Annotated in this window: 205 protein-coding genes and 2 pseudogenes (1 of these 207 cut by a window edge); 91 read left to right on the top strand and 116 right to left on the bottom strand. The window is 33.5% G+C overall.

Features of this window, described 5'->3' with window-relative positions; genetic code table 11:
* On the top strand, positions 1 to 625 hold the 3' portion of the coding sequence (locus GR162_RS12810; RefSeq protein WP_129748689.1) for a Crp/Fnr family transcriptional regulator. 59 nt of this gene lie to the left of the window's left edge; 625 of the gene's 684 nt are visible here — the last part of the coding sequence; its start codon lies beyond the left edge, outside the window; its stop codon occupies positions 623 to 625.
* Here the strand turns inward: GR162_RS12810 and mazG are convergent.
* The 3 genes from mazG to def form a co-directional block, all read right to left on the bottom strand.
* Positions 622 to 1,392: a nucleoside triphosphate pyrophosphohydrolase gene (mazG, locus tag GR162_RS12805; RefSeq protein ID WP_129748688.1), complete on the bottom strand. Its 771-nt coding sequence runs from the start codon at positions 1,390 to 1,392 to the stop codon at positions 622 to 624. The genes GR162_RS12810 and mazG overlap by 4 nt on opposite strands.
* A gap of 96 nt (positions 1,393 to 1,488) precedes the next feature.
* Entirely contained in the window at positions 1,489 to 1,974 is a 486-nt protein-coding gene (locus GR162_RS12800; protein ID WP_160782494.1) for a DUF5606 domain-containing protein, read from the bottom strand.
* Positions 1,975 to 2,034: 60 nt separating this feature from the next.
* Entirely contained in the window at positions 2,035 to 2,625 is a 591-nt protein-coding gene (def, locus tag GR162_RS12795) for a peptide deformylase (RefSeq protein WP_066032212.1), read from the bottom strand.
* Between the two features lie 201 nt (positions 2,626 to 2,826).
* Between def and GR162_RS12790 the strand changes: the two genes are divergently transcribed.
* Positions 2,827 to 5,049, top strand: a complete 2,223-nt coding sequence (locus tag GR162_RS12790) for an FUSC family membrane protein (protein WP_160782493.1) — start codon at positions 2,827 to 2,829, stop codon at positions 5,047 to 5,049.
* Positions 5,050 to 5,089: 40 nt separating this feature from the next.
* Here GR162_RS12790 and GR162_RS12785 read toward each other — a convergent pair whose 3' ends face one another.
* The 5 genes from GR162_RS12785 to GR162_RS12765 form a co-directional block, all read right to left on the bottom strand.
* Positions 5,090 to 6,583 carry a malate:quinone oxidoreductase gene (locus tag GR162_RS12785; RefSeq protein ID WP_160782492.1) on the bottom strand — a complete coding sequence of 498 codons (1,494 nt, stop codon included), beginning with the start codon at positions 6,581 to 6,583 and terminating at the stop codon, positions 5,090 to 5,092.
* A gap of 126 nt (positions 6,584 to 6,709) precedes the next feature.
* Positions 6,710 to 7,123, bottom strand: a complete 414-nt coding sequence (ruvX, locus tag GR162_RS12780) for a Holliday junction resolvase RuvX (RefSeq protein ID WP_160782491.1) — start codon at positions 7,121 to 7,123, stop codon at positions 6,710 to 6,712.
* A 44-nt stretch (positions 7,124 to 7,167) separates the two neighbouring features.
* A complete protein-coding gene (locus tag GR162_RS12775; protein WP_160782490.1) occupies positions 7,168 to 7,449 on the bottom strand; it encodes a type II toxin-antitoxin system RelE/ParE family toxin in 282 nt (93 codons plus the stop codon).
* Entirely contained in the window at positions 7,439 to 7,672 is a 234-nt protein-coding gene (locus GR162_RS12770; RefSeq protein WP_160782489.1) for a hypothetical protein, read from the bottom strand. The genes GR162_RS12775 and GR162_RS12770 overlap by 11 nt, the downstream gene beginning before the upstream one ends.
* Positions 7,673 to 7,811: 139 nt before the next feature.
* Positions 7,812 to 8,444 (bottom strand): PAS domain-containing protein, encoded by a 633-nt coding sequence (locus tag GR162_RS12765; RefSeq protein ID WP_008462642.1) that lies wholly within the window; start codon positions 8,442 to 8,444, stop codon positions 7,812 to 7,814.
* A 261-nt stretch (positions 8,445 to 8,705) separates the two neighbouring features.
* On the opposite strand from GR162_RS12765, the gene GR162_RS12760 reads away from it, so the two are divergent.
* Positions 8,706 to 9,521, top strand: a complete 816-nt coding sequence (locus tag GR162_RS12760; RefSeq protein WP_008462641.1) for a 2,3,4,5-tetrahydropyridine-2,6-dicarboxylate N-succinyltransferase — start codon at positions 8,706 to 8,708, stop codon at positions 9,519 to 9,521.
* A gap of 67 nt (positions 9,522 to 9,588) precedes the next feature.
* On the opposite strand, the gene GR162_RS12755 is transcribed toward GR162_RS12760, so the two are convergent.
* A complete protein-coding gene (locus tag GR162_RS12755) occupies positions 9,589 to 10,338 on the bottom strand; it encodes a glycosyltransferase family 2 protein (RefSeq protein ID WP_160782671.1) in 750 nt (249 codons plus the stop codon).
* Positions 10,339 to 10,464: 126 nt separating this feature from the next.
* Here GR162_RS12755 and GR162_RS12750 point away from each other — a divergent pair, with 126 nt between their 5' ends.
* Together GR162_RS12750 and GR162_RS12745 are read left to right on the top strand one after the other, a co-directional pair.
* Positions 10,465 to 11,529 carry a glycosyltransferase family 9 protein gene (locus GR162_RS12750; protein ID WP_160782488.1) on the top strand — a complete coding sequence of 355 codons (1,065 nt, stop codon included), beginning with the start codon at positions 10,465 to 10,467 and terminating at the stop codon, positions 11,527 to 11,529.
* A 21-nt stretch (positions 11,530 to 11,550) separates the two neighbouring features.
* Entirely contained in the window at positions 11,551 to 12,321 is a 771-nt protein-coding gene (locus GR162_RS12745) for a glycosyltransferase family 2 protein (RefSeq protein WP_160782487.1), read from the top strand.
* Here GR162_RS12745 and GR162_RS12740 read toward each other — a convergent pair.
* Entirely contained in the window at positions 12,302 to 13,069 is a 768-nt protein-coding gene (locus GR162_RS12740) for a lipopolysaccharide kinase InaA family protein (RefSeq protein ID WP_160782486.1), read from the bottom strand. The genes GR162_RS12745 and GR162_RS12740 overlap by 20 nt on opposite strands.
* Positions 13,070 to 13,129: 60 nt before the next feature.
* On the opposite strand from GR162_RS12740, the gene GR162_RS12735 reads away from it, so the two are divergent.
* Together GR162_RS12735 and GR162_RS12730 are read left to right on the top strand one after the other, a co-directional pair.
* A complete protein-coding gene (locus tag GR162_RS12735; RefSeq protein ID WP_160782485.1) occupies positions 13,130 to 14,101 on the top strand; it encodes a hypothetical protein in 972 nt (323 codons plus the stop codon).
* Between the two features lie 75 nt (positions 14,102 to 14,176).
* Positions 14,177 to 14,737, top strand: a complete 561-nt coding sequence (locus tag GR162_RS12730) for an L-threonylcarbamoyladenylate synthase (protein WP_202393940.1) — start codon at positions 14,177 to 14,179, stop codon at positions 14,735 to 14,737.
* A 252-nt stretch (positions 14,738 to 14,989) separates the two neighbouring features.
* Here GR162_RS12730 and GR162_RS12725 read toward each other — a convergent pair whose 3' ends face one another.
* Positions 14,990 to 16,114: a cysteine desulfurase family protein gene (locus tag GR162_RS12725; RefSeq protein ID WP_160782484.1), complete on the bottom strand. Its 1,125-nt coding sequence runs from the start codon at positions 16,112 to 16,114 to the stop codon at positions 14,990 to 14,992.
* An 87-nt stretch (positions 16,115 to 16,201) separates the two neighbouring features.
* Between GR162_RS12725 and GR162_RS12720 the strand changes: the two genes are divergently transcribed.
* On the top strand, positions 16,202 to 17,197 hold the full coding sequence (locus GR162_RS12720) for a hypothetical protein (RefSeq protein WP_160782483.1): 996 nt from the start codon (positions 16,202 to 16,204) through the stop codon (positions 17,195 to 17,197).
* A gap of 147 nt (positions 17,198 to 17,344) precedes the next feature.
* On the opposite strand, the gene GR162_RS12715 is transcribed toward GR162_RS12720, so the two are convergent.
* Together GR162_RS12715 and GR162_RS22165 are read right to left on the bottom strand one after the other, a co-directional pair.
* Positions 17,345 to 17,896, bottom strand: a complete 552-nt coding sequence (locus tag GR162_RS12715; RefSeq protein WP_160782482.1) for a Smr/MutS family protein — start codon at positions 17,894 to 17,896, stop codon at positions 17,345 to 17,347.
* Position 17,897: 1 nt separating this feature from the next.
* Entirely contained in the window at positions 17,898 to 18,071 is a 174-nt protein-coding gene (locus tag GR162_RS22165) for a hypothetical protein (RefSeq protein ID WP_008462622.1), read from the bottom strand.
* Positions 18,072 to 18,179: 108 nt separating this feature from the next.
* Here GR162_RS22165 and GR162_RS12710 point away from each other — a divergent pair, with 108 nt between their 5' ends.
* Complete coding sequence (locus GR162_RS12710) at positions 18,180 to 18,464, top strand: DUF2752 domain-containing protein (RefSeq protein ID WP_160782481.1); 285 nt, start codon at positions 18,180 to 18,182, stop codon at positions 18,462 to 18,464.
* A 174-nt stretch (positions 18,465 to 18,638) separates the two neighbouring features.
* Here GR162_RS12710 and GR162_RS12705 read toward each other — a convergent pair whose 3' ends face one another.
* Positions 18,639 to 19,340: a DUF1003 domain-containing protein gene (locus GR162_RS12705; protein ID WP_160782480.1), complete on the bottom strand. Its 702-nt coding sequence runs from the start codon at positions 19,338 to 19,340 to the stop codon at positions 18,639 to 18,641.
* Between the two features lie 190 nt (positions 19,341 to 19,530).
* Here GR162_RS12705 and GR162_RS12700 point away from each other — a divergent pair, with 190 nt between their 5' ends.
* The 3 genes from GR162_RS12700 to GR162_RS12690 all read left to right on the top strand — a co-directional run bounded on the left by GR162_RS12700 (position 19,531) and on the right by GR162_RS12690 (position 22,305).
* Entirely contained in the window at positions 19,531 to 20,322 is a 792-nt protein-coding gene (locus tag GR162_RS12700) for a serine O-acetyltransferase (RefSeq protein ID WP_035690666.1), read from the top strand.
* A 1-nt stretch (position 20,323) separates the two neighbouring features.
* A complete protein-coding gene (gene cysM / locus GR162_RS12695) occupies positions 20,324 to 21,211 on the top strand; it encodes a cysteine synthase CysM (protein ID WP_160782479.1) in 888 nt (295 codons plus the stop codon).
* Positions 21,212 to 21,318: 107 nt separating this feature from the next.
* Positions 21,319 to 22,305 carry an aldo/keto reductase gene (locus GR162_RS12690; RefSeq protein ID WP_160782478.1) on the top strand — a complete coding sequence of 329 codons (987 nt, stop codon included), beginning with the start codon at positions 21,319 to 21,321 and terminating at the stop codon, positions 22,303 to 22,305.
* Between the two features lie 61 nt (positions 22,306 to 22,366).
* On the opposite strand, the gene GR162_RS12685 is transcribed toward GR162_RS12690, so the two are convergent.
* Positions 22,367 to 23,242 (bottom strand): sensor histidine kinase KdpD, encoded by an 876-nt coding sequence (locus GR162_RS12685; RefSeq protein WP_237421360.1) that lies wholly within the window; start codon positions 23,240 to 23,242, stop codon positions 22,367 to 22,369.
* A gap of 332 nt (positions 23,243 to 23,574) precedes the next feature.
* Between GR162_RS12685 and rlmD the strand changes: the two genes are divergently transcribed.
* The 3 genes from rlmD to GR162_RS12670 are packed head-to-tail and all read left to right on the top strand — an operon-like array spanning position 23,575 to position 26,345.
* A complete protein-coding gene (rlmD, locus tag GR162_RS12680; RefSeq protein WP_160782476.1) occupies positions 23,575 to 24,987 on the top strand; it encodes a 23S rRNA (uracil(1939)-C(5))-methyltransferase RlmD in 1,413 nt (470 codons plus the stop codon).
* A gap of 7 nt (positions 24,988 to 24,994) precedes the next feature.
* Entirely contained in the window at positions 24,995 to 25,537 is a 543-nt protein-coding gene (locus tag GR162_RS12675; protein ID WP_160782475.1) for a DUF6452 family protein, read from the top strand.
* Positions 25,509 to 26,345, top strand: coding sequence for a DUF6048 family protein (locus GR162_RS12670; protein WP_160782474.1), 837 nt, complete (start codon positions 25,509 to 25,511; stop codon positions 26,343 to 26,345). Before GR162_RS12675 ends, GR162_RS12670 begins: the two co-directional genes overlap by 29 nt.
* Before the next feature lie 149 nt (positions 26,346 to 26,494).
* On the opposite strand, the gene GR162_RS12665 is transcribed toward GR162_RS12670, so the two are convergent.
* The 3 genes from GR162_RS12665 to GR162_RS12655 all read right to left on the bottom strand — a co-directional run bounded on the left by GR162_RS12665 (position 26,495) and on the right by GR162_RS12655 (position 28,792).
* Entirely contained in the window at positions 26,495 to 27,187 is a 693-nt protein-coding gene (locus GR162_RS12665) for an aspartate/glutamate racemase family protein (protein WP_160782473.1), read from the bottom strand.
* A gap of 12 nt (positions 27,188 to 27,199) precedes the next feature.
* Positions 27,200 to 27,436, bottom strand: a complete 237-nt coding sequence (locus GR162_RS12660; RefSeq protein WP_111366710.1) for a hypothetical protein — start codon at positions 27,434 to 27,436, stop codon at positions 27,200 to 27,202.
* A 192-nt stretch (positions 27,437 to 27,628) separates the two neighbouring features.
* Complete coding sequence (locus GR162_RS12655; RefSeq protein WP_160782472.1) at positions 27,629 to 28,792, bottom strand: class I SAM-dependent RNA methyltransferase; 1,164 nt, start codon at positions 28,790 to 28,792, stop codon at positions 27,629 to 27,631.
* A 135-nt stretch (positions 28,793 to 28,927) separates the two neighbouring features.
* Here GR162_RS12655 and GR162_RS12650 point away from each other — a divergent pair, with 135 nt between their 5' ends.
* Both GR162_RS12650 and GR162_RS12645 read left to right on the top strand, forming a co-directional pair.
* Complete coding sequence (locus tag GR162_RS12650) at positions 28,928 to 29,692, top strand: bifunctional 2-polyprenyl-6-hydroxyphenol methylase/3-demethylubiquinol 3-O-methyltransferase UbiG (RefSeq protein ID WP_160782471.1); 765 nt, start codon at positions 28,928 to 28,930, stop codon at positions 29,690 to 29,692.
* 87 nt (positions 29,693 to 29,779) lie between these two features.
* Positions 29,780 to 30,448 (top strand): ZIP family metal transporter, encoded by a 669-nt coding sequence (locus GR162_RS12645; RefSeq protein WP_160782470.1) that lies wholly within the window; start codon positions 29,780 to 29,782, stop codon positions 30,446 to 30,448.
* A gap of 141 nt (positions 30,449 to 30,589) precedes the next feature.
* Here the strand turns inward: GR162_RS12645 and GR162_RS12640 are convergent, their stop codons facing one another.
* The 3 genes from GR162_RS12640 to GR162_RS12630 form a co-directional block, all read right to left on the bottom strand.
* On the bottom strand, positions 30,590 to 32,971 hold the full coding sequence (locus tag GR162_RS12640; RefSeq protein ID WP_160782469.1) for a TonB-dependent receptor domain-containing protein: 2,382 nt from the start codon (positions 32,969 to 32,971) through the stop codon (positions 30,590 to 30,592).
* A gap of 156 nt (positions 32,972 to 33,127) precedes the next feature.
* Positions 33,128 to 34,270: an AraC family transcriptional regulator gene (locus GR162_RS12635; RefSeq protein ID WP_160782468.1), complete on the bottom strand. Its 1,143-nt coding sequence runs from the start codon at positions 34,268 to 34,270 to the stop codon at positions 33,128 to 33,130.
* Positions 34,271 to 34,336: 66 nt separating this feature from the next.
* On the bottom strand, positions 34,337 to 35,479 hold the full coding sequence (locus tag GR162_RS12630; RefSeq protein ID WP_160782467.1) for an AraC family transcriptional regulator: 1,143 nt from the start codon (positions 35,477 to 35,479) through the stop codon (positions 34,337 to 34,339).
* A 170-nt stretch (positions 35,480 to 35,649) separates the two neighbouring features.
* On the opposite strand from GR162_RS12630, the gene murQ reads away from it, so the two are divergent.
* From murQ to GR162_RS12605, 5 genes are all read left to right on the top strand, one after another.
* Entirely contained in the window at positions 35,650 to 36,462 is an 813-nt protein-coding gene (murQ, locus tag GR162_RS12625) for an N-acetylmuramic acid 6-phosphate etherase (RefSeq protein ID WP_008462601.1), read from the top strand.
* 78 nt (positions 36,463 to 36,540) lie between these two features.
* Complete coding sequence (locus GR162_RS12620; protein WP_160782466.1) at positions 36,541 to 36,762, top strand: DUF6095 family protein; 222 nt, start codon at positions 36,541 to 36,543, stop codon at positions 36,760 to 36,762.
* 27 nt (positions 36,763 to 36,789) lie between these two features.
* Positions 36,790 to 37,020, top strand: a complete 231-nt coding sequence (locus GR162_RS12615; RefSeq protein ID WP_111424143.1) for a hypothetical protein — start codon at positions 36,790 to 36,792, stop codon at positions 37,018 to 37,020.
* On the top strand, positions 37,005 to 37,319 hold the full coding sequence (locus GR162_RS12610; protein WP_160782465.1) for a type II toxin-antitoxin system RelE/ParE family toxin: 315 nt from the start codon (positions 37,005 to 37,007) through the stop codon (positions 37,317 to 37,319). The genes GR162_RS12615 and GR162_RS12610 overlap by 16 nt, the downstream gene beginning before the upstream one ends.
* A complete protein-coding gene (locus GR162_RS12605; RefSeq protein WP_160782464.1) occupies positions 37,307 to 37,879 on the top strand; it encodes a pentapeptide repeat-containing protein in 573 nt (190 codons plus the stop codon). Before GR162_RS12610 ends, GR162_RS12605 begins: the two co-directional genes overlap by 13 nt.
* Positions 37,880 to 37,990: 111 nt before the next feature.
* On the opposite strand, the gene GR162_RS12600 is transcribed toward GR162_RS12605, so the two are convergent.
* Positions 37,991 to 38,794 carry a DNA alkylation repair protein gene (locus GR162_RS12600; protein WP_160782463.1) on the bottom strand — a complete coding sequence of 268 codons (804 nt, stop codon included), beginning with the start codon at positions 38,792 to 38,794 and terminating at the stop codon, positions 37,991 to 37,993.
* Positions 38,795 to 38,925: 131 nt separating this feature from the next.
* On the opposite strand from GR162_RS12600, the gene GR162_RS12595 reads away from it, so the two are divergent.
* The 8 genes from GR162_RS12595 (at position 38,926) to GR162_RS12560 (ending at position 47,043) form a co-directional block, all read left to right on the top strand.
* Positions 38,926 to 39,276: a helix-turn-helix domain-containing protein gene (locus GR162_RS12595; protein WP_160782462.1), complete on the top strand. Its 351-nt coding sequence runs from the start codon at positions 38,926 to 38,928 to the stop codon at positions 39,274 to 39,276.
* Between the two features lie 12 nt (positions 39,277 to 39,288).
* On the top strand, positions 39,289 to 39,864 hold the full coding sequence (locus tag GR162_RS12590; RefSeq protein WP_160782461.1) for a DUF1572 family protein: 576 nt from the start codon (positions 39,289 to 39,291) through the stop codon (positions 39,862 to 39,864).
* 15 nt (positions 39,865 to 39,879) lie between these two features.
* Positions 39,880 to 40,344, top strand: coding sequence for a hypothetical protein (locus tag GR162_RS12585; protein ID WP_160782460.1), 465 nt, complete (start codon positions 39,880 to 39,882; stop codon positions 40,342 to 40,344).
* A 135-nt stretch (positions 40,345 to 40,479) separates the two neighbouring features.
* On the top strand, positions 40,480 to 40,851 hold the full coding sequence (locus GR162_RS12580) for a DNA topoisomerase IV (protein ID WP_160782459.1): 372 nt from the start codon (positions 40,480 to 40,482) through the stop codon (positions 40,849 to 40,851).
* A gap of 144 nt (positions 40,852 to 40,995) precedes the next feature.
* On the top strand, positions 40,996 to 42,915 hold the full coding sequence (locus tag GR162_RS12575) for a DUF294 nucleotidyltransferase-like domain-containing protein (RefSeq protein ID WP_160782458.1): 1,920 nt from the start codon (positions 40,996 to 40,998) through the stop codon (positions 42,913 to 42,915).
* Positions 42,916 to 42,917: 2 nt separating this feature from the next.
* Entirely contained in the window at positions 42,918 to 43,547 is a 630-nt protein-coding gene (locus tag GR162_RS12570; RefSeq protein ID WP_160782457.1) for a PolC-type DNA polymerase III, read from the top strand.
* 163 nt (positions 43,548 to 43,710) lie between these two features.
* Positions 43,711 to 45,189: a hypothetical protein gene (locus GR162_RS12565; RefSeq protein ID WP_129748646.1), complete on the top strand. Its 1,479-nt coding sequence runs from the start codon at positions 43,711 to 43,713 to the stop codon at positions 45,187 to 45,189.
* Positions 45,190 to 45,258: 69 nt separating this feature from the next.
* Positions 45,259 to 47,043, top strand: coding sequence for a cytochrome-c peroxidase (locus GR162_RS12560; protein WP_160782456.1), 1,785 nt, complete (start codon positions 45,259 to 45,261; stop codon positions 47,041 to 47,043).
* Positions 47,044 to 47,109: 66 nt separating this feature from the next.
* Here the strand turns inward: GR162_RS12560 and GR162_RS12555 are convergent, their stop codons facing one another.
* The 27 genes from GR162_RS12555 to GR162_RS12425 all read right to left on the bottom strand — a co-directional run bounded on the left by GR162_RS12555 (position 47,110) and on the right by GR162_RS12425 (position 73,735).
* Positions 47,110 to 48,948, bottom strand: a complete 1,839-nt coding sequence (locus GR162_RS12555) for a type VI secretion system baseplate subunit TssF (protein ID WP_160782455.1) — start codon at positions 48,946 to 48,948, stop codon at positions 47,110 to 47,112.
* Between the two features lie 51 nt (positions 48,949 to 48,999).
* A complete protein-coding gene (locus GR162_RS12550; RefSeq protein WP_160782454.1) occupies positions 49,000 to 49,287 on the bottom strand; it encodes a hypothetical protein in 288 nt (95 codons plus the stop codon).
* Positions 49,288 to 49,910: 623 nt separating this feature from the next.
* Entirely contained in the window at positions 49,911 to 50,363 is a 453-nt protein-coding gene (locus tag GR162_RS12545) for a hypothetical protein (protein WP_160782453.1), read from the bottom strand.
* 104 nt (positions 50,364 to 50,467) lie between these two features.
* Entirely contained in the window at positions 50,468 to 50,974 is a 507-nt protein-coding gene (locus tag GR162_RS12540) for a hypothetical protein (RefSeq protein WP_160782452.1), read from the bottom strand.
* Positions 50,975 to 51,009: 35 nt separating this feature from the next.
* Positions 51,010 to 51,510, bottom strand: a complete 501-nt coding sequence (locus GR162_RS12535; RefSeq protein ID WP_160782451.1) for a hypothetical protein — start codon at positions 51,508 to 51,510, stop codon at positions 51,010 to 51,012.
* A complete protein-coding gene (locus tag GR162_RS12530; RefSeq protein WP_160782450.1) occupies positions 51,488 to 52,915 on the bottom strand; it encodes a hypothetical protein in 1,428 nt (475 codons plus the stop codon). The genes GR162_RS12535 and GR162_RS12530 overlap by 23 nt, the downstream gene beginning before the upstream one ends.
* A gap of 2 nt (positions 52,916 to 52,917) precedes the next feature.
* A complete protein-coding gene (locus tag GR162_RS12525; protein ID WP_160782449.1) occupies positions 52,918 to 54,729 on the bottom strand; it encodes a type VI secretion system Vgr family protein in 1,812 nt (603 codons plus the stop codon).
* A 36-nt stretch (positions 54,730 to 54,765) separates the two neighbouring features.
* Positions 54,766 to 55,161 carry a type VI secretion system tube protein TssD gene (gene tssD / locus GR162_RS12520; protein ID WP_160782448.1) on the bottom strand — a complete coding sequence of 132 codons (396 nt, stop codon included), beginning with the start codon at positions 55,159 to 55,161 and terminating at the stop codon, positions 54,766 to 54,768.
* 133 nt (positions 55,162 to 55,294) lie between these two features.
* Complete coding sequence (gene tssD, locus GR162_RS12515; protein ID WP_160782447.1) at positions 55,295 to 55,681, bottom strand: type VI secretion system tube protein TssD; 387 nt, start codon at positions 55,679 to 55,681, stop codon at positions 55,295 to 55,297.
* Positions 55,682 to 55,864: 183 nt separating this feature from the next.
* Positions 55,865 to 56,296 carry a GPW/gp25 family protein gene (locus GR162_RS12510; protein ID WP_160782446.1) on the bottom strand — a complete coding sequence of 144 codons (432 nt, stop codon included), beginning with the start codon at positions 56,294 to 56,296 and terminating at the stop codon, positions 55,865 to 55,867.
* A 10-nt stretch (positions 56,297 to 56,306) separates the two neighbouring features.
* Entirely contained in the window at positions 56,307 to 57,020 is a 714-nt protein-coding gene (locus tag GR162_RS12505; RefSeq protein ID WP_160782445.1) for a hypothetical protein, read from the bottom strand.
* A 56-nt stretch (positions 57,021 to 57,076) separates the two neighbouring features.
* Positions 57,077 to 57,604: a hypothetical protein gene (locus tag GR162_RS12500; protein ID WP_160782444.1), complete on the bottom strand. Its 528-nt coding sequence runs from the start codon at positions 57,602 to 57,604 to the stop codon at positions 57,077 to 57,079.
* Positions 57,605 to 57,701: 97 nt separating this feature from the next.
* Positions 57,702 to 59,072 carry a DUF5458 family protein gene (locus GR162_RS12495; protein WP_160782443.1) on the bottom strand — a complete coding sequence of 457 codons (1,371 nt, stop codon included), beginning with the start codon at positions 59,070 to 59,072 and terminating at the stop codon, positions 57,702 to 57,704.
* 20 nt (positions 59,073 to 59,092) lie between these two features.
* Positions 59,093 to 59,542: a hypothetical protein gene (locus tag GR162_RS12490; protein WP_012025252.1), complete on the bottom strand. Its 450-nt coding sequence runs from the start codon at positions 59,540 to 59,542 to the stop codon at positions 59,093 to 59,095.
* Positions 59,543 to 59,596: 54 nt separating this feature from the next.
* Positions 59,597 to 60,109 carry a type VI secretion system TssO gene (gene tssO / locus GR162_RS12485; protein ID WP_160782442.1) on the bottom strand — a complete coding sequence of 171 codons (513 nt, stop codon included), beginning with the start codon at positions 60,107 to 60,109 and terminating at the stop codon, positions 59,597 to 59,599.
* Positions 60,110 to 60,131: 22 nt separating this feature from the next.
* Entirely contained in the window at positions 60,132 to 61,301 is a 1,170-nt protein-coding gene (locus tag GR162_RS12480; protein ID WP_160782441.1) for a hypothetical protein, read from the bottom strand.
* A gap of 203 nt (positions 61,302 to 61,504) precedes the next feature.
* Positions 61,505 to 62,314: a hypothetical protein gene (locus GR162_RS12475; protein WP_160782440.1), complete on the bottom strand. Its 810-nt coding sequence runs from the start codon at positions 62,312 to 62,314 to the stop codon at positions 61,505 to 61,507.
* Between the two features lie 145 nt (positions 62,315 to 62,459).
* Positions 62,460 to 63,284, bottom strand: a complete 825-nt coding sequence (locus GR162_RS12470) for an SH3 domain-containing protein (RefSeq protein ID WP_160782439.1) — start codon at positions 63,282 to 63,284, stop codon at positions 62,460 to 62,462.
* A gap of 179 nt (positions 63,285 to 63,463) precedes the next feature.
* Positions 63,464 to 64,381, bottom strand: a complete 918-nt coding sequence (locus tag GR162_RS12465; RefSeq protein ID WP_160782438.1) for a hypothetical protein — start codon at positions 64,379 to 64,381, stop codon at positions 63,464 to 63,466.
* Positions 64,382 to 64,480: 99 nt separating this feature from the next.
* On the bottom strand, positions 64,481 to 65,623 hold the full coding sequence (locus GR162_RS12460; RefSeq protein WP_160782437.1) for an SH3 domain-containing protein: 1,143 nt from the start codon (positions 65,621 to 65,623) through the stop codon (positions 64,481 to 64,483).
* A 110-nt stretch (positions 65,624 to 65,733) separates the two neighbouring features.
* Positions 65,734 to 66,930: an SH3 domain-containing protein gene (locus GR162_RS12455; protein WP_160782436.1), complete on the bottom strand. Its 1,197-nt coding sequence runs from the start codon at positions 66,928 to 66,930 to the stop codon at positions 65,734 to 65,736.
* Positions 66,915 to 69,560, bottom strand: a complete 2,646-nt coding sequence (locus GR162_RS12450; RefSeq protein ID WP_160782435.1) for a hypothetical protein — start codon at positions 69,558 to 69,560, stop codon at positions 66,915 to 66,917. The genes GR162_RS12455 and GR162_RS12450 overlap by 16 nt, the downstream gene beginning before the upstream one ends.
* 11 nt (positions 69,561 to 69,571) lie before the next feature.
* Positions 69,572 to 70,066: a DUF4280 domain-containing protein gene (locus GR162_RS12445; RefSeq protein WP_160782434.1), complete on the bottom strand. Its 495-nt coding sequence runs from the start codon at positions 70,064 to 70,066 to the stop codon at positions 69,572 to 69,574.
* 51 nt (positions 70,067 to 70,117) lie between these two features.
* Positions 70,118 to 71,191, bottom strand: coding sequence for a LysM peptidoglycan-binding domain-containing protein (locus GR162_RS12440; RefSeq protein WP_160782433.1), 1,074 nt, complete (start codon positions 71,189 to 71,191; stop codon positions 70,118 to 70,120).
* Positions 71,192 to 71,206: 15 nt separating this feature from the next.
* Entirely contained in the window at positions 71,207 to 72,181 is a 975-nt protein-coding gene (locus tag GR162_RS12435) for a TssN family type VI secretion system protein (RefSeq protein WP_160782432.1), read from the bottom strand.
* 2 nt (positions 72,182 to 72,183) lie between these two features.
* Positions 72,184 to 73,128 carry a type VI secretion system baseplate subunit TssG gene (locus tag GR162_RS12430; protein WP_160782431.1) on the bottom strand — a complete coding sequence of 315 codons (945 nt, stop codon included), beginning with the start codon at positions 73,126 to 73,128 and terminating at the stop codon, positions 72,184 to 72,186.
* The gene (locus GR162_RS12425; protein ID WP_160782669.1) at positions 73,112 to 73,735 is read right to left on the bottom strand and encodes an NlpC/P60 family protein; all 624 of its coding nucleotides are present in this window, start codon (positions 73,733 to 73,735) and stop codon (positions 73,112 to 73,114) included. Before GR162_RS12425 ends, GR162_RS12430 begins: the two co-directional genes overlap by 17 nt.
* 353 nt (positions 73,736 to 74,088) lie before the next feature.
* On the opposite strand from GR162_RS12425, the gene GR162_RS12420 reads away from it, so the two are divergent.
* Positions 74,089 to 75,141, top strand: coding sequence for a PKD domain-containing protein (locus GR162_RS12420; RefSeq protein ID WP_160782430.1), 1,053 nt, complete (start codon positions 74,089 to 74,091; stop codon positions 75,139 to 75,141).
* Positions 75,142 to 75,149: 8 nt separating this feature from the next.
* On the top strand, positions 75,150 to 77,612 hold the full coding sequence (locus tag GR162_RS12415; RefSeq protein WP_160782429.1) for an AAA family ATPase: 2,463 nt from the start codon (positions 75,150 to 75,152) through the stop codon (positions 77,610 to 77,612).
* Between the two features lie 58 nt (positions 77,613 to 77,670).
* Here GR162_RS12415 and GR162_RS12410 read toward each other — a convergent pair whose 3' ends face one another.
* The 11 genes from GR162_RS12410 to ychF all read right to left on the bottom strand — a co-directional run bounded on the left by GR162_RS12410 (position 77,671) and on the right by ychF (position 90,855).
* Positions 77,671 to 80,385: a DNA gyrase/topoisomerase IV subunit A gene (locus GR162_RS12410; RefSeq protein WP_160782428.1), complete on the bottom strand. Its 2,715-nt coding sequence runs from the start codon at positions 80,383 to 80,385 to the stop codon at positions 77,671 to 77,673.
* A gap of 35 nt (positions 80,386 to 80,420) precedes the next feature.
* Positions 80,421 to 80,972: a hypothetical protein gene (locus tag GR162_RS12405; protein ID WP_160782427.1), complete on the bottom strand. Its 552-nt coding sequence runs from the start codon at positions 80,970 to 80,972 to the stop codon at positions 80,421 to 80,423.
* Between the two features lie 3 nt (positions 80,973 to 80,975).
* The gene (locus GR162_RS12400) at positions 80,976 to 82,085 is read right to left on the bottom strand and encodes a PDDEXK nuclease domain-containing protein (RefSeq protein WP_160782426.1); all 1,110 of its coding nucleotides are present in this window, start codon (positions 82,083 to 82,085) and stop codon (positions 80,976 to 80,978) included.
* Between the two features lie 17 nt (positions 82,086 to 82,102).
* On the bottom strand, positions 82,103 to 83,971 hold the full coding sequence (locus GR162_RS12395; protein WP_160782425.1) for a DNA topoisomerase IV subunit B: 1,869 nt from the start codon (positions 83,969 to 83,971) through the stop codon (positions 82,103 to 82,105).
* Positions 83,972 to 84,133: 162 nt separating this feature from the next.
* Entirely contained in the window at positions 84,134 to 85,309 is a 1,176-nt protein-coding gene (gene pncB, locus GR162_RS12390; RefSeq protein WP_160782424.1) for a nicotinate phosphoribosyltransferase, read from the bottom strand.
* A gap of 76 nt (positions 85,310 to 85,385) precedes the next feature.
* Positions 85,386 to 86,366: a transglutaminase domain-containing protein gene (locus GR162_RS12385; protein WP_160782423.1), complete on the bottom strand. Its 981-nt coding sequence runs from the start codon at positions 86,364 to 86,366 to the stop codon at positions 85,386 to 85,388.
* Positions 86,367 to 86,891 (bottom strand): NADPH-dependent FMN reductase, encoded by a 525-nt coding sequence (locus tag GR162_RS12380; protein ID WP_160782422.1) that lies wholly within the window; start codon positions 86,889 to 86,891, stop codon positions 86,367 to 86,369.
* A 116-nt stretch (positions 86,892 to 87,007) separates the two neighbouring features.
* A complete protein-coding gene (locus GR162_RS12375; RefSeq protein WP_160782421.1) occupies positions 87,008 to 87,922 on the bottom strand; it encodes a YihY/virulence factor BrkB family protein in 915 nt (304 codons plus the stop codon).
* A gap of 91 nt (positions 87,923 to 88,013) precedes the next feature.
* Entirely contained in the window at positions 88,014 to 88,694 is a 681-nt protein-coding gene (locus GR162_RS12370; RefSeq protein WP_160782420.1) for a hypothetical protein, read from the bottom strand.
* Between the two features lie 4 nt (positions 88,695 to 88,698).
* The gene (locus GR162_RS12365) at positions 88,699 to 89,376 is read right to left on the bottom strand and encodes a TIGR02117 family protein (RefSeq protein ID WP_160782419.1); all 678 of its coding nucleotides are present in this window, start codon (positions 89,374 to 89,376) and stop codon (positions 88,699 to 88,701) included.
* Positions 89,377 to 89,760: 384 nt separating this feature from the next.
* A complete protein-coding gene (gene ychF, locus GR162_RS12360; protein ID WP_160782418.1) occupies positions 89,761 to 90,855 on the bottom strand; it encodes a redox-regulated ATPase YchF in 1,095 nt (364 codons plus the stop codon).
* Positions 90,856 to 91,148: 293 nt separating this feature from the next.
* On the opposite strand from ychF, the gene GR162_RS12355 reads away from it, so the two are divergent.
* Positions 91,149 to 93,782: a TonB-dependent receptor gene (locus tag GR162_RS12355; RefSeq protein ID WP_160782417.1), complete on the top strand. Its 2,634-nt coding sequence runs from the start codon at positions 91,149 to 91,151 to the stop codon at positions 93,780 to 93,782.
* A gap of 81 nt (positions 93,783 to 93,863) precedes the next feature.
* Here the strand turns inward: GR162_RS12355 and GR162_RS12350 are convergent, their stop codons facing one another.
* Positions 93,864 to 95,027 carry a hypothetical protein gene (locus tag GR162_RS12350; protein WP_202393938.1) on the bottom strand — a complete coding sequence of 388 codons (1,164 nt, stop codon included), beginning with the start codon at positions 95,025 to 95,027 and terminating at the stop codon, positions 93,864 to 93,866.
* A gap of 170 nt (positions 95,028 to 95,197) precedes the next feature.
* Positions 95,198 to 95,548, bottom strand: a complete 351-nt coding sequence (locus GR162_RS12345) for a 4Fe-4S dicluster domain-containing protein (RefSeq protein WP_008462559.1) — start codon at positions 95,546 to 95,548, stop codon at positions 95,198 to 95,200.
* 193 nt (positions 95,549 to 95,741) lie between these two features.
* Between GR162_RS12345 and GR162_RS12340 the strand changes: the two genes are divergently transcribed.
* The 7 genes from GR162_RS12340 to GR162_RS12310 all read left to right on the top strand — a co-directional run bounded on the left by GR162_RS12340 (position 95,742) and on the right by GR162_RS12310 (position 103,787).
* Positions 95,742 to 96,809: an acyl-CoA reductase gene (locus GR162_RS12340; RefSeq protein ID WP_160782415.1), complete on the top strand. Its 1,068-nt coding sequence runs from the start codon at positions 95,742 to 95,744 to the stop codon at positions 96,807 to 96,809.
* A 93-nt stretch (positions 96,810 to 96,902) separates the two neighbouring features.
* Positions 96,903 to 97,973: a 3-phosphoserine/phosphohydroxythreonine transaminase gene (serC, locus tag GR162_RS12335; RefSeq protein ID WP_160782414.1), complete on the top strand. Its 1,071-nt coding sequence runs from the start codon at positions 96,903 to 96,905 to the stop codon at positions 97,971 to 97,973.
* A 106-nt stretch (positions 97,974 to 98,079) separates the two neighbouring features.
* Positions 98,080 to 99,030 (top strand): D-2-hydroxyacid dehydrogenase, encoded by a 951-nt coding sequence (locus GR162_RS12330; protein WP_160782413.1) that lies wholly within the window; start codon positions 98,080 to 98,082, stop codon positions 99,028 to 99,030.
* A 102-nt stretch (positions 99,031 to 99,132) separates the two neighbouring features.
* Complete coding sequence (locus tag GR162_RS12325) at positions 99,133 to 99,696, top strand: DUF937 domain-containing protein (RefSeq protein ID WP_129748632.1); 564 nt, start codon at positions 99,133 to 99,135, stop codon at positions 99,694 to 99,696.
* A 201-nt stretch (positions 99,697 to 99,897) separates the two neighbouring features.
* Complete coding sequence (locus GR162_RS12320; RefSeq protein WP_160782412.1) at positions 99,898 to 100,332, top strand: DUF6146 family protein; 435 nt, start codon at positions 99,898 to 99,900, stop codon at positions 100,330 to 100,332.
* 31 nt (positions 100,333 to 100,363) lie between these two features.
* Complete coding sequence (locus GR162_RS12315; protein ID WP_160782411.1) at positions 100,364 to 100,666, top strand: DUF6787 family protein; 303 nt, start codon at positions 100,364 to 100,366, stop codon at positions 100,664 to 100,666.
* A 349-nt stretch (positions 100,667 to 101,015) separates the two neighbouring features.
* Positions 101,016 to 103,787, top strand: a complete 2,772-nt coding sequence (locus GR162_RS12310) for a T9SS type A sorting domain-containing protein (protein ID WP_160782410.1) — start codon at positions 101,016 to 101,018, stop codon at positions 103,785 to 103,787.
* Positions 103,788 to 103,851: 64 nt separating this feature from the next.
* Here the strand turns inward: GR162_RS12310 and GR162_RS12305 are convergent, their stop codons facing one another.
* A complete protein-coding gene (locus GR162_RS12305; protein WP_160782409.1) occupies positions 103,852 to 104,142 on the bottom strand; it encodes a hypothetical protein in 291 nt (96 codons plus the stop codon).
* A gap of 96 nt (positions 104,143 to 104,238) precedes the next feature.
* Positions 104,239 to 104,961: a phosphodiester glycosidase family protein gene (locus GR162_RS12300; protein ID WP_160782408.1), complete on the bottom strand. Its 723-nt coding sequence runs from the start codon at positions 104,959 to 104,961 to the stop codon at positions 104,239 to 104,241.
* A gap of 111 nt (positions 104,962 to 105,072) precedes the next feature.
* On the opposite strand from GR162_RS12300, the pseudogene GR162_RS22375 reads away from it, so the two are divergent.
* The 4 genes and pseudogenes from GR162_RS22375 to GR162_RS12285 form a co-directional block, all read left to right on the top strand.
* Positions 105,073 to 105,288, top strand: a pseudogene (locus GR162_RS22375) (ATP-binding cassette domain-containing protein); the annotation flags it as partial.
* Between the two features lie 213 nt (positions 105,289 to 105,501).
* Positions 105,502 to 105,951, top strand: a pseudogene (locus tag GR162_RS22370) (ABC transporter ATP-binding protein); the annotation flags it as partial.
* A gap of 130 nt (positions 105,952 to 106,081) precedes the next feature.
* Positions 106,082 to 106,846 (top strand): TIGR02757 family protein, encoded by a 765-nt coding sequence (locus GR162_RS12290; protein WP_160782406.1) that lies wholly within the window; start codon positions 106,082 to 106,084, stop codon positions 106,844 to 106,846.
* Positions 106,847 to 106,948: 102 nt separating this feature from the next.
* Entirely contained in the window at positions 106,949 to 108,295 is a 1,347-nt protein-coding gene (locus tag GR162_RS12285; RefSeq protein ID WP_160782405.1) for a DEAD/DEAH box helicase, read from the top strand.
* Positions 108,296 to 108,438: 143 nt separating this feature from the next.
* On the opposite strand, the gene GR162_RS12280 is transcribed toward GR162_RS12285, so the two are convergent.
* Positions 108,439 to 109,551: a lactonase family protein gene (locus GR162_RS12280; RefSeq protein WP_160782404.1), complete on the bottom strand. Its 1,113-nt coding sequence runs from the start codon at positions 109,549 to 109,551 to the stop codon at positions 108,439 to 108,441.
* A gap of 244 nt (positions 109,552 to 109,795) precedes the next feature.
* Here GR162_RS12280 and GR162_RS12275 point away from each other — a divergent pair, with 244 nt between their 5' ends.
* The 4 genes from GR162_RS12275 (at position 109,796) to GR162_RS12260 (ending at position 114,169) form a co-directional block, all read left to right on the top strand.
* Complete coding sequence (locus GR162_RS12275) at positions 109,796 to 111,724, top strand: BatA and WFA domain-containing protein (RefSeq protein WP_160782403.1); 1,929 nt, start codon at positions 109,796 to 109,798, stop codon at positions 111,722 to 111,724.
* 66 nt (positions 111,725 to 111,790) lie between these two features.
* Positions 111,791 to 113,041, top strand: coding sequence for a dihydroorotase family protein (locus GR162_RS12270; RefSeq protein WP_160782402.1), 1,251 nt, complete (start codon positions 111,791 to 111,793; stop codon positions 113,039 to 113,041).
* A gap of 4 nt (positions 113,042 to 113,045) precedes the next feature.
* Positions 113,046 to 113,372, top strand: coding sequence for a hypothetical protein (locus GR162_RS12265; protein WP_091130500.1), 327 nt, complete (start codon positions 113,046 to 113,048; stop codon positions 113,370 to 113,372).
* 152 nt (positions 113,373 to 113,524) lie between these two features.
* Entirely contained in the window at positions 113,525 to 114,169 is a 645-nt protein-coding gene (locus tag GR162_RS12260; RefSeq protein WP_160782401.1) for an alpha/beta hydrolase, read from the top strand.
* 232 nt (positions 114,170 to 114,401) lie between these two features.
* On the opposite strand, the gene GR162_RS12255 is transcribed toward GR162_RS12260, so the two are convergent.
* The 3 genes from GR162_RS12255 to GR162_RS12245 are packed head-to-tail and all read right to left on the bottom strand — an operon-like array spanning position 114,402 to position 116,154.
* Entirely contained in the window at positions 114,402 to 114,830 is a 429-nt protein-coding gene (locus GR162_RS12255; RefSeq protein WP_237421358.1) for a hypothetical protein, read from the bottom strand.
* A 43-nt stretch (positions 114,831 to 114,873) separates the two neighbouring features.
* On the bottom strand, positions 114,874 to 115,377 hold the full coding sequence (locus GR162_RS12250) for a hypothetical protein (RefSeq protein ID WP_035690590.1): 504 nt from the start codon (positions 115,375 to 115,377) through the stop codon (positions 114,874 to 114,876).
* Positions 115,378 to 115,389: 12 nt separating this feature from the next.
* Positions 115,390 to 116,154, bottom strand: a complete 765-nt coding sequence (locus GR162_RS12245) for an MBL fold metallo-hydrolase (protein ID WP_160782400.1) — start codon at positions 116,152 to 116,154, stop codon at positions 115,390 to 115,392.
* An 88-nt stretch (positions 116,155 to 116,242) separates the two neighbouring features.
* Here GR162_RS12245 and GR162_RS12240 point away from each other — a divergent pair, with 88 nt between their 5' ends.
* A complete protein-coding gene (locus tag GR162_RS12240; protein ID WP_008462537.1) occupies positions 116,243 to 117,703 on the top strand; it encodes a TonB-dependent receptor in 1,461 nt (486 codons plus the stop codon).
* Positions 117,704 to 117,800: 97 nt separating this feature from the next.
* Here GR162_RS12240 and bcp read toward each other — a convergent pair whose 3' ends face one another.
* Complete coding sequence (gene bcp, locus GR162_RS12235) at positions 117,801 to 118,253, bottom strand: thioredoxin-dependent thiol peroxidase (protein ID WP_160782399.1); 453 nt, start codon at positions 118,251 to 118,253, stop codon at positions 117,801 to 117,803.
* A 273-nt stretch (positions 118,254 to 118,526) separates the two neighbouring features.
* Here bcp and nth point away from each other — a divergent pair, with 273 nt between their 5' ends.
* A complete protein-coding gene (gene nth, locus GR162_RS12230) occupies positions 118,527 to 119,189 on the top strand; it encodes an endonuclease III (protein ID WP_008462535.1) in 663 nt (220 codons plus the stop codon).
* 128 nt (positions 119,190 to 119,317) lie between these two features.
* Here the strand turns inward: nth and GR162_RS12225 are convergent, their stop codons facing one another.
* Both GR162_RS12225 and GR162_RS12220 read right to left on the bottom strand, forming a co-directional pair.
* A complete protein-coding gene (locus GR162_RS12225; RefSeq protein ID WP_160782398.1) occupies positions 119,318 to 120,382 on the bottom strand; it encodes a lipopolysaccharide assembly protein LapB in 1,065 nt (354 codons plus the stop codon).
* Positions 120,383 to 121,113: 731 nt separating this feature from the next.
* On the bottom strand, positions 121,114 to 121,698 hold the full coding sequence (locus GR162_RS12220) for an RNA polymerase sigma factor (RefSeq protein ID WP_160782397.1): 585 nt from the start codon (positions 121,696 to 121,698) through the stop codon (positions 121,114 to 121,116).
* Between the two features lie 526 nt (positions 121,699 to 122,224).
* On the opposite strand from GR162_RS12220, the gene uvrA reads away from it, so the two are divergent.
* The gene (gene uvrA, locus GR162_RS12215; RefSeq protein ID WP_160782396.1) at positions 122,225 to 125,020 is read left to right on the top strand and encodes an excinuclease ABC subunit UvrA; all 2,796 of its coding nucleotides are present in this window, start codon (positions 122,225 to 122,227) and stop codon (positions 125,018 to 125,020) included.
* A gap of 89 nt (positions 125,021 to 125,109) precedes the next feature.
* Here uvrA and GR162_RS12210 read toward each other — a convergent pair whose 3' ends face one another.
* The 6 genes from GR162_RS12210 to GR162_RS12185 all read right to left on the bottom strand — a co-directional run bounded on the left by GR162_RS12210 (position 125,110) and on the right by GR162_RS12185 (position 133,036).
* A complete protein-coding gene (locus tag GR162_RS12210) occupies positions 125,110 to 125,358 on the bottom strand; it encodes a hypothetical protein (RefSeq protein WP_236940403.1) in 249 nt (82 codons plus the stop codon).
* 280 nt (positions 125,359 to 125,638) lie between these two features.
* A complete protein-coding gene (locus GR162_RS12205) occupies positions 125,639 to 127,291 on the bottom strand; it encodes a mechanosensitive ion channel family protein (protein ID WP_160782395.1) in 1,653 nt (550 codons plus the stop codon).
* Between the two features lie 97 nt (positions 127,292 to 127,388).
* The gene (locus tag GR162_RS12200; RefSeq protein ID WP_160782394.1) at positions 127,389 to 128,858 is read right to left on the bottom strand and encodes a polysaccharide biosynthesis C-terminal domain-containing protein; all 1,470 of its coding nucleotides are present in this window, start codon (positions 128,856 to 128,858) and stop codon (positions 127,389 to 127,391) included.
* Positions 128,859 to 128,893: 35 nt separating this feature from the next.
* Complete coding sequence (locus GR162_RS12195) at positions 128,894 to 130,180, bottom strand: glycosyltransferase family 4 protein (RefSeq protein ID WP_160782393.1); 1,287 nt, start codon at positions 130,178 to 130,180, stop codon at positions 128,894 to 128,896.
* Positions 130,181 to 130,234: 54 nt separating this feature from the next.
* Positions 130,235 to 132,694 carry a YfhO family protein gene (locus GR162_RS12190; RefSeq protein WP_160782392.1) on the bottom strand — a complete coding sequence of 820 codons (2,460 nt, stop codon included), beginning with the start codon at positions 132,692 to 132,694 and terminating at the stop codon, positions 130,235 to 130,237.
* Between the two features lie 48 nt (positions 132,695 to 132,742).
* Positions 132,743 to 133,036: a DUF4834 family protein gene (locus GR162_RS12185; RefSeq protein WP_160782391.1), complete on the bottom strand. Its 294-nt coding sequence runs from the start codon at positions 133,034 to 133,036 to the stop codon at positions 132,743 to 132,745.
* A gap of 123 nt (positions 133,037 to 133,159) precedes the next feature.
* On the opposite strand from GR162_RS12185, the gene GR162_RS12180 reads away from it, so the two are divergent.
* Entirely contained in the window at positions 133,160 to 134,128 is a 969-nt protein-coding gene (locus GR162_RS12180) for a transporter (protein ID WP_160782390.1), read from the top strand.
* Between the two features lie 45 nt (positions 134,129 to 134,173).
* Positions 134,174 to 135,292 (top strand): GTP cyclohydrolase, encoded by a 1,119-nt coding sequence (locus GR162_RS12175; protein WP_160782389.1) that lies wholly within the window; start codon positions 134,174 to 134,176, stop codon positions 135,290 to 135,292.
* Positions 135,293 to 135,370: 78 nt separating this feature from the next.
* Here GR162_RS12175 and GR162_RS12170 read toward each other — a convergent pair whose 3' ends face one another.
* From GR162_RS12170 to GR162_RS12140, 7 genes are all read right to left on the bottom strand, one after another.
* Positions 135,371 to 135,856 carry a hypothetical protein gene (locus GR162_RS12170; protein WP_160782388.1) on the bottom strand — a complete coding sequence of 162 codons (486 nt, stop codon included), beginning with the start codon at positions 135,854 to 135,856 and terminating at the stop codon, positions 135,371 to 135,373.
* Between the two features lie 122 nt (positions 135,857 to 135,978).
* Positions 135,979 to 137,238 (bottom strand): aminotransferase class I/II-fold pyridoxal phosphate-dependent enzyme, encoded by a 1,260-nt coding sequence (locus GR162_RS12165; RefSeq protein ID WP_008462520.1) that lies wholly within the window; start codon positions 137,236 to 137,238, stop codon positions 135,979 to 135,981.
* A gap of 203 nt (positions 137,239 to 137,441) precedes the next feature.
* Complete coding sequence (locus tag GR162_RS12160) at positions 137,442 to 138,680, bottom strand: hypothetical protein (protein WP_237421357.1); 1,239 nt, start codon at positions 138,678 to 138,680, stop codon at positions 137,442 to 137,444.
* Between the two features lie 316 nt (positions 138,681 to 138,996).
* Positions 138,997 to 139,728: an iron-sulfur cluster repair di-iron protein gene (gene ric, locus GR162_RS12155; protein WP_160782386.1), complete on the bottom strand. Its 732-nt coding sequence runs from the start codon at positions 139,726 to 139,728 to the stop codon at positions 138,997 to 138,999.
* A 25-nt stretch (positions 139,729 to 139,753) separates the two neighbouring features.
* Positions 139,754 to 141,988, bottom strand: a complete 2,235-nt coding sequence (locus tag GR162_RS12150; protein ID WP_202393937.1) for a nitric-oxide reductase large subunit — start codon at positions 141,986 to 141,988, stop codon at positions 139,754 to 139,756.
* Between the two features lie 92 nt (positions 141,989 to 142,080).
* Complete coding sequence (azu, locus tag GR162_RS12145) at positions 142,081 to 142,608, bottom strand: azurin (protein WP_160782385.1); 528 nt, start codon at positions 142,606 to 142,608, stop codon at positions 142,081 to 142,083.
* 21 nt (positions 142,609 to 142,629) lie between these two features.
* Complete coding sequence (locus GR162_RS12140) at positions 142,630 to 143,079, bottom strand: Rrf2 family transcriptional regulator (RefSeq protein WP_066032278.1); 450 nt, start codon at positions 143,077 to 143,079, stop codon at positions 142,630 to 142,632.
* Positions 143,080 to 143,279: 200 nt separating this feature from the next.
* Between GR162_RS12140 and GR162_RS12135 the strand changes: the two genes are divergently transcribed.
* Positions 143,280 to 144,062, top strand: coding sequence for an NYN domain-containing protein (locus GR162_RS12135; RefSeq protein ID WP_008462511.1), 783 nt, complete (start codon positions 143,280 to 143,282; stop codon positions 144,060 to 144,062).
* Between the two features lie 35 nt (positions 144,063 to 144,097).
* Positions 144,098 to 145,612, top strand: coding sequence for an FMN-binding glutamate synthase family protein (locus tag GR162_RS12130; protein WP_160782384.1), 1,515 nt, complete (start codon positions 144,098 to 144,100; stop codon positions 145,610 to 145,612).
* 56 nt (positions 145,613 to 145,668) lie between these two features.
* On the opposite strand, the gene GR162_RS12125 is transcribed toward GR162_RS12130, so the two are convergent.
* The 3 genes from GR162_RS12125 to GR162_RS12115 form a co-directional block, all read right to left on the bottom strand.
* Positions 145,669 to 146,097 carry a hypothetical protein gene (locus GR162_RS12125; protein WP_160782383.1) on the bottom strand — a complete coding sequence of 143 codons (429 nt, stop codon included), beginning with the start codon at positions 146,095 to 146,097 and terminating at the stop codon, positions 145,669 to 145,671.
* A 259-nt stretch (positions 146,098 to 146,356) separates the two neighbouring features.
* A complete protein-coding gene (locus tag GR162_RS12120) occupies positions 146,357 to 146,764 on the bottom strand; it encodes a hypothetical protein (RefSeq protein WP_160782382.1) in 408 nt (135 codons plus the stop codon).
* Between the two features lie 7 nt (positions 146,765 to 146,771).
* The gene (locus GR162_RS12115) at positions 146,772 to 147,950 is read right to left on the bottom strand and encodes a glycoside hydrolase family 88 protein (protein WP_160782381.1); all 1,179 of its coding nucleotides are present in this window, start codon (positions 147,948 to 147,950) and stop codon (positions 146,772 to 146,774) included.
* Between the two features lie 293 nt (positions 147,951 to 148,243).
* Between GR162_RS12115 and GR162_RS12110 the strand changes: the two genes are divergently transcribed.
* The 4 genes from GR162_RS12110 (at position 148,244) to GR162_RS12095 (ending at position 152,322) form a co-directional block, all read left to right on the top strand.
* Entirely contained in the window at positions 148,244 to 148,648 is a 405-nt protein-coding gene (locus GR162_RS12110; RefSeq protein WP_160782380.1) for a DUF2809 domain-containing protein, read from the top strand.
* Positions 148,614 to 149,192 carry a non-canonical purine NTP diphosphatase gene (locus GR162_RS12105; protein WP_160782379.1) on the top strand — a complete coding sequence of 193 codons (579 nt, stop codon included), beginning with the start codon at positions 148,614 to 148,616 and terminating at the stop codon, positions 149,190 to 149,192. The genes GR162_RS12110 and GR162_RS12105 overlap by 35 nt, the downstream gene beginning before the upstream one ends.
* Positions 149,193 to 149,395: 203 nt before the next feature.
* Positions 149,396 to 151,300, top strand: a complete 1,905-nt coding sequence (locus tag GR162_RS12100; protein WP_160782378.1) for a DEAD/DEAH box helicase — start codon at positions 149,396 to 149,398, stop codon at positions 151,298 to 151,300.
* A 242-nt stretch (positions 151,301 to 151,542) separates the two neighbouring features.
* The gene (locus tag GR162_RS12095) at positions 151,543 to 152,322 is read left to right on the top strand and encodes a carboxypeptidase-like regulatory domain-containing protein (protein WP_008462503.1); all 780 of its coding nucleotides are present in this window, start codon (positions 151,543 to 151,545) and stop codon (positions 152,320 to 152,322) included.
* A 115-nt stretch (positions 152,323 to 152,437) separates the two neighbouring features.
* Here GR162_RS12095 and GR162_RS12090 read toward each other — a convergent pair whose 3' ends face one another.
* On the bottom strand, positions 152,438 to 153,898 hold the full coding sequence (locus GR162_RS12090) for an aminoacyl-histidine dipeptidase (RefSeq protein WP_160782377.1): 1,461 nt from the start codon (positions 153,896 to 153,898) through the stop codon (positions 152,438 to 152,440).
* Between the two features lie 179 nt (positions 153,899 to 154,077).
* Between GR162_RS12090 and GR162_RS12085 the strand changes: the two genes are divergently transcribed.
* The 3 genes from GR162_RS12085 (at position 154,078) to GR162_RS12075 (ending at position 156,415) form a co-directional block, all read left to right on the top strand.
* The gene (locus GR162_RS12085) at positions 154,078 to 155,139 is read left to right on the top strand and encodes a DUF3810 domain-containing protein (RefSeq protein ID WP_160782376.1); all 1,062 of its coding nucleotides are present in this window, start codon (positions 154,078 to 154,080) and stop codon (positions 155,137 to 155,139) included.
* Between the two features lie 140 nt (positions 155,140 to 155,279).
* Positions 155,280 to 155,774: an RNA polymerase sigma factor gene (locus GR162_RS12080; protein ID WP_008462500.1), complete on the top strand. Its 495-nt coding sequence runs from the start codon at positions 155,280 to 155,282 to the stop codon at positions 155,772 to 155,774.
* 8 nt (positions 155,775 to 155,782) lie between these two features.
* On the top strand, positions 155,783 to 156,415 hold the full coding sequence (locus tag GR162_RS12075; protein ID WP_160782375.1) for a hypothetical protein: 633 nt from the start codon (positions 155,783 to 155,785) through the stop codon (positions 156,413 to 156,415).
* A 162-nt stretch (positions 156,416 to 156,577) separates the two neighbouring features.
* On the opposite strand, the gene GR162_RS12070 is transcribed toward GR162_RS12075, so the two are convergent.
* Positions 156,578 to 157,387 carry a 1-acyl-sn-glycerol-3-phosphate acyltransferase gene (locus GR162_RS12070; protein WP_008462498.1) on the bottom strand — a complete coding sequence of 270 codons (810 nt, stop codon included), beginning with the start codon at positions 157,385 to 157,387 and terminating at the stop codon, positions 156,578 to 156,580.
* A gap of 132 nt (positions 157,388 to 157,519) precedes the next feature.
* On the bottom strand, positions 157,520 to 158,164 hold the full coding sequence (locus GR162_RS12065) for a CoA pyrophosphatase (protein ID WP_160782374.1): 645 nt from the start codon (positions 158,162 to 158,164) through the stop codon (positions 157,520 to 157,522).
* Positions 158,165 to 158,256: 92 nt separating this feature from the next.
* Here GR162_RS12065 and GR162_RS12060 point away from each other — a divergent pair, with 92 nt between their 5' ends.
* Complete coding sequence (locus tag GR162_RS12060) at positions 158,257 to 158,697, top strand: DUF4268 domain-containing protein (RefSeq protein ID WP_160782373.1); 441 nt, start codon at positions 158,257 to 158,259, stop codon at positions 158,695 to 158,697.
* A gap of 134 nt (positions 158,698 to 158,831) precedes the next feature.
* On the opposite strand, the gene GR162_RS12055 is transcribed toward GR162_RS12060, so the two are convergent.
* From GR162_RS12055 to mnmA, 4 genes are read right to left on the bottom strand one after another with little or no spacing between them, the layout of a single operon-like run.
* Positions 158,832 to 159,242, bottom strand: a complete 411-nt coding sequence (locus GR162_RS12055) for a hypothetical protein (RefSeq protein ID WP_160782372.1) — start codon at positions 159,240 to 159,242, stop codon at positions 158,832 to 158,834.
* 20 nt (positions 159,243 to 159,262) lie between these two features.
* Positions 159,263 to 160,207, bottom strand: a complete 945-nt coding sequence (locus GR162_RS12050) for a nitronate monooxygenase family protein (RefSeq protein ID WP_160782371.1) — start codon at positions 160,205 to 160,207, stop codon at positions 159,263 to 159,265.
* A 5-nt stretch (positions 160,208 to 160,212) separates the two neighbouring features.
* Positions 160,213 to 161,820 carry a S8 family serine peptidase gene (locus GR162_RS12045; RefSeq protein WP_160782370.1) on the bottom strand — a complete coding sequence of 536 codons (1,608 nt, stop codon included), beginning with the start codon at positions 161,818 to 161,820 and terminating at the stop codon, positions 160,213 to 160,215.
* Positions 161,821 to 161,864: 44 nt separating this feature from the next.
* Complete coding sequence (gene mnmA / locus GR162_RS12040; RefSeq protein WP_160782369.1) at positions 161,865 to 163,052, bottom strand: tRNA 2-thiouridine(34) synthase MnmA; 1,188 nt, start codon at positions 163,050 to 163,052, stop codon at positions 161,865 to 161,867.
* Between the two features lie 141 nt (positions 163,053 to 163,193).
* Between mnmA and GR162_RS12035 the strand changes: the two genes are divergently transcribed.
* On the top strand, positions 163,194 to 165,071 hold the full coding sequence (locus GR162_RS12035) for a PEP/pyruvate-binding domain-containing protein (RefSeq protein WP_160782368.1): 1,878 nt from the start codon (positions 163,194 to 163,196) through the stop codon (positions 165,069 to 165,071).
* Here the strand turns inward: GR162_RS12035 and GR162_RS12030 are convergent.
* The 9 genes from GR162_RS12030 to GR162_RS22395 form a co-directional block, all read right to left on the bottom strand.
* Entirely contained in the window at positions 165,068 to 165,625 is a 558-nt protein-coding gene (locus GR162_RS12030) for a DUF4956 domain-containing protein (RefSeq protein WP_160782367.1), read from the bottom strand. The genes GR162_RS12035 and GR162_RS12030 overlap by 4 nt on opposite strands.
* 87 nt (positions 165,626 to 165,712) lie before the next feature.
* Positions 165,713 to 166,438 carry a toxin-antitoxin system YwqK family antitoxin gene (locus GR162_RS12025; protein WP_160782366.1) on the bottom strand — a complete coding sequence of 242 codons (726 nt, stop codon included), beginning with the start codon at positions 166,436 to 166,438 and terminating at the stop codon, positions 165,713 to 165,715.
* Positions 166,439 to 166,531: 93 nt separating this feature from the next.
* Positions 166,532 to 168,454 carry a membrane protein insertase YidC gene (yidC, locus tag GR162_RS12020; RefSeq protein ID WP_160782365.1) on the bottom strand — a complete coding sequence of 641 codons (1,923 nt, stop codon included), beginning with the start codon at positions 168,452 to 168,454 and terminating at the stop codon, positions 166,532 to 166,534.
* 81 nt (positions 168,455 to 168,535) lie between these two features.
* On the bottom strand, positions 168,536 to 170,149 hold the full coding sequence (locus tag GR162_RS12015) for a CTP synthase (RefSeq protein ID WP_160782364.1): 1,614 nt from the start codon (positions 170,147 to 170,149) through the stop codon (positions 168,536 to 168,538).
* A gap of 243 nt (positions 170,150 to 170,392) precedes the next feature.
* On the bottom strand, positions 170,393 to 170,623 hold the full coding sequence (locus GR162_RS12010; protein ID WP_160782363.1) for a DUF3820 family protein: 231 nt from the start codon (positions 170,621 to 170,623) through the stop codon (positions 170,393 to 170,395).
* A 329-nt stretch (positions 170,624 to 170,952) separates the two neighbouring features.
* Positions 170,953 to 172,881 (bottom strand): glucosamine-6-phosphate deaminase, encoded by a 1,929-nt coding sequence (nagB, locus tag GR162_RS12005; RefSeq protein WP_160782362.1) that lies wholly within the window; start codon positions 172,879 to 172,881, stop codon positions 170,953 to 170,955.
* Between the two features lie 27 nt (positions 172,882 to 172,908).
* Positions 172,909 to 174,282, bottom strand: coding sequence for a sugar MFS transporter (locus GR162_RS12000; protein WP_160782361.1), 1,374 nt, complete (start codon positions 174,280 to 174,282; stop codon positions 172,909 to 172,911).
* 165 nt (positions 174,283 to 174,447) lie between these two features.
* Positions 174,448 to 175,329 carry a sugar phosphate nucleotidyltransferase gene (locus tag GR162_RS11995; protein WP_160782360.1) on the bottom strand — a complete coding sequence of 294 codons (882 nt, stop codon included), beginning with the start codon at positions 175,327 to 175,329 and terminating at the stop codon, positions 174,448 to 174,450.
* A gap of 6 nt (positions 175,330 to 175,335) precedes the next feature.
* Positions 175,336 to 176,427: a galactokinase family protein gene (locus tag GR162_RS22395; protein WP_160782359.1), complete on the bottom strand. Its 1,092-nt coding sequence runs from the start codon at positions 176,425 to 176,427 to the stop codon at positions 175,336 to 175,338.
* A gap of 231 nt (positions 176,428 to 176,658) precedes the next feature.
* Between GR162_RS22395 and GR162_RS11985 the strand changes: the two genes are divergently transcribed.
* Positions 176,659 to 177,699, top strand: a complete 1,041-nt coding sequence (locus tag GR162_RS11985; RefSeq protein WP_160782358.1) for a LacI family DNA-binding transcriptional regulator — start codon at positions 176,659 to 176,661, stop codon at positions 177,697 to 177,699.
* A gap of 111 nt (positions 177,700 to 177,810) precedes the next feature.
* On the opposite strand, the gene GR162_RS11980 is transcribed toward GR162_RS11985, so the two are convergent.
* A complete protein-coding gene (locus GR162_RS11980; protein ID WP_160782357.1) occupies positions 177,811 to 178,449 on the bottom strand; it encodes a carbohydrate-binding family 9-like protein in 639 nt (212 codons plus the stop codon).
* A 680-nt stretch (positions 178,450 to 179,129) separates the two neighbouring features.
* On the opposite strand from GR162_RS11980, the gene GR162_RS11975 reads away from it, so the two are divergent.
* From GR162_RS11975 to GR162_RS11940, 8 genes are all read left to right on the top strand, one after another.
* The gene (locus GR162_RS11975; RefSeq protein ID WP_160782356.1) at positions 179,130 to 182,216 is read left to right on the top strand and encodes a TonB-dependent receptor; all 3,087 of its coding nucleotides are present in this window, start codon (positions 179,130 to 179,132) and stop codon (positions 182,214 to 182,216) included.
* Between the two features lie 36 nt (positions 182,217 to 182,252).
* Positions 182,253 to 183,764 carry a RagB/SusD family nutrient uptake outer membrane protein gene (locus GR162_RS11970; protein ID WP_160782355.1) on the top strand — a complete coding sequence of 504 codons (1,512 nt, stop codon included), beginning with the start codon at positions 182,253 to 182,255 and terminating at the stop codon, positions 183,762 to 183,764.
* Between the two features lie 97 nt (positions 183,765 to 183,861).
* Positions 183,862 to 185,268, top strand: coding sequence for an aryl-sulfate sulfotransferase (locus GR162_RS11965; protein ID WP_160782354.1), 1,407 nt, complete (start codon positions 183,862 to 183,864; stop codon positions 185,266 to 185,268).
* 102 nt (positions 185,269 to 185,370) lie between these two features.
* Positions 185,371 to 186,372, top strand: a complete 1,002-nt coding sequence (locus GR162_RS11960) for a c-type cytochrome (RefSeq protein ID WP_091130661.1) — start codon at positions 185,371 to 185,373, stop codon at positions 186,370 to 186,372.
* Between the two features lie 67 nt (positions 186,373 to 186,439).
* Complete coding sequence (locus GR162_RS11955) at positions 186,440 to 189,442, top strand: glycoside hydrolase domain-containing protein (RefSeq protein WP_237421356.1); 3,003 nt, start codon at positions 186,440 to 186,442, stop codon at positions 189,440 to 189,442.
* 127 nt (positions 189,443 to 189,569) lie between these two features.
* Positions 189,570 to 192,665, top strand: coding sequence for a DUF5107 domain-containing protein (locus GR162_RS11950; RefSeq protein WP_160782353.1), 3,096 nt, complete (start codon positions 189,570 to 189,572; stop codon positions 192,663 to 192,665).
* A 20-nt stretch (positions 192,666 to 192,685) separates the two neighbouring features.
* Positions 192,686 to 194,869: a M1 family metallopeptidase gene (locus GR162_RS11945; protein ID WP_160782352.1), complete on the top strand. Its 2,184-nt coding sequence runs from the start codon at positions 192,686 to 192,688 to the stop codon at positions 194,867 to 194,869.
* A 283-nt stretch (positions 194,870 to 195,152) separates the two neighbouring features.
* Complete coding sequence (locus GR162_RS11940) at positions 195,153 to 196,532, top strand: Gfo/Idh/MocA family protein (RefSeq protein ID WP_160782351.1); 1,380 nt, start codon at positions 195,153 to 195,155, stop codon at positions 196,530 to 196,532.
* Positions 196,533 to 196,878: 346 nt separating this feature from the next.
* Here the strand turns inward: GR162_RS11940 and GR162_RS11935 are convergent, their stop codons facing one another.
* From GR162_RS11935 to guaA, 4 genes are all read right to left on the bottom strand, one after another.
* Positions 196,879 to 197,280, bottom strand: a complete 402-nt coding sequence (locus GR162_RS11935) for an OsmC family protein (RefSeq protein ID WP_160782350.1) — start codon at positions 197,278 to 197,280, stop codon at positions 196,879 to 196,881.
* Positions 197,280 to 199,343, bottom strand: a complete 2,064-nt coding sequence (locus GR162_RS11930) for a LysM peptidoglycan-binding domain-containing protein (RefSeq protein WP_160782349.1) — start codon at positions 199,341 to 199,343, stop codon at positions 197,280 to 197,282. The genes GR162_RS11935 and GR162_RS11930 overlap by 1 nt, the downstream gene beginning before the upstream one ends.
* A gap of 91 nt (positions 199,344 to 199,434) precedes the next feature.
* Positions 199,435 to 201,348 (bottom strand): LysM peptidoglycan-binding domain-containing protein, encoded by a 1,914-nt coding sequence (locus tag GR162_RS11925; protein ID WP_160782348.1) that lies wholly within the window; start codon positions 201,346 to 201,348, stop codon positions 199,435 to 199,437.
* A gap of 63 nt (positions 201,349 to 201,411) precedes the next feature.
* Positions 201,412 to 202,941, bottom strand: a complete 1,530-nt coding sequence (gene guaA / locus GR162_RS11920) for a glutamine-hydrolyzing GMP synthase (RefSeq protein WP_008462460.1) — start codon at positions 202,939 to 202,941, stop codon at positions 201,412 to 201,414.
* Positions 202,942 to 203,167: 226 nt separating this feature from the next.
* Here guaA and GR162_RS11915 point away from each other — a divergent pair, with 226 nt between their 5' ends.
* Positions 203,168 to 203,695: a hypothetical protein gene (locus GR162_RS11915; protein ID WP_160782347.1), complete on the top strand. Its 528-nt coding sequence runs from the start codon at positions 203,168 to 203,170 to the stop codon at positions 203,693 to 203,695.
* A 102-nt stretch (positions 203,696 to 203,797) separates the two neighbouring features.
* Here the strand turns inward: GR162_RS11915 and GR162_RS11910 are convergent, their stop codons facing one another.
* A complete protein-coding gene (locus tag GR162_RS11910; protein ID WP_160782346.1) occupies positions 203,798 to 204,511 on the bottom strand; it encodes a hypothetical protein in 714 nt (237 codons plus the stop codon).
* 294 nt (positions 204,512 to 204,805) lie between these two features.
* Here GR162_RS11910 and GR162_RS11905 point away from each other — a divergent pair, with 294 nt between their 5' ends.
* From GR162_RS11905 to GR162_RS11835, 15 genes are all read left to right on the top strand, one after another.
* A complete protein-coding gene (locus tag GR162_RS11905) occupies positions 204,806 to 205,726 on the top strand; it encodes a DnaJ C-terminal domain-containing protein (protein ID WP_160782345.1) in 921 nt (306 codons plus the stop codon).
* Entirely contained in the window at positions 205,723 to 206,028 is a 306-nt protein-coding gene (locus tag GR162_RS11900) for a chaperone modulator CbpM (protein WP_160782344.1), read from the top strand. Before GR162_RS11905 ends, GR162_RS11900 begins: the two co-directional genes overlap by 4 nt.
* Before the next feature lie 144 nt (positions 206,029 to 206,172).
* Positions 206,173 to 206,553: a RidA family protein gene (locus tag GR162_RS11895; RefSeq protein ID WP_160782343.1), complete on the top strand. Its 381-nt coding sequence runs from the start codon at positions 206,173 to 206,175 to the stop codon at positions 206,551 to 206,553.
* Between the two features lie 143 nt (positions 206,554 to 206,696).
* Positions 206,697 to 207,941, top strand: a complete 1,245-nt coding sequence (locus tag GR162_RS11890) for a voltage-gated chloride channel family protein (protein ID WP_160782342.1) — start codon at positions 206,697 to 206,699, stop codon at positions 207,939 to 207,941.
* 246 nt (positions 207,942 to 208,187) lie between these two features.
* Positions 208,188 to 209,192, top strand: a complete 1,005-nt coding sequence (locus tag GR162_RS11885; protein ID WP_160782341.1) for a bifunctional oligoribonuclease/PAP phosphatase NrnA — start codon at positions 208,188 to 208,190, stop codon at positions 209,190 to 209,192.
* 8 nt (positions 209,193 to 209,200) lie between these two features.
* Positions 209,201 to 209,857, top strand: a complete 657-nt coding sequence (gene gldI / locus GR162_RS11880; RefSeq protein ID WP_160782340.1) for a gliding motility-associated peptidyl-prolyl isomerase GldI — start codon at positions 209,201 to 209,203, stop codon at positions 209,855 to 209,857.
* A gap of 15 nt (positions 209,858 to 209,872) precedes the next feature.
* Complete coding sequence (locus GR162_RS11875) at positions 209,873 to 210,949, top strand: peptidylprolyl isomerase (protein ID WP_160782339.1); 1,077 nt, start codon at positions 209,873 to 209,875, stop codon at positions 210,947 to 210,949.
* A 29-nt stretch (positions 210,950 to 210,978) separates the two neighbouring features.
* A complete protein-coding gene (locus tag GR162_RS11870; RefSeq protein WP_160782338.1) occupies positions 210,979 to 212,103 on the top strand; it encodes a peptidylprolyl isomerase in 1,125 nt (374 codons plus the stop codon).
* A gap of 223 nt (positions 212,104 to 212,326) precedes the next feature.
* Entirely contained in the window at positions 212,327 to 213,226 is a 900-nt protein-coding gene (locus GR162_RS11865) for a DMT family transporter (RefSeq protein WP_160782337.1), read from the top strand.
* Between the two features lie 87 nt (positions 213,227 to 213,313).
* Positions 213,314 to 213,670: a DoxX family membrane protein gene (locus GR162_RS11860; RefSeq protein ID WP_160782336.1), complete on the top strand. Its 357-nt coding sequence runs from the start codon at positions 213,314 to 213,316 to the stop codon at positions 213,668 to 213,670.
* 25 nt (positions 213,671 to 213,695) lie between these two features.
* Positions 213,696 to 214,403 (top strand): aquaporin Z, encoded by a 708-nt coding sequence (gene aqpZ, locus GR162_RS11855; RefSeq protein ID WP_160782335.1) that lies wholly within the window; start codon positions 213,696 to 213,698, stop codon positions 214,401 to 214,403.
* A gap of 43 nt (positions 214,404 to 214,446) precedes the next feature.
* Positions 214,447 to 214,686: a GlsB/YeaQ/YmgE family stress response membrane protein gene (locus GR162_RS11850; RefSeq protein WP_160782334.1), complete on the top strand. Its 240-nt coding sequence runs from the start codon at positions 214,447 to 214,449 to the stop codon at positions 214,684 to 214,686.
* A 124-nt stretch (positions 214,687 to 214,810) separates the two neighbouring features.
* A complete protein-coding gene (locus GR162_RS11845; protein WP_160782333.1) occupies positions 214,811 to 215,638 on the top strand; it encodes a sterol desaturase family protein in 828 nt (275 codons plus the stop codon).
* A gap of 121 nt (positions 215,639 to 215,759) precedes the next feature.
* Positions 215,760 to 216,038: a DUF2805 domain-containing protein gene (locus GR162_RS11840; RefSeq protein WP_160782332.1), complete on the top strand. Its 279-nt coding sequence runs from the start codon at positions 215,760 to 215,762 to the stop codon at positions 216,036 to 216,038.
* 109 nt (positions 216,039 to 216,147) lie between these two features.
* The gene (locus tag GR162_RS11835) at positions 216,148 to 218,004 is read left to right on the top strand and encodes a peptidase M61 (protein ID WP_160782331.1); all 1,857 of its coding nucleotides are present in this window, start codon (positions 216,148 to 216,150) and stop codon (positions 218,002 to 218,004) included.
* Between the two features lie 165 nt (positions 218,005 to 218,169).
* Here the strand turns inward: GR162_RS11835 and GR162_RS11830 are convergent, their stop codons facing one another.
* The 5 genes from GR162_RS11830 to GR162_RS11810 form a co-directional block, all read right to left on the bottom strand.
* Positions 218,170 to 218,613, bottom strand: coding sequence for a hypothetical protein (locus tag GR162_RS11830; protein ID WP_066032324.1), 444 nt, complete (start codon positions 218,611 to 218,613; stop codon positions 218,170 to 218,172).
* Between the two features lie 168 nt (positions 218,614 to 218,781).
* Positions 218,782 to 221,118: a GH92 family glycosyl hydrolase gene (locus GR162_RS11825; RefSeq protein WP_160782330.1), complete on the bottom strand. Its 2,337-nt coding sequence runs from the start codon at positions 221,116 to 221,118 to the stop codon at positions 218,782 to 218,784.
* 145 nt (positions 221,119 to 221,263) lie between these two features.
* Positions 221,264 to 221,620: a hypothetical protein gene (locus GR162_RS11820; protein ID WP_008462439.1), complete on the bottom strand. Its 357-nt coding sequence runs from the start codon at positions 221,618 to 221,620 to the stop codon at positions 221,264 to 221,266.
* Between the two features lie 119 nt (positions 221,621 to 221,739).
* Positions 221,740 to 222,918 (bottom strand): AIR synthase related protein, encoded by a 1,179-nt coding sequence (locus GR162_RS11815; RefSeq protein ID WP_160782329.1) that lies wholly within the window; start codon positions 222,916 to 222,918, stop codon positions 221,740 to 221,742.
* A gap of 218 nt (positions 222,919 to 223,136) precedes the next feature.
* Positions 223,137 to 225,326: a glutamine synthetase III gene (locus tag GR162_RS11810; protein WP_160782328.1), complete on the bottom strand. Its 2,190-nt coding sequence runs from the start codon at positions 225,324 to 225,326 to the stop codon at positions 223,137 to 223,139.
* A gap of 430 nt (positions 225,327 to 225,756) precedes the next feature.
* On the opposite strand from GR162_RS11810, the gene GR162_RS11805 reads away from it, so the two are divergent.
* Positions 225,757 to 226,773, top strand: coding sequence for a glutamine synthetase beta-grasp domain-containing protein (locus tag GR162_RS11805; RefSeq protein ID WP_008462434.1), 1,017 nt, complete (start codon positions 225,757 to 225,759; stop codon positions 226,771 to 226,773).
* Positions 226,774 to 226,990: 217 nt separating this feature from the next.
* Positions 226,991 to 227,962, top strand: a complete 972-nt coding sequence (locus GR162_RS11800; RefSeq protein WP_066032329.1) for a TerC family protein — start codon at positions 226,991 to 226,993, stop codon at positions 227,960 to 227,962.
* Between the two features lie 79 nt (positions 227,963 to 228,041).
* Here GR162_RS11800 and GR162_RS11795 read toward each other — a convergent pair whose 3' ends face one another.
* A complete protein-coding gene (locus GR162_RS11795; protein WP_160782327.1) occupies positions 228,042 to 228,566 on the bottom strand; it encodes a hypothetical protein in 525 nt (174 codons plus the stop codon).
* Between the two features lie 226 nt (positions 228,567 to 228,792).
* On the bottom strand, positions 228,793 to 230,686 hold a 1,894-nt coding region (locus GR162_RS11790; protein ID WP_160782326.1), incomplete at its 5' end, for a T9SS type A sorting domain-containing protein.

The raw sequence follows: 230,686 nt of genomic DNA, 5'->3' as shown, positions 1-230,686 counted from the left end.
AGAAGAAGTTATTAAGTTAGCCAGCAGCAAAACGACTTACAAAATTAAAAAAGGTGAGGCTCTTTTTGAAGAAGGTGAAGTAACAAATGGTGTTTTCTGCGTAAAAGACGGTGTTGGAAAACTTTCAAAACTGAGCGCAAACGGAAAAGACCAAATTGTTAAATTGGTAAAATCTGGTGAACTTCTTGGACAGCGTTCTATGATTAGCAATGAGCCTGCAAATTTGACTGCAAAAGCGATTGCCGACATGGAAGTTTGTTTTATTCCTAAAGCTGAAATCATCAATTTCTTTAATAATAACAATCAGTTTTCTTTAAATATGATGCAATCTGTTTGCGAAGATTTAAAGGAATCTGAGAACGAAAAAATTGCTTTAGTTCAAAAAACAGTTAAACAGAGACTTGCCGAAACTTTACTGCACCTACATGATGAATTTGGCGAAGATACTGACAAAACACTAAGAGTGCAACTAACAAGAGAAGAACTTGCAGGCATTATTGGTACGGCAACAGAAAGCTGTATTCGTCTATTATCTGATTTTAATAAATTAGGACTAATAGAATTAGTTGGCAAAAAAATAATGCTTAAAGACGTTCGCGCTTTAAAGAAATTGGCCGACAACTAAAGTTTTTTAGCTTCATTCCAGAAAACATCCATTTCTGTAAGCGTCATATCCATTAAAGGTTTACCTAATTCGTTTGCTTTACTTTCTAGGTATTGAAAACGTTTAATAAACTTTTTATTGGTTCTTTCTAAAGCATCTTCTGGATTTACATTTAAGAATCTTGCGTAATTAATCATAGAAAACAAAACGTCTCCAAACTCGTCTTCAATTTTATCTTGATTTCCAGTTTTTACTTCGTCTTGCAATTCCTGCAATTCTTCTTGCACTTTATCCCAAACCTGATGAGGTTCTTCCCAGTCAAACCCTACTCCTTTCACTTTATCCTGAATTCGGCTTGCTTTGACCATTGCTGGAAGACTTCTAGGAACGCCTTCTAAAACAGATTTTTTGCCTTCTTTAAGCTTTAGCTTTTCCCAATTTTGTTTTACTTCTTCCTCATTTTCCACCTTTACATCTCCATAAATATGAGGATGACGATGAATCAATTTATCACAGATTTCATTACAAACATCAGCAATATCAAAATCATTAGTTTCACTGCCTATTTTGGCATAGAAAACAATATGAAGCAGTAAATCGCCCAATTCTTTTTTAACTTCATTTAAATCATTGTCCAGAATAGCATCTCCTAGCTCATAGGTTTCTTCGATTGTTAAATGTCTTAATGTCTGAAGAGTTTGTTTTTTATCCCACGGACATTGCTCACGAAGTTCATCCATGATATTCAATAATCTCTCAAATGCTTTTAACTGGTTTTCTCTGCTCATTTTGAACTTTCTTTTGATTTAAACTCGATTCTGTAAAATTAAAAAATCCTGTCAAGAAAACTCTCAACAGGATTATATATGTTTAAAGAAAAATGACTATTCTTCTTTTTTAGCTTTTGCTTTTTTAGCAGCTGGAGCTTTTTTTGGTTTTTCAGCCGCAGCTGGCGCTTCTTCTTTTGGTTCTTCAGCTGCAGGAGCTAAATCTGTAACTAGTCCTTTTGCTTGAAGTGTATTATACCAGCTTAATACTTTTTTAATGTCTGATGGATAAACTCTTTCTTCGTCATAATCAGGAAGAATTTGTTTAAAATAAGCAGACAAAGTAGCGTTATCTTCTTTATGAGAGATAGCTTGTCCTTTGTTTTCTTTAACGGCAATCTGCTGCATTACTTCAGTTAACGGTTTTTCGCCTTCATAAGTATAAATCGAAATTTCAGACAATAAACTTACATTGCTTTTTAGATTTACAGTAATCTTCTTCCCATCAATTAATGATTCCGCCACAAAACCTGTACGAGTTTGTACTTTTAATTCGTATAAACCTGGTTTTCCTGAAATGGCTAAAATTTTCGTTAAATTCATTTTTATTAAAATTAGTATTAAGAATTTTATTTATTTTTTGCTTCTAATTATTTAGAAAACTTATCTTGCTTTTTTAGCTGCGTAAAATTTCATTCTATATTCCTGAGACGTTTTTCCCTCAGTAATATTTTTCAATTTCTTTTGGATTAAACGTTTTTTTAGAGATGAGATTTTATCTGTAAACAAGATTCCTTCAATATGGTCGTATTCATGCTGGATAACTCTTGCAATTAACCCGTCGAACACTTCCGTTTTCATTACAAAATCTTCTTCACAATATTCGATTGTAACAGTTGGTTTTCTGTAAACGTCTTCACGCACATCAGGAATACTCAAACAGCCTTCATTAAACCCCCACTCTTCTCCTTCTTCTTTAACGATTTTAGCATTGATAAAAGTCTTCTTGAAACCTTTTAAATCTTTTTGTTCCTCTGAAGGAAGATCCTCATCATCACTAAAAGGCGTTGTATCTATCACAAACAAACGAATTGGCAGTCCAACCTGCGGTGCTGCAAGTCCAACTCCATACGCATTGTACATCGTCTCGTACATATTTGCGATCGTTTCTTTTAGGTTTGGATATTCTGGTGTAATATCCTGCCCTACTTTTCTTAAAACAGGATCACCGTATCCTACAATTGGTAAAATCATTTGTTTTTATTTATGTTTTAATGTGCTGCAAAAACAGAATTAAAGTTCTGATATTTCAGCTGGCAAAAATAGTAAAAAATAGTCAATGAATAATTCTAATACTGCATTATATCATATTTTTTGCAAGCCATTAAAAATCTCATCTATAATTATGCCAAAATCACTCCTACAATTCTTACCTTTGTTAGTAAACCTCTTTTTATGATTGACCGAATTTCGAAATTTACTAACAGTACTTCCTTTCTCAATGCCTCTAAAGTAACTATTGCTTCTGTTGTTCCTGTTTTAGTTTTAAATTTTCTTGGTCATTTTGAAATCGGATTTACAATTGCGCTTGGTGCATTTTACACTTATCCCAGCGACATTCCGAGTTCTCTCAGCCATAAAATAAAAGGGTTAATTGCCGCTTCTTTTATTGTTTCTGGAGTTAACCTTTTGGTAAATCTTGTTTATCCATTTCCTATACTTTTTTATATCTTTTTAGGATTTCTGCTGTTTTTATGTTCTATGATTTCGGTTTACGGACAGCGAGCTACTTTGATTTCTTTCTCTGCTTTATTATCGATTTCTCTATCCTTTGGACATTTACATGAAGGTTGGGAAGCTTTTGAATATTCAGGCTTTATTTTTATTGGAGGAATTTTGTATTTGATAGTATCGCTTGTTTTTCATTTTGTACAGCCTTATAAATATGTAGAATTACAAATTGCCGAAGGAATAAAACTCACAGCCAAATACCTTAAATTAAGAGGCGATTTATGGAGTCCAGAAGCCAACAGGAAAGCAATTATAGAAAAGCAGCTGGCTGTACAGGTGGAATTAAATCTTATTCACGAAGATTTAAGAAAAATGCTCATTGGAAACCAGAATACTTCTGGAACTACAAGCCAGAACAGAAAAATGCTTTTGGTTTTTATTACTTTGGTCGAAATTCAAGAATTGGCTTTATACACTTCATTTGACCACAGCAAACTTCATGAAAAATTCGCCAAACATCCAGATGTTTTAAGAACCTATCAAAATGTAGCATACAAATTAGCCTCTACCTTAAAAAAGCTTTCAAAAAATGTGAACCATATTAGTACTTATGTTGACAAACATGATTTGAAAAATGAATTGGATGCTCTTGAATTTGCCATTTTTGATTACGAAAAGACATTAGGAAAAGAAGAAGCGGCAGAAGGCGTTTTAATGCTGACCAATATGCTGAAATATGCAAAAAATCAGGTTGGAAAAATTAAAACGATCCAGCGTGCGCTTTCTTTGGCAATGCAGTCATATAAATTGAAAGACAAAGACAAAGAGCTTGAAAAGTTTTTAACTCCTCAGTATTACCCGCTTCGAACTTTAATTGAAAACTTAAGTTATTCTTCGTCAATTTTCAGACATTCTATACGATTAACCATTACGATTTTGATCGGTTTTTTTCTTGGACAAGCGCTGCCGTTTCAAAACGTATATTGGATTCTCCTTACCATTGTAGTCATCATGCGTCCTGGTTATGGTTTGACTAAAGAGCGGTCTTACAACAGAATGTTTGGTACTGTTCTGGGAGGAATTATTGCTTTTGGAATTGTATCTGTCATTCAGAATCATGTTGCGTTGAGTATTTTCTCTATTGTATGTATGCTGCTCGGAATTTCATTTACCCAAATCAATTATAAGATTAGCGCAACATTTGTTACCATGTACGTGGTTTTCATCTACGGAATTCTAACCCCAGATATTAATGAAGTAATTCAATACAGAATATTAGATACACTTGCAGGAGCAACTTTAGCTTTTATTGCCAATCAGTTTTTATGGCCGGCTTGGGAATTCATCAATACACCTATCCATATTGAAAACACCATTCGAGCCAATAGAAATTACTTAAAAGAGATTGCAGATTTTTACAATAAGAAGGGAGAAGTTCCAACTTCATATAAATTAGCCCGAAAAAATGCCTTTGTTGAAATAGGAAATTTAATGACTTCTTTTCAGCGTATGATGCAGGAACCTAAGTCGAAACAAAAAACAATGCCTTTGGTAAATAAATTGGTGGTTTTAAATCACTCTTTGTTATCTGCTTTGGCGTCACTTTCAACTTATATTCAGTCGCATCAAACCACTTCTGCATCTGATTCTTTTAATTATATCATCAAGACTATTTTAGCCAATCTGGATCATTCTATTTCTGTATTAAGAAACGAAGTTGTGGTACAAGATACTTTTTTTGAAAAAGAAGATGTGACTTTGCAATTTGAAGAATTAAAGCGCAGGCATTTTACCCGTTTAGCAGAAGATGATGATTTGGACAAAGAAACGCGACAAGCGAAAATGCAGGAAGCGCAAATGGTAATTGAGCAATTAATCTGGATGAGCAATCTGGCAGAAAAAATTCTAAAAAATACAACCGACTTAAAAGCAACAAATCCAGATTAATTCATCTGGATTTGTTTTTTTTTATTGAAATATGAGAAGCTTAATTTAATTTTAAAACTTCTGCTGTTTGTTTTCTAAGCTGTTCTAAAAGTTCTGGCTTGTCGTTTAAAGTCTGTCCATAAGATGGAATCATTGTTTTTAATTTTGCTTGCCATTCTGGTGTTTTAATCTGATGTGTAAAACATCTGCTAATTAAATCAATCATAATTGCCACAGCTGTAGAAGCACCCGGAGAAGCACCCAATAAAACTGCTAAAGTTCCATCGTGTGTATTAATAACTTCTGTACCAAATTCTAAAACCCCACCTTCTTTTTCATCTTTTTTGATTACCTGAACACGCTGACCTGCTTTTTCTAATTTCCAGTCTTTTGAACGTGCTGTTGGAAGATATTCGCGCAAAGCTTTCATTCTGTCTTTTGGAGACTGACGCACTTGCTCTATCAAATATTTCGTTAATGGAATATTGTGATATCCAGCAGCCAACATCGGAATTAAGTTGTTACGTTTAATAGATAGTGGCAAATCTAAATATGAACCATTTTTAAGGAAGCGAGTTGAGAATCCTGCGAATGGCCCAAAAAGAAGCGCTTTTTCACCATCAATTACACGAGTATCAATATGAGGAACAGACATTGGAGGAGCTCCAACACTTGCTTTTCCATAAACTTTTGCTTGATGTTTTGCAATTACTTCTGGATTTGTACATTTCAGCCATTGTCCGCTTACAGGGAAACCTCCATATCCATTTCCTTCTGGCACATTTGCTTTTTCTAATAAAGGAAGAGAACCTCCTCCTGCACCAATAAATACAAATTTAGTATAGGCTTTACGAGTTTTTCCAGTTGACAAATCCTTAATTTTAATTCTCCAAGATTTATCTTCACGCTGTCTTAGTTTTTTAACTTCATGATTGAAGAACAAAGAAACACCGTCTAGTTTTTCTAAGTAATTGAACATACTTCTGGTTAAAGCACCAAAATTAACATCGGTACCAATTTCCATATGTGTGGCAGCTAGTTTTTCGTCAGCACTTCTGCCTTCCATTACCAATGGCATCCATTTTTGAAGCTGTTCAAAATTGGTACTGAAAGTCATATCAGAGAAAATTGGATTGCTTTGCAGCACCTCAAATCTCTTTTTTAAATAATCTACGTTTTTATCTCCCCATACAAAACTCATATGAGGCACACTTTTAATAAAATTATCCGGAGACGGCACTTTGTTTTGCTGTACCAAGTAAGACCAAAACTGGCGAGAAATCTCGAATGATTCTGCAATACTTATTGCTTTTTTAGGATCTATGCTTCCGTCTGCCTTTTCTGGAGTATAATTTAGTTCACAAAAAGCAGAATGTCCCGTTCCTGCATTATTCCAAGCATCAGAGCTTTCTGCTGCAGCAACATCTAATCTTTCGTAAATTTCAATTTTTATATCTGGTTGTAATTCTTTCAAAATTACTCCAAGAGTGGCACTCATTATTCCAGCGCCAATGAGTACTACATCACTATTTGAACGTATGGTTTCGTCAGGCATAACAGTATTTTTATTTAAAGTGCAAAGGTACTTTTTTAATTGCAAAAAAAAACTAATTTTTAGATGATAAAAGTTAGGATTTTCTAAAAACCATTAAATTATAAATAAAAAATACGACGAACAGCGCTATTTTTTTGCGGAAAGATAATCTTGAAGCATAATTGTGGCAGAAATTTCGTCTATTAAACCTTTGTTCTGACGCTGTTTTTTACTTAAACCGCTGTCGATCATGGTTTGAAATGCCATTTTTGAAGTAAAACGCTCATCAACACGAATCACTTTCATGTCTGGAAAGATGTTTGAAAAATGCTTTGCAAAACCATTAATCACTGAAGCGCTTTCTGATGGCTGTCCGTTCATTTGTTTTGGTTCGCCAATCAAAACCGCTTCGACTTTTTCTTTAGCAAAATAATCTTTTAAAAAGTCAACCAAATTGCGGGTAGGAATCGTAGTTAAACCCGAAGCTATAATCTGCATTTCGTCTGTAACTGCAATTCCGGTGCGTTTTTGTCCGTAATCTATTGAAAGGATTCTTGGCATGTTTTGAAATTTTTATAAAAGTAAGGAAGGTGAAATTATAATCTTTAAAGGGATTCTTTATATTTTATAAAACCGAAAACGAAAACAATGTCTTTATCAGCATCAACCTCATAAACACAGACGTAACCTTTAAAAACATAATCTCTAATATTTTCATCATCAAAATATTTCGACTTAGTAAAATGAAAAGGATGTTTTAAATCTTTTTTAATGTTTTTAAGCAAATCTTTTCTAAACTTTAGCGCTGCTCTAGGTTTATCTTTATAAATATAATGAACTTGGTCTTTTAATAATTCTAAAAATTCATTCGAAATTTTAATTGTCATATTCCGAAAATGTATTGTCTAAAATTGAGTCTACTTCATCTACTGAATACAACTTTTCATTACCACTTTTTAATTTAGCATAAGCTGCATGCACCTTTCTTTTATCGTTCTCAAAGTCAGAGTCTTCTTCTATAATCCTCAATTCACTAGGAGAAAACTTGCTTAGCAACTTAAGTACCTTCTCCCTAATCTCTGGTTGAAATTCTAATCTAATCGCTTCCATAATGCTTTCATTTTACAATACAAATATAAACCTTTTAAATTCATGTTTTTTTTTTAAATTAAGCTTAAAACAAAAAATCCGTCCTGAAAACTCAAGACGGATCTTTATCCAAATATTCAAACCTAAAAAATAACTCAATTTATCTTCCGAACAAACGGCTGAAAAAACCCCTATGTTCTTCTTCCTCTCCTGCATCCTCTTCTTCAGAATAATTAGCAAACTTAGATTGTGACTTTTCATGTTCGTAAATCAGCTCCTTAATATATTCAACGTAAGTTCTCTTTTTCTCTTCTAAGAATCCTATCAAGTACTTCTCGCTAAATTCTACTCCGCTTGCTGCTTCGATCTGCAATAACTTTTTATACAAAGGTTCAATATGCATCGCAATTACTTCTTGCGGTACGGCTTGCCTTCTTCCGAAATAATTTACAATAACGTCGTTTTCGTCGCGGGCAATTTCAAAATCTGTAATTACCCAATAGTATCTTCCAGACTTTGCAAGGTTTTTTACAATAGCGTGAAAGTTTTTACCGTTTTTAAGATTTTCCCAAAGCACTTTAAAAATTACTTTTGGCATATCTGGGTGACGTATGATATTATGAGGCTGTCCCATTAATTCATAATCTTCGTAACCACAAACATCTACAAATACTTCGTTGGCATATTCAATAATACCGTATGCATTTGTTTTACTCATGATAACCTGAGTCTTATCCCAGCTTACTTCTTTGTCAATGATTACTCTGTTTTGAAGGTGATTTTCTTGATTCATATTTTACTGCTTATATGATTATTTATGGAATGGAATGTTGATCAACACTGCGAAATTAAAGTGAAGAAAAAAGAGAAATCCTGACTTTTGTCATATTTTGATATAAAAAAAACTTCTAGTGGTAATAGTATTAATCAAAAACTCATATGTGTTTACTAAGCCTACAAATAAGAAACAAAAAGTTAAATCTGTAACATTTTCAAGCAGTTTTGCTTTTTTGCATTTCTACAAATACGTTATCTTTGCCAAAAAATTAAACGTATGAATTCTTTACAGACTATAATTGAACAAGCTTGGGAAAACAGAGCTTTATTGCAAGAAACTACAACCACAGATGCCATTAGAGAAGTGATCGAATTGGTAGACGCAGGAAAATTACGTGTTGCTGAACCAGTTGGTGACAAATGGCAGGTAAACGAATGGGTTAAGAAAGCAGTTGTTATGTATTTCCCGATTCAGAAAATGGAAACATGGGAATCTGGTATTTTCGAGTACCACGATAAAATGTTGCTGAAAAGAAATTATGCTGAAAAAGGAATTCGTGTGGTGCCAAATGCTGTTGCTCGTTATGGCGCTTACATCTCTAGCGGTGTAATCTTAATGCCAAGTTACGTAAACATTGGTGCTTATGTAGACGAAGGAACAATGGTTGACACTTGGGCAACTGTAGGAAGCTGTGCTCAAATTGGTAAAAACGTACACTTAAGCGGTGGTGTTGGTATTGGTGGTGTTCTTGAGCCATTGCAAGCTGCTCCAGTAATTATAGAAGACGGCGCTTTTATCGGTTCTCGTTGTATTGTTGTTGAAGGTGTTCACGTTGGTAAAGAAGCTGTTCTTGGAGCTAACGTATGTTTGACTGCCTCTACAAAAATTATCGATGTTACAGGTGATGAGCCAGTTGAAATGAAAGGTTATGTACCTGCTCGTTCTGTGGTTATTCCAGGAAGCTATACTAAGAAATTTGCTGCTGGAGAATACCAAGTTCCTTGTGCGTTAATCATTGGAACTCGTAAACCATCTACAGATTTAAAAACTTCTTTAAACAATGCGCTTCGTGAGTACGATGTTGCGGTATAGATTTAAAAAATCCTAAAATTAAAAATCCAAATTCCAATTGATTATTTATATTGGAATTTGGATTTTTTTATTTGTTGCTTTTCTGAAGCTTTATAAGCTTGGCATATTTCATATAAGAGAAAAAAGCCTGAATCATTGCAATTGTCAATCCGTCAAGACCATTGAAGATTCCTTTTTTAAAGAAATAACAGCGAACAAAAGCTACAGTTCCGTTTAGGACAGGTTTAAAAGCATTTATTCTTTTCCCTTGATCAAATAATTGCTGGGCATGCCATCCAGAATATTGGTTCTTTTTTGCAATAATTTGGTCAAAAGAATCCCATCCGTAATGCAAAATGTGAACTGCCACCTTTTTTTCGTTTTGGGCAATAATTTTCTGGTGCACTTTAGATTCTGAAGGATGAGCCGTTTTTTTATTGAAGAAACGAACTTTATGATCTGGATACCAACCTGAAAAATCAATTAATTTATCTGCCAAAAAGTTTTTAACTCTAAAACTCATAGCATCGTAATTTCCTTCCAAATACTTTTTCTGTAGAATAAATTCCTCAGCATCTTTATCAAGAAATTCATCTGCATCAAGATTTAAGATCCAGTCATTTTTGCAAAAAGGCAATCCGTGCGTACGCTGCGGACCATCTCCTAAAAATGCCTGTTGAACAACTTTAGCTCCTTTTTCTTTAGCTATTTCTACTGTACGATCTTTGCTGAAAGAATCTACAATAATGACTTCATCACAGACTTTAAATAAAGCATCAATACATTTTCCAATGTTTTTTTCTTCATTGAAAGTAATAACCAGACCGCTAATTCCCATTGTAAATTTTAATTTGTTGAGCACAAAAATATAACTTTTTAATTTAGTTTAATCTTATTGCCGCCATCACTTGTAGACTTCATAAAATAGTTTGTATTTTAGCCTTCTAATTGAACAAAAACCCAAATGAGAATATTAGTCATTCAGCAAAAAAGAATTGGAGACGTCTTAACGAGCACAATTATTTGCAACAATCTTAAAGCCAAGTTTCCAAACTCTACAATTGACTATATGTGTTATCCTAATTCGATTGATGTTCTTTTAGAAAATCCGAATATTGATAACATCATACCGGTGACTAATAAAATCCGAAAATCGACTTTTGAGTTTATTAAATTCATTTTTGAGATTCGAAGGAAAAAATACGATGCTGTAATAGACGTATACAGTAAATTGGGAACTAGTCTAATAACTTTTTTCTCTGGCGCAAAATATAAAGTTTCTTACCATAAGTGGTATTCCAACATATTTTATAATTACAGTTACGAGCGTTTTGATGCCATAAAATCTGAATTTGGTTTGGCAATTGAAAACAGATTATTGCTTCTTAAACCTTTTTTCTCTGAAAAGATTACAAATGTAAAACCAAAGATCTTTTTAAAAGAATCTGAAATTGCTGAAGCAAAAAACATTTTAAAAAGCTATAATGTAGATCCAGAAAAACCATTGATTATGTTTGGAATTTTAGGTAGCGAGCATTACAAAACATATCCGCTTGACGGAATGGCAAAAATTATTGATTTTACTGTAGCCAAAACAAATGCCACGATCCTATTTAATTATATTCCAAACCAAAAAGAACAAGCTTTAGAGGTTTATAATTATTGTTCGGAAGAAACCAAAAAACATATTATTTTTGATTTATACGCAACCGATTTGCGTCAGTTTTTAGCCTTACTTTCTCAATGCGAGATGCTTATTGGAAATGAAGGCGGCGCTGTAAATATGGCTAAAGCTCTTGAGGTTCCAACTTTTTCTATTTTTACTCCTTCTGTTAGAAAAGAAACATGGCAATTATTTGAAAATGAAGCAAAAAATGTTTCAGTTCATTTAAAAGATTTAAAACCTGAAATCTACGAGAAACATACAGAGCAATACATAAAAGAACATACTTTCGAATATTACGCTGAATATCCTTTGGAATTAATGCTCCAAAAGCTCGAAACTTATTTTCAAGAATATAAAAATTGAAAAAAGTAAAAGGAATCTATAATGAATAATGAAAAGCAAAAATTATCAGTCCTGATTATTACGCTTAACGAAGAACAGCATATAAAATTACTTCTGGAAGACATTGATTTTGCTGACGAAATAATTGTCATCGATTCCTACAGCACCGATAAAACAGTAAGCATAGTTGAGTCTTTCAAAAATGTAAAATTAATTCAGCACCGTTTTGTTGATTATACTTCTCAACGAAATTTTGCCTTGGATCAAGCAAAAAATTCATGGGTTTTATTTATTGATGCCGACGAAAGATTAACATCAGGATTAAAATCTGAAATTGTTACTGCAATTAATTCTGAAAATGCTATAAGCGCTTATTTTATCTACCGCATTTTTATGTTTAAAGATAGTCGATTGAATTTTAGCGGCTGGCAAACCGATAAGATTTTTAGGCTTTTAGACAAGTCAAAATGCCGATATAACGAAGAAAGAACCGTTCATGAGAAATTAATTGTAAACGGACCAATTGATTCCCTAAAACATAAAATCATACATTTTTCATATTCGTCCTATGAAGACTATAAATCAAAAATGCATCATTACGGAATTCTTAAGGCTAATGAAAAGTTGGTTAAAGGAATAAAGCCTTACTTCTTATTGCATCTTCTCCATCCCCTATATACATTCTTGTATCAGTTTATAATCCGCTTTGGTTTTTTGGATGGAAAAAAAGGTGTTATTATATGTTATCTAAATGCTTATAGCGTTTATATTCGCTATAATGAATTAAGAAGAATTACTTCTTCCAGAATTTAAGTTTCTTTTTCAAGCGTTTTTTTCTATAAAACTTCTCTTGAAAATCTGAAGTATATTTCCATAAAGTTTCAAAAATCTTCTTTTCAGATTCTGATTTATAATATTTAGCATATTCATTACTCATTGTCGCAACCATCTCTTCTAAAGGCGTTAAACGACAAAGGTTTTTCATGCGCATTTCAAAAGACATCGAATCATGAAATTCCATTCTGTTCAAGTCAACCAAAAAGAAATCATAATTCCCGCTGGCATTCTTTTTAATTAAAGTATTTCCCGGGGAATGATCTAAAAATTCAATTCCTTTTTCGTGAAGATCAAAGCTAAATTTAGTAAACTGTCTTAAGATATTGTCGCGATCTGGAAAATCTGGAATTTCTACCAATTCTCTATAGGTAAGATCACATTCCAATTGTTCGCTTACATAAAAGCTTTTTTCTAAACCTACTATCGATGAAAATTCAGCAAATGCGATAGGCTTTGGAGTTCCAACTCCCAATTCTAACAATTTGTTTGCAAACTCAAAAGAGCGTTTTGCTTTTGATTTTCTGAAGTATTTATAAGCAATTTTATTGATAAGGTGCGGAACTTTAAACGATTTTATGTTTATTTTTTTATCGTCTAAATCAAAAAGTTTTATCTGATTGCGCTGGCCAATTACAAAGTTTTCTCCTTTTGTATCAAAAAAACGAATATATTCCAAAAGAATATTTTCAAATTTTTCATATCCGCGATTTAATCTTAAAATCATAAAAATTGTTTCAGCAAATTTAGCTAGTTTTACCAACTAATAAAAACTATTTCGTAGATAATGCATATTACTCTTATAAGTTTAGACAACTGGGGACTTAACAAACATATAGCAGCAGACTTAGAAAAACAAGGACATACTGTCCGCCATATCGATTTTAACACTTTCAAATATAAATACCCTTCTGTATTTCATAAAGCTTATAATGTTATATTAAAAGCATTTTTCAAAACCAATTTAAAACACCAGCATTACGGAAAGGAAATTATTAATGAATTAAAGAAAAACGACCAGATTCAAGATGTAATTTTAACTATAAAAGGTGATTTTATAACCCCTGAAAGCATTTTAGAATTTAAAAATTACACTAAAAAATCAATTGGATTTTTTAATGACAACACTTATCGCTGTCCAAAAATCAAAAGAGTTCTTCATTGCTTTGATGAGGTTTTCTCATTTGAAAAAGAAGATTGCGAAAAATTCAATTTAAAATTTGCTCCAAACTGGATTTACAATTCAGAAAATGCTATCTACAACGATAAATTTGAATACGATGTTTTCAATATCAGTTCAATTGACAAACGCCTTCCGATACTAAAAAGGATTGCAGCTAATCTAGCTTCGCAAAACTCAAAATTCAAATTCATTGTTTATGATAAAAAGCAAAAAGACAATGATAAAAATATCACATACATAAAAAGCCATATGCCTTTAAGCGAAGTAAATGATTATATCAATCGTTCGAAAGTGCTTTTAGACATTAACCGACTTGGTCAAATCGGACTTACTTTTAGGGTTTTTGAAAGTTTAGGTTTAGAGAAGAAACTCATAACCACAAATGCGGATATTAAAAATTACGATTTTTATAATCCAAATAACATTTTAATAATTGACGAAAAAAATCCGGTTATACCTGTCGCTTTTTTTGAAAATGAATACGAGAAAATCCCAGATTCCATTTTGAGTCAATACACTTTAAAAGGCTGGACAGATCGTGTTATTTTTCAAAAGAACTCCTTTTATAGTTACTGATAAAAAAGCCTTAAAAAACAATTACAAGTAAAATGCATAACTTTGCATTCTTATTTCAGTATTATTATTTGTAAAATGAACGAAGAAATCATCAACGCATACGAAGTAATTAAAAACGGAGGTATAATTCTGTACCCAACAGATACGGTTTGGGGAATTGGCTGCGATGCCACAAACGCGGAGGCTGTTGCTAAAATCTATAAATTAAAACAGCGAGCAGAAACCCAAAGCATGATTGTTTTAATGAACAGCGAAAAAATGATGTACAACGTTTTTAAAGATATTCCTGAAGTTGCATGGCAAATTATGGATCTATCTGAAAAACCAACTACTTTAATTTTGGATGATGCCAGAAACGTTGCGCCAAACATCATTGCGGCCGACAAATCTCTTGGAGTTAGATTGGTAAAAGAACCTTTTTGCTATAAATTGATGGAAAGAATGAAAAAGCCTTTGGTTTCCACTTCAGCTAACATTTCTGGACAGCCAACGCCGCACAGTTTCAAAGATATTAGTCCTGAAATTATCAATGGCGTAGATTATGTTGTAAAATTAAACCAAGACAAAATCAACGGAAAGTCCTCAACCATTATCAAATTAACTAAAGATTCTCAGGTAAAAGTAATTCGTAAATAGCTTTTTTGTTTCAAGTTTCAGGTTTCAGGTTTCAGGTTTCAGGTTTTTGAAAAACTTTGAGAATAATTTTACCGAAAGTACACAAAAAAGATCTTATTGAAAATCTAAATAGAGTTAAAAAAAGTTCGCAAAGCTTTTGATAAAGCTTTGCGGACTTTTCATTTTAATGGCTCTGAAAAATCTCTTTGTATAATTCTTAGTGCACTTCGCGGTTAAAAAAACTTAAAATCTCAGAACCTTAATCTTAGAAACTTAGACAGTTTTCAAACTCTCAACCAACCAATCGATATCTTCTTTGGTGTTGTTATGACTAAATGAAATTCGGAGATTTGGTAATTTTAAATCAGTCTCCGAAAGCATCTCGTTTAAAACATGCGAAGGTTTTATGCTTCCAGACTGGCAAGCGCTTCCCCTTGAAACCGCAATTCCTTTCATATCCAAACTAAAAAGCAGCATCGAAGTTTTATCTGATGAAAAAGGCAGAATAATATTGATGATGTTATAGAAATCATCTTTCTTTCCGTTGATTCTAAAACCTGGAAAATGAATTTCCAACTGCTCAATCAGATATTTTTTTATACTTGAAATATAAGCTCTTTCTTCGTCTAATTTTTCATAAGAAATAGACAAAGCTTTTGCCATTCCGGCAATCTGATGTACAGCTTCAGTTCCAGCACGAAGTCCTTTTTCTTGTTCTCCTCCAAAAAGCAATGGCTGCAGACCAGAATTTTTTCGAATAAAAGCAAATCCGATTCCTTTTGGCCCGTGAAATTTATGCGCACTAGCCAAAATAAAGTCAACAGGAGTCTTTTGCAGGTCGATTTCTGTCTTCCCAACAGACTGAACTGTATCTGAATGAAACAAAGCATCGTATTGCTTGCAAATCAGACTTACGCGATCTAAATCTAGAATAGTTCCTGTTTCATTATTAACATGCATTAAACTCACTATTGTCTTTTTTTCATCAGACAACAAATTGGACAAATGCGTTAAGTCTAAACTTCCGTCTGGATTGACATTAACGTAATCTACCTGAATATTGTATTCTTCTTGAAGCGCCCAAACGGTATGCAGAACCGCATGGTGTTCAATTTTTGAAGTAATGATTCTTTGTACTTTTAAATCTTCAACTGCAGAACGCAAAATCCAGTTATCAGCTTCAGTCCCGCCAGAAGTAAAAATGATTTCTTGAGCAGTGCAATTGAGATGCTTCGCAATACTCTTTCTTGAAAGTTCTAATATTGTTTTACCGTTTCGTCCAAAACTATGTGTAGAAGACGGATTTCCGTAATCCTCAAGCATTATTTTTGTCATTTCCTGAATAACTTCAGGACGCATTGCTGTTGTTGAGGCATTATCTAGATATACTTTTTTCATTGCTGCAAAGTTAAGAAATATCAATTGTCAAATCTTAAATATCATTTGGCAATTTTTTCACTATTTTTGACCCAAATAAATTTTACGATGAAAAAATATGCTGCCCTCCTATTATTTGCTCTTTTCTTAAACGGATGCGATGATGGAGATTTGACTGTAGATAAAATAGATTTTGAAGATATTGCGGAATCTCAAGCTTGTGATCCTACAACCAATACTTTAATTTATAAATTAAAGTCTCAAGAAGCTCTTTTACTTCAAATGCCAGAAGGAGCAATTATCAATGACAATGGCACCAAAACATACACAATAGATTCTAAAGGCAATGGATCATATAGAGTAGTTTATAGAGCTTATGATGGAACTGTTGCAAAAGAAAACATTTGCGGTACGATTCCGCCAAGCACTCCAAAAGTAACCGAAGAATGGCTTGGAATTGATGGTCTAATCGAAATCGCGACCACTCAACTAGTAGATTCAAGCGCAACTGATGGAAGCACTAGAATTAAAGGCTATGAGCACAGTATTATTTTTAGAAATATCACATTTGCCAAACCAGCAGGAAACCAAACACAAGCAGAATTTGTATTTGGAACATACAATACTGTTATAACACCAGCCAATCTGACTTTCAAAACCAATCCGAATGGTTCTGCTTATGAGTGCGACGAAGTTGCTAGAGTTTACAATTACAACAATACATTCTATTTATCGATTGATGATATAGATCCTACTTTACTTGTCAATGTTGTTACGCCAAGCAATCAGCCTCGTACAAGTTTAATAAGTGCTACACAAAATAAAGTGTTTTATAAAACTGCGAAAGAAGGAACTGGCTCTATAACGCCAGCTTTTGTGTGTGCCAAAATACAGCCGTCTGCACCAGCAATTGAAGAAACATGGACAGGCCAAGTGGGAGTTGCTAATGTAAGCGGAATTATTGAAGTTACTACTACTTTGACCGGGCAAGTTTATGAGCACACAATTGTGCTTAAAAATGTAATTTTACAAAAAGGAAATAGCAGCTTTAAATTGGGAAGCAGTTTTGTTCTTGGAAAAATTAATAGAACAGTGACAAACTAAAAAAATAGATTTCTGCAAAGAAATCAGCAAAAACAATTCCTACAAAAAACGTCTGTTTTTTGATTTGATTTAGTTGTAGAATCATCTCAAAAAACAGACGTTTTTTTATGCTTTAAAGCAGGCCTTTTTACTGCAGAAAAATTGTTTTTATTTATTGTTTTGTCTAATATAAACTTCTGTAGCTCCAAGACCATATTTTTGATAATTGGCATCTTGAAAATCAATTCCGTCATAACGGCCTAATAAAAAATCGAGTTCCGCTTTCAAAATTCCTTCACCAACACCGTGAATAAAAACGATTTTCGGAATGCGGTTTCTTATCGCAAATTCGATATGCCTTTTTGCCGTTTCAGTCTGCAATGTCAAAATATCATAGTTTGACATTCCGCGTTTATTTGGAACCAATTTTTCAATATGCAAATCAAATTCTGGAACACCAACATCACGCTTATCTTTCTTTTCTTTGACAAAACTTCTCGGTTTGGGCTCAGTTTTTTCTTTTGAAACTTCATTTAAATCAAATCTTTTAATAGAATTAATTAAATCACTGGTTTCTTGAACCTTAATCAATTCATTGACTAAAAATGTCATCATAAAACCTTCCTCTGTTTCAATCAAAACCTCGTTATTTTTAACCGAAACTACCGTTCCGTTTATGGCTTCATCAAGTACTGAAACCTTATCTCCTTTTAACAACATTCTACTCCTCTTTATCGTTATTCTTACTTGGCGTTTTTGCACTCAACTGCATCATTCCGAACATAAAAACTACAATTGCAGCAATCATGATATAGATGTTTTTTTCTTCCGAAACCTGTTCGTATAAGGCGACCGAAATCGCAAGAATCATTATTATAATTTTAAAAGTTTTCATCCTTTCTTTATTTTAAGATTTCAAAAATATAAAACTTTCAAATAGTACTTCTATACTGCTCCAAACGTTTGTCATATTTTTTTAGTAAAATTGCAAAAAAGATCTGCCATGAGTTTAGAGAAATATATGATTCCTTGCCTGTTCAAAACCGTGTTTGGTTATGACTGTTTAGGGTGCGGATTTCAGCGGTCTTTATTCTTACTTTTTCAAGGCGATTTTTTAGCTGCTTTTAAAATGTATCCAGCCATTTATACCTGCCTTTTACTCATTATTTTTTCGGCATTTCATTTCTTAGATAAATCAAGAAATTATAAAAAACTAATCTGGAGAATGGCAATCATAAATCTATTTTTTATGCTGGGCGGCTACTATCTTAAACACTTTTATTTTTAGATTTTAGATTTTAGATTTTAGATTTTAGATTTTAGATTTTAGATTTTAGATTTTAGATTTTAGATTTTAGATTTTAGATTTTAGATTTTAGATTTTAGATTTTAGATTTTCTAAAAATCGCTTCGCTCTTTTTTGGAATTTGGGATTTAAAAAATTTGGAATTTTAACCAGCATTTACTTTTTAATCTGATCCAAAATATCGTTCATCATTTCGATTTGCACTTTCTGAATTTCGATTAATTCCTGTTGCTGATGCATAATCAGATGATCAATTTTATCATGAATTAATCTAATTTCCAACTCTGATTTAAGATTAATCATAAAATCTTTTTTAGCTCGATTGCGGTCTTTTTCTTCCTGACGGTTTTGGCTCATCATAATCACAGGTGCTTGTAAAGCTGCAACGCACGATAGAATTAAATTTAAAAGAATAAATGGATACGGATCAAATCCTTTGTTTAAGAAAATAAAAACATTAGACCCAATCCAAATCGAAATAAAAACTACAAACGAAATAATAAAAGTCCAACTTCCTCCAAAATCAGCCACTTTATCTGCCACTATCTGCCCTAGATTTCTTGTTTCCTCCTCTTCTTCCACAATACTTACAATCGATTTATCTTCTTTTAATGAAGAAATAACATTTTTCTCCATTGCAGAAAGCGCTCCAATTTCAGAAGAAAGATAATTTGAAATATATTTTTGGCGATAAACATTTAACTCATTTATAGAAATGCAGTCTTCAGCATCAAAATCAGGATATTCTTTTTTAATCAATCCTAAAATAGGATCATGAATTGCCCTTCCGTATATTTTCTCACTTTCAGGAAAGGAAGCCCCGGAAATATCGCTTTTAAATGTTTGATTGTTTTTCATTTTAATATATTTTATAAGCTAATTTACGCAATAAACTTCTTAAGAATTGCATAAAAAAGAACCGTTTATAATTCGTTTTTTATCACAAATCAAACTTTGCAAGCAAAATTTCTTTCGTTAAATCGTGATTTTATTTCCAAAAAACGCCTTACTTTTAACGTTCCAAAATTATTCATTCATTTTTACCATTGTGACAAAAGACAATATCATACAAAATATAAGAGCTTTAAAGAGCCATTCACACATAAATTACGGCATTAAAACCAAAACGGAAGACTTTACAGAAAAGCTTTTTTATACGCTATTTGATTCGAATGCAGCGTTGGACGAGAGCATTGATGAACTGGAGTTCCGTTTTAAGGAAATTGCGGTTTTAGCCTGCAAAAAACCTCAAAATTTATGCGAATCTATTTGGGACCGTTTTTTAGAAAAGCTCCCTGGCGTTTTAGAAAAGCTAAATCAGGATGCCGAATATATTCTTGAAAATGATCCCGCTTCAAACAGCATCGATGAAGTATACTTGGGTTATCCTGGATTTTATGCCATCGCAATTTACAGACTAAGCCACGAATTATATCATCTCGACTTACTGCTTTTTTCGCGATTAATGAGCGAATACGCGCATAGAATTACAGGTACAGATATACATGCAGGAGCCGATATCGCATCGCCATTTTTTATTGATCACGCAACAGGTATAGTAATTGGTGAGACAACTGTTATTAAAAAACATGTAAAAATCTATCAGGGTGTTACGCTTGGCGCATTAAGCGTAAGCAAGGAAATGAAAAATGCCAAAAGACACCCAACCGTTGAAGCCAATGTCTGCATTTATGCAAACGCGACAATTTTAGGCGGGGAAACTGTAATTGGAAAAAACAGTATTGTTGGAGGAAATGCCTGGATTACCAAATCTATTCCAGAAGATTCCATTGTTTTAAATACCACTACTACTGAAGTCAAAATAAAAGAAAAGAAATAACATGAATTCACATAAATTATTAAACCTCATTGGCAATACTCCGTTGATGGAAACGGTCAATTTGGTTAAGAATAAAAATGTAAAACTTTTACTGAAACTAGAAGGAAATAATCCGGGAGGAAGCGTAAAAGATAGAGCTGCATACAATATGATTGCCGCAGCACTGGAACGTGGCGACATCAAAAAAGGAGATAAATTAATTGAGGCAACCAGCGGAAATACCGGAATAGCTTTGGCTATGATAGCGCAATTATTTGGCATTGAAATCGAGTTGGTTTTACCTGAAGATTCAACCAAAGAGCGAACTCAGACCATGCGTGCTTATGGCGCTACAGTGATTCTTACGCCTGCCAGCGAAGGAATTATAGGATCCAGAGATTATGCAGATAAAAAAGTGGCACAAGGCGGCTATTTGATGCTGAATCAGTTTGCGAATGATGATAACTGGAAAGCACACTACAAAACAACCGGACCAGAAATATGGAATGATACCGACGGAACGGTAACGCATTTTGTTTCTGCTATGGGAACAACTGGAACTATTATCGGAACTTCGACTTATTTGAAAGAAAAGAATCCAAATATTCAAATTATTGGCGCACAGCCTAGCGATGGTTCTCAGATTCCTGGAATCCGTAAATGGCCACAGGAATATCTTCCAAAAATTTTTGATGCTTCTAAAGTAGATACCGTTGTGGATGTAAGCGAAGAAGAAGCGCGCGCCATGACTAAAAGATTAGCTCTGGAAGAAGGTGTTTTTGCAGGAATGAGCAGCGGAGGTTCTGTTGCCGTTGCCTTAAAAATTGCCGAACAATTAGAATCTGGAGTCGTAGTTGCTGTTATTTGCGATCGTGGCGATCGTTATTTGTCTTCGGATTTATTTGATTAATCCTTAAGGTTCAAAGTGGCAAAGGTGCAGAGGTACAAAGTTTTTAAAAAACTTCTCTAAAGAAACCTTTGCCACTTTGAGCCTCTGAACCTTTGAACCTAAAAAAAATGAACTACAGAAAACTAGGAAAAACAAACTTCAATATCTCTGAAATCTCACTTGGCACTTGGCAAGTTGGCGGAAAATGGGGATCAGGTTTTGATGATAAAACGGCTGATGAACTTTTGAATACGGCTATTGACAATGGCGTAAACTTTATTGATACCGCCGATGTTTATGAAAACGGATTAAGCGAAACTGCTGTTGGAAGAGTCGTTCGCTCACGTTCTGAACGTATTTTTGTTGCCACAAAATGCGGGCGCCAGATAAATCCGCATGTTAATGAAGGATATACTCCAAAAGTGCTTCAAAAATTTGTTGAAGACAGCTTAAAAAGAACTGGTTTAGAAACACTCGATTTGATTCAGCTTCACTGCCCGCCTACAGAAGTGTACTATCGTCCAGAAATATTTGAACTTTTTGACCGATTAAAAGATCAGGGGAAAATTCTTAATCTGGGTGTTAGTGTTGAAAAAGTTGAAGAAGCTTTAAAAGCAATTGAATATTCTAATGTAACTACGGTTCAGATTATTTTTAATCTGTTTCGCCAGCGTCCTTCTGAGTTGTTTTTCTCTGAAGCCAAAAAGAAAGACATTGGGATAATTGCGAGAGTGCCACTAGCAAGCGGACTTTTAACAGGTAAATTTGATTCGAAAACCACTTTTGAACCTCAGGACCATCGCAATTTTAATCGTAACGGAGAAGCTTTTGATAAAGGCGAAACTTTCTCTGGAATTGATTATGAATTAGGATTAAAGGCTGTTGAAGAATTAAAAGCTTTATTTCCTGAATCTAAAAATTTAGCCGCTATCGCCCTTCAGTGGATTTTGAGTTTTAATGAAGTCAGTTGCATCATTCCGGGCGCATCAAAAACCGAACATGTTTTGTCAAATTTATCGGTTTATGATACTCCAAAATTAACTTCAGAACAAATTACCTCAATGAATAAAATCTACACCGATCTGATCAAACCTTCGGTTCATCAGCTTTGGTAGCACCTCAAAAGGAATAAAAAGGGTTATTAAGCATTTCAAAACCTTAATAACCCTTTTGTATTTAGACATCAAATTCAATTCTAAACTCTGCGCCTTTATTCTTCCCTTTACTTGATGCGGTCAATTGCCCTTTATTTCTTTCGATGATTTTTTTGCATAAGTAAAGCCCGATTCCCGTAGAACCTTCACTTGCAGTTCCAAGTCGGCTCATTTTGGTGAATTTTTTAAATAATTCTTCAATCTGATTTTTATCAAAACCTATTCCGTGGTCTTTTACCGTTATAATCAATTTTGAATTTTCTAAAAAGATTCTGGCTTTTATTTCACTTTCAAAATAAGAAAATTTAATCGCATTACTGATTAGATTTACCAAAACCTGAATCAAAAGTCCTTCATCTATTTTCAGTTTAGCTTCTGCACAATCTATTGCCAAATCTAGTCTTATATTTTTGTCTAGTAATCGCTGTTCGACTTGTTCATTAATAAAAGGAAGAATATTAGAAAACGAAATAGTCTTGGCTTCTTGATTTACTTTTCCAACATCATCTTGTTCTTTTAGCAGCTTGATGAAATTTTCGATATATCTAAATTGAAGATCAGTTGACTCGCAAATCAATTCGGCCATATTCTTAACCGATTCTGATGGATTTTCGCTTATAATCAATTGAGCCAGACCTTGCGGATTCCCAGCAAAATTTTTCAAATCATGCGAAAGCATATAGATTAAATCCTGTTTTTCGTTGATAAAATTCTCAGCTTCATTAATAGATTCTTGTATGTTGCACAAAAGCAGTCCAGCTTCATCTGTATATTCCGTTGGAAGATCAGACAATTTTCTTGAAGTTCTATAATCATCCAAAGCCTTTGATGCTGTGGCAATGGGCTTTATCAGCTTGTTTAAAACCAAAAGTGTTATTGCCGTTGCCAGCAATGTCATAATCAAAGAAAAAATAAGAATGGAAGTCGATGACACCTCATGTTCAAAAAACAAGACAAAAAATAAAATGCCAATTAAAGGAATATGAATACCTATAAAAGCGACAAATAGGAATTTAAAAGCATAACTTTTTTTAAGAAAGCTGATTTGTGAGAGTTTATGATACAACTTCATAAAAAGACAAGAATAAGCGTAGGTTAATAGCTATTTTTACGGGGTAATTGCTAAAACAAAATTAACTTTTATAGCCAATTAAACTAATATTTTGAATAATTTCTAAATTTTTTCAAAAATTAAATTTGTAAAAGTTTTCAAAGGCTTATTTTTGCGCTATGGGAAGAAAAAATACAGACAAAGTTGTCTTTCATCAAATTCAAGTTCTTGATGCTGGTGCAAAAGGGGTTTCAGTAGCCAAAGCACCTGACGGAAAAGTAATCTTTATTCCGAATGTGGTACCTGGAGATGTTGTAGACGTACAGACATTAAAAAAAAGAAAGGCTTACTACGAAGGTAAAGCTGTAAAATTTCACGAATTATCTGAATATAGAGTAGATCCGATCTGCGAACATTTTGGAGTATGCGGAGGCTGTAAATGGCAAAATATGAAATACAGCCAGCAGCTTGCATTTAAACAAAATGAAGTTAAAAATCACTTACAAAGAATAGGGAAAATTGAGCTTCCAGAATTTGAAGATATTTTAGGTTCTGAGAAACAATTTTTCTATAGAAATAAAATGGAATTTTCTTTTTCTAACAGCCGTTGGCTTACAGAAAAAGAAATTGGAAGCACGGAAGACTTAGGAAATAGAAATGCTTTAGGATTTCATATTCCGAAAATGTGGGATAAAATTCTTGACATCAACAAATGTCATCTACAAGAAGATCCTTCAAATGCCATTCGCAACGAAATCAGGACTTTTGCAAACGAACATAATTTAGCATTTTTTAATCCGAGAGAACATTCTGGATTATTGAGAACTGTGATGATTCGTACTGTCTCTACAGGAGAAATTATGGTTTTAATTCAGTTTTTTGAAGATGACAAAGAAAATAGAGAATTAATTCTTGACCATTTATACGAAAAATTTCCACAGATTACTTCTTTGCAATATGTGGTAAACGGTAAGCAAAATGACACTATTTACGATCAGGATGTTATTCTTTACAAAGGAAGAGATTATATTCTGGAAGAAATGGAAGGTTTAAAATTCAGCATTAATGCAAAATCTTTCTACCAGACTAATTCTGACCAAGCTTACGAATTATACAAAATAACACGTGATTTTGCCGGTCTTACAGGAAACGAAACGGTTTATGATTTATATACAGGAACGGGGACAATTGCTCAATTCGTTTCTAAAAAAGCAAAAAAAGTAATTGGGGTAGAAAGTGTTCCAGAAGCTATCATTGACGCTAAAGCCAATGCAGAACGCAATAATATTACAAATTGCGAGTTTTTTGTTGGTGACATGAAAGTAGTCTTTAACGAAGCTTTTATTGCGCAACACGGTAAACCAGATGTTATTATTACAGACCCGCCTCGCGACGGAATGCATAAAGATGTAGTGGAGCAAATCTTAAAAATAGCACCAAAAAGAGTAGTTTATGTAAGCTGTAATTCTGCAACTCAAGCACGCGACTTAGCTTTAATGGATGAAAAATACAAAGTGACACGTGTGAGACCTGTAGACATGTTTCCGCAGACGCATCATGTTGAAAATGTTGTACTTTTAGAACTTCGATAAAAAATAGATGAAAAAACTAATTTCTCTTTTACTGCTCTTCACTTTTGGCTTATCTAGCTGCGAGAAAGATGATATTTGCGACGCCAACACGCCAACTACGCCAAGATTGGTGATTACATTTTATGATATTGCCAATCCGACAAAAACTAAAAATGTGAGTAACTTAAAAGTTATTGGCGACGGAATGGAACAGGGAATTGTTTTTAATGAAAGTCTCGCGGTTGATGATCCGTTGAGATATGTAACCAGCGGAAGCAGTGTTATGATTCCTTTAAAAGTAAATGACAACACGACAACCTTCAAGTTTATTTATAACGCTTTAAGTGAAACGCCTACAACGATCAATACTGATGTTATAAAATTCAACTATACCACACAAAATGTGTACGTATCTAGAGCTTGCGGATTTAAAACTGTTTTTCAGTTAACAAACGTTGCCCCTTTTGTGCATACTGATCCAGACGGAGACACTTTCTGGATGACCGAAGTTGATTTAGAAAACCCTAACATTGAATTAGAAAATGAAACACACATTAAAGTTTATTTTTAGTCTTTCATTATTGTTTTCAATGTTTTTAGGTTTTGCTCAGGATGTACCTGAAATTTCTAAAAATAAAGACACAATAGTGGCTAAAAACCCTCAAACAGAAAAGACTGTAAAAACGGCAAAACCAGAAATTCAGGAAGCTCCAAAAGATAGCGTTGTAAAAACTGATCGCTACGGACTTCGTGTTGGTGTTGACTTGTACAAACTAACTCGCGGACTTTACGATAAAGATTACAAAGGAATCGAATTTGTAGGAGACTGGCGCTTGACAAAAAAATATTATATAGCCGCAGAATTAGGTTATGAAGATAAAACTACTGAAGATGACCGATTAACGTCTTCGGCTAACGGAACCTATATTAAAGCAGGTTTTGATTATAACTTTTATCAAAACTGGCTGGATATGGAAAACCTGATTACGATAGGAATGCGTGGAGGTTTCAGTACTTTTAGCCAAGAACTGATTAATTACAAAATTTATAATCCGAATCCATATTGGGGCGAATTGCCTCCGGTAACTGAAGGTCAAAAATACAGCGGTCTTACAGCAACTTGGATTGAAGTTGCAATGGGATTAAAAGCACAGGTATTTAGAAACGTATTTGTTGGTTTTGGTGTTCAGCTCAAACTTCTGGCTACAAACAAAGAACCAAATAATTTTGAAAACCTTTATATTCCAGGATTCAACAGAACTTACGATGGAAGTTTTGGAATCGGTTTCAACTATACGGTTTCTTACTTTATTCCGATTTACAAGAAAAAAACAATGGCTTCTGAAACTGCAAAGAAAGAAGAGCCTAAGAAGAAATAGTTTTTTTAAAGTGCTAAGGTTCGGAGATACTGAGATGCTAAGTAAAAAAAAGAGGCAAATTCAATTTCTTGAATTTGCCTCTTTTTTATTTTTACGATACTTACAGAAACCTCAGAACCTTAGCATCTCAATATCTTAACACCTTTTTTTTATAACAATTGAAAATTAATTGCTGCTTGTGTATGTATTAAAGTAGTGTCAAAAATTGGAACATTTAAGTCCCCTTCTTTTATTACCAAGGGAATTTCGGTGCATCCTAGAATGATTCCTTCTGCCCCGTTTTTAATCAATTCATTTGCTATTTCCAAATAACGCTTTTTTGTTTCGTCTGTTGCAAGTCCTCTTCCCAATTCTTCGAAAATAGTGTAATGGATAAAATCCTTCACTTCTTCGCTCTCCGGAATAATCGTTACAATTCCTTTTTCAGCAAGCTTATCTTTAAAGAAATCTAATTCCATTGTGAATTTGGTTCCTAGCAGACCTACTTTTTTCAACTGTTTTTTCTCGATTTCAATTGCTGTTTCTTCTGCAATATGAATAAGAGGAATATCAATTGCCTGTTGCAATCTATCAGCAATGAGATGCATGGTATTGGCGCATAAAAGAATCGCTTCTGCCCCGCCCGATTTTAAAACTTCTGCTGCTTTCAAAAGCATATTAAAAGTCGAATCCCAATCGTTGGCATCATTATTCTTTTTAATATCGGCATAATTAAAAGAGTAAATCAAGCACTCGGAGAAATTTAGTCCGCCGAGTTTTTCATTAATTCCTTTATTAATCAAGGTATAATAATCAGATGTAGAAACCCAGCTGATCCCGCCAATAAGCCCAATTTTCCTCATATATTTGTTAGATTATTCAATTTCTTTGATTCCTTTGATAAAAAGCCATTTCATAAAAAGCTTTTCGCCATCTTTAGTTCTTACCGCTTGAAATTTAGGCCCAATAATAGTTCCAATTACAAACGCCGTCATTGGAATCCAAATTCCGGTTAATCCTGTGTAAGCGGCAATCAAATATCTAAATGCTAGAAATAGGATTGCAAAAGCTGCTAATTGATATAAAAAAGCTCTTAGTTGTAGTTTTGACATTTTTTTATTTTTAAGGTTCAAAGTTGCAAAGGCTCGGAGGGGCAAAGTTTTTTCACTTTGCGGTTTTTAAAGCTTTGTTATTTTAACGGATAATAAATTATATTTTTAGTACTCTTTTTTCAGATTAAAGTTTCGGTTTTCTAAACGACAAAGGATTTCACTTTGTCCCTTTGAACCTTTGTTACTTTGCACCTATTCAGAAACCTGAAATTTCGTTCTCTTACTTCCTTCGTACATTTCATATTTCACCAAACGTGCTTCAAGACTTCCGTTGAAAAGTTTGATTTTTCTTGACGGTTTTAATCCGACAAATTTCAAAGCTTCAAGGTTTGCTGTGATAAACCAGGCGTTTGTTCCAGGATAATTCTTCTTCAAAGTGTCCCCAATATTAGCGTAGAATCTTTCCATGTGAATATCTAAACGCTCATCATAAGGCGGATTAAAAACAATATGAAGTTTTCCTTCGGTTTCCTTTTCCGTGTCAAAGAAATTTTCTTCGTAAACTTTAATATAATCTTCTAAATTGGCATTTCTGATGTTGTCTTTCGCTTTGCTAACGGCACTTGGCGCTTTATCAAAACCTTTAATTGTATAATGAAACTCTCTTGTTTTTTTCATTAAACTATCCACAATTGTGTCGAACAAATCGTTATCCCAATCCTTCCATTTTTCGAAAGCAAATTCTTTTCTGTTGATGTTTGCTGGAATGTTGCAGGCAATCATTGCCGCTTCTGCCAAGAAAGTTCCAGAACCGCACATTGGATCTAGAAAATGGCTTTGCCCTTCCCATCCAGACAATAAAAGAATTCCAGCTGCTAAAACTTCATTAATTGGAGCAATATTAGTAGCCGTTCTATAACCGCGCTGATGAAGCGAAGCTCCAGAAGTATCTAAAGCTACAGAAACCTGGTCTTTATCGATATGAATATTAATACGTAAATCTGGATATTGCTTGTCTATACTTGGTCTTTGCCCAGTTCTTTCTCTAAACTGATCTACAATTGCGTCTTTGCATTTCTGAGAAACAAATTCAGAATGATTGAAATAAGTAGAATGCACAGTGGTATCGATTACAAAAGTCTGGTTCGCATTTAAATATTTTGACCAATTTAAACCCGAAATACCTTTGTACAAAGCCTGCTCATTGTTTGCTCTAAAAGAATAAATTGGTTTTAAGACTTTAAGAGCCGTGCGCAAAGACAAATTGGCTTTGTACATAAAACCTTTATCTCCTTTAAAGCTTACCATTCTTACTCCTTTTTCAACATCCTGAGCGCCAAGTGTTCGTAATTCTTTTTCTAATATTTCTTCAAAGCCAAAAAAACATTTGGCAATCATTTTAAAATTTTCTTCCATTTTTTTTCAATTAAAAAAAGCCAATCGCCATAACATTTTATTATACTGGTATAAACACGTATCGGAGCGAAATAGTTATTTTTCGGCAAAAATACACTAAATTTGCCGGACTTTGAATTAATTGAAATAGAATAAATGTCTCAAGAACATAACGCATCAATCCCGAATCAAGAAGACGACAATCAAAACTGGTATTCTTCATGGTTTGACACGCCATATTATCATATTCTTTATAAGGATCGTAATTATCGTGAAGCTCAGGTTTTCATGGACAATTTAACGCATTACCTTAACTTGCCCGAGAAAGCAAAAGTATTGGATCTAGCGTGCGGAAAAGGCCGTCATTCTATTTATTTAAATCAACTTGGCTATGATGTCTTAGGAGCCGATTTGTCTGAAAACAGTATTGCCGAAGCCAGCAAAAACAGTAACGAAACACTGCATTTTAAAGTACACGATATGCGCGAACCTTTTGAAGAAAAGTTCGACGCTATTTTTAACCTTTTCACCAGTTTTGGCTATTTTGAAAGCGACGATGATAATCTAACAACCTTAAAGGCAATTAAAGAAAGCCTATCTGAATATGGTTTTGCTGTTATCGATTTCATGAACGTGGCAAATGTTATTGAAAACCTTGTGCCTGAAGAAGTAAAAACGGTTGACGAAATAGATTTTCATATCAAAAGATATGTTGAAGACGGACATATTTTCAAAGAAATTGATTTTGAAGACAAAGGCAGAAAATATCATTTTACAGAAAAAGTAAAAGCACTAACTTTGAAAGACTTTCAGGATTTGATGGACGAAGCTGGAATTTTCCTTCTGGACATTTTTGGTGACTATAAGCTCAAAAAATTCCATAAAACTGAAAGCGAAAGATTAATCATGATTTTTAAATAAATTGGTTAATCATTTAATTGTTTAACCGTTTAATCGGCAAAGAAAACAATTAAACGATTAAACGAATCAACGGTTAAACAAATATAAATGAACTATTTATTACCCTTATTTTCTGTACTTTTAGGATATAGCGCGGCTTTGTTTATAAAACCCGAAAACAAAACCAATTTAAAATTGCTGCTGGCTTTTAGCGGTTCTTTTTTATTGTCATTGACCGTAATGCACCTTCTTCCTGAAGTTTACGAATCGCATAATCATAATATCGGAATCTTTATAATGGTCGGAATTTTATTCCAGATCGTACTCGAATTTTTCTCAAAAGGAGCAGAACACGGACACGTTCACGGACATGCAAAAATGTCTCAAATTCCGTGGCTGTTGTTCATCAGTTTATGTATTCATGCCTTTTTAGAAGGTTTTCCAGTAAGCCATCACCACGGTTTGGCTGTCGGAATTGCCATTCATCATTTGCCAATTGCGGTTATCCTTACAACATTTTTCATTAATGCCGATTTAAATAAAAAAGCCATTTTTGCATTCATGGTGACCTTTGCCATCATGACACCGCTGGGAACTGTAGCATCTGAATATTTACCTTTTTTGAGTAAATATTATACCGAAATAACAGCAATTGTAATTGGTATTTTATTCCACATCTCTTCAACTATTATTTTTGAAAGCAGCGAAGGACACAAATTCAATGTTGCTAAAGTTTCTATGATTGTTCTCGGAATTCTATTGGCATTCTTTTTATAATTAAACATAATAAACAGACTTTAAAATATCCTAACAGGTTTCCAAAACCTGTTAGGTATAATATTTATTTCTAGATTTTAAATTGATAATAGAAAGTTAATCCCTAACAGGTTTTGAAACCTGTTAGGAGAATTATCTAATTTAATTGCCAGTTCTCTTTCTTTCGTCTTGATTTCCAAAATTGTGTTCCTTGACGTTAATTTTTTTATTTCCAAAGTTATATACAACTGAAAGACGAACAAATCGGTTACTTTCATTCTGGCTGTACACCTGTTTCACGCCATTCACAACCGAAGTGAAATCTTTTAAATAAGAAGTATTAAAAATATCATTGGCTAAAAAGGCAATTTGAAGCGTTTTATTCAACAAATTTTGTTTGAAACCAATATCAAAACTTGAAACATAACCAACCTCATACAAACCGCTTTTAAAAGGTGAACTATAATTGAAATCAATTTGAAGTTTCGTGTTTTTCCCTAAAACAAATGTATTATTTGTCGTGAAATCAATCTGTAAACTACTTGATGGCGTTGCATTTAAGCCGTTTATAAACTTCGTTTCAGACCCCAAAAAGTACAATGTATTTTCGCTTTGCCACCAGTCTGCAAAAGTTGCCGAATAAGTTTCGCCAACACCGTAATTCAAACCATTATAATAATTCTCACGCGTTACGATTTGCGTATTTGTTTCTGGGTTTGAGGTAAAAACAATTCCATATCCGTTTGTAATGGCATTTACAAAAACACTTGTTCTTAAAACTTCTTTATAAGAATGCGACAATTCAAAATTATCACTAAATGAAGGCTTTAAAAACGGATTTCCCTCAGAATAACTGTTACTATTAATATAAACCCTAAAAGGATTCAGCAAATCAAAACGAGGTCTATTGATTCTTTTCCCATAATTGAAACTAAAACTATTATTCTCGTTTTTCTTGTACGAAGCATAAAAAGTCGGAAACAGCTTCAAATAATTATTTACATTTTCCTGATTCATCGTTTCGGAAAACCCGTTAGTCTGGGTATTTTCAAGTCGCAAACCCATTTGAAGATTCCACTTCTCGTTTATTTTTTTATCTCCGTTAATGTAAACCGCCTGATTATTTTCAGTGTATTTAAATCGATTTGATTGACTCGGATCTAATTCTGGAGTTCCTGTAGCAGTATTGTAAAAAACAACATCGCTTATGCTATTGGTAAAACTCATTTTTGCTCCATAAGATAAATTAAATGATGGCAAAGGATGCTCCATATCTGCCTTAAAACTCCAATTATCAATGTCTTGGTTAGAAATATTTCTTCCTGCTTGATTAAGGTTGATAAATTCCATATCTGGCGTATAATCATTAGCAATAAAACCACGATCAAATTTTGAATTGTAATTAAAATAATCTGCATCAAAAGACAATTTTCGGTTTAGCGAATCTAGTTTTGTAATGAAATGCGCATTATAAGTCTGATTTTTAGAACCCTTATCTGTAAAACTTTTATTTAATGTCACATGCTGCAATTCGTTTTGCGTGTTATACTTTTCAATTCTTATATCTGAACCAAAATCTGGATTATTTCTATCATTCATAAACTGAAAGCCAACAGAGGTGCGAGGTGATAAATCATAATCTAGAGCCAATTTTCCTGAAAAATTCTCGTTTTTAACTTTTGTATCAGCTCTCATTGTTGAAAGTCCATCAGGAAAATACATGTCCAAATTCTCTGTAGAATTTTTATAACCCGTTTTTCCATTTACACTTGCCGAAACTCTAAAGTTATTTTTACTGTAGAAAAAATTATCTCTCAAAGTATAGATCCCGTATTTATTCTGATCATAAGAAACTGTCGTCGAATTTTTCCACGAATCACGAACGCCTTTTTTCATGATAATATTTATCAATCCTCCAACCCCATCGGCTTCATATTTTGCTGGCGGATTGCTTATAATTTCAATATTCTTAATGTCTGCAGCAGAAATCGATTTCAAGAAATTATTCAATTCCTCCCCAGTCAATTCAATCAAACGCCCGTCTATCATCACGCGCGAAGTTCCTTTTCCTAAAATGGTAATTGCATCATTTTTCACTACAACTCCAGGCGCTGTATTAATGGCTACTAAAGCATCGCCGCCAGTTGTTGTAACATTGTTTTCGAGGTTATAAACTAAGCGATCTGCTTTCTGTTCGATGGTTTTCTTTTTAGACTGAACCACAACTTCAACTAATTTGGTTTCATTTTCTTTGACAATAATAGTTCCTAAATCGGCATTTTTTTCGAGCAAAATTTCTTTTTCATAGTTAGTAAATCCTAAAAGATTGATTTCTATTTTATAAAAGCCGTTTTTAAGATTTATTTCAAAAGAACCGTCTTCTTTAGTTGTAGTTCCATCAATAATTTTTCCCTCTTTATTTACTATTGAAATTTCTGCCCATTCTAAAGCTTTTGTTTCACTGGCTACTTTTCCTTTTAATGTTGATTGTGCCAAACAAAGTAAAGGCAATAGTAAAAAGATTAGGAGATTTAATTTTTTCATGATTTCTAATTTTAACTTGTTCGATTAATTTGAAGCAAAGTTGCCATAGAAAATTTCCCTGTGCGACCGATAAAAAAAAGTCGAACCATTTTCTCAAATAGAAATTGGTTCGACCTTTTTTTGCAATGCGTTCGACTTTTTACAAAGCCTTTATTTTCAACTATTTCTATACGCTGTCGGTGTTAAATTTGTGTATTTTTTGAATGAAGTATTAAAAGATGATTTTGAATTAAATCCCACTTCGTACAAAATTTCTAAAACCGTTAGATCTTTTTTGGAAGGATTTTTAAGAATTTCCATCGCTTTTTGAATGCGATATTCATTCACAAAATCAAAAAAATGCTGATCCATATGCTGATTAATCAAAACAGATAAATCTCGAACCGGAATTTCAATTTGATTAGAAAGTTCCTGAATTGTAAGCGACGGATCAAGAAAGGGTTCTTTTTCTGTCATATAGTGTCTCAATGCCAAAATCTGGTTTGCAATCACTTCGTTTTGGCTGTCTTTTGCATCAGTACTTTCATTATTTTTTTTAGGAAGAATATCTCTTGCCAATAACAATTTAGAATCGATGCCTCTAAAAAGTTCAGGATAATTCAGCGCTTTTAAAACAAACCAACAAGTGATCGTCAAAACCCAAAACTGCAATATGGTGTTAGACCACCATAAGAAATCAATAGCAGCATATCGCAATATATTTTTGGCTATTGATAGGTAATACAAAACAAAAAGTGCCATAGAGATCTGAAACAACCATTTAAAAATAGAAGTTCTCGGATTCGTATAATTTTCCTGAAATATTTCTCTGTACTTTTTCAAAACCAAAAAGACGCCTATACTATAAACAACTATTTGCAAACCTAGAACAAGAAACAAATAAAACATTTCTGGCGATTGGTCACGATGGTCATAAAAAAGTCTTTTGTTAGCTTCATTTAAAAGATAGAGTCTAAACAAGAAAACCACATTTGTTAGAACAAACGGAATTAAATGCAACAAATGTTTTGAACGCAACCTAAAATCAGCAAAACAAACCGATACGACATAAAGATAGAAAGCTGGCAGTACTAACGTACAAATAGTCCATCTAAAAAATTCGAAATTAAAATGGTATCTAATGAAGTTCTCATCGATAAAAATACCGCTATTATCAATGGCAAAAAATATCAAATAGCAAGCAAATAGCCTATTGGCAAGTTTATTTTTTGTTTGCACAGTGAGTAAAAAGAAGGCCAGCAATAAGGAAACAAAAACTGATATTCCGGCCATACCATTTAAAAAAGTGACTATATTCATTACTTTTTTGATTATTTAACAAATATAATATTTTAGTTCTTAAACATAAATTGATTAGAAGCTAGATCAATTTACAATAGCGTTCCGATAAGCTGTAGGCGTAAGATTTGTATGTTTTTTAAAAGAAGTATTAAATGAAGATTTCGAATTAAAACCTACTTCATACAATATTTCTAGAACCGTAAGCTGGTTTTTCGATTGATCTTTGAGAATATGCATTGCTTTTTGAATGCGATATTCATTCACAAAATCAAAAAAATGCTGGTTCATATGATGATTAATCAAAACAGATAAATCTCGAACAGGCATATTAATTTGATTGGCCAGTTCCTGAATCGTAAGCGACGGATCAAGAAACGGCTCTTTTTCTGCCATATATTGTTTTAATGTCGCTATCTGGGTTTTAATCAGATCGTTTTGCTCACTGCTAGTTTCTGTTTTTTCTTCAACCTCAGGGAGAATATCTTTGGTCAGTTTTAATTTAGAATTTACTCCTCTAAAAAGCTCTGGATGTTTTAAAGCTTTCATTATAAACCAACAAGTTATAAATAAAGCAATAGTTCCAACAAGTACGTTTGCCCATAAAAAAACTTCTCTAAAACCGCTATATCGAAGTACATTTTTTAATGCGACAATAGAATGCGCAACTAGAAATACGCAAGTCATTTGAAAAAGCCATTTATAAGTCGAAATACCTGTATTGGCATAATTCTCCAAATAAATTTCTTTATACTTCTTCAAAATCAGAAAAACGCTTACGATATAAAAACCATACTGCAATTCGATTAAAATCTGAATAAAATAGATTTCAGACATGTCATTTAATGGGCCAATGAAACTTCCATTTACAATACTTAAATATATTCTAGGCATAAAAATTAAATTGACTATCACAAAAGGAAGCAGATGAATTAAATGCTTCCATTTCAATCGAAAATCTGAATAACAAACAGCTAATACGTAAAGATAAAACGACGGCATTCCTAACAGACAAAATGTTGCTCTGAAAATTTCTAGATTTCTGTGATCTTCTGTATACAAGTACATAAAAAAACCGCTAAGATCTATAGCCGAAAAAATAAAAAACAAAGCAAAAATGCGGTTTGCTAGCTTATTTTCTGTTTTAACAGTCAGCAGAAAAAAGGCCATTAATAAGGAAACAAAAACAGAAATTCGAGCAATTCCCTGTAGTAAATCTAATTTGTCCATTTATCTTTTATGAATATTAAACAAATATAATATTTTAGTTTATGTAACAAAGCCTTATTAAAACCGTCTTTATGCAGAAAAATAGAAGAAAAAAATTGATTTTAAATCTCTGAGACTTTGCAAGATTGAGATAAAATATATTAATTTTGACGAGTCTAAATAACGATAAAATGACATTTACGAAAACTACTGAACAAGCATCGAAATATGAACATTTAGAGAAAATGTCTGTTCATGAATTGTTATCTAATATTAACCAAGAAGACAAAACTGTGCCTTATGCAGTAGAAAAAGCTTTGCCACAAATTGAAGCTTTGATTCCACAAATTGTGGAGAAATTAAAACTCGGTGGCAGATTGTTTTATATTGGCGCAGGAACTTCTGGCCGTCTAGGTGTTGTCGATGCTTCAGAATGTCCGCCAACCTTTGGCGTTCCATTTGATTTAGTAAATGGCATTATTGCTGGCGGTGATACAGCCATAAGACGTGCTGTAGAAAACGCCGAAGACAGTACAACAAATGCTTGGATCGATCTTCAAAATCATAATATCAATTCAAACGATGTGGTTATTGGAATTGCTGCTTCTGGAACGACTCCTTATGTAATTAGCGGTTTAGAATCTTGTAATAAAAACAATATTGTAACGGGATGTATTACTTGTAATGCAGGAAGTCCACTGGCTTTAACAGCACAATTTCCTATTGAAGTTGTTGTTGGCCCGGAATTCGTTACGGGAAGCTCTAGAATGAAAGCTGGAACTGCACAGAAATTGGTTTTAAATATGATTTCTACCGCATCTATGATTCAGCTTGGAAAAGTGAGAGGAAACAAAATGGTTGACATGCAATTAAGCAATATCAAATTGGTTGATCGAGGCGTTAAGATGATTATGGACGAGATTTCGGTTTCGTATGATGAAGCTTCTGAATTATTGAAAAAATACGGCAGTGTGAGAAATGCTGTTGATAATTATAAAAAGTAAAAAGTTTTCGGTAAAATGTGAAATGTTTTAAACTATAACTTGAAACTTGAAACAAAAGAAAACTTGAAACAAAAAAAAATGGCAACAAATAAAGAATTACTAAAAAAAGGAGTAAAATATTTAACAGGCGCTCTGCCTTTAATGTTTCTTGGGCCAACATTGATTTACAATGCTTTTCAAAATCAACACACCAACTGGCATTATCTTGTTTTAGGAATCGGAATTGTGGCTTGTCTTTCTTCTATGCTTTTGATCTTTTTGGGATTGAAAATTATTATGAAAGGTATATTTAATGACTAATTTGTATCTTTACTAAAATTCTTTGTTATGGATATACAAGCAGAAATAAACTGGATTCATCAAGAAATTGATAAAGTAAAAGACCCCTCTTTTGTAGAAAAATTAAAACACCTCTTACAATCAATAAATAATACCGCAATTGATTCGGATGCAGCTTATAATTTAGATATTGAAAATGCCTTAGACGATATTAAAAAAGGTAATTTTTATACTGAAGATGAAGCTAAAGAAATTGCAAAAAAATGGGGAAGAAAATAATTTGGACAAACAATGCTTTGAGCCAATTAGAGGACATTCATTTTTACATTTTCTTTGAAAGTAAATCACTTACGATTGCTGATAAAGTAGTTAATACTATTTTTGAAAGTACCGAAATACTGAAAACACAACCTGAAATTTATAAACTTGACAAACAAAAAGCCAACAATGATGGTAGTTTTAGAGTTTATTCTGTTTACGATTATGCTATTTCTTATCAAATAACAAAAGAGAACATCTATATACTTCGAGTGCGTCACAATGCGCAAAAACCTAAAAAACATTCATGGAAAGTCTAATTCACATTCAGAAAACATTTGAGAAAGTTGTTTATATCGATAAGAAAATAAACAATCGCGAGTTTGAAGATTGTGTGTTTAAAAACTGTGATTTTTCCAACAGCAATTTCAATTCTAATACTTTTTTGGACTGCGAATTTATTGACTGCAATTTGTCTATGACCAGCTTGACAGGAACGAGTTTAAAAAATGTCACTTTCAAAAACTGCAAACTTCTCGGAATCGCTTTTAACGAATGTGATGATTTTTTATTTCAGGTATATTTTGAAGATTGTGTTTTGGATTATGCGCTTTTTTCTAATAAAAAAATGCCAAAAACCAAATTCACCAATTCTTCTGTACGCGAAGTCACCTTCATCGGAACTAATTTAACGAATTCTGTTTTTGACAATTGCAATCTTGACGGCGCTATTTTTAACGAAACGCAATTGGCGGGAGTCAATTTTAAAACAGCTTACAATTATAAAATTGATCCCGAGTTTAATCCGATGAAAAAAGCGCAATTTTCTACAGAAGGAATTGTTGGATTATTGGATAAATATGACATTAAAATTGTATAGTTTTTTTAGCCACGAATAACACGAATTTCCACAAATTAATATTTCAATTATTTTCTGTTGAAGCATAAAAATTTGTGAAAATTCGTGTTATTCGTAGCAAAGACAAAAAACCTACTTTTCAATTGTTCTCAAAGCTTTTTTAATAATATAAAGCGTTTTTTTTGTGGGACTATCTTTTTTCCATTTTTTACATAAATCTTTTACAAAATCTGGTCTTGTTTTACTGGCATCATTCAGCCAATTTCCAACACTGTCCTGAACATATTTTGAAGGATCACTTTTTAAAGAATCGATAATCTTTAAAGCCAATTCCGGTTCTTGTTTAAGTTTTTGGATATGCTCGCACCAAACTCCTCTTGGTCTAGTCGCTTCGGTCGCAAAACGTCTTATATTCTCATCTTCACTAAAAGTCCATTCCAATAAAATTTCAAGGCTTTCTTCTAAATTGTTTATAATATTGGATCGAATTGCTAACCATGAAATTTCTCTGACACCAAAATGCTTATCGGCAGATAGAAACTCTATTTTATTTAAAATTTCTTTAATTTTAAGCTCTTGATTTTTTCCAATTGTATAAGCAGACCAGCATCGCACCACATCTGATTTGTGTCTCGCCATTATTGAAAGTATATCAGAATCATTATTAAGAATTGATTCTGTAAGCATTCCTGTCCCAATTGCTTCATTTACGGTGTTGACTGTCTGCTTTTTCAAATTTCTGATGTCTGTCAAAATAGGCTCCAAATATTGAATTCGGTCACTTTCTTTCAATAAATTCTCTAAAAGCTTAGTTTGATTTACAGCAAGCCATTCTACCAGATTAGCAGTTTCAATTTCTCCTTTATTGAGCTGTTCTAAAACAGAAGCAGGAATATCTTTTACCGATCTAGCTCCTTTACGTTTTATATCTTCCATAATTTTTTACTTTGATACACTCGATCGTTTATTATGCTTAAAATTTTGATTATTTTTGTAAAGATCGGAAAGCCTAATAACACTGGCAATACCGCATATTTTTATCCCATAGTGATATAAAAGTCAATTTTATGCAAACAAAGGAACGAAACCCCGAAAATAAAATTTGTCCACTAGAAATTGCTGTGAATTCTATTAGCGGAAAATGGAAAATTCCGATTGTCTGGCAGATAAATGATGGTAAAAAAAGACCTAGCGAATTTTTGCGTGGGATTGCAAAGGTGGACCGACGTGTTTTAAATCAGCAACTAAATGAAATGGTTGAAGATGGTATATTGATAAAACATTCGTTTAACGAACTTCCTCCGCGAGTCGAATACACTTTGACCGAAACAGGAAAGCAATTAGTTGAGATTCTTTGGAAACTAAACGACTGGGGAAAAATATTAATTCAGGAAAACAAAATTGAACTTCAATCTTAAAATAATCAGATTATGAATGCAGATCAATCTTACCTAGAAAGTGTCAAAAAGCAATTTTTGTACTATAAAATGCTTGGCGAAAAAGCAATGGATCAGCTTGAACCAGAAAAGCTTTTCGTTTCTTTTAATGAAGACACCAACAGCATTGCAACTATCATAAAACACATTTCAGGCAATATGCTTTCTCGCTGGACCGATTTTCTAACTTCTGATGGCGAAAAGGAATGGCGAAACCGCGATTCCGAATTTGAAAACGATTTACAATCTAAAGAAGAAGTTCTGGAAGTTTGGAAGAAAGGTTGGAACTGTCTAGAGAATGCTTTAGAAAGCTTAAAACCCGAACAGCTTTCAGATATCATTTACATCAGAAATGAAGGCCATACGGTTATTGAAGCCATCAATCGTCAATTGGCACATTATCCTTATCATGTTGGGCAAATTGTTTTTTATGCCAAACAATTGAAAAACAGCGAATGGAATAGCTTGTCAATTCCGAAGAACAAATCAGGAAATTATAATGCTGAAAAGTTTGCCAAAGAAAAAGAAATCAAGAACTTTACCGATGATGAATTAAAGAGATTGAAATAACCTATCTTACTAAATATGAAATCAAAAGATAACGAAACGCATCAATTTTTACCAAGCGGAGAATGGGAAGGATTTTATTGCTATTCTAATTCGTCTGCGCAACATAAAATGTCTATTGAATTGAGTTTTTCAAATTCAATTATTACGGGTTCTGGAATTGATGATGTGGACTCCTTTCGATGGAATGGTTCTTATAATTTGGAACATTTTAAACTTACAATGGTCAAAACTTATCCAACACATATTATTAATTATGCTGGAGATATAGACGAAAACGGTATTTGGGGTGTTTGGGATAATCCTGAAGACTTGAGTTTTTTTTCTGATTTTTCGCCAAACGTTCTTCAAGAAATTAAAGCGATGACAAAAGGAGGTTTTCATATCTGGCCAAAAGCAAACAAAAGCGAATCTAAAGAGGAAGTCAGAGAAGAAGTCAAAGAATCCAAAAAACTGAAAGAGTTTTATATTCAAAAAGTTTAAATTATATACAAGTGTTTCTTGTTATCCTAATGCCCTAGCCCCGATTGCAATGGAAATCCTTTTTATTTTTTCTTTAAAAATAAAAAGATTGAAATGGAAAGCTGGATTAGCTCCTAAAAAAACAACTTAATTAAAATGAAAAAAATACTATTCTTATTTCCGGTACTGGCTTTAGTATCTTGTTATAATACAGAACACAATTGCAAAGATTTTAAAACTGGGAAATTCAAATTTGAAACCGAAGTTAACGGTGAGAAAAAAACAACTTACTTTGAACGCAAAGACGATATCGAAATCGAAACTTTTGAAGGAAAAACAGATACGGCAACCATTCGTTGGGTAAGTGATTGCGAATATGTTTTGCAGAAAAAACATCCAAAAAATATGGCTGAAGAAAAAGCAATCAGCATGAAGATTTTAACGACTTCTAAAGATTCTTATACTTTTGAGTTTGGCTTGGTTGGTTCTGAAGAAAAACAGCGAGGTACTGTTTATAAAGTAGATTAAAATAATTAAGCTTTTTTGCCACAAAGGCACAAAGACTCCAAGGATTTATTTCTTTGCGACTTTGTGTCTTTGTGGCAAATTATTATAATGTGTTTCTTTTACATTTCTATTTTAAATAGTACATTAGAACTTTAATCTAACCAAATGAAAAATACCATTTCGCAAAGAGTTGCAGACTTTTTAAAAGGATATCCACCGTTTAATTTTTTGCATCAGAGAGATTTAGAAAAACTGTCTGAACAGATTTCTATTATTTATAAAGAAAAGGATTCGGTAATTTTCGCTGAAAATGATAAAACGCATGATTCCTTTTATGTAGTTCACAAAGGTGCAGTTGCCCTGAAAAAAAGCACTAAAAATACGGTTTTGGATATGTGTGATGAAGGCGATATTTTTGGACTTCGTCCGCTTTTGGCACAGGAAAATTATATTATGGAAGCTGTGGCGCACGAAGAAAGTATTTTGTACGCTATTCCGATTGCCGTTTTTAAACCTTATGCGCTTGAAAATAGAAATGTTGGTAATTTCCTGATTGAGAGTTATGCTTCGAATACTCGAAATCCGTATTCAGATATCCATAAAGATAAATTATATGGTGATGATCAGCTGAATGAAAATTTGCATTCCAGCAATCATTCTTTCGATTTAGCCCCTATCAAATATTCTAAAAAAATCGTAACCTGCAGTCCGTCAACAACTGTTAAGGAAGTGGCGAAAATCATGAATAAAAAGAAGGTCGGAGCGATTTTGATTGTAGATGAAATGCTTCCGATTGGTATTTTGACCGATAAAGATCTTCGGAATAAAATAGTTACAGGCGATTTTCCGATAACGACAACTGCCGAAACGATAATGACGAAACCGGTTATTACGTATCCGAAAAAAATGACGGTCACTGAAGCGCAAATGGCTATGATGAAAAGCAATATCAGTCATTTATGTTTGACAAAAGACGGGACTGTAAATACAAAAGCAGTTGGAATTTTGTCAAAACACGATGTTATGGTGGCGCTCGGAAATAATCCAGCGGTTTTAATAAAAGCGTTAAAACGCACTAAAAAAATCAAGGAAATAAAGCCAATTCGCAACCGAATTATGCAATTGCTTCAAGGTTATTTAGATCAAAATATTCCAATGACTTTGATTACCAAAATCATTACCGAACTGAATGAAGCCTGCACTACTCGAGTTATCGAAATTTGTTTGGAAAAAATGAGTAGTCCGCCACCTGTAAAATTTGCTTGGTTAGCACTTGGAAGTCAAGGACGTGGTGAACAAATGCTTCACACCGATCAGGACAATGCGATTGTTTACGAAAATGTAAATGAGGTTTTTAGAGATGAAACTAGAGTGTATTTTCACAAATTTGCTAGTCTTGTAAATAAAGGTCTTTTTGAAATTGGTTACGATTACTGTCCGGCAGATATGATGGCTTCGAGTCCGAAATGGTGCATGAGTTTGGATGAATGGAAAGCTCAAGTGCATCATTGGATTACTAATCCTGGAAAGAATGAAGTTTTACTTTCGTTTATTTTCTTTGATTACAGCAAAACTTACGGCGATTCTGAAATTGTTAACGAATTGTCTGATTCTATTTTTGAAAACATAAAGGCGAATCCGATTTTTTATATGCATTTGGTAAGCGGTGCTTTACAAAGTCCTTCTCCTACAGGTTTCTTTAGACAATTTCTGGTTGAACAAGACGGCGCAAACAAAGATAACTTTGACATTAAACGAAGAGCTTTAATGCCTTTAACCGACGCAGCGCGTGTTTTAATTTTATCGCATTCGGTAAAAGGAATCAGTAATACGGCAGAGCGTTTTGAGAAACTGGCAGAATTGGAACCAAATAATAGAGAATTGTATTTGTCTTGCTCATATTCGTTTAAAGCTTTACTGAAATTCAGAACAAAACAAGGATTATTGCATCATGATTCGGGTCAGTTTATCGAATTGGAATCTTTAACTAAAATGGAAAAAATTAAACTGAAACGTACTTTTAAAACGATTAAAGAACTTCAGGAACTTATTTCAGTACGTTTTAACATCTCAAATCTGGTATAATAATGAGTTTATTCAATTTTTGGAAGAAAGAAGAAAACAATTTATTCGACGAAAATATTACCATCGAAGAAACTCGTTTTGTAGTTTTAGATACCGAAACTACAGGATTTGACTATGATAATGATCGTATTTTGTGCATTGGCGCACTGGTTCTTCAAAACGGAATTATTAATGTTCAGGAAAGTTTTGAGGTTTATTTGGAACAAGATCATTATGATAAATCGACCGCTCAGATTCATGGTATTTTAAAAGATCTGCTTGTCAAACGTCCGACCGAATTAGAAGCTTTACAGCTGTTTTTAGATTTCTTAGGAGATTCTATAATTATTGCACATCATACCATTTTTGATGTCACCATGATTAATAGAGCTTTAGAACGAAATGGACTTCCGCAATTACAAAACAAAACTTTAGATACAGCTTATTTATACAAAAAGACTTTGATTCAGTCGCATCTATTTGAACGAAAAGATCATTATACCTTAGATGATTTGGCTGATAAATTTGACATTTCAAAAAAAGACCGCCATACTGCTTTGGGCGATGCTTACATTACTGCGATAGCCTTTCTCAAGATTGTTAAAAAACTGAAAGAGAAGAAAGCAACCAATCTCAATCAGCTCTTTAAATAATTTTATGATTTTTTTAGGAGTCTTAAATTTACATTCGAAACTTTCAATTTACCATTTCATAATACAAGACTTACATTTATTAGCATTAAGAAAAAATTAACATAACGTGTACTTTGTTTTAGAGAGATAGCTTTGCCTTAATCAAAAAAATAAAAAACACTTTATGAAAGCTAACTTTTTAAAATCAATTACCTTGCTTGGACTTGCAGGTCTTTCTGCAATAAGCTGTCAAAATGATGACAAAGATTCAAAAAACGATGTAAACGCAAGTATCGATTTTACTTCACATTCAAAAGTACCTCCTTTTGTGTATGCTCAAACTGGTTTTGAAAACTTAAAAATCAGTACTTTAATTACAAGTGCAGATGTACTTCCAAATTCACCTTCTTTTGTTTACGGAGCACAGCCAGACGGAGCTGGATTAATGAAAGATCCAAATGGTGATGGATACATTATGATTACCAACCACGAAATTATCCAATCGGTGTCAAGAGTATATTTAGATAAAACTTTCAAACCTGTAAAAGGAGATTATATTGTTGATGGTGTTGGAGGTCTTACTCGTTTATGTTCTGCTACTCTAGCAACTCCAGAAATCCATGGGTTCGGACCAATCTTTTTAACTGCCGGAGAAAGCGGTCAAGAGAGTATGGTTCACGGAATTAATCCTCTTGGATTATCTACTGATAAAGCAAGAACAGACAGAGTGTTGCCTGCTTTAGGAAAAGCGAGTATGGAAAACGCGGTTCCGCTTCCAAAAGAAGCTTATCCTGGAAAAACAGTTATTTTAATTGGTGAAGATCAATCATATTCAACTTCTCACGTAAGTGCAGGTCAGCTGATTATGTATGTAAGTACAGTTGGTGATTTGTCTAACGGAAAATTATACGCTTTAAAAAGAACTGACGGAAATCAAGTTGAAACTACTATGACTTTAAACAATTCATATCCAGTTGAATTTGTTGAAATTCCGAATGCTAAAAACTTAACTGGTGCTGTAATCAATACAACGGTTAATGACTTAAAAGCAATTCGTTTTTCAAGAGTTGAAGACGTAGATTACAGAAAAGGAAGCGCAAGCAACAATAGAGAAATCTATTTTACAGCTACAGGTCAGGCAACTAACAATGCTCCTGTTGAAGGATATACAATGTGGGGAAGAGTTTACAAAGTAAAACTAGATGCTACAAACCCATTAAAAGGAACTTTAGAACTGGCTGTTGAAGGTGACAGTACTCCTGGAACTGGAATCATCAATCCAGATAACTTATGCGTAACTGAAAACTATGTATACATTCAGGAAGATGGCGACAGCTATTATGCAGATGCAAAACACGATTCATATATCTGGCAGTACAATATTGCTACAAAACAAAATAAACCGTGGTTAAACATGAACCACAAAAGAACAGATACGGCTTGGAACACACTTTACAACCAAACTGGCGAAATGAGATTTGGAAGCTGGGAATTTGGAGCTATGCAAGACATTTCAGATATCATTGGTGTTCCAGATACTTTCACGGTAAATATTCACCCTCATACTTGGCAGAGTGATGCATTTAAAAATGCTGACGGTTCAGGAACTCAAACTAACAAAGAGGGAGGACAAACTGTAATTATTAGAAACGTACAACGCTAATAATTTCTACCGAAATCTTATTGACAACCCTTATTCTTCGATAAGGGTTGTTTCTATTACAACACCATTATGAAATTAAAACATCTTACTTTTCTATTCCTACTGCTTTCTTTTTTCTTTTCATGCAAAGAAAGCGAAGCATCAAAACCAACGGTTAAACAAGAATTACTTGTCCATTTAAGTAAACTTAGCAATGAAATTACACAATTTCAAAAGCTTTTAAAAAGCAATTCTTCACAGAAAGAAATTGTAGAACAATTTAAAAAATCTCGTCTGGCATACAAAAAAGTCGAATGGGCAATTGAATATTTCATTCCTGAAACAGCTAGATTCATGAACGGTCCTGCTTTGGATGAAATGGAACTAGAAGAAAACCGATCTTTTGAACCGCATGGTTTTCAGGTTATGGAAGAAATGATTTATCCTGAATACAATCCTGAAAGCAAAGAAGATTTAACGAGAGAATTGAATATTTTTCAATCGAATATTAAACAGTTAGAAAGTACTTTTGAAGCTATAACCGTAAGTGATGACTACATTTTAGATGCCATACAGCAGAATGTTTTTAGAGTTATAGCTTTAGGAATAACTGGTTTTGATAGTCCGATTTTGCAATCTTCAATTCCAGAAGCGGGAGAAAGTTTAATCTCAATTCCCGAAACGCTTGAAAAGATTGATTCTAATAATAAATCACTATCTGAATTAAGAGAATTAACCCAAAATGCACAAAAATACTGCACTGCTAATAATAATTTCAATGCTTTCAATAGAGCTGTTTTTATAACCGAATATCTAAATCCAATTTCAAAAAAACTGAAAACTTTTCAGAAAGAAGAAAATATTAAAAATGTAAAGAAAAGCAGTCCGCTAAAACCAACAATTGCAACTTTATTTGATAAAGATGCCTTTGATGTAAATGCTTTTGTGCTTTCTAAAGAATATAATTTTACCAAAGAAAAAGCTGTTTTAGGCGAAAAATTGTTTTATGACAAAAGTCTTTCCAAAAACAATGATCGAAGCTGTGCCACTTGCCATAATCCTGAAAAAGCTTTTACAGATGGCTTAAAAACAAATATTTCGCTTACGGGAATGAATTTGCCAAGAAATACTCCAACTCTAACCTATGCTTCATTACAGAATGCCCAATTTTGGGATATGCGACAGTTGGATTTAGAAAAGCAGAGTGTCGATGTAATTGAGAATAAAGATGAAATGCATGGCTCAATGGAAAATATTCACGCTAAAATTCAATTAGAGCAAGAATATATCAATCTTTTCAAAAAAGCCTATCCAAAAACTTCAAAGCCGGAAGCATGGCAAATTCAAAATGCTATTGCAAGCTATGTGCGTTCTTTAAACTCTTTTGATTCAAGATTTGATGAATACATGAGAGGAAATAAAAACGTTCTGAACAATGAAGAAATCCAAGGAATGAACCTATTTATGGGAAAAGCAAAATGTGCAACGTGCCATTTTACGCCTTTGTTTAACGGAACAGTTCCGCCAAGTTATTCCAAAACCGAACACGAAGTTATCGGAACTCCAAATGAGCCTTCAGGAAAATCTTTAAGTCCAGATAAAGGCCGTTACATATACAATAAAATGCCACAATTGGTTGGTGCTTTTAAAACACCAACGGTTAGGAATTCGGCTGTTACAGCTCCGTACATGCATAACGGAGTTTTTAAAACGCTGGAAGAAGTGGTTTCTTTTTACAATAAAGGCGGTGGAATTGGTTTAGGCTACGAAGTAGAAAATCAGACGCTTCCTTTTGACAAACTGAATTTAACAATCAAAGAAGAAAAAGCGCTTGTTGCTTTTATGAAAACACTTACGGATAAAAAATACCAGTAAAACCAAAATAAAACCTCAATTAAAGAAAACCGCCGAAAAAAAAATTTTTCGGCGGTTTTTATTTTTTTATTCTTCAATGAAAAGTCGATAAGGAAATACGTTTGATGACCTGTTTTTTAAGTTTTTTATAAAACTTTCACATAAATAATCCCACTCTGTAGCTGATAGATAATTTCTTTCTGTTGCATTTATTTTTAAATAAATATCTACCGTTCTACTAAAACCTGCTTTTACAGAAATTTCTTTTCGCGTTCCTTTCTCTATTCTAATATCTGTTAGACAACTTTTAAAATGATTAAATCCAAACGCTTTTATATCTGCAAATGTTACAATTCTTCCACGAGTAAGTAAAGCATTTCTATAAGCCAAAATACGGTCTTTATTATTCTGCTTATTCATTCCGCCCACAGTATTAGTAACCAAAACTGCCTCTTTACTTACAAACAGCAAATCGTCTTTAGATTCTAAAACAGTGCCTGCTTTGATATCGTTTCCTTCTTCTGCACAAGTTGACCAATAATGTATAGCAAAGGACTTTCCTAAAGATTCATCAAACTTTGGCTTAATCATTATGTAAGGATCATTATTTTTAGAAAAACTACTTTCTCTCGCCTGTTGTTCTACAGAAGCTAAAAGCTGATTTATTTCAACTAAAGAACTGTTCATAAAGTCTTTACCCAAACCGGCAAAAGAAGAACTTTCATCCTTCAACAAGTCTAATACATTTTGAAGTAATTCTGATGCAGTTCTTGAATCAAATCTAGATACACCGCCTGTTCTTAATACTGCATTTCCTTCTTCAATTACACCATCTTTAAATTCTTTTATTTCATAATGATTATTGAATCCATCGATAACGGTATCAACATCCAGATAAAAATTATTGTCTGTTTCTAATGCGATATAGGATAAGAAATTACCCAGCGTTTTATTAATAATATGCTTCTTTTTGTTTATTACAGGGAAGCAGTTTGCCGTAAAAGAAACATTGTCTAATATTTGCGGAATTAACGATTCTGGAAAAATCATTTTTACCCAAATAATCGGATTCTCATTTCTTTCTGCTACAGCTTCAAAGCACTTATATTCTGAACCGTATTCATTAAGAGGTTTATACTTTAATGATCCTTTCAGGGTATAAAAATTATCAAAATAAAACTCATTTACTTCCTGCATAATTTCACTCAAATGCGTGTAGTTGCGATTGATAATATTTTCTATATCAATATTGTTTACAGGAACATTGTAACCTTCTTCTACAGTAATTTGCACATCATCCTGAAAGCATTTCATTTGCTTTAAATAGTAATGAAACATTTCTTTCTGATGTATATTTTTAATGTCAATATATAACATTAAATCTTCGATGTCTTCAACTTTCGAATTTGTCAATTCAATTCCTAAGAACACGACACCAGAAGGTAATGAATTCTTATAATCTCGTATGCTATCTTTGTAAAAAAGATTCGAAATCTCAAACAAATTACGCTCATACGCTACATATTTTATCTCTGCAGACGACAGCTTTACTTCTAATGTTGGCGATAGCGCAATCTCTTTAGTAATTGGTGCTAAAGGATTGTAAATATTATGAATTCTTCGATTTGCCGACATCTGATTCTGCAACGAAACTTTCATATTATTTTCTATTGGCAAAGCATGCAAAATTGCTCTTGCAGGTTTTACCCCTGTAGTAACTTCGGGAAACATAATTTCCAGAACCCTTTCTACAACTCTTGTTTTAGAGTCTTCGAGTTCATGTGCTACCTTTTCTAATTCGTAAGACAATGCATTAAGCATCATTGATACTACAGGATCAAAAGATGTTTCCATCTCAACATCTGAAAAACCCCATGACCTAGCAGCTCTTTTTAGCACTCTGTCTTTTATTCTGTCTTGTCTCATTATCTGATTTTGAAAGGAGAAACTCCCATTTAATTAAATATGCACCTAAAATTATTTATACTCATTAATCCACATTATTACATAAATACCAAATAAAAGTAAAATTGTAATGAGAGCAAATAAAATAGGAGCTAACCAAATATTCAACTTAATCTCTGCTTTATAATATAAAAAATAAGCTAAAATCAACACTCCTATATTACAAACAGCCAAAATATTCAATTCAATAAAATCAGCTGGAAATCGCCCACTTCCATGTTTATGAATATAATACAAATGCCCAAAGCTTATCAATTGAATTATTGTTATTATTATTGGAAAAATTATTAATCTATTCATCTTCTAATCAATTTATAGCATAGTAAAAAGTACACTTTTACATTCTTTCTACTCTGTTTTTTTCCATAGTCCCCTACAATCACGAACGTTCCGCTCGTGCAAACTTCTTTTGATGATTCATCAAAATTTATAGCTTATCAAAATCAACTATAATAATATTATTACCTTGATCTTCTATTTTTTTGTTATTGATTGTTGATGTACAATACCGGCAAACTCTAATTTTTCTATGATTTTGGTCAAATCCTTCCTCAATCAGATTAGAGAAACTATGTATTTTGATTATCTCATCTTTAACATTAATAATTAAAGTATCCTTCAACAATATTTTTTCTGATATACCGATATTAAAATTATTTTCATATAAATAAATCTTCTAAATCTTCTTTGATATATTTAACATTTCTGTTTTTAACATAAATCTTAAGATGTTTTAAATCTTTTTCTGAATACTTCTTTGAAAAGTTTTTAAAAGACATCCAAAAGCCTTCTCCACCGGCTAAGTAAGTATTACAGTTATTAGCTTCTTGCGTATTACAACTAAACAAAACAAGAAACAATATGAATAATATTCTATTTAACTTTAATGTATTCATCACAATTAACCATAAAAATGATACCTTTTAAAAATCTTTTCCTAGGAAAACCTCATTATAGCCGTAAAAATTATAAACTTTACCATTTATTGTTGCATTGAGAATACCGCAATGAAAATTACCTTTATCCTGTCCTGCATTTGACATTTGGCCTCCGTTTTTAAAATCATAAATTTTATAGATTTTATCTTTTAATAAAATAGTTAAAGTATCTTCAACTAAAATCTTTGAATCAATATAAAAATTGAGATTACTTATAGAATCTATTTTATATTCATATTCTTTATTATTTGAAATTTTAACCTTAATTTCTTTTATGCTCAAATTTTTAAAATATGGATCTAACCTTATCCATATCCTTTCTCCATTAGCAACATATTCAGAAGAACTACATTTATTTGTATTTCGATAATCATTTGCCTTAAAAATGAAAAACACAATGATTAATATTAGGAAAAACAACAATACAACTTTCTTCATTTTTACTTGATTTTTTATACATCCATTATTTACTATAAAAGTTTTAATGGGAAACTCAATCATTTAAAGTATTTCTTATTGTTTTAATCTCCATAATTACAATTTTATTTTTTCTTTAATATTAATCCTAGATTTGTTGGTATTTCAATACTTAAAGGAGCATTTTTATTATCTAATTTATTACCATTGATTTCAAATGATTTTATGTTATTCATTATGATAAAATCTCCTTGCCTACCACCTGAAAAAACAGTATCAACTTTATTATCAATCATAGTAATTTTATATTCCAAGCTATCATTTATAATTAATCTGATATCATAATTTATTGATCCTAAAAATGCTTTATTTGGGCTTATTATTCTTTGATTCAATTCCTTATTTATCGAATCACAATCGCCAATTTCAAAATCTGAATAACTACCTATGAAATTCTTAAAATTAGAATTTTTAACATACTTTTCGAATACTATTTTCTTTGGACATACTGAGGATTTCCATCCTCTTAAATAAATATCATAAAAAGATTTATCCTCTTTTATGTATTCAACTCTTTTACAATTAAAAAAAACGAAAATTAGCAAGATGCTAAAATATTTCGATGTATCCATAATAATTACTTTTAAATGATTTAATACAAATATTATTATCTCATTTTTCTAGCTAGAGATGTTTCTAGAGATATATATGAAGCTTGTCGTGGTTTTTTTACAGTATCTAAATAATTTATTTTCTTGTTATTAACATTAGCCTTTAAATTATATCTTATAATATATTTATGCCCTAGAATAGTTGGTCTTTTTACTGTGTCTTTAATAAATGAAACTTCGGTAAATCTATATTCAAGATCTTTATTAACCAAAAGGATAAGATCGTCATCAATGGGTTTATTATTAATAAATTTAGGAGTTATTGTTAAATAATGATGTATAGTATCATTAGTCACTTCAAATAAAGAATCTACCGAAATCATTTTTGAGAAATTTGTCTGTTTTTTATAATGATACATTTTTACACTCACATTACCTTTTGATTTCCAATTTTCTATAGTAATTAGTTGATAAATTTGCTTATCTTCATCATATTTATTACAAGAAAAAAAAAGTAAAAAATATGTATAATATTTAAAATACTTCAATGAAACCATAATAGTTGGATTTAAAAGTTTTAATGTCAATGTAATAAGGTTTGTATAAAAATTTATATTTAGGATTAACTTCTTTTTTATTTCCTGATTCTGGAAGATAATCATTTTTAAAATCCAGCCCCCATGTATATATACTAAAAAAAACTTTTTCTGCTTGATCTACTTTAGTTGTAATATTTCCGTGAATGTCATAGAATGTTAATCCTCCTTCATATACAACCCAGTGCGAGTTAGTACTTAGATTTATAGGGTTATATCCAGAAACATCCTCAATCATGTTAGAGTCTATCATCATCAAAATATTATGCCCTGCATTGTATTTTATATCAATTTTTTTAAGTTCCAATAAATCAGAATTAGAAACATAATCATGAGCTTTGGCTTCAATTCCTTTTTTATTCATGATTGAATATAAATTTAACCCAAATGATTCTGCATTTGCATAACCGGCAACTTCTTTACACATTCTGGTGAGCATATCAGGCCAGTTAACTGCTTTTAGCATATCCATGTCACCATTTTCAAAACCGTTATATACAAACTGGCTGTTTAAACTTTCCCCACTACGAGTTGTTGCCAATACTATCCAATCAATTTCATGCATGCCCATAGATTTGTAATTAGAATCTGTTGGTTTAGTTTCATACATACCTAAAGCTTTTTCATGAGGTTTTACAACATAAGCACCTACTTTATATCCTCCTGTTCTAAACAATTCTTTTGCTAAATTTTCATAAGCTTTGGGGTCACGCTTTATCATGGCATAATATAAAGCTGCCATTCCGCAAAGTGAACTATATTCTTGACTAATTTTCCAAGGATCTTTTGCGCGATCCTTTATTTGTTGATGTATTTTCAATCGATTAAACCATCTAAAGCGATTATGTTTCCAAATTTTCAGTTCCGCTTCGGTTGCATGGTCTTTTACATAAGCTCGAACATAAATAAAACGTCCACACATATTTTTCTCATTCATAGTGATTTTAACACTATCACCCTTTACCGATAGAGGAATTTCTTCCCACTTGTTTTCTGATAAGTTATGGTATTTTAACAGCCATTTTATTTCCAATTTATTTTTAGGAACATCCTTTAAATAGCTTTTTACTCTAAAATGATAAGTTTTTCCAAAAATCATTCCTGGATTATTTACACCATCAGCTTTATCGTTTGTAGAACCGAAATCTAATGTTGTTAAACACTCAATTTCTTTTATCGCTTCTTTTTTTTCATCTACCTTCTTTTCAGGAGCTTTATATTCATGATAAGTATTACCTTTTTCTTCTCCAACCCATCTGTTTTCTTTAGCGGCATTAGATTTAAAATGCCCGTCAAGAACTTCTATGGTTGTAGCTCCTTTACTTGTTTTTGTTATAGTTCCTCCAACTATTCGTATCCTTGACATAATTAAGCAGATTTAGTTTTTTCTCCACTATGTTGTTGTACCTCTTTCGATGATTTTACCGAAACATGTTCTTCAGAACTTTGCATAGTATATTCTTTACTCGCAACCTCTTGTCTTTCTTTAGCGGTATGAGACTCCAGATTTCCTTCAATGTTTTCCATAAAATTCCCAGTAACCGACAACATACTATCACCGCCAACTGTAGTATTAAGCATCATACCTACAATACTCATTTTATCGGCTCCTGCACTTTCTGTAATATTCATTCCAGCATTCGCTGTAATATTTTGAGAAGCATTAAAATTGATATTTTGTGCATTAAGATCAATTGTGTTGTTTGCTGTTATACTGATATTACCACCAACAGTATCCATTAGTATTTCGTTACCATTTTTATCAGCAATTATGATGCTTTCGTCTTCTGTAAATTTTATAACATGTCCGCTTCTAGTATGAATCGCTTTAATATTATTCTGTGCATCAGCATAACCGCTTGAGTCTTGCCCGTTATATTGGGCTCCAATCACATACGGATTCTGCACATTGTTACCTTCAAAACCAATTAAAACCTCTTCTCCAATTTCTGGCACAAAATAAAATCCTTTTCCTGAACCAGAATAAGGCTGTACCATTCTTATCCAATCTGTCACTGCCGTACCAGTTGCACCGTAAAATTCGACTCTTACACGTCCTAACCCTTCTGGGTCATTATTTTCTTTTACATATGCTGGCTGCGTTTCGGCTTTACCGTAAACAAATACATCGGTGTAATGCGGTGCAGATACATCTGCAGGAATTGCTTTAAATTCGCAAGAATAATTTCCATGCACTTGAGAATGATGTATAACTTCAACAGCTATTAATTCGTGCTGAACCGTTTGATTTTGAATTGTAAAAACCTGTCCTAAACCAATTGGAAAATAAGAAATACCGCTGTAATATACACTGTTGGCGTCACTGCCTGCAGTTTGCAATTTTATCATTTCATCAAGGTCGTCTTTATTTATGGCATTTGTAGTATATGCGCCATTATTTAAATCAGAATTTGCTACAGTTCCTTGATTGTAGCCTACAATAGAAGCAAAACTGTCTTTACTGCCAGATGAAGTTTTAGCCGCTGCTTCGCGAAGAGTCGATACGTTGTTATAATCATAACCATTCAGCGAAATTTTATGCGAGCTCATATTGGCCTGTATCTTGAAACTATGCAATGAAGCACCATTAATCAATTTGGTCTGACTGTTTTTTGTTTGCCCAAACTGCATACGCATTCCATCAAAATAAAACCATTGGCCGTAACGTTTCGCTAATCTTTTTAGAAACTCAAAACTTGTTTCATTGTATTGCAAAAGGTTGCTAAACACTTTTAGATAGGTTGATTTAATAGACTCTCTTTGGTAAAATTCTCCTGGTCCTTCAGCAAAAATACTCAGTACGATATCATCCATACTGCGGTCTTTAAATGTTCTTGCTTTTTTCATGTCATCAATAACAATACTGTGACTTACGCCTGAGACATGCAATCCTGCTGGGCTTCCATCAACATCAATAGAAGAAAGTTCTGTAATTATACCTTTGCTCATAAGTCTAATTCCTGTAAGACTTTTAAAAGTAAAAATTACCTCATCTCCTAGATAAGTTCTCAGTGCTTTAGCTTGGTCTGCAGGATTAATTACTGCTTTGCCTGTATATTGCCAAATGAAAGAAAAATGATGATGGTCGGCCATTTTTTGAGATAGCTTTAGATCATAATAAACAACGTTTTGGGTAAAACCTCCTATGGTTATATGTACTTGTTCCGAAAAATGTGCCATAATAATGTGTCCTGTTTTTAATTAGCTTTTAAACAATTAATCTAAAGCAATCCAATTATTTGAGAATTTAGCATCTCCAAAAGTCAATTCTTTTGCCACTAATTCCATGGTAATTCTCATTGGGATTTCGGTAGTGCTTGTAAATTGTTCATTATAACCAACACAAAATGCTTTCGTAAACTTAAGTTCTTTCATTTTACTTAATGCATCTCTTCTATAAAAAACAATTTTACCATCTTTGGTTAAATCTCCATTTAGCATCCAAGCCAAAAAATGACTGTTCTGACTTGCTTCAATTATCATTTTTATAACTCCGCCCTTAGCATTTCCCGTAGGTTTACTTGTTGTGTCAATTTCTTGTTTAAAACCAATATTAAATTCAAGAACATTAAATTCTTCTCCGTCTATATGTAATTTAGATAAAAAACTCATTTTGTAGATTTATTTGATGATTAAAATTTAGGCAACGTTTGTATGTTTTTTTTAAAAGTAAAAAACAAAAAAGGAAGTCTAAGTTAATAGACTTCCTTTAATAACTTAATAAAGATTGATAAAGTCCAAAGGATTACACCCAAGCATTATCAAATTCTCCTCCACCCATCGAAATTTTGCGAGCAGAAATCATAAAAGTTTCAGTTAATGGATTGTCACTGTTATGATCAAAGTTTTCTTTGTACTTAACCATGTAAGCTTCTGTAAACTTTAGCTCTTTTAAAGTAGCATTTGAATCACGTTTGATGAATTTTACTGACCCATCTTTTCTTTCGAAATTGTTAGTCATCCACTCAAACAATTCAGTACTTCCAGTTGATTCAACTTCAATCATAATTCTTCCTCCACGTGTTACTGTAGATGGACGCCCAGAAGCATCTGTTTCTTGAGCTAAATCATAACTAACGTTTAATACTTTGTACTCTTTTCCTGCTACTGATAATGATGTTAAAAACGACATAATGAAAAATTTTTAATTATTAATTTATTTATTTATGCTGTAAATATATAAATAAAATCTTATATTAATACTTTTTTTAACAAAACTTTATTTACAATATATAATTCACAAGTTGTCAAGTATTTAAAAAACAAATAAATCTTTTTGCAGACTATTGAAATAAAAATATTACTAAAAAAAAGGCTATTTATATGATAACGGCCCAACAAAAAAGTATCCTCTAAAGTCAAAATCACGATTTGTACTTTTTATTGTAGCTTCTATTATTATATCAACTTTCTTTTTTGATCTGCTGACATCATCAACAAAATACATTGTTTCTGATAATTCGACGATAAGCTCTTTTACTTTTATTCGCTTTTCATGAAAAGCCAAAGACTGTTTCATTGTCTTCGAAATAATTTCTTTTAACGTATTTTCATTCATCAGTAAATCAAAATCGATTTCCCATATTTTTGATCCAAACGTTTCATCAAACTTGCACTCACCAAATGTAGTCGTGGCCAGTAAAATGATCTGTTGGGCAATAGAATGCTCAATAGAAGTTTTTTCTAACTCTTTTTTTTGCATTACGCTATTAAAATCTATCGGAAGTTTGTAAAATGCTCCTTTCATATTTTACTTTTTAAATATAAATCAACTTATTAGCTCGACCTCTTTTATCAGTTTCCATTTCCTTTGAAACTTTCTTGCGTTTTATAATGTGCAGTTTAACTGATGGCGTGAGTTTTAGAAATTTTTCTCTGTACAGTATATCTCCAATAAACCTCTGTCCCTTTTTCTCATCAACAATTACAAAATAGCTTATTCCTTTCTCTACTTTTAATGCATTAATATCACCTGCAAAAAGTTGGATATTTTGTTCGTCTTTTTGAAAAGTATAGGTAAGCTTATCTTCATTTAATTTTCTGTATCGTGAAATATCATACGTTTCCATTTCTTCTTTTAAAGGTTCAAAAGGGATATTTTCAAAAAGAAAGTTATTTGGAGCTAAGAATTTTAAACCCAAAAAACTCCATAATCCTTTTTTCTTTGTTTGCTTTTTATAGAAAAAAGTATCACGAGTAACTTTATACACTTCTTTTTCGTTTGTTTTATCGTCTGTAACTATCATTTGATAAACAGGAACTTCAATTTCAGCTGGAATTTCGACACCTTCTAAATGCGTATTCAAATAAACTGATCCAACCTCCTGTTCTGAAATTGTGATATTGATACTATGCTTTTTTAAAGCAGAATCTGTTTTTACAATTACTTTTCCTTCTCCGCTTCCTGCATAAAAAACAGAACCGTCGTTATCTGTAAGTCCTAATGAAAGGTTCAATTCTGGAAATGGCATATCTTATTTTTTATAGATTATAGTACAGTTATGTAAAAAATTAACTCAATTAAATTTTATTTTTTCTTTCTCACTTTGTAGAGTTTTAGACAGTGCAGATAAAACCTTATATTTTGATTGTCGACTTCTGTAGGGCTAAATTCATAGTCTTTTTTGAGGGTAAAAAACTTTATAGTGTTTATGGAGTTAGACATTAACTTTTTAATATCTTTTCTTCTAAGCTCTAAAGCCGCAGTGCCATCGCAATTAACTTTAAAACTGTTTTTTAGTAAGTAGCGATCGCCATTTTTAAAATATAACTCTAGTGGCTGTTCTTGTTTTACACAGACGTTATCTGTAAAAATTTTAAAATATAGATAGATACTGCTTTTTCTTTTACCTAACTGAAAAACAGCATATTCGTAATCTTCATTGTATACACGAAGTAAAATTGGTGTCGCACTTGCAAATAACTTTCCTGAAAGCAATAAATCATTTTGCGTAATAGGACAGCTTAAAGTATCAATCTGATTTACTTTTTGTGCTTTAATCGAATTTGATATTGAAAACAAACCGACTAAAAGTAAAATTTTAAGTACGTTCATGAATTTGAATTATTTGGTTTGATCATTCAAAAGATCAATGTTTTGTTGAAAAAGGAAGCACAATTTTATGTGCTTCCTTTTTTTATTTACTGTACAATTATTTTTGTTCGTAATCTGTATCCCATTCTGTTCCGTCATCACCTTTGTGACCATCCATCTTAATAAGGAAGTTTTTAGCAGGGAAATACGGTTTCATATGGATATCCATATAGATTCTGTCTTTTTGAATTGAATCTTGTTCAAATCTGCGGATTTCAAAATTCTCAATTAATTTATCTGGACCAGTAATTCCATCAAGGAAAGCAACGATCTGATTCATAATTTCTTTACGCGTTTTTGCAGTAAAGTTTTCGAAAGCACGACGGTTAAGGAAATCCATTAACACTTTAGTTACGTAATCAAAAACACGAACTACAGAATACGTTTGCAATCCTAAGTTATCTCCACTGAATAATGTTTTAGCAGAGAAAGCCATTACTTTACCGTATTCATTTACCATCGGAACTAATCCTAAGTTTTCAAGATTAGCAATTTCGCTTTTCTTAAGATCAAACTTCACTCCGTCAACTTCATTAATTCCTCCAAATTTCTTACCTGCAGTAACCTGAGACATTAATGTTTTGTAAATTTTTCCTGCTAATGCAGCCGAAGGTGCAACGTGTAAATCTTCGTTTTCTCCAATTTGATCAAATCTTCCACGTCCAACAAGCCAGTTGCAAGTCATAATTACGTTAGAACGGTACACATCTCCTCCTGTTAAAGAAGCAGCGTCGAACATTTCCATTACATCATCCGGTTCATCAAGGTGTTCGAAATCTGTAACCAGCATCACTTTGTTTTCATGTGCAATTTTCGCCCATTTTTCGATCACTTTATTAGATCCTAAATATCCTGGAATTACTAAAATACCGTAGTTGTTTTTAAGGTCTAAACGATCGTAATTATCAACTAATTCTGCATGAATCGCATCAATAAAACGAGTATTGTCAAGATCTTTTAACTGATCTAATTCTGCGTTTACAATCGTAACATTTTTTACTTTATCCGATTCTGTGTTTTTAAAGAATAAAGCTAACGTTCTGTAAGCAGCTTCAATTTCTCTTGTATCTTCAACAGCTTTAGCAAGGTTTTTTTGCAATAAAGCTTCAGACTCTTTGCATTTGTCTTCACTTTGCGCCACCATATCAGTCAAAGCTTCATTGTTGCTTAAAACTGAAGACCAAAGTTCTAAAGTTTTTAAAAGTGTTTCTCTTTCTTTTGCTTTGTTTACTTCTCCTAAAAAGATTTTTCTTCTTGCTTTTCTATCTGGATTAAGGTTTTGAACTCCTTCAATTGCCATTTCCAACAAATCAAAACCGCCATATTTAGCCAGTTTTTCAACATTCTTTTCAATTGAAATTCCTTTAACTGCTTTAGGTTCTAATACCGCTGTATCCAGATCTCCTTTATATGCTTCTTTGCTTGACATATCTATACTTTTTTAATTTCTTATTTGTTCTCTTTTAACTCATTGATCAATGCTCCAAGGCTTTCTAACAAAGCTTGTTTTGCTTCTCCGTCTTCTAAAGCCGCTTTTAAAATCTTATTTGATTTTAACTGGCGGATAATTTTTTGATATTGATCTTTTTCTGTTTCAAGATCAGATAAAAAACTGCTTTGTGTTGTGATTCCTTTTATACCAAAATCACCTAAGTTTTTAAAGTTTAAAGGCTCAACTTTAGTAGCACCATCAGCAGTTTCAAAGTTTACTTTTACTTCTGGCTTAAAGTGTTCGAATGCTTTTTCGATGCTTGTAATTCCTTCTACCAATTCTGGTTTTACAGGAGCATCTACTGTTAATTTTTGAGCAACAAGTGTTCTGTTCTGAGGGATTGCAGTGATCGCTTCATCTGCATCAATTTTTACTTCATTACCTCCAATTCCATAGTTTGACAACATAATTTCAAATTTTTAAATGATTAGTTTATTGATTTCTTTATTCTAAATTTCTAATTATTGATTTTGGTAAACCTGACGACATACATCTAAGTCCCTGCTTACTTTTTCTAATTCTTCTTTGTACGTTTTAGCCGACTGGTTCAAACTGTCTATTAAGTGCGAATTGTGCGTAAGACTCCTAATTTGTTTTTTGTAATCAATGATATTCTTGTAAGCTAGAATAACATTGTTATATAATTTTTTATTTTCGGTAGTGTCTTTGGGAACTTTTTGATAGATATTGGCAATCATAACATTTGCCAGACGCTGCTGAAAATCGTTATCTACTTTTGGCGAATTGATTGAATCGATTGTCATTCTGATACTGTCAATTTTAACCGAAAAATTAGTTTGATAATCGTATTCTCTTTTCATCATTTCATTTTCTGCTTTTAGCATTTTGTTTTCTGCTACAGGCATGTAAAAGTTGAACGAAACTGCAATCAGCATAACTGCAAAAGTCAGGACAAAGGCAATTAAAAAAGCAATAAATGCTTTTTGGCGTTCTTGTTTATTTAATACTTCCATAATTATATTACTATTTTATTTTTTAGTCTTTTATAAAGAAACCGTGACGTTTCGGGTTATGAACGATGTCTTTTTTCTCTGTTTCAGCAACAAACAATTCGATGTTTTCTTTCTTCTTACCGATGTAATCCAGTTTGCTTAATGTTTCGAATAATTTCTCTATTCTGCTTAAAGCATTTATAGCCAGTGAAGCTGTTTTATCAATATGCACATGATCGTAGCCAGCATTTATAAGTGTAGTAAACAATATTTCGAAATCTCCTTGCGAAATATCACACCATTCGGCAAAATAGTTTAACAGCTCTTCTTTTCCTGCTCCTGATTTTGAATCGATAAAATTCTTCATCACTCTGGCAAATGCTACCACCGTGCTTAACATTGAAGCGGGATGCTGATGCAGTGAAAACCAACGAAACTGCGTTAAACAACTGCCTAAATAATACCCAGTATTGTCTGCCAGTTGCATTACGGTTTGCGGTAAAAGTCCTGTCTGTTGTCCTCTATTAATTTTTTGAGAAATCTGAACCGAGTAAATCTCAATCTGACCAAATGAACGGGCAATCTGCGCTTGCATATCAACCAGTTTAGGATGACAGGATACTGTTACAGAAGACGGAATATAGTCTTCGTCTAAAACTGTAGTATCGCCAATTAGAATTTTACCAATTGCGAGATAGAAACCACCGTATCCAATTCCTGAACGGAATTCTTCTGCTTTAATTAAATGCAGTTTGTATTCTGGCTGTGTGTACGGATACCTTGGCGGAACCTCATCTGGATCTGGTTCGCCAAAAGGGATTCTCTTTTTAGAATTAACCGATATACAAGCCAATAAAACCAATTGTTCGCCGTCTTTTATTTCGTAAGTATCTTCTGGATACGGAATCTGAAGGTCTAATGTATCTGTATTGCTTTTACTGATTTCAATTCTGGATCCGTTTGGTGTTATGGCGTGGCATTCTTCTACACGAACGCGAAGCAATTTGTGATTATCGATTCCTAAAGTAATTTTTGTAGCCTCTTTGTTTTGATTTCCAGAATCCAGCAGACCATAACTTATAGGTGTGGTATGAATACCTATTGCATCGTTTACCAACTCAGAAACATTGTCCTGAATAGATAAAAAATGACTCTTATTTATCTTCATCCCATCAATCCAGTTTACGGGAAAATGACTTAATTTTTCGATCATAATTCTATAGTTTTTATTTTGAAATGAGAATCTTTCGTTTCTCTTTTGTTGGGTTAGATTTTGATTATTAGCGTTGTTATTCTTATTATAACAAGATTTTACGGGTTAAATAGACACAATTATGCGCACTGAGTCTGATTTTCAGTTTCTCTCTTGGATTTATATTTTAGTTCTAAAAAGCATAAAGCCGCTACACATCTTAATTAAAAGTTACTTATATCATTATCTCCAAACTGTTCAATAACGCTATCAAAATTGAACTCTTTAAGAGATACTTCAATTTGTTTAGTGCTTTTTTCTTCTCCAGTTGGCAAACTTTTAAAATATGTAACTGAGTTAGAAACCCAATCTTCTCCTTTTTTATGAAACTCTACGTCAATTGAATTATGTCCACTTATAATAGTTAGTGGCAAACCTGTGGTTTTTATATGATTAATTTTTACATTACAATTATCAAAACATCTTTCAAAGATTAAATTTTCTTTTTTGTCTAATAATGATATACAATTATCATCCTCTATTAAAAGGACATTTCCATCATTTAGAGTAAAAGAATCATTAACAGAATCACCTGCATCGTCATCAGTGACACAATCTGCTTTTGCACCTTTTATTTTTTTTATTTTATCAGTACTAACCTCATTCACAAAATATTTAACAACAATTGGTAAATCATTATTTTTAATTTCCAATTTGGCAAGACCTTTTTCTTTATCTACAAATGAAAATTTATAATATACTTTTTCCGTTTTATCTATAAACAATGATATTCCTGTTTCATCTTCTTTTATATGATCAATCTTTGCTTTAGTACTTTCCATTACACCATTTTCAAAAATTGAATCATTAATAATTTTTATATCTTCACCTTTATATCCACAATCAATAATCAAAAAATCATTATCTCTTTTTTGTACCTCAATCCATGTTCCTTTAAAATCTTCTTTACTATCTTGAGACTTGCAAGAAAACAATACACTTAACAGTAACAGACCAAAAACTATTTTTCTCATATTATTCTATTTTATTATTTCTCAGCTAACAAAAATGTAAAACTCCTGCTAGCTAGGGCTTTTCTTTTCAATATGTCAATGAGCCTTATCAAACTTTATCGTTTGTTGTCCATTTTAATTTAAAATTCAAAAGATTAACTTTAGCTTAATTGATGATTCTACTTCTATGGACATACCCTTTTTGACCATCATTAGTCTGAATATAAAGCCATTTTTGATCTTTATTATCTAAAATTTCAATAGGTGTTCCCGATTTTATTTCTGCTAAAATATAAGCAGAGTTCATTGCATCGTCCCTTAAATTCGTATAACCATCTTTATCAAATATCTTATAACTATAATTTTTCTTTAAAAACTTATATATTTCTTCTGCCTTTGACTCCTTATCATCATAAAAAATTAAATCACCATTTTCATCATATCCATTATTGTCTTTATTTATTTTTTTATTAATGATAGAGTTTTCTTTAGTTTGTAATGCCAATAAGATTTCATCTTTGCACAGAATATAACCAGTATTCACAATTATCTTAACTGCATTTAAATCTTCTTGGGAAATTGCAGCGTCCATAACATTATTTGATTCTAGACCTAAATCATATTTTTGTACAAAGTATTTTAACCAGCTACTATCTATAAAATGTTCTGAATTTGTAAAAGTTTCATTATTTACCAATACAATTAAGTTTTCTGAATCAAAACCTTTTTTATCTAGATATTTTTTTTCAAACAATTCTAATTTTCTCTTAAACTCTAATTCATTTGGTGAATTAGTTTTTTTTAAATCATTTGGAGTAAATTTTATTATTGATCCTTCGTTAAATAATTCTGAAAATTTAATATTTTCTAAATCATTACCTTCTTTTTCAAGAACAATAGGCTGATTTTTTTCAATTTTAGCAGTTTTATTTTCACAGCTTAATATCAAGATTGATATTAAAACAAAAAGTGTTATCCTTAAATTTCTCATTATAATCTCTTATTAACTTCTTTTAATTCCCTCAGCTAACAAAAGCATAAAGCTTTTGCTAGCTGAGGCTTTTCTTTTCAATATGTCAAGGAACCTTTATTATTCTATATTTTTATTCTTGACTACTTTTGTAAAACTCAAACTAAAATGATTGGTTTTAATAAAATATATATTCTTAATTAGCTCTTCATTTTAAATAATTGCCAATCCTCATTTATAAATCTTTTACTTTTTATATAATATTGATCATTCTCTTTTTTAATTAAAAAAGAACTTTCTTCTTCATCTGATGTACAAGTCCCTTCTCCTGTATATTTTAATTTCAAACCATCCTTATCTTTAACAACTGCATAGCTACCTTCACAATATGCTTCAAGCGAATTTTTAGTCCCTATACTTAGTATGGCATTAGAATTTTGAAATTCAAAATAAAAATTAATTTCAATGGGATCACCTGTCTCTATACTGGAAACTTTGGTTTTAATAAAGTAACTTCCCCTCATTTCTCCAATTTCTTGCTTTTGTGATGATTCAGGAACAATTAAAAAATCTGATTTCCACTTTTTATATTGTGAATCATTTTTATCTTTTATATTAAGAGTAGCAATATTTTTCCACAATCCATCTGTCCACTTATAAATCAATTGTTTGTAAGGGAAATGCGGAAAATATGGAACATCCATTTTATCATTATGGGTTAAATATTTTTTATCAATTACCAAAATATAAACATCATAATTCATCTTTAAGTTATTAATACTCATTTTCGCGATTAAATCTTCTTCTTTTTCAATATCACTTTCAGTAATCAACTTTTTTTTGGGAAGAAGATATATTTCTACATTTCCTAAAATATTTACTGTAGGAGGTTGATATATACATCCATAATCAGGCACTGTAAAATATCCATCCATAAATGAATAATCTCCACATTTTAAAAGATTATCGAAATCTGCATCTGAATAATAATTACTGGTTTTGACACTCTCCTCTTCTTTTTTTAGATTCTTTGTATTACTATTATCAGTATTTTTTGAATTACAAGAATTAAAAAAAATGATAATAAAAACTGGAATAAGATTTATTAATTTCTTCATAATTTCTATTTTTAAATTCCCTCAGCTAACAAAAGCACAAAACTTTTGCTAGCTGGGGCTTTTCTTTTCAATATGTCAAGGAGCATGTATGCTATTATATTATTCTGCTTTTATTTTGGTTTTATAAACATATCCCTTATTTCCAGAACTTGTTTTAATCAGCCACCAATTTTCTGAATCATCTAATATTTCAACTCTTTCGCCCGATTTAATTTTTTCAATTACAACTGATGTACTATTTTTATCTTTTCTCAAATTAGTATAACCATCAGGATCTATAACTTTACCATAAGAAATTTCATTTTCTTCTGACATTAATAAATACTTTTTAGTATAATTTTCAATTAGAGGATACCCATAAAATTTTTGAGATTTAAATCTGTCTAACATCTTAGGATTTTGAATGTAAAAATTATTAAGTAAACTGTAACCTTTATTATCATTCAAATCCTTATCTTCATAATGCTGTAATTCAACATCTATTAAAAAAGCAAGTGTAGCATCAATCAATGCGCCATCTGTTTTCTCTTTAATTTTATTAGAATTATTATTCAGAAAATAAGCTAAATCAAAAATAAAATCAGGCTTTTTATTAGCTATATCTTGCAATATTTTTTTTCTAATTACATCTGGTTTTGTTTTATTATTATACCATAAAAGATGCCATTTAAAACTTTCATTATAATTGTCAACCTTCTTTATATTCTTCACAAATGAATTACTTAAAAGATTGTTTTTTTCATAATTTAAATACACTACAATATCTTCAACTTTATCTTTATCTATGTTGACTTTTGATATTGCAGATAAATCATCATTAAATAAAACCTTATTGTAGTTTATAAAATCAATATTATAGTCATTATTTGATCCGTCTTTGAGAATATCTGCAAAAGCATCTCCAGCTCCATCAATTACACCTCTATCAACTTGATAAGTATCGATAAACCCTTCATTACTTAAAGCCGTGTACCCAAGGCCACTTTCTAAATAAACATCATTAAATTTTGCATTATCAATATCAACTCCAAAATATTCAATAACTTTATTTTTAAATACACTATGTTCTAAGAATTTGTAATTATTATTTTTTAGCAAATCTCTCATTAATGGTGTATATTCAGCATATAACTTATCTTCATTTTTCTTTATTGATTCTGTTCTTTTCTCTTTTGTCTGAGAATTGCAAAAGCTAAAACTTACAATAGAAACAACTAAAATGGAAATCATTAAACTTCTCATAATTATTTTTTATAATTTTTAATTCCCTCAGCTAACAAAAGCATAAAACTTTTGTCAGCTGGGGCTTTTCTTTTCAATATGTCAAGGAGCATGTATACTAACTACTTAAATCATTCAGCTTTTATCTTGGTTTTATAAACATATCCTTTGTTTCCAGAACTTGTTTTGATCAGCCACCAATTACCTGAATCGTCTAATACTTCAACTTCAGTATTATTATTTATTTTTTGTAAAATTTCTGATGAAGAATTTTTCTCTTTTCTAAGATTCGTAAATCCATCTGGGTCCGAGATTTTAAAAATCTTACTTACTTCATCAGAATCTGAATCTCCTCCATAAACAATTTCTACATACTCTTTCAGTCTCATAAGATTAAAGTAATTATTTTCCTTTAAAAAAGTTTTATACTTTTTATTCTCACTCAAATTAGATTCTATATGACCTACTACACCGACTCTTAAATCTTTTTCATATAAGAAAGCAATGTATTTTTCTGCATCCAAGTAGTTGTTTGGATTACTTCTTATTTTTTCAATTATATCAGAGAAACTATTATAGCCATTACCTTCTTTTGCTTCTGTATAGCCTTCAACTGTTCCTTTATAGACAATACTTTCAATATCATTTAGAATACTTTCTCTTAAAATATATTTTTTAGATTTTACATCGTATGTAAAAATCAAATCATGGAATGAAACACTATCATCAAAATCGTAATTTTTAAATACAAATTTCACCAACTCTTTATCAGAATTATAGCCGTATTGTACAACTAAATCTATTAACTGCTGTTTATAACGAGACTTCAACCAATTAAATGCAATTTTATCCTCATAGAATACATAAGAATTATAATAAAATTCAAGGTTTTCATTAATAGCATTTTCACTGCCATCGGTTTCTTGATCTTCAATTAAGATAAATCTACTTTCTTTAATCGCAATTTCAGTAAACATTGCTGGTCTCAAAACAATAATATTGTTTTTATAATCGTACAAATTTATTTTAAAGACTTCTAGAGTTCTTTTTTTAAATATCTGTTCATCTGGAAATTTAAAATTATTCTTTACGAGGCTTGTTTTTACCTTGTTAATATAGTCTACAGACAAAGTATCATAATTAAATTTCTTACCTTCTCCTATATTTGAAATATTATATGGTGCTTCATTAATCTCATTCATATTTTCTATAGTACTTTCTTTTACATTGTTTTTATCTTCTTTATCCTTACAAGAAATCAATCCTATCAATAAGGATAAAACAATTATTGCATTTTTCATTTTATTAAATTTTATATTCCAGTCCATTTTTTTGTTCCTTTTTTGGGGTCATCCCATGTTGATTCTACTACTTTTCTTTCTTCAACAATAAATCTAACTGGTCTATCATCATTCAATTTCAAATCTGGCACTTCTTTCATAAAATTTGTAATTGGAGCAGTATCTGTTCCTGAATTAAATGTAAAACATCCAACCGAAAACCTTGGGCAATATTGATGTAAAGCAACCCCGCCTCTTGCACCATCTACACCATCAATACCATTTTCAGCTGATGCTCCTTTACTTTCTGAATCAATAACATATATTTTATATGTTTGACCTGCAACGCCAGGAACTAAAAAATATTCTCCGGGAGGAATTTCATTATACTGTCCAAATCTTTTATCTGAATGTTTAAACGAACCCTGTTTCTTACTATATGTTTGGTGTGTATCTCTACTTAAATAAGTTGTATAATCCGGATTTGGTAACTTTTTCGAAGTTTTAAGATTTTTATAATTCTGTAAACTCATGTCTCTATAAACACTCGTTTTATACATTACCCAATAAATATCCTGCGCTGGATCTTTTTCTTTCTTCGTATCAGTACCCGAAACAATTACTACAGTTCCAATTTCAGTACTTGTATCTGAACCTTTTTTACAATCATTTACTTTTAAAAATTTAACTGCATTTTTAAAAAAACTTTTTCTTTCTTCTAAGCCTTTTAAGGCTGAATTAATTTTTTTTGTAACTTTTTCAACAGCTTTAGCACTATTTTCATTAGCTACTGAATTTATATTATTTTTACCCCAATAAGCTAATGCTGAAGTCATAGCATCTTTTGGTTTATTCATTAAATCTGAATAATTCGTTTCCCAGTTTACATCAGCTTCATCGTTAATCTTCATATTTTTATTAAAATATTCTGATAAAGTTTTATAATTACTTTTCCAAGTAATTTGCTTAAAACCTCGTCCTCTATATCTGTAACCATCTCCAGAAGCAAAACCTTTATTAGAGTTATTATCCTTATACGCCCAATTAGCGATATTTATTTGATTCTCCTGACTAACAGCTTTGTAACCTTTTGTTCCTTTATCTTTGATTTCTCTACCCCATAACTTGGCATTCTTTTTACCTTCTACTGAAGTAAACGCTCCAAAGGTTGCAATCAAACTTTCCCAGTAATAATTAAACCCTTCTTCTAAATCAAAAAATTTACTTTCCTGCGCTATTTGCGCTAAAAAATGAGCTTTTCTAACACAAGTATTAATCCCTACTTTTTTTCTGTATGCATTTAAATGAGGAAGAGCTGATGTTATCATTCCATCATCTTCTATCAAACACTTTCCTTTATTATCTACACAAATCTTTTTAATCTGATCTAAAGTAATATCTTTAGTACAATTTTCACATCCTCCTTCTTTTTCTTTCCCTTCATTTTTATCACCCTCACCAATCTTCGCAGTCTTATTAGTATGCTCTACAGGATCTGGTTTAAAAACTTTAGCATCTACATCTACAACCTCACTTTTTTTATGATCTCTAGTTTGAATTACTTCTACATCAGCAAAAACTTCTTGTTCTGCACCTTCACCTGATATTCCCCCTTTGCTTCGAAGTATTGTATCTAATGCTACTGGAATTGGAAAAATATCTCCAGTAATTTTAACTGTTTTATCAAACAGTAAATCATTACTCAAGTAATCTTCATCGTATAATTTAAGACGAATTTCTTTTCCAATAAGTCCTTTAGAATCAACCCAAACAATAATTCCTTTTTCCTTATGGACTCCTTTTATCGGCTGTTTGGCAGAGTTTGTAATGTGTACTCTGGTAATTTCAGCCTTAACTTTTGGAGCGGTAGTAGAACCAGAAACTGGTGCTTTAGTTTTTGGCTGTGCCGGCTGTGGTACAGAAGCTTTAGGTTTAGGTGTTGCTGGCTGTTGTACTGGAACTTTTGCTTTATACGGCGCTACAGGTGTTTCTAGATCATTTACGTTTACGTTGTTACTTGCAATTTTATTTTTATTAAAATCTGTTGTAACATAGTATTCATGAATTTTTCCTTCTTCTGAACCGTTCTGTTTTGCAATTTTAGCAAAACTTGGTTTTAGCAAAAAGTCAACATCTGCTTTACCGTTCTTTACAATTCCAGAGAGTGTCTGTATTATATTTTTTTCATTTGCTTTATTGTGTCCTGCACCAGCTGCATCATCTTCCCAAAGGGTAACATATACTTTGTGTTTTTCCATATGGAGACAGTTAACCCTTGCTTTTAGAGTCTGTCCGTAAGAAAGCGGTTTCGCAGGTTTTTGTCCGTTTTTATCAAGCAGTACTATGCTTTCAATTTTTGGTTTTTCGGCAGGATGTGAAGTTATATTAAGGCGTGCCACGTCTTCTCCTCTTCTTGCCAGAATACGGATGCCTTTTCTTTCTAGACTTTTTTGAAGAAAGGTATAAGAGATTCTTTTTCCTGTTTTATCATTTTCTTTTGTCTTGCGCCATCTTCCGTTTTCGAGAATATATATTTCCCATTTTACAGGCTGTTCAAAACTATTATTAGAAGCTGAATTTTGAAAAGGCAGAATACTCGGTAAAAAAGTATTTACTGAGTAGAATTCTTCCTTACCTACAACAGGATCCGGATTTCCAATTATTTTAAAATCTGACATACTATTTTATTTTATTTACAAATAGAATCACTCTCTTCTAAACTCTCTTGAAATTTTGAGGTATTAACCAAAGGATTTATTTGATTATTTACCTGCGGCTTCGCTTTTTTAGCATTTTGTTTGCTTGCTTCTGCTTTTTGACCGTGTTTATCTACTTCTATACAATCTGGCCCTCCAATAGGACAAGTTCCTTTACTGTCTTCTAGTAAAATCTTCCCTTGATTGCTCAAGGTTACTTTTTCGTAAAAAGCACTCCACTTCGTAATTGTGGCCTGACATGGTAGATAATCTCCGCTTCCGTTTGGCTGCATTTTGCATTTCCCAAATGTGTTTTTCTCTAATGTCTGTCCAATTTCTTTGTCGGTAGCAATGAGTTTTTTCTCTGCATCTTTATCATTAGCATAATGCTTATTCTGCGATTTTACTTTTAATATATCTTTTTTGGGTTCTACGCTAAATTTACATTTTAGTGAAGCTCCCTGAACTACTATATGTTTCTCACTCATTGCCTTACCATTATAAATATTACATTCGCTTAACTACTCTGTTTTAACTCTTTACTTCTGAGTTTCTTCTTTCTTTAAAGATTCAATTTGTACAATCACTTTTATAGGTTCATCATACTCAATATTGCATTCTAAATCTATTTTTTCGATACAATAACTATGTTCATCAAGAAAATACGAAGCCTTGAATTTTCCTTTCCACGGGTCAAATCCAAAACTGGCTTCACTTCCAGAATCTATATAATCTCCTTTCTGTTCTACTTTCACCAAATTTGATTCATCCAAAATCGAATCTATCTTTTGCTGCACTGCAAACTTCGATTCTTCATCTTTCTCTAATGGAAAAAAGACTTCGTTTTGAAATGAATAATTTGAGGTATAACCAACGTAAATGCCGCTAAAAAAAGCTCTCAAAAAATAATCTGAAGCAAGAGAACTAAGTAATGTTTCAGAATTTTCTAAAGCATATTCTGTCTGTTCAATATAATTTTCTGCAACTTCCCCTTCAAAATAATCTAGAACTTCATCTTTTGTATCCTTCCATCGGTTTTCTATTTCATCATAATTGTAAATATCAACCCACTTTCCAGATTGATCCACCACAATTTTTAGCGGATATAAAACAGCAGCAGTTTTAGCGGCCAGTTCATCCATAATGGTATCTGGTATACTATTATTTACATAAATAGATCCTTTATTTATTTCAAACAAATGATAATTATTTCTGTCAGTAGCAAGCCATTTTACACTTACTTTCATTTCTATTGTATCAACAGCATCTCCAAAAACAGTTGTATAGTTAACTTGGTAATCATTATTAATTTTGTCTGCAACAAATGGCAGAGTATAATTACTTGCTAAACTAACTTTTTGAGTTTTCTTTTCTGTTTGTTCTTTTTGTGTTTCAATAGATTTTTCGGGAGCTAAAATCAGATACTCTAAGTAACTTTTAAAATCAGCTTCTATTAAATCAGGAATTTCACAGTACATATTATGATACCTTCTAAGTTCCTGAGCATCCATGCCAAGATCACGAGCAACACTTTCGAGCGTATCTCCTTTCTTGATTTTATAAATATGAAACTTATCGTATGATGCCTTTTCAGGTTTATCTATATAGTACATAACATTTCAAAAAAATTAAACCGCAACCTCTTTTTCCTTCTCCTTATTTTCAATCTTAGGTTCATACATAAAACCTTCTTTATCCTTAGCTTTTATATTGACTTTGATTTCTTCTTTTTTCTGTCTTTTACAAATAATCACTGAATTTTCAGTAATGCCATTCATACCCAAAGTATATTTTGCATCTACATATTTGGCTGTTTGATACCATTTTGGCTGTAAAAAGAATACCCAACTGCAATTTTCTCCATTGTGCTTTAAATCAATTTTACTGTCGGCATTATGGTCATTATATCCTGAAACGGTATGATAAAACAATGCTCCAAAATCAATTCTTACAGGACCTTTAGACCTTATAGAAGTATATTTTGTATCGCTTTCATTTTTCTGGATTAATAATGTAATAAGCAGTAAATCTTTCATCTGGACATTCTCAATCTCTGGAAAAGGATCTTTCCTATCGGGAATTTTCCACGTAACATATTCTTTTGGAGGTATCTGCATCATGTAATTAAAAACTGCATAAACGCCTGTTGGAACAATAAATACCAAAAAATGGGAGCACATTAAAAATGTTAGCGCAATTCCGTTTAAAGCGGTATAAATAATTACAAACAATACACTCGAATAAAGCGTTATTAAAAATGAAAACAACAATTCGATCCCCACAACACCTTTTAGGTTAAACTCATTAAAGTACCATCTATATAAGTAAACATTAAGAATTCCGAATATCAGTGACGCAATTTGATAAAATAGAAATTCGTCTGACAACTCTGTAAATAATTTATTGTATCCCAAAAAACCAACCAGGGCATAAATCAATACAAATGAAAAAACATAGATGTAAAACTTTCTTTTATACTGTACTGCAAATTCTTTTATTTTATCGCTGAATACCATTGTAAGTATAAAGCTTACTGCTATAATTACTACTAAAAATACAATAAGCCTAATATCAATAAGGGCTAATAAATGCTTTTTTACCATTACTAAATTCGTGTTGTATACCCTAACACAGGTTCTTTACTAAAATTAAACTCTTCTGTTTCTTTATTAATCAATAACACTGTTTTTACGTCGACTTCCATTGGAAAAAAATGCTCGCAAAAACAATCTATAAATATTTTTATATCGCCGTTTTTAAGATATTGCTGGTACGGTTTATTGGTAACAGGACCAATTTCTATCCTTAAGTTCATAGAATAATCCATGTAATCTTTTCCAGTAATAAAATCTACTCCCAATCTATTTTCTCCTAACCTGACCTGCTCTCCTTCTTCGCTATATTCTTTAGAACTTGTTGTTGTATAGGTTACTTTTTCTTCTATAATGCTTGACAAACATTGGCAGGCAAGTTCAATGTCTCCCACTATTTTATATGCATAAGGCAGCAGCTGTATAAATTTTGAAACTAAAATTTCAGGGTAAATGTGTGATAATCCCCAAAAATCATAGAAAAAATCCAACGGTTTGCTTCCGTTCAGTTTATATAAAAAATTCCTTTCAACACTTTCTATTTTAGTACGATAATGAAAAATTTCGTTTTCAAAAGGAGTAAAAAAAACACGAGCTTCTGCTTCTTGCTTTTTCTGGTGTTTATGCTCCTTTATCATCTGTTTTACAGACTTATCAGAATTATTTTCGGTCAAACTATGTACAAAACCTTCTGGAAGGGCATCATACATACTATCGCGCGATAATCGTATATTTAAATATTCCTGTTTATCATAATTATCATCCTGAATTACTGCCTCCAAAATGTCGCTTCTATACGCACGCGAGAATTGTCCCTGATTAGAAACCGTAATTTCATCCTGCACAATTGCTTTGGACTCAAGAAGCTCATTAGCAATCACTTCAGCCCTAATGTCATACGAAATATTCTCAATTTCGAATGCAAGATCTTCAAGACTTTTTTTACTTCTTCTTTCCATCCTCGTTGATTCGTCCTGCGCCTATGTATCGTAACTGAAAATATTCATCATTGAAATTATATATTGCAAGACCTTTGTCTGTACAAGCCAGAATTCGGTCATTATGCAGGTACAGACCAACATCAGATATCGGATGGTCTTTATCGTATCGAAAGAAAACAAGATCGCCTTCGGCAAGAAAACTTCGTCCAGTAAAAATTTGTATAGATTTAGACTTCCACATACCTGCTGGATCTTTTGGAAGCGTAACCTTGTAAACGTCACTGTATAAAGACTGTAGAAAATAAGAACAGTCAATTCCTTTTTTAGAAAAGCTTTTCTCTTTATATGGCGTATTAAGCCACGGATCTATGTAGGAGTATAATTTGTAGTTGGTAATTTTATTTGGCATTACAGCCAGAATAATGGAGTATTTTTCTTTTAGAGCAAGCATTTCGTCACTTAAATTCTCTGAATTATCATTGACGATGGTTTTATTTTTTAAACCTGTTTCATTCATTTGGGCCTGCTTTTTTAACAGCTCCAAAGAATAATCATATTTGAAGGGAATCTGCGAAATATATTTTTGAGCATGGCATTCCGTAAATAAATGCATCATAAGAATCATTATAACAAACTGCCTCATAAAAATATTATTTATTACTCTTTTTTTAGATAATTAAACTTTATTTCAAACCCAAAATGGATCATTTTTAAATTTTTAAGCAACATAAAAAACAAACTTTTCAGCTTATTTTAATTTTTCAAACCTGCGAAAATTCTTCTTTTTGAACGTAACCTCTTTATAATGAATTTATTTACAATTTTGAAGGTGATGGCTACAAACCTAATAAAATATTTTGTAAGAATACAAATAAATTTTGTAAAATTTATATTATAAAAAATAAGTTTTTTAAAATAAATAAAACTACATTTGCTTCCAATTTTTGTTAAAATTATCTTACATAGTAAAACATTAAAATGAATCAAAAAAATATTGATGTTAGAGTTGTATTTTTTTTTGCACTTCTCTTATTAGCTGGAATCATTGCGTTTATCATCCAATTTTTTAATCATGTCGATTGTGAAGATGCCAAGTTTTACATTTTTGCAGATTATTCACAATCAGAGGAATCGATAGAATTTTATGACAAAACTCCCAATGCAAAATCATGGATTTGGGACTTTGGAGATGGGTCAGAAAAAGATGTCAGAAAACACACTTTTCACATCTATAAAAATCCAGGAAAATACTATGTGACTTTAACCATAAATGGCAATTGTACTCATACAAAAGAAATCACTATAAAGGATAAATATGCGGCTGATAAAATAGGTACACCAAAAATTATTGCTCCTAGAACTATTACAGTTGGACAGCCTGCTTATTTTAAGTCAATCTCAGATGATGCCAAAACTTGGGAATGGGCTTTTGGTGAAAATAAAGGCATAGATGAAACTTCTTCTGCTCCAGTTTACAGCTTTATTACTCCAGGAGAAAAAACAATCACTTTAGTCATAAATGGGGATTTCAGTCGTGTGGCAAAGAAAATTATTTATGTACATCCTAGAGTCATTAAAAAAACTAATCCTTTGGATGTCAGCTCGTATGAATTCGAGAAAAAAGCTGAAGCCTTCGCACTGCCTCGAGGTTCTGTGAAGAAAGATCCGCTTGAAGAAATGCTACAATATGTTCCAGTAGCTCCAAAAACAAAAACTGTAAAAGACAGTATTGCTGTAGCTAAAAAAGCGCCAAAAATGTCTGAGGATCAGTTTGAAATTTTATTCAAAAAAGTAGCGGAAGGCAGTAAAACAAAAGATGATTTTGCAGAATTTCTATGTGATGACTTAGATGTTCCTGTTGTAAAAAATGATAATGATCTATTGACTTTTTCTCAATTATGTGCTTCTGTAAAAGGAAAAAAGATAAGAATTGAATCAATACGTTTAAACAAAGACAAACAAACTAACTGCATTAAAGGATTAAATATCAGCTATAAAGTAAAAAAATACCTGATATGGTCTAAAGATTAATTTTTGATATGGAAGAAGAAAAAAACGTTTTCAGTGCAGAATTATTAAGTGCATTAGAAATTGCTAAGAAAATTGCTAAAACCAATTCAAATAAATACTATTCAGCATCCCATTTATTAAAAGCTATTTTAAACAGAGATTTATCTCTTTTGAAGAGGCTTGAAACTATGGGTAAAGATGTTTACTATCTTGATGAATGGGCCGAAGTTCGAATCGAAGAAGAGCCAAAAACCACTCATGTTCTTGATGCTGAACCAAGCGATTTGATCGACGATATTATAAAAGAAGCAGAATCGGTGCGAATTGCTTTAAATGAAGATGAAATTAGCCTCTATGCTATTGTAATTGCTCTAAGTTCTCCTGGCGTAGGTTTCAACTTCGATCAAATGAAGTCCTACCCGATCTCTAGAAATGAATTGCTAGAAGATCAGATTGTTATTCCACAAACGGAGAATGGTGTAAAACAAGAAGTAAAAAAAGGTTTTTTGAGTAAATATTGCGTTCATAAAAACCTTGAAAAAAATAAAAAAAGAATATCAGCAATTGGGCGTGAAGCCGAATTGAATGCCATAAAAGAAATACTCTGCCGATTTTCTAAACCTAATGTGCTACTTATTGGCGATCGCGGCATTGGGAAATCAATTTTAATTGATACTCTTATTCAAGATGTAATTGCCAATCAAGTTCCAGATATTTTAAACAAGGTACAGCTTTTTGAACTTGATCTATCCTCACTTATTGCTGGAGCTTCATACAAAGGAGAAATAGAAGATCGCTTAAAAAACTGTATTCAGGAACTTAAACAATATCCGAAAGCTATCTTAATTATTGAAGAAATTCATATTTTACTCGATAAAAATGGAGGAGATTCAGGTGTTTCAAATGTTCTTAAAGGTGAGTTAGCAAAAGGGTTAAATATTATTGCAACCTCTACAATTGATGAATATTCCAAAAGAATTGAAAAAGAGCAAGGGCTTGCTGGAATGTTTGACATCGTTAAACTAGAAGAAGCTGATGATGAAACCTTGTTTCGAATGATTCGTGAGTCTATCAAAACTTATCAAGAGCATCATAAAATACAAATAGATGATGAAACTATTTCAGAATCTATTCGATTATCAAAAAGGTATTTAAAAGAAAAAAGCCTTCCTGAGTCGGCCATTAACTTGATTGACCATACAATGTCTGTATTAAAAACTTCAGGAGAAACCTTTCTTAACGAAAAACAATCTATTATCAATAGATTACATCTTCTAAAAGAAAATAAGGACAATTTATCTGAAAATCAATTAATAAAAGAATACAATTGGTTCCTGATTGATTTAATAAACAAAGCAACATTTTTAATGGATCCTGATGAGCAAAATAAAAAAAGAAATTTTGAAACATCAGAATCGATCCTGAATTATATTGAAAACCTAATTAGTGCAATTGAAGAAAAAGCACTTGATAAACGTTCTCACATTGAGGCCTTTGATTTGTCTTTGATAATTGCTAAAAAAACCGGAATTCCTGCGGGTAAACTTAAAGAAGAAGAGAAACATAAACTAAATAACATTGAAGATGTTTTAGGAAAAAGGGTAATTGGCCAAGATCATTGCATTGCAACTGTTGCAGGATCTATTCTCGAATCACGCTCGGGATTAAGCAAGGCTGGACAGCCAATTGCGTCATTTTTCTTTTTAGGGCCAACCGGAACTGGAAAAACCGAATTAGCTAAATCTTTAGCTGAATTTCTTTTTCAGGATGAAAATGCAATCATTCGTTTTGATATGTCTGAATTTAAAGAAGAACATTCTGCAGCTTTACTCTACGGTGCACCTCCAGGCTATGTTGGGTATGAAGAGGGAGGCTTATTAGTAAACAAGATTAGACAAAAGCCCTACTCTATTGTTTTGTTTGATGAAATTGAAAAAGCACATCCTTCTGTTTTTGATGTTTTCTTGCAGATTATGGATGAAGGAAAACTCCATGATCGTTTAGGAAAAGAAGGCGATTTCTCCAATGCAATTATTCTTTTTACCTCAAATATTGGCGCAGATCATATTGTCAACACATTCAATAGTGGTGAAATCCCAACTTCAAATTCTTTAGTGGAAATTATGGCAAATTATTTCAGACCAGAGTTTTTAGGGCGTTTAACTGAAATCATACCTTTTGCGCCTATCAAAAAAGAAAATGCGTTAAAGATTTTCGATATACACCTCAAAAAAGAATTTACAGACTTATTGAAAAACATTAATGTTAAAGTCGAAATTCCGATAGAAGCAAAACTCTATCTTGCAGAAAACGGCTATAATGCCAAATATGGAGCAAGACCAATTAAAACCATTATCAGAACGCATTTAAGAAGACCTTTAGCTAAAAAAATAATTTCTGGAGAAGTCAAAGATGGTGATACTGTTTCGGTTGTTATTGAAAATAACGAAGTAAAATGGGTTAAAGAAGAAATTATTCCTGTTGAAAATTAGCTTAACCATTTAATAAAATAAAAAACGCTAAGAAAATTAATCTTAGCGTTTTCATTTTTTATTCTAAAACCAGACCTATTTGTCCGTCATCGTCCAATTCTGTTTCAACAGGATCATCTTCTGGAATTTCTGGTCTTTCAGGAACCTCTTCTGCAGGTTCTTCATATGGAAGCGGCTCTAATAAATTTACTTGTCTTAATTTATCCGTTGTCAGCTGATTTCCAAGAGCTTTAAAACCTTTTACGGCTATAAAGTCTTCTACATCAATATGAAGATCGTCTTTTTGAACGCCTTTAACTTTGGCGAAAACCAATTGTGCCACTGGGCGATAATCAGTCGAAACGATTTCTAACTGTGAATTTGGATGGTCTGTAATAAAACTTTCCTCTTTACCTTCATTTTCAACCAAGAAACGTTTCAAGAAATAACGCTCTTTCTCTCCATCATAATAAATCGCAGAAATTGGTTTTTTAGGATTCCATTTTTCCAACACAATCATATCTTCATCGAAATGAGTCGATAATTCTGGAATGATTACTTTCAATTTCCCTGATTGACTAATGACTAATATTTTATCTGTTGGTTTAAATTCTCCTAACAATTCTCCCCTTGCATCAACATTTAAACGTTTTACAGTATCATCAAACCAAACTTTTCTTGGCAATAAAGTAGAAATTCCTTTTTCTTTTAATTCGATTTTTTTAATCGGATATTTGGTCACTAAATTTCCTTTAGATCCACGCCCTTTGATAGCCAGTTTCGCAAAATCAATATCAAATTTCAGTTTCTTAATTGTTCCAACCTGGCGCAATAAAATAGTCACAACCTCAGCTTCTCCATTTGGATTATGTGAAAAATAAACCACCTGAGAGCCGTTTGTTCCGTTTGTTAAATCGTAAGCTTTATCGCGTGTTACACCCGTAACATTAAAACGTTTTATATAAGACGGACCTGACTTACCATCACGATACATCATATTATAAATAGTTCGTTTATCGTTTTTATCAAAAACAGCTGCATGGATAATGTCTTTCCCAATAAAAGTTTTCGCATCCACTTTTGTGATCATCATGGTTCCGTCTCTTAAAAACACGATAACATCATCAATATCAGAACAATCGCCTACATATTCATCTTTCTTCAAACTTGTTCCTACAAAACCTTCTTCGCGGTTTACGTATAGTTTTGTGTTTCTTAAAACTACTTTTGTAGCTTCAACATTATCAAATACACGAAGTTCTGTTTTACGCTCACGTCCTTTTCCGTATTTCTCTTTCAGTTTGGTAAAATAGGCAATGGCAAAATCGGTAAGATGTTCCAAATTGTATTCTACCTCTTTCATTTCCTCTTCTAATCTAGAGATTAATTCATCTGCTTTATCAGAGTCGAAACGAGTAATACGAATCATCGGAATTTGAGTCAGCCTTTGTAAATCGTCATCATTGATTTCTCTAACAAATGACTTTTTGAAAGGCTCAAAACGGTCGTATAAATATTTGTAAAGTGATTCTCTATCTCCATATAATTTGAAGTCAATATACATTTCTTCACGAATGAAGATTTTTTCTAAAGTAGAGAAATGCCACTTGTTTTTTAATTCTTCTAATTGAATTTCAAGTTCTTGTTTAAGCAAATCAACCGTTCTTTCAGTTGAAATCTTCAACATTTGCGAAACACCAATAAATAATGGTTTATTATCTTCAATAACACATCCTAAAGGCGCAATAGAAGTTTCACAGGCTGTAAACGCAAATAAAGCATCAATTGTTTTATCTGGTGAAACACCTGGGAAAAGATGAATTAAAATCTCAACATCAGCAGCGGTGTTGTCTTCAATTTTCTTGATTTTGATTTTACCTTTTTCATTGGCTTTCAAAATACTGTCAATCAAACTCGATGTATTGGTAGAAAACGGAATCTGCGTAATTACCAAGGTATTTTTGTCTAATTGCGAAATTTTAGCACGAACACGCACACGTCCGCCACGCATTCCGTCGTTATAATTCGAAACGTCCGCAATACCAGCTGTCGCAAAATCGGGATAAAGCGTAAATGATTTCCCTTTTAAGATTTTAATCGAAGCGTCAATTAATTCATTGAAGTTATGAGGCAATACTTTCGTTGATAAACCAACTGCAATACCTTCAGCACCCTGTGCTAAAAGCAATGGGAATTTTACCGGAAGATTAATTGGTTCGGCTTTTCTACCGTCATACGATAATCCCCATTCTGTGATTTTTGGAGAATATAGAACCTCTAAAGCAAATTTAGATAAACGTGCCTCAATATAACGGGGTGCTGCTGCCCCATCGCCAGTTAAGATATTTCCCCAGTTTCCTTGGCAGTCAATCAATAAATCTTTTTGACCGATCTGTACCATTGCGTCACCAATACTCGCATCTCCGTGTGGGTGATACTGCATGGTGTGACCAACAACATTGGCAACTTTATTATAACGCCCATCATCCAGCTCTTTTAACGAGTGCATAATACGACGCTGAACAGGCTTGAATCCGTCCTCAATAGCAGGAACTGCACGTTCCAGAATTACATACGAAGCATAATCCAAGAACCAGTCCTTATACATTCCCGTTACCTTCGTAATAACATCTTCTCCTTCTTCTTCCTGATTTTCGTAGAAATGTGCTCCTTCAAAATGTTTTCCTTCACCATCAACCACATCATCATCGCCATCTTGAATGTTATCTAGATTTTCATCTGAATTATTCTCGTCTTCGTTTGGAATTATGTTATCGTCTTCTTCGTCTTTCATTTTTATGCTGAATTTATTTCAGTAACCTATTTATTTTATTCGTAATCTTCGTCTAAATATTTGATTCCTGCTTTTATAAAAAGCTCTTCCATTTGACTAAAACAAAAGCCATTGTAATTTTCTAGGTTTTTTGACTCTTTAAAACCTTTACATGACAAACAAAGCTCTTTGTAACCAATTATTCTATTTTTATGATCTCTAAAAAGTATAATATGTCTCGGCATATAACAATCTCTAGGCAGGTTTTCTAGTTTACAACTATCCTGAGACAGTAATTCCAGTAATTCATTTTTCAATACTGAATTTAGTGCTACTCTCTCTTTAACCTTTGTACTGTCGAAATTCAATTTATAATTAACAACAAGGTCTTTTGTATATCTATTTTTAATATCATCCCATCGCATTCGATCTTCATAAGACAAAACCTCAACTTTGGATAAATCCTTTAAAGGAAAATCTCTTATTTTGACTATTTCACTTTTTGATTTACTCTCTTTTATTTTTTCATTTACAATTGTAGATGCTATATTTTCTTTTTTACAAGAAATCATGCCTAAAATAATTAATAAAAGTACAATTCTCCTCATTGGTTAAATATTATTACTTTCTAATAATTCTTTTAAAACTTCAACACTTGGTAAAACGGTTTTGTATTTACTAGCAAAAATCTGTTCATTATTTTCAGGCAAAGTATATTTAACCACAGCTTCACTTTTGTTTTGGCAAAGTACAATTCCGATAGTTTTGTTTTCATCTTCCAATCGCATTTCTCTATCATAATAATTGACATACATTTGCATCTGGCCTAGATCTTGATGTTTTAATTCGCCTATTTTTAAATCTATTAGGACAAAACACCGCAATATTCTATTGTAAAAAACTAAATCAATTCTAAAATGTTTATCATCAAAAGTAATTCTTTCCTGTCTTGCAACAAAAGTAAAACCATGACCTAACTCTAGTAAGAAATGCTCTAACTTATTAATAATTTCCTCTTCCAATTGCGATTCCGAATATTGATTCAATTCAGGTAATCCTAAAAATTCAAGAATATAAGGATCTTTGATAATATCTTTTGGTTTTTCAATAATTTGGCCTTCTTCGGAAAGTTTTAAAATTCCTTCTTTATCTCTGCTTAATGCTAATCTAGTATAAAGTGCGGTATCGTATTGGCGTTTTAGTTCTCTAACACTCCAATTGTGTTTTTCAGCTTCTATTTTATAGAAACGCCTTTCTTTTTCATCTTCAATTCGCATTAAAAAAATATAATGGCTAAAAGTCAATTTAAAAAATGAAGACAAAGTTTGATAATCCACTTTATCAAATTTCGCAGACACTGACTGCGTTTTTTGAGATTTGAATTCCGCAGACACTGTCTGCGCTTTTTGAATTTGTAAAATCCGAGACAGTGTCTCGGATTTTGAGAAAGTCATATAGAATTGTCTTATTTGTTCCAAATTTCTAATCGAAAACCCTTTTCCGAACTCCTTTGTCAATTGCTGAGAAAGCCCTTTTAAAAGCCGTTTACCATATTCAGCCCTATCTTTTCCATTTTGTTCTTCTTCAACTATAATTCTTCCTATTTCAAAATAAGTAATGGTCATTGTTGAATTTACGGTACGCAAAACCTGTTGTCGGGCATTCTGCAATAACTCGGCAACTTGCTGAAAAATGACTTTATTTTGAAGACCGTCTGGCACTCTCTTTAATTTAATTATTAAGCTTCCTCAAGCTCATCAATCTCCACCTTCAAATTCTTGATAATAAAATCTTGACGGTCTGGAGTGTTTTTCCCCATGTAGAAAGACAACAACTGCTCAATTGAAGTATGTTTATCCATCATTACAGGATCGAGGCGAATTGTGTCTCCAATAAAGTTTTTAAACTCATCTGGCGAAATTTCTCCCAAACCTTTGAATCGGGTGATTTCTGGTTTTGGTTTCAGTTTTTCTATGGCTTCTTTTCTTTCTTCTTCAGAATAACAGTAAATGGTTTCTTTTTTGTTGCGAACTCTGAAAAGTGGCGTCTGTAAAATATACAAATGTCCTTCTTTAATTAACTCAGGAAAAAACTGCAAAAAGAAAGTAATCAAAAGCAAACGAATGTGCATTCCGTCGACATCGGCATCAGTTGCGATTACAATATTGTTGTAACGCAGTTTTTCTAGTCCGTCCTCGATATCAAGTGCAGCTTGAAGCAAGTTGAATTCTTCGTTTTCATACACAATCTTTTTAGACATTCCGTATGAATTCAAAGGCTTACCACGCAAACTGAAAACTGCTTGCGTATTTACGTCACGCGACTTTGTAATCGATCCAGAAGCCGAATCTCCCTCGGTAATAAATAGCGTGCTTTCTAAGTTTCTTGGATTTTTTGTATCTGGAAGATGCGCTCGGCAGTCTCTTAACTTTTTATTATGCAGATTCGCTTTTTTAGCACGATCTGTCGCCAGTTTTCTAATTCCTGATAATTCTTTTCTTTCGCGTTCTGCCTGAAGAATTTTACGCAATAAAGCTTCGGCTGTCGGCGGGTTTTTATGCAAATAATTGTCCAGTTTCGTTTTGATAAAATCATTAACGAAAGTACGAACAGAAACCGCTGGTGTTCCATCATCAGAACCCATATCGGTAGAACCTAATTTTGTTTTAGTCTGAGATTCAAAAACCGGTTCCATCACTTTAATGCTAATCGCACTTACAATCGATTTTCGAACGTCAGAAGCATCAAAATTCTTGTTGTAAAACTCACGAATCGTTTTTACAACAGCTTCTCGGTAAGCCGCTAAGTGCGTTCCCCCCTGCGTTGTATTCTGACCATTTACAAAAGAGTGATATTCTTCGCTGTACTGCGTTTTACTATGGGTTAACGCTACCTCAATATCATTATCTTTCAAGTGAATAATTGGGTATTCTAAATCTTCTTCGCTGATCGTTTCTTCCAACAAATCACGAAGTCCATTTTCTGAATAGTATTTTTCTCCGTTGAAAATAATCGTCAAACCATTGTTTAGGTAACAATAATTCTTAACCATTTTCACGACATATTCCAAACGGAATTTAAAGTTTTTAAAAATAGTTTCATCTGGCGTAAAAGTTACTTTTGTTCCTTTACGTTTTGTTGTTTCTATAATATCTTCTTCTGAAACTAAATTTCCAGCTGAAAACTCTGCCGCTTTTTGTTTGTCTTCACGAACCGATTCAACACGGAAATAAGTCGAAAGTGCGTTTACCGCTTTTGTACCGACTCCATTCAGACCTACTGATTTCTGGAAAGCTTTTGTATCATACTTTCCTCCCGTATTCATTTTCGAAACTACATCGACCACTTTTCCTAACGGAATACCTCGCCCGTAGTCACGAACGGTAACCGTCTTTTCCTTGATACTTACCTCAATAGTTTTTCCTGAGCCCATTACGAACTCATCGATACAGTTGTCTAAAACCTCTTTTAGAAGAATGTAAATACCATCATCCGGCGCAGATCCGTCTCCAAGTTTTCCGATATACATTCCGGGACGCATACGGATATGTTCTTTCCAATCAAGCGAACGAATATTATCTTCGGTATATTGATTTTGCTCTAGCATATATGATTTTGGGATTTTTTGCTAATGTACCATTTCTTAGCAAAAAATGAAAGCGTATTTTCTTTTTGTTATGAATAATAACAGTTTAAAATCTATTTAAATTGATTTTAAAGTAAAACAGGCGCTAAAATGGTCTAAAAACTGCTTTTTCAGCAAAAAATATTATTTGATTCCAAGCACTTCTTTTGCTAAAGCAATCATTTCGGGTGTTCCCGTATTTTTATTTTTTTCGTCAGAAAGTTTCACAACGCCTTGCCAATGCAAATTATCGGGTTTTGTATCGGTTAATTTAATCACCATATTCATTGCAGGAAGCCCAACATCGTTGGTAAAATTTGTTCCTATTCCAAACGACATTTTTATTTTGTCCTGACAGAAATCGACAATCTTTTTTACTTTATCGTAATTGAGTGAATCAGAAAAAACAATGGCTTTTGATTTTGGGTCAATTCCCATTTTTATGTAATGCGAAATCACTTTTTGGGCAAACTCAATTGGATCGCTGCTGTCATGTCGAACGCCATCAAAAAGTTTGGAATATTTTTTATCAAACTGATTGAAAAATATTTCTGTAGTATAAGTATCTGTTAAAGCAATTCCAAGATCGCCGCCATAAACTTGCGTCCAATGCTCCAAACTTATTGAATTTGCCATTTTAAAGCCATATTGTGCGGCATGAAACATAAACCATTCGTGCGCGTGTGTTCCTAGAGGTCTTCGATTATTGACCATTGCAAAATGCACATTGCTGGTTCCAATGAAGCTCTGCCCGCCATAAGTACGCAAAGTCTCATTTACAAGATTCTGTACATCATAAGAGTGTCGTCGTCTTGATCCAAACTCTAGAATAGAAACTCCAAGTTTATTGTAATTCTCTATTTTTTCTTTCGTTAGACTTTTTACAGCTTCATCGTTTAAACGAATTAAGTGGTTGGATTTATAAAAAAGTTCCGAAATCAAAGCCATTAACGGCACTTCCCATAAAATGGTTCTGTACCAAAATCCTTCAACGGTAACTTTTATTTCTGAGCCTTCCTGACTAATCTGAACTTCAGACGGATCAAAGCTATATCCTTGCAGAAAATCCAAATAAGTCGGATCGAGATAAGGACAATAATGAGCGAGATAATTCTTTTCTTCTTTTGTTAAACGAAGATCTGCCATTGTATTGACAGAATTTCGAAGCAACTCTGCAAAGCCATCAGGAAAAATATGTTTTCCGCGGTTTATAAATCCGTAACGAACTTTTGCTTTTGGAAAAAGTTTAATTACAGCATGCTGCATTGTAAATTTGTAGAAATCATTATCTAGAATAGATTTCAGAAAAGTCGCTTCCATAGTGTTCAAATTCGGATCATTCTTGCTAAGATACGGCAATTTCAGAAAAGATGAAAATTGCTGGATTCTTAATCTTCTATTTCGAAACTACTTTAAAAGAAACCACACTATTGCCATCAGCAAAAACAGTAATGTAATCACCAATATTTCTATCTATTGGAATCTGAAACTCGAGACTTCCTCGCTTCTCTTTAGGATTTTGAACCTTAACTGCCTGATTTCTTTTATTTAAATAAAAAACCTGGTTCGACTTTGAAAGATTTTTGATTTCAACTGTAATTCTCTCTCCATTTCTGGCTTCAATTATTCCAGAATCTGGTGATTTAATTTTATAATCTTTTTCGATTGTCGTATTATAAATCAAAGGTCCATTAAGAAAATCTTCTTTGCTTAACCTATTTCCTAAATAAGAACCTGAATCCGGAAAATGCTTCGCAAAAAAATAATCTGGATCTGTATCAAAATAAGCAGGATTAAAGTCATTGACCATTCTTCCCTTACTGCTATCATAATAACCTTGTCCCCATGTAACATCTAAAAGACGCCATTTTTTATCTATCAAAACCATATTCCAAGCATGATTGGACGAAGTTGTTTTTCTTCCAATATCTCTAACCGAAATCTTCGAATCTCCACGAATGATTTCGCATTTAATTCCCATCAAAGATGCCAAATGCTGATACAAAGCCGTAAAACCTTCACAAACTGCTTTTTTAGAATTAAAAGCTTTTTGGATCAAATTATCATTCAGCTGCTTTATTTTTCGCTGTTTTTCTGCTTCCGAAGAATAACTGAAACCCTGCGTTCTAGGCGGATTCAAATATGCATTGTAATCGTATCGTATATTGAAGGCAATCCAACTGTAAATAGCACGAGCACGATCATAATCCGAATCAAAATCTTTTTCGATTCTCTCGGCTAATTTCTCGGTGCTATCAAAGTTTTTTGGGTATTTGGCAACTATTTTATCAACTTCACTAATCTTTTGAGCAAAAGTAAAATTGATGAAAATACTATTTAGCAAAAGGAAAATAAGGGCAATCTTTTTTTGTGGCATTTAAAAATTTGATTTAATAATATCTTTCAGTTCTTGATCTAATTCAGGATTAGAGATTTTATTTTTTTGTAAATCAAAATTCGAGCCAAATGCTGGCAATGAGAAACTTCCTTTAATTTCCGCGCCATAACGAGGGAAAAGATTCTGCGCAATTCCTAAAACAGATGCGCCTCCTCTACCGCCTGGAGAAGTTGCCAGTAGTAACATTGGTTTGTGCTGAAAAACATCTTTTTCGATTCGAGAACTCCAATCGAAAACATTTTTGAAAGCAACAGAATAATTTCCGTTATTTTCTGCCATTGAAACCACTAGAATATCAGCTTCTTTAAGTTTATTCAAGAATGCTTGCGCCACTTCATGCTGACCAATTTCTTTTTCTAAATCTACGCTAAATACAGGCATTGCAAAATCGTTCAAATCTAAAACTTCAACATCTGCATTTTCAAACAAACTAGATGCGTAAGTTGCTAAACGTTTATTGATTGACTGTGTACTGTTACTTCCTCCAAAGGCTACTATTTTCATATTTGTGGTATTTGTTTGTTTTAAACCATATAAGTAATATAAGTTTATTTAAAAAACTTTGTCCTTAAATTAAAAAAAAAACTTAAATTTCCTTCTATTACTTATATGGTTTAATATTAATTTTCGATTTCAAAAATCTCTTTTTGTATTGCTACAGAATAATCATTTGGTGAAATACTTCCGCCGAAAGCTTTTGCATAGACTTTAGTAAATTCTGCTCCAAAATATAAAATAATGGCCGAATAATACACCCAGACCAAAATTATAATTACTGAACCCGCTGCGCCGTAAACACTTGCAACAGTTGAATTTCCTAAGTAAACTCCAATTGCAAATTTACCTATCATAAATAAAATTGCTGTGCACGAAGCTCCTATAAAAGCATCTTTCCATTTGATAATGCCGTCTGGTAAAGTTCGGAATATAATAGCAAAAAGCAATGTTATACTGGCAAAAACAATCACCAAATTAACCACATAAAAAAAGTAGACCGTTGTATCTGGAAAATAGAGTTTTAAACGTTCATTCAAGACGTCGAGTGTAGCATTGACCATTAAACTGACCAGCATTAAAAATCCTACTGAAACTATCATTGAAAAAGACATTAATCGGTTTTGAATGAACTTTTTCAATCCTTTGTTTGGTTTTGCACGAAGCCCCCAAATATAATTGATAGAACTCTGAATTTCTGCAAAGACTCCCGATGCCCCAATAAGCAACATTACCACTCCAAAAACCGTCACAAAGACATTACTGTCTGATAATTGAACATTCTTGATTGCCTCCTGAATCTGTACCGCAGCATTATTTCCAACCAATCGATTTATCTGACCATATAACTGACCCGTGACTGCCTCTTCCCCAAAAAAGAAGCCACAAATGGTAATTATAATAATCAATAAAGGAGGCAAAGCAAAAATGGTATAATAAGATAACGCCGCACTTAACTTTATGGCATTGTCATCATTGAATTCTAAAAATGTCGTTTTTAATAAATACCAAGTTTTTGAAAAGATATTGTGATTTTTCATTTGCTGATTTTTTGATATTCACTCAAATGTAATCAATAATGAAAATTAGGCTCTTCTGTGATTTTATGGGAATTTTATATTTTTTCCATTTTTATTTAGATACCTTTTTATATTCATGATCGTATCCTAAATGCTTAATTTTGAATATCTTTTTAAATTCGCTTCTCACTGGCTTTATTAAATAAGAAATTGAATCAAGCTTTTTTGCTTTTATTTTAGTTACAGAATCGAGCTTTTTCAAGTCTTTTAGATCGTAAAGATTTTTAAATTTAAGTATATTTTTGTCAAGCGAAACAAATCGAATTTTCCAAAATATTGAATCTTTTCTGCTCAAAATTAATTGTCCATCAATACGCTTTGCTTTTTGATAAAGTGAAAACCTAAATAGCGTATCAATATTTTTTTGAATTAACTCTATCGAATCTCCTTTTGGCAGCATATCATAACTATATTTTGTATTCTTCACTACTAATTTGCCATCAACAATATCGCAGTCAGCTTTTAGTGAATCTAATTTAAGCTTGTGAATTTTGAATTTATAAAAGTATTCTTCTAAAATTCTATTCTCTTCAATTCTAATAAAAGTCGAATCATTATTTACATATAGCCCTCTGAATTTACTAGGAAAGCCATTTAATTCCGAATCTTTATCTGGTTGTGGATTTTGAAAATAAAAATTCGCACATCCATCTGCACATTCTAGGGGCGCATCTGCTTTCTTACAGGAAACTATTAATAGTATTGCGGAAATAATTAAAGCTGTCTTTTTCATGAGTCTATTTATAATGGCAAAAAATCCCTTTATCATAAACCGTCCACAAACTTGCTTTTTGATTGGCTGCTTTTAAGGCATTATTTGCCCAAGTATTGCAAGTATAAAAAAGACTATAACTTCCTTTTGCTTCATAGAAAGCATCTTTTTTTCCATAACTATGACCTTCAATCCATTGTGGATGAATTGGATCGCTAAAACTATTTGAAATATAATTGACTAACTTTTGATAATTTTCTTTTGACACCAAAATGCGTTTGCAGTCATCTCCTTCTCTTAAGTTTTTAAAAAATGTTGCATGCACAGCAGACGAACTGATTCCGAAAGCGGCTTTAAAAGCCGTGCTTGCTTTTAAATCTGACCATTCTGGCGTTTCCAAATAAAAGCCTTTATCTCCCCAACCAAAAGCGATATAGTTCATTAAGGAATCTTTTGATTGAGTTTGGTTAAATCGAATTTCGTTTCGCCAATCTTTAATTTCATTTTTGATTGGAACAACTATATCGGTATGAACTCCGTTTGAGAGAATATAAATTGGAATTGCATCTTGCTCTTCCACTTTTGCAATATCTGAATTGACTGTAATTTTCGAAATAATTAAAACAGAAGAAATATACAAAGCAAGAAAACTGAAAATTCCGAAAAGCATCCAGCCCAGAATTTTGAATGATTTTTTTAGCATTTTGATTGGTTGATTTTAGATTAGTAATTGGTTATTTTTCTGTAACCAATTTTTGAGCCAAAATTTTTTGAATGCTAAAATTGTACGCGGATTTTACTGATTCGCTTTCGCGAAAGCACAGATTTAAACGGATTATTTTTTGCTTCATTCTGGAAAAAACCGCAACGCCAAGGTATAGTTTGTCATTTCGACGAAGGAGAAATCTTCGCAAGTAGCTCCGCAACGAAAATCGCCAATCTTTGTAGAGTTTCTAACGGAGATTTCTCCTTCGTCGAAATGACATACTTTGTGAATATTAACTTTTCGGGTATAAAAAAACTGCTGAATCTCTCCAGCAGTTTAGTCTATTATCTTTCTTCTTGTTTCTTTTGTCTAAAAAAAAAATTAAACGTTAAAACGGAAATGCATTACATCACCATCTTTCACGATATATTCTTTTCCTTCCACTCTGAATTTTCCAGCTTCTTTCGCTTTAGCCTCAGAACCGTAATGAACGTAATCATCATATGAAATCACCTCTGCACGGATAAATCCTTTTTCGAAATCAGTGTGGATAACTCCAGCTGCCTGTGGTGCAGTTGCTCCAATCGGAATAGTCCAAGCGCGAACTTCTTTTACACCAGCTGTAAAGTAAGTTTGCTGTTTTAATAATTTATAAGCTGCACGAATTAAAACTGAAGCTCCTGGCTCTTCTAATCCCATATCTTCAAGAAACACCTGACGCTCTTCGTAGCTTTCCAATTCTGTGATATCAGCCTCTGCTCCTACTGAAAGTACAATTACTTCAGCATCTTCATCTTTTACTAATTCACGAACTTGATCCACATATTTATTTCCGCTTACTGCAGAACTTTCGTCAACATTACAAACGTATAAAACTGGTTTTGCAGTTATCAATTGAAAACTTTCCAATAAAACTTCTTCGTCATTATTTTGAGGAACCACTGTTCTAGCAGATTTTGCTTGCAAAAGAGCTTCTCTAATTCTGTTTAGCAAAGCTTCCTCTGCTTGAGCTTCTTTATTCCCTGTTTTTGCAGCACGTTTTACTTTTTCTAAACGCTTTTCGATGGTTTCTAAATCTTTTAACTGCAATTCAATATCGATAGTTTCTTTGTCACGAATTGGGTTTACGTTTCCGTCAACGTGTACAATATTATCATTGTCAAAACAACGCAAAACGTGAATGATAGCATTACACTCTCTAATGTTTCCTAAAAACTGGTTTCCAAGGCCTTCACCTTTACTCGCACCTTTCACTAAACCTGCAATATCAACGATATCAACAGTTGCCATTTGAACGCGCTCTGGTTTAACCAATTCCTCTAATTTGTTGATTCTTGGATCTGGAACGTTTACAACACCAATATTAGGTTCGATTGTACAAAACGGAAAGTTCGCACTCTGCGCTTTTGCATTAGATAAACAATTAAATAATGTTGATTTTCCAACATTTGGCAATCCTACAATTCCTGCTTTCATCTGTTTGTTTGTATTTATTTGATGTGAGCCTTCGATTTAGCTCTTCACATTAAACCCTGTGATTTAATGTCTTATGATTTACATGTTTTTATCATTTTATGCCAAAATGCTATTTTTTGGCTCTAAAATTTTGCAAATATAAGATTTAATAGCTCTTGCGCGAAGTAAAAATGTTCAATAATATAATTTTAGACATAAGCAATGAAATTTTTAAACATTTTATTAATATTTTGTTAAAAAAGACTACTTTTATAAAACTGATTAACAAAAAACAAACCAAAAAACCACTTACCATGAAAAAGATTGCATTATTGTTATTTCTGCTGAATTCAGCATTTCTCTTTGCACAAAAAGAGGTCTCGGGTCTTGTAAAAGATAAATCGGGAAATCCGCTTCCGGGCGTTAATATTGTCGAAAAAGGAACTTCAAATGGAGTTTCTACTGATTTTGAGGGTAGCTTTAGAATAAAAGTAAAAGAAGGTGCAACTTTAGTTTTTAGTTATGTCGGTTTTACAACAGTTGAAAAAACAGCTTCTGGAGATAAAATAAACATTGTCTTAAGCGAAAACGATGGTCAAGTTTTGAATGACGTTGTTGTCGTGGGTTCTCGAAATGCAAAACGAACGGTTGTAAATTCGGCCGTTCCTATTGATGTAATCAATGTCAAAGATGTTACTACTCAAAGCGGAAAAATTGAAATTAACCAGCTTTTACAATATGTAGCTCCTTCATTTAATGCAAATAAACAATCTGGTTCTGATGGTGCCGACCACGTTGATCCTGCTTCTTTAAGAGGTATGGGACCAGATCAGACTTTGGTTTTGATTAATGGAAAAAGAAGACATCAATCGTCTCTAATCAATTTATTTGGAACACGCGGGCGTGGTAATACAGGAACAGATTTGAATGCAATTCCTGCCGCATCTATCAAAAGAATTGAGATTTTGAGAGACGGTGCTTCTGCACAATATGGTTCTGATGCGATTGCAGGGGTTATTAATATTGTGACAAATGACAACGTTGACGAATTAACAGGTTCAGTTACGTACGGCGTTTTTAACACACATGCCAAAGGCGAATTCTTACCAGGAACTCCAAATACGAAAGGATTTAGATTGGATCAAAATGGAAATGGGAATTCGTACGGAAAAGATCAGGACTTTGACGGAGGTTCTGTAAGAGTGGCAGCTAATTATGGAACAGGAATTGGAAGCAAAGGCGGTTATGTAAATGTTACGGGAGAATTTTTAAGTAAAAACAAAACTCTTAGACCTGCTTACGATTTTAGAAAAGGGTTTGGCGATGCTGAAATGACAGGTGTTAACCTGTTCGCCAATTTAGCAATTCCTATTTCTGATAAAACCGAATTTTATGCTTTTGGAGGAAGCAATTTTAGAGATACCGACGCTTATGCTTTTACCAGAAATGACGGAGAAAGAGTTGTCGAATCTGTTTATCCAGGAGGTTATACTCCAAGAATTACTTCTAAAATTAATGATAATTCTATCGCAGCGGGAATTAGAACCGAATCTTCTGGCGGATGGAAATTTGATTTGAGCAATACTTTTGGTAAAAACAAATTCCAATATGATATTAAAGGAACTATAAATGCTTCTCTTGAAGAAAAATCTCCTCATGAATTTGATGCTGGAGGACACAGTTTACTTCAAAACACTACAAATTTTGATATTTCTAAAAACTACGAAAGTGTTTTAAGCGGTTTAAATATTGCTTTTGGAGCAGAATTTAGAGTGGAGCAATTTGAAATTTTTGCTGGCGAAGAAGGTTCATACGCGACTTATGATACAGACGGAAAACCTATTACAGATCCAACAACGCAAAGCGCACCAATTGATCCTGTAACTGGAGAACCAAGACCTGGAGGTTCTCAAGGTTTCCCAGGATACAGCCCTGCAAATGAAGTCAATAAAGACAGAACCAATTTTTCTCTCTATACTGATGCCGAATTGGATGTTACCGAAGCTTGGATGGTAAGCGGAGCTTTACGTTTTGAAAATTACAGTGATTTCGGAAGTACATTAAATGGGAAACTAGCATCAAGACTTAAAATCACAGATCATATCAACGCTAGAGGATCGATAAGTACAGGTTTCCGCGCTCCTTCTTTAGCTCAAATTTATTATAATTTACGCTTTACCAACTTTAACGCAAGCGGGGCAACAGAAGTTTTATTGGCTCCAAACGATAGCCCAGTTACAAGAGCATTTGGAATTGAGAAATTAAATGAAGAAAAAGCGGTAAATGCTTCATTAGGATTTACTGCGTCTTTCGGTGATTTTACAGCTACCATTGACGGATATTACATTCAAGTAAAAGACCGTATTGTTTTGACAGGATATTTTGATGCCAGTTCTTTAAATCTAGGTGTTTCTGAAGCTCAATTTTTTGCGAATGGAGTGGACACAAGCACGCATGGTTTGGATTTGGTTTTCTCTTGGAAAAAGACATTTGATTTTGGTCAGTTTGGTGCAACTTTAGTTGGAAACATCAACGACATGAAAATTGACAAAGTAAAAAACGGAACTCTTGACGAAGCTATTTTCTTCGGAAAACGCGAAAAAGCATTTTTATTAGCTTCGGCTCCAGACAATAAATTTGGTTTAAACCTTACTTACGCAAAAAACAAATTTGATGCTGGTTTAGCTTTTACTCGTTTCAGCAAAGTAGTTCTGGTTGATTATGCAGACGAAGATGATGTTTACAACCCAAGATTGATTACCGATTTAACTGTTGGATATCAGTTCACTAAAAGCTTAAAACTGACTTTAGGAAGCAACAACTTATTTAATGTATATCCAACCAAACAAGACGAACAAGGAAATACAGAGGCAGGAGGTTATTGGGACGCTGTACAAATGGGTTTCAGCGGAGCTTATTACTACGCAAGGCTTGGTTTTAATTTTTAAGAAAGGGCTTCGGCTCTGCCCAGTCTGACCAAACAAAAAATCCTGAGCGTTATGTTCAGGATTTTTCATTTCTATTTATAATTACAATTTAAACTCTAATGATGCGATGATTGCTTTTTCTTCGTCGGTTGCTGTAAATCCTGAAATATCCCAATAATTGGTCAAGATTTTATTTTTTTTATTGAAAAGTGATTTTTCTTTAAAGACATCGCTGTCGTTATAGGTGAAATTTTGTTTATTGAAACCGGTTGTTACAAAACTATTTCTTATCTGGACATTTTTAGTTTTATCCTTTAAAACAATATTATAACCAATTTCTTCATTCGAACTCAATACATAATAATCTGTTCCATCCCATCTGTAATTTACTTTTACAAATGATTTTGTTAAGTTTTTTTCGCCTTCTTTTGTCTTTTCTTCCACTTTATCAAGAGTTGCAGGCGTAGTTGAAATCGTAAATTCTACAATAATTTTTTTCAAAGGATCATAAATGATTTCAAAATTATCAATTGCTTCTTTGGCCTTATCCAACGGAACAACTGACATTACGTAGTAATCTTTGTTTTTCGAATGTCCTTTTATTGTAAAATCGTATGCTTTTTTTGACTTTGAATCTAATAATGGATCAAAATATTTAAAATTCGAATAATTCTCCATTATATTATTAAGGTTATAGCCCTTTAAATCAGCACTTACATCTGCTTCTAATAATCCGTAGGAGCGATTTTGTTCAACCAATAAAGTGGTTGCATTATTATCTTTATCAAATTGAAAATTTACCAATCCATCATTATAGTAGGTATACTGATTGTCAAGCATAAAAAACTCTCTAACATATACTTTCTGTCTATGAGAGATACTTATTTTCTTTATAGAATTGTTAACCAATTTCTGCAGTATTTTTTCAGGAGATTCCTTAGACAAAACTACTTCATCTAATTTATTGTTTTTACTCTTTAAATAAATAACAAATTTTTGCTCTCCATTTAAAGAAGTCCAGCGTACAGTCAAATCTTCATAATTAGTTTCAGAAACCTGAACGTTAGATCCGCCGGTCAGCATAAAAGTAACTTTTCCTTCTTCATTGCTCAATAAAATCTGTTGGGTTTTCATTATTTTAACCGTAGCATTTTGTATTGGCTCCAAAGTTTCTATATCCTTAACAATAATAGAATATTCTTCCTTTTGTGCAAAAACGCTTACATAGCTGAGCAAAACAACAAATAAAAGTAGCAATCTCTTCATAGGCATTGTTATTTTTTCAACTAAAGTATTATTTTTTTAACAATTAACCAATAGCCTAAAAATAAAACATTCACTATCAAGAAACTGACTTTTTAAAATACCTGAAATCAGGGTAAAAAAAAAATCCTGAACCAAAAGGTTCAGGACTATATTTTAAATACAAAGAAAAATTATTCAGCATGCAAAAATGCTTGTCTCTGCAATAAAGTTTCTTCGTCTTCAACGTGATTATCATCAGGAACGCAACAGTCAACAGGACAAACAGCAGCACATTGCGGCTCATCGTGAAAACCTTTACATTCTGTACATTTTCCTGGTACTATATAATAGATTTCGTCAGAAATTGGAGTCTGCGCATCATCAGCGTCAACTTCAGTTCCGTCAGGTAATACAATTTTTCCAGAAAGACTTGTTCCGTCTTTATATCTCCAATCATCTGCTCCTTCATATATTGCTGTATTTGGGCACTCTGGTTCGCAAGCCCCACAATTGATGCATTCGTCAGTTATAATAATTGCCATCTTTTTTAGTCTTAAGGTTTAAAAGTCATAAAGTCTAAAGTCATAAAATCTGTCATAAAGCTTGAAAGTATTTAAAGTAAAAATATTAAAGCCTTTTCAACTTAGGACTTTCGACTTTCGACTTTTGTCTTTCGACTTAATTATGCTTATTTTTGTGCAAAATTACAATCAAAACAATTCATAAACAAACATTATGACATTAGAAACAAAAAAAAGTGTTTTTGTTGAATTAGGAAAATTTTTAAGTCAGTTTTCTGAAGTCGCTTCTGCGCAAAAATCTGACGTTTTATATAACGACATCTTTTTTGAAGATTTCGAAAATCTAATTCGTCTATCACAATCTCATAATGGATGGTATACTCCAGAACAAGTATATTTCTCTGTACAATCTTGGGCAGAAGCTCTAACAAAAGAAAATATAGACAAATGGCTTTCAGCATATAAAATTGATGAGAATAACGAAAATCCAAAAACCGTCGCTTTAATTCTAGCTGGAAATATTCCATTAGTTGGTTTCCACGATTTTTTATCGGTTTTAATAACTGGAAATAAAGCTTTAATCAAAACCTCATCAAACGATCAGCATTTATTGCCTTTTTTGGCTAAATATTTAATAGCTGTTGATGAAAATCTAAAAGACCGCATCATTTTTGTAGAAGGAAAACTGGAAAACTTCGATACTGTAATTGCAACTGGAAGCAATAATACTTCTCGTTATTTCGAATATTATTTCAAAGACAAACCATCAATTATTCGTAAAAACAGAAATTCGGCTGCGATTTTAACTGGAAAAGAAACCAACGAAGAATTAGAAGCGCTTGGCGAAGATATTTTCAGATATTTCGGTTTAGGATGCCGAAATGTTTCTAAACTTTATGTACCGAAGGGCTATTCTTTTGATGCTTTTTTTCAAGCAATCTTCAAATATCAAGACGTTATTCACTATGAAAAATACGCCAATAATTATGATTATAATAAAGCTGTATTTTTAATGAGTAATTTCAAATTATTAGATAATGGATTTCTGACATTAAAAGAAGATTCCAGTTACGCATCACCAATTTCGAGTGTTTTTTATGAGTATTATGAAAACCTTGAAGAATTAGAAAAACGACTTCAGGAAGACACAGATCAAATTCAATGCATTGTCAGCAATAATTTAACGGCAAACAGCATTGCATTTGGCGAGACGCAAAAACCTCAATTGTGGGATTACGCAGACAATGTCGATACTATAACGTTTTTGTTAACAACAAAGTAATAAATTGTTTAATTATTTCGAATATTTTAACGCTTTTTCGGCTCTTATTACCGAAATTTGCGTCTTTAAAATTTTCGACTATTAACAACAACCATGAAAAAACACAACTACAGCGCAGGACCAAGTATTTTACCTCAGGAAGTTTTTGAGAAGGCATCAAAAGCAATTTTAAATTTTAATGATTCAGGGTTATCTATCCTTGAAATCTCGCACCGAAGTAAAGATTTCGTCGCAGTTATGGAGGAAGCTCGTTCCCTTGCTTTAGAATTATTAGGACTTCAGGGAAAAGGTTATCAGGCTTTATTTTTACAAGGTGGTGCCAGCACAGCATTCTTAATGGCTCCATATAACTTAATGAAAGAAAACGGAAAGGCAGCTTATTTAGATTCAGGAACGTGGGCAACCGCGGCAATCAAAGAAGCTAAACTTTTTGGTGAAACTGTTGTCGTAGCTTCGTCAAAAGAAGACAATTATACTTATGTTCCAAAAGGTTACGAAATCCCAGCTGATGCTGATTATTTCCACTGCACAAGTAACAATACCATCTTTGGAACGCAAATGAAAGAATTTCCATCAACAAATGTTCCTGTTGTATGCGATATGAGTTCTGATATTTTTTCACGTGAATTAGATTTCTCTAAATTCGACTTAATCTATGCTGGAGCTCAAAAAAATATGGGACCTGCAGGAACTACTTTAGTTGTAGTAAAAGAAGAAATCTTAGGCAAAAACGGAAGAACCATTCCTAGTATGCTAGATTACGCTAAACACATTAAAGGAGAAAGTATGTACAATACGCCACCTGTATTTGCTGTTTATGTTTCTCTTCTAACTTTACAATGGATTAAAGAAAAAGGCGGAATCGCTGCTGTTGAAAAATTAAATAATGCTAAAGCAGAATTACTTTACGCTGAAATCGACAGAAACCCATTGTTCAAAGGCGCTGCAAAAGTAGAAGACCGTTCAAACATGAACGTAACTTTCTTATTGAACAACCCAGAGCACACAGAAACTTTTGACGCTTTATGGAAAGCCGCAAACATTTCTGGATTGCCAGGACACCGTTCTGTTGGCGGTTACAGAGCTTCTATCTACAATGCTATGCCAATTGAAAGCGTTCAGGTTTTGGTTGATGTAATGAAAGATCTAGAAACTAAAGTTTAGTTTTCAGTCGCAGTCACAGTTTACAAAAAAGAAAAATCAAATAGTTGGTTATCGATTAAACAAATAAACGATTTAACGATTAACCAAATAAAACAAAATAAATACAATGAAAGTATTAGCAAATGACGGAATTTCTAAAAGCGGAATTCTAGCCTTAGAAAAAGGCGGTTTTGAAGTTATCACGACAAAAGTAGCTCAAGAACAAGTAGCTAACTATATAAATGACAACAATATCGACGTAATTTTAGTTCGTAGTGCAACTAAAGTTCGTAAAGATATTATCGATGCTTGTCCTGGAATCAAAATCATCGGTCGTGGTGGTGTTGGTATGGATAATATCGATGTGGATTATGCTAAAAGCAAAGGAATCCATGTAATTAATACTCCAGCTTCATCTTCAGAATCTGTTGCAGAATTAGTATTTGGACACTTATTTTCTGGTGTTCGTTTCTTGCATGATTCTAACAGAAACATGCCTCTTGAAGGTGACTCAAACTTTGATGGTTTGAAAAAAGCTTACGCAAACGGAACTGAATTAAGAGGAAAAACTTTAGGTATTGTTGGTATTGGTCGTATCGGACAAGCTACTGCAAAAATGGCTCTTGGTCTTGGAATGAAAGTTATCGCTGCTGATAGTTTTATTCCTGAAGTTGATGTAAAAGTTGAATTCTTCGACGGACAATCAATCACAACTAAAATCGTTTCTCAATCTTTAGAGTCTTTATTTAAAGAAGCAGATTTCATCACATTACACGTTCCTGCTCAAGATGGATACATCATTGGAGAAAAAGAACTTGAAATCATGAAAGACGGTGTTGGAATCGTAAACTGTGCTCGTGGTGGTGTTATTGATGAAGTAGCTTTAGTAAAAGCTTTAGATTCAGGAAAAGTGGCTTTTGCTGGTTTAGACGTTTTCGAAAGCGAACCAAAACCAGAAATGGCAATCTTAATGCACTCTAAAATCTCTTTAACTCCACATATTGGAGCTGCTACAGGAGAAGCACAAGACAGAATTGGTACAGAATTAGCATCACAAATTATTACTTTGTTAAGCTAATTAACTATAATTAAATTACTTGTAAGGGATTTATTAATACAGTTTAATAAATCCCTTTCTTTTTTTGTTTAAATTTGATTTGTAATCTAAACCCTAAATATCATGTTTGAACAATTAACCCAATTAGTACAGCAATATGGAGGCGATGCTGTTGTAAACAATAACGCTGTCCCAAATGAACATAATGACGCCGTAATAAGCGAAACAAGCAGTTCTATTTTTGAAGGATTAAAAAAGATTGTTTCTGAAGGAAACACAGATCAGATTGCAGGATTATTTAATGGAAATTCTCCAATAGACAGTTCAAATCCAGTTGTTCAGCAAATTCAACAGCAATTAAGTGGCAATCTTGGCGAAAAATTTGGTTTGAGCAGCGCAGATTCAAATGGAGTTGCTTCCAATTTGATTCCGCAGATTTTAGGCTCTTTAGTTAATAAAGCAAAAGATCCAAACGATAGCAGTTTTCAAATTTCAGATATTATAAACTCCATTTCAGGGAACAGCGGACAAGCTTCTGGAATCATGGATACCATTTCTAAATACGGAATGCAATTTGGACTTGACCAAAACAACGACGGAAAAGTTGATGTTGCAGATGTTCTTGTTGTAACCAAAAGCAAAGGAGGAATTGCAGGTTTTATTGGAAAACTTTTTGGAAGTAAATAGTTAAGATACTAAGACTCTAAGACTCTAAGATACTAAGTTTTTAAAGCTGTTTGCTTCGCAAACAGCTTTTTACTTTTATGCACACAACCAAAAAGAAAGCTTAGAAATTTAGCACCTTAGAACCTTCAAAAGAATGTTAAACCTTTGTTACTTTGAACCTTTGCCACTCTGAACCTAAAAAAATATTCGTAAATTTAGGCTATGAAAAAATGCGTTTCCATATTAATTGTTTTGCTTACTATTATTGCATGCTCCACTGCTTCTCAGAAAGTGGCGAGCACAGATACTACTTCTGCAAAAAAATTAAGCGATACGGTAAGAATTGCAAATGATTCGCTTGAATATGAAGTTATAATTATCGATAATGGTTTCAGCACGTGGCTTGCATCAAGAGCTTATCCAAGAAATTATTATTCATTACAATACCTTGAAAATAAAAACTATTTGTATGTAACCGAATGGAATAATCGTGTCTTGCAGCCACAGCGTTACAATCCCAATCTATACGAAATGTCAATAAACTATAGACCTGACATTCATTATGGTTATGAAGTAAATTACTTAATTTACAATTACATGATTTATTTCCAAAATACTTACAAACAAAAGCTTTGGGGTAACGTTCCTTCAAGATAATATACTATATTTGTAATCATTACAAATAGCAATGAACAGATTAAAAAAACGCTGGGGAATCACCTCAAATTTACAAGCCGTAATTATATTTATCGTTTTTGCCATCACAGGATCGGCATCTGCATGGCTGTCTAAACCATTTTGCGTTTGGCTTGGCATTACTAAAGAAGATTTTGGAGGCTGGTTTACGCTTATTCGCCTTATTATTATCTTCCCAATTTATCAGGTTTTATTAGTTGCTATCGGAACTATTTTCGGGCAGTTTAAATTCTTTTGGAACTTCGAAAAGAAAATGCTTAAAAACATGGGACTTGGCTTTTTGTTTAAAGACTAATCTCTTCTCTTTTAAATTTAAAACCGTTCTGGTTACGATTCTCTATTTAATCCCATTTTTAAATTTCTTTTCATTTTTTTGAATCAATTATATTTATAAATCAGATTCAGATCAATCCCTTTATTTATCAAGCATAGAGCATTCAAAAAATTAACACAAAAACAAAGAATACGATTCTTTTTTATCGAATTTTAAAATAATATATCAAGCAGAACAGCATTGTGCAGGATAGTTTTATTTTAAGTAATAACAAACTTTACAATAGTCGAAAACAATCATTTACAACTGGTAATCAGACGTTTAATTTATTCGACAAAATTATTACTTACTAACCAAACCACAATTTGACATGCTGAAAAATTACTTAAAACTATCCGTAGTAGTGGCAGTAGTCTGCCTTATTACGCCGGTAAACAGGATTTTTGCCCAGAATCCGATTGTAAAAATTGACTTTGATCAGTCAGGAAGACCAAAAACAGAAGTAAACGACCCTGATTATACCGCATGGGTAATAGCTTCTGGAAACACCAGCACTTATACCGAAAATGGAGTTACTTTTACCATTACTCGCGCTGGAAACAACGGAGACAACTTAGGAACCAATTGGTACAAAGCAGGAATTCAAGCTCCTTATTATGCACGATTAGTGTGCGACGGACTTACCGTAAAAGGCACAACTGCAAATCTTGGTGCACAAATCGAACTTAAAATAAGCGGTTTAGCAACAGGCGAACATACAGTATTGGCTTTTTTTAATAATGTAGATAGTCCAACAACCAACACCTTTAGTCCAATTGATATTTCTGTTGACGGAAATCTTGTAGTAGACAATTTGATTCCGTCTGTTAGAGCCACTAAAACTGCCGATGCAAAATCGGCTTATTTAAAATTTCAAGCTACAGCAGGAACTGATGTTGTCATTTTAATGGCTGCCGAAACTTCTGGAACAGAAAATGTAAAAAACTTTATTTTTAATGGCTTTGAACTCAATACGCCTAATATTTTTTATCAGGCAACAAATCCAAACCCGAAACAAAATGACGAACATGTCGAATTAACCTCTGGCGGAAAATTACTGCAATGGACTGCCGCCGCAAATGCTGTTTCGCATAATATCTACTTTGGAACAGACCAAACAGCTGTTGACAATGCTACAACATCTTCTCCAGAATTTAAAGGAAACCAAGCTTTGGCCAACAATTCATATCAAGTAAATGGCTTATACACAGGCGCGACATACTATTGGCGTGTCGATGAAGTTTTAGCAAACGGAATAGAAAAAGGAAATGTTTGGCGTTTTCGTCCTGCACAACTTGCGTTTCCTGAAGCCGAGGGATATGGCCGTTTTGCTCGTGGTGGACGTGGCGGAAAAGTAGTTGCCGTAACCAACTTAAATGACAGCGGTCCGGGAAGTTTCCGCGAAGCCGTTACAAACGATATTGGACCAAGAACCATTGTCTTTAACACCTCTGGAGTAATTCAGTTACAATCTCGTCTCGTTTTAAGCCAACCTTATGTAACTGTCGCTGGACAAACTGCGCCTGGAAAAGGAATCTGCATTCGTTCTGCACCATTTGGCGTTACAGGAAATGATGCGATTGTGCAAAATCTAAGAGTTAGAGTTGGCGCTGGACCTACATATGACGGAATGGGATTAACAGGCGCAGACAACAGCATTATAGATCATTGTTCGATCAGCTGGACCATTGACGAATCTTTCAGCTCAAGATCTGGCAAAAACATCACATTACAAAGAACACTTATTTCTGAAGCCCTAAATGCAGCAAACCACCAAAATTATCCAGCAGGAACAGAACACGGTTATGCCGCTACAATTGGTGGTGATATCGGAAGTTTTCATCATAATTTATTAGCGCATTGTTATGGCCGTAACTGGAGCCTTGGCGGTGGATTGGACGGAAGCGGCGCTTATACAGGTCGAATGGATATTACCAATAATGTGGTTTACAACTGGGGAGGAAGAACAACTGACGGAGGTACAAAAGAGGTAAATTTCGTCAACAACTATTATAAACCCGGTGCAGGATCAAAAATATTTGTTGCTTTTAACCAGCAAAATGAAGGCGTTGGAACAGGAATGCAGCGATGCTATTTTAACGGAAATGTAATGCCAGGCTATTTTGATGAAAATAACCAAACGTTGGGAAGAAAAGCTTCTGGCAATACCGTTCCTTATGACAACTTCGTGAATGCACCCTTCTTTCCTTCGTATGTAACAACTCAGTCCGCAAAAAATGCTTATAAAATTGTTCTTTCTGATGTTGGATGCACACAGCCTGAGTTTGATGATCATGACCAGCGAATCATTTCAGAGACATTAAACGGTACCTACTCTGCAGTTGGAAGCGTAACCGGAAAACCTGGATTTCCAGATAATGAAACCGATGTTGGAGGTTTTGAAAGTTATCCAACTGTAGTGAGACATCAAAATTGGGATACTGACCAAGATGGATTACCAAACTGGTGGGAAAACATCATTGGAACAAATGTAAACTCTGCAATTGGAGACTTCTCAGATGCCAATGCCGATCCAGATTTAGATGGCTACACTAATTTAGATAAATATCTACAATGGATGTCTGAACCTCATTATGATGCAGTTTTAGGAAACAAAACATACGTTAACATTCAAAAATTATCTAGAGGTTTTACAAACGGAGTTTCCTATTCTTTATCGCAAGTTGTAAACGGAAATGCAACTTTATCTGGAGATACTGTAGAATTTAAACCAAATGCAAAAGGTTTATGCTCATTTAAATTTACGGTTACAGATGCTGAGGGAGGAACAATGACTAGAAAGGTAAACATACTAAGCGGTTACACAACTTCTCCAATAAATGAAACAATCAAAGATCTGATTGATAATTTCAAAGTATGGCCTGTACCAAATACAGGAAATTTCTCCATACTATTAGATGTTGATGTAGAAGAAGCCGAACTTTCAATCTATAATATTTTTGGAAGAGAAATCCAAAAACGAACTATTAGCGGACAAACACAGGAAAACATTTCAATAAACCAAAAAGGTGTTTTTATCTTAAAAGTAACAGATCCAGACACAAAAAAAATACTATACCTTAAAAAAGTTATTATTCAATAAAAACACAAAAGGTCTTTTCATTAACAAGAAAAGACCTTTTTCATTTTTTTTTAAGTTTTAAAAACTATTTATTTCTTTCTGCAAAAAAATAAGTGTAAATCCATGTCAAAGTAAAAGAAGGAATAACGTCTGTAAACGGAATAATCTCTTCCAGAAAAGTCAAAACTCCTGCAACCTTCCCTACTCTTCCTTTATACATTTTCGCCATAATGATACCTGCAATTGGCGCCCAAATTACATCCGAAAACTCACCAAGAAGTGGAATCGAAAAAGAAATCATACCAATTCCGTCCAGAACTAATCCTATAATTAATTTTGACATTCTATTATCTTCTGCAACTTCTATATCTTGCATAACACATTCACTTTTAAGTTAATCGAAATTAAAGATAATTCCTGAAACTATCTTATTTCATTATTAAATTAAGTTTCCAAATTACCATTTTTCTATCTACTTTTTTGTAATAGCAAATAACGCTCCAAAATCTCCGTCGGTTTGAATCCAGTTTTGAGATGGAAGATAAGCACGAGATACAAATACAAATCCGTCTAGATAAAGCGCTTGTTTACATCCCAAACTTTTAAAATAATTGGCAAAATCGTAGAAATTAACTTCTTTCTTAGACAGTACGAAAACTACATTTCCATTAGGCAAAATACCTACTCCGTTCCTAATATTTAGATTTTTTGATCCTTCTTTAAAAGCAGAATGAATTTGACCATCAATAACCAGCATTGGACCAGATTGTGTAGCAAACTCAATTTCATTATTGTTTTTAAACTTCTCTGTTACACAAATTTCAGCTGTCTTTTTAGCTGTAATAAAAAAAACTCCATTGGGTTTTAAGTAAAAATTCCCTTCGGCATTTGACGTATCCAGAGGAAATACTACTTTTTGTTTTTCAATATAAAGTCCTTGAGGCGATCGATCTTCTTTATACATTCCTGCATTCATTACAAAATCTACTTTAAGATTTTTCTTAGCAGCCCAAAGCTTAAAATTTTCTATACTTCCAAATCGTTTTCCTCTTTCATCTTTCCAAAACAGTCTTAAATTCTGTTTTTTAATATCGACTTTATAAGTTAAAAATAACTCATCAGAGTATTGCTCAGCACTGACAAAAACCACTGCTAGTCCGATTATAAATAGGAAAAGAAATATTTTTAATTTCATTTTTCAAAATTATGTTACCAAAAATAAACGCAAATTACTTCATAAAATTCTGTTACAACACATTTTTATATCGATAGATTCTTTGTTTCTTTGTAAAAACAGTTTCAGTACATGATACACGCAAAAAACATACATAAATTCTACGACAAACTTGAAGTTTTAAAAGGAGTCGATCTACATATAAAAAAAGGTGAAATTGTTTCTATAGTTGGTGCTTCAGGTGCTGGTAAAACGACATTATTGCAGATTTTAGGAACTTTAGACAAACCAGACCATAATCCAGATTCATCTCTGACCATTAATGGTAAAAACGTTTTAGAGTTGCAAAACATCAAAAACGAAAGTTCAAATCAAGAAAAAGCTTTTAAAATCATTACTTGGTTGGGAGCACTTTATTTTGTTTTATTGGCTGTGTTTTTATTCTTTTTTAGAAGTAAAATAGAAAACGATATTTTCGGTTACGGCACTTGGGCAGTAATCCTCACTCCGACCTTACTATTATTATTTTACTATAATCGCTACTTTAAAAAGAAAAGCAGACAAGATAAAGTTTTATCCGATTTTAGAAACTTAAACTTAGGATTCATTTTTCAGTTTCACCAGCTTTTGCCTGAGTTTACAGCCTTAGAAAATGTTTGTATTCCGGCTCACATTGCAGGAAAAAAAACAGCAGAAACCGAAGAAGAAGCAAAAAAACTTCTTTCTTATCTTGGGCTTTCACATAGAATATATCATAAACCAAGTGAACTTTCGGGCGGAGAACAGCAGCGTGTAGCGGTTGCAAGAGCTTTAATCAATAAACCCGACGTAATTTTTGCAGACGAACCTTCAGGAAATCTGGACACACATTCTGCCGAAAACTTACACCAATTGTTTTTTCAGCTTCGAGACGAATTTGGGCAAACTTTTGTCATTGTAACCCACAACGAAGAATTGGCAAATATGGCCGATAGAAAACTAGTGATGGTGGACGGCCAAATTAGCAATTAAAATAATCAGGAGCTATTTCCTGCTGTCCTTCCAATCTTTTGCCTCCCGATAGCGATCGGGACCGGCATAAAAGGATTTTCCCTCCCATCAGGACTAGGGCACTCGAATACATAAGAAGATTTCATTTCAAATGAACCAAAAAGAACTCAAAGAATTTCTAGACGAAAAAGTCATTCAATATAACAATCAGGATTTCATAGAAAGCGATCCTGTTCAGATTCCGCATCTTTTTACCCAAAAAGAAGATATCGAAATCGCTGGTTTCTTAAGCGCTTCTATTGCTTGGGGAAACCGTAAAATGATTATCAAGAATTCGCATAAAATGATGGAATTAATGGGTAATACGCCTTACGATTTCGTTATGTCACATTCTGATGAAGATTTGGCAAGGCTGGAAACTTTTGTCCACAGAACTTTCAACGGGCACGATTTTGCGGGTTTCATAAAAGGCTTAAATAACATCTACAAAAACCACAACGGACTGGAAGCTGTTTTTGCTAAAAATAAAGAAAAAGACAGTTTGCAGAAAAGCATAAGCGAATTCAAAAAAATATTTTTCGAAACAGATCATTTAGCAAGAACTCAGAAACATATTTCAGATCCGTTAAACAATTCGGCGGCGAAGAGAATCAACATGTACCTGCGCTGGATGGTTCGACAAGATGCAAAAGGAGTCGATTTAGGAATCTGGAAAAGCATTTCGCCATCTGTTTTATCTTGTCCACTAGACGTTCATTCAGGAAATGTAGCTCGCAAACTTGGAATCCTTTCGCGAAAGCAAAATGATGCCAAAGCCTTACTGGAATTGGACACCAAATTAAGAGAAATGGATGCTCAAGATCCTGTAAAATATGATTTTGCTTTGTTTGGACTGGGTGTTTTTGAAGGGTTTTAACATTGAAAATTAAACAGTTAGATTAATAAATTATCAGATGATTTTAAGAATTTGATAAACAAACCATGAATTTAACGTACATTTGCACAAAATTTAAAGCAAATGAGCACTTTCGAAAAATTTAATCTTCCAAAATCATTACAAAAAGCAGTTGACGAATTAGGATTTGTTACGCCTACTCCTATTCAAGAAAAATCTTTTTCTGTAATCATGTCTGGACGTGATATGATGGGAATTGCACAAACCGGAACCGGTAAAACATTTGCTTATTTACTGCCTCTTTTAAAGCTTTATAAATTCACCCACACCAATACGCCAAAAATCGTAATTCTTGTTCCAACACGTGAATTAGTAGTTCAGGTGGTTGAAGAAGTAGAAAAACTGACGAAATATATGTCGGTTAAAACGCTTGGAATTTACGGAGGCGTAAACATTAATACACAAAAAAAGGCTGTTTACGAAGGTGTCGATATTTTAGTCGGAACTCCAGGTCGTACAATGGATTTGGCGCTTGATGCCGTAGTTCGTTTTGACGAAATGCAAAAACTAGTTATTGACGAGTTTGACGAAATGCTGAATTTAGGTTTTAGGCCACAACTGACTTCGCTTTTTGCGATGATGAAACCTAAACGTCAAAACATTCTGTTCTCTGCAACGATGACAGACGAAGTTGACGATTTATTAAATGATTATTTTGATTTTCCAGAAGAAGTCACATTAGCTCCGTCAGGAACTCCTCTAGAAAAAATTACACAGCTGACATATAACGTTCCTAATTTCAATACAAAAGTAAATCTGTTGAAACATTTATTGGAAACTGACGAAAGCATGAGCCGTATTTTGGTTTTCGTAAACAACAAAAAGATTTCAGATATGCTTTTCAATCGCATTGATGAGCTTTTTGACGGACAATTTGGTGTTATTCACTCCAATAAATCTCAAAATTACCGTTTGAGCACAATGGCTGAATTCCAAGAAGGAAATCTTCGCGGTTTAATTACGACCGACGTTATGGCGAGAGGTCTGGATATTTCTAACATTACACACGTAATTAACTTCGAACTTCCGGAAGAACCTGAATTGTACATGCACAGAATTGGTCGTACAGGTCGTGCAGATGCAACTGGAACAGCAATCAGTTTTGTTACTCCTAGAGAAGAAGAATTCAAAATTGCAACTGAACTTTTAATGGATCAAGAGCTTGACATAGCTGATTTCCCTGAAGAAGTTGAAATTTCAGAAAAACTAATCGAAGCTGAAAAAGACAAATTGCCAAGAAAGTTTTTATTGAAAAAACCAAAACTAGAAGGTGAAGGCGCTTTTCACGAAAAGTCTAAAAAGAACCAAAAAGTCAATCTTGGAGGTCCTTCAAAAACCAAAAAGAAAACGCACGGTTCGGTTAACAGAAATATGTTGAAGACGAGAAATGAAAAGAAGAAGAAAAAATAAGTATTTTTTAGATGCTAAGCTACTAAGATGCTAAGGTTCTAAGTTTTTTTTTCTATAAAATATGAAAAGGGTAAAGATTAAATAAATCTTTACCCTTTTTTAATCTTAGAAGCTTAGCGTCTCAGAACCTTAGCAACTTTTCTCTATATTTTCGTAAACAAAAGTCCTACCGGTGAGCACAATTGTATTCTTCTGCCCGTATCAACAATCTTTCCTGTTGCTATATCTCTTTTGAAAATAACTATATCATTAGTATATTGATGACCTACTAAAAGGTAATTTCCTGTTGGATCAATTGCAAAATCACGCGGACCTTTTCCTAATGTGCTTTGCTGTTCTACCAATTCCAAACTTCCTGTTTTAGCGATTTTGTACACAGAAATGGCATTAGCATCTACACGATCAGTAACATATAAAAAGTTTCCGTCAGGCGAAAGTTTGATTGCCGCAGCTCCCGTTCCGCCTTTAAAATCTTTTGGAAGAATGCTTGTTTCAGCAACTACTTTTAAACTTCCTGTTTTATCCCAGCTTAATGTTGTTAAAGTTCCATCTAATTCTTGAACCAAATACACAAATTTTCCATCTTTACTGAAAGTCAAGTGTCTTGGCCCACTTCCAGGTTTTACATCAACACTTCCTTTTAATGTCAGTATTTCGCTTTTTGCACTTGGATTGTATTTATAAACAAACACTTTATCCAAACCTAAATCATTTGACAATACAAACTTTTTATCTGGCGAAAAGACCACCATATGCACGTGTGCTTTTTCTTGACGTGCTGCATTTGGCCCTTTTCCTTCGTGTTGGATTAACTGTTGCACTTCTGTAATGCTCCCATCAGGATTTTTCTTGAAAACCACAATGCTTCCGCCTGAGTAATTAGCAGCGATTACATTTTTATCATCATTTATCAAATGGCAAGGATCTGCTCCTAAAGCATCATTTTTATTCAGAAGATTGATCTTGCCAGATTTCGAATCATATGAAAAGGCACTTACCGTACTTTGTGTCCCATTTTCGTTTACCGCATAAATAAACTTATTATCTGCAGATACAGATAAGTAGCTTGGACTTACAACGCTCTCAGATGAATTCTTTAGTTTATACTCGCCTGTAGAACTGTCGAATTCATACACATATATTCCATTACTTTGGCAAGTATTGGTGTACGTTCCTACCAATAAATTGAATTTATTTTGAGCTTTGGCCGTGCTTATTGACAAAGCCGAAAACAGTATTAAAGATATTTTTTTCATGGTTTATTCTTTTTAGAATTAGCTAAAATAAACAATAATATCATTTGCAAGTAACATCTTAAGAGTAAGTAATTACAAAAGTTACATTTTTTGAACCATGAAATTTATATAAGCTCCAAATTTTAAAATTCCAAATGCGACTTTTGACTTTTGACTCTATAACTTTCGACTTTCCACATTAATTTGTATTTTTGACCAGCATCTTCGCGAAAAACAAAACGTAGTGAAGTAAATCGAAGCCAGAATGCACTTTAAACATCCCGAAATTCTATATTTTCTGTTTTTATTGATCGTTCCAATTTTGGTTCACTTATTTCAATTAAGACGTTTTAAAACCTCTTATTTCACCAATGTTCGCTTCTTAAAAGAACTTGCCATTCAGACTCGTAAGAGTTCTAAAATCAAAAAACGTCTTTTACTAGCGACACGTTTGTTATTGCTTACCTGCGCTATTATTGCTTTTGCACAGCCTTTTTTTGAAGCTGCTGACAGCAAAAACGCATCAAACGAAATGTATATTGTGCTAGACAACTCATTTAGCATGCAGGCAAAAGGAAAAAAAGGCGAATTATTAAAAAGAGCTGTTCAGGAATTACTAGAAAACACTCCAGAGAACACACAATTTTCACTTTTAACCAATACTGAAAATTTCTGGAATACTGATATAAAATCGTCTAAAAGCGCTTTACAAAACTTAAAATACAGCGCTTCTCCTTTTGATCTTTCAGCAATTACTTCCAAAATAAAAGCGCACAAATCGGCTCACAAAAAAGATATTGTCATTATTACAGATGCGGTTGGTTTAAAAGAAAAAGATATTGCAACTATAGATTTTGAAGAAAAACCATACTTTATTGTTCCAGAAGCCGAACAAAAAAACAATGTTTCAATAGACAGCGTTTACATTAATCAGACTTTAGAAAACTTCTACGAAATCGAAATCGATTTATCGGCTTATGGCGAAGATTTCAAACCGGTTTCAACTGCACTTTACAATCAAAACAAACTGATTGCCAAAACAATCGTAAATTTTGATGCGAAGAAAAAGAAAATCAACTTCACAATTCCGAAAGAAGCTTTTCACGGATATGTAGCAATTGAAGACAATGGTTTAGCTTATGATAATAAATTGTTTTTCAGCATTTCAAAAAATAAAAAAACAAACGTTCTCAGCATTGGCGAACCTGAAAAAAGCAATTTCTTATCCAGAATTTATACTCCGGCAGAATTCAATTATAACAATTACTCAATTAGCACTCTAGATTATAATAGTTTAGAAAAACAAAATACTATCATTCTAAACGAATTAATTGACATTCCGCAAGCATTGCAAACCACTTTAAAAGCTTTTGTTTCTAAAGGCGGAAATCTAGTTGTGATTCCATCTGAGAAATCTTCTCTTTCGAGTTTAAATGCTTTATTGGGTAATTTTGGAAAAATCCAATTTGGGAATTTACAAACCAATAGTAAATTAATCACTAAAATTAATTTCGATCATCCTTTATTTTCTGGAGTTTTCGAAAACAAAATAACGAATTTCCAATACCCGAAAGTCAATAGTGGGTTTGCTGTTTCGAGTTCTTATCCAGCTGTTCTTTCGTTTGAAGATCAGACTGCATTTGTAACGGCCGTCCAAAATCAGCTTTCTGGAATAACGGTTTTTACAGCTCCGATTAATAGTGCCAATTCTAATTTTCAGCAATCGCCTTTAATTGTCCCATTGTTTTATAAAATTGCTCAAAACAATCAGAAAACTGGCGTAAATGCTTTAACAATAGGAAACAATCAACCTTATTTTGTTGATGTTCTTTTGACTAAAGATGCTATTTTGGAAGTAAAAGGAACAGAAGATTCGTTTATACCCGTTCAGCAGATTTTAAATAATAAAGTCAAATTAACCTTTAATGATTTTCCTGAAACAGCAGGAAATTACAGTGTTTTTGACAAAAAAGAATGGGTAGAAAACATCAGTTTTAATTACAAAAGAACCGAAAGCGATTTAAACCAAGTAAACACCAATGTAGTTTCTGATTTCAAAACTGCCGATACGATTTCGACCATTTTCAATACGTTACAAACTGAACGAACCGACAGCCAAATTTGGAAATGGTTTGTTATCTTTGCACTGTTATTTTTAGCATTAGAAGTGGCAATCATAAAATTTGTAAAATAGGTTTCTCGTTTTCTAAAACGTCTTACTTTTTACAAAAATCATTTTACGACAAAAAAATATCTACATATGAAACTAATCATCAAAAGCGCCAAAATTATCGACTCAAAAAGTCCGTTTCACAATCAGACCGTTGATCTTTTAATTGCAGATGGTGTAATAGAAAAAATAGGCGTTTCACTTCCAAACGATGACGCAGAAGTGGTACGATTTGATAATCTTCATGTTTCTCAAGGATGGTTTGACAGCAGTGTCTCGCTGGGCGAGCCAGGTTACGAAGACAGAGAAACCATTGCAAACGGATTGAATGTTGCGGCCAAAAGCGGTTTTACGGCAATCGCATTACAGCCAAATTCGTTACCAATTATTGACAATCAATCTCAGGTAAATTTTGTAAAAAGCAAAGCAAATGGTTCTGCTACAGAAATTTTCCCGATTGGAGCTTTAACAAAAGCCAGCGAAGGAAAAGATATGGCGGAGCTTTATGATATGAAAAATTCTGGAGCAATAGCTTTTGGAGATTACAACAAAAGCATTGACAATGCTAACATCCTAAAAATTGCTTTGCAATATGTACAAGATTTTGACGGATTAGTAATCGCTTATTCTCAAGATCCAAACATTAAAGGAAATGGAGTTGCTAATGAAGGTATTGTTTCTACAAGATTAGGCTTGAAAGGAATTCCAAACTTAGCCGAAGAATTGCAAATTTCAAGAAACTTATTTTTACTGGAATACACAGGAGGAAAACTTCACATTCCGACTATTTCTACAGCAAAATCGGTTGAATTAATTAGAGAAGCTAAAGCAAAAGGCTTAAACGTTACTACAAGTGTTTCGGTGCATCATTTGGTTTTAACGGATGAAAAACTGGACGGATTTGACACTCGTTTTAAAGTGACGCCTCCATTAAGAACTGAGGTTGACCGACAAGCTTTACTAAACGGAATAGCTGACGGAACTATCGACATGATTACTTCAGATCACAATCCGATTGATATCGAATTCAAGAAAATGGAGTTTGATACTGCCAAAAATGGAACTATCGGATTAGAAAGTGCTTTTGGTGCTTTACTAACGGTTTTACCTGTGGAAACGGTTGTTTCAAAATTAACTGCTGCGAGAAATGTTTTTGGTCTTGAAGATCTTACAATCAAAGAAGGTGCAAAAGCAAATTTAACTTTGTTTACCACAGAAGGGAAATCAACTTTTACGAAAGAAAATATTCTCTCAAAATCAAAAAATTCTGCTTTTTTAGGAACTGAACTTAAAGGTTCTGTTTACGGGATTTTCAATCAAAATCAATTAGTTACAAAATAATAAAATGAATAATTCAGTCGAAGAAGGAAAATCAATTGCTATAACTAGCTATATTCTAATTATTGGTGTTTTAATCGCCATGAGCATGAATTCTGAGAACAAAAATAGTTTTGCTTCCTTTCATATCCGCCAATCTTTAGGATTATCTTTAACCTTTATTTCTTTGGGTGCAATCATTAGTAATTTCGATAGTTTCTTCATTACTTTCCCAATGTGGATCTGCATTTCAATTTTATGGACTTTCGGTATTTTTAACGCCATTCAAGGACAAATGAGACCTATTCCTTTAGTTGGAAATTTATTTCAAAAATGGTTTAAAAAAATTGGTTAATTTTTAAATTTCCAATTTTTAAGCACCAAATTCTAAACTAAAAACGTCAAAACTTTTGTCAAAGTTAAGAATTGAAAACCGCGACTGAGACTGAGACTAAAAATTTACAATTCACAACTTACAATTCACAACTTACAATTCATAATTAAAAAATGAATCTATCCTTAGAATATAAAATCAGAGAACCAAAAGTAATTTTAGATAAAAATCCTTTATTGCTTTTATTGCACGGATACGGCAGCAACGAAGCCGATTTATTTTCTTTTGCTTCTGAACTTCCAGATAATTATTACATCATTTCCGCAAGAGCGCCTTACGATTTGCAATATGGCGCTTACGCTTGGTACGCGATTAATTTTGACGCCGATCAAAATAAATTTTCGGATAACGAGCAAGCCAAAACTTCAAGAGATTTAATTGCTAAATTTATCGATGAATTAGTGGCAAATTATCCAATTGATGCCAATGATGTTACTTTAATTGGATTCAGCCAAGGTTCTATTTTAAGCTACGCAACAGCACTTTCTTATCCGGAAAAAATTCAGAGAGTTGTAGCAATGAGCGGTTATTTTAACGAAGAAATAATCAAAGAAGGTTTTGAAAACAATGATTTCAAAAACTTAAAGTTTTTCGCTTCACACGGAACTGTAGATCAGGTTATTCCAATCGAATGGGCAAGAAAGACACCAGCAGCTTTAGAAAAACTAAATATTCCGCTTACTTACAAAGAATATCCTGTTGGACATGGAGTTGCTCCACAGAATTTCTTTGATTTCAAGAATTGGTTGATTAACTAGTGTTCAGTCACAGTTTTAAGTCGCAGTTTTTCACTAAATCCTTTGTAATAAAATGAGTATTTCAAAACTCGATAATCCTGCATTAATTTTAATAGACTTTATTAAAGAGATTATTTAGTATTCAGTCGCAGTCTCAGTTTTCAGTTAGAACTTTGTCAAAGTTCGAAACTTTGACAAAGTTTTTCATATTCCAGCTTTGGAATTTGGAATTTCAAAAAATTGGAATTTAAATTTATTCTCCTGTATAAAGAATCTTCTCTCCTTTTTTCAAAACATACCCTTTCCAAGGAATTAACTGCCAATCGCCGTTAATCCAAGAATCACCTTCTGATTTTCTTTCTAAAATGATGGATTCTTTTTGAGTATCTAGGAAAAGCTCTGCTTTATTTCCTTCAAAAATTACATAGGAAACGGTAGAATATGCTTTTCCATCTTCAGCATGATTTAGTCTTGTGCTGTTTTCAAAAACTCTAATGCATTCTTTTTTCAAAACCGACCAAGTATAGCCTGCCGAAGCTTTGCATCCATGAGAGTCGGAATCTCCTCCAACGACAGCTTCCTTTTCAGGTTCTTTTGGAGTTGTGCCTGCATTTTCTTGAGAAACTTTTTTTCCGCAAGAAATTGCACTTGCCATAATCAAAAACAAAAACATCTTTTTCATAATCCTATTTATTTAAAAGTCAAAAAAATAGGATTATAAAATCCTATTTTTGATATAACCAAGTTTGATTTACTTCAAAGGTAATATTATCATCATTATCAACAAAGTATTTTAACAAGACTTCTCCCCATAATTCTCCGTTACTGTAATCTGCAATGATCCATCTATGGTTTAAAATTTTTACTTTATTAATGATAAATTTGTTTGGCCCAATCTGATCTTGTCCCGTGTAAGGATTCCCTTTTGGATTAGAATTAAAGTCCAATAACTTTTCTGTCACAACCGGAATCAGTTTTTCGTATAAAATTACTTTTCCTCCAGAAGCGCTGTTATCGAAGTAGTTTTGCGCATTTTCATTATGTTCTAAAGAAAAATAATCAGCTTCTGCCAATTTATTTTTCATCAAACTAATGCTGTCTCTTAACTTCTTAGTGGTTTTATCATATCGCTCTTGTCCAAATTTTACTTCTCCACTATAAAACGAATACGTAAAAACATTCATCAAGATGGCAAGAATAAAAAGATAAAGCATTAAAGATTTTTTCATTGTGTGGTATAATTAAATTGTAATTTCTAAATTGTCGTAAGCCAGAAAAACGTTTTCCGGAAGCTGTTTCTGCACTTCCTCATGAAAACCTAAAACATGGCTGATATGAGTTAAATAAGCTCTTTGAGGCTTAACCAAATTAATAAAATCAAGTGCTTCTTGAAGATTAAAATGAGTATCGTGAGGTTCAACACGCAACGCATTTACAACGAGAACTTTTATTCCTTTCAGCTTCTCAACTTCAGCTTGTTCAATTGTTTTTACATCGGTTAAATAAGCAAAATCTTCTATTCTGTACCCAAAAACCTGAAGATCGCCATGCATAGCGTTTATCGGAATTGCCATTTTATTTCCAACGGCAAAAGATGCATTATTTTGCACTTCGATCGTTTTTACGCTTGGAGCTCCTGGATATTTATTTACAGTCTCAAAAACATAATCGAAACGACGTCTTAGATTATCTAAAACGCGTTTATGTCCGTAAATCGGAATTTCTCCTTGTCTGAAATTAAACGGACGAATATCATCTAAACCAGCAGTGTGATCAGAATGTTCGTGGGTAAAAAGAATTGCATCGAGCTTTCGGCACCCGCATGAAAGCATCTGCTGTCGGAAATCAGGACCGCAATCTATCACATACGAATGCTCCTCCCATGTTATCCAAATGGACACACGAAGCCTTTTATCCTTAGCATCAGTGCTTTTACAAACTGGATGATCGATTCCGATAATTGGAATGCCTTGAGAAGTGCCTGTACCTAAAAAATAAACCTTCAATTGAACTTAATTTTTTACAAAAATAGATTATTTCTCTTTCATTAGACTGCTAATTTACTAACTTTGTAACAAATCTATTTAAAACAAAATGGGTACAGAAATAAAACTCAAAGGTGACAAGGTCATCGAACAGATTCCTTCTATAAAAGACAAAGCGTTACGCATTAATTTAAACGAAAATATTTACGGAACATTTGCTGAAATTGGCGCTGGACAGGAGACTGTTAGACACTTTTTCAGATCGGGAGGTTCGTCGGGAACTATTGCAAAAGCCATGTCTGCCTATGATAAAGATTTTAGTGACGCTGTTTATGGAGCCGAAAGCGACGGAAGATATGTCACCGAAGAGCGATTAAAAAAAATGCTTACCCATGAAGGCCAAATCATCGAAGAGCGTTTAAGCCGAGAAAAACACCCTACAAAACTTTTTTTCAGTTACGCCAATACCGTTGCCACAATAGATTTTGCCAAACAATTTAAAGGTCACGGCTGGGTTGGAATTCGATATCAAATTGAACCAGACGAAGCTTATAACGAAATTATTCTTCACATTCGTTTTAAAGAGACTGATGCGAGATTACAACAAGAAACACTTGGTATTTTAGGAGTTAACTTAATTTACGGTGCTTTTTACAAATACAACGATCCAAAACGATTGCTTCGTTACTTATACGATCACTTAGACAAAGATCAATTAGAGATCGATACCATTAACTTTTCTGGACCGCGTTTTGCTGATGTAGACAATCGTCTGATGAGTTTGCAATTGGTTAAAAACGGAATGACAGATGCCGTAATGTTTAACCCAGAAGGAAAAAACATTCTGCCGGCAGCTATCTTATACAAAAAGAATCTTTTAGCTTTAAGAGGAAGTTTTCGTCCTGTTACGAAAGTAAACATGGATATGTATGAGAAATCATTAAAAATGTTCCTTGAAGAGAATAAGGTTGAAAAAAACAATACGCTTGTTATTTTTGAAATCACACTTTCGAATTTACGTTCTGATGGCGAAATTGACGAACGCGACTTTATGGACAGAGCTGAATTGCTTTGTTCGCTTGGACAAACGGTTATGATTTCGAATTTCCAAGAATATTATAAAGTGGTAGAATACTTCGCCAATTATACCAAAGCCCGTATGGGATTGGCAATGGGTGTAAACAACCTTGTCGATATTTTTGATGAGAAATACTATCGCCACTTAAGCGGAGGAATCTTAGAAGCTTTTGGTAAATTATTCTACCGTGATATGAAAGTTTTCTTATATCCAATGTTAGATGAAGATGGAACTTTAATGAACTCAAATAACTTGAAAGTTCATCCTAGAATGAAAGAATTGTACAAATTCTTTAAATTCAACGGAAAAGTAGTGGATATTGAAGATTACGATCCAAATATTTTGGATGTTTTCTCTAGAGAAGTTTTAAAAATGATCAATCAAGGCAAAAAAGGATGGGAACCAATGCTTCCGTCTGGTATTGCAGAATTAATCAAAGAACATCATCTTTTTGGATATCATCCGCAGAAAGAATTAGAACAAAATACATAAAAAAAGTCCCGAAAATATTTTCGGGACTTTTTTTATTAGTCACAGTTTTCGGTCACCGTTTTCAGTTCTTACTGCGACTGAAAACTGCGACTGAGAACTATTTCAAAATCTGAGAAGCATGCTCTTTTGTTTTTACATTCTCGATTACTTCTTCGATAATTCCTTTTTCGTCGATTACAAAAGTAGTTCTATGAATTCCGTCGTATTCTCTTCCCATGAATTTCTTTGGTCCCCAAACCCCAAAAGCATTGATAACCGATTTGTCTTCATCAGCAATTAAAGGGAAAGGCAATTCGTATTTTTCTTTGAATTTTACTTGCGCTTTTGCACTGTCAGCACTTACTCCTAAAAGTTCGTAATTATTGGCTTGAAAACGGTGAAAATTATCTCTTAAATCGCAAGCCTCTGCTGTACACCCTGGCGTACTTGCTTTTGGATAAAAGAAAACAACCAATTTTTTACCAGCATAATCTGCCAGTTTATGTGTTTTTCCGTCTTGATCTGTTCCCGAAAAGTTTGGCGCTTTATCTCCCGCTTTTAATGTTGTCATATATTTTTATTTTAGATTGTTGATTTTAGATTTATACACAAAGATAACTCACAACTCTTAACCCATAACTTATAATTTATAACTTTTTTGCCCCAGATTGAAGTGAAAACCCCGGAATTGTGATAGCTTACATTTTTTGCATTTAAAAAGCGACCAACGGAAGCTCTTTTAAATACTTAAAAATGTTGCTAGCATAATGAGGAGTTGAAACGGAAAGCTGGATTAGGCACATCATTAAAATTATACTATTTTTACGGCATTAAAAACACGGAAATGAATAAAGAAGCTCGCGTACAATTTGTTATCGACACCTTAAAAGAACTCTACCCTACTATACCTGTACCACTTGACCATAAAGACCCTTACACACTTTTGATTGCGGTTTTACTTTCTGCTCAATGCACAGATGTTCGTGTGAATCAGATTACGCCGCTTTTGTTTGCTAAAGCTGACAATCCGTACGATATGGTTAAAATGTCTATTGAGGAAATCAAAGAAATTATTCGTCCATGTGGTTTATCTCCAATGAAATCAAAAGGAATTCATGGTTTGTCTGAGATCCTGATTGAAAAACATAATGGCGAAGTTCCGCAGAGTTTTGAAGCGCTTGAAGCTTTACCTGCCGTTGGGCATAAAACGGCAAGTGTTGTCATGTCGCAAGCCTTTGGTGTCCCTGCTTTTCCTGTAGATACACACATTCATAGATTGATGTACCGATGGAATTTATCTAATGGGAAAAATGTTGCGCAAACTGAAAAAGATGCAAAGAGATTATTCCCGAGAGAATTATGGAACGACTTGCATTTGCAGATTATTTGGTACGGCCGAGAATATTCTCCTGCCCGCGGATGGAATTTAGAGAAAGATATCATCACAAGAACTGTCGGAAAGAAATCTCTAATTGAAGAATTACAAAAAACAGCATCAAAAAAATAAGGTGCAAAGATAAAATCTCTGCACCTTTATTACTTTGCAATCTTTTAATGTGCCAATTTGGTAATTAATCAATGGTCTAAAGACTTGCATTATAAATTATCTAATTATCAATTTTTCTAATTATCTCATTACATACCCGCTTTCAAAGCATTATATTCTGTTGTCATATCAAGCGATCTGTAAACGCCTAGCAATGTTTTTGTTGCATCTTGATTTTTCGGTTCAAGCGTAAGCACTTTTTTCAGATAAGGGATCGCACTTCTTGTTATGTCATCTTTTCGCGCATTAAGCTTATCATATTTCTGCATCTCAGCTGGCGAAGTTCCCAATGACGAAATTTCATCCGCTAAATCTTTCTTTATTTGCAATTTCAAATAAGCTAAATTGATATAAGCATCAACATAATTTGGATCCAATTCTAAAACATAATTATAAATGGATTCCGCTTTCGAATAATCCTTTTTCTCAAGATATGCATAGGCCAAATTGTTATTTACCTCTATTTTTTTAGAAGGCACAGATTCTGTTCTTGGCTTTTCATAAAAACCTTGCTGTATAGCCGATTCTCTAGCTTTTGGCGAAATGAAAACATCTTCTTCTTTGGTTTTCTTATTTGTAGCGTAATACAAAACTCCTTTTCCAGAATAGTTAATCTTTTTTAGAAGTTCGTAGTAGGTCACAGCAGAGTTATAATCTTTGGCATTTATAGACGATGCGGCAGCATTAAACAAGTTTAAGGTATCTTTTTTATCAAACAGATATACTTTATAGCTTTTTTCTGCACTTTCTTTGAAGTTTCCAGCTTTAAAATCTGCCATTGCACCATTTACAAGACTTGCTTTCATATCTTTTAAAGCCATATTGGCTTTAACAGTCCATTTAAATTTTCCTGATTCGTTCTCATACAAAAACACATCTTGATAGGATTGCGATGCTAATGTAAAATTATTTGCTGCATCTATATTTTTTACAGCCAAATCTTTTAAGACGTTACCTTTTAAAAAGTAGTAATCAGATTTGTCTTCATCAGATGCGTTAAGAATAAGATATTCTGTTTTAGTTAAAATCGCTAAAGCTTCCTGGCTATTTCCCTTATCAAATAAAGACTGTGCTTCCTTAATTTTGTCTTTTTGGGCAAATGCGCCAATGCTTATCATCAATAAGCATGACAACACTTTAATGTTCTCTTTCATTTTGCGGTTAAGTTTTGGTGATTAAATGATTTTCTTAGTTTGTTTTGAGGTACAGTAAGAAGAGATAATTAAACTGGTTCGAAAATTATCCTTATTACCATTTTATGAGAAACATTTGCTGGTCCAAATTGTCACTCAAAAATCAAATAGGCATCAAACTTAACAAAATAAAGCAGGGTAGTTTTTCTTCATAAACAATCTGTTTTGGGGTTAAATATTTAATTTTTAATGTATTGTTTTCCTAATTCTTAACTCAAACTGAATTTTAAATGCGAATAACTCTTTACAAAAGCATTTTTACCGAATAAAAAACCAGTTTTTTAACTAAAATAGAATTAAAAATCAAACAAACATATAAAATCCAATCAAAATATTAAATTTTAACAAATTAAAGAGAAAAATGCTGTAAAACCTTATACTTTTTTTTAAACAAAAAAACTCACTACTTGCATATAGAATATACAAACAGTGAGCTCTTAAACCAAAACGACCATTTGGTTTGTTTTTTATAAACATCCGACAGGAGCAGTGGGCTGTTTAGTTAGCTATAATCTCAAAATTTTTATCGTCAATCTTAACAACAGTCAAGGCTTTCGAGTAATTCAATAAAAAAGAAACAACTTCTTTTTTAGGTTTAAGATTTTTAGAAGCTAGTGCTTTTTTTGAGTAAATTTTCCCCATACTATCAAAATGTTTTATACTAGTATAACGGGCTAATTATCAAAATAGTATTAGTTGGTTAAAATAATTTGATGTTTATCTATTATTTTTCTCAAATTCATCAGTGCATAACGCATTCTTCCAAGCGCTGTATTGATGCTTACGCCTGTTACTTCTGAGATTTCTTTAAAACTCATATCTTGGTACATACGCATTACAAGCACCTCTTTTTGATCTTCTGGAAGTTCTTCGATTAGTTTCTTTAAATCAAGTTCGACTTGATCTACAATCATTTTACCTTCAATTGTAAGCGCATCATCTGACATAACAGAGAAGATAGAAAACTCTTCTGTTTCTCTATACATTGGCATCTTCTTCGTTTTTCTAAAATGATCCACGATTAAGTTATGAGAAATACGCATTACCCAAGGCAAAAATTTACCTTCTTCGTTATACGAATTGCTTTTTAAAGTTTTGATTACTTTAATAAATGTGTCTTGAAAAATATCATTTGAAATATCTCTATCAGCGATCTTAGAATATATAAAACCATATATCTTAGATTCGTGCCTTTTTATTAATGTTGCCAGTGCAGCTTCGCTACCGTCAACATAACTTTTTACTAATAGAGCGTCTGGAGTATGCAGATCAGCCATAATAACTACTTTTTTAGTTTTATTTTAAAATTTGGAGTATTTTCTAAAAAGTAGTTTTTTTATATAGGCGTTATCTTTTTTTAGTTATGTTAATATTGTGACCAAATTTAACAAATTTTACTTTTAAAAAGCAAATAAAAATTATTAATTATTATTAGTAAAACTTTTATTAATGTATATTAAACATAATATTTACGTAAAAAGAGCTAAAAATCCATAAAAGAAAAGCTCAGCAAAAGCATTAAAAAACAAACGTAAATACCTTACAATTAACAATATATAATTAAATCAGTACACTAAATCGAAATTTAAATTACAATTTTTCCTGAAATAAATCTACAAATTCTCGATAATTTTCTAAAAAAGACTTTAAAGTGCATCTTTTCATATTTTAAAAACAGATTTTCTGGCGGCAAAAAGATTCATTAGAAAGCATTTTATTATGATAAAATAGTTAAGATTTGGAACTAAATCCTTAACTAAATCCAATCTAAAATTGATTACTTTTGTAAAAATTGACTTTTTTATGCAAATTGACCTTTCTAAAATAGATCCAAAATCAAATATTATAATTAAAGGAGCCCAGGTACATAATTTAAAAAATGTAGATGTCGTTATTCCGAGAAATAAACTGGTTGTCATTACAGGTCTTTCAGGATCAGGGAAATCAAGTTTAGCTTTTGATACTTTATATGCCGAAGGACAAAGACGTTACGTAGAAAGTTTATCTTCTTATGCTCGTCAGTTTTTAGGTCGTTTAGATAAACCTAAAGTAGAATACATTAAAGGTATTGCTCCGGCAATTGCTATTGAGCAAAAAGTTAATACGACCAACGCTCGTTCGACTGTCGGGACTTCTACAGAGATTTACGATTATATCAAACTTTTGTTTGCTAGAATTGGGCGAACATACTCTCCTATTTCTGGACAAGAAGTTAAAAAAAATACGGTTACAGATGTTATTTCTGATGTCAAAAGCCTTCCTCTAGAAAGCAGATGGCTGCTACTTGCTCCCATTCACTTAGAGGAAGGAAGACAGCTTGAAGATAAACTGAAAGTACTTTTACAGCAAGGTTTTGCACGTATTTTGGTTGATAACGAAATGGTTCGCTTGGATGAATTTTCTGCTTCAGATTTACATCAATTTGACAATAAAGATATTCTTCTTATTATTGACCGTATTGTCGTTAAGGATGAAGAAGAATTCTACAATCGCTTAGCCGATGCTGTTCAGACTGCTTTTTTTGAAGGAAAAGGAATTTGTTTTCTTCAGGAACTAAATGGCGAAAAGAGATTTTCGTATTCGAATAATTTTGAACTTGACGGAATAACCTTTCTAGAGCCAAACGTCCATTTATTCAGTTTCAACAATCCGTATGGGGCTTGTCCTGTTTGTGAAGGTTACGGAAACATCATTGGAATTGATGCTGATTTAGTTGTTCCAAACACTTCTTTATCAGTTTACGAAAGTGCTATTTATCCGTGGCGCGGTGAAAGCATGAGCTGGTATAAAGATGAATTGGTAAAACATGCTTATAAATTTGATTTCCCAATTCATAAACCTTATTTTCAATTAACGGAAGAACAAAAGGATTTAATTTGGACTGGAAATCAATATTTTCAAGGTCTGAATGATTTCTTCAGAGAATTGGAAGAAAAAAATTATAAGATTCAAAATCGTGTCATGCTATCACGCTATCGTGGTAAAACGAAATGTCATGCGTGTAAAGGCAAACGCTTGCGCGAAGAAGCCTCTTATGTAAAAATCAACGGAAAAACAGTTTCTGATTTGGTGGATTTACCGATTAAACATTTAGTTTCTTTTTTCAAAAACATCGAATTAAATCAGTACGAACAACAGATTGTAAAACGATTAATGATTGAAATTAATAATCGTTTGTCTTTTTTATCGGAAGTTGGTTTAGATTACCTTACTCTAAATAGAAATTCTGCAACTCTTTCTGGAGGGGAATCGCAGCGAATTAATTTGGCAACCTCTCTAGGAAGCAGTTTAGTTGGATCGATGTATATTCTAGACGAACCAAGTATTGGTCTGCACCCTAAAGATTCTGAAAGACTAATCAAAGTATTGCTTTCTCTTCGTGATCTTGGGAACACTGTAATTGTGGTTGAACATGATGAAGACATTATGAAAGCGGCCGATATGATTATTGACATTGGTCCTGAGGCTGGAACTTTTGGAGGAAAATTGGTTGCTCAGGGAACTTATGACGAAATTTTACAGTCAGATTCTTTAACTGCAAAATATTTAAATGGCGATTTAGAGATTTCTGTACCTAAACGAAGAAGAAAATTCAAGAATCATATTGATATCATCGGCGCACGAGAAAACAATTTAAAAAATATTGACGTTACTTTTCCTTTAGATGTTTTAACCGTTGTTACAGGTGTTTCTGGAAGCGGAAAAAGTACTTTGATTAAGAAAATTTTGTTTCCTGCCGTTCAGAAAAAATTAGAAAGCGCTGCCGAAAAAGCAGGACAATTTTCTGAGATTTCAGGATCATTTTCTCAGATTAAGCATATTGAATACGTAGATCAAAATCCGATCGGAAGAAGTTCGAGATCAAATCCGGTAACGTATATCAAAGCTTATGATGATATTCGTGACTTGTATGCCAAAGAAAAATTATCAAAAATAAGAGGTTATCAGGCCAAACATTTTTCTTTTAATGTCGACGGAGGACGCTGCGAAACTTGTAAAGGAGAAGGTTCTATAAATGTTGAAATGGTTTTTATGGCCGACGTTTCACTGCCTTGTGAAACCTGCGGAGGAAAACGATTTAAAAAAGAGATTTTAGAAGTCACTTTTGACAATCAAAATATCAATGACATTCTTACCATGACAATTGATGATGCGATTGCTTTTTTCGAAAAAAACAAGCAGTCCAAAATCACTCAAAAATTACAGCCTCTTCAAGATGTTGGTTTAGGATATGTTCAATTAGGACAATCTTCTTCTACTCTTTCTGGTGGAGAAGCACAGCGTATAAAATTGGCTTCTTTTCTAGTAAAAGGTGCTACAAAAGAAAAAGCATTGTTTGTTTTTGACGAACCTACGACAGGTCTTCACTTTCATGACATCAAAAAACTTTTGGCTTCGTTTGATGCTTTAATAGACAAAGGACATTCGATAATTGTAATCGAACATAATCTGGATCTAATAAAATGCGCGGACTGGATACTTGATTTAGGACCTGAAGGCGGAGAAAACGGAGGACATCTGTTAGCATCTGGAACTCCAGAAGATATTGTAAAAGTAAAAGAATCTGTAACAGGGATTTATTTAAAAGACAAATTGTAATATATAAACGTTTTTCAATAACAAAGCCATAAATACAATTGATTAGTTTGTATTTATGGCTTTACATTTTATTTGTCTTTTTAATGTTCTTAAGCCACTAAACATCTTTCCTCAAAAGGAAGACCATCTTCGTCAATAGCTACTAAAATCTTTTTCTGTTTTGAAGCCTCAAAAGTGAGATAAAGCCAAGCAAATGACCACAAACCTAGAGTTAAACAGAAAATCATAAAATTTAAACTGTGGTTAACCACTTTTCCTCCTTTAGATAAAACTGCAAAAAGCAATTCATCGTTTCTTTCTTCTAAAGTAAATCCATTATGAACTTTGTTTGATATCATATTAGAAAATACTTGCATGCTTTGTTCATGGCTGAGATGATTGTACTTCATAATTACTAATCTACAATTAATTTTGGTTAGACTTTTATTTGTAATTTCCTGCAAAAATATTCAATTCTAAAAAATAAAAAAATACCTACATTTAATCATTTTGTTAGAAAAAAAACTGCGTTTTGAGCAAAGTACTGCTAAACATTCATGATAAAGTTAATTTTTATTCAATTAATTACAAAGTATTCAAGTGTTAAAGTTTTAAATTTAATCTCTCGTTATCAATTATTTAACTTTTGTTCTTAATATTAAAAACCGGAGATTCATAATCTTCTTTTAAATAATTTGGCGGAATAGTTGTGGTGTTTCCATCTCGTAAAGCGCTGTAGTGAGGTGACATGATCTCGATTCCAGCCGCATTAAAAGAATCTTGAATATTCTGATGAAGCGAAGAATAAATACGGGGCTGCTTTGTTGGCTCTTTCGTATAAACGTTAATCTGGTACGAAACATAAAAATCGTCTAAACTGGTTTGCAGCACAAATGGTTTAGGCTCTTTTTCGGTCATTTCTGTTTTTAAAGCCGCATCAATCAAAGCTGCATGAATGTCTTTCCACGGCACATCATATCCAATTGTAACCGTGGTATGAATTAACAATCCGTTAGTGGCCTGATTCGTATTTGCTGAATAATTTGTTGAAGTACTCGACAAAACAGTCGCATTTGGAATTGTAATATCTTCAAATTTTGGTGTTCTGATTCGGGTTACCAATGCTGTTTTTTCTATTACTTCTCCGCTTACATCTCCAATTTTAATATAATCACCAATTTTAAATGGACGCATGTACGTAATAACCAAACCTGCCACCATGTTGGCAATAGCATTGGAAGAACCGAGTGAAAACAAAACTCCTACAAATACCGAAACACCTTTGAAAATTGGAGAATCTGAGCCTGGCAAATACGGAAAAATAATCACCAACATGAAAGCATACATCAAAAGACGGATAACATTGAAAGTCGGCAATGCCCAATCGCTATAAAAACCGTTAATTTTTATGTTTTCTGATTTTATTTCGTAAAAGAAAAACTTAATTATTTTAAGCGAATATTTAAAAATAATGATGATTACAACAATGGTAAACAAGCTCGGAAGAAAACCAACAAATCCCATAAAGGCAGATTTTGCAGGCGTTAAAATCCATCTGAGCAATGTTGTTGTATAATCTTTTGTAGCTGGAAAAATGCTAAATAATACAGGAAGCGAAAGATATACGATTAATATTAGCGTTATTATTTTTATAACGCCGAAGATTCTTAGCAATAAAATCAGTTGCTTCTCTGGAGATAATATTTTAATGGAATTATAATGCACTCCTTTAAAATACTTCGCTCTATTTTTTACAACATAGTTTTTGATGAAGTTAAAAATTTTGGCAGTCAAAAATAAAATCAAACCAATTATCAAAACCAATAACGCTGTATAGCCTATTCGTTTTGGCAATTGCGAGTAATTTTCATTCTGATATATTATCGCACTTTTAATCTTCGCCAGGTTGCGATTGGCAATATTGGCTATCGTGGTATTTTCTGCCTTTGCATCAGCATCCAAAACAGACATGATAACAAAATCGTTTTGGTAAACAATATCCATAGAAACGTCTGACGGCACGATTTTAATAGAATCTTTTTCAAAAAAAGATTCATTGTAAAGTCTTTTGATTTTATTGGAAATGTATTCTGCGCGTTCTTTTGCAGAAAAAGAACCCACATTATGGTAAACAAAAAAAAGTGTGTCCTTAAAAGGTTTTACTGGGTAACCTTTTAGTTTTATTGCTATAGAATCTTTTTCAGAGTTTTTCAGATTATTTTTCTGAGCCATTACTGAAAAAGAAAACAAGACAAAAAAGAAAGCTAATAACCTAAGTACTTTTATTTTCATATTTAATTAGAAATAAATTAGTTATCCTTTCTAACAAATATAGAAACAAAAAAGTTACGATTTTTTAAATCGCTTTCTTTTTTACAGAAAAATCAGATCAAATTTTAAAGCCCAACTTTTTGAAAATTGAATCAATTACATTGTTAATATCTGGAGATATCTTGAATTTATAATTCAAATACAGATATACAATAGTTACTATTATCGATTTTAAAGCAATACTGATTAGTTGAAAAAATGGAAATTCCCAGAAATAAAACAGTAAAAACAATACAAATGTTAAAACCATCGAATGAATCGTCTGTTTGGTAAAAGGGTACAAATCAAGCTTCTTAACCACAAAAAGCAATTTAGCCAAACTGTATAACGTAATAGACAAAAGTGTCGCAAATGCAGAACCCATAATGCCAAAATGAGGAATAAACAGCATGTTTAAAATCACAGTTAAAACCACCAGCATCAATCCCAAATACAATACCATACGGTAATATTTGGTATTAAAAATAATGGCATTGTTATTTCCTAAAATCAGATCAAAATATTTAGAAAGACCAATCATAAATACAACCGAGATACCGCCACTGTACTCTTTTGGAACCAATTCGTACAATTGATTAATATTCACAAAAATGCATAACATTACAAATCCACCGACAATCTGTAAGTTAATAGATGTTTTTTTGTATAGCTGATTCAATTCGTCGTGTTTATTTTCATGCATTAATTTGGCTGTAATTGGATACACGATTTGATGCATAGCGCGGCTCGGTACTGAAATAACCAAAGCGATATAAGTTGCTACAGAATAGTAGGCAATATTTTCAATCTTCATATATTGATTCAGCATCAGTTTATCGCCGTCGAGAAGCAAATTGGCTACACTTCCTGAAAGAATAATATAAAAAGTATATTCCATTACTGCTTTTACATTCTCAGGTATTGTAATCTGGAAATTTGGCTTTTTGATATAAAATGCATAAAACATCGTAATCAGAAATGCAAAAAAATAAATTCCTGCTGTTATGTACACAAATCCAACTAGGGAAATCCAATTGAAATATAAACCAATTAAAGCAAATGTAGAAAGCAGCCTCAATCCAACTTCTTTGATAAAATTTCCAAAGACTGAGTGCATATGCACTCGCGCCCAAGCATAAAAAATTTCAAAATAAGCCATACAGATTCCGATAAACGGAATAAGAAGCATAAACTCACGGACAACCGGATTTTCTTTAGAAACAAAATCCGTAATATCGTCGTAGAAGAAGATTCCAATAAGGCCTAACGGAATACACATTAAAATCGGGAACAGCGCTGTAAAAGACAAAAATTGCTCTCTTTCTTCTTCTGTTTTATACTGCGAATAAAATTTCACAAGCGTATTCTGCATTCCGATTGCAAACAAAGGCATAATTACGTTTGCTGCAGAAGTAATGTAATTGGTTAATGCGTAATAAGTTGCCCCAAGAAAAACGGGATAAAGATATAAGGTATTAATGGCTCCGATACCAAAACCAATGTATGTAATTATAGTGTTTTTAAAAGACTGATTTAAGACAATACCCATTTGTTGAGTTTAGATTGTATTTGATTTTTAAATGATTATCCTTTAATCAGCTGTGCTAATTGTTTAGTAAGGTTTTTTCTTGAATATTGCTGTAAACCAATTCCATGCGATTGCAATTTTCCTTCCAAAAACTGATTAAAAAAGTCCAAAATTACACTTTTTAACTTCGCTTTTTCAGAATAATCAAAAAATACTCCTGTATTAGTCTGTGTAACGATATCGGCAAAGTCAGATCCCTGAGGTCCAATTGCGATTATCGGACGGTTTGAAACCATATATTCGAATAATTTTCCCGGAATAATGCTTTTCGTATCTTCAGAATTAATTTCTATTAAAAGCAATACCTGAGATTTTCTTTGGTGCGCCACAGCTTCTTTATGAGAAACGTAACCCACTAAATTCAAATAATCATTTAATTGATGTTCTTGAATAGCGTCTAGAACCTCCCGACTTACAGCGCCAATTAATTTTATTTCTAAATGGGACTTAAATTCTGGAACTTCTTGCAGCAATTCAACCAAAACTTCCCATAAAAATGGCGGATTTCTATCAGACAAGAAAGAACCAATATGAGCTAAAGTAAATTTAGTATCTAAAGTCTGTTTTTCTACAGTTTCAACATCGTAACCGTTTGTAATTACCGTAATTGGTTTGTTGGTAATAGCCTCAAATTCAGATTTTGTAGTTTTGCTGGTCACAATGATTTCGTCTGCTGAATTGAGCACTTTATGCTCTAAATTTTTATGCTTTTTTTCCGCATAAGAAGATAAACGAAGTGCTTTATGATATCCGATCGTTGTCCAAGGATCGCGAAAATCGGCAAACCATTTTACTTTTAATTTCTGCTGTAATTCTAATCCGATTAAATGCAAACTGTGCGGCGGTCCAGAAGTTACAATCGTATCGATATTATTTTCTTGAATGTATTTTTCTAAATAAGCAACAGATGGTTTTACCCAAAATACACGGGCGTCTGGAATAAAAAGATTTCCTCGAACCCAAAGAAATGTTTTATCCAAAAAGGTCTGCTTTTTCTTTTGCGGAAAAATCCCAGAACTGATTTTCTTGGTTTTATTTTTCGAAAAAACAGAAGCCAATTGATAAGGCTCCCAAATTTTATTCTTTAAAACAATTACTTTCTCTGATATTTCACTTACCAAACCTTCATCTACAATTGGATATGTCGGGTTTTCTGGAACATAAACTATTGGCTGAATATCAAATTCAGGAAGATATTTCACGAATTTCAACCAACGTTGTACTCCTGGCCCTCCAGCGGGTGGAAAATAATAGGTAATTATTAAAAGTTTTTTTTGTTCCATATTTAAATTACACAGAGATTCACAAAGTCAACACTAAGTATCACAAAGATTTTTTTAATTATTTTGAGTATCTCTGTGACTTTTTTGCGAATCTTTGCGGTAGAATTTCTCAAAATAAATTCCTCCAGCTAAAAGAAGCAACATACCTATTGAACTTATTAAAGTGATTGTTCCTCCAGTTTTGATAATTTGAGGTTCAAATTTAAATTCAATCGTGTGTTTTCCAGCAGGAATTTCCATTGCTCTTAAAACATAGTCCACTGGGAAATGATCTGTTAGTTTGCCGTCAATATAAGCGTTCCAACCATTTTTATAATACATTTCAGAGAAAACAGCTAAACCATCTCCTTTATTTTCTGACTTGTATTTTATATAATTTGGCTTATACGTAACAACCTTAATTGTACCTGTTGTATCAAATGCTTTCTTCAATCTTGCATTTTGGAACTTGCTTTCATGTTCGTGAACATTGAAAACTGCTACTTTTTTAGTATCCAAAGTATTCAAAGCTTTCATTACATCGTCTGGTTTGTTTACCAGTTTCACCGTTTCCACAAACCAAGCATTCCCGTTTGCATCTGGATTAACAGCAGGAATTTGATTTCCGTCTTTATCTACTTGAATAACATACTTAACGTTCAACATATTAAGCACTTCAAGGTTGTTTTTGGCAATTTGATAATCGTACAATTGCTGCATTCTTCTAGGTCTTACAGCACTGTAACCTCCAATTGTTTTATGGAAATAAGAAGATCTTCCCTGCAATTGCCCTTGAAGATCAAATACACGGTAAATCGAAGTATCTTTCAAAATCTGAGCATCTGCTTGTGTCTCTTGGAAAGGCGCCGCAATCTGAACTGGGCTTACAAAATCTTTAGCAGAAACGTATTTTTTGTCCACAAAAAACAAATCAAAAATCATCACTAATCCAACTACCACCAAAGTAGTTGTCTGAGAAAATTTATTCTTTACAAACATCCACAGAACCACAAATGTCACGATAATTAAGAATCCAGATCTTAGTAAATCTGCATAATACATCGTCATTCTGTCTTCTTTTAAAGCATCAACGAAACCTGGACCGTAGCTTTCTAAATAAGCATTATCATTTATTCCTGTAAAATGGAAGAAACTTTTTGCTATCAATAAAATAACAAGCACGCCTAAACCAAAAACTCCTGTCTGCACTAATGCTTTCTGCTGTAATTTTGGCTCATCTTTAGCTTTAAAGAATGATTGTAATCCCATAACAGCTAAAACAGGGAAACATAATTCTAGAATAACCTGAATTGAAGATACAGCTCTAAATTTATCATAAAGCGGGACATATTCAATAAAAAAGTCTGTTAATAGGGAGAAGTTTTTTCCCCAAGAAAGCACCAAAGTGAAAAGCGCTCCAGCAAGAAAAACATATTTGATTTTTCTTTCGTCAATAAATAAAGCTAATACTGCCAAAAAGAAAACTACAGCTCCAATATAAGCAGGCGCTGAAACAATTGGCTGATCTCCCCAATACGTAGGCATTCCTGAAACAAAATCCTGAGCTTGAGAAGCAGGAACTCCCTGTTCAAGCATAAACGCGTACATACGGCTGTCTGTACCCACATTTTCATGGCTTGAACCTCCAAAAATTCTAGGAGCAATTAAATTTAAACTTTCTGCAATACCATAACTATATTCAGTAATATAATCTGTAGTCATAGAAGCAGTGGTTTCGTTTTTAGATCCGTCTGGATTAAAAGTCAACTCGCTTTTATCTCTGATACTGTATTTAGCATATTCGTTTGTTGCCATTAAATTACCTGCATTGGCACCCAAGGCAAAAATTCCCGCAACTAATAAAACGCCGCAAGAAATCAGAAGTCCTTTAAAGTCTTTTTGTTTGATAAAATTATACGCATAATATCCTACCAGAATCAATAAGAAAATCAACAAATAATAAGTCATCTGAAAGTGGTTGGCACTAATTTCTAATGCCACAGCAAACATAGTGAGCAGACCTCCCCAAATGTATTTCTTCTGAAAGACGAGTATGAATCCTGCAATTACTAATGGCATATAAGCAATAGCATGCGCTTTTGCATTATGACCAACTCCTAAAATGATGATCATATAAGTTGAAAAACCAAAGGCAATTGAACCAATAAAAGCTTTCAAAGGATCTGTTTTTAAAACCAATAACAAACCGTAAAAGCCGAGGAAATATAAAAATAAGTAATCTGCAGGTCTAGGAAGAAAACGCAATACGTCATCCACTTTACCAATAAAATCGTTCGGATAATTTGCTCCAAGCTGATAGGTTGGCATACCTCCAAAAGCAGAGTTTGTCCAATAAGGTTCAGCATTTTCAGCAGCTCTAAAGTCATTCTGCTCTTTTGCCATACCGGTGTATTGCGCAATATCAGACTGGAAAATTTGTTTTCCCTGAAGAACTGGATAAAAATAAATTAATGAAACAAAAATAAAGCCCATGATAACAAGGGCATGCGGATAGAACTTATTTACTATTTTCAATTTTGGCTAGTTTGGGTTAAAATGAATCCTAAATTTCAGGACACAAATCTAATCTATTTCTTCGTAATCAACATACTCTCCCACTTTTTTGGTTTCGCGCGGGTTTTTAGCATTAGCAGTATTAATGATTATTTCATCATTATTATTGGTATTGCGATGGTTCTGATATGTATTACCTTGATTATACTGCTGTTGTTGTCTTTGAAAATTTTCACTAGCATTTTCTACCGCCTTTTTAACCAATACCGGCAAAAAGATTCTAGCCAAAAATTTAAAAATGTAATAAAAAGCTATAACCCACATGATGGTTTTAAACAAACCTGAAAATGATGCTTCTTGCATAACTATATATTTTTTTTCAAAATTAATAAATCCATTCTTTAAAAATAAAATATGAATCTTAAATAAATAATAAAATATGTACATTTGAAATGCGTTATCATTTTTTAATCCAAAAAAAATTATATGTTCCAAATTAAAAACTTACTTGCCCCGGTACTTTTTTTTATTCCACAACTATTTTTTGCGCAATACACCGACGTCATTAATTCCAACCGCCCTGGAGAAACCATGTCAGCCTATGCTGTCGGAAAATCGGTAATCCAAGCCGAACTTGGTGTTTATGGCATTAAAGAAAAACACGATTTATTAGACTACGATGCCAGCGGTTTCGGCACAGATTTAACTATCCGATTTGGTGCTTTTCTAGAACAATTAGAATTTATTGCTGATCTTCAATATCAGACAGAAAATTTTGATACTCCGTACACTAGCTACAAAAAAAACAATTTTAGGCAGACGGTTTTAGGAGCTAAATATCTTATTTACGATCCATACAAAAATTACAAACGCGAAGTAAATATTTACAGCTACAAAGCTAACCGTAATTTTCAATGGCGAGAGCTGATTCCTGCAGTTTCGGTTTTTGCTGGAGCTAATTTTGTTGGCGCCGATAATCCGTATTATTTTTCTCCAGATGGAGCCATTTCCCCTAAAGTTTCGATCATTACCCAAAACCTTCTTGGAGGCGGATCTTGGGTTTTTGTTACCAACTTTATTGCAGATTATATCGGTACAGACTATCCAAGTTACGGATATGTATTAACTTTGACGCACGGATTTAATGACAAATGGTCTGGTTTTCTTGAAAATCAAGGATATAAAAGCGACTTTTACAGCGATTCAATTCTTCGTACAGGTGCCGCTTATCTCCTTTCTTCCAACTTGCAGGTTGATGCTTCTATAAGCACTAACTTTAAGAATACGCCTTCTATTTTATATGGCGGAGTTGGAGTATCATGGCGTTATGATGGATGGTACAAAGAAAAAGTAATAGAAGATAAAGCCGCAGCAAGGGCAAAAAAGAATCCAGACAATGAGAAACCAATAGATTATCAGGAAAGGGAAAGAAAACGTAAAGCGAAATACGAATAAAACATACATAACTAGATCCTTTTTAAGGACTATCAATACCATCTAATGATTACAATTAAAGAAGCCAAAAGCAAGAAAGAATTAACCGAATACATCAAATTTCCTTTTTCATTATATAAGGACAATCCGTATTGGGTGCCACCTATTATTTCAGACGAATTGGAATCTTTTGATAAAACCAAAAATCCTGCGTTTGACAATGCCGAAGCTTACTTCTATTTGGCTTACAGAGACAATAAAATTGTGGGCCGTATAACCGCTATCATCAATTGGTCTGAAGTTAATAATCAGCACAAGAGAAAAGTTCGTTTTGGATGGTTTGATGTAATTGATGATATTGAAGTTACAAAAGCACTTCTAGAAAAAGTATATGAATTAGGAAGAAAACACAACTTAGAACATGCTGAAGGCCCGATGGGATTTTCAAATTTAGATAAGGTTGGGCTTCTTACTGAAGGGTATGATCAAATTGGAACCATGATAACATGGTACAACCACCCATACTATGTAACCCATTTGGAACAATTAGGCTTTCAGGTTGAAAAACAATATATTGAAAGTATATTCCCATTTTCAAATGTAAAACCAGAATTCTTTCAGAAAGCACAAGAATTAATCAAAAAACGTTACGGACTTAAAGCGCTTAATTTTACAAGAACCAAAGACATTATGCCTCATGTAGACAAAATGTTCGATTTGTTTAATGAAACTTATGAAAAACTAGCTTCGTTCGTAGCAATCTCAGATGTGCAAAAAGAGTATTTCAAAAAGAAATACATCAGTTTTATCAATCCAGAATACATTAAATTTGTGGTTGATAAAGATGATAATTTAGTTGCTTTCAGTATCGTAATGCCAAGCTTTGTTGAAGCTTTACAGAAAATGAAAGGTAAATTATTTCCATTTGGTTTTCTTCATTTATTAAGAGCAAGAAAACATAGTAAAGATGTTGTTTTTTATCTTATCGGAGTTCATCCTGAATACCAAAACAAAGGTGTAACGGCTATTATTTTTGATGAATATTATAAGACGTTTTCAGCTAAAGGAATTCAGACTTGCATTAGAACTCCAGAGTTATTAGAAAATAACGCCATTCATTTACTTTGGAAAAACTTTGATCCAATCATTCATTGCCAGAGAAAAACTTTTTTGAAGAATCTTTAAAAGTGAAATGTAAAATGTAAAATAAAAAAATCCATTCGCCCCCAAACGAATGGATTTTTCACTTTATAAAACACATCATTACTCTACTTTGCAATCTACTTTCACTAAAGTGTTTTGTGGATTAAATTTTAGTTTTTTTCTGTCTTTGAACACAACTTTGTCATTAGCCTGTACTACATCTCCATAACCTTCAATTAAATTTCCATCCCTTTGGAGAAATACCACCTGTCTCATTGTAGAAGCGCCTTCAGACATGAATACATATTCAGCAATTAAAGTGTCGCCAACCATGTTTCCATTTATAATTCCGTCATTTTTATCCTTTCCAGAAATTTCATATTTCAATTTTCCATTAACTTCTTGATGAGAATTAACGTTAAAACTTAATTGAATTCTGCTATTATTTGCCGTTGACTCGTAACATTGATCCCCAGATGGTTCTACAATTTCAGCTTCTTTTGGCGGACTTGGTGTAATTTGAATCGGTTCTGTTGTCGTCGCTTCTTTTTTACAAGAAGTAAAAACTGCAAGCGCCATCACCGTAAGTGTTAGTACTTTTTTCATAATTTTTATTTTTATCTTGTGATTATGATATTAAAGTTACCTTAAATAAAAAAAATCCATTCGTATAACAAATGGATTTTTTTATATAATTTCCACTTAAGGAAATCTATTTTATACAGAATTTATGAAACGTCTACAGTTGTACGTTCTGCAATTTCTTTATAAGTCCCGTTAGTCAGTTTCTCGCGGATTGCTTCGAAAGCAGTTAACGTTTCATTGATATCTTCTAATGTATGAGAAGCCGTTGGAATCATTCTCAATAGGATAATTCCTTTTGGAATGACTGGATAAACTACGATCGAAAGGAAAATACCATAATTTTCTCTTAAATCGTTTACCATTACCATTGCCTCAGGAATGCTTCCTTCTAAGTAAACCGGTGTAATACAAGTATTCGTATCTCCAATATTAAATCCTTTTTCTTTAAGACCGTTTTGCAATGCATTTACGTTTTCCCAAAGTTTGTCTTTAATTGCAGAAGATTTACGCAATAATTCTAAACGTTTCAAAGAACCAATTGTCTGAATCATTGGCAACGCTTTTGCAAACATTTGAGAACGTAAGTTGTATTTCAAATAATCGATAACCGTTTTATCAGCTGCTACAAAAGCTCCGATATTAGCCATAGATTTTGCAAAAGTAGAGAAGTAAACATCAATCTGATCTTGAACTCCCTGCTCCTCACCTGCTCCAGCACCAGTTTTACCTAATGTACCAAAACCGTGAGCATCATCTACTAATAATCTGAAATTGTATTTTTTCTTTAATTCAGCGATTTCTTTTAATTTTCCTTGCTGTCCGCGCATTCCGAAAACACCTTCAGTAATAAATAAAATACCTCCGCCTGTTTCTTCTGCCATTTTAGTAGCACGCTGCAAGTTTTTCTCCATACTTTCCAAATCATTGTGTTTGTATGTGAAACGTTTACCCATGTGCAAACGAACACCATCAATGATACAAGCATGTGAATCTACGTCATAAACGATAATATCATTTTTAGTAACCAAAGCGTCAATGATAGACACCATTCCTTGGTAACCAAAATTCAACAAATAAGCAGATTCCTTCATTACAAATTCTGCTAATTCATTTTCTAATTGTTCGTGGTACGTAGTGTGCCCAGACATCATACGGGCTCCCATCGGATAAGCTGCACCAAACTGAATTGCTGCATCTGTATCTGCTTGACGAACTTCTGGATGATTAGCTAAACCTAAATAATCATTTAAACTCCAGTTTAAAATATTTTTTCCGTGAAATTGCATTCTAGGACCCAACTCTCCTTCTAACTTTGGGAAAACATAATAACCTTCTGCTTGAGAAGCCCATTTTCCTAAAGGTCCCTTATTGTCCTGAATTCTTTCGAATAAATCTTTTACCATAATATATGTAGTAATTTTTTTTTACTTAATCAGCGAGCAAAAATAATCATTATTAATTTAAAATGAAGAACCTCAATTATTTTTATTGAAAAATATTATGCTTACATAAAACAAATAAGGTTTTACGTAATATTGCTGGCCTCCAAAACGCTCCTAGACTCTGTAATCCTATAAAAACACGATTTTTGTCATAAAAAGTAAGTCTAGTTCTGGCGGTTTATTTTACTGGCATTCTTGAAGCGGAAATTAATTATTGAGGACATTATTAGCAACAAACCCAAAACCAAAAGGACACTAAATATCAAAATACTTTGAAAATATCCTGGAATTGTTCCTTCTCCAAAATAGAAAAACCAACCTTGAAGAAATAGCAAAACTTCTGTCGAAATATAGCCTAAAATAAAACACTTCATTCCTGCTTTTAATATTTCAGAATTAGCAGAAAGCATTTTATTCTGCAATAAAATGCCAAACAAAAAACCTGTTATGATTCCTAAAGTGGTTAAATGAATAAAACCAATTACAAAATTTCTAATTTGATGTGAAACTTCTGCCAGATTTGGAAAAATGGTCAGTAATTGTATTCCGACTTTCAAAAAAAGAGAACATAAAGCCAAACTGTAAACCATTTTTGCAATTTTATCTAAAGTGCTTTTGAAATAATTCATTTGAGATTTGAGCATTTTATAAAAATAAATAAAAGCTCCCAACTGAATTAAAACTCCCAAAATATTGATATAACTTAAAATGTCATTTTCTATAAACCATCGCATTGGAAAAGTAACTGTCAGCAATGTAGAAACAATTATCAAGAAATAAAACTTCTTAAATTTTACCTCATCAATTTTATTTTGAAATTGTTTAAAAAACAAAGCTAAAATTGCCAATATAAACCAGCCATTAAACTGAAAATGAAGAAAGAACTGAATTGCAATCTGATAAAAAGCGCTTTGTTTTCCTAACGTGCTCACAGCCGGTCCAAGACACCAAACTCCAAAAGTCGAGAGAATCATAAATAGAATTGAAACCAACAAAAATCTTTGGGATGGCGATTTATCTTTTGTGCAATCTTTCCATACCAAACGGCAAAAAACATAACTAAGCAAAATATGCATGGTTGAAAAAATAATCGAAAACAAAGCATATCCTTGAATTGGAAAAGCAATCATCATTCCGATAACTGAAAATTCTGTTAGCCAAAATAAGCGGTTATAAATTGGTTTCTGACTTTTTTCTTTTGGAATAAAAAAATGGACAACCAAAACATAAACAATCAAATATACCCAACCCAACATCGCAATATGCGAATGTGCATGAAGCAGAAAACTGTAGTTTAGAAAATCTAAAGAAAAAAGATACATAAACCGCATTAATAATCCAAAAACACAGGCAATCAGAAAATTAAAGAAATAGCATAGCATCCAAGCTTTTTGAGAATTCATAAATGAATAAATTTTATTTAAAAACATAGAAAAATAGGTTTTATATTTTCTACACAATCTTGTCATTTCGAGGAACGAGAAATCTTCACGAGAAGCTCTACAAAGATTGACTTTTAGCAAAGGAGTTACTTGCGAAGATTTCTCGTTCCTCGAAATAACAAACGTTGTCGAAAAGCTTCAAAATCAAAAATCTATGTTTCTATGTGTTTAATCTTGAGTTCAATCCATTAAATATAAGTTTTCTTAAAATAAAAACACCGATAACTATCATTGTTTAGATATTTTATCGGTGCTTTTCCATTATTAAAATCAACCTTTATTCTACTTCTACAAAGTCTTTTTCTAAAGTCACCGCTTTTGGAAATAAAATATTATTTTCCAAATGAATGTGTTTGTGCAAATCTGCTTCAAACTCTTTCAGCATCGCAAAAGTTACTCTGTAAGTCGTGCAAGCATCTGCTGGCGGAGTGTAATTATTTGTCAATTCAGCAATTTCTCTAAAGCGCTCGCCTTCATTATCATGTTCATGCATCATCATTGCAATTGGATTCGAAACTGTTCCGAAAGAAGGCTGAGATAAAATCCCGTCAGATTCTTTGGTTTTCACCATTCTTTTTACAAATGGAAATAAAATTAATTCTTCTTTTTTCATGTGCTGAGATAATTCACCTGCACAACCAATAAACAATTCGTTTATTTTAAATAATTCTGGGTGATTTGCTCCGTGAACTTTGCATAATTTATCTAAAAAAGGAAGTAAAACATTCATTTTTTCTTCCACATAGCGGTGATGCGTTTTCTCAATATAATCTGCCAATAAATCTAATGGCCATGAGTTAAAATCAATGCTCTCGCTATTTTCCGATTGTACAACTTGCAGCACATTTTGTAATAAATCATCGGCATCTATATTTTGTTTCTCACAAACTTCAGCAACTGTTCGGTTTCCTTTACAGCAAAAATCTATTCTATATTTTGAAAAAACTGCGGCTGTTCTAAAATCCTCAGCTACAAACGATCCTATTGTTTTGTTTTTTAAATTTTCCATAATAATCAATTTATATTTTTGTGTTTTACTTTTTGTTTTTTAATGTCAGTTCAAATACAAACCAAGCCATTGTTATGAACCCGATTCCGAAAATTGAATCTCCAATTGCACGAAGCCATTTTAAAGTAATCATCGTTGGCTGCTGCATTAATTCTGATGAACGAGCATACCACATACCGTGATTAATGCTTTCAATTGCCTGCCAAACTCCAATTGGTAATAAGCTCAAAATAGCCATTAGAAAAAGACCAATATTTAAAGACCAGAAAGTGATTTTAAGCAGTTTGGTATTCCAGCTCACATTTCGGTATAAACTTCTCAATACAAATAATACCAGACCAATTCCTAACATTCCATACACTCCAAACAATGCTGTGTGTCCGTGTAAAGGTGTTGTGTTTAAACCTTGAACATAATACAATGCAATTGGCGGATTAATAATGAATCCGAAGATTCCAGCACCAAGGAAATTCCAAAATGCTACAGAAATCATAAAATAAATCGGCCATTTGTAATCGGCAATCCATTGTGTTGATTTTGAGATTTTATAGTTTTGATATGCTTCAAAACCGATTAAAGTTAAAGGCACAACTTCTAGCGCACTAAATGTTGCTCCTAAAGCCATAATTGCTGTTGGCGTTCCTGAGAAATACAAGTGATGGAATGTTCCTAAAATTCCTCCAGACATGAAAATAATGGTTGCAAAAAGTACATTTAAAGTTGCCGTTTTCGTTTTTAATAAGCCTAAACGAACAAACAAAAACGCAATTACAACTGTAGCAAATACTTCAAAGAAACCTTCAACCCAAAGGTGAACTACCCACCATCTCCAATATTCTGCAATGGCTAAGTTGGTTTGTCTTCCCCACATTAATCCTGCTCCATAGAACATGGCAATTGCAGTACAAGAAACTAGGAACAAAATGATTAGGTTTTTCTCTTCTGTTTTTTTCTTCAAAACAGGAAGCAAAGGACGAATCATTAGAGCCAGCCACAAAAACAGTCCAACTAAAAGGAAAATCTGCCAGAAACGGCCTAAATCAACATATTCGTAACCTTGGTGTCCAAACCAGAAATTTTGAACTAAATTTAATTTCTGCATTACGCCAAACCATTGTCCAGCCATTGAACCTAAAACAATAATTAAAAGAGCAATAAACAAGAAGTTGATTCCAAAACATTGAAATTTAGGATCTTTACCAGAAACTGCTGGCGCAATATATAATCCTGTTGCTAGCCAAGCTGTTGCAATCCAGAAAATGGCCAATTGTGTGTGCCATGTACGGGTTACGGCATACGGCAAGATTTTATCAATCGGAATTCCGTATAAACCATGCCCTTCTACTCCATAATGCGCAGTAATAATTCCGAAAACCATTTGTAAAACCATCAGCAAGCTTACTATCCAAAAATATTTGGTTACCAATCCCATAGATTTTGTTTTGCCTTGTTTAATAAGCGGATCTTCTTTTGGAAGCGGAAATTCTTGTTCTTCACCAGATTTTGCATGATAGAAAACTAAGATTCCAACACTCAAAATCAATAAAATAATACTTACTCCAGACCAAGCTAAAAGTTCTGTTGTTGCTTTATTCCCAACCAATTCATCTGATGGCCAGTTGTGCGTATACGAAATATCTCCGTCAGGACGATTGGTAACCGTTGCCCAAGTTGCCCAGAAGAAAAAAGCATTCATTTTATGCATTCTTTCTACATCTGTAATAGAGTTTTTCGGAATTGCATATTCTTCTCTCAACTTATCAAATTGAGGATCATTCGTAAAAAGACCTTTATAATATTCGCTTAAATGCTCAATCGCAGCCACACGATTTTCAGAAATGGTAAGCACACCAGTGTCAGCATTGTAACGATTGGTTCTTAAATCTTTCTGAAGTCGGATCTTTAAAGCCGATTGTTTTTCAGCATCCAATTCTTCATATTTTTTATTAAAGTCTTTTTTGGCATAAATATCCAATATAAAAACAGCTTCTCTATGGAGCCAATCTGCGGTCCAGTCTGGAGCCACATAAGCACCGTGCCCCCAGATAGATCCCACTTCCTGGCCACCTATACTTTGCCAGATATTTTGTCCTTCTTTAATTTCGCTTTCGTTAAAAACAACCTTTCCAGAATCGGTTACAATTTCTTTTGGAACGGGCGGTGCCTGCTGATAAATCTCGTAACCATAATAACCCAACACTGCAAATGAAACACTCATTACCAATGCGAAAACCAGCCATAGTTTTTTTTCTCTTTCCATTATTCTATTTATTTAATAAAAGATATTTTTGTCCTTTATTAGTTTTTAAAAAAACTCCAAAGCCAGTTACAGCATTTGGAGCTTTAAATTATTTACTCAACAATTAATACGCCTTTCATCATAGCTACGTGTCCAGGGAAAGAACAAATAAATGGGTATGATCCTTTTTTATCAATTGTAAACTCGATTGTATCTTCTTCTCCGCCACCAATTAATTTAGTGTGTGCAATGATTGAAGCTTTTTCAGATTCCGGAATATAATCAGTTGCTTTGGCATCATTCGCTTTTAAAGCAAAAGCTGCTTGGTCTGTTCCTTCTTGTAAAATCACTAAATTGTGTCCCATTGCTTCTTTCGGAATTTTACCAACGTGTTTCAAAGTCAATTTGATTGGTTTCCCTGCGACAGCTTTCAATTCGTTTGTATTAAACTGCATTTGGTCATTCCCTTCAATAACTAAAACATTTTCTTCTGCTGGAGCAACTGTCGGAGCTTGTTCACCTTCAGCAGAAGCTTCAGTTGTTTCTGTCGACTCCGCTGGAGCTGTTTCTTTTTTTCCGCAAGAAGTAACCGCTAAAAATCCCATTAGGATTAATACTGAAATTTTGGTTTTCGTATTCATTTTTATGATAATTTATTAATGTTATTCGTTTATGTTTAATGTTTTCAAAAAGAAATCTCCCGATTTCACATCTGAAGCAAGCTGTTCTAAGGTTGTTTTAGTCAACATTTCTAAAAGCAAACCTCGTATTTTCTTGAATTCGTGATGAACTGGACAAGGATGTTCTTCTGAGCATTCTTTTAACCCTATTCCACAACCGCTATATATTTTATTTCCATCAATAGCGTCTACAATCTGAATTAATTTTACAGATTTTGATGCTTCTGGCGAAACTTCAAATCCGCCACCTACTCCTTTTGCTGAATGAATAATGCCATTTTTGGTCAAAATCTGCATAATTTTGGCTGTAAATGGTTCTGGCGAATCAATTTCTTTCGCAACATCTTTTATTCCAACTCTTATTCCTTTAGAAGATTTGGTTGCAATAAATATTGAAGCTCTTATTCCATATTCACACGCTTTTGAAAACATACATCCTTAATTAATTCTCAACAAAGATATACAGGTTTTATATAAAAGACAAATTTATCCTTAATTAATTGTAAAAGGACAGAAAATTATTTATAATGAAACTAATTAGTACTAATAACAACACATATTCACCATTCAATTCTTATAAAAACCAATTTTAATTTTAACTTTGAGAGTATTAAAACTTAAATATTTAACAAATGCCTTTAAGCAATTCAAAAGATTTAAAACTGGCAGTTCTTATTGATGCAGACAATGTGCCTTATAGCAATGTAAAAGGTATGATGGAAGAAATTGCAAAACTAGGAACGCCAACCACGAAAAGGATTTATGCCGATTGGACCAAACCTAATGCGAATGGCTGGAAAGGCGTTTTATTGGAACATGCTATCACTCCTATTCAGCAATATAGCTACACAGTTGGAAAAAATTCGTCAGATTCTGCTTTGATTATTGACGCAATGGATTTGCTTTATTCTGGAAAATTAGATGGCTTTTGCATCGTTTCTAGCGACAGCGATTTTACACGACTTGCCGTAAGACTTCGTGAATCGGGCATGAAAGTAATTGGAATTGGAGAAAAGAAAACGCCAAATTCGTTTATTGTAGCCTGCGATCGTTTTATTTATATTGAAGTTTTGGACGGCGCAACTCAAAAGAAAAAACCAAAAGAGGTAGTCGCTGCAGATACTAAGAAAATCGTCGAAAAGCCTGCTGAAAAAGCGCTTCATAAAGTTGACAAACAAACAATCGAATTGATTGAATCTACGATTGAGGATATTGAAGACGATGATGGATGGGCATTCTTAGGAGATGTCGGCAATCTGATCGTGAAGAAAAAACCTGAATTTGACCCTCGTAATTATGGTTATTCTAAACTTACTCCTATGCTTAAATCGCTTACCGATATTTTGGAAATTGACGAAAGAGAGTCGGACAAAAAAGGAATCAAACACGTCTATGTCCGTTTAAGATTCAACTAATTATCGCATTTATTACCTATTAATTTTTTAAAAACATGAGAAAAAAATTCTTTATTTACGGATTCTTATTGTTTATAATTGTTGCCGCAATTTATTATTACACCGGACGAGGCTATTTACTCGTAATTATTCTTCCGATTTTGCTAATTGTGGGAATTTACAACGCATCTCAAGAAAAACATGCTATTTTAAGAAACTTTCCTGTCTTAGGCTATTTCAGGTACTTATTTGAAATGATTGCGCCTGAGATTCAGCAGTATTTCATTGAAAGATCTACAGACGGAAAACCTTTTTCAAGAAACCAACGTTCTTTAGTATACCAAAGAGCCAAAAATATTGATTCGAGCACTCCGTTTGGAACACAGCTAAACCTGAATACAGAAAATTACGAAGGAATCAAACATTCTATTTTCCCAGCAAAAGTAAACGAAGAACTGCCTCGTGTGCTTGTTGGCGGAAAAGATTGCAAACAGCCTTATTCTGCTTCTTTATTTAATGTTTCAGCAATGAGTTTTGGTTCATTGAGCGAACATGCGGTTCGCGCCATTAATATTGGAGCAAAAAAAGGAAACTTCTATCAAAACACAGGAGAAGGCGGATTAACCGAATTTCATCTTGAAGGCGGTGGAGACATTACGTGGCAAATTGGTACAGGGTATTTTGGATGTCGCGATGCCGAAGGAAATTTCAGTCCCGAAAATTTCTCTGCAAAAGCAAACCTGCCAAATGTAAAAATGATTGAAATCAAACTTTCTCAAGGAGCAAAGCCTGGTCATGGAGGTGTTCTTCCTGCGAAAAAAAATACAGAGCAGATTGCTAAAATTAGAGGTGTGGTGCCACATACAATGATTCTTTCTCCTCCCGGACACCATGCTTTTTCTGATTCAAAAGGCTTAATACGATTTATTAAGCAATTGCGAGACCTGTCTAATGGCAAACCTATCGGATTTAAATTATGCATTGGAAATACAGCTGAGTTTGAAGCGATTTGTCAGGAAATGATCAATGAAGATACCTACCCTGATTTCATCACCGTTGACGGAGCCGAAGGTGGAACTGGAGCTGCTCCGCTTGAATTTGCTGATGGTGTCGGAATGCCTTTTGAGCCGGCGCTGATTTTTGTAAACAAAACTTTAGTGCGTTTAGGCATTCGCGATAAAATGCGAATTATTGGAAGCGGAAAAATCATTTCTGGATATTCTATTTTGCATGCCATTGCTCTTGGAGCAGATATGTGCAACAGCGCGAGAGGATTTATGTTTTCTCTTGGCTGCATTCAAGCATTACGCTGCCATAATAACGAATGTCCGACTGGGGTAGCAACACAAAACAAGATGCTTATGAAAGGTTTGGTTGTAACAGATAAATCTGAAAGAGTGTACCACTTTCATAAAAATACTTTGCATGCCGCTAATGAACTTTTGGCTGCCGCTGGAAAAACATCGTTTGCAGATGTTGATATCAACATTTTTATGCGTGGAGATGAGTTCACTAACTTATCAGAACTTTATTTCCCTGATAACTTGAAAAACGTTACTCAATTCTCATAAACAGAGAAGCCTCTTTAGAAACTACTAAAGAGGCTTTTTGTTAAAATCTATTTTAATTACAATTTTGCTGTTTCTTTTGATTTGGCTGTTCCTTCTAAAACTGCCAATTCATCCTGATCTACCAATTCCTGTGCTAAAATAGCATTATTATAAGCCAAGAAGTATACATCGAACTTTACCCCTTCGGCAATAAGAGAAGAAGAAATCTGATCGTTCTTGATCATCTCTTTCAATAAGTCTGGAAAAGATTCTTTGTAAGCTAGTTTATTGGCATCGTTTTCTTCTAAATTGGTTTCAATTCTAATTTCAATTTTATTATCATTTAGAAAAGCTTTTGCTGATGTACTCGTAATTCCGCTTCCTTTTATAGAGACAGAATTATTGTAATTGCTTACATGGTCTTGTATTTTCTGCTTTGTATTTTTACAGCTGACTAAAAATAATGCGAAAGCAAGCATAAATGCGATTTGGGTAATTTTTTTCATAATTTTTTGGTTTAATAGTTATTTTTTAACTCAAACATAATTAATTCATAACATAAAAACAATATTCAATTACAAAAAAAGCACACACAAATATTTGAAAACAAACCAATTATATTCTTAAAAACGAATTATTTGTAAGAATAAAAACGTTTCGTTTACACTTAACTTTTAGCCTTAAATACAAAAAAGTCTCTTTAAATAAATTTTAAAGAGACTTTTAATATGTAAGAATCAAAATGATATGTTTTGTGCAAAAATATTATTTCAGAAAATCTTTAAGTGATTCACCTGTTAAAGTTTCTTTGTCTAAAACTGTGTTGTCGTCTGCCAGAAAATAAACGTCAAACTTTACTCCTTCCTCAATCAATTGTCTCGGAATTTCGTCCTTATCGATCATTACTTTTATCAATTTTGGAAAAGAAATAACAGATGCCGATTTATTAGCTTCATTTTGCTCTAAATCAGTCTCAAATCGCAATTCTATTTTATCATCGTTAATATAACCTCTTGCTGTGGTAAGCGTTACATTATCGGCTCTAAAACTCGGGGCAATAGTTTTATTATAGGTAACAACATACTCTTGAAGTTTCTGCTTGGTATTTTTACAGCTTACAAGCATCAATACCATCATTATTGCAAAGGCAATCTGGCTTATTTTCTTTAGCATAATTTTTTTATTTTAATTTTTGAAGTCTTAATAATGCCTCAAGATAGTAATAATCTGCGTAATTTATAGAACAATCTATTTCACTATTTGCAGGTTTATGACCTGTTGAATGCAATAAAAATGCTGAATTTACATCGTGGCTCTGATAATTATTAGAAAGTGAGACAATCATCTTTTTAGCTTTTGCTAAATATTCCGCTTTTAAATTTTTGTCTTTTGTGTACGAGCTTAATTCTAAAAGTGCAGACGAAACAATAGCTGCCGCAGAAGCATCACGAGGTTCATTAGGAATATTTGGAGCATTAAAATCCCAATACGGAACTAAATCTTCTGTAGTTAATTTATCCAAATAAACACGCGCTAATTTATGAGCAAAATCTAGAAACTTAACGTCTTTTGTTTCTCTATACGTCATTGTGAAACCATAAATAGCCCAAGCCTGACCGCGCGCCCACATACTATCATCGCTATATCCTTGAGCAGTTCTTCCTTTTATCTTTTTTCCTGTTTCATAATCGTAAATAATAACGTGATACGAAGTATTATCCGGTCTAAAATGATTTGCCATTGTGGTTTCGGCATGTTTTACAGCAATATCGTAAAGTTTTTTGTTTCCTCCATTTTTAGATGCCCAAAACAAAAGCTCCAAATTCATCATATTATCAATAATAGTATTGTGACCGCCCATTTTATTATGAGGCCAAGATTGTATCGTTCCCACTTTCGGATTAAAAAGCGTCGCTAATGTATCTGCAGTTCTTAAAATAATCTTTTTGTATTCTGGATTTTTAGTCAACCTGTATCCGTTTCCAAAACTATTAAAAACCTGAAAACCCAAATCATGATCGCCTGCTTTGCTGTTAGAAAGCGGCGTTAAAAAGCGACTGAATTTATCGGCTTCTTTTTCCCATTTTTTATCTTTAGTCGCTTCATACAAAAACCACAATTCTCCAGGCCAGAATCCGCTAGTCCAATCTTTATACCCCACAAACTTCCATTCATTGCTTCCATTTGGAACTGTTCTAGGAGAAGTTCCGTCATTCGGAATCACTTTTAAAGTTTTAGAAGCTTGTTCTGCGCAATAATCCAATTGCTTTTTAATATTAAACGAATTGTCTTTTTGAGAATAGCCTTGATTTCCTAATAGAAATAAAGCTGCAATCAGGGTAAAAAATTTTGCCTTCATGTGGTTATTTTGATAGATAATTAATTAACTGATAAATTTATAAAATAAAGTGACGCTATTCAGGTTTTGTATTTTTTGTTACCTAAAAATGGATTATTGATACACTATTTTAAGACATGAGATTTAGTTTGTCATTCCGAAGAACGAGGAATCACACGAGAAATTCCGCAAAGTAATTCGCCAATCTTTGTCGATCTGCGAGTGCGATTCCTCGTTCTTCGGAATGACAAACGAGGCTTAATTTCTTTTAAAAATTTAGCCTAAATTTGCTTTAACCAAAACCCATTCTCAACTTGAACAAAACAAGAATTAACTATTTCCTAATCTTCCTAAGCATAATTGTTTTCGGAATACTTTCAAGAAAAATTCCTTTTATTCCTTTATGGATTGGTGATTTTCTTTACGCTGTAATGATTTACTTTTTAGTTAGAATTTTCTTCCCGTCAAAAAAGTTTTGGTTTGTAATACTACTTTCTCTTTTTATTTGTTATTGCATTGAGTTTTTACAGCTTTATCAAGCCAAATGGATTATTGATCTTAGAAAAACGCTTTTGGGGAGGTATGTTTTAGGTCAAGGATTTTTATGGTCGGATCTTCTTGCTTATACGTTTGGAATTTCACTTACCTTTATTATTGAAAAATCATTTTTAAAATACTATAACAATGAATCTCGTTTTCGCATCAAACAACAAAAATAAAATTGCAGAAATTCAAAGTATGCTTCCGGAAAGCATTAAAATATTAAGTTTAGAAGATATTAATTGTTTTGAAGACATTCCTGAAACAGCTGACACCATAGAAGGAAATGCCATTTTAAAAGCCGATTATGTAACTCAAAAATATGGTTACGATTGTTTTGCAGATGATACAGGTCTAGAAGTAAACGCTTTAAATGGCGAACCTGGAGTTTATTCTGCACGATATGCGGGAGAGCAAAAAAATGCAGATGATAACATGAACAAGCTTTTGGAGGCTTTAAAAAATAAGGAAAATCGCAGCGCCCAGTTCAAGACCGTTATTACTTTAAACTTAAAAGGAAAACAATATTTGTTTACCGGAATTGCAAAAGGAGAAATTACACAAACAAAAACAGGAACAAATGGTTTTGGCTACGATCCTATTTTTAAACCAGAAAATTTTAATGAAACCTTTGCCGAATTGCCTTTAGCTACCAAAAATACTATAGGTCACCGCGGAAAAGCCGTTAAGCAACTCATTGATTTTCTGAGCACCACAAAATAATTGTTTAAAATACAACATTTTAAAGGCCAAATTTTACATTTCGCGACGTATTTTTTGGCTCTTTTAGCCATTATATGCAAAAAATAATTTTAATAAAACTGTAACTTTTTGATAATCAATTCTTAACAAATACATAATTCTTAAAATTGCATTAGTTTATCTGAATAATTAACAGTAATTTTGCACCCTATTTTAAAACACATATGAATAAATTTGAACAATTAGGATTGAATGAATCGTTACTGAAGGCGATTTTAGATCTAGGATTTGAAAATCCGTCAGAGGTACAGGAAAAGGCGATTCCCCTATTATTGGAAAAAGACACGGATATGGTTGCGTTGGCTCAAACAGGGACAGGGAAAACGGCAGCTTTCGGTTTTCCGCTAATTCAAAAAATTGATGCCGACAACAGAAATACACAAGCATTAGTTTTATCGCCAACACGCGAGTTATGTTTACAGATTACTAACGAACTTAAAAACTACTCAAAATACGAAAAAGGTATTAATGTGGTAGCAGTTTACGGAGGAGCTAGTATAACAGAGCAAGCAAGAGAAATAAAGAGAGGTGCACAAATCATTGTGGCAACTCCAGGAAGAATGCAAGACATGATTAACAGAGGTCTAGTAAACATTAAAAACATAGATTACTGTGTTTTGGATGAGGCTGACGAAATGTTAAACATGGGGTTCTATGATGATATCGTATCTATTTTATCAGATACTCCAGATGAAAAAAGCACATGGTTGTTCTCTGCAACTATGCCGCAAGAGGTGGCTAGAATTGCAAAACAATTCATGAGCGATCCATTAGAAATTACTGTAGGTACAAAAAATTCAGGTTCATCAACAGTATCTCACGAATTTTATTTAGTAAATGCTCGTGACCGTTATGAAGCTTTAAAACGTTTAGCTGATGCTAATCCAGACATTTTCTCTGTAGTTTTCTGTCGTACAAAAAGAGACACGCAAGCTATTGCAGAGAAATTAATTGAAGATGGTTATAGCGCCGCTGCGTTACACGGAGATTTATCTCAAGCGCAACGTGATGGTGTAATGAAATCGTTCCGTGGAAGACAAATTCAGATGCTTGTTGCTACTGACGTTGCTGCACGTGGTATTGACGTTGATAACGTAACTCACGTTGTTAACTACCAATTGCCTGACGAGATTGAAACTTACAACCACCGTTCTGGACGTACGGGTAGAGCTGGAAAATTAGGTACTTCTATTGTAATTGTTACAAAAAGCGAGTTACGTAAAATCTCAACTATTGAGAGAATCATCAAACAAAAGTTTGTTGAAAAAACTATTCCATCTGGAATTGAAATCTGTGAAATTCAGTTATTGCACTTAGCTAACAAAATTAAAGATACTGAGGTTGATCACGAAATTGACAACTATTTACCAGCAATCAACAACGTTCTTGAAGATTTATCTAAAGAAGAGCTGATTAAGAAAATGGTTTCAGTAGAATTTAACCGTTTCATCACTTACTACAAAAAGAATAGAGATATTTCTGTTCAATCTTCTGGTGAGAGACGTGAAAGAGGCGATTCTGAACCAAGAGAATTCAGCAATAATGGAGCAGTTCGTTATTTCGTAAACATCGGTTCTAGAGACAACTTTGACTGGATGTCTTTAAAAGATTACTTGAAAGAAACATTAGATTTAGGTCGTGACGATATCTTTAAAGTAGATGTAAAAGAAGGTTTCTCTTTCTTTAACACTGATCCACAGCATACAGACAAAGTAATGGATGTTTTAAACAACGTTCAATTAGAAGGTCGTCGTATCAATGTTGAGATTTCTAAAAATGATGGTGGCGGAAGACGCGATCATAACAACCGTGGCGGAAGACGTGATTCTGGTAGAAGAGAAGGAAACTTCGCTCCAAGACGTGAAGGCGGTTTTAGAAGTGACAGAAGTTCTTCTAGAGATGGAGGTTCACGTGATGGAGGTTTCAGAAGCGACAGAAACTCATCTTCAAGAAGAGAAGGCGGTTTTAGAAGCTCTGCTCCAAGAAGTGAGGGTGGTTCAGAAAGAGCTCCAAGACGTTCTGAAAACTTTGGAGATAGTTCAAGACCAAGAAGATCAAGAAGAGATTAATAATTCAATTTCTTTAAATACAAAATCCCAAATTCCATATTACTTGGAACTTGGGATTTTTTTTGCCAAAAATTTTATTTTTTGCAAATCACTTCTGCAACCTAACCATAACCTTCACTACCCTTTTTTATTTAGCCTAAAAAAAGCAACACTACTGCCTTTGTTAATTTTCTTATAATTAAATTCCAAGACTGCGAGATATTTAATCCCTATTTACTACTTTTAGAGCTTTAAATCAGGATATGAAATATTTCGCAATTTTCTTTTTTACACTTTTCGCTAGCATTGGTTTTGCGCAAGATACACAGCAACAGCCGACAGTTCCTCAAAGAGTTTCAGGTTATGTTATTAATGATGATAGCAAACAGCCTCTTGCCGGCGTAAACATCATTAACACCAACAAAGTACGTGGTGCAAAATCTGACGAAAAAGGGTATTTTGAAATTGACGTGCAAGTCAATGATACACTACATTTTTCTATTCTAGGATTTCAATCATTAAGAATTAGAGTCACAAATGACTGGATAAAAAATAAAGTAACGAGAATTCAGCTTACTGAAAAAGCAATTGCTCTGGAAGAAGTTGTCATTGCTCCTTTCTCTCTAACAGGATATCTTGAAATTGATTCTAAATTAATTCCAACAAAAGAAAACTATCGTTACAGCATTTCTGGACTTACGCAAGGTTACGAAGCTGGTGAATATGCTCCAAATGCTTTTGGGAAAGTTCTAGGATCGATTTTTAATCCCGCCGATATGCTCTATAATTTCTTCGGAAAAAATGGTAAAGAGCTCAAGAAGCTTAAAGAGATGAAAAAAGACGATACCGTACGAACGCTCTTGGAGTCCAAATATGATCGCGAAACAGTCGCTGTCCTATTAGGAGTAAGCAAGGATGAAATTCCTGAAATTATGCACCGCTGTAACTATTCTGATTCTTTTATACAAACCGCAAATGATCTTCAGATTATGGATGCAATTAGCGCTTGTTACGAACAGTATAAAGTTTTGAAAAGAAATTAATATTTTACTATAAAAAAATCCCCAATTTTTCAATTGGGGATTTTTTTTGTCTAAGTTTTCAGTCTCAGTTTCCAGTTCTTACCAAACTGAATACTGAGACTGCGACCGAAAACTATTATTTAACGGGAATATTAGAAAGGATTTCCAATACAAATTTCCAATATTTCTGTGCAGAAGAAATACTTGCTCTTTCATCTGGAGAGTGCGCTCCATGAATAGTTGGACCAAAAGAAATCATATCCATATCAGGATAATTTGTTCCTAAAATTCCGCATTCCAAACCAGCGTGGCAAGCTACAACTTTTGGCTGTTCGCCATTTTGTTTTTCGTAAATATCTTTTAAAACTTCTAAAATTTCAGAGTTTACATTTGGAGTCCATCCTGGATAAGAACCAGTAAGTTCTACCTCGCATCCAACCAATTCAAAAGCAGAACGTAACGAATTAGCCAAATCAAATTTTGAAGATTCAACAGAAGAACGCGTTAAACAGCCTACTAAGATTTCTCCATCTTTAATAACAACACGAGCAATATTGTTTGAAGTTTCAACTAAGTCAGCCATATCAGCGCTCATTTTGTAAACTCCATTTTGAGCCGCATAAATCGCTCTGATAATTCCTTCTTGAACTCCTAAGTCCATTACCTTTTCAGGCAAATCACCTTTTACTATTTCAATAGTCAAGTTCGGCTCTGTTGTTTTATATTCAGCTTTAATATCAGAAATAATTTCCTGCATATCGTAAACGTAAGCTTCATCAAACATTTGAGAAATAATTACTTTCGCAACACTTTCTCTTGGAATTGCATTTCTAAGACTTCCTCCGTTAATTTCAGCAATCTGCAAACCAAAGTTTTCAAATGCGTCAAATAATAGACGATTCATGATTTTATTTGCATTTCCTAAACCTTTATGAATATCCATTCCTGAATGCCCACCATTCAAACCTTTCACTGTAATGGTATACCCAACAGAACCTTCTGGAACTTCTTCTTCGTGATACATTCTTGTTGCTGTTACATCAATTCCTCCAGCACATCCAATATCAATTTCATCATCTTCTTCGGTATCCAGATTTAGTAAAATCTGACCTTGAAGAATTCCTCCTTTTAAATTTAACGCTCCAGTCATTCCTGTTTCTTCGTCAACAGTAAATAATGCTTCTATTGCTGGATGCGGAATATCTTTGCTTTCCAAAACCGCCATGATAGTTGCTACTCCTAATCCATTGTCAGCCCCAAGTGTGGTGCCACGCGCACGAACCCAGTCACCGTCAACATACATATCGATTCCTTGTGTATCAAAATCAAAAACTGTATCAGCATTTTTTTGGTGTACCATATCTAAATGCCCTTGCATAACGATTGGTTTGCGGTTTTCCATTCCTGGAGTTGCCGGTTTTCTGATGATTACATTTCTTATTTCATCTTCGAAAGTTTCTAGACCTAAACTATTTCCAAAGTTTTTCATAAACTCAATTACACGCTCTTCTTTCTTCGATGGACGCGGGACAGCATTTAAATCTGCAAATTTGTTCCAAAGTGCTTTTGGTTCCAGATTTCTTACTTCTTGACTCATTATATTTTGTTTGATGTTTAACAATTAAGAGCTTCAAAGTTACAAAGTTTAATTGCTTTTTTTGCCACAAATTTCTCGAATTAGCACTAATTATCAGCTTTAAAATCAAAACCCACAAATACTATTCTTTTTTAGTTATAAATAATTGTATTTATATTTACGTATCTAAAAATTATGCTGTGAAATCAAAATACATTTTACCTTTATTTCTTATAGTTCAAATTATTTTTTATAAAATACTTGTTTTCTTTCCAGATTTTGTGGAAGGTTTTTACAGCAAAAATTTATACATCAGGATTTCGCATTTTTCAAGAATGCTTTTAGGCAAAATTCCATTTTCAGTTGGCGATTTTTTTTATGGCCTTTTAATCATTACTATGATCAGTTGGTTTTGGAGAATCAGAAAAACATGGAAAACAGACTGGAAAGATCATCTTTTAAAAATAGCAGGCAAAATTTCTATTTACTACTTTTTATTTCATGTGCTTTGGGCTTTCAATTATTATCGTGAGCCCCTTTCTCAAAAAATGAATATCAAAAGAGAATATAGTGATGCTGATTTACTGGCCTTTACCAAAAAACTAATTATAAAAACCAATGAAATTCAGTTTAAAATCACAAAAGACAAAAACGAAAAAATTCAGTTTCCTTATTCTCAGGAAGAGGTTTTTAAAATGAATATAAACGGATATGATAATCTTGCTCGAGAACATTCGTATTTCAAGTACGAGACTTTAAGCATTAAAAAATCATTGTTTAGCCTTCCCTTAACTTATATGGGATTTGGAGGTTATCTTAATCCGTTTACAAACGAGGCACAAGTAAATAATTTACTTCCAATGTATTCTTTCCCTCTTACATCTTCTCACGAAATGGCGCATCAGATAGGTTTTGCGAGTGAAAACGAATGTAATTTTATTGGCGTTTTGGCATCTGTGAAAAACGATAATCTGTATTTTCAATATTCAGGATACAGTTTTGCTTTGCGTTATTGCCTTGGAATCTGGAAATTTAAAAACGAGAAAATTTTTGAAATATTAAAGAAGCAAGTAAATACTGGAATTTTAAAAAACTATCAGGAAAGCCAAGATTTCTGGAAAAAATACGACACTTTTATAGACAAAGGTTTTCATTTTTTATACGATAATTTCCTGAAATCAAATAACCAGAAAGATGGTATGGAAAGCTACAGCAGGTTTATTGATCTGATGATTAATTATTACAAAACAAGAGAATTATAATTTCTTTGTCACAGATTAAAAATGATTTCTACTCTCTTTAATCATTTCGCCTAAAAATAGAAATCATTGAATCTTTTCAATCTGGACGAAAAAAATAAATTCAACTGTAACAAAAATGATTTCATAACTACTAATACATTATGAGCGAAAATCTAGAACAGTCATTTGTTGCGCAGCTGCAGGCAAATCAGAATATAATCCACAAGATTTGTAGATTATATACTGCTGGCGAAGACGCTCATAAAGACCTGTTTCAAGAGATCACTATTCAGCTTTGGAAAGCTTATCCAAAATTTAGAGGCGACAGTAAATTTTCGACCTGGACGTATCGTGTTGCCTTAAACACAGCAATTACCTTATACCGAAAAACCAAAAGAACTATTTCGACCGTAGATTATGAAAACCATCAGCATTTTGTAAAAGATGTTGACTACAATTATGAAGAAGAAGAACAGATTAAACTGATGTACAAAGCAGTTTATCAATTGAATGACATTGAAAAGGCATTAGTTTTTATGTATTTAGAAGACAAAGATTATCAAGAAATAGCTGAAACCTTAGGAATCAGCGAAGTGAATGCGCGCGTGAAAATGAACAGAATTAAGGGGAAACTTAAAAAAATACTAAATCCTTAAAAATTATTATGAAAGAACTGGATTTATTAAAAAAAGATTGGCAAAAGAACTCTGATTCTTTTCAACAAATTTCTGAAAACGAAATCTATAAGATGATTCACAGAAAGTCATCTTCCATTGTGAAATGGATTTTGATTATCAGTATTTTGGAGATTTCGTTTTGGACATTTTCAAATTTATTCATCAATACAGATGACGTATTGCACAAAATGAATCATCCTGAAATCGTAACTGCTTTAGAGTTTCTAACGTACTTTAATTATGTTGTCGTACTGATTTTTGTTTACATTTTCTATAAAAATTATAAAACAATTTCGACCACAATAGCCACAAAATCATTAATGACCGCTATTTTAAGAACCCGAAAAACGGTTCAATATTATGTTTGGTATAATCTCGGAATGATTGTAATTACCGCAATTTTGAGCTTTTTTATCGCTTTTGTATACAATCCAGACATGGAATTTCTTAGAGAGAAATTAGCCATGAACGGAAAAGCGATGTTTGTTACAATCGGTATATTATTCCTAGTAATATTAGGCTTTTTTGGATTGTTCTGGTGTTTCTACAGAATTATTTACGGAACACTTTTACGCAGATTATATGCAAATTATAAGGAGTTGAAGAAGATTGATTTTTAAATAAAGGTGCTAAGGTTCTGAGGTGCTAAGGTTCTGAGTTTTTCTTTAAGAGACAAAATTTTCCAACTTATAACTTAAACACTGCAAAAGAAGTAAATCATATGCCAACCTGAGCGAAGTCGAAGGGAAAATCTAAAATCTAAACTCAGAAATCTAAAATTCCTAGTAATCCCATTGTCTCATTTTATTCAGTTCTTCTTGCGCTTTAATTTCTTCAGCTGGAATAACTTTTAAAAACGAAGGGTGCTGTTCGATAGCGTATTCTACTTTTTCTACGATTTGTTCAATGGTATCATTTTCATAATCAATATCAAGAGGTTCTTTGATTATGAAAGATTGAAGGATTCCTTTTTTCTTCATTCGAAGTCCTTTCTTATCGAATGATCTTCGGAAACCATCAATTACAATTGGAATAACGATTGGTTTGTGCTGTTTGATAATATGAGCGGTTCCTTTACGAACTGGTTTAAATGATTTTGTCGTTCCTTGCGGGAAAGTAATAACCCAACCATCTTCAAGCGCAATTCTGATGTTTTCAGTATCATTCGGATTCACTTCTCTTTTTTCGGTCACGTCAACTCCTTTAGAACGCCAAGTTCGTTCTACTGTAATCGCACCAACATAAGCTAGAATTCTCGGCAATAATCCAGCTTGCATCGTTTCTTTGGCTGCCACATAATAAATATTCATTTTTGGTTGCCACAAATAACCAATGTTCTTAATCGTGTCTTGACGTCCAGATAAACTGGCATTAAAGACATGAAACATCGCCACAACGTCAGCAAAATAAGTCTGGTGGTTCGAAATAAATAAAACATTAGTATCTGGAAGCGTCTTAATAATTTCAGATCCTTCAATCTGCAATTCATTAAAACCTCTATATCTCTTATGAGTCATGGCACCTAGAACTCGGATCAACCATTTCTTGATGAATAATATATGCCCAAAAGGATTTCGTTTAAACAATCCCATAACTAATCTATCTTATTTTTTTGTTAGGTCGCAAACATACAAAAATTATTCTTTTAGCAACAGTATAAAACAATTTCTCGAATTAAGAAGTATTTAAATGAATATCAAATCGTTAAATAAAGTTTATCAAATTTATTTTACCATGGCTTCTTTTAAAACATCTCGCAATTCACTCAAAATCATTGCTGTGGCACCCCAAACAACATGATTCTGAATATTGAAAGCAGGAACTAAAATATTTGTCCCGTAAGAAGTTGATAATCTGGCTTCTATAATAATATCATCATTTAAAAAAACAGATAAAGGCAGTTCGATAATTCCGGCAACTTCTCTTATATCAGGATAAAAAGAAAGCTCTTCTTTGGCAATCCCTAAAAACGGATGCACCAGAAAGTTACTTGGGGGAATATACATTGGTGAGAAATGTTTAATGATATTTATTTTATCGCCTGTAATCCCAACCTCTTCATGGGTTTCTCTAAGAGCTGTAGTTTCAAAATTTAAATCTTCCTTTTCGTATTTCCCGCCTGGAAACGCAATCTGAGCGGAATGAACTCCGTCATAAGCATTTCTAACAATCAAAACCAGATGCGTTTTTCCCTGTTTGGGATAAAACAGCATCATTACACCCGCCATTCTGGCGTTTAATGCATTAATATCAAGATTTTTTAATCCCTCTACACGTTCTTTGGGAGCCATTTTTAAGTGTGATGTCACTGCTGGTAATTCTGCTGGAATTATATTGGGAACATATTTCAAAAAGTCTTGAAAATTCATAATCAAAGCTTATTTTTGTACTTTCAAATAAAACATAAATATACTCCAGAAAACGCAGTACCACAAGTTTTCTAATCTTAAAGCCTAAAAAAATGTACAGCAGAGAAGAATCGCAAAGAATAAAAAGAGAATTTTGGGTAGCTTTCGCCGAAAAATATCCTCGCAAATGGGTGCTTTATGATACAAAAATTAAAGACTTCTCTTTTAAATTTTATGTTGACAATAAAAAGGCTCAGGTCTTAATCGACATTGAACAGCGAAGCGATGAAAAACGCATTGCCTATTTTGAAAAACTAGAAGCTTTAAAAAATATTCTGGAAGAAGAATTTATCAAAGATTTGGTTTTCGAAAAAAATTATACTCTTGAAAGCGGCAAAACCATCAGCAGAATCTGGGTTGAAAAAACTGGCGTTGGTTTCAGCAATAAAAATACTTGGGATGCTATTTTTGATTTTTTCAACGAAAATATGCACGCTCTAGAAATGTTCTATTTAGAATATGATGAGTTTATTAAAGATGTGGAGTCTTTATAGATTCTAAGATGCTAAGATGCTGAGATGCTAAGATTTATAGCAAACCCGACAGGTTTAAAAACCTGTCGGGTTTATTATTTTATCTAAATCCTAAAAAAACTTAGAAACTTAGCATCTTAGAATCTCAGAAACTTTTACACCGTAATAATATTATAAACAATAATATGATCGTCGTAATTGATGTAAAGCTGTTTTCTATAATCCTGCTTTTTTCGGGTTATGATTGATAATTTACATTCTCTACCATCATTGTCTTTACACATAAAAGAATACACAATGTCGGTATCGTTTTCTTCTCTTTCGATATAATCTAAAATATTATAAAGCTGGATTTCTTGAGAATAGACTACAATTCTATGTTTATTGGTATCTAAAACCACCGAAAGATTTACCAGATCGAGATTGGACCATTCTCCCCACTTTCCTCTTTCATTTTTTTCTAAGACGCTAAATCCGGATGTTTTAAAATGATAGGACTGACTTTGAATCTGTTGCAATCCAAAAATCAAAAACAATAACAATATGTAGGGGCGTATGGAATTCATAAAATATTTCTTGCAGTCAATTAAAACTCAAATGTAGTCTTTTCTTTGGATGCGGTTTCAAATTCGGCTATCATTTGTTGAATAATTTCTTCAACGGGTAAAATTTCGTGAATCAGACCTGCTACTTGACCGATTTCTAATTCTCCCTCTTCCAAATCTCCTTCAAACATTCCTCTTTTGGCTCTTGCTCTTCCTAAAAGCTGAACCAATTCTTCTTTAGATGGGCATTTTTGATACAAATCCTGAACGTCCTGATAAAATTTATTCTTTATCAATCGAACAGGCGCTAATTCTTTCAGAGTCAATTGAGTGCCACCTTCCAAAGTATTAACTATTGTTTCCTTGAAATTATTGTGCGAAGACGATTCTACAGATGCTGCAAAACGGCTTCCAACCTGAACACCATCTGCGCCTAAAATCATGGCAGCAAGCATTCCTCTTCCTGTTGCAATTCCTCCAGCAGCAATCAGCGGAATCTTGATTTTTTCTTTTACCATCGGAATCAAAGTAAAAGTAGTGGTTTCTTCGCGTCCGTTGTGTCCACCTGCCTCAAAACCTTCAGCTACTACTGCATCTACGCCAGCATCTTGGGCTTTCAACGCAAAAACACTGCTGCTAACCACGTGAACAACGGTAACACCTCTTTCTTTCAAAAAAGAAGTCCACGTTTTCGGATTTCCAGCTGAAGTAAAAACAATTTTTACGCCTTCTTCTACCACAATATTCATTATTTCTTCAATGTTTGGATATAACATCGGAATATTGACTCCAAAAGGTTTATCAGTAGCTTTTTTACATTTCTGAATGTGTTCTCTTAAAACTTCTGGATACATCGAACCTGCTCCAATAAGTCCTAAACCTCCTGCATTGCTTACAGCCGAAGCCAATTTGTAACCGCTATTCCAGATCATTCCGCCTTGAATGATTGGGTATTTTATATTGAAAAGCTGAGTGATTTTATTCATTAAAATTATTGCTTGATTATTTTCCCTGTTTTATGCAGATTATCGGCATCAAAACGATAGATGTACAATCCGCTTTGAAGTGATTGTAGGGAAAGAACTGGATTTGAATTATTGATTTTTTCTTCGATTAATTTTTGTCCTAAAATAGAATAAATAGTTACCGATGCCGTATTATTTTCATTTAAAAAAGAAAAAGAAACCTCATTTTTAACTGGATTTGGATATACCGAAAACGAAGTTTCTGCAATAAAACTGTAGACGCTTAATGCAGCACCAAAATTCGGAATTCCATATCCATAATTATTATCCGGATTAGCATATCGATCAGCTGATTGCAAAATCATCTGTCTAATTTCTTTATTAGTTTTAGTTGGAAATGCCTGCCACAAAGAAGCTGCCATTCCTGCCATGATCGGACATGAAAATGAGGTTCCGTTTGCTGTAACAATGTTTCCATTTGCATCAGAAACTACCGCTGCAACTCCTTGCGCCATAACATCGGGTTTTATTCTTCCGTCATAACTTGGTCCAATCGAACTGGAACCAGCTTTTACTTTAGATGCATTAACAGAACCAATTGCCAACACTGAAACCGCATCTGCAGGCGAACCAATGTGCTTTTCTGTCTGAGTTCCTTCATTTCCAGCAGAAGCCAAAACTAATATTCCTTTGCTAAAAGCAATTTCGGCACCACGAGAAATAAAAGTAGTAATTCCGTTCATATCGCTGTAGGTATGGTTGTAATTTGGATTATCACGATCACCAAAATATCCTAATGAAGTCGTAATTAAATCAACGCCCAAAGCATCAGCTTTTTCAGCCGCTTCAACCCAAAGCGATTCTTCTAACGGAATCTCCTGCGCATCAATCTCTGTGATAAAAAGATAGTACGATGCATTTGGAGCTGTTCCCACCAACGAATTTGCTTTATAACCGCCCATTGTAGATAATACTAAAGTACCGTGATCGTCTCCTGCGTAAAAATTGGCATTTCGCGTAGTATAATCGTAACCACCTAAAATTTTATTATTATTTCTGAGATTTTCAAACGGCTGAGCTGTATTTACACCTGGAAATCCTGCATCTAAAACTGCTATAATTTTTCCTTCTCCTGTATAATTCTGCTGATGCAAAACTTGTCCGTTCAGCAATTGAATCTGATTGGCAGAATTTCCGTAAGAATAGTCAACTTCCGTTTTTAACTTATCATGAGACTGATTAATGGAAGCTTCCGAAACTCTTTTTCCTGTGGTATTTAAAGTTTTATTGGCAAACTCAATTCTAGAAACAAAAGATAAAGATTTTAAAGCATTGATATTAGTCTGTGTTCCTTGAATATGAAGTGCATTCAGCCATTTTGACTGTGCCATAACTATTATTCCCGTACTCGCTTTAATCTGATTAACATATGACGTTTCCAAAGGAGCATCTGTTATATCCAAAGCGATATTCTGGCTGGTTCTTCGATCCAAAGCTCTTTGCGAAAGTTCAGTAAGTGGATTGTCATAGAAAGTCTGCGCATTAGGCTTCGCATTAAAATAAACCCACGCATCTTCTTGCGAAAATACTGCAAACGAAAGAAGTAATAAAAGAAAAGTAAAGTTATATCTCATCAATTTATACCATTAAGGGATTTACTCCCAAATAAAGTATAAAGCTAAGAAATTACTCCCGAACCAACTAATTCATTTTCTAAATACCAAGCAACAAATTGTCCTTCTGTAATAGCAGACTGCGGCTCCTCAAACTCTACATACATTCCGTCTTCAAACTGATACAAAACGGCTTTTTGCAAAGGCTGACGGTAACGAATTCTTGCTATCACTTCCATTTTTTCTCCTGCTTTTAACGTCATATCTTCTCTAATCCAGTGCACTTCAGATTTTCCAACAAAAAGTGCTTTTTTGAATAAACCTGGATGCTGGCTAGACATACCTGTATAAATGGCATTGGTTTCTACATCGGTTGCAATTACAAACAAAGGATCTGTTGTTCCTCCAACATTCAGACCTTTTCTTTGTCCAACAGTAAAGTAATGAGCTCCTTGGTGTTTTCCAACCACTTTTCCCATTGTTGGAACATAGTCTAGCTTTTGAGATTCTAACTTTAATCTTTCCTCCAAAGAAAGGTCAGCTGATTTCTCAATATTGTAAATCGGATCATTTTTATCAACCTGAACAATTTTACCTTCTTTAGGCTGTAGTTTTTGCTGTAAAAATTCTGGAAGACGAACTTTTCCAATAAAACATAAACCTTGAGAATCTTTCTTTTCTGCAGTAACCAATTCCATTTCAGCCGCAATTTCTCGCACTTCTGGTTTTGTTAAAGCTCCAATAGGAAATAGGGCTTTGGACAATTGTTCTTGCGACAACTGACATAAGAAATATGATTGATCTTTGTTTACATCATTTCCGGCAATCAGTTGATACACTGTTTTTCCGTCCACTTCGATTTCGCTTTTTTGGCAATAATGTCCCGTAGCCACATAATCTGCGCCAAGACTTAAAGCGATTTTCATAAATACATCAAATTTGATTTCGCGGTTACAAAGCACATCAGGATTTGGAGTTCTCCCTTTTTCGTATTCGTTGAACATATAATCAACGATTTTCTCTTTATATTCTTCGCTTAGATCAACAGTTTGAAACGGTATGCCTAATTTTTCAGCAACAAGCAAAGCATCATTACTGTCTTCAAGCCAAGGACATTCGTTAGAAATAGTAACCGAATCATCGTGCCAGTTCTTCATAAAAAGGCCAATTACTTCGTATCCCTGCTGCTGCAATAAATATGCTGCAACACTAGAATCTACTCCACCTGAAAGTCCAACAACTACTCGTTTCATTTTGAATGTTTAATTTTTTAAGGTTGCAAAGGTACGCCAAATAATAGAAAATTTCACAAAGGTTTGCATTAGTTTAAGCAATCCCGCAGTAGATAAAACTTATTACTTTTTTAAGTACATTTAATCATTCATTTTTTATCTATGAAAAAATACATTTACAGTCTATTTTTCCTTCTCTCCCTAAGTTCTATTAGCGCGCAACGATTTAGCGCGTCTTTGCCAAATTATGAAGCCTACAAGGCGTTTAAAGGAAAACCTTTATCTGATAAATTTTCGAATATCGAATCGGTAAAAGTGATTTACGATCTCCGAAAACAGAAAATGTATTATTTCAACAGCAGCGTTATTTTGCTTCATTTCGATTTTGTTGTCAATTATTTAGGCTACGGCCACGATCTCGAAGTATTCAACAATGAAAACTATAGCGATACCGAAAAAAATCGAGATTTTCTTCTCGGAAATTTGAATCATATTAAAGGAACCGACAAATGGATTTTTGAACTCGCCGCGTCCGATCATATGCCTTTGCCATTGATTGAACGTTTTTTTAATATGGTAAAAAATTCCACTTTTATTGGCGAAAAACTTAAATTTTATTTGAATAATCCAGATATGATGAATTGGTATCAGGAGCAGAAATTCAAAATTCCGTGCGTGAAATCAGATTATATTTTTGGCGAAATTAAATATCAGGAAGTTGTTCGAAGCAGTAATGTTGGCATTCTAAAAAAATACAAAATCAAAGAATTAGAAACCGCAAAACCCAATCCTGATGAAATCATTATTTTGGATGGAACGCCTGATATTCTTCCGAATGTGCGAGGAATTATTGTGAATGAACTCCAAACGCCTTTAAGCCATTTGGTTCTTTTAGGAAAAAACAGAAAGATTCCTATTATGGCGTATACCGATGTTGAAAAAGATAACAATATCAAAAGACTGCTTTCTAAAAAGGTAGAATTAAAAATTCAGGTCGATACTTTTTTCATAAAAGAAACCACTAAAAAAATTCCAGTGAAATCTGCTGGGAAAAAGAAAAAACTAACAATTGACAATTCTGTAACAGATTTAGTCAACTTATCTGAAATTCCAAAAAAGGGAGTGAATTATATTGGTTCGAAAGCGCAAAACATGGCTTATTTAATTGCTATTTCAAAAGAAATTCCTTTTAAAGTTCCAGAAAATGCGCATGCTATTCCCTTTTTCTATTATACAAGACATATTCAGAAATCTTCCATTTCACCTTTAATTGCAGAACTTTTAGCTTATCCGCATAAAGACTCAACTGTTTGGATTAACAAACAATTGAAAAAAATTAGAGATGCTATTAAAAAAGAACCTATTGATCCTGAATTAATTTCAAAATTGAATACCGCTTTTAAAGATGCCAAATTCAAAAATTTCAGATTTCGCTCTTCTACCAATGCAGAAGATCTGGACGATTTCAATGGCGCAGGATTATACGATTCTAAAACTGGAATCATCGGCGACAGCGTCAAAACTTTTGAAAAAGCCATAAAACAAGTTTGGGCAAGTGTCTGGAACGAAGCTTCGTATAATGAAAGGGAGCTTTTTGGAATCGACCAGCAAAATATTGCAATGGGCGTTTTAGTACATCGCTCTTTTCCGGATGAATTGGCCAATGGTGTAATTATCACTAAAAATATATTCAGAGAGAACTTTCCTGGAATTACTGTGAATGTTCAAAAAGGAGAAAATTCGGTTGTGAAACCCGAAAAAGGAGAAATCTGCGAACAATTTGTCGCCTATCATTTTAACGACGGAAAAGACGAAACCGACTTTGATATCGACTATACTTCCAATTCCAATTTGAATAATAATGAACCGCTATTGACTCGTAAAGAAATGAGTAATATTTATGATGTCAGCAAAAAAATTGAAAGCAAAATGTATCGCTATTGGCGCAAAAACCAATTTCATCCTGTCGATATCGAGTTTAAAATTGTTGGCGAAAAAAGAGATTTGTACATCAAACAAGTTCGTCCGTTCAACGATTAATAGAAAACCAATAAATCTATTTCGTTGGCCGCCGTATTGATTAACACAATTCTAAAATCAAAATCTTCAATCTTAATTTTTTCTTGAATTGATTTTCTAATTATTTCTGAGTTTAAAGAAAAGTTTTCGTCAAGCGGAATTTTCACATCAACAGAATTGAAATATTTTGAAGCTTGTTTATTAACAATGATTGAAGCAATAACATAAAATCCAATTATAATAATTTGAAAGAACAGCAGTAATTCAATCTTTTCAAACGGATACATGATATCCAAAATGGACAGCGTAATGGTTGCGAAAAGAAAAATAATCGCATTTACGGTGAAAGACTGTGTTCTAAATCGGAGGATTGAAAAAATAGCGAACAAACCGAAACCAATTCCAACTCCAATTTCTATTTTGGTAAAAAGATAACAGAGCGAAAAAGTACAAAGTCCGACAATAACCATCAACGGATTTATGGTCGCATTATCTTTTCTGTTGGAGAAAAAATACAGAACCAAAATCGAAAAAAACAACAGTAAAAATCGTCCTAAAAGCTCTTTTAAATCCATAGGTTAGCATAATTGGTTAATCAAATGTAAACATTTTCCAATAAACCTTTTATTAATTTAAGCAATGAATTCTGAGATTTTAAATTCTTATTTTTTTGCCGTTCCCACTTTTTCAGAAGCTTTATTCGTGTTTTTAGGATCACTCATATTTACTTCTTTCACTAGTTTTCCTTTTTGATAAAACTGCCAGATCCCTGCTTTTTTACCATTTACGAATTTACCTTTAGAAGCAATAGATTTGTTTGAATCATAAAAAACAGTTTCTCCGTTGTATTCGTTATTTTTAAAATACGATTCTTCCAGAAGGGTTCCATCTACACCAATTTTTTTATATGGCCCTTCTTTCAAACCGTTTTTATAAGTCATTTCTTCAGCAACTTGACCATTTGGGTAGTAAATCGTTTTTAATCCTTCCAATTTCCCATTTTTATAATTCTCAACGGTCATCAAAACTTTAGAAGCTTTATGATAATATTTCCATTCGCCTTCACGCGCTTTTCCGATCTCTTTTCCTTCACTTACTTTATTTTTATTCTGATCGTAAAAAATAGTGTACGAACTTCCATCGTTGGCGCTAAAATCTCTTGTAGCTATAACATCTCCTTTTTTTGTGTCATCAAAAAATTTAAAAATTCCAGTTTCTTTTCCGTGGTTAAAAGTGCCTTCGTAGCGAGGGCGTTTAGATTCTGCATAAGTTCCTTTCCAAAGTCCGTCTTTTTTTCCGGCTGCATCAACTTTATTAATATCTGATTGAGCATTTGAAACTAATGCTGTTAGGAAGAATAATCCAAGTATGATTTTTTTTGAGATCATAATAAATTCTATTTTTAAGCTTAACGAAAATCTTAATTATAAAGTATAATGGTATAAAAAAATCCCGATAAATCGAGATTTTTTTATTGAGAATTATTTCTTCTTTTTATTTGCCTGAGCCGCTTTTGCCGCTTCTTGCTGTTCCATTACTTCTTGAAGACGCTGTTGGAACTTACTTGGTTTTTTAGGCTCTCTTTGTTTGTTTTCTTGAATCTGAGCGTGAATTTTATCACTGTCTACAATGTAATTCTTGATCACAAACATAATTCCGATTGTAATTAAGTTCGAAATGAAGTTGTATAAAGATAATCCAGAACCATAATTATTGAAGAAAATCAACATCATTAATGGCGAAACATAAATCATGATTTTCATCATTTTTGCCATATCTGGCATACCTTCTTGCTGAGGAGCTGCCATTTGCTGATCTCCAGAAGTCATTTTCATGTAGAAGAAAATCGCAATTGCCGCCAAAATCGGAAACAAACTGATATGATCTCCATACATCGGAATGTTGAATGGTAATTTTACAATTGAGTCAAAAGATGATAAATCGTCTGCCCAAAGGAAGCTTTTTTGTCTTAATTCAAATGCTGCAGGAAAAAACTGGAACGATGCATACATAAATGGAAGCTGAATCAAAGCTGGAATACATCCGGCCATTGGGTTTACTCCTGCTTTGTTGTACAGTTTCATTGTCTCCTGTTGTTTCTTCATTGGGTCTTTTTTGAATTTCTCTCCCAACTCAGCAATATCAGGTCTTAAAACTTTCATTTTAGCCTGAGACAAGAATGACTTATACGTAATTGGCGACATAGCCAATTTGATGATAATCGTAAAAATAATGATGGCAATTCCTAATGACAATCCAATTGTTGAACTTAAGAATCCGAATAATGGAATGAAAATCCATTTGTTGATCCATCCGAAGATTCCCCACCCTAATGGAATAATCTTTTCGAAGTTTTTATCGTAAGCTTTTAATGTTTTGTAATCTGCAGGACCCATGTACAAATTCATTTTGTAATCGATCTCTCCATTTGTAAACGCTAAAGGCAAATTAGCTCTAAACTGTTTTGTGAAAACTGTATCAATTTTATCGTCTTTAACTAAATCGTCAGATTGTAGTTTTGAAGTTTCAAAAGGTTTTTCTGTAGATAAAATTGTAGTAAAGAAATGCTGTTTAAACGCAACATAACTAACTTTAGTAGGAGTTTCTTCTTTACCCTGTCCGTGTGAACTTACGTTATTATATTTTGATTCTTCGTATTTATAATCAATTTGCGCATAACGATTTTCATAAGCAACACTTTTTTCGTTTCTGTATGTTTTTAAATCCCATTGCAAATCAACTGGTTTAGCAGAATTTAAAACTCTATTTAAGCCTTGAGAACGAATATCAAAACCAACTAAGTAATCGTTTGGCTTTAAAATGTATTTATATTCCAAAAATTCATTAGCTCCAGCTTTCAAACGCATAGAAAGAACTTGGTCTGCACCAATTTTTTCTAATGTTGGCTCAAAATATAAATCTTTAGAATTTAATGTTCTATTGTCTGTAGTAAGAAGCTGTAAATTTAAGTTTGAGTTATTGTTTTTGATTAACTCAACTAATTGACCTGAACCTTTTTTTAATCTTTCGAATTCCTTTAAAGTAGCTTCAACAATGTATCCGCCTTTATTAGCAATCTTTAATCTTAATTTTTCATTTTCGATTGTAGTAAAAGCTTCTTTTGCAGAAGGAAGTGTTGCAGAATAAGCAAATCCTCCTAAAGTTTTTTGCAATTGAGCCAATTGAACTGTATCTCCAGGAGTTACAGCTGCAGCTGGTAATGACGCAGTTTTAGCTTTATCTGCTTTTGCTTGTGCTTCTTGTTTAGCAACTAATTCTTTCTTGGCCTTTTCAGCAGCAATTTCTTTTTCAGAAGGCTGATTTTGGTACATAATCCAAATCAAAATTCCAAAGATCAATACAAAACCAATGATCGAATTGAGGTCTAATTTTTTTTCTTCCATTATTAATTTAAAAAAGTTATTCGTTGAAGGCTATTAGTAATGAGTTTTACCCAAAAGTTACATCTTCACAGAATATAATTATTATTTTTTATGTGCATTTACAGCAGCTGCCACAAAGTTCACAAAAATAGGGTGCGGATTTGCAACTGTACTCTTGTATTCTGGGTGGTATTGTACACCAATGAAAAATGGGTGATTTTCAAGCTCCACAATTTCTACTAATCCAGTATCAGGATTAACTCCAGAAGCTTTTAAACCTGCTTTTTGCAATTCATCAGCATATTTATTATTGTACTCATAACGGTGACGGTGACGCTCCGAAATAGTTTTTTGTCCGTAAATTTTGTACGCCAAAGTGTCTGGTTTAATATCACATTTCCAAGCACCTAAACGCATTGTTCCTCCTTTGTCGGTTACATTTTTTTGTTCTTCCATCAAACTCACAACTGGATGAGCTGTTTTGTCATTCATCTCCGTTGAATTCGCTTCAGCGTAACCTAAAATATTCCTAGAATATTCGATAACAGACATTTGCATTCCTAAACAAATTCCGAAGAAAGGAATATTGTTTTCACGTACAAAACGAACCGCTTCGATTTTTCCTTCAATGCCTCTTTCACCAAAACCAGGAGCAACTAAAACTCCATCTAAAGAACCTAATTTTTCTTCAACATTTTCAGCATTAATATGTTCTGAGTGAATTGAAATTACGTTTACTTTTGTTTCGTTTGCAGCTCCTGCATGAATAAATGCCTCTAAAATAGATTTGTAACAATCTTGCATTTCTACATATTTCCCAACCAAACCAATGTTAACTGTTTGTTTTGGACTTTTTAATCTTTTTAAGAAAGTATTCCAAGTCTTAAGATCTGGAGATGCTTTTTTAGGAAGATCTAATTTCTTTAAAGCCACAACATCTAATCCTTCTTCAAGCATTAAATTTGGAACTTCATATATCGTAGAAGCATCAATAGATTGAATAACGGCTTCTTTCTTCACATTACAGAATAAAGCTAATTTTTGGCGTAGTTCCTGAGATAATTCGTGCTCTGTTCTACAAACCAAAATATCCGCTTTAATACCACTCTCCATTAAAGTTTTAACAGAGTGTTGCGTTGGTTTTGTTTTCAACTCGCCAGCTGCAGCCAAATAAGGAACTAATGTCAAGTGAATAACAATTCCGTTATTTTCACCTAATTCCCAAACCAATTGACGAACAGATTCTATATAAGGTAGAGATTCGATATCACCAACAGTTCCACCAATTTCAGTAATAACAATATCATAATCGCCAGATTTACCTAGCAATTGCATTCTGTCTTTGATTTCGTTTGTGATATGAGGAACAACTTGAACTGTTTTTCCTAAAAATTCTCCTCTTCTTTCTTTTTCAATAACCGAAAGATAAACTCTTCCTGTAGTAACGTTATTAGCCTGAGAAGTAGGAACGTTTAAGAAACGCTCGTAGTGTCCTAAGTCTAAGTCAGTTTCAGCTCCGTCATCTGTCACATAACATTCTCCGTGTTCGTACGGGTTTAGTGTCCCCGGGTCAACGTTAATGTATGGATCAAATTTCTGAATAGTTGTGCGGTATCCTCTTCCTTGTAACAATTTTGCCAAAGATGCCGCGATAATTCCTTTTCCTAATGAAGAGGTCACACCTCCTGTAACAAAAATATATTTTGTTTGATTCATTCTGTTGTTGTTTGTAAGTAGTTGTGTAAAAAACTTGGCAAAAGTACAAATTTAATTAGACATTTTATACAATAGACTTCTTAGATTTTTAGAATTTTAGATTGCTGAATTTTTGGCTTTTTCAAATCAGAAGAAAACCTCTCAATACACTAATCATTATCTATCTTTTATCATTTTTTCAAACAATAAAACCAAAATTTCATGCAATTATATAAAAATCCGATAATCTTAAAACATCTACCATTAAGGCTTAGGATATTGCTTCTTAATATTTCGAATCAATTCTTCTAAACCATTCAATTTCAATTCATAAATCAATTGCAGTTGCTGTCCAAGCTCTCCTTTTGGAAAACCTTTATTTTGATACCACACCACGTAATATTCAGGCAAATCAATTAAATATTTTCCTTCATATTTCCCGAAAGGCATTTTGGTGTGGGCTAATTTTATGAGTTGTTTTTTGTCTTGATCCATTTTTTTAGAGAGGAAAGAGAATAGAAGAAAGAAAATAGATTTCTCCCCTCCTGTTTTTATTTCGTACAAAGCTATTGCTATTTTTTTTCTTTTGCCACAGATTAAAAAATAGTTTTCAGTCTCAGTCACAGTTTACAGTTTTAAAACGAGGACTATTGTAAAGACTGGGAAAACTTAGTACCTCAGTCCCTTAGAACCTTAAACAAAAAAGAAGCAAGAAAAAAGAACCAATTTTCGTTCCCTCTTCCTGCTTCAAAAATATTATTTAAAAAAGTTCAGCACAGATTAGAAACCTCTGTCCCTTTGTCTCTCTGAACCTTAGTCACTTTTTAGTAATGCCATCTCACGAAAGCTTCCATTGCAGCATAAGTCGCCAAACCTAATTGGTGGTACAGTTCAGCTGTTTCGCGGTTTCTGTCTTCCGCTCTTTGCCAGAACTCTCTTGCGTCTGTTCCTTGGAAAACAACTCCGTCTTTTTGAGACTGGTGTTTGAAGATTCCGTGACGTTTTGCTAAAACTTGGTCTGGACTCATTGGAACTGCCATTTCAACTTCGTCAATTCCCCATTCTTGCCAAGCTCCACGGTATAACCATAACCAACAGTCGTTCATGAATTCTTTTGGTTTTAAAACTTTAACCGCTTCAAAAATTGCATCCAGACAAACTTTGTGCGTTCCGTGCGGATCTGCTAAATCTCCAGCTGCGTAAATTTGGTGTGGTTTGATTTTTTCAATTAAATCAACTGTCAACTGAATATCTTCTGGTCCAATCGGTTTTTTCTCGATTGTTCCTGTTTCGTAGAACGGCAATTCCATGAAGTGAATTTGAGAATCTGGAAGACCCACAAAATAACTTGTAGCTCTCGCCTCTCCTTTTCTGATCAAACCTTTAATATAACGAACTTCTGGTATATCAATTTCGCTGTTCTTTTTGTTCTGTAAAAATGCCTCGGCTTTTTTGTAGATGTTATCTGCTTCTTCGCTTTTGATTCCGAATTTCTCATTGTAATCAATTACGAATCTTGCAAAACGCAATGCTTCATCATCAGCAACTGCAATGTTTCCAGATGTCTGGTACGCAACGTGCACTTCATGTCCTTGCTCTTGCAAACGCATAAAAGTTCCTCCCATACTAATGATATCATCATCTGGGTGCGGGCTGAAAATCAATACACGCTTTTTAGCAGGTTCTGCTCTTTCTGGACGATTGGTATCATCTGAATTTGGTTTTCCACCTGGCCAACCTGTAATTGTATTTTGTAATTTATTAAATATCTTAATGTTAGTATCGTAAGCTGGACCTGAATCTGCCAATAAATCGCTCATACCGTTTTCTATATAATCTGCATCAGTAAGCATTAAAATTGGTTTTTTAAGATCCAATGCCAATCCTAAAACTGCTTTACGAGTCAATTTATCTGTCCAAACAATTTTCTCAACCAACCAAGGCTTATTAATTCTTGTTAGTTTTGAAGCTGCTTCTTTATCCAAAACAAAAACTGCATTATTATGTTCTTGCAAGAAAGATGCAGGAACTCGGTTTGTAACTTCATCTTCAACAGATTTTTTTACAATACTTGCTTTTCCTTCACCCCAAGCCAATAAGATTACTCTTTTAGCTTCCATGATTTTTTTCACACCAAGCGTAATTGCTGTTCTTGGCGTATTATTCAAACCAAAGAAATCTTTACTTGCCGCAACTCTTGTAATGTGATCCAAAGCTACCAAACGAGTTTTAGAATTTTGAAGCGAACCAGACTCGTTAAATCCGATGTGTCCGTTTCCTCCAATTCCAAGAATCTGAAGATCGATTCCGCCTAAAGCTTCGATTTTTGCTTCATATTCGTGGCAATAATCTGCAATTTGCTCTTTTGTTAAAAGTCCGTCTGGAACATGAGCGTTTTCAGGTAAAATATCGACATGATCAAACAAAAGTTCCTTCATGAAACGAACATAACTATTGATTGAATTTGGTTCCATTGGATAATATTCATCCAAGTTAAAACTGATTACGTTTTTGAAACTCAATCCTTCTTCTTTATGCAGACGCACTAATTCAGCATATAAACCTTTTGGAGAAGAACCTGTTGCCAAACCAAGAATACATGGTTTTCCTTCATTCTGTTTTTCTTTGATTAAAGCTGCAATTTCCTGCGCCACTTCTTTTGAAGCATCAGTTGAGTTTTCAAAAACAACTGTATTAATGTTTTCGAATCGCTTTTCGAAACCTGTTGCTTTGTCGATTTTACTTTTTAACATGATATATTAATTTTTATTTTTGTTCAACTACCATTTCCTGTATTTATGCCCTTTCACAGCGTAAAACAAAATCATCGCATACGAAGGCAGGAGCATTAAATAAGCCAATTGATTTCCACTTTTTGAAACGTCTTGCATATTTTTTGCAAGATTTGCAGAATTGATGCTTTCAGTAATCATTCCGTAAAAAAGAGGAAAAACTGCACCACCAATAATTCCCATAATCAAAATAGCACTTCCTATTTTTGTATAACCTCCTAAATCCTGCAAAGCCATTGGCCAGATTGCAGGCCAGCATAATGCATTTGCCAATCCTAAAAGTGCTACTAAAAATATTACCACAGGTATATTTGGACTTCCTGGCAATGCAATCATTATTTTTGGCGAAATCAAAACAATTGCCAAAACGAGCACCAAACCTAGCATCCCAGACACTTTCAATGCTGTGACTTGAGAAACATATTTAGGAATCAATACTATTCCAAGAACGTACCCAATAACCATTGCAGACATGGTAAATGATGTTAATTTTAGATAGAAATTTCCTTCTGCACCATAAACACCCAATTGTTTTCCGAAAGCTCCAATAGAATCTCCCGCTAAAACCTCAGCAGATAAATAAAGCATTAAAGTAATTACTCCTAAAACCAGTTGCGGGTGCTGAAAGGCATTTTTAATCTGTTTGAAAACACTTAAATTCGACACATTCCCTTCTTCATCCAAATCAATTTCTGGAAGAGGAGAAAATTTCACCATAAGAGCTAAAACAGTAATAATCAACCCCATATAAAGATACGGTGTTTGCAATTGTAATGCAAGAGAATTTAATGCGCTCGTTTTTGCAGCTTCATCCATCAAGGCAATTTTGTCTGCGGTAAAGTCCTGCATATTAGACAAAACCAAAACTGTAAGCACAATTGGCGCAACAAATCCTGCCAATTTATTTGCAATTCCTAAAACACTGATTCTTGCAGCGGCACTTTCTCTCGGACCAATCACCACTACATAAGGATTTGAAGCCGTCTGCAGAACTGCCAAACCGGTTCCCATTACAAATAAGGCTAATAAAAACAAGAGAAATGTACGACTGGAAGCCGCTGGATAAAACATAAAAGCTCCCGCGGCAATAATCAATAATCCTAAGGAAATTCCGTTTTTATATCCCACTTTTTCAATGATATACGAAGAAGGAACTGCCATTACAAAATAGGCAATATAAAATGCGAAAGTCACAAAATACGCTTGTGAAGAAGTTAATTCGCAAGCTAATTCAAAAAACGGAATTAATGGTCCGTTAAGCCAAGTTACGAATCCTAAAATAAAAAATAACAAGGTTAAAATCACCATCGGAACAATGGTACTTTTTTTCTCTACTTGTAATGTACTTTGAATGTTTGTCATAATTTTTGGTTGATTAGTTTATAGATTTATTTAATTCAAAATCTAAATTAGAATCAACTCTCACATTATTGATTGCGTAATTTATGCAAATATCTGCATTTTTTTTGCAAAACAAAAGTAGTACATAAAATTTCCTTATTCTCTAATTTAGATATGAAAGTTTTGTTAATTTTTATTATTCCAATTTAAATCAGGATAATATTTTGCCAAATATGTTTTTACTTCGGCAATATCTTCTTTAGCAGTTAGGTCTGGAACGTGCTCAGAAAACGGAATTCCGACAGTAGTTTGCGGATTTTCCTTAACAGAGTTTAAAAGCACTGTTGGAAGCTCCTTTTCATCACGCTCTGGATGGACAGGACAATTTTTAAGATGTATATATAAGGTCTTGCCATTAAACTTAAAAGCATTCATACTGACACGTATTTTACCTTCTGAATCTTTATATTGTTCTAAGTCTTCTTCAGTAGGTTTTTCTAAAATATCCAACAGCTGATTGTTTTGATCTAATTTGGCAATCGCAAAACGCGAAATACGCTCTAATGGAAAATCCATTGCGTCACGATCATAACTGATAAAAGCATTCGGACTTTCGGTTTCCCTCAACGCACGTAAAGCTTCTGCAGAATACAGATTATCACTATTACAAACCGAATAAAACTGCGAATTCAATTCCGGATATTGCTCTACAGCTTGAAACAGAGCATCTGCGGTTCCAAAAGGTTTTACCCTTCCTTCTGGAATATATTGAACCGCAAAAGAAATATTGAGTCCGTGAAAATCATTGCCCTTCATCTTACTGCCATAAAACTCCTTAAACAATTCTCCTTGTTCTCCTATAATAATATAGATGTTTTTATAACCTGCCTTTTTAGCATTCCATAAAAGATAATCCAAAAGAGGTCTTCCGCTCGCTCCAACACCAATAAGACCTTTGCTTCTCTCGTTAGCCTGTGCAATTTCTTCTGGAGATAAATTATTTGTAACCGCTTCTTTTTTCATACGAGAAGAAGCTCCGCCGGCTAAAATCACTAAACTGTCGTGCATTTTATTTTAATTTTCAATATTATCAATAATTCGTACTCCGGGATCAACGTTTACCGCATAAGCTTCCTGTGCTCCTGCGTCTAAAATCGCTTCTATAACCGCATTCTCATTCTTAGGATCAGCAATTACCACAATGCTTCCGCCACCTCCAGAACCCACGATTTTTGCTCCGTACGCTCCAGCCTTCAACGCTGCATTAATCATGGCATCAATTCTTGGAACAGTTATTTTCAGCAAATCGCGTAAAACTTCATGATGACCATTCATTAAGGATCCAATTTTTTTAAAATCTAAGATTGGCTTTTCAAATTCTTTTAAAGCCTCTTTAGTATAATGGTAATTCTTGATGGCTGCTTCAAAAAATGGAATCAGACGATCTGGAAGACAATTTCTGTATTTATCGACATCTTCAATTTCCGAAGCATTTAAATCAAACTGCGGATAATTTTGCTTTACAAGATCAATTGCCATCAAAGCATTTCCTTTTAATTCGCCAAGCAAACCTATGGTTTCCTTTGGAACACCCGAAACACCTGTAATCAATCCTTTCAATTCCGTACCTATAACATCAAAAGAAAAAGGCTTTTTAGTATTGATGTAAACAATATTTCCAACGCCAATACTAAAATGATCCATCATTCCGCCAGGCTCTCCATGTTCTAAAACTTCAGATTCATAGCCCAATTTTGAAAGAAATTCAGGCGTAACTTCATGATCTATTCCAAAAGCTTCTATCAGGAAACGAATCCAAGCCATCAACAAGGCGGAAGAGCTCGAAGTTCCAGAATTAATTGGAATATCTCCAGTAATTGTAATCGTATAACCAGAGGTTGGTTTACAGCCATATCTGCGCAAGACGCGCAATGAGGAAGCAAAATAATCTCTGGATTCTAATTTTTCGAAAGCCTCATGTATATCGATAATCCGAATTTCATTAATATCAACCATATTCAAAACAAAAGTTTCGGTCTGATTTTGTTTTGCAATTAATTTAATATTTCGATCTATCGCACAGGCTATAACAGGCAATCCTAAGTAGTCTTGATGATCTCCAAAAAGGCAGGTTCGGCCGGGAGCTAATGACGTGATTTTTTTCACTTAAACACTTTGTATTAAAACGCTTCAATTCAATAAATTACAGCGTAAATTAGTTATAAATTTATTTTCAGTTTTCGGTTTTGATTTTACGAAACTAGAGATTATATTTTTATAAAACAAGAAAAAATATAAAAATGTGCTCGAACACACATTTTTGGTGTTCTCGAGCACATTTATTAATTCTTATAGAAAAATTACGTTTATTAAATCAAAGTTTTTATATTTGCTCATATGGATAAAAAGTACACAATTAAGGATATAGCGCAAATGGCTGGAGTTTCTAAAGGAACTGTAGACCGCGTGCTGCACAACAGAGGAAAAGTCTCTCCTGCTGCACTCGAAAAAATCAATGAAGTTCTGAATGTTATTGATTACGAACCCAACTTAATTGCACGAAATTTAAAAAGCACCAAAGTTTACCGCATTTGTGTCTTGCTTCCAGATCCTGTATTTGACCCTTATTGGCTTCCGTGCGTTAATGGAATCCAAGATGCCATTAAAGAATTCAAAGCTTATAATGTTAATATAGAAATTCATTACTTTAATCCAGAAAGCACCAAATCGTTTCTAAAAACAAACGAAGCCATTGTAGCTCAATCGCCAGATGCTGTTTTACTGACTCCTCTTTTCCATAAAGAAACCTTAGAAATCATAAAACAATATGACGAATTGGGAATTATGGTAAATACTTTCAACAACCAGGTTGAATCTTCTTCCATAAAAAGTTTTGTTGGACAAGATTTATACAAAAGCGGACGTGTTGCCGCAAGTTTAATGAATTTGATTCTGCCTAAAGGACAGATTGCCATTATCCACGTTGACGAAAGCTTAAAAAACGCCGTCCACATGCAGGAAAAAGAACGAGGCTTTAGAAGTTATTTTGATGAAAAAAATCTTTCTGATTTCTCTTTGGCCACATTAAAACTGAAATATTCCAACATAGAAACTAAGCTGCCAGCGTTTATAAATGAAAACCCAGAGTTAAGCGGCATTTTCATTACCACCTCAAAGGCTTATCAAATCGCTTCTACTCTATCTAATATAACAGACGAAAAAATTGTTTTGATTGGCTATGACTTAATCGATAAAAATGTCAGCTTTTTAAATCAAGGATTGATTCATTTTTTAATACATCAAAACCAAAAGAGACAGGCGTATTTAGGAGTCAGCACGTTAGTAGAACACTTTTTATTCAGAAAAGACATTCCAGAAACCATATTGCTTCCAATTGACATAATAAATGTCGAAAATGCTTCTTTTTATATTAGCTAAAGTTTTTTGCCGCTAAGACACGAAGTTTTTTTTTAATCTCCAGCTAAAGCTGGAGACAATTCAGATTTCTTCCCTTAAAAAAACTTTGCAACTTGGCGCCTTTGTGGCAAATCACCCCACTAAAACAAACTTTCCAAAAGAAGATGCTATGTGAAAATTCGGTTCGGGAGTATTTGGATTTACCCACGTAATCCAAGTTGGTTCGTAGTTACCATTTTTGTCTTTGGAGAATTTTGCTCTATAAACCCCTGTTTCGATAACATTATCATGTATTAAATCTAATTTTTCTAAAGAAGCAATACTAATTACCCCTGCAACCGTAAAAGAAACTTCATCTGCAGAAGATTCCAATTTAATTTGATTTTCAAGCCATTTCCATTCGTAATCAAAGATTTTATTTGGCAGGGCATGGAAATCCAGCAATCTTGTCGAAGGATCAATTTCAAGACAGTAATACGGATTAAGCTCATCATTACTTCTAAAAAAAAGCTCCACGCGATCAGAATTACAAATACTGTCTACACTATTATCTTTTTGATCGATATAAACATCAGTATCAAAAACCCTAAAATTAAAATAGAAGTTTTCTTGATCCCATAACGCGCGAAATTCAATTTTTAAGACCGGTTCATTATTCCACGGAGAACCAAAATCAGTTAAACAATGTGCTTTTTCCCAAAAAAAAGGATCTAAAATCTGAGTTTCGTTCTTTTGATTTTTATCTATTATTTGTACGTGGTATTCTTTCAAAATTCTTCTTCTTAAAATCTGTTAATTTTTCATTTTCAAAAAAGGTCAAAATGACCATTAAATCATCTTTCCATTTTTCCATTTTTCTCCATGACCAATATACTTCAAAAATTGAATTGAAAAACAAATCAAATTCATAATTAAATCTAAAATTTCACTCTTTTTCAACATAAGAAAAGACTGCTTAATTTTTACGTTTTTACATTAGTCATTGCGAAATTCATAAGTTTTTACAAAAAGAACATTTATTATTCAAAAAACAGTCAGTTCTAAGAGCTTCAGCATTTCTAAAACATTTTAAAAATATCTCATCTTTTTAAGTCTAAAAAAACGTTTCGTACAATTTTATGTGCTCGAGAACATAAATTTTGTGTGTTCGAGCACATTTTTTGTGTTTTTTCTTGTTTTATAAAAATATAATCTCTAGTTTCGTCAGAGATTAATCTTAAAACTAAGTTAATTATGCAAAATTTCAGGTGATTTTTAAGCTCAAAAAAAGAAGAAAAACAAACTAAACAAGCCGTGTTTAGGAGTAAAAAAAGAAGTCTCTGGTTTGCATAAAAATAATTCAATCGAAAACACAACTAAAAAGACAAAATGAATTTCCAGATCAAAAAAGAAATCTAAAACCTACAAACAAAGAAAAAACAATTAAACATTAACCAAAACCAATTCAAAGTATGAAATTATTAACCCAAAAAAAGCCAAGAGATTTTCGGCTTAACAATTTATCCCGCAAAGAAATCGGAATAACAGTTCTCTCGTTATTAGTTTTTACATTTCAGGCTTCTGCAGCTTCTTCTATAAATATTTCAGACAAAACCAATACGGCAGTGTTTTTTGAAAAAACTGTAAAAGGAAAAGTAACAGACGAAAAAGGTTTGCCACTTCCAGGTGCCAATGTTGTGGTTAAAGGTACTACTAAGGGAGTTCAGACTGATGTAGACGGAAGCTTTGTTATTACAGTTCCTGATAATGCCACAAAATTGATAATTACTTACATTGGTATGGAAGATCAGGAAGTTACTATTGGAACTGCGCTTCTAAAAATTGTCATGAAAGAAGCAGGACAAAAACTAGACGAGGTGGTGATTGGATACGGAAAATCTAAGAAAAAAGACCTTACAGGTTCTGTGAGTTCTCTTAGCAAAGACAATTTAAACTTAGGCGGAACGGTTGCAAACGTTGGACAGGCGCTTCAAGGACGAGCTTCTGGAGTGCAGGTGCAACAAAATAGCTATGCGCCGGGAACAAATCCGTCAGTAATAATTAGAGGAGGAAACTCTATTAATACTTCTAATGCTCCGTTGTATGTTGTTGACGGATTCATTACCAGTACTGGAGCTTCTATAAGCCCGAACGACATTGAAAACATTCAAATTCTTAAAGATGCCGCTTCTACAGCTATTTATGGTGCCCGTGGAGGAAATGGGGTAATTTTGATTACCACTAAAAAAGGAAAATCAGGAAAAATGAATGTTGAGGCTGAGATTTCTGATGGTTTTCAAAACATCATAAAAGAGCCTTCTTTAATGACTGGACAGCAATATGCCGATTATCAGAATGCTCTTAATGCTGAAAACGGAAGACCTCCGCTTTTCCCTTCCAGCTTTCCTGTTGCCAATACTAACTGGTTTGATGCTGCAACTCGTCCTGGTGAAGTGCTTAATAGAACGCTTACTTTTAGCGGAAGTGACCAAAGTTCTAAATTCTTTCTTTCTGGAAATTATTTAAAACAAACTGGAGCTATCGTAAACACTGATTTTGAAAGATATAGTGTGAGAATGGGTGGTGAAAAAAGATTCAACGAAAGACTAAATATGGGCACAAATGTATATGGTGCTGTTGCCGAAGGAAATAATAGCGATTTTGGCGATAATATTTTATCTCCAATGTTCTCTATCCAGACTGCTCCTCCAACTATTCCAATTTATAACGCAGACGGTTCGTATTATAAATTCCAAGGGAAAGACAATGCGTTAGCACTTTTACTTGAACCTACAGATCACACGATCAATAGATTGGTAAACGGAAACATGTTTTTAGATTATCAGATCATTAAAGGTTTAACATACCATTTTGGCGCTGGTGCAGAATGGCAAGAAAATATTCAAGGAAAATATACTCCAAGTACTTTAGTAGCGGGAGCTGCGTTAAAGGGTTCTGGTTCTGAAGAAAATAAAACCTATTTCAGATGGAGTACAGAACAATATTTGACATATAAATTTGATATCAAAGAAGTACATGCAATTACTGCCATGATTGGTACTTCAAATCAAAAAGATACTTATGAAAGAGTAAGAGCTGCCGGTACAGGTTTCTCTAATGACTTATTGACGTATTACAATCTGCAAGGAGCTTCAGTGTATTTAAAACCTGAAACAGAAAAAACAGAAACAAAATTGACTTCTTATTTTGGAAGGTTAAATTATGCTTTCAACGATAAATACTTAGCAACTTTTACAATTAGAAAAGATGGCTCTTCTCGTTTTGGACCAAATAACCGATTTGGTATCTTCCCTTCTGGAGCTGTTGCATGGAAAATATCTAACGAATCTTTTATGCAAAACGTAAAAGCAATTTCTGAACTTAAATTGAGAGCAAGTTATGGTATTACAGGTAGTGACGGTATTGGAGATTATTCGTACATGAGCCGTTTGTCTTCTTGGGGGGTTACTATTGCGCCAGATGAATTTGTTGCAGGGACAGAACCAGCAAACTTAGCTAACCCAAATCTGAAATGGGAAGAAACAGCTCAAACTGATATCGGTTTAGATTTAGGCTTATTTAATGACAAACTTTCAATTACATTCGATTATTACAAAAAAAGAACTACAGATGCTCTTTTAAATGTTCCTGTTGGAGGATGGTGGGGATTTGGTACTCAAAGAGTTAACGCAGGGGTTATTGACAACCAAGGTATTGAGTTAGGAATAAGCACTACAAACTTCAGAACTGATACTTTTTCTTGGACTACTTCATTAAATGTAGCGTACAATAAACAAGAAGTAGTATCTCTAGCTGATAACGTTAAAATCATTAGCACAAACACTTCTAACCCAAGTGGAGTAGTTTCTGGTCAAGAATTTACAAGATTGGAGCCAGGAAAAGAAATGGGAGTTTTATATGGCTATAAATATGCCGGAGTTATCAAAACAGGAGAAACTTACGCACCTCAGCCTTTATCTGCACCTGGAGATCCAAAATATGTAGACATTGATGGCGATGGTACTATTACAGCAAAAGACAGAACTTATTTAGGAAATACTATTCCTCATTACGTTGCAGGTTTCAATAACGATTTTAAGTATAGAAATTTTGATATGAATATCTTTTTCCAAGGTGCTTTTGATTATTCAGTTTACAATATGACTAAAATGGTTGGCGAGTCTTCTACAAGTACAGATGCGTTAAACCGATGGGTTGCTGGTAAAAACGAAAACACTGATATTCCTAGAGACGGTTATTACAAAAGCACTTACGGAAGTTATGTGAATTCTAAATTTGTTGAAGAAGCTTCGTACTTACGTCTTAAAAATGTTTCTATCGGATATACGATTCCAGAAAGCGCATTAAAAACGGTAAAATTTATTGACAGTATTAGATTATATGCCATCGGACAAAATTTATTGACGATTACAAATTATTCTGGAAATGATCCTGAGGTAAACGGACACTCTACGAACAATTTAGGTGGTGGTATCGATTTTAACTCATTCCCAGCTTCACGAACTTTTATACTTGGAATTAAAGTAGCAATTCACTAGTCTAAAATGCTTTACAGTAACATTAAATTGATTAAAATGAAAAAATATACAATCTTATTACTTTTACTTGCCGCTGGGACACAGTTTTCGTGTAACCAAGACTTGGATCCGACGGTATATAGCAGTTTGACTAATACCAATGGGTATCAGACAAAATCAGATGCTATTGCGGCTATCAATTCCATTTATGGAAGATTAAAAGGACCATCTGTGGGCGATAATTATTCATATTGGGCTACAAGACACTTTGCTTTGACTGATATTGCTACAGATTTAGGACACTGCCAATTTGGAGGAGATCCAGGGCAATTATCTTTAGGAACTTGGAATTCTGCAAACGGACTCTTAAGAGAAGACTGGAACGCCATGTATAAATTGATTGCCAATGCAAACAATGCTATTTTCAACATTACACCAATGAGTGGTATTACAGTTGCTGAAAAGGCACAATTTATTGCAGAAGCAAAATTCTTAAGATGTTCCGCTTACATGGATTTGACCGATTCTTGGGGGCCAGTAATTTTGATTACAGAGGCTAACTTAGGAAATCCTGGATATTTGGATCAAACTCCGCCTTCATCTGTTGAAGAAATAGACGCTTTCATGATTAAAGAATTGACGGAAGCTGCTGATGTTCTTCCAGTTAATTATAAAAACAATGAAATTTACGGTACAAATGATGTAGGACGTGCGACAAAAGGAGCTGCACTAACACTATTGGCAAAATTATACTTAAGAAGCCACGATTGGCAAAAAGTAGTTACCTATACACAAAAAGTAATGGATTTGCACGAATACAGCCTATATCCTTCTTACTTAGGTCTGTTTAAAGAAAGTAACAAATGGTGCAGTGAAAACATCTTCTCTTCTTTAAGTGATGCCAACACAAATGGAACTGAATTATTAAACCACTTTGGTCCTGTTGATCACCCTGTGGTTCAAAACAGATGGCAATATTATACTGTAAACTGGGATTTCTACAACACTTTTGGCGATGAAGATGAGAGAAAACAATGCTTTTTTCCAGAGTATATGGGGACAGACGGTCTATTGCATAAACAAGCTCCATACTTAGGAGCTCAACCTCCAGCTGGAGAATTCTACATGCAAGACGTTTCTACAAAAAAATATGCTGATGATGAAACGACCACTTATTATGATGGACATAGTGTTAATATACTTCGTTATGCTGATGTTTTGTTAAGCAGAGCCGAAGCCTTAAACGAAATCAGTGGGCCGACTCAAGAGGCTATTGATCTTATCAACCAAGTAAAAGGAAGATCTCATGCAAAACTTTTGGTTTTATCAGAACATAATCAAGCTAGTTTAAGAGATGCTATTTTACAAGAAAGAGGATGGGAACTTTTCTACGAAGGAAAACGTCGTGCAGATTTAATCAGAATGAACAAATATGATGTTTTAGTAAATGCATACCACCTTAGAGTTGGAGAAGCAGCTTTAATCAAAATGCCACAAAACAAATATTATACTTATCCACAGAGTCAGGTAGACCTTAATCCAAATTTAAGCAACGCCGACAGACAATAAGAATATCCAATCAAGAATAGACAGTTAAATGTCTGTCTATTCTTGATTATTTATAGCGATAAAAGTACTTTTCTGTTTCACAAAAGAAGCTTTTCAGATGATCAAAAAATTAATATTAAAAGGAAGTTTTATTTTAGTGCTGCTTACTTTGGCGAGTTGTTCTAAAAACCAAATTATCTCCAATATCAATATTGGCACTCATGGCAACAACGAATTGAAAATTCAGATCGATGTTACTACGAATGACCAAGCTCAGGTATATGCAGAATATTGGTCAGACAAAGAAGGAAATCAAAATAAAATGACCTCTCCTATTTCAAATTCTGGTTTAAAACATTCGCTGGTACTTTGCAATATAATTCCAGAAACCGGCTATAGTTTCCAATTAGTTACAGTTCAAGGTGGTAATAAACAAACCAGCAAAGTTTATAATTTTAAATCTAGAAAACTTCCAGAATGGCTACAGAAACAATTCAAAGCCAATTGTCCGAAACCAGAACTATTGCCTGAAAATTTCAAAAAAGGATTTTTGCTTTTAGCGAAAAGAGAAACTCCTGGAACTGCTTATATTGTTGATTACAAAGGAAATTTGAGATGGTATCATACGCTTGAAGGAACTGGTTTTAAAGTCGTTCATTTTACAAAAGACCAAACGATTCTTTCGATTTTGGGAACCAATGACGAGCCAACAAGCTATGGAAGCGAAATTCTTGAAATCAATCTGCAAGGAGATACTTTAACACACATCAAAAAAGGGCAAGGTGATTTGAAGCAGGTTCTTCACCATGAAATCATAAAAAAATCGGCTGACGAAATTGTCGCTTTAACTGTCGAACAAAAAATAATCGATTTAACTTCTATTGGAGGAAAAAAACAAGACACCATCAATGGAGACGGAATTATAATTTTAGACAAAAAAGGAAAACAGCTTTGGAAATGGAGTGTTTTTGATGACTTAGATCCATTTAAAGACAAAAATTTATTAAAAAACAAAAAAGACTGGACGCACGCCAACAGTTTAAGCTACGATACAGATGGAAACTTTCTAATTTCTTTCTATAATAACGGCCAGATTTGGAAAATCAATTCGAAAACTGGAAAAATAATCTGGAAATTAGGCAAAGATGGCACAATGAAAATGGCTCCAGATACCAATTTCTCGCAAGCTCACGCCGCACATATGGATCAGGAAGGAAGTTTATTGTTTTTTGACAATGGTGTCGATATAAAACAATCTTCTGTTTTTGCTCTAAAAGTTGACGAAAAAAACAATTCAGTAAAACTGGATTTCCATATCAAATTACCAAAAGATATTTACAACGATAGAATGGGAAGCGCTTACATGATTAATAAAAACCTCTTTTTGGTTTGTTGCTCCAAAAGACATATTACCGTTTTAACGAATAAAAAAGGAGTTCTTTTATGGGCTTTAGAATCTGAAATTCCGCCTTACAGAACCATCTTTATTCCTGAGGAAAAACTCAAACCTTTTCTTTTGAATTAAAAAGAGATTTTCCTGTAAGGTTTTCAAAACCTTGTAGGTATAAGTAAATTAGAATAAATACCTAACAGGTTTTAAAAACCTGTTAGGATAAAAATAATAGACATGAAAAAATTAATTCTTATTGCACTTTTTTCAGCATTGCCAATGCTTGTTTTCAATTCCTGCACCAAATCTAATTCTCAAACTTTGGCTTCAAAAACAACCGAAGAAGGAGAAGAAGACGAAGGTTACATCACAATTGATACTTCTCAAATTCCAGACGATCAATTTGGAGAATCGGTTCGTTATGGAAGAGAATTAATGATGAAAACCGCTTATTATATTGGTCCGAACGGAAAAAACGGACAATATTTGGGCAATAAAATGAACTGCACCAACTGCCATCAAGATGCAGGAACAAAGCCTCATGCGTTCAATTTGATGTCTTCACACGATAATTATCCACAATATCGCGGGCGCGAAAACAAAGTTCTTACATTGGCAGAAAGAGTTAATAACTGCATTATGCGCCCGCATTCTGGAAAACCGCTTCCGCTGGACAGTAAAGAAATGGTGGCCTTTTTATCTTATTTCAAATGGATTAGCAAATTTGTTCCAAAAGATGGTAATTTTAAAGGAGCAAAAAATTTAGAAATCGAATTTCCAGATGTTGCTGCAAGTCCAGAAAGAGGAAAAGTTTTATTTGCCGAAAACTGCGCAAGATGCCACGGAAATAATGGTGAAGGAGTCTATAATGCAGACAAATCAGGTTATACTTATCCTCCACTTTGGGGCGAATATGGTTATCAGCCAGGTTCAAGCATGCACCGCGTCATTAAACAGGCGCAATGGCTAAAAAGCAATATGCCTTACGATAAAGTACTGCTTGGAAAACCATATCTTACAGACAAACAAGCGCTTGACATTGCAGCTTATGTAAATGACGATTCACAGCATAAAAGACCAAACCCAAAAACGTTCGATTATCCAAATAAAATGGGCAAACCTATTGATTATGCACACAGTCCATTTCAAGATAATTTTTCGGAAGAGCAGCACAAATACGGACCTTACAAACCGATTATTGCTTACTGGAAAAAACAAGGATGGAAAGCCGTTTACTAAACTCAAAATATACTATTTAACTGATTTATACAATACAATACAATACAATACAATACAATACAATACAATGAAACTAAACCTAAACAACACAACGCTTTTAAACAGAATACTGATAATGTGTTTGATCACAATCAGCATTCCTCTAACTGCACAAATAAAATATTCAGACGGAAACGACAGCTGGAATCCGAATCAATTAGGAAATCACCGTGCTGTAATTGCCTTTTCTGGGTCGGGAAATGTTGCTAAAACAACAATCGAATGGCGAAGAAGAGACACGAATCCAGAACTTAAAAAAATTATCGTTCAGGATGCGTCTGGAAAAGATATTCAGAACATAAAAACTGAAAATATCAATAGAGAAAACGGAACTATTTTCTTTGAACCAATTTCTGGAAAAGGAACCTATTACGTTTATTATATGCCTTATGTAGACGAAGGAACTGCTAATTATCCTAAAGGAATTTATCAGAAACCAGAAGACAAAGCCGATGCTAAATGGCTTTCTAATATAAAGGCAAACTTAAAAGACAATGCTACTGTAACAGAAATTCAGAGCGTAAATGCTTTCAACAGCTTTTACCCAATGGAAGTGATTGCAACAGCATCTGAAACTTCTGCTTTTGTGGCCAAAAACAGCGGAAATTCTTTCTTGGTTTTCCCAGAAGACAGAGAACATTCTATTAAATTAAAATCTGATTTACCGCAAAGATGGATTCAGAAAGGTGTTCAAAACAGTTTTTCTGATACGGCGATGAAAGGTGAATATTTAGCTTTTCAATTGGGAGTTTATGCTCTTGAAGATTTGAAAAACATAAAAGTAACTTTTACCAATTTAGTAAGTACAACTGGCGCAACAATTGAGGCGAAAGATATCAGCTGTATCAACACTGACGGAACGAAATATGACGGTAATCCTTTCACCAATACGGTTTCTGTTTCAAAAGGAAAAATTCAGGCAATGTGGTGCGGTATCGATGTACCGCAAACTGCAGCTGCTGGAACTTATAACGGAAAAGCAACTGTTACTGCTGACGGGAAATCAAAAGAAATCAATCTTCAAATTATTGTTTCTAATGAAGTAACAAAAAACGGAGGTATTGACAGTCCAGAAAAAATGACGCGTTTAAAATGGTTAAACTCAACTTTAGCGCAAGAAAATACGGTTATTGCTCCTTATACTCCATTAACCGTAAACAACTCTGAAATTGCTTTATTAGGAAGAAAACTGATTGTAGCTCCAAACGGATTCCCTGCGCAAATTCAAACTTATTTTACTCCAGAAATGACTTCGGTAGGAACAAAAGCAAATGATGTTTTAAGTGCTCCAATAGATTTTCATTTTGTTGACGCATCAGGAAAAGAAGTACAATGGAAAAACAGCGGTGTAAAATTCACTAAAAAAGACGCAGGAATAGTGTCTTGGGAAAATACTGCGACTTCAAAATCGGTCCAAATGGATGTAAATGCTTCTGTAGAGTTTGACGGTTTTGTACATTATACGGTAAAAGTTACAGCCCTCGAAGACGTCGCTTTTAATGACATTAATTTCCAAATGCCAATGCAGCCAACTTCTGCAAAATACATGATGGGATTAGGTCAAAAAGGTGGAGATCGTCCTGCAACTTTCGACTGGAAATGGGATGTTGCCCATAAAAATCAAGACGGTGCTTGGATTGGTGCTGTAAATTCTGGATTGCAGTTTTCTTTAAGAGACGAAAAATATAGCCGCCCTTTAAATACTAATTTCTATTTACAAAAACCTTTATTGCTGCCTACTTCATGGGGTAACGAAAATAAGGGCGGCATTACCATTACGCCAAATCCAAAATCGGTTGTAGTAAATGCGTACAGCGGTGCTAGAACGATGAAAAAAGGCGATGTTTTATACTATAATTTTAACTTATTGATTACGCCTTTCCATACCATAAATACCGATTTTCAATGGGATACAAAGTTTTACCATAAATACAGTCCGATCGATTCTATCGCTAAAACTGGCGCAACGGTAATCAATATTCACCACGCCAATGCAATCAATCCTTATATCAATTATCCTTTTATTGAATATAAAAAGATGAAATCGTATATCGATGAAGCACATCAAAAAGGCTTAAAAGTAAAAATCTACAACACGGTTAGAGAGGTTTCTAACAAAGCTTATGAAACTTTCGCTCTTAGAAGTTTAGGTCACGAAATTTATTCTCCAGGAAAAGGTGGCGGATTCTCTTGGCTGCAAGAGCACGTTGGAGATGATTATATCGCTGCTTGGTTTGTTCCTGAAATTAAAGACGCTGCAATCGTAAACAGTGGTATGAACCGTTGGCATAATTACTATGTCGAGGGAATGAATTGGCTGACTCAAAATGTGGGCATTGACGGAATTTATCTAGATGACGTTGCTTTCGACAGAATCACAATGAAACGCATCAAAAGAGTTTTGACTAAAGATGGTCATCCTGGAATTATCGATTTACACAGTGCGAACCAATATAACAAAAGTGACGGATTTAATAATAGTGCCAACTTATACATGGAGCACTTCCCGTACATCAATAGATTATGGTTTGGAGAATATTTTGATTATGAAAAAAATCAGCCTGACTTTTTCTTGACCGAGGTAAGTGGAATCCCGTTTGGTTTAATGGGAGAAATGCTTCAAGATGGTGGAAATCCGTGGAGAGGAATGGTTTACGGAATGACAAACAGATTGCCTTGGAGCGATGGTGCTGACCCAAGAAACATCTGGAAACTTTGGGATTCTTTCGGAATTAAAGGTTCTGAAATGATTGGATATTGGAGCGAAAACTGTCCTGTAAAAACAAACAACGACAAAGTTTTGGCAACTGTTTACAAAAAGAACGGAACAGCTTTAATCTCGATTGCAAGCTGGGCAGATGCAGATACAAAAGTAAAGCTGACAATCGACTGGAAAAAATTAGGAATCAATCCTTCAAAAGCTACAATTACAGCTCCAGAAGTCCTTAATTTCCAGCCTGCACAGACTTTTAACGCAAATGATGAAATTCCAGTTTCGAAAGGAAAAGGCTGGTTGTTGATTGTGAAATAATTATAACTGAAAAATTTAATGCCACAGATTTCACAGATTAACACATATTAATTTGTACAAACAGATTAAAAAATCATTTTAATCCGTGAAATCTGTGGCAAAAAATAACCCACAAAAAACTCGTCTTATGAAATTTAGACCACTATTATCCATTTTGCTCTTTGGAAGTCTTTTCATAAATGCACAAAACAACCCAACCGTAAAAGAATACAAAAAAGTATTTACCACATATCCGTTCTCAGATCCTGATCCGATTCCGAAACCTGATACAAAGTTTTATCCGTATTTCCGTTTTGATGGTTTTACAGACAAACCTGTTCAAAAAGAATGGAAAGTAATCGAAATCGAAAACGACTATATCAAACTGATGATTCTGCCAGAAATTGGCGGAAAAGTCTGGTCGGCAATAGAAAAATCTACAGGAAAAGACATTGTTTACAATAATCATGTTGTAAAATTCAGAGACATTGCCATGCGCGGACCGTGGACAAGTGGCGGTGTTGAAGGCAATTACGGAATTATCGGCCACACGCCAAACTGCGCCACTCCTGTGGATTACAAAATTATAAATCGAGAAGACGGAAGCATTAGTTGTGTGATTGGCGTTTTAGATTTATTGACGAGAACTTCTTGGAAATTAGATATTAATCTGCCGAAAGACAAAGCATACTTTACTACAAATTCGTTTTGGTCAAACACAACCGAATTCGAACAGCCATATTACACTTGGATGAATACCGGAATAAAAGCGGCCGAAAATCTGCAGTTTATTTATCCGGGACAAACATATATTGGTCATAACGGAGAATACAATTCGTGGCCAATTGACAAAGAAAACGGCAAAGATTTGTCATTCTATAAAAACAACAATTTTGGCGGTTACAAATCGTATCACGTATTCGGGAAATATGACGATTTCTTTGGAGGATATTACCATGATGAAGATTTTGGAATGGGAAGATACGGCAATCATGATGATAAGCCGGGCAAAAAAATCTGGATTTGGGGATTGTCTCAGCAAGGCATGATTTGGGAAAAATTATTAACCGATACTGACGGGCAATATGTAGAAGTTCAAAGTGGAAGATTGTTTAATCAAGCGAGCGAAGCTAGTAATCTTACACCATTTAAACAGCGCTCATTTGCACCTTATCAAACCGATACTTGGACCGAATATTGGTTTCCTGTAAAACACACAAAAGGTTTTGTAAAAGCCAATAATTATGGTTCTGTCAATATTAAAAACGAAAACGGCTGGCTGAAAATCTATTTTTCTCCGCTTCAAAAATTAAACGATAAAATCGAAGTTTTTGAAAACGGCAAAAAAGTATATTCTAAAGATATTGCTTTGAATACCATGCAAACTTTCAAAGATTCTATTCAGATAAAAGTCGATTCAAATAAACTGAAATTTGTTTTAGGCGAAAATAAATTGGTTTGGAATGCTGCTCCAGAAGACGGAAACATTAATCGTCCTGTAGAGATTCCGAAAGATTTTGACCATAATTCGGTTTACGGATTGTATCAGCAAGGAAAAAATTACATCAGTTTTAAAGATTATGTTCTGGCTGAAGAAAAACTGAATGCTTGTTTGAAACTAGATCCCAACTACGCTCCTGCCCTTTCTGCATTGGCTTCTTTGCAAATCAGAAAATTAGATTACAAAGGCGCTGTAAATTCGGCAAGCAAAGCTTTAGCAATTGATACTTATGATCCTGCTGCGAATTATTTTTATGCTTTAGCGAACTTTCATTTAGGAAATAACACCGATGCAAAAGATGGTTTTGATATTGCCGCTGCAAGTGTTGAATTTAGAAGTCCGGCTTACACTGCTTTAAGCAAAATTTACTTAGCCGAAAACGATTTGCCGAAAGCAATTGAATATGCGGAAAAAAGCTTAATCTATAATCAATACAATATAGAAGGTTTACAAATTCTAGCCGTTTTATATCGTCTTCAAAATAATTCCGATAAAGCAAATTCAGCTTTAAAAGCGATTGCGAAATTGGATCCGCTGAATCATTTTGCTGATTTCGAAAAATACCTTTTGAACAATTCAAACGATTCCAAAAATGCTTTTGTTTCAGCTATTCAAAACGAAATGCCAGAACAGACTTTTCTTGAGTTAGGAATTTGGTACAATAACATAAGCCGAAAAGAAGAAGCTTTAAAAGTGTTTTCTACTGCAGAACCAAGCGCAGAAATCATTTATTGGAAAGCCTTTTTAGAAAACAAACCGGTTGATGTGAGCAAAATCAAACCTGGAACTAGTTTTCCTTTCAGAAATGAAACCGCAGAAATTCTGAAATCACTAATTAAAACTAATGATCAATACCAATTAAAATATCATTTAGGTTTGATTGAATGGAATCGTAACAGCATTTCAGAAGCTAAAAGATTGTTTTCAGAATACGGTGCAAAACCAAATGATCCTGCTTTTTATGGCGCAAAAGCTTCTTTATTTAAAGATGATTCGGCAATCGTGTTGGCAAGTCTTCAGCAAGCCATCAAATTAGATCCGCAAGGCTGGAGATACCATAAAATGCTGGCAGAATATTACATCGCTCAAAAACAATTTGACAAAGCGCTTACAACAGCTGAATCTTTCTATAAAAAACATCAGGACAATTATCTGATTGGAATGCTTTACGCTAAAACTTTATTGCTAAATAAAAAATACCGTGAAGCTGATTTGTTCTTAACCAAATTGCAGATTCTTCCTTTTGAAGGCGCAACGGCAGGAAGGCAATTGTATCACGAAGCAAAATTGATGCAGGCTTTGGCAGAAATTAAAAACAAGCAGTACAAAAAAGCATTACAATTTATTGCTGACGCCAAATTGTTTCCAGAGAATTTAGGCGTTGGAAAACCGTATGACGAAAATATTGATGAAAGATTAGAAAACTGGTTAGATTATCAATGTTACAGCAGTCTTGGAAACAAAGAAATGGCTTTTAAATCTTTAGAAAAAATTGTCGCTTTCAAACCAGTAGTCGATAATACGGTTATGAATTTCCTCCCAGCAAACAACCTTGTTTCTGCATGGGCTATCGAAAAAACTTCTTCTGCTCAAGAAGCTGAAAAATGGATAAAAACTCATGCAGATTTATATCCGACAAATAAAATAGTGCAATGGACTTTATTGTCTTACACTAAAAAACCATCGAATATTTTGAGTGAAGATGAAAAAGATGGCGAAGTTAGAATTATCGAAAAATTGTAAAGAACTTTCAAAACAATAAAATGAAAAAGCATTTTTTAAAATATACATTTTTGGGTCTTGCCCTTGTTTTGGCACCAAAAATAGAAGCACAAAACAAGACTGAAAAAGCAGATGAATTATCTATTTATCGTGCTACTCCTTTAAAAACACACGATTTAATTCATACCAAATTGGAAGTTTCTTTCGATTACGGAAAACGTTATTTGTACGGAAAAGAATGGATTACTTTAAAACCGCATTTTTACGAAACCGATTCGCTTAAGTTGGATGCAAAAGGAATGGATTTTAAAGAAATTGCTATTATTGATGGCAAAAAAAGCATTCCGTTGCAATACAAATATGATAGTGAAGAACTTTCTATCGCTTTAAACAGAAAATACAAGCGAACTGAAAAGTATACTATTTTCATTAATTACACCGCAAAACCAGCAGAACTGAAAAGCAAAGCTGGCGAATCGATTACCAATTCAAACGGATTGTATTTTATTAATCCTGACGGAAAAGGTGACAAACCAACACAAATATGGACGCAAGGCGAAACAGAAGCTTCTTCTTGCTGGTTCCCGACGATTGACAAACCAAATCAGAAAACAACTTCTGAAATTGCGATGACAGTTGAGGGAAAATATACCACACTTTCAAACGGTAAATTAACCTCACAAAAAGTAAATAAAGACGGAACAAGAACAGATATTTGGAAAATGGAACAGCCAAATGCGCCTTATTTGTTTATGATGGCTGTTGGTGATTTTAAAGTCTATAAAGATTCATATAATGGCAAAGAAGTCAGCTATTATTTAGAGCCAAAATATGCACCGTATGCCAAACATATTTTCTACAAAACGCCAGATATGATGAACTTTTACGGCAAAATGCTTGGCGTAGAATATCCTTGGGCAAAATATGCGCAAATTGTAGTGAAAGACTATTTTGGAGGTGCGATGGAAAATACTTCGGCAACTGTTCATGGCGAATATGTTCAAAAAACAGAAAGAGAATTATTAGATGATAATCAAGAAAGCACCATTGCTCACGAACTTTTTCATCAATGGTTTGGAGATTACGTAACGGCTGAGTCTTGGTCAAACTTAACCATGAACGAATCGTTTGCCACTTTTGGAGAAGTTTTATGGCATGGTCATGATGCTGGACAAGATGCGGAAGACCGATCGCGTTATGAAAAATTGCAGAATTATTTGCGTTCTCAAAAAAATGGTGATAGTCCGATTTTAGCACGTTTTCATTACAAAAATGCAGACGATATGTTTGATAACATCAGCTATTCTAAAGGTTCAATCATTTTATATGCAATGAAAAATCAAATGGGTGATGAAGCCTTTTTTAAAGGACTAAATCATTATTTAACCACAAATGCTTATAAATCTGGTGAACCGCATCAACTGCGTTTATCGATGGAAGAAGTGACAGGAAAAGATTGGCTGCCTTATTTTGATCAATGGTATTATAATGCTGGAAGTCCGATTTTGGATGTAGTTTACAAATATGCTAACGGAAAAGTTATTATTACCATAAATCAATCTCAGGATAGTGCTGTGCAAACCTTTACACTGCCTTTAAAAGTTGATTTTTACGTAAACGGAACTAAAATCCGAAAGGATATTTTAATTGATAAAAAACAACAAACATTCACTTTTGATCTTCCTTCAAAACCTGAATTTATAGATTTAGATCCAGATAAAATCCTAGTTGGAGAAGTGAATGTAGATAAAAAAACAGCTGCTGATTATCTTTTTCAATATAAAAATGCGCCATCGTATTACAACCGAATTGAAGCTATGAAATTTGCTTCGAAAGACAGAAGTCAGGAATCGCAACTTATTTTACTGGAAGGTTTAAAAGATCGACAGGAAGATTTAAGAGTACTGAGCATCAAAGCAATTGATCTAAATGAAAAGCAAACCAAAGATCAGGTTTTAAAAACGCTTCTTGATATTGCTAAAAATGATAAAAAGACAATCGCCAGAGCAAATGCTATTGTAAAACTGGCTTCTACAGGAGATGCTTCTTATAAAAGTTTGACGGAAGAAAGTATTAAAGAACAATCATACAACGTAATTGCAGCAGGATTAACCGGATTAGCAAAATACGCTCCAGCCGAAGCTGATAAAGCATTGGCTTCATTGGATGACGATACTCAAAAGCATGTAACGCCATTAATGAAAAGATTTAGTAGTCAAAAATAATTATTAAGAGTCCTTTAGGTCTGTTTTTGTTTTTGAAAACCTCTCTAATCTGGTTCATTAGAGAGGTTATTTTTAAAGTTTAATTAAACACATAGAAATATAGAATTTTGCTGTTTCTGTTTAAGATTATGGAAAAAGCAAGCTTTAACACATAGTTCTATATGCATTAAAATTAGTGAGACGCCTTTTTTAAGCTTACAATGACTATGTTTCTATGTGTTAAAAAAATATACCCAACGAATTAAAATAGATGCCCGATAGGCATTAAATAAAATTACTACTTATGAAAATCACCTTCTTAAAACCTATAACAATCCTTTTTCTTTTGTTCGGATGGACAATTGCCTCTGCACAAATGATTAAGACCAAAACACCTTCACGTCCAAAAGGACAGCAAGATGTCCTAAGAATGGCTGCAGATCCAATTCCAACCGTTCGTGTTGCCTTCATCGGACTTGGAATGCGCGGTCCTGGCGCTGTTGAACGTATGACACATATTCCGGGTGTAGAAATTGTGGCTTTGTGCGACATGACTCAAGAAAATACTGCGAAATCAAATGAAATTTTAACGAAAGCTGGTTTTCCAAAAGCACAGGAATTCTACGGAGACGAAAATGCTTGGAGAAAAGTTACGGCTTTGCCAAATGTAGATTTAGTTTATGTGGCTACAGATTGGAAACATCACGCTGTAATAGGTGTTCAGGCCATGAAAGACGGAAAACATGTTGCGATTGAAGTTCCAGGCGCTTTAACTATGAAAGAAATCTGGGAATTGATCGATACTTCGGAAAAAACAAGAAAACATTGCATGCAATTAGAAAACTGCGTTTATGATTTCTTCGAATTGACCACTTTAAATATGGCTCAGCAAGGCGTTTTTGGAGAAATTCTACATGCTGAAGGTTCGTACATTCACGGTTTACAGCCTTTCTGGGGAGAATACTGGAACAATTGGAGAATGGATTATAACATTAAACACCGCGGCGATATTTATGCGACACACGGAATGGGACCTGCGTGTCAGGCACTCAATATTCACCGTGGTGATAAAATGAATTTCTTGGTTTCTATGGATACCAAAGCCGTTGGAAATCCTGCTTACATTAAAGAAAAATCGGGACAGGAAATTAAAGATTTTAGAAACGGAGATCATACGATGACCATGATTCGTACGGAAAATGGAAAAACAATCCACATTCAGCACGATGTTACTTCTCCTCGTCCGTACAGCAGAATGTATCAATTGAGCGGTACAAAAGGTTTTGCTAATAAATATCCCCTTGAAGGTTATGCTTTGGACGGAAAAGAATTAAGCGATGACGTAAAACCAAATCATGAAAAATTGAGCGCGCACTCTTTCGTTCCTGAAGAAGTGAAAAAAGCGTTGATGGAAAAATACAAACATCCAATTGCAAAAGGAATCGAAGAACAGGCTAAAAAAGTGGGCGGTCATGGCGGAATGGATTTTATTATGGACTATCGTTTAATTCATTGTCTGCAAAAAGGTCTTCCTCTTGATATGGATGTTTACGATTTGGCCGAATGGTCTTGTCTTGGTCCGTTAACCGAAATTTCATTAGACCATAATTCTGCTCCTGTAGAAATTCCTGATTTTACACGTGGAGGATGGAACAAACTTAAAAAATTAGAGTTTTCAGAATAAATATATTGGTTAGTTAGTTAGAAAGGGACAAGAGAGCAAAGTAGATGTTGCTCTCTTGTCTGTTTTAGACCATTTATAAAACAAAAAACAGGCAGTCCGAAAAGTATTTACAAACCGTTTGATTTTGGAAATTCAGCTTCGGAGAAGCGAAACATTTATAGCAATTTAATCTATTATCAATAACAAAGCTCCAGCGGAGCGACATATCCTAATTAGAAAAAAATGTCGCTCCGCTGGAGCTCTGTTGCATTCACTTTATTTGAATTTCTACAAATATTTCGCTTCTCCGAAGCTTATAAAAAAAGCTGTCCTTTTGAGACAGCTCCTTTTAATATTAAGTTGAAAATTAATTCCAGTTGAATGTAATTTTCTTTTCGATTTCACTGCTTAAACTTAAAAATACAGGGCAAGTCATTGCAGCACGTTCCAAAATAGTTTTGCTTTTTTCGTCAGCATTGCTTTTCATTTGAAATACAATTTCGATTGCTCCAATTCTTCTTGGCTCTGCATTCATAATCTTAGTTACTTCTGCTGTTGAACCAACAAAATCAACTTCTAAATCACGAGCTTTAATTCCCATAATCGTCATCATACAGCTTGCTAATGCATTTGCAACTGTATCTGTTGGAGAAAACGCTTCTCCTTTTCCGTTATTATCTAATGGTGCGTCAGAAATGATTTCGCTTCCTGATTGCACGTGAATTGAACTCGCTCTTAAATCTCCTAAATAGGTTACTTTTGATGTCATTAATTTGCTACTTTTAAAGTTAAGTCACTATCATAATATAAGATGTAAACACCTTTATTAGCGTGTCCTCCATCTTCTTTTCTATAATACTGAAATTTATTGTCTACCTGCTGAGTTGTCATCAAATCAGCTGTTTCTTGGAATGTTTTTCCTTGCATTAAACGCATCATCGTATCAAACGTTACGTCAAATCCTCTAGTTGCATAAGTCGTCGGATTTGCTTTGTTTTTTAGACGATATTGTTTTTCATAAATTAAAACTGGCTGTTCATCACTTTCGCGAGTTACAGAAGGATACATTAATTTTAGTTTTACCAAATTATCAAAATTGATTTCATCTGTATCCAATGTACTATTTGGCTCTAAAATCACCAATTGAACCTGACACGTTTTTTGAGAATCTAGTAGAGCCTTAATTGTAGCTTTTACCATCGCTGTATTTCCTGTTTCCATCACAACATAATTCAAACGATTTGGTATTAATAGACTTTTTAAATTAGCCACATCCAAACCACCAGTTTCAGTTAGAGACGCAAATGCCACTCCTTTCTGATTTTGCTTAATGTAGTTGATAACCGACTCTTTTTTCTTGTCAACTACCGCTACAATGTTTCCATTTTTAGAACGCATATAATCAAAAACTGCATTTTTGATTACGTCATTTGAAGGTATAGTTTGGTACAAATTATCAATCGGATTAGCACTATCTTTTGATAAAGGCGAAATTACAGGAACATTATACGAACGCAGCATATTTGCTGCCGTTTCTGCATTACTTTGGTAAAATGGCCCAATTACAGCATCAGCATCTTGAAGTTTCGGAGTCAAACCTACAACATTCGAAGTGGTTTTAGTTTCCTGAGAATCATAAATTGCAACGTCAATTGGCAGTTTCAAGGTTTTTGCAGAATCAATCGCCATCAAAGCTCCAGAATAAAAATCTAGAGTCATATTTAAAAATTTATCATTTTTAATTCTATTAGCCGTTCCTGAAGTATCGCTTTGCACTTTAGCCAAATTAAAAGGAAGCAGTAAAACTACTTTTTTACGCTCATTGACACCTTTCTTTTTTGTTAATTCAACAATTTCTACATTTTCGTTTTCAGTAGATTTTACTTTATCAACAATCTTAATTCCGCCACCAGAACTTTCCGTTGGTTTATTTACAGAAGAATCAGCTGGCTTATCAGGAACTTGCGCTGCAATAATTGGCGCAGGAGCTACATATCCAGCAGGAACTTTTAGAACCATCCCCTCTTTTACACCTTCCGAAAGTGACGGATTTAATGCCACTAATTCGTCTTGAGATAAATGAAAAACTCTTCCTAAACTATAGAAAGTTTCTTTCGGTTTCACCTGATAATCCATGTACGTTACTGCTTTTTTAGAAGATTCAGCAGGTTTTTTATTTTCAGCAGGTTTTGCTGTTTCTGTTGCAACATGTTCTGTTTTTGGCGCTGTTCCTTTTATGGTAAGTCTGTAACCGACTGGCAAATTGTTAACAATATCTGGATTGCGTTTTTCCAATTCGTCCACAGTCATATTATACTGTTTTGCAATTCCAAATTTTGTTTCTTTTGGCTGAACGTCATGATATACATATTTTTCAGCACCTTTTTCTTTAGGTTTTGCTGTTGCTTTTGGAGCCGATCCTTTTGCTGGAATAACCAGTTTCTGTCCGATCTGAACACCTGTTTTTTCCAAAAACGGATTTGCTGCTTTTAAAGCTTCATCAGAGATTCCGTATTTTTTCTCGATGCTGTAAAACGTTTCTTTTGGCTGTACTTCATGAATAATCTCTTTTCCTGAAGCAGCTTTAGTTTCAGCAACTTCTTTTTTTGCTTCTCCTGTTGCCGTCGGAATCAGCAATACTGTATTTGGGCTTAAACCTGTTCTGGCATCTGGATTTAGCTTATAAATATCATAAGGCGTAACCTTAAATTTTTGAGCAATCTGATTAATAGTTTCACCGCTTGATACTTTATACTTCACCACTTTTTCCTGCGAAAACGCACTTGAACTGATAAAGAACACAAGAGACAATAATGTTAAATAGTATTTCATAATATGGCTTAAAACAATTTAATTTCTAATTTAAAAATATCTCACAGATTTCCCCAAAGCAAAATTCGAGCCGTTTTATTTCATTCAAAAATCATCTCAAATCGATTTCTACTTTGGCAATTATGATTTCTTTATATAACTCATCTTCTTCTTTTTTCTTGCATTTGTAAAGCACTTCTTCCATGTTTTCAAATTTATCGCTGTAAACATAGTACGAAAGGCTGTTAATATTGAAAAAGAAACTAGCGTTAAAATCGCCAGAATCAATGAGTTTCATAATAAGCTTATCTCGGTCAACTGCGTCTGTAAATATACCCAAAACTAAGTAATACCCGTTCGAAACTTCTCTAAGATTATCATAAACTTCTACTTTTACTGTTTTATCAGGTCTTAAAGGATTGTCTTTCAATTCCTGTTTCATTTCTTCCAGCGAAATTGTTTTTGAATTTTCGGCAGTGTTGTCCTTTTTTTGTTTTTTGACTGCTTCATCCTGATATTTTTTCAGTTTAATCAGAGCCAATTTATCATCAAACTTCCGTGCTTCCATGCTATAATATGAAGCTTTGCTGATGTGTCTTTTCACTTCAATTTTTTTCTGATTGTCAAGCGAATCAATTTTAGCAATTAAGAGCTGATTTTTTTCGTCTCCTTTTTGCTGATCTTCTTTATAGCGCTGAATTTCTTCTAAAGACAAACGTTGCTGTAAAGGTTCTGTATTGGCTTTTTTCTCGCTTTCGCGGATTTTCTTCTTATACTCCTGATTTTCCTCAACAGCAATTTTCTCTACTTTATTCATCAAACCAGCATACACTTTTCTGTTTTCTGCCAATTCCTTTTTCAGTTGAGAGGATAATTCATTGGTTTTACTGATTCCCTCAGAAGATTGTTTTTCTAATCTTCTCGATTCTTCAACATTCAAAATATCCATTCGCTTTAGTTCTTTCAAATCATCATTCATTGTCGTAACAAGCGAATCTAATTTGGCCATTAAAACATCCTGAACATTTTTATTGGCTTCCAAAACCAAACGCAATTTTTCAACCGAGTTTTCTTTAGAACCATTCATATCATTCAGATTCACTTTCAAATCATTAATCTTTATGATTTTCTGATTCATTTCTTTCTGAACCACCAAACGATCTTTCAAATCTTCTATTTCAACTGTTTTGGCTTTTGTTTTTTCAACCACAACTTGTTTTTCGGCCAAAGCCAACATCAATTCTTCACTTTCGTTTGCTGGTTTTATTGCTGTAGTATTGATGGCCAATTTGTTTCCAACGATCAATCCGTTTACAATTTCTGGATTTTGAGATTCTAATTGATCTATTGAAATGCCGTATTTCTTGGCAATTGAAAATTTAGTTTCTTTTGGTTCTACAACGTGAAAAACAGTTTCTTGATTGATAACACGAACTCTTCCGTCAAGCGTTTTTCTTTTATTCGGAATAGAAATCGTCTGACCGATCTGCAATCCGTTTATTAAAATATCTTTATTTAAATTTTCTAAATCTTGAACCGAAACATTATATTGTCTAGCAATGCTGAATAAAGATTCTTTAGCCACAACTTGATGAGTAGTTTTGGAAGAAATAACATTTTCTTGTTTTAAGGAATGATCAGAATTTTGAGGAATAATCAATTCTTGACCTATCTGAAGTCCGTTGGCAAGAGTTTCCTGATTGGCATTCTGAATAGCTTCTACAGAAACATGATATTGTTTTGATAAACCAAACAATGTTTCTTTGGGTGTAACAATATGAGTTTGCTGCTTTGAAAGTGTATTTTCTGAATTGTGAACTGGAATCTTTAAAACCTGATTGTCTTTGATTCCGTTTTGCGATTCGGGATTGAGTTTGTAAATCTCATCGATAGAAACCTTATACTTTTGGGCAATAAAATAAGCGGTTTCACCTTTTTGAATCTTGTGCTCGATAATTGAATCTTGCGCAATTATTTTGTTAAAAGACAAAATAAACACAAGAGAAATCGTTAAAAGTTCTCTCATAAATAGTAGGTTATAAAAAATTAAGGCCTTACAAATGTAAGACCTTAATTTTAAATTATGCTACTATTCCCACTCAATTGTTGCAGGTGGTTTTGAACTAATATCGTAAACTACACGATTCACGCCTTTTACTTTATTGATAATGTCATTTGACACTTTCATCAAGAAATCGTAAGGTAAATGAACCCAGTCAGCAGTCATACCATCTGTTGATTCTACTGCTCTAAGCGCCACTACTTTTTCGTACGTACGCTCATCACCCATAACACCAACGCTGTTTACAGGAAGCAAAATTGCTCCAGCCTGCCAAACTTTATCATATAATCCCCAAGATTTCAATCCTTCAATAAATACAGAATCTACATCTTGTAAAATTCTCACTTTCTCTGGAGTAATATCTCCTAAAATTCTGATTGATAATCCTGGCCCTGGGAAAGGGTGTCTTCCTAATAATTCAGGATCTATTCCTAATGTAGCTCCTACTCTTCTCACTTCATCTTTGAAAAGCATTCTAAGGGGTTCTACAATTTTTAATTTCATGTAATCTGGCAATCCACCAACGTTGTGATGTGATTTAATAGTTGCAGATGGCCCTTTTACCGAAACAGATTCGATTACGTCCGGGTAAATAGTTCCTTGCGCCAACCATTTTACGTCTTCTAATAAGTGTGATTCATCATCAAAAACTTCGATAAATACACGACCGATTGTTTTACGTTTTGTTTCTGGATCACTGATTCCTGCTAATTCGCCAAGAAAACGATCTCCTGCATCTACTCCTTTTACGTTTAATCCCATTCCTTTGTATTGGTTCAATACATTTTCGAATTCGTTTTTACGTAAAAGACCGTTATTTACGAAGATGCAATATAAATTTTGTCCGATTGCTTTGTTTAATAAAACTGCTGCTACAGTAGAATCTACTCCTCCAGATAAACCAAGAACTACTTTATCGTTTCCTAATTTTTCTTTCAATTCTGCGACCATTTCGTCAACGAAAGCATTTGGAGTAAAGTTTTGAGGAACTTCGGCAATTTTCACTAAGAAGTTCTCCAACATTTTCTTCCCATCAGTAGAATGGTAAACTTCTGGATGGTATTGAATCGCATAAGTAGTTTCGCCTTCAATTTTGTAAGCTGCGTATTCTACATCGTGCGTGCTAGCTAATTTCACAGCATTTGTTGGAAGCGCTTTGATACTATCGCTATGGCTCATCCAAACTTGGCTGTTTTCTGAAACTCCTTCAAAGAAAGTTTCGCCTTCTTTAATATAAGACAAGTTTGCTCTACCGTATTCTCTAGTATTTGAAGCTGCTACTTCACCTCCGCTGAAATGAGCTAAATATTGTGCTCCGTAACAAACAGCAAGTAAAGGCATTTTACCTCTAATTTGTGATAAATCAGGATGTGGTGCATCTTCTCCTCTTACAGAGAAAGGGCTTCCTCCTAAAATTACGGCTTTATAACTTGATAAATCACTTGGAATGTGATTGTAAGGAAAAATTTCGCAGAATATATTTAATTCGCGAACTCTACGCGCAATAAGTTGAGTATATTGCGATCCGAAATCTAAAATAAGTACGTTGTGTTGCATGCGCAAAAGTACTTTTTATATTCGAAATTCAAAAATCGGAACGTTGAAAAAATAAATATTTTTTTCAACGTAGGTTCTAAGATACTAAGTTACTCAGGTTCTGAGTTTTTTTTTACACAAAAAATAAAACTTAACATCTTAGAACCTTTGCTACTTATTATCTTCGCAAAAAAATCCAAACAATTCAAAAATCCGTATTTAACGAAAACCCAATTTAAATTTAACTATGAAATCAAAAATTATTGCCCTGACTGCTCTTGTGTCGGTCTTTTTTTCTTCTTGCAATACTGTCGATGATTTATTGACTTTTACAATTTCGAATAGCACTTCGATTAAAATTGAAAGCACTTCACCTATTAATCTTCCATCAGAGATTATTACGCCAGAGGTTACGACCAATTCTTCTGCTGAGTTTGAAAACAATAAAACTAAAGCTAGTTTGGTAAAAGATGTTAAAATCAGATCGTTGAAATTATCCATTACAGATCCTTCGGATAAAACATTCACGTTCTTAAAATCGATTCATCTGTATATTTCAACATCCGATTCAGATGAAATCGAATTGGCTTATTTAGACAATATCAATGCATCGAGCAACACAATCGATTTGATTTGTACCGATCAAAAATTAGATCAGTACATTAAAGCAGACAGCTACAAAATAAGAACTAAAGTGACTATAAAAGAAACTTTAACAAAAGATGTTACAGTAAAAGCAGAAATGAAGTTTAAGGTGACGGCGGATCCATTTTAATCAAAGGGGCAAAGGCTCAAAGTGACAAAGGTTCAAAGAAACGAAGTGTAAAAACTTTGTCACTTTGAACCTTTGCTCCTTTGTAACTAGCGCTGCAAGCGCCTATTCTTTTGTCACAACAATAGAAGCCTTAAATCCTGCAGCTAGATTATCCCAATAATCATTTGTCACTAGATTGCCTTTATCGTCATAGACTTGTATTTCTGCTGTATTTCCTCCTAGTGTACCTATATTTAAGGCTTCAAAATCTAATTTATTGAACCCTTGTGCCAAATTGATTTTTACTTGCTGGAAATTAGAATCCAATAAAATTCTATCGCGGATTACATAATCATTTGAAGATACTTTTACTAAATCTCCGTCAATTGCCCCAAAATCACGGAATTTAACAATAAAATATTCTGATTTGGTTTTAAAATCTCCTAGCGAAATATTTTTCTTGACCAAAACACCTCGGCCTTCTCTTAAGCCGGCGTCTTTTAAAGATTTATCTAAATCTTTTTCCATTTTGGCCACATATCGATCGCCTGGATTGGCAAAATCGGTTTCGGTTGACATCGTAAATTTACTTTTCTCCTCTCCAATCTGAAACTTTGATTTTGGAGTTATAGTCGTATTTTCAAAAACATTTGGAGTTTTAATTGCTGGCATATCATTAAATTCTGCCAGTGGGTCTTTTGCTTCAGGAACTGGAGTCTTTTTAGGCTTTGCAGTAAACTTTCCGCCTGGAATAGTCTTGAATTTTGTATTAGACTCGATTTGGGCTGATACAGACATTGCAGTAAAAAATAATATGAAAAATAAAATGTGCTTCATTGAAAAAAGTATTATCGAATAGGCTTTTATAATTAATATAACCAAAAGTCCAGCTTCACAAAAATAGTATAATTTACTTACTTGCTACAACTTTAGGAGTTTTATAACATATAATTAAGCTAATTTTTGGAAGCAAAAAACCTGCCACTATTTTTATTTTATCAAAAATAAACTTCAAATATAAAATTCCACAAATTCCAAACCCCCACATTATAAAAGCCTTCAGCATTTTGATTATTAACAACTTATTCTTAACTTCAAGACTTTATTTTACCATTTAAAAATTTCAATAAAATGGATTATATCGATTATTACAAAGTATTGGATGTTACAAAATCTGCAACAGAAGCGGAAATCAAAAAAGCATATCGAAAACTGGCTAGAAAATATCATCCCGATTTGAATCCGAATGATAAAGAAGCTGAAAAAAAATTCAAAGAGATAAACGAAGCCAACGAAGTTTTAAGCAATCCAGAGAACCGAAAAAAATATGACAAATACGGAAAAGACTGGAAACATGCTGACGAATTTGAAAAAGCGGGCTACAATCCTAATCAGCAGCAAAGCAGACAGCAAGGCGGTTATCAATATTCTGAAGGCGATTTTTCTGGTTTTGGAGGCGGAGATTTTTCGGGCAGCGATTTCTCAGATTTTTTCAATTCAATGTATGGCGGAGGCAGAAGCAGATCGCAATCCAAATATAGAGGACAGGATTTTAATGCCGAACTGGAATTAGACCTTAAATCGGCTTACACTACACACAAACAAAATTTAACGGTAAACGGAAAAAATATCCGAATTACAATTCCTGCAGGTGTAGAAAACGGACAAATTATTAAAATTCCAAATCATGGCGGACCTGGTGTAAACGGCGGGCCAAACGGCGATTTGTACATCACATTCATAATTTCCAATAATTCAGATTTTAAACGAGAAGGAAATAATTTATATGCCGAAGCTCCAATAGATCTGTACACAGCAGTTTTAGGCGGAGAAACGTATATCAACACTTTTGACGGGAAAGTAAAAATCAAAGTCCCGGCAGAAACACAGCCAGGAACAAAGGTGAAGTTGAAAGGAAAAGGTTTTCCTGTTTATAAAAAAGAGAATCAGTTTGGAGATTTATACATCACGTACACTATAAAAATTCCAACAAAACTGTCGGATAAAGAAAAAGAGTTATTTGAAGAACTAGCAAAACTAAGAAAGTCATGAAAAATAAAAATTTAATCCAGATCAAACAGTTTTGTATATACCACGAAATTGAAAATACCTTTATAACCGAACTTCATAATTACGGACTCATTCATATTATAACGGAAGAAAATGACGAATATCTGGAACCAGAACAGCTTCCGATAGTTGAAAAAATGATTCGTATGCATTATGATCTCAAAATAAATTTGGAGGGAATTGACGCTATTGCAAACCTTTTGAATAAAATTGAAACCTTACAGCAAAATTTGAATACAGTACAAAATAAGCTTCGTCTTTACGAAGAAAAAGAAACCGAATAAAATATCACAAAAAAGCTTGATTTCTGAATTGATTTCAAGCTTTTTTTAATCGCCGAAAGAAGCATAATCCTTAAATTGCGGCATCTTTAATTAACCTGAATTTGCTTTTAAAACCATACTGACAAATTCGCAAAAATCATAAAAATGAAAAGAGAAAACATCTTGACTGGATCTCCGTGGGAAGACAAAATGGGATATTGCCGTGCCGTAAGAATTGGCAATATTATTGAAGTTTCTGGAACTGTAGCTATTGTTGACGGCGATAAAGTAAAAGCTGATGATGCTTATGCTCAGACATATAATATTTTGGAACGAGTAGAAAAAGTTTTAGAAGATTTAAATGTGGGTATGAAAGATGTTATTAGAACAAGAATTTTCACGACAGACGTTTCTACTTTTGAAGAAGTGGCCAGAGCACATTCTGCTTTCTTTAAAGATGTAAAACCAACTACAGGATTTTACGGAATTAGTAAATTGGTTGCTCCAGAATATTTGGTTGAAATCGAATTTACCGCTGTAGTATAATATTTTTTTTCGCCACGAATTTCACTAATTTACACTAATTATTTTTTTTATGCCACAGATTAAATGGATTAAAAATGATTATTTTTTTCCTTTTAATTCGTGAAAATTGGCGAAATTCGTGGCAAACTTTTTAGAATTCATTAATGACTTCCTTAAATCCTAAACAATTCCTGCTTTCACTTCCTAAATGGATTCTTATCTGTGCTTTAGTTGGTATATTTTCAGGTTCTGCATCTGCTTTCTTTTTAGTTTCTTTAGAATGGGTTACACAATTTAGAATTCAGCATGATTGGATTATCTGGCTTTTGCCTTTCGGCGGATTTTTGGTCGGATTGAGTTATTACTATTGGGGAGAATCTGTTGCCAAAGGAAATAATCTATTACTGGAAGAATACGAAAAACCTAAGAAAGTGATTCCTTTTAAAATGGCTCCTTTAGTTCTTTTAGGAACATTGCTTACCCATTTATTTGGAGGATCTGCAGGACGCGAAGGAACAGCAGTACAGATGGGAGGCGCAATTGCCGACCAATTTACCAAGTTTTTCAATCTTGATAATTCAGAACGCAGAATTTTAATCATTCTCGGAATCAGCGCGGGTTTTGCTTCTGTTTTTGGAACGCCTCTTGCGGGAGCCATTTTTGCTTTAGAAGTTTTATATTTCAGTAAAATCAATTTTAAAAGTATTTTACTTTCTTTTCTGGTTGCTTATGCAGCCTATTTCACAGTAGAATTTTGGCAAATAAAACATACACATTATAGTATTCCAATAATTCCAGAACTTAGTTTAAACAATATTATTTTTACTTTAATTGTTGGAGTTTTATCAGGATTTGCGGCTTTATTATTTTCCAGAAGCACACATTTTTGGGGCTCTATTTTTTCAAAAAACATTAAATATCCGCCGCTTCGTCCTGTAATTGGCGGCGTAGTTTTAGCCATAGCCATCGCAGGTTTAGGCTTTACAAAATTCTCTGGATTGGGCGTTCCTATTATTGTCGATTCCTTTTCAAATCCTAGCCAATGGTACGATTTTCTGCTAAAAATCTTATTTACAGGATTTACACTTGGAGCCGGTTTTAAAGGTGGAGAAGTAACTCCTTTATTTTTTGTTGGAGCTACTTTAGGAAGCGCATTATCAACGGTCATACCAATGCCAATTGCTCTTTTGGCTGGAATCGGATTTGTTGCTGTTTTCTCTGGCGCAACCCACACTCCTATTGCCTGTACAGTTATGGGAATGGAATTATTCGGAATCGCTCCTGGAATCTTCATCGCAATCGCCTGCACAATCGCCTATTTTTCTTCTGGTTCTGTTGGAATTTATAAATCTCAGATTGTAAAAGGAGCAAAATATAAATTGTACCAGAGATTAAATTCCAATTTTTAAAATTGCTACGCCTGTTCGCTAACGCTCGAGTCCAAATTCCAATCTAGATAAATCGTTCCTACGGAATTTAAATAAAAAATCCACTCCAATCAGTGTTTTCGCGATAGCGAATCCGCGTCATCCGTGTTCTAATTTCAGGCAAAAAGAATAATTTCAGAACAAAGTCAAAATAAGAAGACTGAAAACTGAGACTAACCAAAGAAATTATTTTCAGCATTACATTAAAAAAATGTAAATTCGCACACTATGAAAATACAAGATATTCAAGCGATTCAATTATTGCTTGCTACGCCAAAGAAAATCGCAATTATTCCGCACAGAGGACCAGATGGTGACGCCATGGGCTCTACTCTAGCCTTATACCATTTTTTACTCAAAAATAACCATCAGCCAACCGTTATTTCTCCAAATGATTTTCCTGATTTTTTAGCTTGGCTTCCAGGCTCAGAAACAGTAAAAATCTATGAAAAGGATACTCAAAACTGTATCAAAATATTAGAAGAAGCCGAAATTATTTTTACGCTTGATTTTAATGCTTTTCATCGCACCGGCGAAATGGAGCATACTCTTGCAAAACTTACGGCTCCATTCATTATGATAGACCATCATGAAAAACCTCATGATTATGCTGCTTATACGTACTCAGACACGTCTTACGGATCTACTTGTGAGATGATTTATAATTTTATCGCCTTTTTAAACAAAAAAGAAGATATCGATAAAACCATAGCAACCTGTATTTATACAGGAATTTTAACCGATTCAGGTTCTTTCCGCTTTCCGGGAACTACTGGAAACACTCACAGAATTATTGCCGAACTGATTGATTTAGGAGTAGAAAATACTCAAATTCCAGTTTTACTATACGATAATAGTTCTTTTAGCCGTTTGCAATTATTAGGTCGTGCGCTTCAAAACATGAAAATTTTTGAAGATCATAAAACCTCTTACATGACGCTTACACAAGAAGAACTCGATTCATTTAACTATGTAAAAGGGGATACTGAAGGAATCGTAAATTACGGATTAAGCATTCGCGGAATCGTTTTTACAGCTATATTTATTGAAAACAAAGAAGAAAAAATTATTAAAATTTCTTTCCGTTCTCAAGGAGGATTTGATGTTAACCAATTTGCAAGAGACCATTTTAATGGAGGCGGACATGTCAATGCAGCAGGCGGAAGATCTGAAACTTCTATGGAAGAAACAGTAAATAAATTTGAAGATTTAGTCAAAAAACTAAAATTATAATCCAAATCATGAATTACCTAAAACTTAGCATTTACACTTTGCTTTTTACTGTTTCCTTAAGCAGCTGCAAGCATCATGAAGAAGCCAGAAGACCTATTTCTAGAGCTTCGGGAACATTCATGAAGAAATCGGCCGACCGAAATAAAAAGTTAGTCGCAAACGAAGAAAGCGTTATTAAAAAAATAATCCAAAACAATCCAAAAGTAAAATATTATGCCACTCCAAAAGGGTACTGGTTTTGCTACGAAGAAAAGAATGCAGCAGAAACTGCAGCGCCAAGAAAAGGTGATATTGCTTACTTCAACATGGAAATAAAAGATATAAAAGGCAATAGTATTTACTCTGAATCTGATCTTGGCCCGCAAACCTATTATGTAGACAAACAAGATATTATGATGGGTTTACGCGACGGAATTAAAAGAATGCATAAAAATGAAACCGTTACGTTTTTATTTCCATCGCATATGGCATACGGATATCACGGAGACAACAAAAAAATTGGTCCAAACGAATCTTTAATCGTTACGGTTACGCTTAGAAATTTTGTTCCAGATCCAGCGGCACAAACGGCAAAACCAGCTACACAATCGCCTCAAACCGCAACACCAAAACCTCCAGTTGCAAAATCTGCAGCGCAAGCCAATAAAGACACATTAACTCAATAAACACAATATCTTAAAATGAAAAAGAGTATTTTATTATTACTAATAGCCGTAAGCTCATTTTATTCTTGTAAGGACGATCACAGTAATCTGCCAGATGGTTTATATGCCGATATCGAGACAAACAAAGGTCACATCATTGTGGAACTTGATTACAAAAAAGCGCCTATCACTGTGGCCAACTTTGTGACTTTAGCTGAAGGCAAAAACGAGTTCGTAACACATGAACAATTAAAAAACAAACCATTTTTTGACGGTTTAAAATTTCATAGAGTTATTGAAAGTTTTATGATCCAAACCGGTGATCCATTAGGAACTGGTTCTGGAGATACAGGTTATAAATTTAAAGACGAATTCTCAGATCTAAAATTTGACAAAGCTGGAGTTTTAGCAATGGCTAATAACGGTCCAGGCACAAACAGCAGCCAATTTTTTATCACTCATGTAGAGACTCCTTGGCTAGATAATCTTCATACTATTTTTGGTCATGTGGTAAGCGCAAAAGACCAAGAGGTAGTAAATAAAGTGGTCCAAGGCGACAATATTGTTTCTGTTACAATCATCAGAAATGGCGAGGCAGCGAAAAAATTTGATGCTGTAAAAGTATTCCATGATTATTTTGCTGACATCGCGAAAGAACAGCAGAAATATGCTGGAGTTCAAAAAGAAAAAGTAGATTCTTATGCTGCTTTAAAAGCAAAAGCAACTAAAACGACGAGCGGTTTAGAATATGTAATTACAGAAAAAGGAAATGGCAAAAAACCTGCTGCAGGAAGCCAAATCTACATTAGCTATGCAGGTTTCCTTGAAAACGGGACTTTGTTTGACACTAGCATTGAAGAAGTGGCCAAACAATTCGGAAAATTTGATCCAGCTAGAGCAGCACAAGGCGGCTACCAGCCAATTCAATTTCAAGCTGGAAAAAAAGACGGTTTAATTCCTGGTTTTATTGAAGGAGTTGAACAATTATCTTTTGGAGACAAAGCGGTTCTTTTCATTCCGTCTCACTTAGCTTATGGAGCAACCGGTGCTGGAGGTGTAATACCTCCAAATGCAAATATTATTTTCGAAATTCAAATTTCAGACAAAAAATAATCGAATTATAGACTTAAAATTAAAAAGCAATGAAATTTAAATTTCTGTTTTTATTTTGCTTAGCAATAGTAAATATTCAGGCTCAAACTAAAAAACCTGCTGCAAAGCCAGCAGCAAAACCTGCAAAAGCAACAACTGCTGCGGCAAATCCAGGCGATGGAATTTTTGCAACAATTTCTACTACAAAAGGAGATATTGTGCTTTCTTTAGAATATGTAAAAGCTCCTGTTACAGTGGCAAACTTTATTACTTTGGCAGAAGGAACAAATCCTAATGTCAAAGCGTCTCTTAAAGGAAAACCATTTTATAACGGATTAAAATTTCACAGAGTTATTAATGATTTCATGATTCAAGGTGGTGATCCTGAAGGAAATGGCACCGGAGGTCCAGGATATTCTTTTAAAGATGAATTTGTAGACGATTTAAAATTCGAAAAAGGCGGTGTTCTAGCGATGGCAAATTCTGGTCCGGCAACAAACGGAAGCCAATTTTTCATCACACATAAAGATACACCTTGGTTAAACGGAAAACACACCATTTTTGGACATGTGGTTTCTGGAATGGACGTTGTAAATAAAATTATTCAGGACGATGTAATGACCAAAATTGTTATTACACGCAAAGGTGCAGCAGCAAAGAAATTTGATGCTTTGAAAGTCCTAAGTGATGATGTTAAAAAAGAAGCCGCTAAAAAAGAGGAAGCAAAAAAAGTAATAACGGCTAAAGCAGCTTATTTTAAAGACTTGAAAGCAAAAGCAACTGCAACTTCTACAGGTTTAAAATATGTGGTAACTCAAAAAGGCACTAGCGTTAAAGGCGCTGAAGGTTCTACAATCTACTTTCACTACGCTGGATATTTTGAAGACGGAAACTTATTTGACAGCAGCATGGCTCAAGTAGCAAAAACATACGGAAAATATGATGCAAACAGAGATGCACAAGGCGGTTACAAAGCTTTTCCTTTTACAGTTGGTAAAAAAGACGGAATGATTCCTGGCTTTCTTGAAGCGCTTGATATGATGACTGATGGAGAAAAAGCAACTTTCTTCTTGCCTTCAAATTTAGCTTATGGAGAGAAAGGCGCTGGCGGTGTAATTCCACCAAATGCAACTTTGATTTTTGAAATTGAAACCTATCAGAATCAGCCTAAATAATTAGAAAAGAGAAGATTCATTTTTTATAAATCTAAAAAGCCATCAGAATTATTTTTGATGGCTTTTCTATTTTATAGCATTTTCACTTTTTGAAGAATTCTTAATTCAAGAGTTTAAAAATCGATTTTGTTGCCATTTAATTACTATTTTCAACATAGTACGATAGAATCCTAAACAAAATAGCTTACCTTTGCCAGCTTAATTTTTTAAAAACAGATAATTTATGACGTCGCAAAATAATGTATTAAAAGGTGTTTTTCTTGTTGCTTTGGGAGCAACCACTTACGGAATGTTGGCCACATTTGTAAAAATGGCTTATTCTGAAGGATACACAACTGCAGAAGTCACAACCTCACAATTTATTTACGGAATTCTAGGTATTCTTATAATCAATCTTTTTCAGCGTATTAAAAACAAAAATACAGCCGTAAAAGCATCTCCAAAAAACATTTTCAACTTAATGCTTGCAGGAACTTCATTAGGAATGACAAGCTTATTCTACTACTTGGCCGTAAAGTACATTCCTGTTTCTATCGGAATCGTTTTATTGATGCAAACTGTCTGGATGGGAGTTTTATTAGAAATGATTTTAGAAAAAAAACTGCCTTCAAAACAAAAAGTCATTGCGGTTTTTATAGTTCTTTTTGGAACCGTTTTAGCAACCAATATTATTAATAATGATATCGAATTAGACTGGAGAGGTCTTGTTTGGGGAATGCTGGCAGCAGCTTCTTTCACTACGACAATGTTTACTGCAAATCGTGTCGCAACCGAAATTTCATCAGCGCAAAGAAGCCTTTACATGCTTTTAGGTGGTGCCATTATTGTTTTTTCGTTTGCATTTGCAACACAGGTAACGGCTTTTAACCTTGACATTTTTTTAAAATGGGGAATTGTATTGTCATTATTCGGAACTATAATTCCGCCACTCTTAATGACTGCGGGGTTTCCTTTAACGGGAATTGGATTAGGAAGTATTGTCTCTGCGCTTGAACTGCCAGTTTCTGTAATGATGGCGTATGTTCTACTAAACGAAAAAGTAATCTTTTCTCAATGGGTTGGAATTATATTGATCATTCTTGCCATTATTATTATGAATGTAAATTTCAAACCAAAAAGATAGCTCTAAATAAGCATTATTAAAAAAAACAGTTCTGTAATGCAATAATTGTTAATTTTTTTATAATTTCGCGATAAACAACTAAATATCATGATTTTACCTTGGCATTTGTATTTAATGGCTTCCTTATATATTCTTGCTGGGCTAAATCATTTTAGAAAACCTGGAATGTACATCAAAATCATTCCGCCTGTATTTAAAGACCCCAAATTAATAAATATTTTAAGTGGTGCCGCCGAAATCATTTTAGGCATCTTTCTGCTCCTGCCTTTTTTATCACATTTTGCCGCCTGGGGAATTATAATGCTATTAATTGCTGTTTTCCCTGCTAATTTGTACATGTTTCAAAATAAAAAAGCAGGTTTTGGTTTACCAAGATGGATTTTATTTGTACGTTTGCCCTTACAAATTGTTTTGATTTATTGGGCTTACCAATATACATTCTAAACATTAACCTTTAAATTATTTTATTATGAAAAAATTATTTGCAGAGTTTTTTGGGACTTATTGGCTTGTTTTTGGCGGATGCGGAAGCGCAATTTTTGCTGCAGGAATTCCAGATTTAGGAATCGGATTTGCAGGTGTTGCTCTTGCTTTTGGTTTAACGGTACTTACAATGGCATACGCTGTTGGTCACATTTCTGGCGGTCATTTTAATCCAGCGGTTTCTTTTGGTTTATGGGCTGGCGGAAGATTTTCTGCCAAAGATCTTATTCCTTACATCATTGCGCAATGTGTGGGAGCTGCCGCAGCTGCTGGAACTTTATACACAATAGCTTCTGGAAAAGCTGGCTTTGCAATAGACAATACAAAAGCAGGAGCCTTTGCATCTAATGGTTTTGGAGCTTTTTCTCCTGATGGTTATTCGTTACAATCTGCTTTTATTGCAGAATTTGTACTCACTTTATTCTTCTTATTAGTGATCTTAGGTGCAACCGATAAATTTGCAAACGGAAGATTTGCTGGAATTGCAATTGGTTTAGCGTTGACTTTAATACACTTAATCAGTATCCCAATTACGAATACTTCTGTAAATCCTGCGAGATCATTATCTCAAGCTATTTTTGTTGGCGGAGAGCCATTATCTCAGGTTTGGCTGTTTTGGGTCGCCCCTATTCTTGGTGCATTAGCGGCTGGTTTCCTTTATAAGACACTGCTTCAAAATCATGCTGAAGCTTAATATTACACAAAGAAATCATTAACAAATAATTCAAGAACAAATCATGGGATTTTTATACTTCTTACTTATTGGCGCAATCTCAGGCTGGCTAGCTGGTCAAATCTGGAAAGGTTCTGGTTTTGGATTACTTGGCAATATTGTAGTCGGAATCATAGGCGGATTTATCGGCGGATGGATTGCCGGAAAACTTGGTATTGGAGGCGGCGGCCTTCTCTGGCAAATTCTGATTGCCGTAGGTGGTGCTTGGGTTTTATTATTTATAATCAGCCTCATCAAAAAATAATAGTCAATTAGTTGGTACATAATTGAAATCGAAAGAGAAAATCTGATATATTTATATTTGATTTTCTCTTTTTTTGGATAAAATCGACAAGAAAATTTTATTTCATCTCAAATATGTATGTATTATGAACGAAATCATTTCTTATTTCAGTACGATTCCATCGTCGCATAGAAGCCTTATTCTAGTGGGCGGCATTACTATTTTCTGGCTTATTGAAAACAGTTTTCCTTTGTTTAAAATGCAATATAAAAAATGGCCTCACGCTGGAATAAACTTCTTTTTTACCTTCACCACCATTGTAGTCAACTTTATTCTTGCTTTTATCTTAATAAAAACTGCCGCTTGGACAATCGAAAATAATTTTGGAATTCTCCAATGGCTTCCACAAATGCCTCTCTGGCTTTATACCATAATTGGATTATTGCTTTTGGATTTAATTGGAGCCTATTTAGCTCATTTGGTAGAACATAAAGTAAAAATTCTTTGGCAATTCCATTTAGTGCACCATACCGACACTTGGATCGACACCACAACAGCAAATAGACATCATCCGGGAGAAAGCGTAGTCCGTTTTGTTTTTACCACTTTAGGCGTTTTAATTGTTGGGACTCCAATGTGGATGGTTTTTCTATATCAGTCATTATCGGTTATCGCTTCACAATTTAATCACGCCAATATTTCGCTTCCAGAAAAATTAGACGTTTTCTTAAGCTATTTTATTGTTTCTCCGAATATGCATAAAGTGCATCATCATTATGTATTGCCATACACAGATAGCAATTATGGAAATATTTTTTCTGTCTGGGACAGACTTTTTGGAACTTTCACCTATTTGCCCAAAGATCAGCTCGTATATGGTGTAGATACTCATATGCTTCCTGAAGAAAATAATGAATTGAAGAATCTGTTAAAAATTCCATTTCAAAAATCAAGATCCTTCAAAAACAGCTAAATTCTCTAAAAAAAGTGCACTTTCCTGAACCAACTTATTATTTTTTTTTTTAATATTGATACAAGAATTGAAAATCAATCTATTAATAATTAACACCCTATTTTGAATTAATTTTCACGAGATGAAAAAGAGTAGCCGCAAAGAATTAACTCCGGAACAAACCGAAAGACTTGTTTCGTTAGCTTTAGAAGAAAGAAATCCATTTGAAATTATAAAAAAAGAATTTGGATTGGCAGAAAAAGAAGTCCTAGACCTCATGAAAAAGAAAATGCCTCTTGAAAAATTTGAAATGTGGAAAAAGAAGGCAATTGCAAATAAACCGAAACCAAAACCAGTAAAAATAGATGATTTTGATGAAGATTTGGACGGAAAATATTATATCAAGAATAAATTAGACTAACATAAAGCTCCTGTTTTTTCAGGAGTTTTTTTTATTTTTAAAATAATGTTATTTTTCAGTAACTTTTCGTCACTTTTTGTGTCAAATATAATTAACTAAACATATACAAATGAAAAAAATACTTTACACCTTAGCTCTAGCGGTCACTTTTTGGAGCTGTAAAACAGGGAGCACTGGAGCCGCAAAAAGCAATATAGTTGAAGTTAATATCAATTTAACCGATGTTAAAGACGATAAAGTTTTAGTAACTGTTACTCCTCCAGCTATTAAAACGGATGAAATTGTTTATAGCATTCCGAAAACCGTTCCTGGAACTTATTCAACAGATAATTACGGAAAGTATTCTGAAGATTTCAGAGCATTTGATGCGAAAGGGAATCCGCTTACAGTAAAAAGATTAGACGATAATTCTTGGTCTATTTCAAACGCAAAAACGTTAAAAAGAATCACTTATTTAGTAAACGATACTTTCGATACTGAAAAAGGAACTGGATTTGGAAACGATGACGTTTTCTCTCCAGCAGGAACAAATATCGATGCCGGAAAAAATTTCATGGTTAATACGCATGGATTTGTAGGCTATTTTCAAGATAAATTAGATGTTCCGTACAAAGTTACTATCACACATCCTGAAACACTTTGGGGCGCAACTTCTATGACCGATCAAGATGCAAGCAATACCTCTGATGTGTTCACGACTTCTCGTTATGCTATTTTGGTAGAAAACCCAATTATGTATTCTAAACCAGATTACACTACTTTCAATGTAAACGGAATGGACATTTTAATTGCGGTGTACTCGCCGACTGGAAAATATACTGCTGAGAGCATTACTCCAGAGATGAAAACGATGATGACAGCACAGAAAAACTTTTTAGGAAAAGTAAATTCTACTAAAAAATATACTGTGTTATTGTACTTGTCAAGCATGGCAAAAGACGATGCGCACGGTTTTGGAGCTTTAGAGCACCCAACTGCTACAACTGTAGTGTTGCCAGAATCTATGCCAAAAGAAAAATTGGTAGAATCTATGAAAGATGTGGTTTCTCACGAGTTCTTCCATATTGTTACGCCATTAACTATTCACTCAAAAGAAATTCAGTATTTTGATTACAATGCGCCAAAAATGTCTGAACATTTATGGATGTATGAAGGTGTAACAGAATATTTTGCTAATCTTTTCCAAATCAACCAAGGTTTGATTGACGAAGCTGAATTCTACACTCGTATTGCCGACAAGATTGCACAATCTAAACAGTTGGATGATACAATGTCATTTACGGTAATGAGTAAAAATGTATTGGAACAGCCTTATAAAGACCAATATTTAAATGTATACCAAAAAGGAGCTTTAATCGGAATGTGCATTGACATTATCATTAGAGAAAAAAGCAATGGCGAAAGAGGTATTTTGGATCTAATGCACAAGCTATCTGATGAATACGGAGTTGAAAAACCGTTCAATGACGATGAATTATTTGCTAAAATCACTTCTTTGACTTATCCTGAAGTTGGAGAATTTTTAAACAAATATGTAGCTGGAACTACTCCAATTCCGTACGACTTTTACCTAGCTAAAGTTGGTGTTACAAAAGCAATGGAGAAAAAATCTGGAAATCCGTTTATTAAAGGGCAAACTCCATACATTACGGTTGATAAAGCAACAAAAGAAATCGCTGTTCGCCCAGATTCAGAATCTGTTGAATTTTACAAAAACTTGAATTTAAAAGGTGGCGATAAAATCTTAGCTGTAAATAATAAAGCATACAATTTGGATAACATTTATGATTTGATTACTGAAAGCGAAAACTGGAAAGATAATGATCCAATTACTTTGAAAGTAAAACGTGGCGGAAAAGAAGAGACCATTAAAGGAACCGTAAAACTGCCATTTGAAGAAGCTGAAACTTTTAAAGCCACTGATGCTTCAAAAGAGAAACTTAAAAATGCATGGTTAAAAGGTTAATTTCCTTTTAAAGCATAAAAAAACCGACAAGTGATTGTCGGTTTTTTTTATGCTTTGTCATCCTGAGGAACGAAGGATCGCACTTGCTAATCGTCAAAGATTATCAAATATACTTTGTGGAGTTTCTTGTGTGATCCTTCCTCCGTCAGGATGACAATATTATACCTATTTCTTCACAGGAAATTTCCAATCAAACTCATCTTTGTTGTTGATGATCGCTCCAATTTCAAACTTCACTACCTCATCAAATTCTGTTTGAAGGATAAACCAATTGTCTTCGTTGAAATAGTTTTCAAAAGTATCAAAAGTCTCTTGATTGTATTTATTGATTCCTTTTGCAGCGAAATCTTTCTTTACATCAGCAATTTTTCTTCCGATTAATTTGAATCCGAAAACTTCTAAGTCATTACTTGAAGCTACAATATATCCCAATTTAAGATCTTCTTCCTGATAAAAAGTTAATCTCATTTTATGAGCATTGTAAACAAAAATTACGTTATCATCTTCGTCTTTATAGTTTTTATCAGGTTTTCCTAAAGCAGCTGTTACGTCATTCTGCTTCATTCCGAAAAGCAGTTTATCTATTCCTGATTTTAAATTGATCTTCATATTGATTGTCTTTATTTGAAGTGCAAATTTCGTGAAGTTTTTTATTGTTTTGCCACGAATTTCACAAATTTTCACGAATTAAAATAATATCGTTTTGTCAGGCTGAGCGGAGTCGAAGCCCTCAAGCTAGAAAGCCCTTCGACTCCGCTCAGGGTGACAGATGTAAAACTAATTTTGATATTGCTTCTTATTTGGCTTGTTGCTCATATAAAAAGTAATTTTTCCGCCATTCATAACATCTTCATGTTTCAAGAAAGGTCTCGAAAGTTCTTTTCCATTCAAAAGTACTTTTGAAACAAATACATTTTTATCTGATTGATTTATGGTTTCTACTTCAAAAGTTTTTCCGTTTTCTAAATTCAAAACAGCATTTTTCATCAGCGGACTTCCTAATGCATATTCATCAGAACCTGGAGCAACTGGATAAAATCCTAAACTACTAAAAATATACCAAGCACTCATTTGTCCGAAATCGTCATTTCCGCCTAAACCATCGGCACCATTTCTGTACATTTTTTTTAAGATCATTCTAATTTTATCTTGCGCTTTCCACGGAGAATCTGTCCAGTTGTACAAGTACACAACATGATGCGAAGGCTCATTTCCATGAACATAATTTCCAATAATCCCGTCTCTTGTGATATCTTCAGTATTTTCAAAATATTTGTCTGGAAGATGCATATTGAATAATGAGTCTAAACGAACTTTAAATTTCTCATTTCCTCCCATCAATTGAATCATATTGGCAGGATCTTGCGGAACATACAGACTGTAATTCCAAGAATTCCCTTCAATAAAACCTTGTCCGTGGGTATCTAATGGATCAAACTCTTTCTTAAATGTTCCGTCATTCAATTTTGGACGCATAAAACCTGTTTTCTCATCGTAAACATTTTTATAATTTTTAGATCTATTGATGAATTCATTATAAATAGCTGTCTTTCCTAATTTCTTTGCTGCCTGAGCGATTGCCCAATCATCATAAGCATATTCTAAAGTTTTAGAAACCGAAGCGCCATTTTTATCTTCTGGAACATAGCCTTTATTCATATAAAATTCTAAACCATCATAATACGGCACTTTTGCAGTATTAACACAAGCTTGAAGCGCTTTTTCGGCATCAAAACTGATATTGCCTTTTACAATTGCATCTGCCACAACCGAAACAGAATGATAGCCAATCATACACCAATTCTCGTTAGCATAATGTGACCAGATTGGAAGCATTTTATGAACGCTTTGATTCGAATGTGCCAGCATCGAACTTACCATATCTCCGTTTCTTTTTGGCTGCACAATATTAAATAATGGATGCAAAGCACGGTACGTATCCCAAAGCGAATAACTGGTATAATTGGTAAAGCTTTCTGCTTTATGAACATTCATATCCAGACCTTTATAATTTCCGTCTAAATCCATGTATTCCGTTGGTCCTAAAAATGCATGATACATTGCGGTATAAAAATTAACCAAATCTTCCTTTTGAGTGGTTTCAACCTGAACTTTATTCAATTCTTTATTCCAAACTTCCTGACTTTGCTTTTTTACTTTTTCGAAATCCCAATCAGGTGTTTCTTTTTTCATGTTTTCTAATGCTCCCGCAGAACTCACAGGCGACAATGCCATTTTGATTTTGATTTTTTCTCCTTCATTCGTATCAAAATCAAAAAACAATTTTAGGTTTTGTCCTGCCATTTCTGGAAAATTTTTCGTTTGATCAAATCTTCCCCAGAAACCTCTGTAAACGCTTTTTTCTTGAACTGCTTGTCCGTAATTTTTAATTGGTTTATTAAATGACATTGTAAAATAAACCGTTCTAGTTCTTGCCCAACCATTTGTCTGACGATATCCTGTTATCAAAGTATCGTTTTCTACACGAACAAATGTCCAAACATTCTTTTTATCATAATTATAAATCCCTGAAGTTAAATCGAGAATGATGTGTGCTTCATCAGATTTTGGAAAAGTGTATTGATGCATTCCGACACGAGTTGTTGCCGTCAATTCTGCCTTTATTTTATGATCTTCCAGAAAAACGCTATAATAAGCAGGTTCAGCTTTTTCCGTAGAATGCGAAAATGCCGATCTATATCCAGATAAAGGTTTTGATGCCACACCTGGATTTAATTGCAGTTTTCCTGTTGTTGGCATAATCAGGAAATCGCCTAAATCTGAATGCCCAGTTCCGCTGAAATGGGTATGGCTGAAACCTACAATCGTTTTATCTTCGTACTGATAACCAGCACAGTATTTATAGACTTCGCCATTATACTTTCCGTTTAAACTGTAAGCAATGGTATCGGTTTCTGGGCTCAATTGTACACTTCCAAAAGGAACTGTTGCGCCTGGATAGGTGTGCCCCATTTTGGCTGTACCAATCATTGGGTCTACGTATTGAATTAGATTTCGGTTGCCTTCCGCTTTTTTTTGTGCATTTAAGGCAGTAGAAAAAAGAATTAAAACCGATATGTTAAAAAGGAATTTGCTAATTTTTGTTTTAGTCATTGTATAGTTTTTCGTTAAATAGCTTCTGTTATTTTTAATGCAGAAAAGTACAACAAAATCTATTTTTAAAAAACATAATTCATTAATTGATGATTCTAAATTCCAAATTTTGCCGAAAACTTAAAACTTAAATCTGAAACAAAACTTATTCGCTCATTTCATCGTAACGTTCTGGAACTTGCGGATCGTAAAGCGGGCATTTGAATTCTTCCATGATATCTACTAATTTATTCATGGTTTTTCCTTCTGTTCCGTAGCAGTCAATTTTTATACTTTGCGGAGTGGTAATTACTTGAAATGCACCTTTCCCTTTTGGATTCTTCCAGCTATTTTCATCCACTCTTTCCCATTCTGAAAAAACAGAATTGATTCTATTCACGATTACTTCAACTTGAAGTTCAGCCAGACCTTCAACTTCTTGTTTTTCAACAAGCGCTTCATAAACTTCCTGATTATTCAGGTAAATTTCGTCTAGATATCTCCAAAAAAGTAATTCGTACATAATATAATATTTAAAAAAAGATAGAGATGCACAATTATGCATCTCTAAATTTAATAATTATTTTTAAAAGTTTCAAAATCTTTGCAACTCTGAACCTTTGAACCTTTGCAACTTTAAAATTAATAATTGAATGTTCCGTATTCGCTAGTAATAGTAAGCTTTTTAGAATCCGAAGCTTCTACTCTACCTACGATTTGTGCGTCTACATTGAATGATTTCGAAATTTCAATAATATCTTGTGCGATATTTTCCGGAACATAAAGCTCCATTCTGTGACCGCAGTTGAAGACTTGATACATTTCCTTCCAATCTGTTTTTGATTGTTCTTGAATTAATTTGAACAATGGCGGCACTGGAAATAAATTATCTTTTATAACGTGCAAATCTTTTACGAAATGTAAAATTTTAGTTTGTGCGCCACCGCTGCAATGTACCATTCCGTGAATATCTTTTGGTGTGTATTTATCTAAAATCTTTTTGATAATTGGTGCGTAAGTTCTAGTTGGCGAAAGCACTAACTGACCTGCATTTATCGGACTGTTTTCTACCTCATCAGTCAGATTTACTTGTCCTGAATAAATTAATTCTTCTGGAACTGCTGCATCGTAACTTTCAGGATATTTTTTAGCCAAATATTTGCCGAAAACGTCGTGACGTGCAGAAGTTAATCCGTTACTTCCCATTCCGCCGTTATAGCTTTTTTCGTAAGTCGCCTGACCAAAAGAAGCCAATCCAACAATTACGTCTCCTGCTTGAATGTTTGCATTATCTACAACATCAGAACGTTTCATTCTTGCTGTTACAGTAGAATCTACAATAATAGTACGAACTACGTCTCCAACATCGGCAGTTTCTCCACCTGTTGAGTGAATGGTAACTCCAAATGATTTTAATTCATTGATTAATTCTTCTGTTCCGTTGATGATGGCAGAAATAACTTCAGCAGGAATTAAGTTTTTATTTCTTCCGATAGTAGAAGAAAGCAGAATATTATCTGTCGCACCAACACATAATAAATCATCAATATTCATGATTAAGGCATCTTGAGCGATTCCTTTCCAAACCGAAAGATCTCCAGTTTCTTTCCAATACATATATGCTAAAGATGATTTTGTTCCAGCTCCGTCAGCGTGCATGATTAGACAGTGCTCTGAATCTTTAGTTAAATAATCAGGAACAATTTTACAGAATGCCTGCGGAAATAAACCTTTGTCAATATTTTTTATAGCGTTATGTACGTCTTCTTTTGATGCCGAAACACCTCTTTGTGCATATCTTTTGCTAGAATCTGAACTCATGAAAATTAGTTTGTGTTGATGTGCTGCAAAGATAATCCCTTTTTTTTAATTCTTTTGAATGATTCGCATGCTTGATTTAAAAAAAGTTTGCCACGAATTGCACAAATTTTCACAAATTTTTATTCTTTCTACAAAATCATCTTCATCAGAAGATTAAAAAAAAATAAATCCGTGCGAATTCGTGCAATTCGTGGCAAAAAAATATTTAGCAAAAACTATTATTTCGTGAATAACAATTCTCTGTATTTAGTTAATGTCCAACTTTCGTCATCTACTAATAACTCTAATTTGTCACAGTGATTACGAATTTCATCAAAATAAGGTTTAACGTTATTGCAATATGCTTCTGCCATTTTTTGAGCATCTGTCAATTGATTGGCTTTCTTTCTTTCGTTAGTCATGGCCAATACTTTTGAATTGATTCCTTCAATATGACCTGAAATTTCTTTGATTAAAACAATTTGCTCTTTAGCTAATGCTTCAAAATCCTTTCCGAAAATTTCTTTTAATCCTTTCACATTATCAATTAAAGTATTTTGGTAACGAATTGCAGTCGGGATAACATGATTTCTAGCAATATCTCCTAAAACACGTCCTTCAATTTGGATTTTTTTAGTGTATTCTTCCAATTCGATTTCATAACGCGCTTCAGCTTCAACATGATTAAAAATTCCTAATTGCTCAAACAAATCCAATGCTTGTTTAGAAACCTTAGCCTTAATCGCTTCTGGAGTAGTTTTGAAATTGCTTAAACCTCTTTTTGCCGCTTCTTTTTCCCAAGCTTCGCTATAACCGTCGCCTTCAAAAAGGATTTTTTTAGATTGTTTGATGTATTCTCTTAAAACATTAAAAATAGCATCGTCCTTTTTCATGTCTTTCGACTCGATCAAGTTCTCCACTTCATTCTTAAAGTCAAATAATTGTTTTGCTACAATCGCATTCAAAGTTGTCATTGCATTTGAACAGTTTGAATTTGAACCCACTGCTCTAAATTCAAATTTATTTCCAGTAAAAGCAAAAGGCGAAGTTCTGTTACGATCTGTATTATCTAATAATACGTCTGGAATTTTACCAACAACATTCAATTTCAAATCTGTTTTTTCTTCTGGCGAAAGTTTTCCTGTTGTTACGCTTTCTAGTTCAGATAAAACTTTTGTCAATTGAGCACCAATAAATACAGACATAATCGCTGGCGGCGCTTCGTTTGCTCCTAATCTGTGATCGTTACTTGCTGTTGCAATAGAAGCTCTAAGCAAAGTTTCGTTATCGTTTACTGCTTTTATTGTATTAATAAAGAAAGTCAGGAACTGTAAATTGCTCATTGGCGTTTTACTCGGACTCAATAAATTAACTCCTGTATCGGTAGCCAATGACCAGTTGTTGTGTTTTCCTGATCCGTTTACGCCTTTAAATGGTTTTTCGTGAAATAATACTTTAAAGTCATGACGTTCAGCCACTCTCTGCATTACATCCATTAGTAAAGAGTTGTGGTCAACAGCTAAATTGGTTTCTTCAAAAATAGGAGCCAACTCAAACTGATTTGGCGCAACCTCATTGTGACGCGTTTTTACTGGAATACCCAATAACATACATTCCTGCTCTAAATCTCTCATATAGGTAAGAGCGCGAGTTGGAATAGATCCGAAATAATGATCGTCTAACTGCTGTCCTTTTGCAGAAGTATGTCCTAATAATGTTCTCCCTGTCATCATTAAGTCTGGGCGAGAATTTGCCAAAGCTTTGTCAATCAAGAAATATTCTTGTTCCCATCCTAAAGTTGCTGTTACCTTTTTTACGTTTTTGTCAAAGTATTTACAAACTTCTGTAGCAGCTTCGTCAATTGCAGATAATGCTCTTAATAAAGGTATTTTATTATCTAAAGCCTCACCAGTGTACGCAATAAATACTGTCGGAATACATAAAGTTGTACCATATATAAAAGCTGGAGAAGTTGGATCCCAAGCTGTATAACCTCTTGCTTCAAACGTATTTCTGATTCCGCCGTTCGGGAAACTAGAGGCATCTGGTTCTTGCTGTACCAATTGCGCGCCTCCAAATTTTTCTACAGATTCGCTTCCGTCATAAGAAGTTTCAAAAAAAGCATCGTGTTTTTCTGCTGTTGTTCCTGTCAATGGCTGAAACCAGTGCGTATAATGAGTCACACCTTTAGACAAAGCCCATTCTTTCATTCCCATGGCAATATAATCAGCCAGCTTTCTATCTATTTTTGTTCCATGCTGGATGGCATCTCTTACTCCTCTAAAAGCATCTGAAGTTAAATATTGCTTCATTGCTTTTTCATTAAACACATTTGAACCGAAAAGATTTGATTTTCGGCCAATTTCTTCAAAATGCACCGGCTTTCTGTTAGATGCTTGTTGTAAAGCTTGAAAACGTAATGTTGACATGGTTATGTATATTTTAAATTCGTAATAATTTTCATTAAAAAAATAAGAGACAAATATAAACAATAAATGAGCCTATTGTAAACATAAACAATAGAAATTTAGTCAACGATTTTTCAACAGAAGACGCTTTTTATGAAGAATAATGAATTCAAATCGCAGAAATATAACAAAACTGTACGGTATTATTGATTAAATAAACATTTTTTCATAATTTCTTAACTCATAAATTCAAAAATGGGCCTTAATTATTACGAATTTATTTTTTTAAGGTTCATAAAATTGCTTTTTTAAAAATATACCCCTATCAAAATTGCGCTTATCCAAAAAATTATACTTCGCAAAACAAAATAGCCCCCTAATTTTTGGGACTAAAAAAATAAATCTATATTTGACCCAACGAAAAAAAACAAAAAAATTAATTTATATTATTATGGCTAAAATTAAGTTAGAGTACATTTGGTTAGACGGATATGAACCAACTCAAAATCTTAGAAGTAAAACTAAAGTTGAAGAGCACGAAAACTTCAAAGGAACATTAGAAGAACTTGGAAATTGGTCATTTGATGGTTCATCAACAAGACAAGCTGAAGGTGGATCTTCTGACTGTTTATTAGTTCCAGTTGCAATCTATCCAGATCCAACTCGTATCAACGGATGGTTAGTAATGTGCGAAGTTATGTATGCTGACGGAACACCACACCCTTCTAACGGTAGAGCTACAATTGATGATGATAATGATGATTTTTGGTTTGGATTCGAACAAGAGTATTTCATTATGGATACTAAAACTCAACTTCCACTTGGTTTCCCAGTTGGAGGGTACCCTGCTCCACAAGGGATGTATTACTGTTCAGTAGGTGGAAAAAACACACATGGTAGAAAATTAGTTGAAGAGCACGCTGATTTATGTATCGCTGCTGGAATCAACTTTGAAGGAATCAACCAAGAGGTTGCTTGCGGACAATGGGAGTTCCAATTATTCGCTAAAGGAGCTAAAAAAGCTGGAGACGAAATCTGGGTTGCTCGTTACCTATTAGACCGTTTAACTGAGAAATATGGTTACTATATCGAATATCACCCAAAACCTCTAGGAGATACAGACTGGAACGGTTCTGGTATGCACGCTAACTTCTCTAACACAGTTCTTAGAACATGCGGTTCTCAAGAAGTTTACGAGAAAATCTGCGAGGCTTTCCGTCCTGTTACAAAAGAGCACATCGCGGTTTACGGAGCTTACAACGAGCAACGTTTAACTGGTAAACACGAAACTGCTTCTATCAACGATTTCTCTTATGGAGTTTCAGACAGAGGATGTTCAATCAGAATTCCTTTAATGACTGTTCAAAGAGGATGGAAAGGTTGGTTAGAAGATAGAAGACCAGCTTCAAACGGAGACCCTTACAAAATCGCTGCTAGAATTATCAAAACTGTTAACTCAGCGCTATAATTCAAAGCTTACATTATATTCTAAAAGTGCCACATTTATTTGCTGGCACTTTTTTTTTGAAACAATCTTAACAAGTTCAACTTTGTCAAAGTTTGAAACTTTGACAAATCTCACTCATAACTCATAACTTATAATTTTAAAAGCAAGTTTCTGATAAATTTAATTTTTAAGTTAAACTTCAAAACTTATCTTTGTAAATCATTTAAAAAAAATCATTATGATAGTCTGGTCACTCTTTTTACTTGCTGTAGTTTTTATTCTTGCTTTAGACTTAGGAGTCTTCAACAAAACACCACATATTATTAGCACAAAAGAAGCCAGCAAATGGACCTTAGTTTGGGTTACTCTATCCTTCCTGTTTTCGGGGGTGATTTATTGGCTGTACACTACAGATTATATCGCAAACCCAGATGATTTAAAACCATCAGTCGCTTCGATGAAGTTTATAACGGGTTACTTAATTGAACTTTCGCTAAGTGTCGATAACATTTTTGTTATTGCTATTATTTTTGCTTCATTCAAAATTCCGCAAAAATACCAGCACCGCGTTTTGTTCTGGGGAATCTTAGGCGCTATAGTTTTCCGCGGATTGATGATTTTCTTTGGAGTAATGCTAATCAATAAATTTGCTTGGACAACTTATGTATTTGGAGTTTTCTTAATATTTACTGCTATAAAAATGCTTTTTTCCGGAGAAGAAGAAGATTTTCACCCAAAAGACTCATTCGTTTACAAGACATTAGGCAAAGTTATGCCTATTACATCTGAAATGGATGGAGAAAGATTTTTCATTTCAACCAAAACAGCAAAAAAAGCGGCTACTCCATTATTCGTAGCCTTAATCGTTATTGAAGTTATGGACGTTTTATTTGCTGTAGATAGCGTTCCTGCAATTCTTGCTATAACCAAAGATCCGTTTTTAGTATTCAGTTCTAATATTTTTGCTATTCTAGGATTACGTTCTATGTATTTCTTCTTAGCAAATATGCTGGCAAAATTCAGTTATTTAGAATATAGCTTAGTTGCAATTTTAGCTTTTGTGGGATTAAAGATGCTTTTACACGATTTCTTCCACGTTCCAGAATGGGCTTCATTAGGATTTATTGCTTTATCTCTTCTAGTAGGAATTTTGGTTTCTCTTAAGTTCGGACCAGAAAAAGTTTTAAATGATTCGTCAAGCGAAGAATAATTAGATACATAACATATATTTATAAAAAAAAGGAAATCGTGATGATTTCCTTTTTTCTTAACAATATCAGTTCTTTCAATTATAAATTAATCGTTTTAACCTTACTATCATCAATATGATATTTCGCAATAACAGCATTGTAATCAGAGTAATCCGCCTTATTAACTGACTTATTACTAATTATAGGATCATTACCAGGAATAACTACAATACGGAATTTTTGGTTATTTCTTAAATCAGCTGGTACAGTATTCAATTCAAATCCATCTAGATAAAGCTCAAAATCTACTCGGCTGAAATTAAATTTATAAGTGAAAAATAAAGTCCCATCATCATAATAATGTGATTCTGGAATTGGACTCCAAACGGTGCTTCCATTTGCTGTCCCTGTTGCTCTATAAGCCAAAGCTACATCGCCCGGATAAAGTGTAAAACCAAAATTTATAACCTCTCCATCTCCATTTGATGCAAAGTTAACATTATTTACATCAATAACCGGGGCAGTTATTGATTCACCCGGAGGTCCTGGAGGCCCTTCTGGTCCTTCACAGCTAGAAAATGCAATTAAACCGATAACTGCAAATAAGGTAAGTATCTTTTTCATAATTATTTTTTTTAAGGATTATACTATAAAGGTATTCCAAAAATTAAACCAAAAAAAAGAAAAACATGATTTTCCACTAACTTTTTTTAAATCTCATCTACATTTGCTGAATCATCTTACTCGTAAAACACTCGTAATTAAAGGATAAAACAAAAAAAATAATTTTCAAAAAAAAAAAAAAGCACCCGCTCTTAACGGATGCTTTAAATAAGATTTATTAATTAAATTAATTACCGGCAGAAATGATTTTTTTAGTACTGCTGCCTTTGTTAGTTGTAATTTGTAAAATGTAAACTTGGAATTTACCTACGTAGAAATCAATATTAAAGTTGTATTCTTTTCCAAAATAAGAATCTGTATCTGTTTTTGAAGATAACAGTTTTCCTGATAGATCAAACAATTCAATTTTTACATTGGTAGCATAATCAAAGTTATAACGAATCGTAATGTAATTTTTGAATGGAACAGGATAAGCATCAAAACCAGGTTTTTTGCTTTCTTTTGCAGTGCTTTCCATTACTGTTGTTTCCTGAGTAGTAGATGTCTGAGTAACTATCGATTCTTGAGTAGCTGTACAAGCAAGTGGTTGAATGTTGTATCCTATTGCGATTCTACATTCATCAAATGCATTGTTTATTAAATCTACCAAGCTTGCAATATCAGAAAGAGAAAGTCCATAAGTGTTTCCGCCTCCTAATGCTTGATTAGCCAAGTTAAACAAATCACCAACTGTTTTATCTCCACCTAGTTTACTCACTACATTATTCGGAATAGTGTAATATTTGTATTCATTACTTACTGTCCCATCTGGATTACAAGAACGTGTTTTTGGAGTTTTAGATCCGCAACCGCCTTCAGGTTGAGCAACTGCCAATATACCTGCCTGCAATTTAAATTTACTCAACTCGCTATCAATACCTAAATTAAGTCCTAAAGTAATGGTTTGAGCCAATAAGGTATTATCGATCACTCCTTTTTTAAGATAGGATGCAGGTAATGCGCTTATATGAGGATCTCCATTTGCCAATTTTTTACTTGCTCCTCCTCCTGGTAAAACTGCTATAACAGCATCAATATCAGCTTGATTATTAGATACCAAAACAGATTTTCCAACTAAACCAATTGTCATCGTTCCTCCTGGATAACTACTTAATGCTTTCGAAATAAGCTGTACGGTATTGTAAGATTGTCCTCCTACACATGCAGTACCTCCTAGATTTCCATAAGCTCCTTGAGTATAGGTACAAATTGGAGTTGTACACGGAGTAATCAAAAATGTAGATACTTTTTTAATTGTTTCACAATTGTTTGACACAACATATTCAATAACTAATGCTGTTCCAATCTGAGGTTTCACAAATTGAGATAAATCGGTAACTTGAACATTTCCTGCACATCCTCCTGTAAATTTAAATCCAGCAATCCATGCAGCAAATGCGCCATCTGGGTCTTCACCACAAACAACTGTTTTGTTTGGAGGACTTGAAACATTAAGCGCATTGACTTTAGTAATAGTGAAGTCTCGGCTAATAGTAGTTTCATAACATTTATCGGTTACTTTATAGGTAACTGTTGTTGTTCCTCCTTCGCATAATTTTGGTGCAACCGGACTGCCTTGGATCTCGCCTTTCGCATCGCATCCTCCGCTCACTTTAAAGCCTGCTTTGAAGGTCTCGAAAGCGGCATCAAGTGCGGCCTGATCGGCATACGCGCAGGCTGAGTCGTTGACTGCTGCAGGAGCCTCTGGGGTTACTGCTGACGGAACGGTAATAGTGAAATCTCTACTGATTGTATTAGTGTAACATTTATCAGTTATCATGTAACTTACACTGGTAGTTCCGCCTTGACATAAGATTGGCGCTATCGGATTACCAACAAATACACCTTTTGCATCACAACCACCACTTACGCTAAAGCCTTGTTTGAAGATTTCAAAGGCAGCATTTATTGCGGCCTGATCGGCATAAGCGCAAGCGGAAGCACTAAACGGATCTGGTGAAACAGGAACCACTGCTGCTGGAGCCGTAATGGTAAAGTCTCTGCTGATTGTAGTTTCATAACATTTGTCGGTAACTTTATAGGTAACTGTAACCGTACCGCCGTCGCATAATTTCGGTGCC

The organism is Flavobacterium sp. HBTb2-11-1, from assembly GCF_009826975.1.
Classification (GTDB): Bacteria; Bacteroidota; Bacteroidia; order Flavobacteriales; family Flavobacteriaceae; genus Flavobacterium.
Note: the sequence above shows the minus strand (reverse complement) of the source record. Positions and strands in the feature narration are given on the sequence as shown.

Excerpts from the sequence above, each read along its gene's own strand:
- GR162_RS12300 (WP_160782408.1), bottom strand. The coding sequence starts at position 104,961 with ATGAAATTAAAAATATTTCTTTTCCTATTTATAATCGGACTAGCAGTG.
- GR162_RS12720 (WP_160782483.1), top strand. The coding sequence starts at position 16,202 with ATGAAAAAATATGCTGCCCTCCTATTATTTGCTCTTTTCTTAAACGGA.
- GR162_RS12565 (WP_129748646.1), top strand. The coding sequence starts at position 43,711 with ATGAAAGCTAACTTTTTAAAATCAATTACCTTGCTTGGACTTGCAGGT.
- GR162_RS12015 (WP_160782364.1), bottom strand. The coding sequence starts at position 170,149 with ATGAATCAAACAAAATATATTTTTGTTACAGGAGGTGTGACCTCTTCA.
- GR162_RS12455 (WP_160782436.1), bottom strand. The coding sequence starts at position 66,930 with ATGGACTGGAATATAAAATTTAATAAAATGAAAAATGCAATAATTGTT.
- GR162_RS12595 (WP_160782462.1), top strand. The coding sequence starts at position 38,926 with ATGCAAACAAAGGAACGAAACCCCGAAAATAAAATTTGTCCACTAGAA.
- uvrA (WP_160782396.1), top strand. The coding sequence starts at position 122,225 with ATGCAAATTGACCTTTCTAAAATAGATCCAAAATCAAATATTATAATT.
- GR162_RS12065 (WP_160782374.1), bottom strand. The coding sequence starts at position 158,164 with ATGAATTTTCAAGACTTTTTGAAATATGTTCCCAATATAATTCCAGCA.
- rlmD (WP_160782476.1), top strand. The coding sequence starts at position 23,575 with ATGGGAAGAAAAAATACAGACAAAGTTGTCTTTCATCAAATTCAAGTT.
- GR162_RS12545 (WP_160782453.1), bottom strand. The coding sequence starts at position 50,363 with ATGAAGAAAGTTGTATTGTTGTTTTTCCTAATATTAATCATTGTGTTT.
- GR162_RS12640 (WP_160782469.1), bottom strand. The coding sequence starts at position 32,971 with ATGAAAAAATTAAATCTCCTAATCTTTTTACTATTGCCTTTACTTTGT.
- GR162_RS12665 (WP_160782473.1), bottom strand. The coding sequence starts at position 27,187 with ATGAGGAAAATTGGGCTTATTGGCGGGATCAGCTGGGTTTCTACATCT.
- ruvX (WP_160782491.1), bottom strand. The coding sequence starts at position 7,123 with ATGCCAAGAATCCTTTCAATAGATTACGGACAAAAACGCACCGGAATT.
- GR162_RS11820 (WP_008462439.1), bottom strand. The coding sequence starts at position 221,620 with ATGTACGAATTACTTTTTTGGAGATATCTAGACGAAATTTACCTGAAT.
- GR162_RS12765 (WP_008462642.1), bottom strand. The coding sequence starts at position 8,444 with ATGAATCAAGAAAATCACCTTCAAAACAGAGTAATCATTGACAAAGAA.
- GR162_RS12210 (WP_236940403.1), bottom strand. The coding sequence starts at position 125,358 with ATGATATCAAACAAAGTTCATAATGGATTTACTTTAGAAGAAAGAAAC.
- GR162_RS12760 (WP_008462641.1), top strand. The coding sequence starts at position 8,706 with ATGAATTCTTTACAGACTATAATTGAACAAGCTTGGGAAAACAGAGCT.
- GR162_RS12735 (WP_160782485.1), top strand. The coding sequence starts at position 13,130 with ATGCATATTACTCTTATAAGTTTAGACAACTGGGGACTTAACAAACAT.
- GR162_RS12000 (WP_160782361.1), bottom strand. The coding sequence starts at position 174,282 with ATGACAAACATTCAAAGTACATTACAAGTAGAGAAAAAAAGTACCATT.
- GR162_RS12395 (WP_160782425.1), bottom strand. The coding sequence starts at position 83,971 with ATGCTAGAGCAAAATCAATATACCGAAGATAATATTCGTTCGCTTGAT.
- GR162_RS11795 (WP_160782327.1), bottom strand. The coding sequence starts at position 228,566 with ATGAAAAAGATACTTACCTTATTTGCAGTTATCGGTTTAATTGCATTT.
- GR162_RS11985 (WP_160782358.1), top strand. The coding sequence starts at position 176,659 with ATGGATAAAAAGTACACAATTAAGGATATAGCGCAAATGGCTGGAGTT.
- nagB (WP_160782362.1), bottom strand. The coding sequence starts at position 172,881 with ATGTTAAAAAGTAAAATCGACAAAGCAACAGGTTTCGAAAAGCGATTC.
- GR162_RS12710 (WP_160782481.1), top strand. The coding sequence starts at position 18,180 with ATGAGTTTAGAGAAATATATGATTCCTTGCCTGTTCAAAACCGTGTTT.
- GR162_RS12470 (WP_160782439.1), bottom strand. The coding sequence starts at position 63,284 with ATGAGAAATTTAAGGATAACACTTTTTGTTTTAATATCAATCTTGATA.
- pncB (WP_160782424.1), bottom strand. The coding sequence starts at position 85,309 with ATGGAAGCGACTTTTCTGAAATCTATTCTAGATAATGATTTCTACAAA.
- GR162_RS12670 (WP_160782474.1), top strand. The coding sequence starts at position 25,509 with ATGAAACACACATTAAAGTTTATTTTTAGTCTTTCATTATTGTTTTCA.
- GR162_RS12340 (WP_160782415.1), top strand. The coding sequence starts at position 95,742 with ATGACATTAGAAACAAAAAAAAGTGTTTTTGTTGAATTAGGAAAATTT.
- GR162_RS11800 (WP_066032329.1), top strand. The coding sequence starts at position 226,991 with ATGATAGTCTGGTCACTCTTTTTACTTGCTGTAGTTTTTATTCTTGCT.
- GR162_RS12740 (WP_160782486.1), bottom strand. The coding sequence starts at position 13,069 with ATGATTTTAAGATTAAATCGCGGATATGAAAAATTTGAAAATATTCTT.
- GR162_RS12140 (WP_066032278.1), bottom strand. The coding sequence starts at position 143,079 with ATGTTTTCAAAAGCGTGTGAATATGGAATAAGAGCTTCAATATTTATT.
- GR162_RS12770 (WP_160782489.1), bottom strand. The coding sequence starts at position 7,672 with ATGGAAGCGATTAGATTAGAATTTCAACCAGAGATTAGGGAGAAGGTA.
- GR162_RS22165 (WP_008462622.1), bottom strand. The coding sequence starts at position 18,071 with ATGAAAACTTTTAAAATTATAATAATGATTCTTGCGATTTCGGTCGCC.
- GR162_RS12305 (WP_160782409.1), bottom strand. The coding sequence starts at position 104,142 with ATGCAAGATATAGAAGTTGCAGAAGATAATAGAATGTCAAAATTAATT.
- GR162_RS11955 (WP_237421356.1), top strand. The coding sequence starts at position 186,440 with ATGAAACTAAACCTAAACAACACAACGCTTTTAAACAGAATACTGATA.
- GR162_RS12690 (WP_160782478.1), top strand. The coding sequence starts at position 21,319 with ATGAACTACAGAAAACTAGGAAAAACAAACTTCAATATCTCTGAAATC.
- GR162_RS12440 (WP_160782433.1), bottom strand. The coding sequence starts at position 71,191 with ATGTACTATATAGATAAACCTGAAAAGGCATCATACGATAAGTTTCAT.
- GR162_RS12660 (WP_111366710.1), bottom strand. The coding sequence starts at position 27,436 with ATGTCAAAACTACAACTAAGAGCTTTTTTATATCAATTAGCAGCTTTT.
- GR162_RS12060 (WP_160782373.1), top strand. The coding sequence starts at position 158,257 with ATGTACAGCAGAGAAGAATCGCAAAGAATAAAAAGAGAATTTTGGGTA.
- GR162_RS12685 (WP_237421360.1), bottom strand. The coding sequence starts at position 23,242 with ATGACATTGCTGGCAACGGCAATAACACTTTTGGTTTTAAACAAGCTG.
- GR162_RS12480 (WP_160782441.1), bottom strand. The coding sequence starts at position 61,301 with ATGATCGAAAAATTAAGTCATTTTCCCGTAAACTGGATTGATGGGATG.
- GR162_RS11815 (WP_160782329.1), bottom strand. The coding sequence starts at position 222,918 with ATGAGTTCAGATTCTAGCAAAAGATATGCACAAAGAGGTGTTTCGGCA.
- GR162_RS12790 (WP_160782493.1), top strand. The coding sequence starts at position 2,827 with ATGATTGACCGAATTTCGAAATTTACTAACAGTACTTCCTTTCTCAAT.
- GR162_RS12800 (WP_160782494.1), bottom strand. The coding sequence starts at position 1,974 with ATGAATTTAACGAAAATTTTAGCCATTTCAGGAAAACCAGGTTTATAC.
- GR162_RS11850 (WP_160782334.1), top strand. The coding sequence starts at position 214,447 with ATGGGATTTTTATACTTCTTACTTATTGGCGCAATCTCAGGCTGGCTA.
- GR162_RS12725 (WP_160782484.1), bottom strand. The coding sequence starts at position 16,114 with ATGAAAAAAGTATATCTAGATAATGCCTCAACAACAGCAATGCGTCCT.
- GR162_RS11805 (WP_008462434.1), top strand. The coding sequence starts at position 225,757 with ATGGCTAAAATTAAGTTAGAGTACATTTGGTTAGACGGATATGAACCA.
- GR162_RS11840 (WP_160782332.1), top strand. The coding sequence starts at position 215,760 with ATGAAAAAGAGTAGCCGCAAAGAATTAACTCCGGAACAAACCGAAAGA.
- GR162_RS12635 (WP_160782468.1), bottom strand. The coding sequence starts at position 34,270 with ATGAATATAGTCACTTTTTTAAATGGTATGGCCGGAATATCAGTTTTT.
- GR162_RS12030 (WP_160782367.1), bottom strand. The coding sequence starts at position 165,625 with ATGGATTTAAAAGAGCTTTTAGGACGATTTTTACTGTTGTTTTTTTCG.
- GR162_RS12415 (WP_160782429.1), top strand. The coding sequence starts at position 75,150 with ATGGAAGAAGAAAAAAACGTTTTCAGTGCAGAATTATTAAGTGCATTA.
- GR162_RS11885 (WP_160782341.1), top strand. The coding sequence starts at position 208,188 with ATGAAAATACAAGATATTCAAGCGATTCAATTATTGCTTGCTACGCCA.
- murQ (WP_008462601.1), top strand. The coding sequence starts at position 35,650 with ATGACATTTACGAAAACTACTGAACAAGCATCGAAATATGAACATTTA.
- GR162_RS12495 (WP_160782443.1), bottom strand. The coding sequence starts at position 59,072 with ATGTCAAGCAAAGAAGCATATAAAGGAGATCTGGATACAGCGGTATTA.
- GR162_RS12160 (WP_237421357.1), bottom strand. The coding sequence starts at position 138,680 with ATGAATTCTCAAAAAGCTTGGATGCTATGCTATTTCTTTAATTTTCTG.
- GR162_RS12370 (WP_160782420.1), bottom strand. The coding sequence starts at position 88,694 with ATGAAAAAGACAGCTTTAATTATTTCCGCAATACTATTAATAGTTTCC.
- GR162_RS12045 (WP_160782370.1), bottom strand. The coding sequence starts at position 161,820 with ATGAGATATAACTTTACTTTTCTTTTATTACTTCTTTCGTTTGCAGTA.
- GR162_RS12460 (WP_160782437.1), bottom strand. The coding sequence starts at position 65,623 with ATGAGAAGTTTAATGATTTCCATTTTAGTTGTTTCTATTGTAAGTTTT.
- GR162_RS12645 (WP_160782470.1), top strand. The coding sequence starts at position 29,780 with ATGAACTATTTATTACCCTTATTTTCTGTACTTTTAGGATATAGCGCG.
- GR162_RS12435 (WP_160782432.1), bottom strand. The coding sequence starts at position 72,181 with ATGGTAAAAAAGCATTTATTAGCCCTTATTGATATTAGGCTTATTGTA.
- GR162_RS11810 (WP_160782328.1), bottom strand. The coding sequence starts at position 225,326 with ATGTCAACATTACGTTTTCAAGCTTTACAACAAGCATCTAACAGAAAG.
- GR162_RS11950 (WP_160782353.1), top strand. The coding sequence starts at position 189,570 with ATGAAATTTAGACCACTATTATCCATTTTGCTCTTTGGAAGTCTTTTC.
- GR162_RS12505 (WP_160782445.1), bottom strand. The coding sequence starts at position 57,020 with ATGCCATTTCCAGAATTGAACCTTTCATTAGGACTTACAGATAACGAC.
- GR162_RS12090 (WP_160782377.1), bottom strand. The coding sequence starts at position 153,898 with ATGAGTCAAGAAGTAAGAAATCTGGAACCAAAAGCACTTTGGAACAAA.
- GR162_RS11890 (WP_160782342.1), top strand. The coding sequence starts at position 206,697 with ATGACTTCCTTAAATCCTAAACAATTCCTGCTTTCACTTCCTAAATGG.
- GR162_RS12200 (WP_160782394.1), bottom strand. The coding sequence starts at position 128,858 with ATGGGTATTGTCTTAAATCAGTCTTTTAAAAACACTATAATTACATAC.
- aqpZ (WP_160782335.1), top strand. The coding sequence starts at position 213,696 with ATGAAAAAATTATTTGCAGAGTTTTTTGGGACTTATTGGCTTGTTTTT.
- GR162_RS12225 (WP_160782398.1), bottom strand. The coding sequence starts at position 120,382 with ATGAAAGAGAACATTAAAGTGTTGTCATGCTTATTGATGATAAGCATT.
- GR162_RS12080 (WP_008462500.1), top strand. The coding sequence starts at position 155,280 with ATGAGCGAAAATCTAGAACAGTCATTTGTTGCGCAGCTGCAGGCAAAT.
- azu (WP_160782385.1), bottom strand. The coding sequence starts at position 142,608 with ATGAATACGAAAACCAAAATTTCAGTATTAATCCTAATGGGATTTTTA.
- GR162_RS11915 (WP_160782347.1), top strand. The coding sequence starts at position 203,168 with ATGAAATCAAAAATTATTGCCCTGACTGCTCTTGTGTCGGTCTTTTTT.
- GR162_RS11895 (WP_160782343.1), top strand. The coding sequence starts at position 206,173 with ATGAAAAGAGAAAACATCTTGACTGGATCTCCGTGGGAAGACAAAATG.
- serC (WP_160782414.1), top strand. The coding sequence starts at position 96,903 with ATGAAAAAACACAACTACAGCGCAGGACCAAGTATTTTACCTCAGGAA.
- GR162_RS11875 (WP_160782339.1), top strand. The coding sequence starts at position 209,873 with ATGAAAAAGAGTATTTTATTATTACTAATAGCCGTAAGCTCATTTTAT.
- GR162_RS12350 (WP_202393938.1), bottom strand. The coding sequence starts at position 95,027 with ATGAAGAGATTGCTACTTTTATTTGTTGTTTTGCTCAGCTATGTAAGC.
- GR162_RS11975 (WP_160782356.1), top strand. The coding sequence starts at position 179,130 with ATGAAATTATTAACCCAAAAAAAGCCAAGAGATTTTCGGCTTAACAAT.
- GR162_RS12785 (WP_160782492.1), bottom strand. The coding sequence starts at position 6,583 with ATGCCTGACGAAACCATACGTTCAAATAGTGATGTAGTACTCATTGGC.
- GR162_RS12755 (WP_160782671.1), bottom strand. The coding sequence starts at position 10,338 with ATGGGAATTAGCGGTCTGGTTATTACTTTCAATGAAGAAAAAAACATT.
- cysM (WP_160782479.1), top strand. The coding sequence starts at position 20,324 with ATGAATTCACATAAATTATTAAACCTCATTGGCAATACTCCGTTGATG.
- GR162_RS12555 (WP_160782455.1), bottom strand. The coding sequence starts at position 48,948 with ATGAGACAAGACAGAATAAAAGACAGAGTGCTAAAAAGAGCTGCTAGG.
- GR162_RS12450 (WP_160782435.1), bottom strand. The coding sequence starts at position 69,560 with ATGTCAGATTTTAAAATAATTGGAAATCCGGATCCTGTTGTAGGTAAG.
- GR162_RS12075 (WP_160782375.1), top strand. The coding sequence starts at position 155,783 with ATGAAAGAACTGGATTTATTAAAAAAAGATTGGCAAAAGAACTCTGAT.
- GR162_RS12130 (WP_160782384.1), top strand. The coding sequence starts at position 144,098 with ATGAGAAAAAAATTCTTTATTTACGGATTCTTATTGTTTATAATTGTT.
- GR162_RS12330 (WP_160782413.1), top strand. The coding sequence starts at position 98,080 with ATGAAAGTATTAGCAAATGACGGAATTTCTAAAAGCGGAATTCTAGCC.
- GR162_RS11865 (WP_160782337.1), top strand. The coding sequence starts at position 212,327 with ATGACGTCGCAAAATAATGTATTAAAAGGTGTTTTTCTTGTTGCTTTG.
- GR162_RS12255 (WP_237421358.1), bottom strand. The coding sequence starts at position 114,830 with ATGAAAAAGATGTTTTTGTTTTTGATTATGGCAAGTGCAATTTCTTGC.
- GR162_RS12170 (WP_160782388.1), bottom strand. The coding sequence starts at position 135,856 with ATGAAAAAAGTACTAACACTTACGGTGATGGCGCTTGCAGTTTTTACT.
- GR162_RS12025 (WP_160782366.1), bottom strand. The coding sequence starts at position 166,438 with ATGATCTCAAAAAAAATCATACTTGGATTATTCTTCCTAACAGCATTA.
- GR162_RS12115 (WP_160782381.1), bottom strand. The coding sequence starts at position 147,950 with ATGAAGGCAAAATTTTTTACCCTGATTGCAGCTTTATTTCTATTAGGA.
- GR162_RS12530 (WP_160782450.1), bottom strand. The coding sequence starts at position 52,915 with ATGTCAAGGATACGAATAGTTGGAGGAACTATAACAAAAACAAGTAAA.
- GR162_RS12615 (WP_111424143.1), top strand. The coding sequence starts at position 36,790 with ATGGATATACAAGCAGAAATAAACTGGATTCATCAAGAAATTGATAAA.
- GR162_RS12730 (WP_202393940.1), top strand. The coding sequence starts at position 14,177 with ATGAACGAAGAAATCATCAACGCATACGAAGTAATTAAAAACGGAGGT.
- tssD (WP_160782447.1), bottom strand. The coding sequence starts at position 55,681 with ATGTCGTTTTTAACATCATTATCAGTAGCAGGAAAAGAGTACAAAGTA.
- GR162_RS12315 (WP_160782411.1), top strand. The coding sequence starts at position 100,364 with ATGAACAGATTAAAAAAACGCTGGGGAATCACCTCAAATTTACAAGCC.
- GR162_RS12605 (WP_160782464.1), top strand. The coding sequence starts at position 37,307 with ATGGAAAGTCTAATTCACATTCAGAAAACATTTGAGAAAGTTGTTTAT.
- GR162_RS11945 (WP_160782352.1), top strand. The coding sequence starts at position 192,686 with ATGAAAAAGCATTTTTTAAAATATACATTTTTGGGTCTTGCCCTTGTT.
- GR162_RS12375 (WP_160782421.1), bottom strand. The coding sequence starts at position 87,922 with ATGAAAAATCACAATATCTTTTCAAAAACTTGGTATTTATTAAAAACG.
- GR162_RS12275 (WP_160782403.1), top strand. The coding sequence starts at position 109,796 with ATGCACTTTAAACATCCCGAAATTCTATATTTTCTGTTTTTATTGATC.
- GR162_RS12675 (WP_160782475.1), top strand. The coding sequence starts at position 24,995 with ATGAAAAAACTAATTTCTCTTTTACTGCTCTTCACTTTTGGCTTATCT.
- GR162_RS12010 (WP_160782363.1), bottom strand. The coding sequence starts at position 170,623 with ATGGATCAAGACAAAAAACAACTCATAAAATTAGCCCACACCAAAATG.
- GR162_RS12380 (WP_160782422.1), bottom strand. The coding sequence starts at position 86,891 with ATGAAAATAGTAGCCTTTGGAGGAAGTAACAGTACACAGTCAATCAAT.
- GR162_RS12580 (WP_160782459.1), top strand. The coding sequence starts at position 40,480 with ATGAAAAAAATACTATTCTTATTTCCGGTACTGGCTTTAGTATCTTGT.
- GR162_RS12280 (WP_160782404.1), bottom strand. The coding sequence starts at position 109,551 with ATGAAAAAAATATCTTTAATACTGTTTTCGGCTTTGTCAATAAGCACG.
- GR162_RS11995 (WP_160782360.1), bottom strand. The coding sequence starts at position 175,329 with ATGCACGACAGTTTAGTGATTTTAGCCGGCGGAGCTTCTTCTCGTATG.
- GR162_RS12285 (WP_160782405.1), top strand. The coding sequence starts at position 106,949 with ATGAGCACTTTCGAAAAATTTAATCTTCCAAAATCATTACAAAAAGCA.
- mnmA (WP_160782369.1), bottom strand. The coding sequence starts at position 163,052 with ATGAAACGAGTAGTTGTTGGACTTTCAGGTGGAGTAGATTCTAGTGTT.
- tssD (WP_160782448.1), bottom strand. The coding sequence starts at position 55,161 with ATGAGTTTTTTATCTAAATTACATATAGACGGAGAAGAATTTAATGTT.
- GR162_RS12355 (WP_160782417.1), top strand. The coding sequence starts at position 91,149 with ATGAAAAAGATTGCATTATTGTTATTTCTGCTGAATTCAGCATTTCTC.
- GR162_RS12585 (WP_160782460.1), top strand. The coding sequence starts at position 39,880 with ATGAAATCAAAAGATAACGAAACGCATCAATTTTTACCAAGCGGAGAA.
- GR162_RS12125 (WP_160782383.1), bottom strand. The coding sequence starts at position 146,097 with ATGAAAAAAATTACCCAAATCGCATTTATGCTTGCTTTCGCATTATTT.
- GR162_RS12465 (WP_160782438.1), bottom strand. The coding sequence starts at position 64,381 with ATGAAGAAATTAATAAATCTTATTCCAGTTTTTATTATCATTTTTTTT.
- GR162_RS12775 (WP_160782490.1), bottom strand. The coding sequence starts at position 7,449 with ATGACAATTAAAATTTCGAATGAATTTTTAGAATTATTAAAAGACCAA.
- GR162_RS12260 (WP_160782401.1), top strand. The coding sequence starts at position 113,525 with ATGAATCTATCCTTAGAATATAAAATCAGAGAACCAAAAGTAATTTTA.
- GR162_RS11835 (WP_160782331.1), top strand. The coding sequence starts at position 216,148 with ATGAAAAAAATACTTTACACCTTAGCTCTAGCGGTCACTTTTTGGAGC.
- GR162_RS12100 (WP_160782378.1), top strand. The coding sequence starts at position 149,396 with ATGAATAAATTTGAACAATTAGGATTGAATGAATCGTTACTGAAGGCG.
- GR162_RS12535 (WP_160782451.1), bottom strand. The coding sequence starts at position 51,510 with ATGGTTTCATTGAAGTATTTTAAATATTATACATATTTTTTACTTTTT.
- GR162_RS12410 (WP_160782428.1), bottom strand. The coding sequence starts at position 80,385 with ATGAAAGACGAAGAAGACGATAACATAATTCCAAACGAAGACGAGAAT.
- GR162_RS12655 (WP_160782472.1), bottom strand. The coding sequence starts at position 28,792 with ATGGAAGAAAATTTTAAAATGATTGCCAAATGTTTTTTTGGCTTTGAA.
- GR162_RS12630 (WP_160782467.1), bottom strand. The coding sequence starts at position 35,479 with ATGGACAAATTAGATTTACTACAGGGAATTGCTCGAATTTCTGTTTTT.
- GR162_RS12185 (WP_160782391.1), bottom strand. The coding sequence starts at position 133,036 with ATGCAAGAAGCATCATTTTCAGGTTTGTTTAAAACCATCATGTGGGTT.
- GR162_RS12270 (WP_160782402.1), top strand. The coding sequence starts at position 111,791 with ATGAAACTAATCATCAAAAGCGCCAAAATTATCGACTCAAAAAGTCCG.
- GR162_RS12550 (WP_160782454.1), bottom strand. The coding sequence starts at position 49,287 with ATGAATAGATTAATAATTTTTCCAATAATAATAACAATAATTCAATTG.
- GR162_RS12070 (WP_008462498.1), bottom strand. The coding sequence starts at position 157,387 with ATGGGATTGTTTAAACGAAATCCTTTTGGGCATATATTATTCATCAAG.
- GR162_RS12165 (WP_008462520.1), bottom strand. The coding sequence starts at position 137,238 with ATGGTAAAAGATTTATTCGAAAGAATTCAGGACAATAAGGGACCTTTA.
- nth (WP_008462535.1), top strand. The coding sequence starts at position 118,527 with ATGAATAAAGAAGCTCGCGTACAATTTGTTATCGACACCTTAAAAGAA.
- GR162_RS12205 (WP_160782395.1), bottom strand. The coding sequence starts at position 127,291 with ATGAAAATAAAAGTACTTAGGTTATTAGCTTTCTTTTTTGTCTTGTTT.
- GR162_RS11940 (WP_160782351.1), top strand. The coding sequence starts at position 195,153 with ATGAAAATCACCTTCTTAAAACCTATAACAATCCTTTTTCTTTTGTTC.
- yidC (WP_160782365.1), bottom strand. The coding sequence starts at position 168,454 with ATGGAAGAAAAAAAATTAGACCTCAATTCGATCATTGGTTTTGTATTG.
- GR162_RS11965 (WP_160782354.1), top strand. The coding sequence starts at position 183,862 with ATGATCAAAAAATTAATATTAAAAGGAAGTTTTATTTTAGTGCTGCTT.
- ychF (WP_160782418.1), bottom strand. The coding sequence starts at position 90,855 with ATGAAAGCAGGAATTGTAGGATTGCCAAATGTTGGAAAATCAACATTA.
- GR162_RS12325 (WP_129748632.1), top strand. The coding sequence starts at position 99,133 with ATGTTTGAACAATTAACCCAATTAGTACAGCAATATGGAGGCGATGCT.
- GR162_RS11910 (WP_160782346.1), bottom strand. The coding sequence starts at position 204,511 with ATGAAGCACATTTTATTTTTCATATTATTTTTTACTGCAATGTCTGTA.
- GR162_RS12345 (WP_008462559.1), bottom strand. The coding sequence starts at position 95,548 with ATGGCAATTATTATAACTGACGAATGCATCAATTGTGGGGCTTGCGAA.
- GR162_RS11825 (WP_160782330.1), bottom strand. The coding sequence starts at position 221,118 with ATGACTAAAACAAAAATTAGCAAATTCCTTTTTAACATATCGGTTTTA.
- GR162_RS12150 (WP_202393937.1), bottom strand. The coding sequence starts at position 141,988 with ATGGAAAGAGAAAAAAAACTATGGCTGGTTTTCGCATTGGTAATGAGT.
- GR162_RS12405 (WP_160782427.1), bottom strand. The coding sequence starts at position 80,972 with ATGAGGAGAATTGTACTTTTATTAATTATTTTAGGCATGATTTCTTGT.
- GR162_RS12560 (WP_160782456.1), top strand. The coding sequence starts at position 45,259 with ATGAAATTAAAACATCTTACTTTTCTATTCCTACTGCTTTCTTTTTTC.
- def (WP_066032212.1), bottom strand. The coding sequence starts at position 2,625 with ATGATTTTACCAATTGTAGGATACGGTGATCCTGTTTTAAGAAAAGTA.
- GR162_RS11860 (WP_160782336.1), top strand. The coding sequence starts at position 213,314 with ATGATTTTACCTTGGCATTTGTATTTAATGGCTTCCTTATATATTCTT.
- GR162_RS12610 (WP_160782465.1), top strand. The coding sequence starts at position 37,005 with ATGGGGAAGAAAATAATTTGGACAAACAATGCTTTGAGCCAATTAGAG.
- GR162_RS12430 (WP_160782431.1), bottom strand. The coding sequence starts at position 73,128 with ATGGAAAGAAGAAGTAAAAAAAGTCTTGAAGATCTTGCATTCGAAATT.
- GR162_RS12240 (WP_008462537.1), top strand. The coding sequence starts at position 116,243 with ATGGGTACAGAAATAAAACTCAAAGGTGACAAGGTCATCGAACAGATT.
- GR162_RS12095 (WP_008462503.1), top strand. The coding sequence starts at position 151,543 with ATGAAATATTTCGCAATTTTCTTTTTTACACTTTTCGCTAGCATTGGT.
- GR162_RS12525 (WP_160782449.1), bottom strand. The coding sequence starts at position 54,729 with ATGGCACATTTTTCGGAACAAGTACATATAACCATAGGAGGTTTTACC.
- GR162_RS11960 (WP_091130661.1), top strand. The coding sequence starts at position 185,371 with ATGAAAAAATTAATTCTTATTGCACTTTTTTCAGCATTGCCAATGCTT.
- GR162_RS12120 (WP_160782382.1), bottom strand. The coding sequence starts at position 146,764 with ATGCTAAAGAAAATAAGCCAGATTGCCTTTGCAATAATGATGGTATTG.
- GR162_RS12570 (WP_160782457.1), top strand. The coding sequence starts at position 42,918 with ATGAGTTTATTCAATTTTTGGAAGAAAGAAGAAAACAATTTATTCGAC.
- GR162_RS12750 (WP_160782488.1), top strand. The coding sequence starts at position 10,465 with ATGAGAATATTAGTCATTCAGCAAAAAAGAATTGGAGACGTCTTAACG.
- GR162_RS12475 (WP_160782440.1), bottom strand. The coding sequence starts at position 62,314 with ATGAGAAAAATAGTTTTTGGTCTGTTACTGTTAAGTGTATTGTTTTCT.
- GR162_RS12050 (WP_160782371.1), bottom strand. The coding sequence starts at position 160,207 with ATGAATAAAATCACTCAGCTTTTCAATATAAAATACCCAATCATTCAA.
- GR162_RS12540 (WP_160782452.1), bottom strand. The coding sequence starts at position 50,974 with ATGGATACATCGAAATATTTTAGCATCTTGCTAATTTTCGTTTTTTTT.
- ric (WP_160782386.1), bottom strand. The coding sequence starts at position 139,728 with ATGGAAAATTTAAAAAACAAAACAATAGGATCGTTTGTAGCTGAGGAT.
- GR162_RS12705 (WP_160782480.1), bottom strand. The coding sequence starts at position 19,340 with ATGAAAAACAATCAAACATTTAAAAGCGATATTTCCGGGGCTTCCTTT.
- GR162_RS12220 (WP_160782397.1), bottom strand. The coding sequence starts at position 121,698 with ATGGCTGATCTGCATACTCCAGACGCTCTATTAGTAAAAAGTTATGTT.
- GR162_RS12420 (WP_160782430.1), top strand. The coding sequence starts at position 74,089 with ATGAATCAAAAAAATATTGATGTTAGAGTTGTATTTTTTTTTGCACTT.
- GR162_RS12265 (WP_091130500.1), top strand. The coding sequence starts at position 113,046 with ATGAATAATTCAGTCGAAGAAGGAAAATCAATTGCTATAACTAGCTAT.
- gldI (WP_160782340.1), top strand. The coding sequence starts at position 209,201 with ATGAATTACCTAAAACTTAGCATTTACACTTTGCTTTTTACTGTTTCC.
- GR162_RS11900 (WP_160782344.1), top strand. The coding sequence starts at position 205,723 with ATGAAAAATAAAAATTTAATCCAGATCAAACAGTTTTGTATATACCAC.
- GR162_RS12590 (WP_160782461.1), top strand. The coding sequence starts at position 39,289 with ATGAATGCAGATCAATCTTACCTAGAAAGTGTCAAAAAGCAATTTTTG.
- GR162_RS12175 (WP_160782389.1), top strand. The coding sequence starts at position 134,174 with ATGATTACAATTAAAGAAGCCAAAAGCAAGAAAGAATTAACCGAATAC.
- GR162_RS12310 (WP_160782410.1), top strand. The coding sequence starts at position 101,016 with ATGCTGAAAAATTACTTAAAACTATCCGTAGTAGTGGCAGTAGTCTGC.
- GR162_RS12620 (WP_160782466.1), top strand. The coding sequence starts at position 36,541 with ATGGCAACAAATAAAGAATTACTAAAAAAAGGAGTAAAATATTTAACA.
- GR162_RS12105 (WP_160782379.1), top strand. The coding sequence starts at position 148,614 with ATGAATCTCGTTTTCGCATCAAACAACAAAAATAAAATTGCAGAAATT.
- GR162_RS12445 (WP_160782434.1), bottom strand. The coding sequence starts at position 70,066 with ATGAGTGAGAAACATATAGTAGTTCAGGGAGCTTCACTAAAATGTAAA.
- GR162_RS12575 (WP_160782458.1), top strand. The coding sequence starts at position 40,996 with ATGAAAAATACCATTTCGCAAAGAGTTGCAGACTTTTTAAAAGGATAT.
- GR162_RS12135 (WP_008462511.1), top strand. The coding sequence starts at position 143,280 with ATGCCTTTAAGCAATTCAAAAGATTTAAAACTGGCAGTTCTTATTGAT.
- GR162_RS12055 (WP_160782372.1), bottom strand. The coding sequence starts at position 159,242 with ATGAATTCCATACGCCCCTACATATTGTTATTGTTTTTGATTTTTGGA.
- GR162_RS12290 (WP_160782406.1), top strand. The coding sequence starts at position 106,082 with ATGAACCAAAAAGAACTCAAAGAATTTCTAGACGAAAAAGTCATTCAA.
- GR162_RS12715 (WP_160782482.1), bottom strand. The coding sequence starts at position 17,896 with ATGTTGTTAAAAGGAGATAAGGTTTCAGTACTTGATGAAGCCATAAAC.
- GR162_RS12490 (WP_012025252.1), bottom strand. The coding sequence starts at position 59,542 with ATGTTGTCAAACTATGGAATTGGAGGTAATGAAGTAAAAATTGATGCA.
- GR162_RS11905 (WP_160782345.1), top strand. The coding sequence starts at position 204,806 with ATGGATTATATCGATTATTACAAAGTATTGGATGTTACAAAATCTGCA.
- GR162_RS12600 (WP_160782463.1), bottom strand. The coding sequence starts at position 38,794 with ATGGAAGATATAAAACGTAAAGGAGCTAGATCGGTAAAAGATATTCCT.
- GR162_RS12180 (WP_160782390.1), top strand. The coding sequence starts at position 133,160 with ATGTTCCAAATTAAAAACTTACTTGCCCCGGTACTTTTTTTTATTCCA.
- bcp (WP_160782399.1), bottom strand. The coding sequence starts at position 118,253 with ATGACAACATTAAAAGCGGGAGATAAAGCGCCAAACTTTTCGGGAACA.
- GR162_RS12500 (WP_160782444.1), bottom strand. The coding sequence starts at position 57,604 with ATGAACGTACTTAAAATTTTACTTTTAGTCGGTTTGTTTTCAATATCA.
- GR162_RS11930 (WP_160782349.1), bottom strand. The coding sequence starts at position 199,343 with ATGAAATACTATTTAACATTATTGTCTCTTGTGTTCTTTATCAGTTCA.
- guaA (WP_008462460.1), bottom strand. The coding sequence starts at position 202,941 with ATGCAACACAACGTACTTATTTTAGATTTCGGATCGCAATATACTCAA.
- mazG (WP_129748688.1), bottom strand. The coding sequence starts at position 1,392 with ATGAGCAGAGAAAACCAGTTAAAAGCATTTGAGAGATTATTGAATATC.
- GR162_RS12195 (WP_160782393.1), bottom strand. The coding sequence starts at position 130,180 with ATGGAACAAAAAAAACTTTTAATAATTACCTATTATTTTCCACCCGCT.
- GR162_RS12510 (WP_160782446.1), bottom strand. The coding sequence starts at position 56,296 with ATGAAAGGAGCATTTTACAAACTTCCGATAGATTTTAATAGCGTAATG.
- tssO (WP_160782442.1), bottom strand. The coding sequence starts at position 60,109 with ATGGAAGTATTAAATAAACAAGAACGCCAAAAAGCATTTATTGCTTTT.
- GR162_RS11870 (WP_160782338.1), top strand. The coding sequence starts at position 210,979 with ATGAAATTTAAATTTCTGTTTTTATTTTGCTTAGCAATAGTAAATATT.
- GR162_RS12385 (WP_160782423.1), bottom strand. The coding sequence starts at position 86,366 with ATGCCACAAAAAAAGATTGCCCTTATTTTCCTTTTGCTAAATAGTATT.
- GR162_RS11925 (WP_160782348.1), bottom strand. The coding sequence starts at position 201,348 with ATGAGAGAACTTTTAACGATTTCTCTTGTGTTTATTTTGTCTTTTAAC.
- GR162_RS12745 (WP_160782487.1), top strand. The coding sequence starts at position 11,551 with ATGAATAATGAAAAGCAAAAATTATCAGTCCTGATTATTACGCTTAAC.
- GR162_RS11970 (WP_160782355.1), top strand. The coding sequence starts at position 182,253 with ATGAAAAAATATACAATCTTATTACTTTTACTTGCCGCTGGGACACAG.
- GR162_RS12320 (WP_160782412.1), top strand. The coding sequence starts at position 99,898 with ATGAAAAAATGCGTTTCCATATTAATTGTTTTGCTTACTATTATTGCA.
- GR162_RS12035 (WP_160782368.1), top strand. The coding sequence starts at position 163,194 with ATGAAAAAATACATTTACAGTCTATTTTTCCTTCTCTCCCTAAGTTCT.
- GR162_RS11830 (WP_066032324.1), bottom strand. The coding sequence starts at position 218,613 with ATGAAGATCAATTTAAAATCAGGAATAGATAAACTGCTTTTCGGAATG.
- GR162_RS11935 (WP_160782350.1), bottom strand. The coding sequence starts at position 197,280 with ATGACATCAAAAGTAACCTATTTAGGAGATTTAAGAGCGAGTTCAATT.
- GR162_RS12425 (WP_160782669.1), bottom strand. The coding sequence starts at position 73,735 with ATGATTCTTATGATGCATTTATTTACGGAATGCCATGCTCAAAAATAT.
- GR162_RS12365 (WP_160782419.1), bottom strand. The coding sequence starts at position 89,376 with ATGCTAAAAAAATCATTCAAAATTCTGGGCTGGATGCTTTTCGGAATT.
- GR162_RS11845 (WP_160782333.1), top strand. The coding sequence starts at position 214,811 with ATGAACGAAATCATTTCTTATTTCAGTACGATTCCATCGTCGCATAGA.
- GR162_RS12250 (WP_035690590.1), bottom strand. The coding sequence starts at position 115,377 with ATGAAAAAATCTTTAATGCTTTATCTTTTTATTCTTGCCATCTTGATG.
- GR162_RS12650 (WP_160782471.1), top strand. The coding sequence starts at position 28,928 with ATGTCTCAAGAACATAACGCATCAATCCCGAATCAAGAAGACGACAAT.